General features: G+C 35.6%; 189 protein-coding genes, 8 tRNA genes and 9 pseudogenes (1 of these 206 cut by a window edge). 130 read left to right on the top strand and 76 right to left on the bottom strand.

All coding sequences use genetic code 11. From position 1 onward, the window contains the following. On the bottom strand, positions 1–503 hold the 5' portion of the coding sequence (gene znuC / locus ACYH9I_RS02695; RefSeq protein WP_483558704.1) for a zinc ABC transporter ATP-binding protein ZnuC. It extends 280 nt beyond the left edge of the window; only the first 503 of its 783 coding nucleotides appear in the window; the start codon lies at positions 501–503; its stop codon lies beyond the left edge, outside the window. A gap of 93 nt (positions 504–596) precedes the next feature. Here znuC and znuA point away from each other — a divergent pair, with 93 nt between their 5' ends. The 8 genes from znuA (at position 597) to ACYH9I_RS02655 (ending at position 9,595) form a co-directional block, all read left to right on the top strand. Continuing rightward, complete coding sequence (gene znuA, locus ACYH9I_RS02690) at positions 597–1,556, top strand: zinc ABC transporter substrate-binding protein ZnuA (protein WP_483558702.1); 960 nt, start codon at positions 597–599, stop codon at positions 1,554–1,556. Between the two features lie 28 nt (positions 1,557–1,584). Then, positions 1,585–2,934, top strand: coding sequence for a murein DD-endopeptidase MepM (gene mepM / locus ACYH9I_RS02685; RefSeq protein ID WP_483558701.1), 1,350 nt, complete (start codon positions 1,585–1,587; stop codon positions 2,932–2,934). Between the two features lie 129 nt (positions 2,935–3,063). Continuing rightward, positions 3,064–5,397: a bifunctional glycosyl transferase/transpeptidase gene (gene mrcB / locus ACYH9I_RS02680; protein ID WP_483558699.1), complete on the top strand. Its 2,334-nt coding sequence runs from the start codon at positions 3,064–3,066 to the stop codon at positions 5,395–5,397. Positions 5,398–5,411: 14 nt separating this feature from the next. After that, positions 5,412–6,221 (top strand): bifunctional DNA-formamidopyrimidine glycosylase/DNA-(apurinic or apyrimidinic site) lyase, encoded by an 810-nt coding sequence (mutM, locus tag ACYH9I_RS02675; protein WP_483558697.1) that lies wholly within the window; start codon positions 5,412–5,414, stop codon positions 6,219–6,221. A 416-nt stretch (positions 6,222–6,637) separates the two neighbouring features. Further along, positions 6,638–7,933 (top strand): Tol-Pal system beta propeller repeat protein TolB, encoded by a 1,296-nt coding sequence (tolB, locus tag ACYH9I_RS02670; RefSeq protein WP_483558729.1) that lies wholly within the window; start codon positions 6,638–6,640, stop codon positions 7,931–7,933. 167 nt (positions 7,934–8,100) lie between these two features. Then, a complete protein-coding gene (gene pal, locus ACYH9I_RS02665) occupies positions 8,101–8,580 on the top strand; it encodes a peptidoglycan-associated lipoprotein Pal (protein ID WP_483558695.1) in 480 nt (159 codons plus the stop codon). Positions 8,581–8,646: 66 nt separating this feature from the next. Next, entirely contained in the window at positions 8,647–9,387 is a 741-nt protein-coding gene (gene ybgF, locus ACYH9I_RS02660; RefSeq protein ID WP_483558693.1) for a tol-pal system protein YbgF, read from the top strand. Between the two features lie 132 nt (positions 9,388–9,519). Further along, positions 9,520–9,595: transfer RNA gene (locus tag ACYH9I_RS02655), tRNA-Lys, on the top strand. A 136-nt stretch (positions 9,596–9,731) separates the two neighbouring features. Here the strand turns inward: ACYH9I_RS02655 and pepT are convergent. Then, positions 9,732–10,964: a peptidase T gene (pepT, locus tag ACYH9I_RS02650; protein ID WP_483558692.1), complete on the bottom strand. Its 1,233-nt coding sequence runs from the start codon at positions 10,962–10,964 to the stop codon at positions 9,732–9,734. A 23-nt stretch (positions 10,965–10,987) separates the two neighbouring features. After that, a complete protein-coding gene (locus ACYH9I_RS02645; RefSeq protein WP_483558691.1) occupies positions 10,988–12,547 on the bottom strand; it encodes an AbgT family transporter in 1,560 nt (519 codons plus the stop codon). Positions 12,548–12,945: 398 nt separating this feature from the next. Between ACYH9I_RS02645 and ACYH9I_RS02640 the strand changes: the two genes are divergently transcribed. From ACYH9I_RS02640 to ACYH9I_RS02620, 5 genes are all read left to right on the top strand, one after another. Further along, positions 12,946–15,210 carry an aconitate hydratase gene (locus tag ACYH9I_RS02640; RefSeq protein ID WP_483558689.1) on the top strand — a complete coding sequence of 755 codons (2,265 nt, stop codon included), beginning with the start codon at positions 12,946–12,948 and terminating at the stop codon, positions 15,208–15,210. 26 nt (positions 15,211–15,236) lie between these two features. After that, the gene (gene icd, locus ACYH9I_RS02635) at positions 15,237–16,499 is read left to right on the top strand and encodes an NADP-dependent isocitrate dehydrogenase (RefSeq protein WP_483558687.1); all 1,263 of its coding nucleotides are present in this window, start codon (positions 15,237–15,239) and stop codon (positions 16,497–16,499) included. 18 nt (positions 16,500–16,517) lie between these two features. After that, entirely contained in the window at positions 16,518–17,873 is a 1,356-nt protein-coding gene (locus ACYH9I_RS02630; protein ID WP_091350729.1) for a citrate synthase, read from the top strand. A 141-nt stretch (positions 17,874–18,014) separates the two neighbouring features. Continuing rightward, positions 18,015–19,553 (top strand): murein biosynthesis integral membrane protein MurJ, encoded by a 1,539-nt coding sequence (gene murJ / locus ACYH9I_RS02625; RefSeq protein WP_483558685.1) that lies wholly within the window; start codon positions 18,015–18,017, stop codon positions 19,551–19,553. 535 nt (positions 19,554–20,088) lie between these two features. Continuing rightward, entirely contained in the window at positions 20,089–21,765 is a 1,677-nt protein-coding gene (locus ACYH9I_RS02620; protein WP_483558684.1) for a hypothetical protein, read from the top strand. Between the two features lie 347 nt (positions 21,766–22,112). Here ACYH9I_RS02620 and dusC read toward each other — a convergent pair whose 3' ends face one another. The 5 genes from dusC to ACYH9I_RS02595 form a co-directional block, all read right to left on the bottom strand. Next, positions 22,113–23,075 (bottom strand): tRNA dihydrouridine(16) synthase DusC, encoded by a 963-nt coding sequence (gene dusC, locus ACYH9I_RS02615; protein WP_483558683.1) that lies wholly within the window; start codon positions 23,073–23,075, stop codon positions 22,113–22,115. Then, complete coding sequence (locus ACYH9I_RS02610; protein ID WP_483558681.1) at positions 23,072–23,845, bottom strand: molybdopterin-synthase adenylyltransferase MoeB; 774 nt, start codon at positions 23,843–23,845, stop codon at positions 23,072–23,074. The genes dusC and ACYH9I_RS02610 overlap by 4 nt, the downstream gene beginning before the upstream one ends. Before the next feature lie 78 nt (positions 23,846–23,923). Further along, entirely contained in the window at positions 23,924–25,243 is a 1,320-nt protein-coding gene (locus ACYH9I_RS02605) for an amidohydrolase (RefSeq protein ID WP_483558679.1), read from the bottom strand. 20 nt (positions 25,244–25,263) lie between these two features. Then, a complete protein-coding gene (locus ACYH9I_RS02600; protein ID WP_483558677.1) occupies positions 25,264–25,713 on the bottom strand; it encodes a hypothetical protein in 450 nt (149 codons plus the stop codon). After that, positions 25,710–26,501 (bottom strand): DUF3100 domain-containing protein, encoded by a 792-nt coding sequence (locus ACYH9I_RS02595; protein ID WP_483558676.1) that lies wholly within the window; start codon positions 26,499–26,501, stop codon positions 25,710–25,712. Before ACYH9I_RS02595 ends, ACYH9I_RS02600 begins: the two co-directional genes overlap by 4 nt. Positions 26,502–26,778: 277 nt before the next feature. Here ACYH9I_RS02595 and aspS point away from each other — a divergent pair, with 277 nt between their 5' ends. The 5 genes from aspS to ACYH9I_RS02570 all read left to right on the top strand — a co-directional run bounded on the left by aspS (position 26,779) and on the right by ACYH9I_RS02570 (position 32,192). Continuing rightward, positions 26,779–28,536: an aspartate--tRNA ligase gene (gene aspS, locus ACYH9I_RS02590; protein ID WP_483558675.1), complete on the top strand. Its 1,758-nt coding sequence runs from the start codon at positions 26,779–26,781 to the stop codon at positions 28,534–28,536. A gap of 9 nt (positions 28,537–28,545) precedes the next feature. Beyond that, positions 28,546–28,995, top strand: coding sequence for a dihydroneopterin triphosphate diphosphatase (gene nudB / locus ACYH9I_RS02585; RefSeq protein ID WP_483558673.1), 450 nt, complete (start codon positions 28,546–28,548; stop codon positions 28,993–28,995). 14 nt (positions 28,996–29,009) lie between these two features. Next, positions 29,010–29,426 (top strand): hypothetical protein, encoded by a 417-nt coding sequence (locus tag ACYH9I_RS02580; RefSeq protein WP_483558671.1) that lies wholly within the window; start codon positions 29,010–29,012, stop codon positions 29,424–29,426. Positions 29,427–29,515: 89 nt separating this feature from the next. Beyond that, positions 29,516–30,979 (top strand): 4-hydroxy-3-polyprenylbenzoate decarboxylase, encoded by a 1,464-nt coding sequence (ubiD, locus tag ACYH9I_RS02575; RefSeq protein WP_483558670.1) that lies wholly within the window; start codon positions 29,516–29,518, stop codon positions 30,977–30,979. Positions 30,980–31,127: 148 nt separating this feature from the next. Then, entirely contained in the window at positions 31,128–32,192 is a 1,065-nt protein-coding gene (locus tag ACYH9I_RS02570; RefSeq protein WP_483558668.1) for an SEL1-like repeat protein, read from the top strand. 480 nt (positions 32,193–32,672) lie between these two features. Here the strand turns inward: ACYH9I_RS02570 and ppc are convergent, their stop codons facing one another. After that, positions 32,673–35,318 (bottom strand): phosphoenolpyruvate carboxylase, encoded by a 2,646-nt coding sequence (ppc, locus tag ACYH9I_RS02565; RefSeq protein ID WP_483558666.1) that lies wholly within the window; start codon positions 35,316–35,318, stop codon positions 32,673–32,675. Positions 35,319–35,671: 353 nt separating this feature from the next. Between ppc and ACYH9I_RS02560 the strand changes: the two genes are divergently transcribed. The 17 genes from ACYH9I_RS02560 (at position 35,672) to ACYH9I_RS02480 (ending at position 53,751) form a co-directional block, all read left to right on the top strand. After that, positions 35,672–36,163, top strand: a complete 492-nt coding sequence (locus ACYH9I_RS02560; protein ID WP_483558664.1) for an NADH-quinone oxidoreductase subunit J — start codon at positions 35,672–35,674, stop codon at positions 36,161–36,163. A 1-nt stretch (position 36,164) separates the two neighbouring features. Next, complete coding sequence (gene nuoK / locus ACYH9I_RS02555) at positions 36,165–36,467, top strand: NADH-quinone oxidoreductase subunit NuoK (RefSeq protein WP_483558663.1); 303 nt, start codon at positions 36,165–36,167, stop codon at positions 36,465–36,467. Then, entirely contained in the window at positions 36,464–38,311 is a 1,848-nt protein-coding gene (locus ACYH9I_RS02550) for an NADH-quinone oxidoreductase subunit 5 family protein (protein ID WP_483558661.1), read from the top strand. Before nuoK ends, ACYH9I_RS02550 begins: the two co-directional genes overlap by 4 nt. 15 nt (positions 38,312–38,326) lie before the next feature. After that, positions 38,327–39,871, top strand: a complete 1,545-nt coding sequence (locus ACYH9I_RS02545; protein ID WP_483558659.1) for a complex I subunit 4 family protein — start codon at positions 38,327–38,329, stop codon at positions 39,869–39,871. Positions 39,872–39,877: 6 nt separating this feature from the next. Next, entirely contained in the window at positions 39,878–41,626 is a 1,749-nt protein-coding gene (locus tag ACYH9I_RS02540) for an NADH-quinone oxidoreductase subunit N (protein ID WP_483558657.1), read from the top strand. Between the two features lie 186 nt (positions 41,627–41,812). Beyond that, positions 41,813–42,142: a preprotein translocase subunit YajC gene (yajC, locus tag ACYH9I_RS02535; protein ID WP_483558656.1), complete on the top strand. Its 330-nt coding sequence runs from the start codon at positions 41,813–41,815 to the stop codon at positions 42,140–42,142. Between the two features lie 60 nt (positions 42,143–42,202). Further along, entirely contained in the window at positions 42,203–44,059 is a 1,857-nt protein-coding gene (secD, locus tag ACYH9I_RS02530) for a protein translocase subunit SecD (protein WP_483558654.1), read from the top strand. Positions 44,060–44,074: 15 nt separating this feature from the next. Further along, positions 44,075–45,070 carry a protein translocase subunit SecF gene (secF, locus tag ACYH9I_RS02525; RefSeq protein WP_483558728.1) on the top strand — a complete coding sequence of 332 codons (996 nt, stop codon included), beginning with the start codon at positions 44,075–44,077 and terminating at the stop codon, positions 45,068–45,070. Between the two features lie 126 nt (positions 45,071–45,196). Continuing rightward, positions 45,197–45,272, top strand: a tRNA-Ala gene (locus ACYH9I_RS02520). Between the two features lie 317 nt (positions 45,273–45,589). Continuing rightward, positions 45,590–45,862, top strand: coding sequence for a chorismate mutase (locus tag ACYH9I_RS02515; RefSeq protein WP_483558652.1), 273 nt, complete (start codon positions 45,590–45,592; stop codon positions 45,860–45,862). A 90-nt stretch (positions 45,863–45,952) separates the two neighbouring features. Then, complete coding sequence (locus ACYH9I_RS02510) at positions 45,953–46,468, top strand: ClbS/DfsB family four-helix bundle protein (RefSeq protein ID WP_483558650.1); 516 nt, start codon at positions 45,953–45,955, stop codon at positions 46,466–46,468. Positions 46,469–46,500: 32 nt separating this feature from the next. After that, positions 46,501–46,734: a helix-hairpin-helix domain-containing protein gene (locus ACYH9I_RS02505; RefSeq protein ID WP_483558649.1), complete on the top strand. Its 234-nt coding sequence runs from the start codon at positions 46,501–46,503 to the stop codon at positions 46,732–46,734. Between the two features lie 204 nt (positions 46,735–46,938). Continuing rightward, a complete protein-coding gene (locus tag ACYH9I_RS02500; protein ID WP_483558647.1) occupies positions 46,939–48,906 on the top strand; it encodes an extracellular solute-binding protein in 1,968 nt (655 codons plus the stop codon). A gap of 1 nt (position 48,907) precedes the next feature. Then, on the top strand, positions 48,908–49,996 hold the full coding sequence (locus tag ACYH9I_RS02495; RefSeq protein ID WP_483558645.1) for a microcin C ABC transporter permease YejB: 1,089 nt from the start codon (positions 48,908–48,910) through the stop codon (positions 49,994–49,996). Further along, entirely contained in the window at positions 49,996–51,027 is a 1,032-nt protein-coding gene (locus ACYH9I_RS02490) for an ABC transporter permease (protein ID WP_483558643.1), read from the top strand. The genes ACYH9I_RS02495 and ACYH9I_RS02490 overlap by 1 nt, the downstream gene beginning before the upstream one ends. Then, positions 51,024–52,802 (top strand): microcin C ABC transporter ATP-binding protein YejF, encoded by a 1,779-nt coding sequence (yejF, locus tag ACYH9I_RS02485; RefSeq protein WP_483558642.1) that lies wholly within the window; start codon positions 51,024–51,026, stop codon positions 52,800–52,802. The genes ACYH9I_RS02490 and yejF overlap by 4 nt, the downstream gene beginning before the upstream one ends. Positions 52,803–52,887: 85 nt before the next feature. Next, positions 52,888–53,751, top strand: coding sequence for a hypothetical protein (locus ACYH9I_RS02480; protein ID WP_483558640.1), 864 nt, complete (start codon positions 52,888–52,890; stop codon positions 53,749–53,751). Between the two features lie 69 nt (positions 53,752–53,820). Here ACYH9I_RS02480 and frdD read toward each other — a convergent pair whose 3' ends face one another. Further along, positions 53,821–54,177, bottom strand: coding sequence for a fumarate reductase subunit FrdD (gene frdD, locus ACYH9I_RS02475; RefSeq protein ID WP_483558639.1), 357 nt, complete (start codon positions 54,175–54,177; stop codon positions 53,821–53,823). Positions 54,178–54,191: 14 nt separating this feature from the next. Then, the gene (locus ACYH9I_RS02470; RefSeq protein WP_483558637.1) at positions 54,192–54,587 is read right to left on the bottom strand and encodes a hypothetical protein; all 396 of its coding nucleotides are present in this window, start codon (positions 54,585–54,587) and stop codon (positions 54,192–54,194) included. A 466-nt stretch (positions 54,588–55,053) separates the two neighbouring features. On the opposite strand from ACYH9I_RS02470, the gene ACYH9I_RS02465 reads away from it, so the two are divergent. From ACYH9I_RS02465 to yciH, 8 genes are all read left to right on the top strand, one after another. Continuing rightward, complete coding sequence (locus tag ACYH9I_RS02465; RefSeq protein ID WP_483558635.1) at positions 55,054–57,054, top strand: KUP/HAK/KT family potassium transporter; 2,001 nt, start codon at positions 55,054–55,056, stop codon at positions 57,052–57,054. A 128-nt stretch (positions 57,055–57,182) separates the two neighbouring features. Continuing rightward, positions 57,183–57,815, top strand: coding sequence for a dTMP kinase (tmk, locus tag ACYH9I_RS02460; protein ID WP_483558633.1), 633 nt, complete (start codon positions 57,183–57,185; stop codon positions 57,813–57,815). A 6-nt stretch (positions 57,816–57,821) separates the two neighbouring features. Next, on the top strand, positions 57,822–58,805 hold the full coding sequence (holB, locus tag ACYH9I_RS02455) for a DNA polymerase III subunit delta' (RefSeq protein ID WP_483558631.1): 984 nt from the start codon (positions 57,822–57,824) through the stop codon (positions 58,803–58,805). A gap of 72 nt (positions 58,806–58,877) precedes the next feature. Then, positions 58,878–60,278 carry an MBOAT family O-acyltransferase gene (locus ACYH9I_RS02450; protein WP_483558630.1) on the top strand — a complete coding sequence of 467 codons (1,401 nt, stop codon included), beginning with the start codon at positions 58,878–58,880 and terminating at the stop codon, positions 60,276–60,278. Between the two features lie 5 nt (positions 60,279–60,283). Beyond that, positions 60,284–61,579, top strand: a complete 1,296-nt coding sequence (locus tag ACYH9I_RS02445) for an SGNH/GDSL hydrolase family protein (RefSeq protein ID WP_483558628.1) — start codon at positions 60,284–60,286, stop codon at positions 61,577–61,579. After that, entirely contained in the window at positions 61,572–62,747 is a 1,176-nt protein-coding gene (locus tag ACYH9I_RS02440) for an SGNH/GDSL hydrolase family protein (protein ID WP_483558626.1), read from the top strand. The genes ACYH9I_RS02445 and ACYH9I_RS02440 overlap by 8 nt, the downstream gene beginning before the upstream one ends. A gap of 28 nt (positions 62,748–62,775) precedes the next feature. Further along, complete coding sequence (gene pyrF, locus ACYH9I_RS02435; RefSeq protein WP_483558624.1) at positions 62,776–63,495, top strand: orotidine-5'-phosphate decarboxylase; 720 nt, start codon at positions 62,776–62,778, stop codon at positions 63,493–63,495. After that, positions 63,488–63,808: a stress response translation initiation inhibitor YciH gene (gene yciH, locus ACYH9I_RS02430; protein ID WP_483558623.1), complete on the top strand. Its 321-nt coding sequence runs from the start codon at positions 63,488–63,490 to the stop codon at positions 63,806–63,808. Before pyrF ends, yciH begins: the two co-directional genes overlap by 8 nt. A 56-nt stretch (positions 63,809–63,864) precedes the next feature. Here the strand turns inward: yciH and tmaR are convergent, their stop codons facing one another. After that, entirely contained in the window at positions 63,865–64,185 is a 321-nt protein-coding gene (tmaR, locus tag ACYH9I_RS02425; RefSeq protein WP_483558621.1) for a PTS system regulator TmaR, read from the bottom strand. A gap of 339 nt (positions 64,186–64,524) precedes the next feature. Here tmaR and ACYH9I_RS02420 point away from each other — a divergent pair, with 339 nt between their 5' ends. Beyond that, positions 64,525–64,857 (top strand): hypothetical protein, encoded by a 333-nt coding sequence (locus tag ACYH9I_RS02420; RefSeq protein ID WP_483558619.1) that lies wholly within the window; start codon positions 64,525–64,527, stop codon positions 64,855–64,857. Between the two features lie 73 nt (positions 64,858–64,930). Here ACYH9I_RS02420 and ACYH9I_RS02415 read toward each other — a convergent pair whose 3' ends face one another. From ACYH9I_RS02415 to ACYH9I_RS02390, 6 genes are all read right to left on the bottom strand, one after another. Continuing rightward, the gene (locus tag ACYH9I_RS02415) at positions 64,931–65,527 is read right to left on the bottom strand and encodes a hypothetical protein (RefSeq protein ID WP_174797639.1); all 597 of its coding nucleotides are present in this window, start codon (positions 65,525–65,527) and stop codon (positions 64,931–64,933) included. Between the two features lie 26 nt (positions 65,528–65,553). Continuing rightward, complete coding sequence (locus ACYH9I_RS02410; protein ID WP_483558617.1) at positions 65,554–66,477, bottom strand: phage capsid protein; 924 nt, start codon at positions 66,475–66,477, stop codon at positions 65,554–65,556. 63 nt (positions 66,478–66,540) lie between these two features. Next, complete coding sequence (locus tag ACYH9I_RS02405; protein ID WP_483558615.1) at positions 66,541–67,107, bottom strand: hypothetical protein; 567 nt, start codon at positions 67,105–67,107, stop codon at positions 66,541–66,543. Further along, entirely contained in the window at positions 67,091–67,450 is a 360-nt protein-coding gene (locus ACYH9I_RS02400) for a Mor transcription activator family protein (protein ID WP_483558614.1), read from the bottom strand. The genes ACYH9I_RS02405 and ACYH9I_RS02400 overlap by 17 nt, the downstream gene beginning before the upstream one ends. A gap of 284 nt (positions 67,451–67,734) precedes the next feature. Then, the gene (locus tag ACYH9I_RS02395) at positions 67,735–67,968 is read right to left on the bottom strand and encodes a hypothetical protein (protein WP_483558613.1); all 234 of its coding nucleotides are present in this window, start codon (positions 67,966–67,968) and stop codon (positions 67,735–67,737) included. Then, positions 67,965–68,162: a hypothetical protein gene (locus tag ACYH9I_RS02390; RefSeq protein ID WP_483558612.1), complete on the bottom strand. Its 198-nt coding sequence runs from the start codon at positions 68,160–68,162 to the stop codon at positions 67,965–67,967. Before ACYH9I_RS02390 ends, ACYH9I_RS02395 begins: the two co-directional genes overlap by 4 nt. Before the next feature lie 135 nt (positions 68,163–68,297). On the opposite strand from ACYH9I_RS02390, the gene ACYH9I_RS02385 reads away from it, so the two are divergent. The 25 genes and pseudogenes from ACYH9I_RS02385 to ACYH9I_RS02265 all read left to right on the top strand — a co-directional run bounded on the left by ACYH9I_RS02385 (position 68,298) and on the right by ACYH9I_RS02265 (position 96,745). Next, positions 68,298–68,468: a YlcI/YnfO family protein gene (locus tag ACYH9I_RS02385; RefSeq protein WP_483558610.1), complete on the top strand. Its 171-nt coding sequence runs from the start codon at positions 68,298–68,300 to the stop codon at positions 68,466–68,468. A 1,007-nt stretch (positions 68,469–69,475) separates the two neighbouring features. Continuing rightward, positions 69,476–69,832: pseudogene (locus ACYH9I_RS02380) on the top strand (hypothetical protein); the annotation flags it as partial. A 119-nt stretch (positions 69,833–69,951) separates the two neighbouring features. After that, positions 69,952–70,307: pseudogene (locus ACYH9I_RS02375) on the top strand (hypothetical protein); the annotation flags it as partial. A gap of 124 nt (positions 70,308–70,431) precedes the next feature. Further along, a pseudogene (locus tag ACYH9I_RS02370) lies at positions 70,432–70,782 on the top strand (hypothetical protein); the annotation flags it as partial. A gap of 276 nt (positions 70,783–71,058) precedes the next feature. Beyond that, the gene (gene accD, locus ACYH9I_RS02365) at positions 71,059–71,949 is read left to right on the top strand and encodes an acetyl-CoA carboxylase, carboxyltransferase subunit beta (RefSeq protein WP_483558609.1); all 891 of its coding nucleotides are present in this window, start codon (positions 71,059–71,061) and stop codon (positions 71,947–71,949) included. 6 nt (positions 71,950–71,955) lie between these two features. Continuing rightward, complete coding sequence (folC, locus tag ACYH9I_RS02360; protein WP_483558608.1) at positions 71,956–73,227, top strand: bifunctional tetrahydrofolate synthase/dihydrofolate synthase; 1,272 nt, start codon at positions 71,956–71,958, stop codon at positions 73,225–73,227. Further along, the gene (locus ACYH9I_RS02355; protein WP_483558606.1) at positions 73,228–73,830 is read left to right on the top strand and encodes an SPOR domain-containing protein; all 603 of its coding nucleotides are present in this window, start codon (positions 73,228–73,230) and stop codon (positions 73,828–73,830) included. Between the two features lie 79 nt (positions 73,831–73,909). Further along, positions 73,910–74,395: a CvpA family protein gene (locus tag ACYH9I_RS02350; protein ID WP_483558726.1), complete on the top strand. Its 486-nt coding sequence runs from the start codon at positions 73,910–73,912 to the stop codon at positions 74,393–74,395. A gap of 18 nt (positions 74,396–74,413) precedes the next feature. Next, the gene (gene purF, locus ACYH9I_RS02345) at positions 74,414–75,931 is read left to right on the top strand and encodes an amidophosphoribosyltransferase (RefSeq protein WP_483558605.1); all 1,518 of its coding nucleotides are present in this window, start codon (positions 74,414–74,416) and stop codon (positions 75,929–75,931) included. A gap of 384 nt (positions 75,932–76,315) precedes the next feature. Further along, entirely contained in the window at positions 76,316–78,997 is a 2,682-nt protein-coding gene (locus ACYH9I_RS02340) for an inverse autotransporter beta domain-containing protein (protein ID WP_483558603.1), read from the top strand. Positions 78,998–79,111: 114 nt separating this feature from the next. After that, entirely contained in the window at positions 79,112–80,179 is a 1,068-nt protein-coding gene (locus ACYH9I_RS02335) for a hypothetical protein (RefSeq protein WP_483558601.1), read from the top strand. A 232-nt stretch (positions 80,180–80,411) separates the two neighbouring features. Continuing rightward, positions 80,412–80,618 carry a YheU family protein gene (locus ACYH9I_RS02330; RefSeq protein ID WP_091348626.1) on the top strand — a complete coding sequence of 69 codons (207 nt, stop codon included), beginning with the start codon at positions 80,412–80,414 and terminating at the stop codon, positions 80,616–80,618. An 86-nt stretch (positions 80,619–80,704) separates the two neighbouring features. After that, positions 80,705–81,337 (top strand): cAMP-activated global transcriptional regulator CRP, encoded by a 633-nt coding sequence (crp, locus tag ACYH9I_RS02325; RefSeq protein ID WP_065560787.1) that lies wholly within the window; start codon positions 80,705–80,707, stop codon positions 81,335–81,337. 51 nt (positions 81,338–81,388) lie between these two features. Then, positions 81,389–82,120 (top strand): isoprenyl transferase, encoded by a 732-nt coding sequence (locus ACYH9I_RS02320; RefSeq protein ID WP_160402100.1) that lies wholly within the window; start codon positions 81,389–81,391, stop codon positions 82,118–82,120. After that, positions 82,114–82,956 carry a phosphatidate cytidylyltransferase gene (locus tag ACYH9I_RS02315; protein ID WP_483558599.1) on the top strand — a complete coding sequence of 281 codons (843 nt, stop codon included), beginning with the start codon at positions 82,114–82,116 and terminating at the stop codon, positions 82,954–82,956. The genes ACYH9I_RS02320 and ACYH9I_RS02315 overlap by 7 nt, the downstream gene beginning before the upstream one ends. 13 nt (positions 82,957–82,969) lie before the next feature. Further along, the gene (gene rseP, locus ACYH9I_RS02310) at positions 82,970–84,289 is read left to right on the top strand and encodes an RIP metalloprotease RseP (protein ID WP_483558597.1); all 1,320 of its coding nucleotides are present in this window, start codon (positions 82,970–82,972) and stop codon (positions 84,287–84,289) included. A gap of 25 nt (positions 84,290–84,314) precedes the next feature. Beyond that, complete coding sequence (gene bamA, locus ACYH9I_RS02305; RefSeq protein WP_483558596.1) at positions 84,315–86,738, top strand: outer membrane protein assembly factor BamA; 2,424 nt, start codon at positions 84,315–84,317, stop codon at positions 86,736–86,738. 35 nt (positions 86,739–86,773) lie between these two features. After that, positions 86,774–87,262 (top strand): OmpH/Skp family outer membrane protein, encoded by a 489-nt coding sequence (locus ACYH9I_RS02300; RefSeq protein ID WP_483558594.1) that lies wholly within the window; start codon positions 86,774–86,776, stop codon positions 87,260–87,262. Continuing rightward, entirely contained in the window at positions 87,262–88,290 is a 1,029-nt protein-coding gene (gene lpxD / locus ACYH9I_RS02295) for a UDP-3-O-(3-hydroxymyristoyl)glucosamine N-acyltransferase (protein ID WP_483558593.1), read from the top strand. The genes ACYH9I_RS02300 and lpxD overlap by 1 nt, the downstream gene beginning before the upstream one ends. A 108-nt stretch (positions 88,291–88,398) precedes the next feature. Beyond that, entirely contained in the window at positions 88,399–89,700 is a 1,302-nt protein-coding gene (gene tig, locus ACYH9I_RS02290; RefSeq protein ID WP_483558591.1) for a trigger factor, read from the top strand. 94 nt (positions 89,701–89,794) lie between these two features. After that, positions 89,795–90,397, top strand: a complete 603-nt coding sequence (gene clpP, locus ACYH9I_RS02285; RefSeq protein ID WP_483558589.1) for an ATP-dependent Clp endopeptidase proteolytic subunit ClpP — start codon at positions 89,795–89,797, stop codon at positions 90,395–90,397. A 10-nt stretch (positions 90,398–90,407) separates the two neighbouring features. Further along, a complete protein-coding gene (gene clpX / locus ACYH9I_RS02280; protein ID WP_483558587.1) occupies positions 90,408–91,682 on the top strand; it encodes an ATP-dependent protease ATP-binding subunit ClpX in 1,275 nt (424 codons plus the stop codon). 166 nt (positions 91,683–91,848) lie between these two features. Next, positions 91,849–94,206 (top strand): annotated as a pseudogene (gene lon / locus ACYH9I_RS02275) (endopeptidase La); the annotation flags it as partial. 210 nt (positions 94,207–94,416) lie between these two features. Beyond that, positions 94,417–96,279 carry a SurA N-terminal domain-containing protein gene (locus tag ACYH9I_RS02270; protein WP_483558585.1) on the top strand — a complete coding sequence of 621 codons (1,863 nt, stop codon included), beginning with the start codon at positions 94,417–94,419 and terminating at the stop codon, positions 96,277–96,279. Between the two features lie 154 nt (positions 96,280–96,433). Beyond that, positions 96,434–96,745, top strand: a complete 312-nt coding sequence (locus ACYH9I_RS02265) for a ComEA family DNA-binding protein (RefSeq protein WP_483558583.1) — start codon at positions 96,434–96,436, stop codon at positions 96,743–96,745. 43 nt (positions 96,746–96,788) lie between these two features. On the opposite strand, the gene priA is transcribed toward ACYH9I_RS02265, so the two are convergent. Then, positions 96,789–98,957: a primosomal protein N' gene (gene priA / locus ACYH9I_RS02260; RefSeq protein WP_483558724.1), complete on the bottom strand. Its 2,169-nt coding sequence runs from the start codon at positions 98,955–98,957 to the stop codon at positions 96,789–96,791. Between the two features lie 197 nt (positions 98,958–99,154). On the opposite strand from priA, the gene moaC reads away from it, so the two are divergent. The 4 genes from moaC to ACYH9I_RS02240 all read left to right on the top strand — a co-directional run bounded on the left by moaC (position 99,155) and on the right by ACYH9I_RS02240 (position 102,395). Then, on the top strand, positions 99,155–99,637 hold the full coding sequence (gene moaC, locus ACYH9I_RS02255; protein ID WP_483558581.1) for a cyclic pyranopterin monophosphate synthase MoaC: 483 nt from the start codon (positions 99,155–99,157) through the stop codon (positions 99,635–99,637). A 14-nt stretch (positions 99,638–99,651) separates the two neighbouring features. Next, positions 99,652–99,897 (top strand): molybdopterin synthase sulfur carrier subunit, encoded by a 246-nt coding sequence (moaD, locus tag ACYH9I_RS02250; RefSeq protein ID WP_483558579.1) that lies wholly within the window; start codon positions 99,652–99,654, stop codon positions 99,895–99,897. 4 nt (positions 99,898–99,901) lie between these two features. After that, positions 99,902–100,345, top strand: coding sequence for a molybdopterin synthase catalytic subunit MoaE (gene moaE, locus ACYH9I_RS02245; protein WP_483558577.1), 444 nt, complete (start codon positions 99,902–99,904; stop codon positions 100,343–100,345). A 205-nt stretch (positions 100,346–100,550) separates the two neighbouring features. Continuing rightward, positions 100,551–102,395: a sulfatase-like hydrolase/transferase gene (locus ACYH9I_RS02240; protein ID WP_483558576.1), complete on the top strand. Its 1,845-nt coding sequence runs from the start codon at positions 100,551–100,553 to the stop codon at positions 102,393–102,395. Between the two features lie 52 nt (positions 102,396–102,447). Here ACYH9I_RS02240 and sppA read toward each other — a convergent pair whose 3' ends face one another. From sppA to pcnB, 6 genes are all read right to left on the bottom strand, one after another. Beyond that, positions 102,448–104,298, bottom strand: coding sequence for a signal peptide peptidase SppA (gene sppA, locus ACYH9I_RS02235; protein ID WP_483558574.1), 1,851 nt, complete (start codon positions 104,296–104,298; stop codon positions 102,448–102,450). 6 nt (positions 104,299–104,304) lie between these two features. Beyond that, the gene (apaH, locus tag ACYH9I_RS02230) at positions 104,305–105,126 is read right to left on the bottom strand and encodes a bis(5'-nucleosyl)-tetraphosphatase (symmetrical) ApaH (protein WP_483558572.1); all 822 of its coding nucleotides are present in this window, start codon (positions 105,124–105,126) and stop codon (positions 104,305–104,307) included. A gap of 4 nt (positions 105,127–105,130) precedes the next feature. Continuing rightward, positions 105,131–105,928 (bottom strand): 16S rRNA (adenine(1518)-N(6)/adenine(1519)-N(6))-dimethyltransferase RsmA, encoded by a 798-nt coding sequence (rsmA, locus tag ACYH9I_RS02225; RefSeq protein ID WP_483558571.1) that lies wholly within the window; start codon positions 105,926–105,928, stop codon positions 105,131–105,133. Then, positions 105,921–107,234, bottom strand: coding sequence for a peptidylprolyl isomerase SurA (gene surA / locus ACYH9I_RS02220; RefSeq protein ID WP_483558569.1), 1,314 nt, complete (start codon positions 107,232–107,234; stop codon positions 105,921–105,923). The genes rsmA and surA overlap by 8 nt, the downstream gene beginning before the upstream one ends. Before the next feature lie 79 nt (positions 107,235–107,313). Beyond that, complete coding sequence (lptD, locus tag ACYH9I_RS02215) at positions 107,314–109,674, bottom strand: LPS assembly protein LptD (RefSeq protein WP_483558568.1); 2,361 nt, start codon at positions 109,672–109,674, stop codon at positions 107,314–107,316. A gap of 75 nt (positions 109,675–109,749) precedes the next feature. Continuing rightward, positions 109,750–111,096 (bottom strand): polynucleotide adenylyltransferase PcnB, encoded by a 1,347-nt coding sequence (gene pcnB / locus ACYH9I_RS02210; protein ID WP_483558722.1) that lies wholly within the window; start codon positions 111,094–111,096, stop codon positions 109,750–109,752. 417 nt (positions 111,097–111,513) lie between these two features. On the opposite strand from pcnB, the gene oxyR reads away from it, so the two are divergent. The 3 genes from oxyR to ACYH9I_RS02195 all read left to right on the top strand — a co-directional run bounded on the left by oxyR (position 111,514) and on the right by ACYH9I_RS02195 (position 113,629). Continuing rightward, positions 111,514–112,440, top strand: a complete 927-nt coding sequence (gene oxyR, locus ACYH9I_RS02205; RefSeq protein WP_483558566.1) for a DNA-binding transcriptional regulator OxyR — start codon at positions 111,514–111,516, stop codon at positions 112,438–112,440. 39 nt (positions 112,441–112,479) lie between these two features. After that, positions 112,480–113,127, top strand: a complete 648-nt coding sequence (fabR, locus tag ACYH9I_RS02200; protein WP_483558564.1) for an HTH-type transcriptional repressor FabR — start codon at positions 112,480–112,482, stop codon at positions 113,125–113,127. A gap of 199 nt (positions 113,128–113,326) precedes the next feature. Next, positions 113,327–113,629 (top strand): hypothetical protein, encoded by a 303-nt coding sequence (locus ACYH9I_RS02195; RefSeq protein ID WP_483558562.1) that lies wholly within the window; start codon positions 113,327–113,329, stop codon positions 113,627–113,629. A gap of 78 nt (positions 113,630–113,707) precedes the next feature. On the opposite strand, the gene pntB is transcribed toward ACYH9I_RS02195, so the two are convergent. Both pntB and pntA read right to left on the bottom strand, forming a co-directional pair. Then, positions 113,708–115,105 (bottom strand): Re/Si-specific NAD(P)(+) transhydrogenase subunit beta, encoded by a 1,398-nt coding sequence (gene pntB / locus ACYH9I_RS02190; protein WP_483558560.1) that lies wholly within the window; start codon positions 115,103–115,105, stop codon positions 113,708–113,710. A gap of 15 nt (positions 115,106–115,120) precedes the next feature. Then, positions 115,121–116,653, bottom strand: coding sequence for a Re/Si-specific NAD(P)(+) transhydrogenase subunit alpha (pntA, locus tag ACYH9I_RS02185; RefSeq protein WP_483558558.1), 1,533 nt, complete (start codon positions 116,651–116,653; stop codon positions 115,121–115,123). 317 nt (positions 116,654–116,970) lie between these two features. On the opposite strand from pntA, the gene mukF reads away from it, so the two are divergent. The 3 genes from mukF to mukB are packed head-to-tail and all read left to right on the top strand — an operon-like array spanning position 116,971 to position 123,489. Continuing rightward, positions 116,971–118,293 (top strand): chromosome partition protein MukF, encoded by a 1,323-nt coding sequence (mukF, locus tag ACYH9I_RS02180; protein WP_483558556.1) that lies wholly within the window; start codon positions 116,971–116,973, stop codon positions 118,291–118,293. 43 nt (positions 118,294–118,336) lie between these two features. Next, positions 118,337–119,068: a chromosome partition protein MukE gene (gene mukE, locus ACYH9I_RS02175; RefSeq protein WP_483558720.1), complete on the top strand. Its 732-nt coding sequence runs from the start codon at positions 118,337–118,339 to the stop codon at positions 119,066–119,068. Positions 119,069–119,070: 2 nt separating this feature from the next. Then, positions 119,071–123,489 (top strand): chromosome partition protein MukB, encoded by a 4,419-nt coding sequence (gene mukB / locus ACYH9I_RS02170; protein ID WP_483558555.1) that lies wholly within the window; start codon positions 119,071–119,073, stop codon positions 123,487–123,489. Positions 123,490–124,244: 755 nt separating this feature from the next. On the opposite strand, the gene ACYH9I_RS02165 is transcribed toward mukB, so the two are convergent. The 5 genes from ACYH9I_RS02165 to secG all read right to left on the bottom strand — a co-directional run bounded on the left by ACYH9I_RS02165 (position 124,245) and on the right by secG (position 126,957). Further along, a complete protein-coding gene (locus tag ACYH9I_RS02165; protein ID WP_483558553.1) occupies positions 124,245–124,946 on the bottom strand; it encodes a nucleotidyl transferase AbiEii/AbiGii toxin family protein in 702 nt (233 codons plus the stop codon). Positions 124,947–124,949: 3 nt separating this feature from the next. After that, positions 124,950–125,162 (bottom strand): hypothetical protein, encoded by a 213-nt coding sequence (locus tag ACYH9I_RS02160; protein ID WP_160402071.1) that lies wholly within the window; start codon positions 125,160–125,162, stop codon positions 124,950–124,952. A gap of 470 nt (positions 125,163–125,632) precedes the next feature. Beyond that, entirely contained in the window at positions 125,633–125,827 is a 195-nt protein-coding gene (locus ACYH9I_RS02155; protein WP_483558552.1) for a hypothetical protein, read from the bottom strand. A 665-nt stretch (positions 125,828–126,492) separates the two neighbouring features. After that, positions 126,493–126,578: transfer RNA gene (locus tag ACYH9I_RS02150), tRNA-Leu, on the bottom strand. 7 nt (positions 126,579–126,585) lie between these two features. Then, the gene (secG, locus tag ACYH9I_RS02145; protein ID WP_483558550.1) at positions 126,586–126,957 is read right to left on the bottom strand and encodes a preprotein translocase subunit SecG; all 372 of its coding nucleotides are present in this window, start codon (positions 126,955–126,957) and stop codon (positions 126,586–126,588) included. 312 nt (positions 126,958–127,269) lie between these two features. Here secG and thiI point away from each other — a divergent pair, with 312 nt between their 5' ends. The 6 genes from thiI (at position 127,270) to ACYH9I_RS02115 (ending at position 136,211) form a co-directional block, all read left to right on the top strand. After that, positions 127,270–128,724 carry a tRNA uracil 4-sulfurtransferase ThiI gene (thiI, locus tag ACYH9I_RS02140; protein WP_483558548.1) on the top strand — a complete coding sequence of 485 codons (1,455 nt, stop codon included), beginning with the start codon at positions 127,270–127,272 and terminating at the stop codon, positions 128,722–128,724. 116 nt (positions 128,725–128,840) lie between these two features. Further along, complete coding sequence (locus ACYH9I_RS02135) at positions 128,841–129,563, top strand: response regulator (protein ID WP_483558547.1); 723 nt, start codon at positions 128,841–128,843, stop codon at positions 129,561–129,563. 29 nt (positions 129,564–129,592) lie between these two features. Then, positions 129,593–130,972: an envelope stress sensor histidine kinase CpxA gene (gene cpxA / locus ACYH9I_RS02130; protein WP_483558546.1), complete on the top strand. Its 1,380-nt coding sequence runs from the start codon at positions 129,593–129,595 to the stop codon at positions 130,970–130,972. Positions 130,973–130,990: 18 nt separating this feature from the next. Further along, positions 130,991–131,476, top strand: a complete 486-nt coding sequence (trmL, locus tag ACYH9I_RS02125; protein WP_483558544.1) for a tRNA (uridine(34)/cytosine(34)/5-carboxymethylaminomethyluridine(34)-2'-O)-methyltransferase TrmL — start codon at positions 130,991–130,993, stop codon at positions 131,474–131,476. Between the two features lie 477 nt (positions 131,477–131,953). Continuing rightward, complete coding sequence (locus tag ACYH9I_RS02120; RefSeq protein ID WP_483558542.1) at positions 131,954–133,642, top strand: hypothetical protein; 1,689 nt, start codon at positions 131,954–131,956, stop codon at positions 133,640–133,642. A gap of 883 nt (positions 133,643–134,525) precedes the next feature. Continuing rightward, a complete protein-coding gene (locus tag ACYH9I_RS02115; RefSeq protein ID WP_483558541.1) occupies positions 134,526–136,211 on the top strand; it encodes a hypothetical protein in 1,686 nt (561 codons plus the stop codon). A gap of 1,906 nt (positions 136,212–138,117) precedes the next feature. On the opposite strand, the gene ACYH9I_RS02110 is transcribed toward ACYH9I_RS02115, so the two are convergent. Both ACYH9I_RS02110 and gltB read right to left on the bottom strand, forming a co-directional pair. After that, positions 138,118–139,530, bottom strand: a complete 1,413-nt coding sequence (locus ACYH9I_RS02110; protein WP_483558539.1) for an FAD-dependent oxidoreductase — start codon at positions 139,528–139,530, stop codon at positions 138,118–138,120. Between the two features lie 13 nt (positions 139,531–139,543). Beyond that, complete coding sequence (gltB, locus tag ACYH9I_RS02105; RefSeq protein ID WP_483558537.1) at positions 139,544–144,001, bottom strand: glutamate synthase large subunit; 4,458 nt, start codon at positions 143,999–144,001, stop codon at positions 139,544–139,546. A gap of 378 nt (positions 144,002–144,379) precedes the next feature. On the opposite strand from gltB, the gene ACYH9I_RS02100 reads away from it, so the two are divergent. Beyond that, positions 144,380–145,561, top strand: a complete 1,182-nt coding sequence (locus ACYH9I_RS02100) for a BaiN/RdsA family NAD(P)/FAD-dependent oxidoreductase (RefSeq protein ID WP_483558536.1) — start codon at positions 144,380–144,382, stop codon at positions 145,559–145,561. 20 nt (positions 145,562–145,581) lie between these two features. Here the strand turns inward: ACYH9I_RS02100 and ACYH9I_RS02095 are convergent, their stop codons facing one another. Beyond that, positions 145,582–147,021, bottom strand: coding sequence for a sigma-54 interaction domain-containing protein (locus ACYH9I_RS02095; RefSeq protein WP_483558719.1), 1,440 nt, complete (start codon positions 147,019–147,021; stop codon positions 145,582–145,584). Positions 147,022–147,279: 258 nt separating this feature from the next. Here ACYH9I_RS02095 and dokD point away from each other — a divergent pair, with 258 nt between their 5' ends. The 4 genes from dokD to ACYH9I_RS02075 are packed head-to-tail and all read left to right on the top strand — an operon-like array spanning position 147,280 to position 152,716. Further along, on the top strand, positions 147,280–148,677 hold the full coding sequence (gene dokD, locus ACYH9I_RS02090) for an ornithine/lysine decarboxylase DokD (RefSeq protein WP_483558534.1): 1,398 nt from the start codon (positions 147,280–147,282) through the stop codon (positions 148,675–148,677). Positions 148,678–148,729: 52 nt separating this feature from the next. Continuing rightward, positions 148,730–150,136, top strand: a complete 1,407-nt coding sequence (locus tag ACYH9I_RS02085; protein ID WP_483558532.1) for an APC family permease — start codon at positions 148,730–148,732, stop codon at positions 150,134–150,136. 25 nt (positions 150,137–150,161) lie between these two features. Then, positions 150,162–151,268 (top strand): alanine/ornithine racemase family PLP-dependent enzyme, encoded by a 1,107-nt coding sequence (locus ACYH9I_RS02080; protein WP_483558531.1) that lies wholly within the window; start codon positions 150,162–150,164, stop codon positions 151,266–151,268. Positions 151,269–151,321: 53 nt separating this feature from the next. Beyond that, a complete protein-coding gene (locus ACYH9I_RS02075) occupies positions 151,322–152,716 on the top strand; it encodes an amino acid permease (protein WP_483558530.1) in 1,395 nt (464 codons plus the stop codon). A 77-nt stretch (positions 152,717–152,793) separates the two neighbouring features. Here ACYH9I_RS02075 and ACYH9I_RS02070 read toward each other — a convergent pair whose 3' ends face one another. The 14 genes and pseudogenes from ACYH9I_RS02070 to aas all read right to left on the bottom strand — a co-directional run bounded on the left by ACYH9I_RS02070 (position 152,794) and on the right by aas (position 163,663). Continuing rightward, entirely contained in the window at positions 152,794–153,396 is a 603-nt protein-coding gene (locus ACYH9I_RS02070; protein WP_483558528.1) for a MarC family protein, read from the bottom strand. A 144-nt stretch (positions 153,397–153,540) separates the two neighbouring features. Next, complete coding sequence (gene rplS / locus ACYH9I_RS02065; protein WP_034900792.1) at positions 153,541–153,891, bottom strand: 50S ribosomal protein L19; 351 nt, start codon at positions 153,889–153,891, stop codon at positions 153,541–153,543. Positions 153,892–153,924: 33 nt separating this feature from the next. Next, the gene (trmD, locus tag ACYH9I_RS02060; protein WP_483558526.1) at positions 153,925–154,677 is read right to left on the bottom strand and encodes a tRNA (guanosine(37)-N1)-methyltransferase TrmD; all 753 of its coding nucleotides are present in this window, start codon (positions 154,675–154,677) and stop codon (positions 153,925–153,927) included. A 16-nt stretch (positions 154,678–154,693) separates the two neighbouring features. Continuing rightward, the gene (rimM, locus tag ACYH9I_RS02055) at positions 154,694–155,224 is read right to left on the bottom strand and encodes a ribosome maturation factor RimM (RefSeq protein ID WP_483558525.1); all 531 of its coding nucleotides are present in this window, start codon (positions 155,222–155,224) and stop codon (positions 154,694–154,696) included. 22 nt (positions 155,225–155,246) lie between these two features. Beyond that, complete coding sequence (gene rpsP / locus ACYH9I_RS02050) at positions 155,247–155,495, bottom strand: 30S ribosomal protein S16 (protein WP_034900786.1); 249 nt, start codon at positions 155,493–155,495, stop codon at positions 155,247–155,249. Between the two features lie 226 nt (positions 155,496–155,721). Further along, a pseudogene (locus tag ACYH9I_RS02045) lies at positions 155,722–155,796 on the bottom strand (AtuA-related protein); the annotation flags it as partial. Positions 155,797–156,005: 209 nt separating this feature from the next. Next, a complete protein-coding gene (locus ACYH9I_RS02040) occupies positions 156,006–156,380 on the bottom strand; it encodes a DUF956 family protein (RefSeq protein ID WP_483558522.1) in 375 nt (124 codons plus the stop codon). 170 nt (positions 156,381–156,550) lie between these two features. Continuing rightward, positions 156,551–157,462, bottom strand: a complete 912-nt coding sequence (locus ACYH9I_RS02035; RefSeq protein ID WP_483558521.1) for a PTS system mannose/fructose/sorbose family transporter subunit IID — start codon at positions 157,460–157,462, stop codon at positions 156,551–156,553. A gap of 16 nt (positions 157,463–157,478) precedes the next feature. Beyond that, on the bottom strand, positions 157,479–158,279 hold the full coding sequence (locus ACYH9I_RS02030; protein WP_483558520.1) for a PTS mannose/fructose/sorbose transporter subunit IIC: 801 nt from the start codon (positions 158,277–158,279) through the stop codon (positions 157,479–157,481). Between the two features lie 20 nt (positions 158,280–158,299). Next, positions 158,300–158,842, bottom strand: a pseudogene (locus ACYH9I_RS02025) (PTS sugar transporter subunit IIB); the annotation flags it as partial. A 56-nt stretch (positions 158,843–158,898) separates the two neighbouring features. Continuing rightward, a pseudogene (locus ACYH9I_RS02020) lies at positions 158,899–159,274 on the bottom strand (PTS sugar transporter subunit IIA); the annotation flags it as partial. 146 nt (positions 159,275–159,420) lie between these two features. Further along, entirely contained in the window at positions 159,421–160,332 is a 912-nt protein-coding gene (gene murQ / locus ACYH9I_RS02015; protein ID WP_483558518.1) for an N-acetylmuramic acid 6-phosphate etherase, read from the bottom strand. Beyond that, positions 160,319–161,506: a lysophospholipid transporter LplT gene (gene lplT / locus ACYH9I_RS02010; RefSeq protein WP_483558516.1), complete on the bottom strand. Its 1,188-nt coding sequence runs from the start codon at positions 161,504–161,506 to the stop codon at positions 160,319–160,321. The genes murQ and lplT overlap by 14 nt, the downstream gene beginning before the upstream one ends. A 15-nt stretch (positions 161,507–161,521) precedes the next feature. Next, on the bottom strand, positions 161,522–163,663 hold the full coding sequence (gene aas / locus ACYH9I_RS02005; RefSeq protein WP_483558514.1) for a bifunctional acyl-ACP--phospholipid O-acyltransferase/long-chain-fatty-acid--ACP ligase: 2,142 nt from the start codon (positions 163,661–163,663) through the stop codon (positions 161,522–161,524). Between the two features lie 188 nt (positions 163,664–163,851). On the opposite strand from aas, the gene ACYH9I_RS02000 reads away from it, so the two are divergent. Next, a complete protein-coding gene (locus ACYH9I_RS02000; RefSeq protein ID WP_483558512.1) occupies positions 163,852–164,826 on the top strand; it encodes an ornithine cyclodeaminase family protein in 975 nt (324 codons plus the stop codon). Positions 164,827–164,896: 70 nt separating this feature from the next. On the opposite strand, the gene gpsA is transcribed toward ACYH9I_RS02000, so the two are convergent. Genes gpsA through ACYH9I_RS01985 form a run of 3 tightly spaced genes read right to left on the bottom strand, consistent with a single transcriptional unit; the run spans position 164,897 to position 166,899 of the window. After that, complete coding sequence (gpsA, locus tag ACYH9I_RS01995; protein WP_483558510.1) at positions 164,897–165,910, bottom strand: NAD(P)H-dependent glycerol-3-phosphate dehydrogenase; 1,014 nt, start codon at positions 165,908–165,910, stop codon at positions 164,897–164,899. 46 nt (positions 165,911–165,956) lie between these two features. Next, positions 165,957–166,433, bottom strand: coding sequence for a protein-export chaperone SecB (secB, locus tag ACYH9I_RS01990; protein WP_483558508.1), 477 nt, complete (start codon positions 166,431–166,433; stop codon positions 165,957–165,959). 25 nt (positions 166,434–166,458) lie between these two features. Further along, on the bottom strand, positions 166,459–166,899 hold the full coding sequence (locus tag ACYH9I_RS01985; protein WP_483558507.1) for a rhodanese-like domain-containing protein: 441 nt from the start codon (positions 166,897–166,899) through the stop codon (positions 166,459–166,461). 153 nt (positions 166,900–167,052) lie between these two features. Between ACYH9I_RS01985 and ACYH9I_RS01980 the strand changes: the two genes are divergently transcribed. The 12 genes from ACYH9I_RS01980 to ACYH9I_RS01925 all read left to right on the top strand — a co-directional run bounded on the left by ACYH9I_RS01980 (position 167,053) and on the right by ACYH9I_RS01925 (position 181,000). After that, positions 167,053–167,550: a DUF4952 domain-containing protein gene (locus tag ACYH9I_RS01980; protein ID WP_483558717.1), complete on the top strand. Its 498-nt coding sequence runs from the start codon at positions 167,053–167,055 to the stop codon at positions 167,548–167,550. A gap of 301 nt (positions 167,551–167,851) precedes the next feature. Then, a complete protein-coding gene (glnA, locus tag ACYH9I_RS01975; protein WP_483558505.1) occupies positions 167,852–169,261 on the top strand; it encodes a glutamate--ammonia ligase in 1,410 nt (469 codons plus the stop codon). 75 nt (positions 169,262–169,336) lie between these two features. Then, entirely contained in the window at positions 169,337–170,386 is a 1,050-nt protein-coding gene (gene glnL, locus ACYH9I_RS01970) for a nitrogen regulation protein NR(II) (protein WP_483558503.1), read from the top strand. 11 nt (positions 170,387–170,397) lie between these two features. Continuing rightward, positions 170,398–171,852 (top strand): nitrogen regulation protein NR(I), encoded by a 1,455-nt coding sequence (gene glnG, locus ACYH9I_RS01965; protein WP_483558501.1) that lies wholly within the window; start codon positions 170,398–170,400, stop codon positions 171,850–171,852. Between the two features lie 221 nt (positions 171,853–172,073). Next, positions 172,074–173,027, top strand: a complete 954-nt coding sequence (locus ACYH9I_RS01960) for a siderophore ABC transporter substrate-binding protein (RefSeq protein ID WP_483558499.1) — start codon at positions 172,074–172,076, stop codon at positions 173,025–173,027. Between the two features lie 11 nt (positions 173,028–173,038). After that, positions 173,039–173,995 (top strand): ABC transporter permease, encoded by a 957-nt coding sequence (locus tag ACYH9I_RS01955; RefSeq protein ID WP_483558715.1) that lies wholly within the window; start codon positions 173,039–173,041, stop codon positions 173,993–173,995. Continuing rightward, a complete protein-coding gene (locus ACYH9I_RS01950) occupies positions 173,985–174,956 on the top strand; it encodes an iron chelate uptake ABC transporter family permease subunit (protein ID WP_483558497.1) in 972 nt (323 codons plus the stop codon). The genes ACYH9I_RS01955 and ACYH9I_RS01950 overlap by 11 nt, the downstream gene beginning before the upstream one ends. Beyond that, a complete protein-coding gene (locus ACYH9I_RS01945) occupies positions 174,953–175,708 on the top strand; it encodes an iron ABC transporter ATP-binding protein (RefSeq protein ID WP_483558495.1) in 756 nt (251 codons plus the stop codon). The genes ACYH9I_RS01950 and ACYH9I_RS01945 overlap by 4 nt, the downstream gene beginning before the upstream one ends. Positions 175,709–175,906: 198 nt before the next feature. After that, complete coding sequence (gene cra, locus ACYH9I_RS01940; protein WP_483558493.1) at positions 175,907–176,914, top strand: catabolite repressor/activator; 1,008 nt, start codon at positions 175,907–175,909, stop codon at positions 176,912–176,914. 213 nt (positions 176,915–177,127) lie between these two features. Continuing rightward, complete coding sequence (fruB, locus tag ACYH9I_RS01935; RefSeq protein ID WP_483558492.1) at positions 177,128–178,300, top strand: fused PTS fructose transporter subunit IIA/HPr protein; 1,173 nt, start codon at positions 177,128–177,130, stop codon at positions 178,298–178,300. Next, complete coding sequence (fruK, locus tag ACYH9I_RS01930) at positions 178,301–179,236, top strand: 1-phosphofructokinase (protein WP_483558490.1); 936 nt, start codon at positions 178,301–178,303, stop codon at positions 179,234–179,236. A 9-nt stretch (positions 179,237–179,245) separates the two neighbouring features. After that, complete coding sequence (locus ACYH9I_RS01925) at positions 179,246–181,000, top strand: fructose-specific PTS transporter subunit EIIC (protein ID WP_483558488.1); 1,755 nt, start codon at positions 179,246–179,248, stop codon at positions 180,998–181,000. Positions 181,001–181,054: 54 nt separating this feature from the next. Here the strand turns inward: ACYH9I_RS01925 and ACYH9I_RS01920 are convergent, their stop codons facing one another. Continuing rightward, on the bottom strand, positions 181,055–181,630 hold the full coding sequence (locus ACYH9I_RS01920; protein WP_483558486.1) for an LOG family protein: 576 nt from the start codon (positions 181,628–181,630) through the stop codon (positions 181,055–181,057). Between the two features lie 148 nt (positions 181,631–181,778). Here ACYH9I_RS01920 and ACYH9I_RS01915 point away from each other — a divergent pair. The 5 genes from ACYH9I_RS01915 to pflA all read left to right on the top strand — a co-directional run bounded on the left by ACYH9I_RS01915 (position 181,779) and on the right by pflA (position 186,979). After that, a tRNA-Asn gene (locus tag ACYH9I_RS01915) sits at positions 181,779–181,854 on the top strand. Between the two features lie 215 nt (positions 181,855–182,069). After that, positions 182,070–182,303 (top strand): hypothetical protein, encoded by a 234-nt coding sequence (locus ACYH9I_RS01910; protein ID WP_483558485.1) that lies wholly within the window; start codon positions 182,070–182,072, stop codon positions 182,301–182,303. A 446-nt stretch (positions 182,304–182,749) separates the two neighbouring features. Next, positions 182,750–183,598 carry a formate transporter FocA gene (gene focA, locus ACYH9I_RS01905; RefSeq protein ID WP_483558483.1) on the top strand — a complete coding sequence of 283 codons (849 nt, stop codon included), beginning with the start codon at positions 182,750–182,752 and terminating at the stop codon, positions 183,596–183,598. Positions 183,599–183,666: 68 nt separating this feature from the next. Further along, positions 183,667–185,949, top strand: coding sequence for a formate C-acetyltransferase (gene pflB / locus ACYH9I_RS01900; protein ID WP_483558481.1), 2,283 nt, complete (start codon positions 183,667–183,669; stop codon positions 185,947–185,949). Positions 185,950–186,199: 250 nt separating this feature from the next. Then, positions 186,200–186,979 (top strand): pyruvate formate lyase 1-activating protein, encoded by a 780-nt coding sequence (pflA, locus tag ACYH9I_RS01895; RefSeq protein ID WP_483558479.1) that lies wholly within the window; start codon positions 186,200–186,202, stop codon positions 186,977–186,979. Between the two features lie 52 nt (positions 186,980–187,031). Here pflA and rarD read toward each other — a convergent pair whose 3' ends face one another. The 10 genes from rarD to recA all read right to left on the bottom strand — a co-directional run bounded on the left by rarD (position 187,032) and on the right by recA (position 194,656). Beyond that, positions 187,032–187,925, bottom strand: a complete 894-nt coding sequence (gene rarD, locus ACYH9I_RS01890) for an EamA family transporter RarD (RefSeq protein WP_483558478.1) — start codon at positions 187,923–187,925, stop codon at positions 187,032–187,034. A 66-nt stretch (positions 187,926–187,991) separates the two neighbouring features. Beyond that, positions 187,992–189,284 (bottom strand): serine--tRNA ligase, encoded by a 1,293-nt coding sequence (gene serS, locus ACYH9I_RS01885; RefSeq protein ID WP_483558476.1) that lies wholly within the window; start codon positions 189,282–189,284, stop codon positions 187,992–187,994. 152 nt (positions 189,285–189,436) lie between these two features. After that, a tRNA-Arg gene (locus ACYH9I_RS01880) sits at positions 189,437–189,513 on the bottom strand. A 20-nt stretch (positions 189,514–189,533) separates the two neighbouring features. Beyond that, positions 189,534–189,610: transfer RNA gene (locus ACYH9I_RS01875), tRNA-Arg, on the bottom strand. Between the two features lie 18 nt (positions 189,611–189,628). Next, a tRNA-Arg gene (locus ACYH9I_RS01870) sits at positions 189,629–189,705 on the bottom strand. 18 nt (positions 189,706–189,723) lie between these two features. Next, positions 189,724–189,816: transfer RNA gene (locus tag ACYH9I_RS01865), tRNA-Ser, on the bottom strand. A gap of 129 nt (positions 189,817–189,945) precedes the next feature. After that, entirely contained in the window at positions 189,946–190,140 is a 195-nt protein-coding gene (csrA, locus tag ACYH9I_RS01860) for a carbon storage regulator CsrA (protein WP_483558474.1), read from the bottom strand. A 139-nt stretch (positions 190,141–190,279) separates the two neighbouring features. Continuing rightward, positions 190,280–192,913 carry an alanine--tRNA ligase gene (gene alaS, locus ACYH9I_RS01855; RefSeq protein ID WP_483558472.1) on the bottom strand — a complete coding sequence of 878 codons (2,634 nt, stop codon included), beginning with the start codon at positions 192,911–192,913 and terminating at the stop codon, positions 190,280–190,282. Between the two features lie 197 nt (positions 192,914–193,110). Beyond that, positions 193,111–193,617 (bottom strand): regulatory protein RecX, encoded by a 507-nt coding sequence (locus tag ACYH9I_RS01850; RefSeq protein ID WP_483558471.1) that lies wholly within the window; start codon positions 193,615–193,617, stop codon positions 193,111–193,113. Then, positions 193,610–194,656: a recombinase RecA gene (gene recA / locus ACYH9I_RS01845; protein WP_091349058.1), complete on the bottom strand. Its 1,047-nt coding sequence runs from the start codon at positions 194,654–194,656 to the stop codon at positions 193,610–193,612. Before recA ends, ACYH9I_RS01850 begins: the two co-directional genes overlap by 8 nt. A gap of 491 nt (positions 194,657–195,147) precedes the next feature. On the opposite strand from recA, the gene ACYH9I_RS01840 reads away from it, so the two are divergent. From ACYH9I_RS01840 to ACYH9I_RS01830, 3 genes are read left to right on the top strand one after another with little or no spacing between them, the layout of a single operon-like run. Beyond that, a complete protein-coding gene (locus ACYH9I_RS01840) occupies positions 195,148–196,392 on the top strand; it encodes a PqiA/YebS family transporter subunit (RefSeq protein WP_483558470.1) in 1,245 nt (414 codons plus the stop codon). 15 nt (positions 196,393–196,407) lie between these two features. Then, the gene (gene pqiB, locus ACYH9I_RS01835) at positions 196,408–198,045 is read left to right on the top strand and encodes an intermembrane transport protein PqiB (RefSeq protein ID WP_483558468.1); all 1,638 of its coding nucleotides are present in this window, start codon (positions 196,408–196,410) and stop codon (positions 198,043–198,045) included. Beyond that, positions 198,045–198,629, top strand: coding sequence for a PqiC family protein (locus ACYH9I_RS01830; protein WP_483558467.1), 585 nt, complete (start codon positions 198,045–198,047; stop codon positions 198,627–198,629). The genes pqiB and ACYH9I_RS01830 overlap by 1 nt, the downstream gene beginning before the upstream one ends. Before the next feature lie 44 nt (positions 198,630–198,673). Here ACYH9I_RS01830 and pabB read toward each other — a convergent pair whose 3' ends face one another. Both pabB and ACYH9I_RS01820 read right to left on the bottom strand, forming a co-directional pair. Further along, positions 198,674–200,428 carry an aminodeoxychorismate synthase component I gene (gene pabB / locus ACYH9I_RS01825; RefSeq protein WP_483558465.1) on the bottom strand — a complete coding sequence of 585 codons (1,755 nt, stop codon included), beginning with the start codon at positions 200,426–200,428 and terminating at the stop codon, positions 198,674–198,676. 1 nt (position 200,429) lies between these two features. Continuing rightward, the gene (locus ACYH9I_RS01820) at positions 200,430–201,005 is read right to left on the bottom strand and encodes an anthranilate synthase component II (RefSeq protein WP_483558464.1); all 576 of its coding nucleotides are present in this window, start codon (positions 201,003–201,005) and stop codon (positions 200,430–200,432) included. Between the two features lie 290 nt (positions 201,006–201,295). On the opposite strand from ACYH9I_RS01820, the gene manD reads away from it, so the two are divergent. From manD to ACYH9I_RS01800, 4 genes are all read left to right on the top strand, one after another. After that, positions 201,296–202,510, top strand: coding sequence for a D-mannonate dehydratase ManD (gene manD / locus ACYH9I_RS01815; RefSeq protein WP_483558462.1), 1,215 nt, complete (start codon positions 201,296–201,298; stop codon positions 202,508–202,510). A gap of 15 nt (positions 202,511–202,525) precedes the next feature. Next, a complete protein-coding gene (locus ACYH9I_RS01810; RefSeq protein ID WP_483558460.1) occupies positions 202,526–203,542 on the top strand; it encodes a Zn-dependent oxidoreductase in 1,017 nt (338 codons plus the stop codon). Positions 203,543–203,604: 62 nt separating this feature from the next. After that, complete coding sequence (locus ACYH9I_RS01805) at positions 203,605–204,954, top strand: MFS transporter (protein ID WP_483558458.1); 1,350 nt, start codon at positions 203,605–203,607, stop codon at positions 204,952–204,954. 23 nt (positions 204,955–204,977) lie between these two features. Next, positions 204,978–206,459 (top strand): mannitol dehydrogenase family protein, encoded by a 1,482-nt coding sequence (locus ACYH9I_RS01800; protein WP_091349081.1) that lies wholly within the window; start codon positions 204,978–204,980, stop codon positions 206,457–206,459. Here ACYH9I_RS01800 and ACYH9I_RS01795 read toward each other — a convergent pair. Further along, a complete protein-coding gene (locus ACYH9I_RS01795; protein WP_483558713.1) occupies positions 206,422–206,757 on the bottom strand; it encodes an IS3 family transposase in 336 nt (111 codons plus the stop codon). The two genes, ACYH9I_RS01800 and ACYH9I_RS01795, sit on opposite strands and share 38 nt — an antisense overlap. A 13-nt stretch (positions 206,758–206,770) precedes the next feature. Between ACYH9I_RS01795 and ACYH9I_RS01790 the strand changes: the two genes are divergently transcribed. The 6 genes and pseudogenes from ACYH9I_RS01790 to ACYH9I_RS01765 all read left to right on the top strand — a co-directional run bounded on the left by ACYH9I_RS01790 (position 206,771) and on the right by ACYH9I_RS01765 (position 210,771). Further along, entirely contained in the window at positions 206,771–207,790 is a 1,020-nt protein-coding gene (locus tag ACYH9I_RS01790; RefSeq protein WP_483558456.1) for a DUF4225 domain-containing protein, read from the top strand. Between the two features lie 14 nt (positions 207,791–207,804). Beyond that, positions 207,805–208,134: a hypothetical protein gene (locus tag ACYH9I_RS01785; protein WP_483558454.1), complete on the top strand. Its 330-nt coding sequence runs from the start codon at positions 207,805–207,807 to the stop codon at positions 208,132–208,134. Positions 208,135–208,565: 431 nt separating this feature from the next. Further along, positions 208,566–208,895: a hypothetical protein gene (locus tag ACYH9I_RS01780; protein ID WP_483558452.1), complete on the top strand. Its 330-nt coding sequence runs from the start codon at positions 208,566–208,568 to the stop codon at positions 208,893–208,895. Between the two features lie 495 nt (positions 208,896–209,390). Next, positions 209,391–209,579: pseudogene (locus ACYH9I_RS01775) on the top strand (hypothetical protein); the annotation flags it as partial. 238 nt (positions 209,580–209,817) lie between these two features. After that, a pseudogene (locus tag ACYH9I_RS01770) lies at positions 209,818–210,012 on the top strand (IS3 family transposase); the annotation flags it as partial. Between the two features lie 75 nt (positions 210,013–210,087). Then, entirely contained in the window at positions 210,088–210,771 is a 684-nt protein-coding gene (locus ACYH9I_RS01765) for a GntR family transcriptional regulator (RefSeq protein ID WP_483558451.1), read from the top strand. Between the two features lie 83 nt (positions 210,772–210,854). Here ACYH9I_RS01765 and ACYH9I_RS01760 read toward each other — a convergent pair whose 3' ends face one another. Next, positions 210,855–211,451, bottom strand: coding sequence for a CHAP domain-containing protein (locus ACYH9I_RS01760; RefSeq protein ID WP_091349107.1), 597 nt, complete (start codon positions 211,449–211,451; stop codon positions 210,855–210,857). A 282-nt stretch (positions 211,452–211,733) separates the two neighbouring features. Between ACYH9I_RS01760 and yccX the strand changes: the two genes are divergently transcribed. The 5 genes from yccX to ACYH9I_RS01735 all read left to right on the top strand — a co-directional run bounded on the left by yccX (position 211,734) and on the right by ACYH9I_RS01735 (position 215,345). Next, positions 211,734–212,012, top strand: coding sequence for an acylphosphatase (gene yccX / locus ACYH9I_RS01755; protein ID WP_174786400.1), 279 nt, complete (start codon positions 211,734–211,736; stop codon positions 212,010–212,012). Between the two features lie 81 nt (positions 212,013–212,093). Beyond that, positions 212,094–212,657 (top strand): LPS export ABC transporter periplasmic protein LptC, encoded by a 564-nt coding sequence (gene lptC, locus ACYH9I_RS01750; protein WP_091349112.1) that lies wholly within the window; start codon positions 212,094–212,096, stop codon positions 212,655–212,657. Positions 212,658–212,660: 3 nt separating this feature from the next. After that, on the top strand, positions 212,661–213,203 hold the full coding sequence (lptA, locus tag ACYH9I_RS01745) for a lipopolysaccharide transport periplasmic protein LptA (RefSeq protein ID WP_483558450.1): 543 nt from the start codon (positions 212,661–212,663) through the stop codon (positions 213,201–213,203). Between the two features lies 1 nt (position 213,204). Then, positions 213,205–213,930 carry an LPS export ABC transporter ATP-binding protein gene (gene lptB / locus ACYH9I_RS01740; protein WP_091349119.1) on the top strand — a complete coding sequence of 242 codons (726 nt, stop codon included), beginning with the start codon at positions 213,205–213,207 and terminating at the stop codon, positions 213,928–213,930. After that, positions 213,930–215,345: an RNA polymerase factor sigma-54 gene (locus ACYH9I_RS01735; RefSeq protein ID WP_483558712.1), complete on the top strand. Its 1,416-nt coding sequence runs from the start codon at positions 213,930–213,932 to the stop codon at positions 215,343–215,345. The genes lptB and ACYH9I_RS01735 overlap by 1 nt, the downstream gene beginning before the upstream one ends. A gap of 30 nt (positions 215,346–215,375) precedes the next feature. On the opposite strand, the gene ACYH9I_RS01730 is transcribed toward ACYH9I_RS01735, so the two are convergent. The 5 genes from ACYH9I_RS01730 to leuA all read right to left on the bottom strand — a co-directional run bounded on the left by ACYH9I_RS01730 (position 215,376) and on the right by leuA (position 220,983). After that, entirely contained in the window at positions 215,376–216,140 is a 765-nt protein-coding gene (locus ACYH9I_RS01730) for a class I SAM-dependent methyltransferase (RefSeq protein WP_483558448.1), read from the bottom strand. Positions 216,141–216,186: 46 nt separating this feature from the next. Next, positions 216,187–216,789, bottom strand: coding sequence for a 3-isopropylmalate dehydratase small subunit (leuD, locus tag ACYH9I_RS01725; protein ID WP_483558447.1), 603 nt, complete (start codon positions 216,787–216,789; stop codon positions 216,187–216,189). A gap of 11 nt (positions 216,790–216,800) precedes the next feature. Next, positions 216,801–218,201, bottom strand: a complete 1,401-nt coding sequence (gene leuC / locus ACYH9I_RS01720) for a 3-isopropylmalate dehydratase large subunit (RefSeq protein ID WP_483558445.1) — start codon at positions 218,199–218,201, stop codon at positions 216,801–216,803. An 86-nt stretch (positions 218,202–218,287) separates the two neighbouring features. After that, entirely contained in the window at positions 218,288–219,367 is a 1,080-nt protein-coding gene (leuB, locus tag ACYH9I_RS01715; protein ID WP_483558443.1) for a 3-isopropylmalate dehydrogenase, read from the bottom strand. 68 nt (positions 219,368–219,435) lie between these two features. Then, positions 219,436–220,983 carry a 2-isopropylmalate synthase gene (leuA, locus tag ACYH9I_RS01710; protein WP_091349132.1) on the bottom strand — a complete coding sequence of 516 codons (1,548 nt, stop codon included), beginning with the start codon at positions 220,981–220,983 and terminating at the stop codon, positions 219,436–219,438. Between the two features lie 436 nt (positions 220,984–221,419). Between leuA and nfsB the strand changes: the two genes are divergently transcribed. Then, entirely contained in the window at positions 221,420–222,064 is a 645-nt protein-coding gene (gene nfsB, locus ACYH9I_RS01705) for an oxygen-insensitive NAD(P)H nitroreductase (protein ID WP_483558442.1), read from the top strand. A gap of 65 nt (positions 222,065–222,129) precedes the next feature. Here the strand turns inward: nfsB and ACYH9I_RS01700 are convergent, their stop codons facing one another. Continuing rightward, positions 222,130–222,984 (bottom strand): YcxB family protein, encoded by an 855-nt coding sequence (locus tag ACYH9I_RS01700; RefSeq protein ID WP_483558440.1) that lies wholly within the window; start codon positions 222,982–222,984, stop codon positions 222,130–222,132. Between the two features lie 218 nt (positions 222,985–223,202). Between ACYH9I_RS01700 and ettA the strand changes: the two genes are divergently transcribed. Continuing rightward, positions 223,203–224,870, top strand: a complete 1,668-nt coding sequence (gene ettA, locus ACYH9I_RS01695; protein ID WP_160401998.1) for an energy-dependent translational throttle protein EttA — start codon at positions 223,203–223,205, stop codon at positions 224,868–224,870. A 93-nt stretch (positions 224,871–224,963) separates the two neighbouring features. On the opposite strand, the gene ACYH9I_RS01690 is transcribed toward ettA, so the two are convergent. From ACYH9I_RS01690 to ACYH9I_RS01680, 3 genes are read right to left on the bottom strand one after another with little or no spacing between them, the layout of a single operon-like run. Continuing rightward, entirely contained in the window at positions 224,964–226,592 is a 1,629-nt protein-coding gene (locus tag ACYH9I_RS01690) for a DUF2813 domain-containing protein (RefSeq protein WP_483558438.1), read from the bottom strand. A gap of 16 nt (positions 226,593–226,608) precedes the next feature. Then, positions 226,609–227,412 (bottom strand): lipopolysaccharide core heptose(I) kinase RfaP, encoded by an 804-nt coding sequence (rfaP, locus tag ACYH9I_RS01685; protein WP_483558436.1) that lies wholly within the window; start codon positions 227,410–227,412, stop codon positions 226,609–226,611. After that, positions 227,405–228,529, bottom strand: coding sequence for a glycosyltransferase family 4 protein (locus ACYH9I_RS01680; RefSeq protein ID WP_483558434.1), 1,125 nt, complete (start codon positions 228,527–228,529; stop codon positions 227,405–227,407). Before ACYH9I_RS01680 ends, rfaP begins: the two co-directional genes overlap by 8 nt. A gap of 216 nt (positions 228,530–228,745) precedes the next feature. Here ACYH9I_RS01680 and mnmL point away from each other — a divergent pair, with 216 nt between their 5' ends. Next, a complete protein-coding gene (gene mnmL, locus ACYH9I_RS01675) occupies positions 228,746–229,672 on the top strand; it encodes a tRNA modification radical SAM protein MnmL/YtqA (RefSeq protein WP_483558432.1) in 927 nt (308 codons plus the stop codon). Between the two features lie 330 nt (positions 229,673–230,002). Continuing rightward, positions 230,003–230,686 (top strand): hypothetical protein (locus ACYH9I_RS01670; protein ID WP_483558430.1); only part of this gene is annotated, 684 nt, incomplete at its 3' end.

Genomic DNA, 230,686 nt, shown 5'->3' with positions numbered 1-230,686 from the left:
TTTTTTGCATCAGTGATTAAATCATATAAAAGTACCTGGCCATTGACATCTACGCCTTGAGTTGGTTCATCAAGAATCAATAATTGAGGCTTCTTTGCTAAGGCTTGAGCTAGTAAAACACGCTGTAATTCACCACCTGATAATTGATGCATAGATTTATTGATTAAATATTCAGCTTTTACCATGGATAATATATTAAGCATATCTTCATTATTTAATTGCTTATTTAAGTGCATAAAACGTTTAACAGTAATAGGTAATGTTGAATTTAAGTTGATTGACTGTGGCACATAGCCAATCGTTAAATTAGGTGAACGCACGACTGTCCCTGAGGTGCAAGGAACCAACCCCAGAATAACTTTTACTAGGGTCGATTTACCTGCACCATTAGGGCCTAATAATGTAATAATTTGATTAAGATGTATTTTTAATGAAACGTCATATAATATTTTTTGATGGTCAATTTCCACTGAAATATTATTAAGCGTAATTAATGGCGTCATATTGTTGGGGCCCTTGCCTATAAATATGTTATGTTATATTATAACAATAAATTAATTCTATTCTATCATACATTATAAATATAGGATAACGATGTGAAAAAATATATTGTACGGAACAGTAAACAATTAGCTTCTTTTTTAATCATACTGAGTTCATTAGCATTTCTTCACAGTATTACTAATTATGCTAATGCGAAAATTATTTCGTCTGTAAAACCGATAGGGTTTATCACTGAAGCTATCGCTTCTGGAGTGACCGATACTGATATTTTACTCCCTGATGGTGCATCCCCTCACACTTATTATTTAAAACCATCTGATTTAGCTAAACTAAAATCAGCAGAACTTGTGGTTTGGGTTGGTGAAGATATGGAAGCTTTTATGCCAACAATCCTAAAAAGCATTGATAAGCAAAAACAAATCGAATTAATGGCAATACCAGAGATTAACGCATTGCTTCGTATTAGCCATGATGATGAGGATGAAGATAACCATTCTCATGATGAGTCTGTTCAAGAGCATCATCAGCATGGTGAATATGATGAGCATATTTGGCTTTCTCCTGAAATTGCTAAAATTATTGCGCAGTCAATTCATGATAAACTTATCGAGCTTTATCCTAATAAAAGCACATTGATCGATGAAAATTTAAACGAGTTCAACATTAAGCTTGTAGAAACAGAACAAAATATTGCAAAAAAACTCATTACCGTACAAAATAGAGGGTATTTTGTGTTTCATGATGCTTATGGGTATTTTGAGACACGGTTCGGATTGAAAAAACTAGGTAGTTTTACTATAAATCCAGCAGTTCAGCCCGGTTTCCAAAAAGTTTATTCTATTCAGCAGATGCTCAAAGAACACCAAGCTGTATGCGTATTTCGTGAACCGCAGTTTAGCCCAGCAGTTATTGAAAAATTAGTGGATGGAACGGATGTTCGAATTGGAGAATTAAATCCATTAGGAACAGGTATCGCTCTTTCCAAAGATGCATATTCACAATTTTTATTAAAACTAACACAGCAACTGTTGGATTGTTTGGATAAAAATTAGTTTTAGTAATAAATAGTTAAGGTTAATTTTGGCAAGACAAATAAAATCCCCTGATATTGAAAAAAATAATTTTAAAATTCCCTATTTTTCAATATTAGGCGTCCTTTTTATTGTTATTTTATTTACTATTCTGTGGCGTCCACTCAATCTGGATCGAACTGTTTATGTTCCTTTAACTCCTCAAGTTGAAACTACTGTAAATGATAACTCCCATTTTCTTGCTGATGATGGGAGAGTCGAGATAGTCAATGGTAAAACGGCTACCGTTACCGAATCATCAGACGTTCCTGAAGATGAAATTGTTAAGGATGAATTAGATGACATCGTTGATGATAAAGATAACTCAGTGCAATATACTATTGTGCGTGGCGATACTTTGCATGATATCTTAATTCGTTATAACGTTAACCGAAATGATATTTATCAGTTAACGACTAAATTTAAACAACTTGCAAATTTAAGAATAGGCCAACAAATTAGCTGGACGACTGATGATAATCATAATTTGCAAACTTTTAGTTGGACAATATCAAGTAATAATATTCGAATCTATGAAAAATCTGGCGATAAATTTGTAGAAAGTTCCGAAACAGCTGAAGTTGTACCACAAGATATTGTTATAAAAGGTGATATTAAAACTAATTTTGTTGCTGATGCGCGCAAAAGTGGTCTAACTAGTAATGAAATTGGTATTATTACCCGCGCTTTACAATGGCGTTTAGATTTTCGTCGATTACAAGTTGGTGATAAATTTTCAGTTGTTCTAACACGAGAAATGCATGGTAAAAGTTTATCCAATAGCCAGTTACTGGGTGTCCGTGTTAAAAGTGGAACCAAGGATTATTATGCTATTCTAGCTGATGATGGTAAATATTATGACATCAGTGGTAACAGCTTATCCCAAAGCTTTTTTCGTTATCCTTTAGCTACAAAAGCACGTGTTTCTTCTGGATTTAACCCACGCCGTTTGCACCCAGTTACAGGACAAATAGCCCCTCATAATGGTGTAGATTTTGCAGTATCACGCGGAACACCTGTATTATCCGTTGGTAATGGTGAAGTAGTCATTGCAAAGTATAGTGGTTCAGCAGGTAACTATATTGCTATCCGGCATGGTCGTCAGTATATGACCACTTATATGCACTTGGATAAAATTTTAGTCAAACCAGGACAACAAGTTAAGCAAGGCGATAAAATTGGACTATCAGGAAACACAGGGCGTTCCACTGGTCCTCATTTGCACTTTGAATTACATATTAATAATAAGCCAGTCAATCCGTTAACGGCAAGTTTACCTATTTCTGAAGGATTAACAGGTAAGTCAAAAAAAGCTTTCTTGTCAAAAGTTAAAAGTATTAGCTCACAGCTAAATTTTTAAATTTATGCATTTATTTTATATTTAAATACCTACTTAATTGAAATTTTTCTAAAAAAGAAGGGTAAGGTATCCTTAAAAAATTATGTTATCATAAGCTAATTTTATTGGATAATAAATGTTAGGTGCAGTTTGAATACATCAACTAAAACAGCAAAAAAACGATCTTCTAAAAGGACTAAAAAAAATAAAAAGCCTACACTTTTGCGACGATTTTTAACATTATTATTTAAGTTATTTCTCATATTTGTTGCTGTGGCTATTATTTATGGTGTCTATCTTGATCAACAAATCAAAGAGAGGATTGACGGAAATGTGTGGGAGTTGCCAGCAGCGGTTTATGGTCAAATTATTGATCTTGAGCCTGATAGTGAATATAGCTTAAATGATGTAGTGACAATGTTAGTTGGTGCCCAATATCGTCAGCAAGATACTAAAGCTACTCGTCCTGGTGAATTTATTGTAAGTAACGATGCAGTTGAAGTCTATCGTCGGCCTTTTACTTTTCCTGATGGTGAAGAGCAAGCGTTTAGAGTCAGAATTACTTTTTATGAAAATCGTATCGATCGTATTACTAATCTAGAGACGGGGCGTGATTTTGGATTGCTTAAAATTGATCCTAAATTAATTACTATGATGCACTCTCCAAATGGCGAACAGCGGTTATTTGTGCCATTAAAAGAATTCCCTGATTCATTGTTACAAACATTGATAGCAACAGAAGATAAACGTTTTTACGATCATCATGGTGTAAGTTTATATTCTATTGGCCGTGCTATTTTTGTTAATTTAACAACAGGTCGTACCGAGGGTGGAAGTACATTAACCCAGCAAACGGTCAAAAATCTTTTTTTAACTAATGAACGTAGTTTAAGTCGAAAAATACGTGAAGCTTATATGGCATTAATTTTGGATGCTCGTTATAGCAAAGAACGTATTTTAGAACTGTATTTAAATGAAGTTTATTTGGGACAAGCAGGTAGTGAGGAGATTCATGGTTTCCCATTAGCAAGTCTTTACTATTTTGGTCGTCCAGTTAATGAACTTACATTGGATCAGCAAGCAGTACTAGTTGGTATGGTCAAAGGGGCTTCATTATATAATCCTTGGACACAACCTCAACAAGTTATTGAACGTCGCAATGTGGTTTTAAAACTCACTGAGCAGCAAGGTATTATTGATGATGAGTTGTATACTTTATTAAGTCAGCGCCCACTAACAGTTCTACCTAAAGGTGGTGTGATTTCACCACAACCAGCATTTATGCAAGTTGTGCGCAGTGAACTTCGAAAACAATTAGGTGATAAAGCAGATCATTTGTCTGGTATGAAGATTTTTACTACCTTTGATCCTGTGGCTCAATCTGCTGCAGAGCAAGCGGTCACTAACGAAATTGAGAAACTGCGTACATCAACCAATAAAGAATTACAAACAGCAATGGTGATTGTGAGTCGTGAGACTGGGGAAATTCGCTCAATTATTGGTAGCGCAGAACCGCGTTATCCGGGTTATAACCGTGCTTGGTTAACTCAGCGAGCAATTGGTTCATTAGCTAAACCGTCAACTTATCTAACCGCACTTGGACAACCCGATCATTACCAACTCAATACTTGGCTTAACGATAATCCTTTATCGATTAAGCTTGATGGTGGAGGCTATTGGGAACCGAAAAACTATGATCGAAAATTCCGCGATCGTGTTATGTTAGTCGACGCCTTAGCGCTTTCACTTAATGTACCTACTGTTAATTTAGGTATGGCATTGGGGCTTGATGCAACAAAAAATACTTTACAAGCGCTGGGCGTACCAGCAGAGCGTATACCTAATTTACCATCAAGGTTACTTGGTGCTTTAGAATTAACACCGTTAGAAACTGCACAGATGTTTCAAACGATAACTAATAATGGTCAACGTTCTCCACTTTCTATTTTAAGATATGTATTGACTGACAAAGGTGAGCTTGTTTATCAAAGCTATCCACAACAGCTTCAGGCAGTATCTCAACAATCGGCTTATCTAACTACTTACGCTATGCAACAAGTGGTTAATTCGGGGACATCTCGTTCATTAAAAGCTAAATACGGTTCGTTTAATTTAGCTGCTAAGACAGGAACAAGTAATGATTCTCGTGATAGCTGGTTTACAGGGATTGACGGTAAAAATGTTGCTGTTATTTGGATTGGTTTAGATGATCATTCTCCAATGAAATTAACGGGTGCAACTGGTGCCCTAAAAATTTATAGTGAATACTTACAAAATAACCCACCAAAGAAATTAGTGCTGCCACAACCTCAAAATATTTTTATGGTACCTATTGATAGTGATGGGCAGTGGCAATGTAATGGAAGCGGAATTCGATCTTTACCTGTATGGACGATTAATCCTCAGAGCTTATGCAATGGTAATAACCAGTCAGTGCCTGCTCAGCAAGCTCCAAATTGGGTTACAGACCTATTAAATAACTAGGGGGGAAAAAGAATATGCCTGAATTACCAGAAGTTGAAACAAGTCGCCGAGGCATCTTACCGTATTTAAAGGGACAAACTATAGATAAAATTATTGTTCGACAATCTAAATTACGCTGGCCAGTTGATAGGGCTATAAGTAATGCTCATGGACAAGTTATTTTAGATATAAAACGACGTGCAAAATATTTATTATTACAGCTATCTAACAACTGGATTGTGATTCATCTGGGAATGTCAGGTAGCTTACGTATTTTAAAAAAACACCAAAAAGCAGAAAAGCACGATCATATCGATCTCGTTTTAGGAAATGGTATCATATTACGTTATACCGATCCTAGGCGTTTTGGATCTTGGCTTTGGACTAGTTCATTAGGCGAAATATCTCAATTACAACATTTGGGACCAGAGCCTTTAAGTAATGAATTTTCAGCAGAATATCTATTCGAAAAAGCCCAAAATCGAAAAGTGCCCATTAAAAGCTGGATTATGGATAACCATATTGTAGTTGGAGTCGGCAATATTTATGCTTCTGAATCGCTATTTATGGCAAAAATTAATCCTAATCGCAAAGTCAGCTCCTTACAATTAAATGAATTTGAAAGATTGGTTGCTTCCATTAAACAAGTTCTTACCAAATCAATTGAACAAGGCGGAACAACACTAAAGGATTTTCTTCAGTCTGATGGCAAACCTGGATATTTTGCGCAAGAATTACAAGTTTATGGACGCAAAGATGAACCGTGCATAATTTGTGGTACAGAAATAAAATCACAAAAAATAGGACAGCGTAATACTTTTTATTGTGAAAATTGCCAAAAATAATGTCATCTTTTTAAGCAAAATTATCACTTCCTTATGGTCGCCATCTAAATTGTAAACTTTTTTATATATTTATTCATTTTCATATATAAAAATATCTTTTCAAACTCTTTAAACCTTATTTAAATAGGATTAGTATAGACACCTACAATTAGAATAATTTTTTTATTATTACTTTGGGTATTTTATATAGTAAAACCATTATTATTACATAAATCTTTTTATTTTAAAGACTATGGACTTGTTACCAGATATCGGCTATCTTTCTCGCTACAAAATTGTTTATGTTTTGTAAAGTTTAGTATGTGTAGCTAGTTAACGGTAATATATTAATTTTCAAAGATTTTATTTTCTGTTTTTTATCGGTTTATGTTTAATTTAACTCAATGTTTCTTGCTTTTATTAAGGAATTTAAGATGATCAAATTCGCTTCTCGCTTTTTGACAACTTGTTTTATTTTATTTTTTACTACGATGGTTAATTCTGAAGTCAGAATTATTATTACCGATGGAGTGAATTCTGCTAAACCAATCGCTGTTGCTCCATTTAAATGGACTGGTGGAGGAGAGCCCCCACAAATTATTGAAGATATTATTGCTTCTGATTTGCGTAATAGCGGTAAGTTTAATCCTATTGACGTTAATCGTATGCCTCAAAAACCAACCACTGCTTCAGAGGTGACCCCTGCAGTATGGAATAATCTTGGTGTTTCGGCAGTTGTAGTAGGCTCAATTCAACCCGATGCGTCAGGGAAATACCTTATAAATTATCAATTAGTTGATACAGTCAACCATCCTGGTACAGTTTTGGCACAAAACCAATTTTCTATTGAAAAACGCTGGCTTCGTTATGCGGCGCATACTGCTAGTGATGAAATCTTTGAATCACTAACGGGTATTAAAGGTGCATTTAGAACACGAATTGCTTATGTTGTTAAAACAACTAAAGGGCCTTTTTCGCATGAATTAAGAGTGTCTGATTATGATGGTTATGATCAAACCACTGTTCATCGTTCTAAAGAACCGTTAATGTCTCCTACTTGGTCACCTGATGGTAAAAAATTGGCCTATGTGACTTTTGAAGGCGGTCATTCTGCATTGGTTTTAAAAACATTAGAGAGTGGTGCTGTTCAAACAATTGCATCTTTTCCTCAACATAATGGCGCTCCAGCATTTTCTCCAGATGGTAGTAAATTAGCGTTTGCTTTATCTAAAGGAGGAAGCTTAAATTTATATATGATGGATTTAAGTAGCAAAAAAATCACGCAAATCACTTCTAGCCGTAGTAATGATACAGAGCCATCTTGGATGCCGGATAATCAAACTATTGTCTACACTTCTGACCAAGCGGGACGTCCTCAATTATATAGTATCAATATTAATGGTGGTGCATCTCAAAGAATAACGTGGGATAATACGCAGAATCAGAATGCCCGCGTGTCGCCGGATGGTTCTTTTATTGCTATGATATCAACTAATAATGGTGAACAACATATTACTCGATATGATATGGACACAAAAACCTATCAACGTTTAACCGATACTTTTTTAGATGAAACGCCAAGTATTGCACCAAACGGTACTATGATCATTTATAGTTCATCACAAGGATTAGGTACCATTTTGAATCTTGTATCTACCGATGGTAATTTTAAAGCAAGGTTACCGGCAACCGATGGGCAAGTAAAATTCCCTGCATGGTCGCCATATTTATAAGAAGAGCTTAAAAATTATACAATATTGTGATTATTAAAATTGTGTAAAGCTTAAGGTCGTTATAATATATACTTCTAATCTTTCTGGTTAGTAACTGGTGTTACTTTTAAGTTGGTTAGATGTATAAAATATAAGTAATAATTTATTTAAACAAAGGAGTTAATACAATGCAATTTTCTAAATTTCTTAAAGTAGCTGCGGTTGCTTTACCATTAATCGCTGTAACTGCATGTTCATCTAATAGTAGCCGTAACGCAGGTGGTAATTCAAATGGTACTTTATCAAAAGAAGCCTTAGAACAACTTCAAAAATTACAACAAATGAACACAGTATATTTTGATTTTGATAAATATAATGTTAAGTCTGAATATGCAACATTATTAAATGCACACGCTGTATTTATTCGTGCAAATAATGTAAAAGTTGTTATCGAAGGTCATGCTGATGAACGCGGTACTCCTGAATATAACATCGCATTAGGTGAACGCCGTGCAGCTGCAGTTAAATCATACCTACAAGGTAATGGTGCTTCTGCAAGCCAAATGGAAATTGTTTCTTATGGTAAAGAAAAACCAGCTGTATTAGGGCATGATGAAGCAGCTTATGCTAAAAACCGTCGTGCTGTAGTAACTTATGCTGGATATTAATAGTATCTTATAACGGCTGATTATTCAGCCGTTTTTATTTTCTAAGTTCACGCCGAGTCTAATAATATGCATAAAAAAATACTCACATTGTTCCTGTTTCTTTTATTTACAGGTTATGGTTGTGCTGCGGGTAGTTCTGATATCGATAGAACTATTCAAGCTCAAGGGCAATTAATAATTCAAAACCAACAAAAAATTAGCGATTTACAAGCTGATGTAGATACACTCCGTGGTCAGTTAGAGGAAACAAAATATCAATTGAATCAGGTAATTGAACGCCAAAAAATGATTTTACAGCAAATGGCTAATGGTTCTGGATTTTCATCAAATTCTAATTCTGACTCACAAGAAAATAGCTCAGCTCAATCTTCTGATTCGACTTCATCAACATCTTCGCCTTCAGATTTATCTGGATGGACAACTTCAGGTGATGATAAAGCTGATTATAATTTTGTCATGCAGTTTGTTAATGATGGCAAACAAAATAATGAAGCCATTGCCGCGTTTCAAAAGTATTTAAAAAACTACCCAAAGTCTAATTACCGAGCCAACGTTAATTATTGGCTCGGTCAACTTTCATATAAACAAAACAAAAAAGATGATGCTTCATTTTATTATGCGAGTGTGGTAAAAGATTTCCCATCTTCACCAAAAGCCGCTGATAGCCTTTATAAAGTAGGATTGATTTTACTTGATAAAGGGGATACTAAAAATGCTAAAGCTGTTTTTCAACAAGTGGTGAATAAGTATTCAAAAGATAAGAATGCAGTTGCTCTTGCGAATAAAAAATTAGCGTCACTAAAGTAAAATGTATAAATAACCAGCTATTGCGTGAAAATGGCAATAAAAGGGTTGCGTAGCATTATAATTATAAGTATTATACCAACCCGAAATCGCTTGTGGCTTTAAGTACTAAAGGTAAAGTGGTTTTTGTCAAATGGGTCGTTAGCTCAGTCGGTAGAGCAGCGGACTTTTAATCCGTTGGTCGAGCGTTCGAATCGCTCACGACCCACCATTTATCTCATAAATCTTCACTTACTTCATTTTTAGCTAATACCATTTCAACGTTTGAACCTTGAACAGAATAAATCCCTACATTTATTAGTATGCTTAAAAGGAAGAAAAAGGGAGATATTCTCCCCTTTTTTATATTACTTAGCTTTGGCGGCTAATTCGATAATTTTCATCGTTACTTCAAAAGATTTAAGAAATGATGATAATGGTAAAAACTCAAAGCACGAATGAAAGTTATGTGCACCAGTAAAGTAATTTGGTGTGGTAAGACCTCTAGCAGAAAGTGCTGAACCATCCGTTCCCCCCCGCATAGCAATCGTATTTGGCTGAATATTGAGGTGCTCAAATGATTGATAAATCAAATCAATACAGCGACGATCATTACCCAAATAGTTAGCTATATTGCTATAAATATCGGTAATTTTACACTCAATTTTAGCCCTTGGATATTTTCGGCTAATAAAGCTCACCACTTCTTGGATATAAGCTTTACGTGCTTCATATTTAGCTAAATCAAAGTCACGAATACTCATTTTTAATGTTGTGGTACTTTGATTGCCAACAATATCATTAAACCAAAAATAACCTTCTTTACCTTCGGTATGTTCAGGTGTTTCGAAACTATCAAAACAGTTAATAATATCATTAGCTACACGGATAGGATTGATTAAAACATTTTTTGCCGACATTGGATGAGCAGATACACCAGTAATCTCAATGATTGCTGAGCCAGCATTGAAAGTTTCATAAACGACTTCACCTAGTTCACAACAATCGATTGTATAAGCAAAATCGGGTTTGAAGCGATTTAAATCAAGTTTCTTAGCACCATTTAAGCCTACTTCTTCATCAGGTACAAATGCCACATAAATATCACCATGTGTAAGATTTTGTTGTTGTAATTGATCTAACATTGTCATCACAACGGCAATGGCGGCTTTATTATCAGCACCAAGTACACTTGTGCCATCAGTTACAATCAATTCATCATTAAGATACTTATTCAATTCAGGATGTTCATCAACTTTAAACCAGATATTTTTATCTTTATTTAACAGGATATCTTGACCGGTAAAGGTCACTCTCTGTGGCTTGATTTTATCTGATAAGGCAACATCGACCGTATCAAGATGGGCAACATAACCAATTTTGGGCGCATTTGGATTATTGCCTGGTAGTTTAGCCGTTACAATACTATGCTCATCAAGGTGAACATCTTGTAAATTAAGTTCGCTCAACTCTTGTTTGAGTAATTTGGCTAATTCTGTTTGCCCTGGGGTTGAGGGCACATGCGCACATCCAAGAGCACTTTGACTTGGAACGTTGACATAACGTAAAAAACGCTCAACTAATTGTTCGGTAATATTCATTATAGTTTGACTCCTTATGGTAACTAATTATTTACGGGTGGATATACATAGCCACTGTCAAAACCAATTGGTAGACCTAAGAACCAAAAGAGCAATAAGTTTACCGTTAATGCAATAAGTAGTGCGGCGGTATAAGGAATCATCATCGAACTTAATGTGCCTACACCGGTGTTTTTACAGTATTGCTGGCAATAAGCAATAATCAAAGGATAAAAAGCAAACATTGGTGTACTAACATTAACTGCCGAGCTGATACGATAAGCCGCTTGTGTTAATTCTGGTGAGATGCCAACTGACATAAGCATTGGTACAAAAATCGGTGCTAATATGGCCCATTTAGATGATGCAGAGGTAATTAACACATTTAACATGCTCGTTAGAATTATCACTCCAAAGATTGTGACAACTGAAGGCAGATGTAGCGCTTTTAAAAACTCAGCACCACCAATCGCAATTAATGTTCCAATTTGTGAATGAGAAAAGACATATAAAAATTGTGCACAAAAGAACGCAAAAACAATAAATGGAATAAGAGATTTTGTGATGTTCTCCATCGCTTTTACAATATCGCGCGAAGATTTAAATGCTCCGGTTATAAAACCGTGTATTAATCCCGGAATGGCAAAAAATACAAACAATAGTGGCACAATAATTTGCATAATTGGAGCTTTATTGCTTGTCATACTTCCATCAGGAGCACGTAATAAAGAGTTTTCTGGTAATAATAATAAAACCAAACCAATAGCAATCGCTAAAAAGACAATTGAAGCGACTTTAAATGCTCGGTTCTCAACCGGTGTGATTTCTGGCGAATTGGTAATATTATCTAACTTTAAATCATTATTTAAAGGCATGGTTGCATTTAAACGAGGTTCGACGATTTTATCGGTAACAAACCAGCAAGCTAATAATACAAAAAAGGTACCGCCAAAGCTCAAAAAGTAGTTACAAAGCACGTTGACTTGATAAGAGGGATCGATAATTTGTGCAGCACTTTGGGTAAAGCCTTGCATAATTGGATCGATAATTGATGGCGTATAACTTGAGCTAAACCCACCAGCTAAGCCTGCAAATGAAGCTGCAATCCCCGCTAGTGGATGACGTCCAATTGCATAAAACATCATCGCTGATACAGGCATTAAAATCACATAAGCTGAATCAGCAGCAATATGGCAAACCATACTGACAAAAATAACTGAAGGTGTCACTAATTTTTTAGGGGTGATAGCCAATAATTTTTTAAGTAGTACATGGATATAACCACTACTTTCAGCAATACCAATACCTAATGTTGCTACAATAGTAATGCCAAGTGGTGGGAACGAGACAAAATTAGGCACCATCTTGGTAAAAAAAGTGACCAAATGATCGGGAGCCAGCATATTGACAACAACAAGTTTATTTTGCGTAACAGGATTAATGTAATTAAAGTTTACAAAAGAGAGTAATAAAGAAGCTACAAAACAGATAATTAAGGCATAAAAAAACAGTGTTGTTACATCGGGAATTTTGTTGCCAATTCGTTCAATAGTATTTAGAAAGCCACCCGTTCTTATTGGTGACGGATTAGTTGTTTGATTCATAATAAAATTAGTGTAAATATTATTCGTAAAAACAATGTAGCATAGATCGATCATGCAGGCAAACATGGCTTTTAGCTATTGTTTTGTGCTGGTTGTCACTTAACTTGCAACTTTTTTATATTATTTTTATTTATATGATCACGCAATTTTGAATTTTCTTTGATGTGCATAATATTTAATATTTTGATAGTGTAAAAATCAAACTATCGATCGTACTTGTTCTACGTAATTTTAATTAATTATCAAAAAACGCGGTTAATAAAAGATTTTAATACAAGATTGCATAAAAAAAATTATTAGTATATTGTGATGAATATTAATTCACAAAAATAGAATAAACATTCATTTTAATTGTAAGTGAAATCTGAAAGGATAATATATGCAATGGGAGCTTAATTATGGTTTTTGATATTGATTTAATTAAACGAATTTACCAAAGTTATCCACAAAAGATTGAGCTGATCCGCCAAAAAATTGGAAAACCGTTAACCTTAACGGAAAAAATCCTTTATGCACATCTAGCCGAAGGTGAAGAGATTAAGGTTTATAAACGGGGGGAGGACTATGTTAATTTTTCACCCGATCGCGTTGCTATGCAAGATGCAACTGCCCAAATGGCGCTTTTACAGCTAATGAATTCAGGTCGTAATAGCGTTGCTGTACCCTCAACAGTGCATTGTGATCACCTTATTCAAGCCTATAAAAATGCTCATGATGATTTAATTGTTGCAGAAAGTAATAATCAAGAAGTTTATCAATTTCTACGTGATGTATCGAATAAATATGGTATTGGGTTTTGGAAGCCCGATGCAGGTATTATTCATCAAGTCGTACTTGAAAATTATGCATTCCCCGGAGGTATGATGATTGGCACTGATTCACATACGCCAAATGCTGGTGGACTTTCAATGCTCGCAATAGGGGTTGGTGGTGCAGATGCTGTTGATGTTATGGCTGGTATGCCTTGGGAATTGAAAATGCCAAAAATCATTGGCGTAAAATTGATTGGTAATCTATCAGGTTGGGTATCACCAAAAGATATTATTTTAAAACTAGCAGGAATTTTAACGGTTAAAGGCGGCACCAATTCCGTGATTGAATATTTTGGTGAAGGGACTTCAACTTTATCAGCAACAGGAAAAGCAACTATCTGTAATATGGGGGCAGAAGTCGGAGCAACAACATCAATATTCCCTTATAGTAAAAAGTCGGCTGATTATTTAACGATGACAGGACGCCAAAAAGTGGTTGATTTAGCAAATATGTTAACGGACTGTTTCAATCCTGATGAGGCTGTTTTAGTACAACCAGAAACATACTATGATCAAGTAATAGAAATTAATCTATCTGAATTGGAGCCTTATGTTAATGGGCCCTTTACACCTGATTTAGCTTATCCTATTTCACAACTTGCTACTGCTATCAAAGAGCATAATTACCCTGATAACATGGAGGTAGGCTTGATTGGTTCATGTACTAACTCTTCTTATCAGGACTTGATGCGTGCGGCTTCAGTGATTGATAATGCAAATCAATTAGGACTAAAGGTAAAAGCAAAATTAATCATTAACCCTGGCTCAAAACAAGTGAAATACACCTCAAAGAAAGATGGCATTTTAAGTCGCTTTGAACAAGCTGGTGCAGCTATTATGGCTAATGCTTGTGGACCTTGTATTGGGCAATGGCGCCGTGATGAAGTTGCTGATGAACATAAAAATTCGATTGTGACATCTTTTAATCGTAACTTTGTTAAACGTAATGATGGTAGCCCAAATACTTATGCATTTATATGCTCTCCTGAAATTGTAACTGCATTATCGATTGCAGGTAAACTCAGCTTTAATCCACTCACTGATAGTTTAATCAATGATAAAGGCCAGAAAGTGAAATTATCTGAACCAGTAGGGGATGAGTTGCCTAAGCAAGGGTTTGTTGTTGATGATGCTGGTTATATAGCACCCATTGCCAATGGCAGTGCGGTTGAAGTTCATATTTCAAGTCACTCAGAGCGGCTACAACAACTTTCACCTTTTTTACCTTGGGATGGAAAAGACATTACTTCACAACCCTTACTCATTAAAGCAACGGGTAAATGTACTACCGATCATATTTCAATGGCGGGTAAATGGCTAAAATTTCGAGGACATCTAGATAATATTTCTAATAATATGTTAATTGGTGCAGTTAATGCCTTTAATCAAAAAACCAACTCAGTTTTAGATCCGCAAACAGGTAATTATGTTGAAGTACCCATATTAGCTCGTCAGTTAAAAGCTCAAGGACTAGGCTCAATTGTTGTAGCTGAAGAAAATTATGGTGAAGGCTCATCACGGGAACATGCCGCAATGGAGCCTCGCTTTTTAAATGTTAAAGCCATTGTGGTTAAATCATTTGCACGAATTCATGAAACGAATCTTAAAAAACAAGGAATGTTAGCTTTAACATTTGTTAATAAAGACGATTATGACAAAATTCGTGAGGATGACAAAATTAGCATTATTGGGTTAGTAGATTTCGCACCAGATAAAGAGCTGACAATGATACTTCATCATCAAGATGGAAGCACGGACTCTTTTGCTGTTGCACACACTTATAATCAATCTCAAATAGAATGGTTTAAAGCAGGTAGTGCTTTAAATAAGTTGAAGGAAGGATTTAACTAACTGAAAAAAGAGGGGGAAGATGCAATATGAATCAGCAAGTTTCAATTGAAAATGGACAATTAATTGTCCCAAATCATCCAACTATTCCTTTTATTGAAGGCGATGGTGTGGGTAAAGAGATTTGGAATGCTGCTCGAACAATTTTTGATAAAGCGATTGAAAAAGCTTATCAAAATAAACGCAGCATTAAATGGCAAGAAGTACTTGCTGGTGAAAAGTCATTCAACTTGAATGGTGCATGGTTACCGGAAGAAACTATGAATGCTTTTAAACAATATCTTATTGGTATCAAAGGTCCTTTAACTACGCCTGTGGGGGATGGGATTCGTTCACTCAATGTTGCTCTTCGCCAAGAGTTAGATCTTTATGTATGTTTGCGTCCTGTTCGTTGGTTCAAAGGGGTGGAATCGCCAATAAAACATCCCGAAAAAGTAAGCATGACTATTTTTCGAGAAAATACTGAAGATATTTATGCTGGTATTGAATGGCTACAAGGCACACAGGAAGCTGAAAAATTTTACCAATTTTTATCACAACAAATGGGCGTTAGTAAAGTTCGTTTTCCTAAAACTTCGTCATTTGGTGTCAAACCTGTTTCAATTGAAGGATCAGAACGTTTAATTAGAGCTGCAATTAAATATGCTCTTCACCATAAATTACCCTCTGTTACCCTAGTACATAAAGGTAATATTATGAAGTTTACAGAGGGGGGATTTAAACAGTGGGGATATGCACTAGCAGAGAAAGAATTTACTGATGCTGTTTTTACTATGAATCAATATGCAAAAATCCAAAAAACGGCTGGCACATCAGCGGCAGAACAAGCATTAAAGAACGCTCAATCTTCGTCAAAATTAATTATTAAAGATGTGATTTGTGATGCATTTTTACAAAATACTTTGTTAAAACCAGAAGATTATTCTGTTGTTGCAACGTTAAACCTTAATGGTGATTATGTTTCAGATCAACTTGCTGCGATGGTCGGGGGCATTGGTATTGCACCTGGCGCGAATATTAACTATCTGACAGGTCATGCTATTTTTGAAGCAACACATGGCACAGCTCCTGATATTGCAGGAAAAAATCAAGCAAATCCATCATCATTATTGCTATCAGGTGTGATGATGTTTGATTATCTTGGTTGGTATGAAGTTGGACAATTAATTACCCATGCAATGCAAAGCTTATTTCAAGAAGGTAAGGCAACAGCCGATTTAGCTCGTTTTATGAAAAATGGGCAATCGTTATCTACAACTGAATTTACTCAAGCAGTAATCGATAATTTATAGCAAAAGAGGAAATAATAAATGAAAGAAAAGTATTTAGTTTATAAATTATCAGAAACGATTAAAAACACTAGTAAAATTGAATCACAATTATTTGAAACTTTTAATGTAAAACGTGGGTTACGTAACGCTGATCACACTGGCGTATTAGTTGGTTTAACCAAAATTGGAGATGTGCTAGGTTATGAACATTTAGAAGGTGGTTCATTAAAACCTATTCCAGGAAAATTATTATATCGAGGCATTGATATTGAAGATCTTGTACATAATGCACAAAAAGAGCAACGAACAGGATTTGAAGAAACGATCTATCTACTATTATCAGGTTCTTTACCCGATAAAGAAGAGTTATACGATTTTTCACGATTACTTTGTGAATCAATGGCACTGGAAAAGCAAACTAAGATTGCTATCATGGAACTTGAAGGTCATGATGTGATGAATATTTTAGCAAGAACAGTGCTTGAAATGTATACTTATGATTCTAAAGCTGATGATACATCTCGTGATAATTTAATGCGGCAATCCATAGATCTCATTGCAAAATTTCCTGCCATTATTGCCTATGCTTATAATATGTTAAGTCACAGCGCTAAAGGTAAATCATTACATATCCGCCACCCAAATGAGGATTTTTCCATTGCTGAAAACTTTTTATATATGATGAAAGGATCTGAAGGATATACAGAACTTGATGTGCGAGTGCTGGATTTGGCAATGATTATCCATGCAGAACACGGTGGCGGAAATAATTCAACATTTACGGTACGAGTGACTAGCTCTACAGGCACTGATACTTACTCATCAATTGCGGCAGGTATTGGATCGTTAAAAGGTCCATTACACGGTGGTGCTAATTTACAAGTAGGTAAAATGCTTAAGCACCTAGCTAAAGAAATTAAAAATTGGAGTGATGTAAATGAAATTGATGCCTATTTACAACGTATTTTAAATAAAGATGTATTTGATAAAAAGGGTCTAATTTATGGTATTGGGCATGCGGTTTATACGGTATCAGATCCAAGAGCTGTGTTGCTCAAAGAAATGGCGTATGAACTAGCCAAAGAAAAAGGGCGAGAAAAAGAGTATAATTTTTTAAATTTGCTTGAAGAACGCGCTATCCATGCTATTTTGAATCGAAAAAATGCCAGAACAAAAAAACAAGTTTGCGCTAATGTCGATTTCTATTCTGGCTTTGTTTATGACATGATTGGCTTGCCTCGAGAGGTCTATACGCCATTATTTGCAATGTCACGTATTGTTGGTTGGTGTGCTCATCGAATTGAAGAGCTTAATTTTGATGATCGCCGAATTATTCGCCCTGCTTATAAAAATATTGGTCAATTCATGCCGTTTATTCCATTAAAAGATCGTTAAACTTATCATCCGTCAGTATTATGCTGGCGGCATCAATAAAAACCATTATTTCTTGAAAAAAGCATGGTGATTTAAAGTAATAGTTTGTAGACTATGCTTCCTTATCAGTTTTCAGCTGTATACTTTTTATATAAATTGGATATGAATCTTTTAAAATCTTTAGCCACTGTAAGTTCAATGACGATGGTTTCTCGCGTATTAGGTTTTGTGCGTGATGCTATTATTGCGCGTTTTTTTGGCGCTGGCATGGCGACCGATGCTTTTTTTGTGGCCTTTAAACTTCCTAATTTACTACGGCGTATTTTTGCTGAAGGTGCTTTTTCGCAAGCCTTTGTGCCTATTTTAGCGGAATATAAAAATCAGCAAGGTATTGAGGCAACTCGTACCTTTGTTGCTTATATTGCAGGATTATTAACGCTAGTATTAGCTATTGTGACCTTAATTGGGGTTGTCACTGCACCTTTTATCATTATGCTAACTGCACCAGGATTTATGCAAGAATCAACCGAAAAATTTGAACTTGCAACGACGATGTTGCGTATAACCTTTCCTTATATCTTTTTTATATCACTGGCTTCACTTGTTGGCGCTATACTCAACACGTGGAATCGTTTCTCGGTTCCCGCTTTTGTGCCAACACTACTCAATGTGAGTATGATTATATTCACGCTATTTTTAACACCTTACTTTAACCCTTCCGTATTAGCACTTGCCGTGTCGGTTGGAGTTGGCGGGATTTTGCAATTATTCTATCAGCTACCTTATTTAAAAAAGATTGGCATGCTAGTATTGCCCCGTATTAATCTTAAAGATAGTGGTGTTTGGCGCGTTTTAAAACAGATGGGGCCGGCAATTTTAGGGGTATCTGTTGGACAAATATCATTAATTATTAATACAATTTTTGCATCATTTCTCGTTTCTGGCTCGGTTTCGTGGATGTATTATGCGGATCGATTAATGGAATTTCCTGCCGGTGTGCTTGGTGTGGCATTAGGTACCATATTATTGCCATCGTTAGCCAAAAGCTTTTCTAAAGGCGACCATAAACAATATTCAGAGTTGTTAGATTGGGGATTACGCCTCTGCTTTTTATTGGCCTTACCAAGCACGATTGCATTGGGCGTTATTTCTCGCCCACTTATATCAACTTTATTTGAATATGGTCAATTTACCTTAAATGATACATTGATGACACAGCGAGCTTTAGTTGCTTACTCTATCGGTCTACTTGGATTGATTTTAATTAAAGTGTTAGCACCCGCATTTTATTCGCGTCAGGACATTAAAACCCCCGTCAAAATTGCAATTGTCACCTTAATTTTAACACAGCTAATGAATCTCGTTTTTATTGGGCCATTACAGCATGCAGGCCTTTCACTATCCATTGGTTTAGCCGCTTGCTTTAATGCTGGATTATTGTATTGGCAATTACGTAAAAAACAACTTTATCAACCGCAATCCGGTTGGTATGGATTTTTAATCAAAATCATCATAGCGGTAATTTTAATGTCTGCGGCATTATGGTTTGGTTCACACTTATTACCTGACTGGTCAACAGGTTCAATGTTGGTTCGTATTGGGAGATTGTTTGTATTGGTAATTGTTGGAATCGTTGTCTATTTTGCGTCGTTGATTGCTATGGGATTTAAGATCAAACACTTTATTAAACGAATTGATTAACAACAAACAATAATTAAAATTTTGTTAAAAATTTTAGATAACAGGAACGTTTAGGTAAAATTAATAAGGAAATAAGATGAATAAAGTGTCTTTTTTTACTCTCCCCATTATTGGTGGTGTAGTTTATTTTTTATTGAGTTGTTTTTTTTTAGACGTATTTCGGTTACTAGATTTTGATATTTCAATTTATTTCTATCAAAATAAATTTGTAGATACATTATGGTTTTTTGGCCTGTTGTCGCTTGTTCTTCATTACGCTAATGTTCATATTGTTAATAAAATCAATGTAATATTATTGATTTTTATGATGATAATATTTTCAATAATTGCTGCATTTATTCAACAAAGTATAATTATTTATTTCTACGAGCTATCTATTTAATAAAACTTTACAAATTTTCAACAAAAAAAAATAGCGCATTATTAATCAACAGGATATGATTCAGGCACTTTAAAATAAAGCAGTGCTCATTAATTGAGCTGTTTTTATTTAAATTTGAATAAAAACATAAATTTAATTGACTGGATAATCGAAATGCGTTACCATGACTATCATATCTGGCATCTTGCTTGCCAAACCTACGCCCTAAATCTTTTTTATTTTCACTATAGTCAAAATCAGACTCTTTTCTTATTTTTATCACCGAAGTTATCGAAATCATCACGTTTAGTAAAGTCGTCGGATATATCGGTGTTTTTTTTGTGGAGGTTGAGTTTTTTACCTTTTTCATTTTTCTTCTCTAACCTATCTAATTTATTTAGGTTATCTAAATCACATAACTTATTTAAATCAACTAAATTCTCGCTGTTCTTTGCACCACTGCTTTTATTATCATACACGCAAGGTTCTCAGGCATTAACATCGCATACATCAAGGAAAATTGAGGGTGACGCGCCGTATTTAACGTTTGATGGTGGACTAACTAAAGTGACTTCGACGGATAATCTATTAGCTATTGAGTTGCCGGATGGTAGAACCCTCAAGCCATCAACTAACACATCAAGTTCGAGAAATCCGATAAAGCTAGTCAATGGAACTACTTTTAATGATATACACATGGTGGTGCCATTATCGGTAAATACAGTCAGTTTAAATGACTTAATTACTCAAGGTAATTGGGGAGATGACGATGGGGATGGTCAGGGTACTAATGGTGTTACTGCGACGGGAAGTGTATCGGTGAGTTTTACTGATGCGGATAATAATACTGTAAGTCGTAGTGAAGCATTAGATATTTGTAAGGTTCCTTATAAGATGACATTAAGTAGTACAGGAGGAGGTTTACAAACAAAGTACGGGTTACCTAATACAAGAAATTTTAGTAGTCAAACAGTGACGTATTATATTAATCCGTATGGTGGTACTCGTATTTGTTTTGTCAGGCCGAATACTAATGGTTCTGTCTTCAAACCCTCTAGCATGGTTCCTAATAAGGGATTTTTAGTTCAGTCAACAAGTTCGTCATCTTACGGCCTTAATTTTCCAACAATGGGGGGGGATGGTTTGTATTTTGATTTACTCATAGCTGGGGTTGATGCCAGTCAGTTGACATGGCCTTCAGTCTCGCGTGGAGGGATAACAGCTACGGTGAGTTGGAGACTGCCAAAACAAGGTGAGGAAGAGGATGCGTGGATTTATGAGGATGATGATAGATCTAGTTATGTAACGCGAGTAACCTTAACGGGACCTAAGGCAAGTGATGCTCAAATGCAGTCAGATAATCCTAGCCCTTTAACCGTGCCATCTTTGCCGCAGACATTTGAGTTGGTGGGTAGAGATAGTAGTGGGAATGAGGTGAGGTATGGATTTGTGTTGAGACAGTGGTTTGTCCATCGAGGTACTAAACAGGATTATTGGTCTAACCAAATATCTTGGTGTGGTCGTTTGGGTTATCGTGCGCCAAAGCTCAAGGAGTTAACTAACGCGAAGTGTGGTTCAGATAATCGGTTCCCATGTTATGATGGCATAGATGGTGCCACGCCGTCGTCAAATACATGGTATAACACGCGTTATATAGGCGCAGGATTTTTCACGGAGTGGGGCGACTTAGGCCATTATTACATTGACGGGGGCTCCAACTTTATAGGCTTCTGGGACTCCAGCTGGACAAGCGACGCTACAGATAGCGGTGTCTACTTTGTTGTCTATGGCGGTGATGTCCGCATTAGAGATGGGTCGTACCGCGAGCACATTTATTGCACCACACCTTAGCTTTTATTTCTTAGCCCTTAATCCTTAGGCCGTGGAGGGGGGGGAGATGGTGCAAACAGAGGATAATTTATTAAAGAACAGCGCCCTAGCGTAGTTGGGGCGCTTTATTGGGAGTGCGGTTGTTGTGGTTTAAATTCGAAGTTTATTTTGTTCAACAAAGCTAATACGTCCGAAACCACTGCACCCAATCAATTATAATCACAAAAAAGTATTGATTTATTAAAGTTTTTTGGTGAAATAGCTTGTCAAAAACTTTAATAAAATCAATATCTTTCCTGACCGATTTTTATGAACCCCCATCCCTCTACATCGTTATAATAAATGAACACCAATTAGCTATTTTATTATTACCTAAGGCGCTTATTTAGGCTATTATTCGCTAAAAAATCACAGATCTCTTGTTGTGATTTGAGTGTTCGAATATTTTGTAGAACTTCTGCTGCTTGAGCATAGTGCTGCTTTAAGTAAGCAAGCCACTGTTTGATGCGTGCAGAATGATAAAGCGGTTTAACGTCATCAATGGAGGATGTCGCATAGTGGATTAAAATTTTCATCACTTGTTGCCAACTGAATGCTGATTGTTCAGTTTGAATCATATTGGCTAAGTTAGGAATCGTTAAAATACCACGCCCTAGCATAATGTCGTTAGTTTGGCTTTGGTTTATGCAATTTTTTGCATCCTCAATAGAAAAAATTTCACCATTAGCAATAACGGGTATGTTTAGATGTCGCTTGATTTGACCTATTGTTTGCCAATCTATTTTTTCGGCTTTATAGCCGTCTTCTTTGGTTCTGCCATGAATAGCAATTTCATTGGCACCGGCAAGTTCAATGGCGCTGGCGATGTCGTGACAATGTGATTTATTATCCCATCCTAAGCGAATTTTGACTGATAATCTATGCGTTGCCCCAATTGCTTGTCTTACTTGGCTAACAATATTAAATATCTGCTTGGGATATTGTAATAAATAAGCGCCTCCGTGACTGCCAACGACTGTTTTGGCTGGGCAACCAAAATTGATATCGATACCATAAGAGCCTAATTCAATAGCTTTAACTGCATTTTCCGCCATCCATTCTGGCGACTGGCCAAGAATTTGCACGCGAACTGGCGTGCCAGATTTAGTTTTTCCGTTATGGTAAAGCTCAGGACATAGGCGATAAAAGGTTCGATTAGATAATTTATGATGGGTTACTCTAATAAATTCAGTCACACAATAATCAAATTGGTTAATTGAAGTTAAAAGTTGTCTGACTTGATAATCAAGCACACCCTCCATGGGCGCTAAAATAATGCGATTAATTTTCATTGAGAAACCTGATTAGTATGACTATTTCCACAAATGCGACAGTTAAGTTGTTTGGTAAATTTAACTTGGTTAAATTCCATTGTCATTGTATCAATCATTAATACACGACCAATTAATGGTTTTCCATATTGGGTTAGCACTTTGATGGCTTCTAAGGCTTGCATGGTGCCAAACATGCCAACAAGTGGTGCCATGACACCCGCTTCAACACAAGTGAGTTGATCTTGACCAAATAAGCGGCTCAAACAGTGATAACAAGGTTCATCAGGCTGATAAGTAAATACGCTTAATAATCCCTCCATACGGATTGCTGCTCCAGAAACTAGTGGTTTTTTTACATGAAAACAACAACGGTTAATTTGCTCTCGTGTCACTAAGTTATCAGTACAGTCGATGACAATATTATGCTGTTTGATAAGCGCAATGAGCTTGTCATCGTCAAGTTGCTGATGCACTGTTTCAATTAACGTATTGGCATTGATATTGGTTAAGGCTTTTTTTGCAACCTCGACTTTGTATTGATTGATAGCTCTTTCGGTATATAAGATTTGTCGATTTAAGTTGGATTTTGATATGGTATCAAAATCAACTAACGTTAATTTACCTAAACCTGATGCTGCCAAATAGAGCGATGCCGCACAGCCGAGTCCACCTAAACCGATGATCAGTGCTGAACTGTTTTTTAATATTTGTTGTTTATCAATATCAAAACCACGCAATGTGATTTGTCTATCATAACGAAACAGTTCTTGATCAGTCAGTTCTTGCATAGTGGGTGTTTATTGTGGTTAATTATGAAGAAGCATTATAACAGAAACTTGGCACAACAATGTGCCAAGCCATTAAGATTATTTGTCAAAGCCAGACAGGAATGTTAAATATTCTTCTTTGGTCATGAGTGGTTTATATTCTGACATCAGTGTTTGTGCTGGTTTTGCGTCGTCATAAAGTAAATCGATAATTGTACAGGCCATCATTTGCGCAGGACGGATGTAAGCCATATCTTCATCAAATACGGTATAATCTTTACCATGTAAAACACCTCGAACCGAACCAATCCATGGGTGGCTAACAGGCATAATATGGGATAGATCGCCAGTATCCGTGCTTCCTGTCATATGAGGGGCAACTGAAACATTTTCTTCACCAATTAACTCTTCGGCATTACGTTTTAAAAGCTCGTTAAGCGTTGAGTTGTTATTTAATGGTAGATAGCCAGGCAAGTCCTTAATTTCACAGGTGGCACCAACTGCCATAGCGCCTGCTTTTAGTGCTTGATTAATTCGTTCATTGGCATCAATCATGGCGGGCACATTGCCTGCTCGTACATAGCTTTCCATTCTTACATCGCTTGGAATCACATTAACTAAATCACCACCTTGGGTAATAATCGGGTGGAATCTAATATAGTCTTTTTCTTGAAATGTTTCGCGAATAGCATGCACCCCCATCATTCCCATCATTGCTGCATTTAAAGCATTGACACCCGCATGTGGTGCAGCCGCCGCGTGTGACGCTTCGCCTTTATATTTAATCAGTTTACCGATAAAACCATTACTGGTGGTTGATATTTCGATAAAACCATCTTGGCGGTCATTGGGTACGCTAGTTAAGTGTATTTGTAGTGCCATATCAACATCGTCAAATTCACCCCGCGAAATTAGTTCTGGTTTGCCACCAATATATTTGATTTTACCTTCTTCAATTAAGCGATTTCGATAAGTGATTTCAACATATTCTTCAGCAGGCACCGCAAAAGGTACGACATCGCCCGCTAAAAATTGCATAGCCCCTGCATCAATTAATCCCATCGTGACTGCCATCATATTGGCAATTTGCGCATTATGCCCACAACAGTGCGCAGCGCCAGATGTTTCGTCAGCAGCAGGGTGATCTGCACAAATAATGGCATCAAGTTCACCAATAACAGCAATGCTGTACTGACTACCTTTTCCGCCTTTTAAGCGACCTTTTACGCCAGTTATAGCCAATTTATTTTTAAATGGTACACCTAATTTTTCAAAGGTTTCTTCGACTTTTTTAGCGGTTTTGTGTTCTTTATAACCAAGTTCTGGTTCTGCCCAAATTGACTGAGCAATCGCTTTGATGTCAGCTTTTCGGTTTGCTATTGCGTTACAAACCTTTTTTTTAAGTTCTTCTTTTGTCATACGTTAAATCCTAATTCAAATTAGATGACACCTTCCCAATGCAAGGTGATTTGTGCAATGATTGCTGCAAAAATAAAGGTACCTGAAAACACGGCTAACGAAACAGGGATGATTCGCCAAGAGATACTTTTAAATAATGCTAAATCTTTGCCAATAGCTAGTCCTGCATAAGCAAGTACTGGGGTACAAACAGCCAATAAAGAAACCTGATCAGTCATTGAAACAACTTGTTCGTGATAAGGAAAGATTGGTGATGAAGCCACTGCGGCTACGACTGATACCCATAAAATAACTGGAAATTTGTTTAATAGTGGAATTTTACCAACAAAATAGCCGGCTATTGATATAGCAACTAAGATTGATAATGCTTGTAGTGACAGCATAAAATCAATTTTGTAACCTACAGTATTGCCGGCAGCCATAATAATGGCAACTAAGATCAGTAAAAATATTGTTTCTAGGCATTTCATGATAGCGTTCCTTCTTTGTTACGTCGTAAGCGGGCAAAAAGATTATATAAGAAAGAGGCAAAAGGTAATGAAAATAGCGTATAAATATAAATTCCAACAATACTCGACATTAGGTTTGCGGTTGTTGCATAGGCTTTGATTTCGCTAGCCATTTCAGGATAAAGGTCACTGATTGGTGCAAGTGATGCCGCCATCATACTACCACTTCCGACTCCAGCTCCCATCGCTAACGCATAAGGATGAAGGATATCTAATTTTGCCATTACACTAGCAAGTATGCTCATCCAAATAGCACCATAAAGTGTGCCACAAACATACATCGCCATAACGCCTCGACCTTCAGCAGAATCTAATCCATATTTATCGGCAACGATCGCGATATTGGGTTCGCGAGCAACTGAATACGTTGCGCCCACCGCTTCACGTTTCATGCCTAATATCATTGCCAGTGGTAAACCTAATAAAATCGTGCCGGCAAAATGCCCCAACTCTTGAAAAATTAAGGCTAACTTCGCATCTTTTAGAATCATATCAATTTTAGGACCAACCGAAACGCCAAGCTTGGCAACAAGCAGCATTAAAGTGACTATCATGATAGCACTAGCATGATTCATATTTTTTAGTTTTAATATTTTTAATTTGGGCAGGCTAATTATTCCGCCAATAATCATGGCGTATAACATCGGGTATACTGAGATAGTCCAGATCGATTGTTTACCGATGAACTCACATACTAAAACAACGGCTAGTGCAAGAGCATGCACTCTGTAGTCTTTTAAAATTTCCATCCTTATGGCCTCATAGAATATTTTATTGTTAATAAAATTAGTTATGGTCACTAAAATTATAATCAACAATTATCATTGCGCATTTAATATACACAACCTAATTTACTTACGTCAACAAACAAGTTCCATCAATTACGCGTTAGTAAACAATATGGTAATGACAACACAAAATATTTAAACAATTAAAGAAGAAATCTCAATAAATACCTTTATAAGGGGTTTATTTGTTTTATAATAAACGCTATTTTTAAAGATTGATACTTAAACAGGATATTTTATGCGTTCAATTTATTGCGGTCAGTTAACGGCATCTCATATTAATCAAGAAGTAACATTGTGTGGATGGGTCAATAAACGTCGAGATTTAGGCGGTATGATTTTTATTGATATGCGCGATCGTGAAGGCATTGTTCAGGTGTTTTTCGACCCTGATTATCAACAAGCGTATCAACTTGCTGGTGAGTTACGTAATGAATTTTGTATTCAGATCAAAGGGAAAGTGAGAGCTCGACCTGAAGGTCAAATCAACAAAGAGATGGCAACTGGCGAGGTTGAAATTTTGGCCACTGAACTGACTATATTTAACCGTAGCGATGTTTTACCTCTTGATTTCAATCAAAACAATAGTGAAGAACAGCGTTTAAAATATCGTTATATTGATTTACGTCGCCCTGAAATGGCAACGATTTTTAAAACTCGAGCCAAAATTACTGTGTTTGTTCGTTCATTTATGAACGAGCATGGTTTTTTAGATATTGAAACCCCAATGTTAACCAAAGCAACACCTGAAGGGGCTCGAGACTATTTAGTACCAAGCCGAATTCATAAAGGTGAATTTTATGCCCTTCCACAATCGCCACAGTTATTTAAGCAATTGCTGATGATGTCAGGATTTGATCGCTATTATCAAATTGTAAAATGTTTTCGAGATGAAGATTTGAGAGCCGATCGTCAACCTGAATTTACTCAAATCGATGTTGAAACTTCATTTATGACAGCCGAACAAGTGCGTGAGGTTATGGAACAAATGATTCGTGAACTTTGGTTGCATGTTAAGAATGTCGATTTAGGCAAGTTCCCTATCATGACTTTTGCTGAGGCGATGCGTCGTTTTGGTAGCGATAAACCCGATTTACGAAATCCGCTCGAAATTATTGATGTGGCTGATATTGTTAAAGATGTTGATTTTAAAGTGTTTTCAACTCCAGCCAATGATCCTAAAGGTCGCGTAGCTTTACTTTGTGTACCAAATGGCACTCAATTAACTCGCAAGCAGTTAGATGAATATACACAATTCATTTCGGTTTATGGTGCTAAAGGTATGGCATGGATTAAGGTTAATGAACGTCATAAAGGGCTAGAAGGCGTACAAAGTCCTATAGCAAAATTCTTTAATGAATCACAAATGGAAGCCCTACTTAATCGAGCCAATGCTAAAGATGGCGATATTCTATTATTTGGTGCTGATAGTTATAAAGTTGTGAGTGATGCACTCGGCGCATTACGTTTAAAAGTTGGTAAGGATTTAGGCTTAACTGATGAAAGTAAATGGGCAGTACTTTGGGTTGTTGATTTCCCTATGTTTGAAGAAACCGACGAAGGACTAAGTGCAATGCATCATCCATTTACGTCACCAAAAGACTATACACCAGAAGAACTTATCAAAAATCCAGAAAATGCTGTTGCGAATGCTTATGATATGGTTATAAATGGTTATGAAGTTGGTGGCGGATCGGTTCGTATTCATCGTAGTGAAATGCAGCAAGCGGTTTTTTCAATTTTAGGTATTGATGAGCATGATCAACGTGAAAAATTTGGCTTTTTACTTGATGCATTAAAATATGGCACACCACCACATGCAGGATTAGCATTTGGATTAGATAGATTAAGCATGTTATTAAGTGGAACCGATAATATTCGCGATGTAATAGCATTTCCTAAAACAACCGCTGCCGCATGTTTATTAACCGATGCTCCAAGCCCAGCTAACGCGGCGGCATTAACTGAACTGGGTATTGAAGTAAGTAAAAAATAGCGATATTTGATGCAAAAATTCAAAAATCCTGAATCTGTTCTAGTGGTGATTTTCTGCCAGACAACAAATCGCTGCCTTATGTTGCAGCGTAAAGACGATCCTTGTTTTTGGCAATCAGTTACAGGTAGCATGGAAGCTAATGAATCGCCATTAGATACTGCGATTCGTGAAGTTTTTGAAGAAACAGGCATTGATATTATAGGGCAACATCTTGAGTTAATTGATGCAAAGCATACCGTTGAGTTTGAGATTTTTCCTCAATTTAGACATAGATATGCGCCAGAAGTTAAGATAAATAAAGAACATTGGTTTTATCTGCCTCTTCTTAATGAGGTAACACCTGTGCTTACTGAACATTTAGCTTATCAATGGCTAACGATTGATGAGGCTGCCAGTCTTACTTTATCGCCAAATAACAGTGAGGCTATTGGTAAAATTCATAGTTTGATTAAATCTTAATTAAGAGGTCGAAAATGAAATTGAGTCTATCTGCTCTTGTGTTTTCCTGTTTATGTTTTTTTGTACCAATCAGTCATGCTGAAATAAGTATAAAAAAGTGCCAACCCAATCAAAGTGATTATGTTATTTTTGATGAATATGACGCTAAAATCGCTGAAAAGATCATTGATTATAAATTGCATGACCAACCCGAAAAGCGTGAAAATAGCATTATTCAGATATTTGCTAATGAAAATAGTGATGATCGCAATGACTGGCTAGCCTCGTTCCGATTCGATGATGAATCTGAACAATATTTATTTTATCAAGTTGATCAGGATGAATTTATTGAAATTGACAAAAAACAGTTTGAAACCCTATTACCTAAAATTGTTGCGTGTAATCAAAATAAGCAAGTACCTATTTACAGTGAAAACTTTGATGCTGATTAATTCAATTGCATGATAGTTTTTCATCAAGGATTAAAAGACTTTTAGATTTGGTTAACTCAAGATGAGTCAGTAACAGGGAGTAATAATACATGCATTTTTCAAATTTTAGAGATTTTTTAGATTATCTTGAGCAGCAAGGCGAATTAAAACGAATTACTTTTCCTGTTAATCCTTATCTTGAAATGACCGAAATTGCTGATCGCGTATTACGCAGCGAAGGTCCTGCCTTATTATTTGAAAACCCGATTGGTTATGATATGCCTGTTTTATGTAATCTGTTTGGTACCGCCAAACGTGTTGCAATGGGCATGGGGCGTGAAGATACTTCAGCTTTGCGTGAAATCGGTGAGTTATTGGCATTTTTGCGTGAACCCGAACCACCCAAAGGCATACGGCAATTTTTTAATATATTACCTAAATATAAACAAGTGTTTAATATGCCTGTCAAACATCGTTCATCAGCTCCCTGCCAAGAGGTGATTTTTAAGGATGATGAAGTGGATTTGACGCGATTACCTATTATGCATTGCTGGCCCGATGATGTAGCACCGCTGTTATCTTGGGGACTGACTATTACTAAAGGTCCTTATAAAGATCGGCAAAATTTAGGTATTTATCGCTTGCAGCTTTTAGGTAAAAATAAATTAATTATGCGCTGGCTTTCACATCGTGGCGGGGCGCTTGATTTTGCCGAGTGGCAACAAGAAAATCCTAACCAAAAATTCCCTGTTAGCGTTGTGATTGGTGCTGATCCTGCAACCATTTTAGCTGCAGTGACACCCGTGCCAGACACTTTATCCGAATATGCTTTTTCTGGATTATTACGCGGTAGTCGAACCGAAGTGGTGAAATCATTATCAAACGATTTAGACGTTCCTGCTAGTGCAGAAATTGTGCTTGAAGGTTATATCGATCCTAATGAATTAGCGTCAGAAGGTCCGTATGGCGATCACACTGGCTATTATAATGAAGTTGAGCAATTTTCCGTATTTACTGTGACACATTTAACTCGTCGTAAAGATGCGATTTATCATTCAACCTATACTGGTAGGCCGCCAGATGAACCTGCGGTAATGGGACTTGCGTTGAATGAGGTCTTTATACCGATTTTACAAAAACAATTTCCTGAAATTGTCGATTTTTATTTACCTCCCGAAGGATGTTCATATCGTATTGCGATTGTGACAATTAAAAAACAATATCCAGGTCATGCTAAACGCATTATGATGGGGGTTTGGTCTTATCTAAGGCAATTTATGTATACAAAATTTGTGATTGTCTGTGATGATGATATTAATGCCCGTGACTGGAAAGATGTTATGTGGGCTATTTCAACACGCATGGATCCTCAGCGTGATACTACTTTTATTGATAATACACCTATCGACTATTTAGATTTTGCCTCACCGGTTTCTGGACTGGGCTCTAAAATGGGGTTGGATGCGACCAATAAATGGCCGGGTGAAACCAATCGTGAATGGGGAAAAATTATCAAGAAAGATTCTAAAGTTGTTGCTCGGATTGATGAAATTTGGGATGAACTTGGTTTATAGACTAATATATTGTTTATTAAAGGGAAAATAAATTTATACAGCTTGATATAAAAAATATAATTTCAAACTGAATAGGTATTAAACAAACACTATTCCCTTTGGCTACATTTATGTATAATTATTATTAATGTCACTATAATTAAAAAATATGAAAAAAAATCGAATCTTATTAGTACTATTATTATCTATTTCTTATGGTGCAATGGCTACAAATTATAAGACTCAATCTGACGATACGCAATTGATGCTTAAAGAGTCAGAGTCACTGCTCCCGTCTTTACGCTTGTCTGCAGAAAAAGGAAACGCAGAAGCTCAGTACTCATTAGGTGGTTTTTATAAAAAAGGATTGGGTGTTGAAGCTAGTGATGTTCGTGCTTTTTTTTGGTATAAAAAAGCAGCAGAACAAGGACTTGCCAAAGCACAAAATAATTTAGCGTTTATGTATCAAAGCGGATTGGGAACCAAGCGTGATTTAAACGAAGCTGTTAAATATTTTAAATTAGCATCTGATCAAAATTATGCATTAGCTAAATATAATTTAGCTTTAATGTATCAAGAAGGTGAGGGTGTAGAAAAAAACACATTAACGGCAATTGACTACTTTACACAAGCTGGTGATGAAGGTATTTATGATGCTTATTTAAACTTGGGGATGATCTATTTTTTTGGTGATGGCGTCCCCAAAGATCGCATGACTGCGGCGGACTGGTTTAGCAAAGCTGCGAAAGATAATATTCCAGAAGCACAATATTATTTAGGACTAATGTCAGAAAATGGTGATGGTTTGACTCAAGATTATATGGCGGCTAGCTATTTTTATACACAAGCAGCAGAACGAGGGCATGTGCTAGCTATGTATAATTTAGCCATTATGTATGCAACAGGAACGGGAACGAAACCTGATAATACACAAGCAGCCTATTGGTTTACTAAAGCTGCACAAGCCGGCAATGCTGATGCTCAATATAATATTGGCGTGATGTATGATGTAGGCGGTGGTGTTGCTAAAGACGAGAAAAAAGCCGTTGAATGGTATCTAAAAGCTGCAGAGCAAGGCAGCGTTGATGCTCAATATAATTTGGGCGTTAAATATCTAGAAGGTGAAGCTGTTAATAAAGATCAAGAGCAGGCTATCTATTGGTTTACTAAAGCTAGCGAGCAAGGGGATCAAGACGCTAAAGCTTATTTAGAACAGTTATTACCTAAAAAATAAAAAAAAGCATTGTGTTTTTTAGATTATTGACAAACCTCGATATCATTCGGAGGGTATTTTTTATTGGGATGCTATCGTCTAACATACATTTTTGTTTATTTTGATAATAATGCACTGTGTTTGATTAGTCATAATGGCGATATTTTTGGATAGTTGTTTTATCAATTCATACCTGTCTGGTAGCAAAAATATCGGTGCTTTTTGGCCTATTATAAATACACTTCTTTTGGGTTTCTCTCTTGATATATCATCTATTATTAGAACTTGTTTTTTTGCCCCATATTACATAAGTAAATGATTTTTATTAAAAATAAAAACTCTAATAAAATCAATACCTTTCCTAACCGTTTTGTATCTTAAATAAGATCGTTGTTTGTTCGGCATTGAGCAATAGCTTCGGCTATTTTATACATCAAGCAGATGAAAGAACTCGTTAAAAAGCGAGTCCTTTGTTAACAACAGAAAAAGCATTGATCTTTTTTATCCTGAGTTTCGCATACCAGCTGCAATTCCAGAAATAGTAATCATTAATCCTTGTTCTACTATGATATTCTCGTTATCGCTGTATTTTCGTGAACGACTTAATAGCTCAGCCTGTAATAAATTTAATGGTTCAATATAAGTATTACGCAAAGCCACTGACTGTGCTATCCACGGTAAATCAGCCATTAAGCTAATATCATCAGTAATGGTTAGCACGGTATTGATATCTTGGGTTAACAAATTTCTTAACTCTTCGCCTAATGGCCATAAAGCAGGATCAACTAAACGTTGTTCATAATATTTGTGGATGTTTGGTGCCGCTTTGGCATAGACCATTTCAAGCATACCTAATCGGGAATTAAAAAAAGGCCAATTGTGATACATCTCTTTAAGAAGATTTTGATTACCATCTGCAATTGCTGCTCTAAGTGCACTACCAGCACCAAGCCAAGACGGTACCATTAAACGATTTTGTGTCCAAGCAAAAATCCATGGGATAGCACGTAAACTTTCAATACCACCGCCCGTACGGCGTTTTTGTGGTCTGGAACCAAGTGGTAATCTACCTAATTCAGCTTCTGGCGTTACTGCTCTAAAATAATCAACAAATTCAGCACGTTCTCGTACATAACTACGATAGCAATTGCATGAAAGTTCTGACATTTTATCCATGATATCACGCCAAGCTTGTTTAGGTGCTGGTGGTGGCAATAAGTTGGCTTGTAAAATCGCTGATGTATACAGCATTAAACTGCTGAGTGCCACTTCTGGCAGACCAAGTTTGAAACGAATCATTTCGCCTTGTTCTGTCACCCTAAGTCCGCCTTTTAATGATCCTGGCGGTTGTGAAAGTAGTGCGGCATGCGCTGGTGCTCCACCTCGACCTATTGAACCTCCTCGTCCGTGGAATAGCACTAAATTAGTATTATATTTTTTAAATAAGTTAACTAATTCTTCTTGAGATCGATATTGTGCCCAAGATGCTGCGAGTGTCCCTGCATCTTTAGCCGAGTCAGAGTAGCCTATCATCACCATCTGCTTACCTTGAATTTTATTGCGATACCAAGGAATATCCAGCAGTTTTTGCATCACCGATTTTGCGTTATTTAAGTCTTCTAATGTTTCAAATAACGGTGCAACTGGAATATATTTTTGGCAATCAACAATTTTCAATAATAAGTAAACGGCTAATATATCAGAAGGGGCTTTAGCCATTGATATTACGTAAGAGGCAATCGATTCTTCGCCAGCTTTTTTTATTACACGACAAGTATCTAATACTTCTTGGACCATTTGATCTGGTTGCCAGTTATAAGGTAATAATGGTCGATTAGATTGTAACTCTGTTAATAAAAATGCTTGTTTTTCTTCCTCTGACCATTTTGCATAGCTACCTAAATTAAGTTCTGTAGTTAATGCGTCAAGCGCTTCGGTGTGTACAGAGCTGTCTTGGCGAATATCTAATCTGACTAATTGTAAACCAAAACTTTTTATGCGTCGTAAAGTATCAAGTAATGGACCATGGGCTATGGTTGACATGCCATTATCAATTAATGACTCATAACAGGTATAAAGCGGTATCCATAATTGTTCATTTTTAATTAAAATATCACTAGGTGGTAATACTCGTTCATTATTTAGTAAAGCTTCAATATAATTATGAGTGTTAATTAAACGTGTTCGTAACTGTTTCATTACCGCTCGATAGGGCTCGGAAGCGGTTTTATTTTTTTCATCTAACAGATCAATAACTGAATCACTACATTCCGTCATTGAAAGTTCACGAACAAGTATTTGAATATCGGCTAAAAATAACTCAATGGCTTTTAATCTAGCTTGTAGCATGACTTTTTCGGTCACTTTTGCTGTCACATTTGGATTACCATCACGATCTCCGCCCATCCATGAGGTGAATTTAATAGGCACATGATCAACTGGTAATTGCTCATCAAAAGCATCTACCAGCTGGTCATTAAGCTCACGCAAAAATAGAGGCACTCCTTCCCATAAGCTATCTTCAATGACCGAAAAACCCCATTTGGCTTCATCAATGGGGGTAGGGCGTTTTTTGCGGATTTCATCGGTATACCATGCCTGACAAACTAGCTGTTTTAAGCGGCGCATAATTCGTTCTATTTCATAGTCGGCTAAATCATCATGATCCAGTTGAGATAAACAGTTATTAATAGCCGTATAAGTATTTATCATGGTTCGGCGATTAATTTCGGTCGGGTGTGCAGTTAGCACCAATTCAATCGATAACTCATTAATCGCTTCTGTAATAGTTTGATTTGAAAAATTGAGATTTTTAAGTGTACTAAATAATTCAGTCATTTTTTGGGGGCTACTAGATGCTTCTCCATGGGGAGAAATACCATAATATTCAGCAGCCGTATTGACTAAATTTAAAAACTGATTAAATGCGCGTGCAACATGTAATAAATCATCATCATTAAGGTTTTCAATTAATTTGAGTAGCTTATTATGTGCTTGGGTGTTTCCTTGTTGAGCTGATTTTGATAGCTTTCTTATTTTTTCAACTAAATCAAAGGTTTCATTGCCAGTGGCGCGTTTTATCGCATTTCCCAGTAAAGTGCCTAACATATTGACATTACTTCGCATTGAGGAATATTTATGATTCATGATTTTCTCGTCTTCGATTTTATTATGCCTAAGCACCTTTAAGCTGCATGACCCAAAATGACAAATTAATGGGATAGGTATAATGATTGGTTAATGTGCTTAATTTATATACTTTATAACAATTTCGCTTTGAATTTAAATAATAAAATTTTATGGTTTTTATTTTTTTTAGTTGTTTTAATTATATTCACCATGAAAGGTCAACAAATAAAAATGTCACATTTAATTGTGATATACTCCCCCAAATACAGTTTAATAAGCTTATTTTTCGATGAACACGGTGTTTGTAAACTGTATCTTGATATCATTTGGGTATATACTAACAGTATTATCAATACATATTGGATTATTTAATGATCGCTGTTTTTTATATTGCGTCGATTATTGCAGTTGTTGCTAGCGTAAAAGTGATTAGTTGCTTACGGATAGATAAAGCAATTTTATACCTTGTTATTTCGCTTTTTGCTTCAGCATTGATATTTATTCTACTTGATAACTATTTTTCTGCTGTTTTATATATCTTATTATTTATTGGTGGATCGGTAACTATTTTTTTACTTGTTGCTTCAATTTTGAAAATTAGTTCGGATAATGTAGAGCACAACAAACACGGTATTAGTCCAAAAATTTGGTTGGGACCGCTAATTTTAGCCTTTATTTTACTTGTTGTTCTTATTTATGGTGTAGTAAGTGCTAATTATTCAGAATTAAAAGAATCTTATGAATTAATGCATGAAATGTCCATATATGCCTACATTTTGATGGCGGAATTAGCCTTGTTTTTATTATTAGGTGCAGCCGTGATTTCTTATCATTTTATGCATCGGCTTATGTCGGAGAAATAATATGATTCCACTCATGTATTGTCTTATTTTGGCTTCTATTTTATTTGTGATTGGGCTATTAGGAGTAATGATTCGACGTGATTTTTATTTTTTATTACTTAGCCTGACCATTATGAATAATGGTGCAATAATTGCATTGTTTGCAGCAAGTAGCTATTGGCAACAATCTGATGGACAAGTACTGGCAATATTAGCGGTAATAACAACTTTAGCTGAAGTTTGTGTTGGTCTTGCATTAATGATGAAACTATTCTACCGTCGAAAAATCTTTAATATTGACTCATTGAGTGAAATGAAAGGATGAATTTACTTTATTTAACTATTATTGTTCCCTTGCTCACTTTTCTAATATTAGTTTGCTTCGGAAGGCATATTCGATCAATTAATGTGATGATTATTGGTATTAATACCATGCTATTAATTACATTAATTACTATCTTTTCTTGTATTGACTTTAGTTCAAACATAGTCCCAGACATGAGCTTAGTTTATACTAGGCCGTTGTGGAATTGGTTTTCAGTGGGCGATTTTATTGTGCCTATTTCTTTAACCTTAGATGGTTTATCACTAATTTTTTTAGTTTTAATCTCATTCTTCGGTTTTTTGATCTACTTCTTTGCGGCTTGCTATTTAACGTCAAGCAAGGATATTTATAATTTTTACGCTTACAGTAATTTATTAATTGCCAGTATATTAACCGTCATATTAGTTGATAATTTGTTTGTTCTGTTAATTGGCTGGGAAGGTGTGAGCATAAGTACTTACTTACTTATTGGTATCTACTACAAACAGGCTCGTAATGGTTATGCGGCAGTAAAAGCCTTTATCATTATGCATTTAACAGATATCTTTCTAATTATTGGCATATTTTTATTGTATCAAACATTAGAAACATTAAATATTCATGATGTATTGGCGCAAGCACATGATAACTTGGCCGTTGACTCAGACATCATATTTTGGATAACTTTAATGTTGTTCCTTGGTGCAATGAGTAAGTCTGCACTATTTCCTATGCATTCCTGGTTTGCTCAAACAACTTTAGCACCAATGCCTGCGGTAGCTTTATTACAATCTTCAACAGTGATTTTAGCGGGAGTATATTTAGTTTTAAGGCTAAGTAATTTATTTATGATGTCGAGTGATGTTCTTGCTATTATATCGGTAATTTCATCATTAACTATATTATTTGCTAGCACTATTGCCTTAGTGCAATATGATATTAAACGAATTATCACCTATATTAATTTAGCGCAAATTAGCTATCTATTTTATGCTTTTTCAACGCAGAGTTGGAGCTTGTCTCTTAATTACTTAATTAATTATGCCGTAACAAGCACATTGCTGATTTTAGCTTCATCAATTTTAATCAAAAAATGCCAAGGTGAACGCGATATAAGCAAAATGGGAGGCTTAATTAAATCGTTTCCGATGTTATATTCGGTATTTTTGTTTATTATGCTATCACTGAGTGCTATGCCTTGGATCTCATCATCATTTTATATTAAGGGCGATATCATATTAGGCTTAATGACTCAAAATAAATTGATATCTGGGACTATTGGTTTATTAGGTATATTGCTTTCTAGTTTAAATATTTGGCGTTTGATTTCAATTGTATTTTATCACAAACAAAAACAGTATGATTTTGCAAAAACTAAATGGATAAGTTATTTTCCAATTTTTATATTATTGATATTCCCTACTGCGTTATTTATCTATTTCCCATTGCCAATTCGCGGTATTATTCCAATCGCCGAGTTAGACACTAACGGACAATTGCTCTTCCAGTTACTGTTAGCCGCAGTGACAGGATTAAGCTTCTTGATTGCCTATATTTTATATGCGCGTCCAAATAACGAAGTACAAGAAGTTTTAAATACGCCAATGATTAAATTCTTTTTAAGATTATGTAATAGTGATTGGCGTTATGATTATTTGTTGCATACTCTATTTGTTAAACCTTATGTCTACCTAGCTAATTTGTTAAAAAAAGATCCATTAATTTTATGGGATAATTGGGTCATGTGGGGTATTAGAAAGATAAATGAATTCATCGTTGACTTAGAAAATGGGCAAATTCGATGGTATATGCTGTCAATGGTTATAGGTAGCATTACCATATTAATGTTACTGATTTTTATTTAAAAGGTGTAATCATTCATGTTGTTATGGCTTGTTTTTTTACCTGTAATAGGCGGATTTATTGGTTGGTTATGCCATGTATGTCTACAACGAGGTGTTGTTTCTGTCAATGTACAAATTCGTTGGTCTAAACTACCAATAATTGTGGCATTTATCACTATTTGTCTTACATTATTAATAACGATAATATTATGGATAGATGCCGTAAATGTATTAAATCAAGGGGAAAACTGGATAAAAGAAGTTAATCTGGATTGGATCCCTTTGTTAGGTATTCATTTTCACCTTGTTTTAGATGGTCTATCGATAGTCGTTATCACATCAACTCTATTCATCGTGTTATTGACGATTGCCTATTCGAGTAAAGAAAATCTAAATAATCTTGGCTTATTTTATTTATGCCTATTATTTATGACATCAGCCATTATGATGTTATTTGTAATCACTGACTTATTTTTAATGTTCTTCTTTTGGGAAGCGGTCGCAATACCTATCTATTTTTTAATTTCGCTATGGGGAAGACGAGATTCAAGCTCACAATTACGTTTTAATGGAGCAAGCAAATTTTTGATTTATACTCAATTGAGCAGCTTACTTATGCTTATCTCCATTGTATCATTAGCCTTAATTAACTGGAACTTAACAGGGCATTGGACGTTTGATTATCAGGTACTAACAAAAACACCAATTTCAAGTGATACTGAATTTTTGCTCATGCTTGGATTCTTAGCCGCTTTTATTGTGCGAATCCCTTTTGTTCCTTTTCATGGCTGGTTTATTGAAGCTCATATGGAATCTTCAACAACGGGATCAATGATGATCAGTGGTTTATTACTCAATACAGCAGCATTTGGTTTATTGCGTTTTGTTATACCACTATTTCCAAATGCTTCCATCATGATTATGCCAATTATGTTAGTTCTTGCTTTGCTTACAATTGTTTATGCAGCGCTAGTTGCATTTAATCAAACGGATATTAAAAAACTTATTGCTTATATCCATATAGCGTTAATGGGATTTGTTACAGCAATTATTTATAGTGGTTCTGTGATTGCTTATCAAGGTGTGGTTATTCAAATGATAGCCATTAATTTAGCAATAGTTGGCATGTTTATTATTAGTGGATTATTGGGTGAATGTTACTCAACACGAAACATAACTCAATTTATTGGGCTTAAAGAGCGAGTACCTTATCTATCTTCATTTACCTTGTATTTTATTTTAGCAGTATTGGGGATTCCTGGAACAGCTAATTTTGTTGGCAATTATATGATGTTACTTGGTAGTTATAGTGCCTTTTCCTTTTATACAATTTTGCTCGTAATTGGCTTATTATTGCTTTCTATTTCATTTATTGTCCGTATGCAGCCTATTTTTTATGGTGCTGTCGATAAAGGGGGAGCACCAAAATATCTTCTTAGTAAAAAAGATCTTTTGTTATTATCAAGCACCTTAATTGTCCTTATCTTTATTGGCTTGTATCCTCAAGTGGTTTTAGATATGTCTTATTCTGTTATGAATCAAACACAACAATACATAACTACAGAGCGAGTGGGAGAGTAATCACCTATGATAGCTTTATCGCCTATTTTTGTATTAAGCTTTGTCATCATTGTTTTATTATTTTTATTGTTTGTTTTTAAAATAGGTACCAAAGGGTGTGCTATTTTAACGGTATGTGGATTATCCTGCGCATTAATTTTCTCTGTGGTGGTTGGTTATAAAATTTCGTTTAGCACACAAGCTATTACTGATATCAGCAGTGACAATATGCAAATATCGGTACCAGTTTCTGACCCTATTAAAGAACCCAATCCATCGGACGAAGAAACAATTGCAATTGATTCTGTGCCTACAGAATCGGTGGAATCACCGAATGAAAATATAAGTATTGACGATAATATTAACAACAGTGCTGTTGATAATACTAATACCGATATAAATATGGATGCTAACTCTAATTCTCATATTGATGATGGTTCTAACATTGATGACCCTTCAATGGCAGAATGGAAAGCACGCCATATCACCGCTCTTTTTACCTGTGATGGTTATGGATTACTTTATACGAGTTTGATTTTGATGATATCCATTGCAGTTGCATGCTTTGCTTATCGTTGGTTTAAACAAGAACAGGTTCAGCACGGATTATTTTATTTAATTCTGCTTTTTATGGTATTAGGTGGTGTAACACTGGTATACGCCAGCCATTTAATCGCATTTTTTGTTGGAATTGAACTATTATCCATTCCTTTTGTGGGATTAATTGGTTATCAATATACGCAGACTCATTCATTAGAAGCTGCTGTTAAATATATGATTTTATCGGCTGTTGCAAGCGTATTTTTATTGATGGGAATTGCTTTTTATTATGCAACGACAGGGGAGCTGACTTTCAGTGGGCTAAGCTATCAGCTTTCAACAATGTCTTACCCAAGCACATTACTACTAATAGGTGTTTGTTTAATGTTGGTTGGTATTGGTTTTAAATTATCACTGGTGCCGTTTCAACTTTGGCTGCCTGATGTTTATCAAGGCGCGCCAACGGTTGTCGCCTTATTATTATCAACAGTTGGAAAAGTTGCAGTTTTCTGTGCCATCGCAAGGCTATTTCTATTGGCACCGATCGTTAATAATGAAGCCATCCGTATTATTTTAGTCATTATGGCTTTTTGTTCTATTTTGTGGGGCAATTTATTGGCGTTAAAGCAAAGTAGCTTAAAGCGATTACTTGCCTATTCATCAATAGCGCATTTCGGCTATCTATTTACGGCTTTAATTGCTGTCCAATATCAAGTACTTGCATTAGAAACCATTGGCGTTTACCTAATTGGGTATATTTTAGCTAATATCTGTATATTAGGTGCGATCAGTTTAGATTCGCATTCTAACGAACTGCAAGATCATGAAAGCGAAATTGATCTTTCAGGGCTATTTTGGCGCAGACCAATTCTTGCATTAGCGATGGGCATTGGGTTTTTATCTTTAGCAGGGACACCACTAACAGCGGGGTTTGTTGGGCGATTTTTACTGGTGTTATTAGGTGTAACTGCTGAATTATGGTGGTTAGTTGCCGCCGTAGTTATTGGTAGTGCATTGGGGCTTTATTTTTATGCTCGTTTAATTATCAATCTTTATATTAGGCCGCCTTGTCGTGATGGACAAATGTTAAGTGGAACTTCAATTAAATTAAAATGGAAAGATATTAGAATAAGTGAGTTAATCATCGTATTATGTGCCTTATTGACACTGCTTTGTGGAATTTACCCTAGATGGTTATTTAACTTAGTTAGTATGGCGCAATATTTAACTACGTAATTAACGTTTATCCGCCTTCAATCGCTTAGTTGGCGGAGTTATATTAACCAAAGTAGCTTAAAGCACTTTTTATACTAAAACGCATGCTTTCCTGAAATTTTTTGACAAGAAATAGTTAATAACAGATTTATTTATTGTGTTATAATTCCGACCTTTGAAAATTTAGTTTGAAACAAGAGGACCAGTATGGATTTTTTAATCTCTAATGCCTATGCAGCCGATGGTAGCCAACCAGGTGGCGATTATTTGATGCCAATTATGTTAGTTGTGTTTGGTTTATTTTTCTATTTTATGATTATGCGCCCACAGCAAAAACGCGCTAAAGCACATCGTGAGTTAATGGCATCAATTTCAAAAGGTGATGAAGTTTTAACCAATGGCGGGCTTATCGGTCGTGTATCAAAAGTTAACGAAAATGGTTACATCGCGTTAGAATTAAATGATACGACTGAAGTTGTGATCAAGCGTGACTTTATTACATCAGTTTTACCAAAAGGAACAATGAAATCACTATAATAGGCTGTTATCTATTATCTTTCATTGTATTAATTACCTAATCCTACAAGAGAATATGTCGTGTTAAACCGCTATCCTTTGTGGAAGTACATTATGTTGGTCGTTGTCATTTGCTTCGGCCTTCTTTATGCACTTCCAAATATTTATGGTGAAGATCCCGCTATACAAATTTCAGGTTCAAATACTGCTGAAATCGATGTTGCTACACGAGATCAAGTTAAAAAACTTTTGTCTGATAATCATATCCAACCGAAATCATTAGTTTACGATAATAAATCGATATTGATTCGTGTTGGTGATAACGATACCCAGCTTAAAGCAAAAGAACTTATATCTGAAGCATTGGGTGAAAAGTATATTGTTGCATTAAATTTAGCACCAGCAACGCCTACATGGCTTACTGTGTTAGGTGCAGAACCTATGAAATTGGGTCTTGATTTGCGTGGTGGTGTTCACTTCTTAATGGAAGTCGATATGGCCACCGCATTAAGTAAACTCACTGAACAATCTATCGAAAACATCAAAGCTGAATTTACTAATAGCAAGTTAAATTATAAAACGATCAGCAAAGATAGTGATCAGCAAATTGTAATGCAATTTGATAATACTGAAGATCGTAATAAAGCCATTACCAAGATCAATGGAATACAAGATTATAAAGTGATATCCCAACGCGACAACAGTATCGTCATCAATGTCAGTGAACAACGTTTACAGCAAGCGAAAAATGATGCTGTCCAACAAAACACTACCATTCTACGTAATCGTGTTAACCAACTCGGTGTTGCTGAACCAATCGTTCAACGTCAAGGGGCAGATCGCATTGTCGTTGAATTACCCGGCATACAAGACACTGCATTAGCCAAGCGTATTTTGGGAGCAACAGCAACATTAGAATTTAGACAAGTTAACGAAGAGAGTACGCCTAATTTGCCAGCTATTCTAAATGGTGAGATGCGTATTCCTTATGGTTCAGAAATTCAGTATATGGAAAACGGTCGTCCTGTACTACTGTATAAACGTATTGTATTAACAGGGGATCATATTACCGATTCTTCATATCGTGTTAATCAATATGGCCAACCCGAAGTAGCTATTACACTTGATGGTTCAGGGGGTAAAAGAATGCTTGATTTTACCCAAAAAAATCTTCATAAAGCGATGGCAACCCTATTTGTTGAATACAAAGATACCGGTAAACGTGATGAAAACGATAAACCGATCTTTGAAAAACAAGAACGAGTTATCAACGTTGCGACTATTCAAGGTATTTTTAGTGATCGCTTCCAAGTAACCGGTATTGGTAATATTGATGAAGCTAAAAATTTATCACTATTATTACGTGCTGGGGCATTAATTGCACCAATTCAAATTATTGAAGAACGAACAGTAGGGCCATCAATGGGGCAAGAAAATATTACCCAAGGTCTAGAATCTTGCGCATGGGGGTTAGCGATTTCTGTTATCTTTATGCTAGTGATGTATCGTCTGTTTGGCGTGTTTGCTAGCCTTGCATTAGTTGCAAACTTAATTTTAATTGTTGGTGCAATGTCTTTACTTCCTGGGGCAACGCTAAGTATGCCTGGTATCGCAGGTATTGTGTTAACTGTGGGGATGGCAGTTGATGCTAATGTACTGATTAATGAAAGAATAAAAGAAGAACTTAGTAATGGACGTGGTGTTCAGCATGCAATTAATGAAGGGTACGCGGGCGCTTGGAGCAGTATTTTTGATGCCAACCTGACCACTTTAATTACTGCTGTTATTCTTTATGCAGTTGGTACAGGATCAATTAAAGGTTTTGCCATTACACTAGGCATCGGTATTGTAACATCAATGTTTACATCGATTGTCGGTACTCGTGCATTAGCCAATCTTATTTATGGCGGTCGTCGCGTTAATAAGTTATCAATTTAGAGGTTTATTGTGAGTATTACTAAAAAACAAAATCATGATGTTAGAGAGTTAAATCATGGCCGCAGAGTCCTCGACTTTTTAAAATTTGGCTTTATTGCTTTTGTTATTTCAATGTTATTAGTTGTCGCATCGTTTGTGGTTATTTTTGTTAAAGGATTTAATCTAGGACAAGATTTCACTGGCGGTACAACTGTCGAGCTCACCGTAACAAAAGCCGTTAACCTTGATGACCTTCGTAACAGCTTACGCAATGCTGGCTACCACGAACCGATAGTACAATATTACGGTAGTAGTAAAGATATCATCATTAGATTACCTTCGGCCAAGCAAGAAGATGGTAGTGCCTCATCCGCTATTGATAATGCACTAGGCACCAAAATTTCCAATTTAATTCATAAAGATATTGATGCAGATGCTCAAATTAAACGGATTGAATTTGTTGGTCCAACTGTTGGTTCTGAACTTGCGCAAGATGGTGTTTTGGCAATCTGTGCCGCATTAGTGTGTATTTTAATCTATATTGCCTTTCGTTTTGAGTGGCGATTCGGTACAGGTGCAGTTGTGGCCTTAGCGCATGATGTTATCATCACCGCAGGTTATTTATCGCTATTTGAACGAGAACTTGATTTAACAATCATTGCTGCGATGTTATCGATTATTGGTTATTCTCTTAACGATACCATTGTTGTTTTCGACCGAATTCGCGAGAATTTTAGAAAGATTCGCCGAGCAGAACCTTACGATGTTATTAATATCTCATTAACACAGACATTGCATCGTACTTTAATGACATCAGGTACAACTCTTGCAGTGGTCGTTATTCTGTATATCTTTGGCGGTTCAATGTTAAAAGGCTTCTCTGAAACATTAGGCGTTGGTATTGTGCTTGGTACAATCTCATCAATTTATGTAGCGGCTTATATGTCACTTAAATTGGGCGTAAAACGTGAACACTTTATGCCACCTAAAATTGAAGCCGAAGGTGCAGATCAACCTTCAATATTACGTTAATTATATAAACTCTGCCATCAATAGGCAGAGTTTTATCAGGCTGTTTTTCAAACAAATAATATCAAATCGATTGACACTTATTATTTAGTTGCATATTATTAGCCACAGTTTTATCCCTTACTATTTGGGGCCATAGCTCAGCTGGGAGAGCGCAACGCTGGCAGCGTTGAGGTCAGGGGTTCGATCCCCCTTGGCTCCACCAATTCAATATTCTGTAAGATTCTTTAAAACCTATTAAAAAACACAAAATCTGCGCCTCCTTTGCTAGAAGGTATATAAACAAAATTGATTTAATAAATAAAAAAATCAATTAATTGTTGAATATCTCCAAATATTAAACTCAATTCTATTAAAAGTGAATGAACAATTTTGTATATATAAATATAGTGCAACGATGAAACCCACTAAGTGATACTTTTGTACATAATCTAATAGTGATAGGATATAAAAAGTTAAATAAACAAAAGGTATAAAATCGTGACTTATAAACCTACCCAAGCGCCAAACAAATGTGAGAATATGAACCACATTCGTGCCGAAATAGATCAGATTGACCATTCCATAATTAAATTGCTTGCTACACGCTTTGAATACGTCAAAGCTGCCAGTAAGTTCAAAAAAAATACCACTGACGTACAAGCCAAAGAACGTTTTGACAGTATGCTAGAACAACGAAAACAATGGTCGAATGAATTAGGGCTCAATGGCGAAATCATCAAAAATCTATATGCAAATTTAGTACGATATTTTATCGATGAAGAATTGAAATATTTCAAAAACAAAGAAAAATAAAAACAGAAATTTCATTAAAAATAGTTATAAAAAATATTTATTTTATATGATATTTTAACAATATTAATGAGCTCATAAGGAAGAGGTAACATGGCTTATACAAATAAACAGCAGTTATTAGATGAAATAAACAAAACAGCCAAGTTATTTATTGATGAGTTTATAGTTTTATCTGAATCACAAAAAGACTCTTTGGTAGAGGGCGTTGATCGTACTCCTGCACAAATGATTGCTTATCAACTCGGTTGGCTTAATTTGGTGAAATCTTGGGATGATGATGAACTTGCTGGTCAAACACCTGAATTACCGGCCTCTGGATACAAATGGAATCAATTGGGTAATTTGTATCAGCAATTTTATAAAACATATCAATACCTATCATTACAGGCATTAATTCAAGCATTTAATCAGAAAATCACTATTTGGAATGATTGGATTCAATCTTTGAACGAAGACACTTTGTTTATAAAAGATAGCCGTAATTGGACTAAACCTTATCCTGAATCTTGGACTGTTGCTCGATTTATCCATATCAATTCTGTGGCGCCGTTTAAATCGTTTAGAGCAAAAATCAGAAAGTGGAAAAAGCTAAATGCATCAGTTTAAAATTATATTCAATATAATGTAAGGAGAATAATATGTCTTTTACAGAAACAGAACGACAGCAATTGACGGAACTTAAATTCGTGGGTGCCAAAATTATTGAAAGACTTGAAGAGATGAACTTCGATTCTTTCGATAAATTGCGTAATGCTAGTTTAGATGAAATCCTTAATAAAGGTGCGTTATTAACAGGTTCAACTTGTTGGAAAAACAGTCATCAAGCAAAAACGGCAATAAGTAATATTTTGAGTTTGGTTAACAATGCGTAGTATTGTTTGTTTTTTTATGAAATGCGTGTTTTAGCCAGCAATCTTATTTTATCTTCGTCTTATTAATTAGGTTTTGCTCATTTAGTTGAAGTTTGGCAAAATAGGCAACTTAGTTGAGGCTTGCCTTGAATGACTGATTTGTTAATAATCAATAAGAAGTTACATCAATATGCTATTGTTAAATAGAGCAGGAATGGAATTGGGATGAATAGTCGAATTAAACAACCTATAACAGTATTATTTATCTTGAGCTGCTTAAGCAGTATGGTCATTTGTTCTGCACCTGTTTCTGCTGATGAAGAACAGCCAGTGCTCCTTCAAACAGAGTCTCAAACCGAGGTCGAAGTGGGTGTTAATCCCCTAACTCAATTACCTGAAACGAAGCAAATTGATATTGTTGGTCCACACCAAATACATGAGGAAATTTATCATAAGACTATCTATTCACTTTCAGGTCACCCTAAGTATCCAGATGATTTTCAACATCTTGATTATGTCAATCCTAATGCACCAAAAGGTGGTGTGATTAAACTGGCCGAAATTGGCTCTTTTGATAATTTGAATCGCTTTGCTAGCCGTGGTGCACCTGAACGTAATTCTGGGGCGCTATATGATAGTCTTTTTACTAATACTGAGGATGATATTACTAGTTTTTATCCACTTATTGCGACGTCAATTACCTATTCTAACCAATATCGCTGGGCAGAAGTGGCGATTAATCCTAATGCCCGTTTTCAAGATGACAAACCCATTACGGCACACGATGTTGTGTTTACTTTTGATAAATTTATGACTGAAGGGGTGCCTCTATATCGTGTTTATAATAAAGGTGTTACGGTTAAAGCGATAGATGATTACCATGTTAGGATTGATATTCCAGAGTCAGATCGTGAGAAGCTTCTTTCATTTGTTGGTAGTATGCGAGTTATCCCTAAACATTTTTGGCAACATCATGATTTTTCAGAGCCATTAAGTACGCCGCCAGTTGGTAGTGGTCCTTACTATATTAGTGATTATAAAATGGGGCAATATGTTGTTTATCGACGTAATCCCAATTATTGGGCGCGCGATTTGCCAATTAATAAGGGCTTAGATAATTTTGATGAAAAGCGTATTGATTACTATATGGATAATAGCGTTTCGTTAGAAGCCTTTAAAGCGGGCGAATATGATTTACGCGATGAAGATCAACCTAAAAATTGGTTTACTCAATATCAAGGTAAATATTTTGATGCTAACCATATTATTAAACAAGAAAAACCGGTTAAAACAGCAACCGACACTAAGTGGCTTGCATTTAATTTACAAAAAGAGCTATTTAAAGATATTAAAGTGCGAAAAGCTATCACACTGGCGTTTGATTTTGAATGGTTAAATCATGCCTTTTATTATGACAGTTACAAAAGACCTTATAGTTTTTTTGAAAACACTATTTATGCGGCAAAGGGTAAACCAACAGAGCAAGAATTAAAGTGGTTAAATCCTTATAAACATATTATTCCAGAAGCCGTTTTTAAGAACGCTTATTTTATTCCAAAAAGTGATGGTAACGGCTTTAATCGCGATAATTTATTAAAAGCTGCTGAATTATTAAAACAAGCCGGATGGGTGATTAAAGACGGTAAGTTGATTAATGATAAAACGCAGCAACCGTTTGAATTTGAGTTGATCAGTTATCTTGGTAACGATATTAAATATGCGGTTCCATTTCAACAGAATTTAGCCCGTTTAGGGATCACCATGAAAATCACCTTATTAGATTCAGCACAACACTTACGTCGTGTTCGTGAGCGTGATTATGATATGGTTGCACGTGATTATTATGCTGTAAATTATCCAAATTCTAATTTGTTGATGTTTTGGGGTAGTGAGTATCTTAACTCGTCATGGAACGCTTCTGGTTTACATAATAAGGCTATCGATAGCATTATCGCTGAAATTATTAAAAATGTGGATAATCAAGAAGCACTTGTCCCATTAGGGCGTGCGCTTGATCGTATTTTAACGCAAGAATATCCAATGATTCCTATGTGGTATAATAGCAAATCGTACTATGCATACTGGAACAAATTTGGGCAACCAACTATACAGCCAACTTATGCGATAGGGGTTGATAGTTGGTGGTATGACGCAGAAAAAGCAGCTAACCTGCCTAAAAATCGGGAACATTAATATGCTAAATTACTTTATTCGTCGATTGTTACTGATTATTCCAACATTATTTGTGATTTTAACAATCAACTTTTTTATTGTGCAAGTGGCGCCAGGTGGACCGGTCGATCAGGCGCTTGCTATGATTGAAAATGGATCGCAAGCAGGGCAAGGGCTATTGCCGGGGAATGATGGTACGTCTACATCAGTACATCAATATAAAAATGAGTCAAACTATCGTGGATCACGTGGGCTTGATCCACAGGTTATCTCGATGATCGAAAAACAATACGGCTTTGATAAACCAATATTTGAACGTTATATCGAAACGCTAAAGAAATACATATTATTTGATTTTGGTAACAGTTTTTTTAAAAGTGAATCGGTATTAGGATTGATTGCCAAAAGTTTACCTGTTTCAATTTCATTGGGATTATGGAGTACGTTAATTGTCTATCTAATCTCAATTCCTTTAGGTATTCGCAAAGCGGTGAAAGATGGTTCAGCATTTGATTTTTGGTCAAGTACCTTAATTATTATTGGTTATGCCATACCACCTTTTTTATTAGCAGTGTTGTTAATTGTATTGTTTGCCGGTGGTAGTTATTGGGATGTTTTTCCACTTCGCGGGCTTATTGCGAATAATTTTGATCAACTTGACTTTTGGGGCAAGGTAAAAGACTACGCGTGGCACATGTGCTTACCGACTATTACTATGTCAATTAGTGGTTTTGCTTCCTTGACAATGTTGACAAAGAACTCGTTTTTAGATGAAATCCGCAAGCAGTATGTAATCACTGCACGAGCGAAAGGGTTGAGCGAAAGGCAAATTATGTATAAGCATGTTTTTCGCAATGCAACGTTACTGATTGTATCGGGATTTCCTGCTGCTTTTGTGGGTATTTTATTTACCGGTTCGTTACTAATTGAGATCATATTTTCTCTTAATGGGCTTGGCTTATTGGGCTATGAGGCAATTATTCAACGTGATTACCCTGTGATTTTTGGGACGCTTTATATTTTTACATTAGTTGGACTCATCACAAAACTGCTGTCTGATTTATCTTACATGATGATAGACCCACGCATTGACTTTGAGGCTAGAAACTGATGACCACTCATTATTCTTTTAATCAACAACGCTGGCAACGATTTAAACATAATCGTCGTGGTTATTATTCACTTTGGTTATTTTCGATCTTTTTTGTGATTAGCTTATTTGCTGATTTTATTGTTAACGATAGGCCCATTTTTATTAAATATCAGGATAATTACTATTCACCAATTTTTCATTTTTATCCAGAAACGGAGTTTGGTGGGAAATTAGAAACGCAAACCAATTATCTTGATCCTGCCGTGCAAAATAAAATAGAAGCGAATGGCTGGATTTTATGGCCGCCGTTTCGCTACAGTTATAGTACGCTAATCTATGATACGCAAAATACTTTTCCTACCCCGCCTTCAACATCGCATTGGTTAGGTACAACTGATGCGGGTTTCGATGTACTGGCTAATATCTTATATGGTTTTCGTATTTCGATGTTTTTTGCTATTTTTTTGACGTTGTTTACTTCATTTATTGGTGTCAGCATCGGTGCAATCCAAGGTTATTATGGTGGAGCAGTAGACCTGATAGGGCAGCGATTTATTGAAATCTGGTCTGGTTTACCGGGTTTATTTGTGATTATTTTATTAGCCAGCATTTTGCCACTTAATTTTTGGTGGTTGTTGGGTATTACTGTTTTATTTGGTTGGATGGGGCTAGCCAATGTTGTGCGTACCGAGTTTTTACGGACTCGCAATTTTGATTATATCCGAGCAGCTAAAGCAATGGGGATTAGTGATAGTAGCATTATGTTTAGACACATCTTACCTAATGCGATAGTGGCAACATTAACCTTTTTACCGTTTATCCTTTGTGGCGCTATTACGACGATAACTTCGTTGGATTTTTTAGGTTTTGGCTTGCCGATTGATTCACCATCTCTTGGTCGATTATTGCTGCAAGGTAAAAATAATTTACAAGCTCCTTGGCTTGGTATTAGTTCATTTTTAATTATAGCTACGTTACTTTCTTTACTTATTTTTATTGGTGAGGCAGTAAGGGATGCATTCGATCCAAGCAAAGGAGCGTATCGATGAGTTCTCCTTTATTATCCGTTCAGGATTTAAGTATCGCTTTTAAATGTGGTACACAAACGATATCACAAGTCGTGAGTAATATCAGCTTTGATATTGATGAGCAAGAAACATTGGCACTCGTTGGTGAGTCAGGTTCAGGTAAAAGTGTTACCGCTTTGTCTATCCTGCGTTTGCTACATAAAGAGCAAGTAGTTTATCCAACTGGCGATATTTTATTTGAAGAAAACTCTTTATTATCAGCACCAGATAAAGAACTTCGTCAGGTACGTGGTAATCAAATTAGTATGATTTTCCAAGAACCAATGGTGTCATTGAACCCTCTACATACGGTTGAAAAACAGCTTTATGAAGTACTAGCATTACATCGAGGCATGCATCAACACGATGCGCGTTGCGAGATTTTGCAATATCTTGATCGTGTGGGAATTAAAGAGCCAAAAAGTAAATTATCGGCTTATCCCCACCAGTTATCAGGTGGCGAAAGGCAGCGAGTTATGATCGCTATGGCAATTTTAACCCACCCTAAGTTATTAATAGCAGATGAACCAACCACCGCTTTAGATGTGTCAGTTCAAGCTCAAATTATTCAGTTATTAAAAGAGTTAAAAAACGAACTGAATATGAGCATGCTATTTATTTCGCATAATCTTACCATTGTTAAAAAATTGGCCGATAAAGTAGCTGTTATGCAAAAAGGCGAAATTGTTGAATATAATAATAAGCAGCGTATTTTTTTACGTCCAGAACATAAATATACGCAAACACTATTAAATTCACAGCCAAATGGTGATCCGGTACCTTTGCCTGATACTCCTGGAATACTGCTTAATGTAAATCACCTGAGCGTTGAGGTTATTGCCAAAAAACGTTTATTTAGTAGTCAAAAAAAACAAATAGTTAATAATATTGGTTTTACTGTGCACCAAGGTGAAACTGTTGGGATTGTTGGTGAATCAGGATCGGGAAAAACGACCGCTGCACTAGCCATTTTACGCTTGATTAAATCACAAGGTAACATTGTATTTGATAGCCATTCTATACAAAACCTAACTGGCAAAAAACTATTACCATTTCGAAGCCGTATTCAAGTTGTGTTCCAAGATCCGTTCTCATCACTTAACCCACGCTTTAATGTCGAGCAGATTATTTGTGAAGGGTTAATGACACACAAAAAACTAAGCAAAACTGAGCGTGAAAAGGCCTTAATTGATATTATGCAAGAAGTTGGTCTTGATCCTGAAATGCGTTATCGCAATCCTACTGAATTTTCGGGTGGTCAGCGTCAGCGTATAGCCATTGCCCGAGCTTTAATTTTACAACCAGAATTATTGATTTTAGATGAGCCAACTTCATCGTTAGATCATACCATTCAAAAACAGATTATTCATTTGTTAAAGTCATTGCAAGAAAAGTATCAGCTTAGTTATTTGTTTATTAGTCATGATTTAGCGTTGGTTTATGCAATGTGTCATCAAGTAGTTGTAATGAAAGAAGGCCGAATTGTTGAGCAAGGTACGCGTGAAAAGGTTTTCTACTCTCCAGAAGAAGAATACACCAAGGCGTTACTTTCATTTTTAGACAAACGACCTCGTAAACAAAGTAAAATTTTGATACATCAGGAAAAGGTTGAATCTGAAAAGGTCGAAACAGCTGAAAAAGTAGAAACTACAGCAAAATTTGCTCATAGCGATGATACTCAACAACATCAACAGAAAAATAAGGAGCCAGACAAAAAGGTCAATTGGGGCGATGCGCTGTTAATGCGTAAAAAATAAATATCTAAACCCGTATTTTAGCAATGATTTATATGACAAATCATTGCTAATAAATCAATATTTTAATCTATTTAGCAGGTCGATTATGCAAAAACGAATACTACCTTTTTTATTAACACCTTGTTTATCACTGATGTCGATAAATGCGCTAGCGTTAACTTGTAGCGAAAACCCAGCTCAAAATATAGTTGAAGCAAATAACTATATTTTTCAAATTTTGGATTATATTGATTCGCCAGTAAAAGGCATCAAGCAAGAGATTAGAACTTCAACGACTCAATTGGGTAGTGATGCCAATAGTACGACCGCTAAGCACTCATTAGAATATGATCCCAATGGTCTTATTACGCAAAGCAATTATGATCTTTATTCAGATAAAAATATCCGAGTTTATTCTGAACATCTACAAAAAAATAAATCGGGCTGGGAAAATATCATTGAAGATATAGAAGACAAAACCAATAGCATTATCCAATTTAATACCGATGAACAAGGCAAAATTGTCTTTTCACTACAAACCAAAAAAGCTGTCGATTTTGTTTTTATTGAAATGGATAATTATGTGTATGACAATAATCATTGCCTCATTAATAAAAATGTACAATGGCAACTAAAAGAGATTGATGAGAACGGTAAATACACAGGTACAGATCAAAAAGGGTCTTCAAGTTATACCTTTGGATATCGAGAGCAACAGCTTGCTAAAGTGTCGTACCAATTTAGTAACAATATGACAAACGAAAGTGATTTTTCGTATCAATATGATAACGATCACCATCGATTAACTACCATTGAATCTTCTTACTTATCATCAGGAAAAGAAGTTTCACATTATTTAACTAAATTTTTAACTTTTAATGAAAAAAATGATTGGCTTATGGCAAGTAAAGTTAAAAATAATCAAGAGAATAAACAAACTAATATTACCCGCGAACTCACTTATTATTAGTTTTTGGAAATATAAAAAGCGTTATTTTGTTTATGACGCTTTTTATATTCCTATAACTAAAAATGCCAGCTATACCCGAATAAACAATATATAAATAGCATGTATTGTCCATGCTAATGCTAAGCCAAAAGTCAGTAACTTTTCGCGTTTTGGATAGATTTTACGCTCGTGCAAAAGCGTTAAAATTTGTTGTAATCCACACCAGATAGGTAATGAAATCATCAAAAATAAAAACAATTTACCCATTTCAGTATTGGCTATTTTTAGAATATGAGAACGTGTTGCTACATCACCAAAAGAAATCATAAATGTCATAATGATTAGCACAATAGGTGAAAACATAGCAGCCCATGTTCCGCCAAGTGTAAACAAACTTTTTATTACTTTTCCATCTGTGTTTTTTGTTTGAATTTGTTTATTTTTCATTGATGCAATACCACTTATTTCAATACAAGTAAAAATAAAAAAATCGATACAGTTAGCATAACTGTCCATAGCCCTACAGTCAGTAATAATCTGTTAGATTTTTTATTGAACATTGCACTAGGAATCGTTTTAGAGACTAACTTAAACCAAGTTATTGTATGGAAAACACTAACCAATAACACAATAAAATTAAGCACGACAACAAAAGGACTATGCAAAAAGAAAATAAAACGGTAAAACTCATCTTGCCCAACGGTATTTGTGTGCATACACACTACACCATACATTAAAATTAAACTTAGCCAAATCATGGAAAAAGGAACTAATTTGTGCATAATAGTAATTATAAAGGGACGTTTTACATCGGTTTGAACAGCATCAAGGCGATGATTGTTATTTTGTTGATTCATAAATTTCTCTAGGTTGTATTACATTTTATGCTAGTTATTGTTTGGTGGGGTTATTGTTCATTTGGTTATTATAAGCGTTAATCTATTTTATGTCGTTAGTTTAAAGCAATTTATAATATAGCCTTTAATACCGTAATACTATGCAAAAAATGCGTCATATTTTAATGAAGCTATATTTAGGCAATAAGTAATTAAATAGATAATCAAATAAAAAGGACGCTTAATATTGAGTAAGGTATCTTATAGAATTTTATAAGATTTATGCTATATAAATATATTTTGACGATTTTAATTTATTCATGAACAATTGTTGTTAAATAGAATGAAAAAGAAAAGTTTTGAGCAATTTTGCTAATTTCACTGTAATTGATAATTAAATGTAAATTGTCAAAAAACTTTATGTATATTATTTTGATTAGCAGTATCATTCTGAGCTTTATTGAGAATAATTTTAAGTCATACTAAAATGAACAACTCAAATCATAAAATTCCAGTTGGAATTGTTGGTATTATCAGTGCTATTGGCATTGTATATGGTGATATTGGTACTTCTCCTCTTTACGTTTTAAAGTCTATTATTCACGGATTACCTGATAATCAGTGGGCTAATCCATTTTATATTTTGGGGGCAGTATCGTGTGTGATTTGGACACTGACTATTCAAACCACTTTGAAATATGTCATTATTACATTACGTGCAGATAATAAAGGTGAAGGTGGCATTTTATCTTTATATGCTTTAATTCGTCGGCGTTATAAATGGACATTTGTTATTGCTATTATTGGCGCTGCGGCGTTACTTGCAGATAGCGCCATTACTCCAGCAATTACTATTATTACGGCGATTGAAGGGTTAAATGTTATTTACCCTCATATACCTATTATCCCGATCACGCTGTTTTTGATTCTTACCTTGTTTGTTATTCAGCCTTTAGGGACTGGCGCATTGGGAAGATACTTTGGTGTTAGTATGGCAATTTGGTTTACCATTCTTTGCTTATTAGGGCTATATCGATTATTACCGCATTGTGATGTTTTAGCTGCTTTTAATCCTATTTATGCAATTAAATTTATTATTGAAGCACCAGATGCATTAGTTATTTTAGGTGCTATCTTTATGTGTACTACAGGTGCTGAGGCGCTCTATTCTGATTTAGGACATTGTGGGCTCAAAAATATTCGTATTTCATGGGGCTATGTAAAATTTTGTTTAATTATTAATTATCTAGGCCAAGCGGCCTGGGTTATTTATAATCCTCACTTAATTAATGCTGATATCAATCCATTTTTTATGATAATGCCTGAATGGTTTAGATTAATTGGTATTATTATGTCAACTTGTGCAGCCTTTATTGCATGTCAGGCGTTAATTAGTGGATCATTTACTATCATTAGCGAAGCGATGTCATTAGATCTGTGGCCATATGTTCACGTTCAGTATCCTACCTTAATTAAAGGACAAGTTTATATTCGTTCAATTAATTATATTTTGTGTGCACTTTGTATTACGACGGTACTTGGTTTTCGTTCATCAACTAATTTAGAGGCAGCTTATGGCCTAGCGATTACTTTGAGTATGTTGATGACGACAGTCTTATTGTTTTTCTATTTTATGAAGAATAATAAACCACTTTGGTATAGTATCCCGTTAACCCTCTTTTTTATGTTGATTGAAGGTGGCTTTTTTATCGCAAATATTCAAAAATTCTTCCACGGTGGTTTCGCCTCGATTCTTATAGCTGGTTTTATTTTTATTATTATGTATGCGTGGATAACCGGGAGAAATTTAAAGCGTGAACATAACTCGTTTGATAAACTAGATGATGAATATTTGGCTAAAATTATTGCTGTCAGTCATGATAAAAGTATTGAAAAAATAGCGACACATCTGTTTTATTTAACACGCGCCCAAAGTGCTCATGCGGTTGAAAGTAAAATTACTTACTCACTATTCGAACGAAAACCAAAACGTGCAGATACTTATTGGTTTATATCGATCAACCGTATGGATGAGCCATATCAATTCGAATATGAAATTGAAGTGTTAGTTCCATATAAGGTTTTTCGTATTGATTTGAATATTGGTTTTAAAGTAGATATGCATGTTGAACAGTATGCCCAACTCATTGCGACACGCACGGAACAGCAGAATTTAGTTAATTTATCTTCACGTTATTCTTCAGTTAAAGATCGTCGAGGTGATAGTTTATATGTAATTGTTGAGAGAACATTACGTAATGTAGATATTAATTTTATTAACCGCCCAATTTTAGCTATTTACTCATTCATTAAGCGTCAATTTACTTCGGATATTGACATGTTTGATATCGATCCCTCTACAGCATTAGTTGAATTTGTTCCAATTGTTGTTAGTGAATATGAGAACGACAATAAAACATTAAAACAACTTATTGAGCAATCGAAAATGAGTGTTACAGGTAATTTAGAATCGATAGATAAAGAATAACACATTGATAAATTTAGGATAGTAATCCCTAAAAATAAAAATTAGTGTACAATAATGCAATTTAGTGGGAAAAGTTCCCCTGTGTTGGTTATATTTAAAAGTATCATAATAAATAATAGGAACTAAGCATGACAGGTAAATTTATTGTCATCGAAGGACTTGAAGGGGCTGGTAAAACAACAGCTATTAACACCGTTGCACGCATTTTGAATCAACACAATATTGACGATTTGCAATTTACCCGAGAGCCGGGTGGAACACCGATTGCTGAAGCATTACGTCATATAATTAAAAATGGTCTAAACAAAGAACCTTTGACTGATAAAGCCGAATTGTTAATGCTATATGCAGCGCGTATTCAACTGATTGATAATGTCATAAAACCAGCACTTGAGGCTGGTAAATGGGTTATTGGTGATCGTCATGATTTATCAACACAGGCTTATCAAGGTGGTGGGCGTCAGTTAGATAAAAACTTTATGGCGATATTAAAAGAACAAGTATTGGGTAACTTTAAACCTGATCTTACTTTATATTTGGATATCGATCCTGAAATTGGTTTGATGCGTGCAAGAACGCGTGGTGAACTCGATCGTATTGAGCAACAATCATTGCCATTTTTTGAACGAATTCGTCAACGCTATTTAGAAATTGCCAAGCAAGACAAAACAGTTATAACTATTGATGCTGAAAAATCAATTAACGATGTGACTAAGCAAATTGAACAAATTTTAACAAAATGGCTAACAAAACAGGTTTAATATTCAATGATCTTAAATGACTATCCTTGGCTTTCGTTACCTTATCAGCAATTAGCATCAGGAATTGTGCATAAGCGCACTCATCATGCTTTGCTAATTAATTATGTTCAAGGTAGTGGTGAAGACCAATTTGTTTCAAAACTTGCAAGCCGTTTATTATGCCAATGTTCACAGCAATTAGAACCGTGCTTAAAATGTCATAGCTGCCAACTGTTTTTATCTCACCATCATCCTGATTATTATGTAATAACTAATGAACAAGGTAAGCAGTCAATAGGTATTGATCAAATCCGTAATATATCTAGCAAAGTTTACGAAAAATCCCAACAAGGTGGTAATAAAGTTCTTTGGATTAAACATGCGGCTTTAATGACAGAAGCTGCTGCTAACGCCTTGCTTAAAACGTTAGAAGAACCACCCCAAAAGACATATTTTATTTTAAGCGATGAACATAATAGCCAATTATTGCCAACAATTCATAGCCGTTGTTTTTCTTATTGTTTGCCTGTTCCTAAATTGGAACAATCTATTGAATGGTTAAAAAAACAATATAGCCAACAATACAGCGATAATGAACTTGCCTCTGCATTATTATTAAGCGAAAATGCACCACTAAAAGCAGCTGCACTATTAATGCCAGAAAAATGGCAACAACGAAAAGCGTTTTGTGAACATTTATTAGAAGTTGTACCGCAAAATAATTATTGGCAGTTGGCTAAAACTTTTGATAACGAAGATTTTATTGAACGCATTATTTGGTTTTGTGCGTTATTAAGTGATGCGCTTAAAGCGAAGCAAAAAGTAGGGCGTTTTATCGTTAATCGTGATCAAGTACCATTAGTCCGATTACTTGCAACTAATAGTAATGAGAGGCTTTCTGAGCTTTATAATTTATGGTTACAAGCAAGAAACCAGCTGTTAACAATTACTGGATTGAATAAAGAACTCATTATTTGTAATGTTCTTGCTCAATCCGAATTAGTTGATTAAGTAAAAATGAAGTAATATAAGGCAAGGTGTGTTTTTATTTTCAGGCATACGTTTAAGTAAAAAAGGATGACCGTGAGTTATTTATCTATTGAATTTGGTTTACTTTTTATCGCTTTTTTTGCCCTATATTGGGGATGCCGTTTATCGCCTAAAATCCAAAATGGACTACTTTTAGTATCGAGTTACCTTATTGTTGGTAGTTATAGCTGGCAATTTGCGCTTATCCTTTTTATTTATACTTGTGTGATTTATTTGTTTTCGTTGTTGATTGCGGCATCGGAACATCATGCAAAACGATGGCTCGTTTTAGGGTTATGTGCATCAATTATTAATCTTGCGTTGTTTAAATATTTTGATTTTTTCCGTTATGAGCTGCAATATTTGTTTAATTTCTTAAATTTTCCTATTTTATTGCCTGCTATCACTTTATTAATCCCTATTGGCATCTCATTTTATACTTTCCATTCGGTAAGTTATTTAATTTCGGTAAAGAAAAAAGAGTTACCAGTTGCTAAATTTTGGGATTTTGCTCTATTTTTGTCGTTTTTCCCAAGTATTATTGCAGGCCCGATTAACCGTGCTAAAGACTTTATGCCGCAAATCAATGTTGCCCAACCTCGCGAAATTTTGGAACCGTTTCGTGCATTTACATTGCTTATTTTGGCTGTTATTAAGGTTTACTGTGTAGGTGGTTTAATTAGCGAATACTGGGTTAAACCAATTTTTGCCAATCCATTAGAATTTAGTGTGATTGATTTGCTTGTTGGGCTTTATGGTTACGCAATGCAGATTTATTTGAATTTTTCTGGCTATACTGATTTAGTTACAGGTATTGCTTTATTGCTAGGATTTCGTTTGCCAATTAATTTCAATTTACCATATTTAGCACTGAATTTAAGAGACTTTTGGGGGCGCTGGCATATTAGCTTGTCACGTTGGATTCGTGACTATATTTATATTCCTCTTGGTGGAAATCGTCTAGGGTTTGTGCAAACGCAAATTAATGTCATGCTTGCCATGTTATTATCGGGATTATGGCATGGTGCAGGGATTAATTTTATTATTTGGGGTGCATGTCATGGTATTGGTATCGTAGCACTTCATATTGGTGATCGTTATTTAGGTAAAGATTGGGTAACACGACGTTCGCCAACGGTGGCACGATTACTAACATGGCATTATGTTTGTTTTACATGGCTCTTTTTTTATTGTGAAAGTTTGCCCGATGCTTTGGATTATTTGACCGCATTAGTGCATAACTTTTCGATACAACCACTTTATGCAGGGGATTTTCTCGTTATTTGTTTTATCTATTTTGTCTATCCAATGTGTAAAAATTTCACTCAATGGTTTATTATACAACTAACTCAAATACCTCGCATTTTTTTGCCTTTTGTTTTTATTTTTATTTTATGGATGGTTATTTATATTGCACCATCAGGTATGCCAAACTTTATTTATGCTAATTTCTAATTATGATGATATATAAAAAATCGTTTTCAAAAAATAACAAAAAAACAAAATCGAATTTGAAAAGACAACGTCATAAATCGCGGAATAAAATTGCGCTTAAAAAGGATCCTCAAAAAAATAAAAAGACAAATCCCCATTCTGCTCTTGTTATTAAACATTTATCTGTCTGTTATATATGGATAACATTATTTGTTACTGCAATAGCACTAATGGCACTTTATTACAAATCCATATTGATTTATTGCCAGCAAGCATATCATCTCGATTTATTTGATAGTGATACGTTTTTCGTTCAAGAAACATCTACTCAAGTGCTTGAAGAAAGCAAAAATGACGAGTCAAATGTTCAACAAGTTGATGTTATGTTGCCTATCATTGAAAATGAAGACTCAAAATTAAACTCTCCTCAGTTTCAAAATGTACAACAACATAATGAGCTTGAAGCGGTACAAAAAGTAAATACAGAAACAGAAATAAACGTAAAAAGTGAGCAACAAGGTAGTATTGCAAATGGTAAATTAGACGCCGATTTAAAAACACATTTAGAAATTATTGAGCAAAACAAACCTGCTCCCGAGCTTGTATTGCGAGATAAACCTAAAACTACACAAGTAGATATTGAGTTACCCCATGAACCACTACCTATTGTATTAACGAGTAACGATAAAGTGTTTTTTGCTGGTGATTCTTTAATGCAAGGCGTTGCACCATATGTTAAAAAAATGTTGTTTAAGCAGTATAAAATAGAAAGCCTTAATTTGAGTAAACAAAGCACTGGGCTTGCTTATCCGAGCGCTTTTGATTGGTCAAAAACAATTAATGATAATCTAATTGCCGACCCTTCTATTAAATTACTTGTTGTTTTTCTTGGCGCAAATGATCCTTGGGATTTCCCAGTTAAGGGATATACAAAATATGCTAAATTCAAATCTGAATTGTGGGAAGAGCAGTATCGTTTGCGTATTGAATCTATCTTAAATAGCGCTATAGAACATAATGTTCAAGTGCTTTGGCTTGCTGCCCCTTGTATGCGCAAAGCAAAATTAAACGAGGGCATGGTTTACTTAAATAACTTATATAAGTCTGAAATAGAAAAAGTTCAACAACACTTTTTAACAACAAATGAATTATTAGGTTGTACGTACGAAAAATTCAGTAATTTTATCGAAACCGGTAAAACAAAAATTAAAGTAAGGGTTGATGATGGGGTTCATTTTACTCCAACAGGCCAAAAAATTCTGGCAAAGACCATTATGGAAAAAATAATCTATAAAGAATTAGAGGATCCCCATAGTGATTAAATTTTTAAAATATATTACAGCTGTAATTGCCATAACCATTACTGTTGGGTGTAGTATTGCTGAAAGTAAAACGTCTAGCGTATCTGCTGTTGTTGATTTTGGTGATCCTAATGCTAAACAATTTGCTAAACGTTTAAAATTGTTAGCGAATAACAAAAAAGCTAATCAAGTGATTAATATTACCCAATTTGGTGATTCTCATTCAGCAGCCGACTTTTTTACTGGTGAATTTAGAGCACTAATGCAACAAAAGTATGGTAACGCAGGTATTGGTTGGATAACGCCTGTTGCTATAAAAGGGCAAAACCATACTGCAGTGACGTGGAAATCTAATAATTGGGAGGTGTTAAGTAGCCGAACGTTAAATAATTTAGATTTTCCTATGGGCGGTTTTATAGCTAAGCCCAATAAAGATTCATCTACTATCCAAATTATACCTCGAGCATTAAATAATCAAACTTGGCAAGTTAAGCTAACTTTTAAGATGCTTAAAAACAATTCAAATTCACTAACGCTTTATGATGTAAATAATAATAAACTTGATTTAAGTTATATGCCCAAACCAAATATTTGGCAAACTTCAACGGTTGTATCTAAATTACCTTTAGTTATAAAAGGTCAAAAAGATCTTGAGCTTGGTGGAATTTGGTTAACTCACTATCAACAACCTGGAGTTATTGTTTCATCGATTGCTACTAATGGTGCTAAGCAAGCAATTTGGCAAAAGTGGGGACAAAATTGGCTTAAAGAACTGGGTGTATCAAAAAGTGATTTAGTCATTCTTGAATACGGGACGAATGAAAGCTTTGATGAAACATTAGATGTGAATCAATATCGAGATAATTTAGTGAATAATATTAGGCTGATTCGTAAAACATTACCTAATGCGGCAATTTTGATAATGACACCACCAGACACAATGGCAAATGAAACAGATATGCCTCTGTCTTTTACTAAAATAATAAATATTCAGAAACAAGTTGCCAAATCTGAAAAAACATTATTTTGGGATTGGCAAGTGGCGATGGGCGGTAAGTTTGTCATTAAACAGTGGCGTCAACGAGGGCTAGCTCGTCCAGATCTCGTACATCAAACTCTACAAGGCTATAAAGAAAGCGCTCGTATTTTTTATGCCGATTTAAATGAATTTATTAGAAAAAACAGCTAAATTTTTTATTAAAAGGAATAAATGAGTTATGTTATCACCAATTATCGTTGCAGTTGATTTTGCGGATGTTAAATCAGCATGGAATTTTATTGATCAAGTAGATCCTAAAGATTGCCGTCTTAAAATCGGTAAAGAGCTTTTTACATATGCTGGGCCTGATTTTATCAAGCAGATTATGAAAAAAGGTTTTGATGTTTTTTTAGATCTTAAATTTCATGATATTCCAAATACTGTTGCAAAAGCAATTGTAGCCACTGCTGATCTTGGTGTTTGGATGACCAATGTGCATGCTAGCGGTGGTTCTCGTATGATGACAGCCGCTAAAGATGCGCTTTATTCATATGGTAAAGATGCGCCAATTTTGATTGCTGTGACAGTATTAACCAGTATGGAATCACCTGATCTTAAAGAAATCGGTATCAACGTATCGCCTTTAGAACAAGCGACTAGATTAGCGATGCTAGCTAAAAACTGTGGGCTTGATGGTGTAGTGTGTTCGGCAAAAGAAGTTCAAAGTTTCAGAACACGCTTGGGGGGAGATTTTAAATTGGTGACACCAGGTATTAGACCAGCAGGAACCAATCCGGATGACCAACGCCGAATTATGACACCTCAGAGAGCTCAAGCGGCTGGTTCTGATTATTTAGTTATTGGACGCCCAATTACTCAATCAGAAGATCCAGCCAAAGCGCTACAAACAATTTTAGCAACACTGGATACAAGTAAGAGTGAGCCACATTATGTCTAGTAATCCACTTGTATATTCAACTGATAAAGGTCGAATTAAACATGCTGAAGCTATCATCTCTCGCCCTAAGGGGGATGGTATTATTCGAATTCAACGACAAACATCAGGCCGTAAAGGGAAAGGTGTTTGTATTATTACAGGGTTTGATATCGATGATGCTCAATTAATACAGTTGGCTGCAGAATTAAAAAAACGTTGTGGTTGCGGTGGTTCAATTAAAGATGGCATTATTGAAATTCAAGGTGATAAACGCGATTTATTAAAGTCATTGCTGGAAGATAAAGGATTTAAAGTTAAATTAGCAGGGGGATGATTTATCACTAAAATAGCGTCCATAATAAAAAAGACGCTATTTATAAAAATAGCCTTTTAATTAGAGCGATAACTACGCATTTTTTTGCTAATTTCGCGACGCTCTTTAGAAATTTCAGCATTTTTAATAATATAATCATCAACACGATCATCATAATCGCTTTTCATATTAGCAATAATCGCTTGAAGCTCTTCGTAAGTCATATCTGGCTTAATATATTCACTTAAGTTTTCAAGTAATAGCACTCGTTTTTGGTTGTCACGAATTTTTTTCTCGTTATCCGAAATTTCGCGTTTTAATTTATTTAAGCGACGCGATAAGCGAATGTATTCTAGTACGTCTTGAAACGATGGTGTAGTTGATTTTTCCTTGTCCATCTATAACCCCTTATTTCAAAAAATGGAAAATAAACTTTCATCAATTATATACCAATAATTTTTTAAGGTCATATTAATTATATTTTAAAACGTAAATGATATTTTTAGTATTAACTATTTTGAAGCAGAACGCGATAATTGAAGTTAAAATTGCTTGATAATTGAGATGTTTTGGATTTTCTGTATATGAAAAGGAATTACTTATATTGAATTAACTGTATTCAGTTTGACATATTTTCTACATAGATTACAATTATATCTGTTATTCTAGGTTGGCTTGAATAACAGAATCAAGTCATATTTTCAACTAGTTTTATTTATATTACGGGAAGGAAAATAATGTCAAAACAAGCAAGCGGATTTTTTGCAGATAGTATTTTATTGGCAATTGGTCGTGCTGTATTGCGTAAGCAGATTCGTGATAATCGAAGTATTTCAGACACAGAGGCTATGGGACATGCGATGGTAATACAGGGGCGTTATAATTTTGTGCCACAAGATAAAATCAATATTTTCTGTAACGAAGTAGTTCGTGCTTTTCGCTACGTAGAACAACGAGAATTGCAATCTGTTAGCTGTGTAGCGTATACACGTTTTCGACTTCACGAGTTAACAGGAAATTCAATATTAGATACCCAGTTGATAGCTGATCTTGAGGGCGCTTCAGCTTAAATAGAAATGAAAATTTTTTATTACCTATACTTCAAAATAACTAAGCCCAAATATTTTTACTTGGGCTTAGTGGTTATTGGACGTTAATATTGTTTTCTTGTGCTTCTACAAGAATATTCTGCTCCAGTTGCTTAAGTTCATTCTGTTCGGCTTGAATTTCTTTTAGTCGAATAGCTGATTTTTCCATATCACTAGCGTTCTTTACTTGCCAATCATGATCCGAAATAGAATCATAAACCTCTGTTACAATTCTTTTTGCCTCATTAACATTAAACAATGCTAATGTTTGATAAGGACTTTTGAAAAAATTAGCAATGACCGCAATATGGTACTCGCTTGCTTGTTTATCACTTAACAATATTTCATAAGCGCCATTAATATAGTATTGATCCTTTCTTGGATTAGCAAAAACACTATTGTGGCGCTCCAAAATATTGGATTTTAAGTTATCCTTTAATGCCAAATGAAGGTTATCAATTGCAAGCAAGTCTTTTTTGAGTGCATCAGTTTTGTTTAATGGTTGAAAGAATATCTTATCCCACTCATTAGCCAATGAAGTAATGCGATTGCGGATAATATCCAAATCCCTTTGGATGTTATCTTTTATTTGCGAAACGGTTTTAATGTCTTTTTTCATTGACAATAACCCGTTTAACTTTGGTAGTTTCATAGATAATTATTCCTATAACTTAGTCATTAGGCAATTGCATCTTGGAAGAAATATCCAGCATGTTTAGCTACACATATTTCTTTTACTGATTCGCCAACTCGAACCATTTGACCGCCACGAAGTCCCATATTAGGCTCTGGGATTGTTCCTGATACACGATCACCAAATTGAGCAGTCAATCCCCATGTTACGCCACTTTGGGTTGTTGCTTTCTTATTAATATATAACAATGAAGCGTGGTTACCCCAAACGCGTTGTAGTACTGGTTCCTTACCAGGTTTAATCATGTTAACCCATGAAGTGCCAATATAAATTTGCTCTAAACGTAAAATTTCACGCAAAAATTCAATCGGAACAATACCATCTTCACCGGTACTACCATTAAATGCACGAACAACTTTAGGATGTTGACATAAACGCGAGGCGACATCATTACCAAGAACTAATACATTAGCTCGAACAATCATGGAATCCAAAGCATGGGATATATCCGTTAATGGCGAACTGCTGTTATTACTCCATTGGGTTGAACCTGATAGTATTTTTTGATTGCTTGTTGTATAGTTTTCAGGGTTAAATACCATATTGGCTACACGAACTTCACGATCTAATAAGATTAAATCGGTTGTTGCCTCAGCTGCATGAGCTAATGGGTTGTAATTACTTTTAGCGTTATCAATATCTGCTTGCGGTACAGAAGAGTCAAGTCCATAATCTTCAACAGAAGATTTTTCTTCTGTTGTTTTATAATCGATTTGATTGGGTCTAGACTTTCGTCCCACTAGAGTTGATGGAATAGTAAAACGCTCGGCTATGTCATATTTTGTCCATGCAAAATCATATTTATCGACAGGTGAGCGTGGCATAATTTCATCTGCTATTAAATCAGTGTTACGGTAAGCAAGTGCAATAGCACTTAAAAATGTATCTGGAGTAAATGGGTGTTGCATATAAATATCCTCAATGTGATTAAAAATAAAGGCTAATAAGCCTTGTTTGATTATTTGCCGTGATTAGATATACAAAATCTCACCGCGCCATATAAAGCCCGTTTTGATTGTGCCGTCTTTTTGTTTTACTCGTATTGTGTTTTGAGTGTCACAATGTCGATAATCTGTTAAATCAATAAATTCCCCACTCGAAGCAAAATTGATTGAGCTTTCAAATCCACTTTCTGAAAAGTCAATACTTGCAAGCCCTTTCACTGCTGGTGGCATAGCACCTAAAAAGCCAATATGGCGTAAGTATCTTTTGCCTTTTACTGGGTTTTCAGGTGAATGAGGTAAGTAAAACGAAGCAGAACGATTTTTATAAGTACCTTTATGGATTGCCTCGGCTAATTCGTCGGCGAACTCAGCACAAGCAAACAACTTACCTTGGTACATGTAGACATGATGAACCGCTCCTAAATCAGGTAAATTATTTTTAGGGTGCCCAAGCGTTAAATTAGCTTGATAAAGATTAGGGTCATAGCTGTCAGCTATTTCATGCAAATCTTGCTCAGTAAAAGTGAATTTTCTACCGTCCATTGCGGTAAATGTACCAGGTTTAAATATTTCAAAATTACGTAGTTTGGGCATTTTGAGCGTCCTTTTGAGCTAATGGGGTCGTTATTTTTTGTTTTACTCTTGTAATCACTTTGCGAATACCTCGCTCTGTCATTCGATATTTTCGGCTAAGCTCGTGGTAGTTATTACCTTTAAACTCACGATAAATTTGTGCATCTCGTTGACTAATTTTGAAAGCATAGTCTTTGGGAAATGTAAGATTTTGACCACCAAAAAGCTCTGCAATTGCGTTTGCCACATTACAACCTAACTGTGAAGCGGTTTCTTCTGGTAGACCAAAATCAAGTGCTTCTTTAGTAACCTGATTTGAAACATGAGTAAATAATTCATGGCGTTTAATTTCCATTCTATTCATAATTATTAAATTGCCCTCTTCTAGGTAAATTGTTGGAACAAGGACATATTAAACAGACGTACAATGAATGTAATATGAACAAGGGCAGATAAATAGTGAACAATCAAAACAGTTAAAGATGATAGAGGGTAAATAAAATCTAAAGAAAAATAGGCGCTAAAAATTATTATAAAACGTTTATAAAGCGATTAAATTAATGATTGATACATTTGGGCAGAATTGATAGAAAAAGGCTTAAAATGCGATTTAAGCCTTTTTCTACTATTTATGAAATTGGCTATATATTACGAAGTGCTTGCTTTAACCAACTTATTGACAATATGCCTTAAATTATCTTCGATTTTTCCTAAAGAAGTACAGAAAGCGTTAGCATTAATTGTAATATCACGACAACCGTCTGAACCACTCGCACAATCAACAATAAAACGTAGTAGGTCGATATTATCTTGAATACTTTCAAAATCATCATCCGATAAAAAATAAGTTAACTTAGCGTGATTTACTAATTGATTGCTCATGCTATACCCTCCACTTGGCGAGTCACTAAGATAGCTTTAACCCCAATTTTTACAATCAATAAGGATCTTGCCTCTACCTCAGTTTGAGCATGAACTTTGACACGATAAGGTGATAAAGCAATGCCAAAAATAAGAAAAGTAAAAATTTTGTTTTGCCCAAATTTAGGCGATACGGTATTATTGCGAATAGCCATACTCATTATCCCTTGTAATGTTTGTGGTTAGATGCCTCGATAGTGTTGGTAGCACTTCGAGGCATTGTGTTTTTTAATCTTCACGTTATAATGGTTCGAACCATCAACTATAATTTATCATACTGGTTCGCACCAATGCAAGAGAAAAATAAAAAATCATACGAAAGAACAAACAGCACAAGACAAACAATCCGTTTTGAAGATGAATTACTAGAGGAAATTAGGGGGCAAATAGCAAACAAACAAGAATCTTTTGCTAGTTGGGTAAAAGAGGCTTGCAGACAGCGTTTAGAGCGAGATAAGTAGATTAAAATCCTCGATGGTCGGAGGTTTTAAATAATAAATTATTATTAATCAACTTTATTACTTAAAAAGTATCTGCGTTGGCGTATTTGGACAAAAAACAGCTGACGGTCAGCAATAATATATTGAAAAATAATTATTAATCAAAGTTTATTTATTTGAAAAGTGCTGACCGTCAGCACTTTTAATAATAGGTAAGCCAAACGGTTGGGTTTTACATATCAAAAATCAAGCCTGTCTTTATTTTCATATTTCCGAACGGTTCGGATTTCTAAATTAGTATTTATAAATCAAAACAAATCATATCAATTAGTTAAAGAAAAGAAAACTCCGAACGGTTCGGAATTTTCAGGAACATGGGATGATTTTTGTAATTTACTTAATCTATCCGTCTATAAAGTAGATTTAGATATTCAAAATTTACAATCATTTGTTGAAGAATCCCTAAAATCTATGTCTCGCATGGGTATCGTTTACCGTGAATTACGCCAATATCGCAAATTAAAGCACTTACAAAGGGTTAATAAATTAAATTAGAAGTCAAAAATATGGTACGCAAAGCAAACCCCACCCCACAAAACAATCAATTGAACTACCTGCAATTGATGAGCAAGATTAATGATGTAATGAATACTATGACAACAATTCAAAGTGAATTATAGTGATGATCGAGACATAGCCAATCAAATTTGGGGACAAATCTAAATGGCTGGCGCAATATCGAAATTCACGACAGTCGTGGGTTTAATGAAACTAAAAGAATTGAAAGAACGTAAGTTATATCAAGCATGATCAGGTAAAAAGGGAATAGACAAAAATGGTAACGAAATTCCCGACGTCGGGACTTGGGATAGTTTTTGTCGAGCATTACATACATCTTCAAATAAGGTTCATGAAGATTTATTAAATTTAAAGATATTTGGCGAAGATGCGCTAGAAAAATTAACTAGTATTGGTGCGGGATACCGTGAATTACGCCAATATCGGAAATTAATGCATTTAATGACGTAATGAATACTATGACTACGATTCAAAGTGAATATAACGAAGAACGGGATCTAGTTAATCAGCTTTTAGGTCAAGCTCAAATGGCGGATGCTTTTGCTCAATTTTTCGTGACCGTCACGACTTCTAAATTAAAATTTGTTAAAGAAAACAAGCTTTATCGTGTATTAAAAGGTAAGAAAAGTTGTGACGGTCACGAGTTTTTAACTGGTACATGGCGAGAATTTTGTTCTCTATTAGGACGTTCTATTGAACAAATAGATGAAGATATTCATAATCTAAATATGTTAGGTGAAGAAGCCCTTGAGTCTATGTCTCGTATGGGCATCGGTTACCGTGAATTACGCCAATATCGAAAATTAATGCATTTACAAAGTGTTAATAAATTAGGAGTCAAAAATATAGTACGCAAAGCAAACCCCACCCCACAAAACAATCAATTGAACTACCTGCAATTGATGAGCAAGGGATTAATGATGTAATGAATACTATGACAACAATTCAAAGTGAATATAACGAAGAGCACGATCTAGTTAATCAGCTTTTAGGTCAGGCCAAAATGGCAGATGCTTTTGCTAAATTTTCCCTAACAGTTAGGACTTCTAAATTAAATTTTGTTAAAGAAAACAAACTATATCGTAATTTGAAAGGTAAAAAAGTCCTAACGGTTAGGACTTTTTAACAGGAACTTGGGAAGAATTTTGTAATTTATTAGGTATATCTGTACAGAAGGCTGATTTAGATATTCAAAATTTAAAAGAATTCGGAGAAGAGGCTCTTGAAAGTATGTCTCAAATGGGCATCAGCTACCGTGAGTTACGCCAATATCGCAAATTAAAGCACTTACAAAGTGTTAATAAATTAAATTAGAAGTCAAAAATATGGTACGCAAAGCAAACCCCACCCCACAAAAGAATCAATTGAACTACCTGCAATTGATGAGCAAGGTATAACGGAAACTATGAATACCATGACAAGCATTCAAAGCGAATATAACGATGATCGTGATTTACTAAATCAGTTATTAGGTCAGGCCAAAATGGCAGATGCTTTTTGTAAATTTACCGCGACAGTCGCGATTTCTAAAATGGCCTATGTTAAAGAAAATAAATTATATCAATCACTTGCAGGAATGAAAGACCGCGACGGTCGCGGTTTTACTGGGACATGGGAAGAGTTTTGTAAATTACTTGGAACTTCGGCACCTAAAGCAAATGAAGATATCAACAATTTGCAAAACTTTGGCGAAGAAGCCCTTGGATCAATGTCAAAAATGGGCATAGGCTACCGTAAGCTATACCAATATCACAAGGGCGAAATTTTTTAAGCACTTTTTTATTTCATATTTTGTAACACTTTTTCAAAAAACAATTTCATTATTTCCCTGTTTATTTTGTTATATCCCATTTATCTCATCATTCTGTTATTATTTATCATGTTCTATTTCACTATTTTATTTTTATGCCGTGTTTTCCCACAAAATTTATTTACAAAATAAGATAAAAATAAAAACAACTATTAAGAATTAGAATAAAGTATTGTACAATAGCCCCAAATTTATAAAGAGTGCCAGAGTGCGAGAATCATAATGAGCTGGATTGAAAAAATTCTTAGTAAAAATAATATATCGTCAGATCACAAAAAGGCGAATATTCCCGGTGGTGTTTGGACAAAATGTAGCAACTGTGAACAAGTCATTTATCAAGTTGAACTTGATCTTAACTTACAAGTCTGTCCAAAATGTGACCATCACATGCATATTCCTGCCCGTGTGCGTTTGTACCGTTTTCTAGACGAAGGTTCAGATGTAGAGATTGGCTCAGATCTTCTGCCTAAAGATATCTTAAAATTTAAAGATACTAAAAAATATAAAGATCGTTTAACAGCTGCACAAAAAGAGACACATGAAAAAGAAGCAATGGTTGTGATGAAAGGCTCATTGTTTGGTATCCCTGTCGTTGTTGCTTGTTTTGAGTTTGCGTTCATTGGTGGGTCAATGTCTTCTGTTGTTGGTGCATTATTTACGCGCGCAGCAGAACAAGCCATTGCAGATAAGTGTCCATTAATTTGTTTTTCAACAAGTGGCGGTGCGCGAATGCAAGAAGCTCTATTTTCGTTAATGCAAATGGCAAAAACCAGCGCTATTCTTGCTAAAATGCAAGATGAAGGTTTGCCTTATATTTCAGTAATGACCGACCCTACCATGGGGGGCGTATCGGCAAGTTTGGCAATGCTAGGTGATATTAATATTGCTGAACCTAAAGCATTAATTGGTTTTGCAGGCCCTCGAGTGATTCAGCAAACAGTGCGTGAAACATTACCTGAAGGGTTTCAGCGTAGTGAGTTTTTACTTGAAAAAGGCGCAATTGATATGATCATTCATCGCAAAGATATGCGACCTAAAGTTGCCAGTTTAATAGCAAAATTAATGAAACTAACCGATCCGTTTAACGATGTTATCCTTAACGAGACAGTTTAATTGAGAATGCAAAAAACACAACCAAATGCCATGTCGAATTTAAACACATGGCTTTGTTATTTAGAGCAATTACATCCTACTACTATTGATTTAGGTTTAGAACGAGTAAAGACGGTTGCTCAGCGTCTTGATTTATTACAACCAGCGCCTTATGTTTTTACCGTTGCAGGTACCAATGGCAAAGGAACCACTTGCCGAACACTTGAAATGATACTGCTTGAGAAACCTTTGCAGGTTGGTGTTTATAGTTCTCCTCATTTATTACGTTTTACTGAGCGTGTGCGTATTAATAACCAAGAGTCAAGTGAGCAAGAAACCGTAAAAGCCTTTGTCGAAATAGAAAAAGCTAGAGGTGATATATCACTTACTTATTTTGAATATGCAACGCTTGCTGCGCTTTATCAATTTAAAAAAGCAAAATTAGATGTTGTTATATTAGAAGTGGGACTTGGTGGACGGCTCGATGCAACGAATATAGTTGATGCTGATGTGGCAATAGTTACAACAATTGGTATCGATCATGTTGATTATTTAGGTGACACCCGTGAAAGTATAGGACGTGAAAAAGCAGGCATCTTTAAACCTAAAAGTATCGCTATTGTGGGGGAACCGGAAATGCCAACATCTATTTTAAATGTGGCTAAATCGGTCAACTGTCCTATCTATGTAATGGGTTGTGATTGGTGTTATCAACCAATTAACAAAAATTTATGGACGTTTGAATCGCCAATAAAACAGTATAAAAATCTACCTATTGCTAATGTTCCTTTAGCTAATGCCGCAACAGCAATTGCCGCCTTAAGTTTTTCATCACTTGAAGTAACACAAGACCAAATAACTAAAGGATTGGAAAATTCCAATTTGACAGGGCGTTTTCAAATTATTCAACGATCGCCACTTGTGATCCTTGATGTAGCACATAACCCACATGCAGCAGTTTATTTAACACAACAATTAGAAAAACTAAAAGCAGAATATTTGAATGTGGGCAAAGTTAGATTTGTTGTTGGTATGCTTAAAGATAAAGATATTAAAAGTACTTTATCTATCTTAAAAGGCGATAAATGGTATTGTGCTTCACTTTATGGTGAACGAGGTTGTGAAGCCGAGGTATTAAAACAACACTTATTGAATAAAGATGAGCTTAATGTATCAACATTTGATACAGTTTCTAAGGCTTATCAAAAGGCAATATATGATGCAAAAAAAGACGATATTATTGTCGTATGTGGTTCTTTTCATACAGTATCTGATGTTTTAGCTGAAATTGAGCATTAAGTGAAATTAATCATGATGAACAATCAGCAAATTAATCCCAAAAATCAAAATAGAGTAAGAAATCGGCTTATTGGTTTCGCTACATTATTACTTATTATCGCAATATTTGCTCCATGGATAATAACGGATAAGCCCAACTTACGAACATCAGCAATGCCTATTTTGCAATCAGAAGTTATTAATCATCAAAAGACTGCAACATCACCTAGTAGTATTGATGATAGTTTTACCAATAATATTCCTGATATCCCTTACATACCTGATTCTGAGCAAAATCCAAGTTCAGATAATTCATCAGATAGTATTGATGATGCTGATATCTCCACAATACAAACTAATCATTCTATGTCTCAACAGACACAGCAAGAGTCTAAGCCTTATATGATTCAACTTACAGCGTTAAAAAATCGGCAAAAAATAGAAGAGTTAGTTGCATTATTAAGGTTAAATAATTATAGCGTTAGAACAGTTCCTCAAAAACCTGAACCTAATCAGTTAATTAAATTACAGGTTGGTCCTTATGCTAAAAAAGAACAAGCAGAGCAGGTGATTATTAACTTAAATAACCTAACAAAATTAAAAGGTATTATCGTTTCTAATTAATCGTTGTTTTGTTTTTTTGTGTTGTAAACAATAATTAAAATAAAATATTAATAATATAAAGTTGTGAGCTATTATGATGATGAATTGGGTTGATTTTACAATTATTGGTGTGATTGCTTTTTCTGCATTAATTAGCATAGTGCGGGGATTTGTACGAGAAGCATTATCACTTATTAGCTGGGTTTTAGCTTTTTTTATTTCTAGTCGATTTTATATCTATATTACCGATTATTTAACTTATTTTGATAGCGATGTTATCCGTATTGCAGTTGCAATTGTTATTTTATTTATCGCTACATTGTTGGTCTGTTCAATTGTGTCGTATATTATTGGTCAATTAGTTCAAAAAACGGGGTTATCTGGCACTGATCGTGTATTGGGTATTTGTTTTGGTGTGCTACGAGGAATTTTAGTTGTAGCTGCTGTTCTCTTTTTGGTTGATACGTTTACGCCGTTATCACAATCGGTGTATTGGACCCAATCACAACTCATCCCTCATTTTCATTTTATTATCCGCTGGTTTTTTGATTTTATACAACAGTCATCTTCGTTTTTAGTGCAATAAATTTGAGGTAATCATAGTATGTGTGGTGTTGTTGGTATTGTAGGGTGTACTACTGTTAATCAATCTATTTATGATGCATTGACAGTATTACAACATAGAGGGCAAGATGCAGCCGGTATTGTTACTATTGATAATCAAAATCGCTTTCGTTTACGCAAAGCGAATGGTTTAGTTAAAGATGTGTTTCAAGAACATCATATGCAGCGATTGCAAGGTAATTTGGGCATAGGGCATGTTCGTTATCCTACCGCCGGTAGCTCTAGTCCATCCGAAGCTCAACCCTTTTATGTCAATTCGCCTTATGGTATTACGCTTGCTCATAATGGTAATTTAACAAACACAGAGAAGTTACGTGATAAAGTATTTGAACTAGCACGAAGGCATATTAATACGAATTCTGATTCTGAAGTTTTACTCAATATTTTCGCTAGTGAGCTCGACAAATTCCCAACTTATCCACTTACCGCAGATAACATTTTTACCGCAATACATAATGTACATAACATAATTAAAGGCGCCTATGCTTGTGTTGCAATGATTATTGGCCATGGTCTTGTCGCTTTTCGTGATCCTTATGGGATTCGACCTTTAGTTATTGGGAAACGGATACTTGAAAACCAAAAAATTGAATATATGGTTGCATCCGAAAGTGTTGCATTAGATATTCTTGATTTTGAATTTATGCGTGATGTCCTGCCGGGCGAAGCAATTTATATTACACAAGATGGGCAATTATATTCTCTACAATGTTCTGATAATCCTCAATATTACCCATGTATTTTTGAATATGTTTATTTTGCAAGACCAGATTCATTGATGAATGGTGTATCGATTTATCAATCACGCATTTTAATGGGTCAAAAGCTAGGGGAAAAAATAGCAAGAGAGTGGAAGGATATTGATATTGATGTTGTCATTCCTATTCCTGAAACATCATGTGATGCAGCTCTTGAAATTGCTCGTATTTTAAACAAACCTTACCGACAAGGGTTTGTTAAAAATCGCTATGTTGGTCGTACATTTATCATGCCAGGGCAAGCAGCCCGTAAATTATCGGTAAGAAGAAAGCTTAATGCTAATCGTATTGAATTCGAAGGAAAAAATGTACTATTAGTTGATGATTCTATTGTACGAGGTACCACTTCAAAAGAAATTCTTGAGATGGTACGCTCAGTTGGTGCTAAAAAAGTCTACTTAGCTTCTGCTGCACCAGAAATTAGACATCCAAATGTTTACGGTATTGATATGCCTGTTGCCAGTGAACTTATTGCTTATAGCCGGACGGTTGATGAAATAGCGAAAAATATTGGTGCGGATAAACTTATTTTTCAAGATTTATCTGATTTAATTGATTCAATCACAGAACAAAACCCGAATATTCGCCATTTAGAGTGCTCTGTTTTTGATGGAAAATATATTACCGAGGGAGTTGATGAAAACTACCTATTATTATTAGAACAAAAAAGAGGTGAAAATAAAAAATATCCAGTTTCTAAAGAATCTGAAAACTTAGATATTTATAATGAAGGTCAATAAATAAAGATAATCATTATGAAAAAATTTTATCTAAAAGCTAAAAATTACAAATTTAGTTGTTATTTATTTATTTATTGTAATTTTTATTTAAACTTTTATCTGTTATTTTCCCTAATTTCTTAATAATAACCGTAATTTTAATTGATTAATTTATTGTATTTTATTAATATAAAATGCAATTTATGAAAAAAGTCAAAAAAAGAAAAAAATAATTTGGATAAATGACTTTTCTGTAATACAATTACAGAAGCTGTAATGTAAAGAAATGTAAAGCGCGTGAAATATAAAAATAAATGAACACATAAATGTTTAATGAAGACAAGTTAGTCTTAGCTATAAGTTTTGTGTTATGTTGGTTTTCGTAGGAAAATAAGGAATGTTAAGATGAGGAAAAATCTTAATTTGACAATTATCTCTGCATTTGTCATTGCTACATTAGGATGGCAGTCAGCTTTTGCAGTTGATTCTCAAATGTCGCAAGATTCTGTAGATAGCAGTAAGGTAATTAAATTAAAAGATGGTTCAAAAGCTCGTGAGATGATAAATAATCAACAACGTAGCCTTTATCAAATAGCTCTTTTAAGTAGTATTTCGGTTTCGGAGTTACGGGCAATGAATGCAGGGCGCTTTGATAAAAAAGATATAGTTGAAGTCGGAGAGCGTTTAGTCTTACCTGAAAACTCGCCTTTATTACCTGCAGTTAAACAAAAAAATGATAAAAATGACAAACATGCCAATTTGCCTCAGCTAGGCTCGGATGAAAATTATAATGTAAAAAAAGATAAAGACGCACTTTCGACCCAAGTTGCTTCAACATTACAAACCTTAGCTAATCAAGATTGGAAACAAATAACTTCGTCGGATAACGGTGGTTTATCTGGGCATTTAAAGAATAGAGGTAAAGATTACGCAGACAGTTATGTGCGTAATGGAGTTAAAAATCAAGTTGTAGATCCTGCTCGTAGCGCCGTTCAAGACTTTCTAGGGCGTTTTGGTACAGCTCAATTGCAGTTTGATTTGAGTGACAAAGGTACATTTAATAATGTCAACTTGAAGTTATTTAGCCCATGGTACGATACCGAAGATACATTAATATTTAGTCAAGTGTCGTTTCAAGAATATGAACATAACCGTCGAATAGGTAACTTTGGTATTGGTCAACGTTGGGATGTAGATAATAAAAAATGGTTACTTGGTTATAACGTATTTTTTGATCATGATTTTCAGCGCTCGCACAATCGTTTAGGTGTCGGTGCTGAAGCATGGACTGATTATATGAAGTTTGCTGCCAACTATTATCATCCTTTATCTGATTGGAAGGATTCTAAAGACTTCGATGATTACTTAGAACGAGCTGCAAGAGGTTTCGACGTTCGATTCCAAGGTTATTTACCACAATATCCACATTTGGGTGGATCACTTATGTATGAGCAGTACTATGGTGATAAAGTCGCATTATTTGGTAAAGATAATTTACAAAAAGATCCAAGAGCAATTACGGCCGGTCTTGATTATACGCCTGTTCCTCTTTTCACAATTAAAGCAGAACATAAACGAGGGCAAGATAACAAAAAGGCAACTAAGGCTGAGTTAACGATGAACTACCGCATAGGTACTCCACTAAAAGACCAGTTAGATCCAAATATGGTTCAATCTGCCCGTTCTTTGAAGGGTAGCCGCTATGATTTAGTTGATCGTAATAATTACATTGTTCTTGAATATAAAGAAAAGAAAATGTCTGTCGATTTGGGGCTTGAACAAACTCAGTTAATTGAGGGCCAAACTTATCCATTAAATGTTAGCGTTCATAATGCTAAAAACTTAACAAGTTTAGCATGGGCAGGTAATATGCTAGACATTGATGCTGGTGGTGGTTTTTTATGTGCGACAGTGGGAGTTTGTACTGCTTCTTCATGGCTTAACCCACCAATTGATACAAATAACTGGAAAATTGTCGCCCCTAGTTATGTTAATGCAAATGGTCAGCGACTACCTGTTAGTACAAATGGAAAATATTCCTTATCTCTATCCGTCTCAGATAGTCACGGTAAATCTGCAACATCCAACACAGTTAGTTTTGAGGTATTACCAGATCCAGTGATGCGTAAAGTTGGTGTATGGGCAGTTGATACTTTTGGGAACAAAACGGTAATGACGTCTCAAGCCGCTGATGGCTTAACTAGTTTGACAGTATTAGCAACTCTTGTTAAACCTAAAGTGTACAATGGCGCAATCAACACATCTCAAGATGTAGATGGATTTAGTGATGAAAATGTAATGAACAGTGTTCCTGAAACATTTAGCGAATTTTCAAAGTTGTGGACGGCAACGAGTAATGGTAGAAAAATTGCTTTAATTGATGGTACTTCTGGCAATATCAATCAATGTCCAGGGCAAATTGCTTGTGTTATTGTGAAATCATTTGAAAAAATAGCGAAAGACCATAATGTATCATCTCGCGCTTCTACTGCTGCTGGTTTACAAGTAATTGGCGATAGTTATGCATTGGATGTTGCTTCAAATATTACTGGAGCAGTTAATTTTTCAATTTCTCTAGAACAGTATGGTTTGGGTAAGTCATTTAATAGTGCTACTGTTGATTTTATCGGTGGTAGTGCTGCTCGTCTTGAAGTTTGGAATACTTCTGGAGTACTAGTTGCTAGAAGTTCAGGTTCTTTACTTCAGTTTGACCCTGCAGGTCCAAACGAATGGCGTGTTGGTCAGGAATATCTTGTTAAAGCCTTTGCAGCTGATGGTACTCCAATCGTTAATCCATATGTGATTTGGTCATTGGTTGGTTCAAATGCAGATGCTTGTCTTGGTGTTGCACCAACAATATTACCAAATGCTGCTAGTAATCCAAATGGACCTTGGTTTAACGTTGCAATGGGAACTGATGTCCATTATACGATAAAAGGTAGAAACGGTAGTTATGCAACATCAGGTACTAGTATTCCAGCGGCACAAGGTGCACCAAATAATCTAGATTTAAGACAAGTAACATCTTCTCCTCTTGCATGTGCTGGGGATCAAGGGTTCAAATTGCAAGTAACAGTTTTAAGATAAGTAAAAGTTTAGATTACCGATAACTGTCGGTAATCTAGTAGAAGGGACACCAACTTAATGGTGTGTTTGTATAACTATAATACATTAGTTTATAGAAAAAATAGGAAGTTAAACATGAAAAATCTTACAATTAAAAAAGTTGCACTAGGCTTGTTTTTAGCTGGCTATGCAGCAAGTAGTGCGTTTGCTGCGTTACAGAAAGAAACTGCTAATTTTATCAACGGTAATGCACCAGTATTGAAATCCTATGCAGGTGTAGCTGACAAATTGACTGTCGATGTATTCCATGCGGATGGCACAGCATATGCTCCAGGTGACGTAGTTAGAGTAGGTGATAAAGTTCATATCAAATATCGATTAGCCGATTTAGATGGTGATACTGATAATGCTACTGCAGGAAAAGTAAAAACGTCACTCAAAATTTCTGGAAAAGATTCAAATGGTAGCTGGGCTGTCATTCCAACACCTACGGTAGTATCAACTTATGATGGTACCGATCCGGAATTAGGTGAACTTGTATTTGAATTAACCAATGATTTCGTTGGTAAAGCCAGCATCGGTTTCCAGGTTTTAGCAGAAACTGAATTTGGTCTTCCTACAAAAGGTAAATGGGTATGGGTAAGTGATATCTTTGGGACAGGCGGCCCTGCTCATGGTAGTACTGAACCATCTAACCCTGGAGTGCCTGGTGATAATGGTAACCCTGGGGGGCCTGGTGAGGGTAACTCTGGTGGTACAAATCCTGGCCCTGTTATGCCTTCAAGTGGTATGTTAGGTATTTTCCTAGTTGATAGCACAGGTAACCTTTTAAATCGCGAAAGCTATTCTCATTTAGGTTCTACTTTAGTACCTAAATATGGCGAAAGATATGCAGCTATAGTATGGGATGATGCAAATAGTAATGGTACTTATGAAATTACTGAATCTGAGTTTACTCGTGGCTTTAGGTTTGAATGGCATGTAACAGGTAATAGTAATGACGTCCCAGCTGCAGATGGTTTTGTAGGTACTAATATAACAGCTGACACAACTGCTCTTACCGGTAATGGAAATAGAGAAGGCACAAATGATACTATCTTCTTAGGTTCTGATACCGCTGGTACTAAGCATAACAGTGTTTATAGCTTTAGCACCCATAAAGCAGGTATTCAAGGTTACAAACTTCAAGTTAAAACAAACTAATTGTAAGCTAGATTCTTACATTATAAAAGCCACTCTTCGGAGTGGTTTTTTATTAGCTTGTGGTTTTAATTTAATATTGAACGTATTAGGTAAAATACAGTTTGTATCTTGTCTATTTTAGTCTTGATATAAAACCGATAAACTCAGTAAAACTATAATAATTAAATTCTCACTTCTTATTATTAACTTAATGATTTAAAATGGCATCAAATTTAACTCGATGTAATTTACAATGAATATTCCTTGGCAAGATCTTGACCCAGAAACGTTAAATAACCTTATAGAATATTTTGTATTGCGTGAAGGTACTGATTACGGTTTACACGAAACATCATTACAAGAAAAAGTTAACGATGTTAAACTTCAGTTAGCCAATGGTTCTGCAGTCATATTTTGGTCACAATTACATGAAACAATTGATATTAAACTAATTAAATAATGATTAAAATGATTGTATGTTAATATATGATTTATTGTGTAACTTTGTTATAGTGTCTTGGATGTAAATTAAATAGAGAGGTAGCAATAATGATTGGTAAACCGCAATCGGATACAACGTTAGAATGGTTTTTATCTCACTGCCATATTCATAAATACCCAGCTAAGAGCACCCTTATACACCAAGGTGAAAAAGCAGAAACTCTCTATTATATTTTAAAAGGTTCTGTCGCTGTTTTGATTAAAGATGATGAAGGTAACGAAATGATTTTGTCTTACTTGAATCAAAATCAGTTTTTAGGTGAATTAGGCCTTTTTGAAGAAGGCACCGAGCGAAGTGCTTGGGTTAAAGCTAAAACAAGTTGTGAAGTGGCCGAAATTTCATACAAAAAATTTAAACAACTTGTCCAAGTTAATCCTGATATTTTAATGCGTCTTGCGAGCCAAATGGCAAGTCGATTACAAGTAACTTCTGAAAAGGTCAGCAATTTAGCATTTTTGGATGTAGCTGGACGCATTGCACAAACACTTTTAAATCTTGCAAAACAACCTGATGCAATGACTCATCCTGATGGTATGCAAATTAAAATTACACGGCAAGAAATAGGGCAAATAGTTGGTTGTTCACGAGAAACAGTTGGCCGAATTTTAAAAATGCTTGAAGATCAACATTTGATTTCTGCACATGGCAAAACGATTGTCGTTTATGGTACACGTTAATTGGTCAAAATAATAAATTGATAAAATGATTGATACAATACGAGATATGGCATGACTCAAGAAAGATGTATTCCAAGTCATGTGGCTATAATTATGGATGGAAATGGACGCTGGGCACAACAACGTAACCAATTGCGTGCCATTGGTCATCGAGCAGGTTTAAAAACTGTACGGAAAATTGTTGCTTATGCGGCAAGATTGAAGGTGAAAGTCCTTACTTTATACGCATTTAGTAGTGAAAACTGGAAGCGTCCGCCTAATGAAGTTTCAGCTCTGATTTCCCTTTTTATTTATGCATTAAATCGAGAAATCAAAAACTTACATAAAAATAATGTTCGCTTGAATATTATTGGTGATATTTCTCGGTTTAGTGAACATTTGCAAGAAATGATTGTTCGCGCAGAAGATCTAACCAAAAACAATTCAGGCCTTGTTCTGAATATTGCTGCCAATTATGGTGGACGTTGGGATATCTTACAATCTGCAAAAAAAATGGCTATGCAAATAAAAAAGGGGGAAATCACTTTAGAACAAGTGACAGAAGATCGTTTTGCTTCAATAATGTGTATGGGAAAATTTCCCGAAGTTGATTTAGTTATTCGTACAGGTGGCGAATATCGGATTAGTAATTTTTTACTATGGCAAATTGCTTATTCTGAGCTTTACTTTACCGATACCTTATGGCCTGATTTTAATCAGACTTTATTTGATGAAGCAATCAATGTATTTAATGCCAGAGAACGACGTTTTGGTGGCATTCATAATAAGGAACACTCATGTTAATCCATCGTATATTGGCCGCAATTGTGCTTATTCCGCTTGTTATAGCGGTTGTTTTTTTTGTCCCATTATCAGTATTTTCTTTAATTATTATTCTGGTTTGTGGACTAGCAGCGTGGGAATGGGCTCAGTTTCTTCATATTACTAACAAGTATTCAAGGTTGATTTTTGCGGTTTCAATCGTAGTTTTGCTAAGTATACTTTATTTGATTCCCAACTCCTGTGAATTAAAAATAAGGTTATTTGGCGTTATTTTATTTTTATCGATTATATGGTGGATAATTGCTTTGTGTTTAGTACTTAGCTATCCCGATACAACTAAATATTGGCGTAATTCAATTGTTATAAAATTGTTATTTGCTTTTTTTACACTAGTGCCGTTTTTTATTAGTATGATTGAATTACGCTCCATTAACTATAATTCTAATTCTTACATAGGCGCAATTTGGCTGCTTTATGTCTTTGTGCTAGTATGGGCTACAGATACTGGTGCTTATTTTGCAGGGCGAACATTTGGTAAGCGAAAATTAGCAGCAAAAGTATCACCAGGTAAGACTATAGAGGGCTTTATTGGTGGTGTTAGTTTGGCAGTCATTATTAGTCTAATTGCTTACTTTTTTAATTTGTTTGATATGGCATTTAGCGTATTTTTTATTAGCTCTTTGTTAGCAATTTTTGTTTCAGTATTAGGCGATTTAACTGAAAGTATGTTTAAGCGTGAAGCTGGTATTAAAGATAGCGGTCATTTAATTCCTGGGCATGGCGGTATTTTAGATCGTATTGATAGCTTAACTGCTGCTGTTCCTGTTTTTACTGCATTATCTTTTTGTTTACTATAAAAGGTGATAGATTTTGCTGTGGTCACTATTATTATTTGTAATTACTATCAGTATATTAGTTACTATTCATGAGTTTGGGCATTTTTGTATTGCTCGCTTATGCAAGGTTAAAGTTGAATGCTTTTCAATTGGTTTCGGTAAAAAAATTTGGTCACATAAATTTTTAAGTGGAACCGAGTTGGTAATCGCTATGATTCCACTTGGTGGTTATGTTAAAATGCTTGATGGAAGAGCAACAATCTTATCAAGCAATGACGAAAAATTTGCATTTGATAAAAAAAAGATTTGGCAACGTGCTTTAATTATTTTTGCCGGTCCATTTGCTAACTTTATCTTGGCTTTGATTATCTATTGGATTATTTTTTTGATAGGGGTAGTACATTATCCAGTTAAAGTTAAAGATGTGATACCTAACACACCAGCAGCTTCGGTCGCAATTCCATCTGGCGCTGAGTTGAAGACCATTGATAATGTTAAAATTGAAAATTGGAATGATGTCAATTTGGCCTTAATTGCTGTAATGGGTAAGACAAATATAACTTTTTCTTATATTGATAGTACTGATAATAGTAATCAAAAAGAAGTGAAAAAAAGTGTAGATATTAACAATTGGCGTTTTGATATAGAAAAAGATTCGGCTATTATGGCGTTTGGTTTTGTGCCTAAAGAGTTGGAAATTTATCCGATTGTGAGTAAAATTGTACCAAATTCTGCTGCTGAGCGGGCTGGTTTACGTGTTGGCGATAAAATTATTGGTTATAATGAGCAATCGTATGTAGATTGGAATGATTTTTCCAATACAATTAAAAAAGCTCAAGCTATCATTTTAAAGGTTAATCGAGCAAATAAAGATATTTATCTTAAACTGGTACCGACTGTTCAAAAGAACGGAGAAGGTGTTGCGGGTTTATATCCTACATCTGATGCAAGAGTTGTTCAGTATGGTTTTTTAGATGGGTTTAATAAGGGTATTGCGCAAACACTGTTAACTACAAAGTTAACAATTCGTTCGCTTTATCAATTAGTAACAGGGGTTATTGGACTAAAACATTTATCAGGACCAATAACAATAGCAAAAAGCGCAGGGCAAACAGCAAGTTATGGTTTTACTCCTTACTTATATTTTCTAGCCTTTATTAGTATAAGTTTGGGGATTATCAATCTTGTTCCATTACCTATGTTAGATGGCGGCCACCTTATTTTTTTATTGTTTGAAAAAATAAACGGAAAAGCCTTATCAAATAAAGCACAAGAGCGTTTTTTTCGTATTGGCTTTTTTTTATTAATGGTAATAATGGGAATTGCCCTATTTAATGATATTTTACGATTGTGATGGAATGAGGTTATAAACATTTACGATGAAAATAAATAAATTACTTATAGCATCTTTGCTGTTCAGTACTACAGCCGTATATAGTTCCAATGCATTTTGTGTTGATGATTTTGTGGTGAAAGATATCAAATTTGAAGGTTTGCAACGTGTGACAGTTGGTGCTGCATTACTTGAAATGCCAATTCAAATTGGTGATTATGTTAATGAAGCTGATTTAGGCCGTATCATCAAATCACTTTATTCTAGTGGTAACTTTGATAATATTACTGTTTCTCGTGATGGCGATCAGCTAATTATTCATGTTGAAGAACGCCCTACTATTGCTAGTATCACTTTTTCTGGTAATAAATCAGTGAAAGATGATATGCTCAAGAAAAACCTAGATAGTTCAGGTATCCGTGAAGGCGAAGCGTTAGATCGCACAATGCTTTCAGGTATAGAAAAGGGCTTAGAAGATTTTTATTACAGTGTTGGTAAGTACAATGCTCAAATTAAAGCTGTTGTAACTCCTCTATCTCGTAATCGTGTTGATTTAAAGTTAGTTGTTGCTGAAGGCAAATCGGCGTTAATTGATCAGATCAATATTGTTGGAGCTAAAGCTTTTTCATCAGAAGAACTCATTGCACGCTTTACTTTGCGTGATGAGGTTCCTTGGTGGAATATGCTTGGCGATCGTAAATATCAAAAACAAAAATTATCTTCAGATTTAGATGAACTGCAGAGCTTTTATTTAAATCGGGGTTACGCTCGTTTTAATATAGAGTCAACACAAGTTAGTTTAACGCCAGATAAAAAAGGCATTTACGTTACAATTAATATTCATGAAGGTGAACAGTATAAATTATCTCAACTTGAATTTATGGGTAATTTTGCAAATCATAAAGATGCGATTGCTAAAATTGCTAATGAAAAAGTAGCGATTGGTGAACTTTATAATGGTAAAAAAATAACCGAAATTGAAGATAATATTAAGCGTTTACTTGCTAATTTTGGTTATGCATATCCTAGAGTTTCAATCCAACCAGAAATGGATGATAGTGCACATACAGTTAAATTAAATGTACTTGTTGATGTAGGTCAACGTTATTATGTTCGTAATATTAAAATCGTTGGTAATACGGTAACAAGCGAAACCGTAGTGCGTCGTGAACTGCGCCAAATGGAAGGCGCATGGTTAAGTAATGGATTAGTTGAATTAGGTAAAGAACGTTTAAGTCGACTTGGTTTTTTTGATACTGTTGAAGCAAATACTGAACGAGTACCAGGCGTAGATGATCAGGTTGATATCATTTATAAAGTTGCTGAACGTAATACTGGTAGTATTAAATTTGGTGTCGGTATTGGTTCTGATAGCGGTCTTAGTTTCAATGCCGGTATTTCTCAAGATAACTGGTTAGGTACGGGGAATAGTGTTTCATTTGATGTTAACACTACAGATACAGATAAAACTGCATCTATTTCTATTGTTGATCCTTATTTTACAGTTGATGGAGTAAGTTTAGGCGGCAGTATTTACTATAATACCTATAAAAATGACGATAAAGATGATGAGTCAGAATACTCAAGTAAAACATGGGGAGCATCGGCAAATTTAGGTTTCCCTATTAGTGAAAATAATTTTGTTCGATTTGGTTCGGAATTTGCCAATCATAAATTATCGGATATGCAACCACAGTATAGTATGTGGCGTTATTTTGATTCTATGGGTAAAAATGTAAAAGATAAGAATTCATTTACGTATGATACAAATGATCTATTGTTGAATGCTTATTGGACATACAACTCTTTAGATCGTGGATTCTTTCCTACTGACGGTTTAAAAATGACTGCTAGTGCAAAAGTCACCGCACCTGTATTTGATAATCGATTCTATAAACTGATATCAGACGCATCTTACTATTATCCAATTGACAATGATCATAATTGGATATTTTTAACCCGTGCCCGATTTGGTTATGGAGGTGGTTTAGGTGGTAAAGAGTTGCCATTTTATGAAAACTTCTATGCTGGTGGGGCATCAGTATTGAGAGGGTTTAAATCAAATACCGTTGGTCCTAAAGCCGTATATTTTAATAAAGCTGGCGTTTGTGATAGTTTAGAACATACATCAGGATGCACAAAATCAAAAGATGCCGTAGGTGGTAACGCTATAGCTTTTGCTAGTACAGAGCTGATTGTTCCAACTCCATTTGCTGGAGAAAAATACGCGGATAACATTAGAACATCGCTATTTTTTGATGCGGGTACAGTATGGGATACTGAGTGGAACTTAAAGGGGAGAGATATTCCCGATTATAGCTCTCCATCTGATATTAGAATGTCAGCTGGTCTTGCTGTTCAGTGGATGTCACCATTAGGTCCTTTGGTATTTTCTTATGCGCAACCATTCAAAAAATATGATGGTGACTCATCACAACAATTTCAGTTTAATATAGGTTCTACATGGTAATTCATGTTATAAACAAAAATACATAGGTGATTAAAGTGAAAAAAATTATAGCTGTTTTAGGTATTAGTGCTGCATTACTTTTTGCTGGATTTGCTAATGCTGAAGTTAAATTTGGTGTGATTAATGTTGAATCAGTATTAGAACGGATGCCTCAACGTGAATCAGTAAGTAAAATGTTGAAAAATGAATTTGAAGCAAGAGCCAACTCATTGAAAGAAGAAGAAAAAAAATCTAAAGAAGCTATCGCTCGTCTAAAGAAAGATGGTTTAACATTATCTTCTTCTGAAAAAGCTAAATTAAATAAGGTAATTTCTGATTTTGAAAATAAAGCTGATGCGTTTTCAGTAGATTATCAAAAGCGTCAAAAAGAAGAATTTGAAAAATTAATTACTAAAATCCAAGAGGCAGTTAAAAATATTGTTGCAGCAGAAGGATACGATGTTATTTTAAACGCTGGAGCTACATTGTTCGCATCAGATGCAGTTGATATTTCAGATAAAGTGTTGGAAAAGGTTAAAAACTAATGTTTTCCTTTCGTTTAGAGCAATTAGCTAAGCAACTTGATTCTGAGTTACATGGTGATGGTAATATAACTATCACCGGTATAGCATCAATGAAAAGTGCGGTATCTGGGCAAATTACTTTTTTGTCTGATAAAAAATTACAAAGTAATTTATCAACCTGTAAAGCTTCTGCTGTCGTAATGACTAGAGAGAGTGTTGAACATTGGGGCGGGGCTGCTCTTATTGTTAAAAATCCTTATCTTGCATACGCAAAATTAGCGCAAATCCTTGATACCACGCCAACACCAGCAAAAGATATCGCACCGACAGCTGTAATTGATTCAACTGCTAAGCTAGGTAGCAATATTTCGATTGGTGCTAATGCTGTTATCGAAAGCGGTGTCGTGTTAGGTGATAATTGTATTATTGGTGCAGGTTGCTTTATTGGTAAAAATACAATAATCGGTGCCGGTACAAAATTATGGGCTAATATTTCTATTTATCATAATTGTGTTATTGGTGAAAATTGCTTAATTCAGTCTGGAACTGTAATTGGCGCTGATGGATTTGGTTATGCTAATGATAAAGGTAAATGGATTAAAATTCCCCAACTAGGTCGTGTTGTTATCGGTAATAACGTTGAAATTGGAGCCTCAACAACAATCGATCGTGGTGCTCTTGATGATACTATTATTGGTAATGGTGTTATTATTGATAATCAATGCCAGATTGCTCATAACGATATTATTGGCGATCATACTGCAGTTGCTGGTGGTGTTATTATGGCAGGGAGTTTAACTATTGGTCGTCATTGTTTAATTGGTGGAGCTAGTGTGATTAATGGACATATGGAAATATGTGATCAAGTTACCGTAACTGGTATGGGGATGGTAATGCGCCCAATTACACAGCCTGGTGTTTACTCATCGGGCATTCCATTGCAAGAAAATAAAGTATGGCGTAAAACTGCGTCGTTAGTTTTACATATTGACGAGATGAATAAACGCTTGAAAGCACTTGAGAAGAAACAATTAAATGTCTCGACGTAGACGATTACGGTCGGTATAATGCATGCCTATTTTTAATATTTTTTTAGCTCAGTTATCGTTTTTATATAATTATGGACGAATAACATTCAATAATTTCGAGGTATAAAGATGCAAGTTTCGGTAGAAACAACAAAAGGTTTAGGTCGACGTTTATCAATTACAATTAAATCAGAAGACATCAAAAAAGCGGTTGATAAAGAACTAATTAATACTGCAAAAAAAGTACGTATTGATGGTTTTCGTAAAGGAAAAGTACCTTTAAAGATTGTTGAACAACGTTATGGGGCTTCTATTTTACAAGACGCATTAGGCGATTTGATGCAACGAAATTTTGTTGAAGCAATTATTCAAGAAAAATTAAATCCAGCAGGCGCCCCAACTTATACTCCACAAGAATATAAAAATGGTGAAGATTATACCTTTACTGTTGAATTTGAAGTATACCCAGAAATCAAAGTTGAAAATTTAGATAAAATTGAAGTTGAAAAACCTGTAGCAGAAGTTGGAGATGCTGATATAGAGACTATGATCGAAACTTTACGCAAACAACAAGGTGTTTGGAAAGAGGTTAAAAAAGCAGCTCAAGATCAATATCGTGTTACTTTGGATTTTGTTGGTCAGGTTGACGGTGCGGAGTTCGAAGGTGGCAAAGCCAATGATTTCGCGTTGGTGTTAGGTCAAGGCCGTATGATTCCGGGGTTTGAAGATGCAATTATTGGTCATAAAGAAGGTGATCAGTTTGATATTAATGTGACCTTCCCAGAAGATTATCATGCCGAAAACCTAAAAGGTAAACCTGCTATATTTGCAGCAACACTTAAAAAAGTTGAGGAACTTGAATTACCAGAGCTTACAGAAGATGTTATTAAACGTTTTGGTATCGTTGATGGAACAGTTGAAAGCCTACGAGCTGAAGTTCGTAAAAACATGACTAGAGAGCTCAATGCAACGATTCGTAATAAAGTCAAAACACAAGCTATTGATGGTTTAGTTAAAAATAATGAAATTGATGTACCTGTAGCATTAATTGACCGCGAAATTGATGTATTACGTAAGCAAGCTTTATCTCGTTTTGGTGGTAATGTAAAACCAGGTATGGAGTTACCTAAAGAACTATTTGAAAACGAGGCAAGAAGACGAGTGGCTACTGGTTTATTATTTAGTGAAATCATTGAAAGTAATAAACTAACTGCGGATGAAGCGCGTGTTCAGGCATTAATTGATGAAATTGCAACTGCATATGAAGATCCAAAAGAAGTTTTAGAATATTATCGTAAAGATAAAAAAGCGATGGAGAATATTCGAGCTGTAGCATTAGAGGATCAAGTTGTTGATCTATTATTAGCTAGCGCAAAAGTAACGGAAAAGAATTACTCGTTTTCTGAATTAATGAATCAGCAAATAGCTTAACCTATTAGCTTTTTTCATTTAGTCAAAAAAGAGCACTTTAAAGCCCAAATAAGGAATATCTGTTTGGGCTATTTTGTTTAATTAGGAGATAAAAATGCCTTTAGAATCATATATGGGTGTTATTCCAATGGTTGTTGAGCAAAGTTCTCGTGGCGAAAGAGCTTACGATATTTACTCGCGATTATTAAAAGAACGAATTATATTTTTGACAGGGCAAGTTGAAGATAATATGGCAAATCTTATTATCGCTCAAATGTTATTTCTAGAAGCGGAAAATCCTGATAAAGATATTCATTTGTATATTAATTCACCGGGTGGAGTGGTTACAGCTGGTATGGCAATCTATGATACTATGCAGTTTATAAAACCAGATGTCAGCACAATCTGTTTGGGGCAAGCATGCTCAATGGGTTCATTGCTTTTAACAGCGGGAACTAAAGGTAAACGTTATTGCTTACCTAATGCTCGTGTCATGATTCATCAGCCATTAGGTGGTTTTCAAGGGCAAGCTTCTGATATTCAAATACATGCACAAGAAATTTTACAAGTAAAGAGTCGTTTAAATAACATTTTAGCAATGCACACAGGTCAAGATATAGGTGTAATTGAAAAAGATACCGATCGTGATAACTTTATGTCTGCCGAAAAAGCAGTTGAATATGGTTTAGTTGATGCCATATACAATAAACGATCTTAATATTAGATAGGTGGTAGAAGTGAATAAAGAAAGTTCAGAAAAATTACTCTATTGTACTTTTTGTGGTAAAAGTGAGCATGAAGTCCGTAAACTTATTGCTGGGCCATCATCTATTTATATCTGTAACGAATGTATAGGATTGTGTAATGATATCTTAAAAGAAGAGACAAAAAGTTTTCTTTCTCATGAAGAGTTTATCAGTAAGCCATTACCAACACCACATGAAATTAGAGAGCATCTTGATGAGTATGTAATTGGTCAAGAACGTGCAAAAAAAGTTTTATCCGTTGCTGTTTATAATCATTATAAACGATTGCGTAATTATGCAAGTAGAAGTGATGTTGAATTGGGCAAAAGTAATATTTTGCTTATAGGACCTACAGGAAGTGGTAAAACGTTATTAGCTGAAACATTAGCTCGTTTTTTAGATGTTCCTTTTGCAATGGCAGATGCAACAACATTAACGGAAGCCGGTTATGTAGGTGAAGATGTAGAAAACATTATTCAAAAGCTATTACAAAATTGTGATTATGATGTTGAAAAAGCTCAACGTGGTATTATTTATGTTGATGAAATTGATAAGATTTCACGAAAATCAGATAATCCATCTATTACGAGAGATGTCTCTGGCGAAGGTGTTCAACAAGCTTTATTGAAAATTATTGAGGGAACAATTGCTTCAGTCCCTCCAAAAGGAGGGCGTAAGCATCCTCAACAGGAGTTTTTACAAGTTGATACTTCAAAAATTTTATTTATTTGCGGTGGTGCATTTAGTGGTCTAGATAAAGTTATCGAAAACCGCGTATCAACTAATACAGGAATAGGTTTTGGTGCTGATGTAAAAAGTACGAAAAATAAAATTTCTGAGTCAGAATTATTAGCGCAAATAGAAGCAGAAGATTTAGTTAAATTTGGATTAATTCCAGAATTTATTGGGAGATTACCTGTTATTGGTACTTTATCAGAATTAGATAAGAATGCTTTAATTAATATTCTAACTGAACCTAAAAATGCGTTAACTAAGCAATTTCAAACTTTGATTGAATTAGATGGCGTTGAGCTTGAGTTTACAGCAGAAGCTCTGGACGCTATCGCTATAAAAGCAATGCAACGTAAAACAGGGGCAAGGGGATTGCGTTCAATTGTTGAAAATATATTATTAGATACAATGTACGATTTACCGTCAATGAATTCTGTTAAAAAAGTGATTGTAGAAAAAGAAACGGTCGAAAGATATCAAGCACCAAAGTTAGTGTACCGCGAAGATGCTGAACTATCTGCTTGAAATATAAATTTGCCATCATAAAAATATGATGGCAAAACTATAGCCTCAAATTAGTACTAAAATAAAGTTACTTTAAAAACTGTCAATATGTTCCAAAAATAGGCTTGAATGTCTAAAAACGATCCCAATATTTATCTAATGGGTTTGTACTACTAGAGAGAAGAAAATGAAAATAAAACGAACTAAACACATGATTATGCCTATTTTACCATTGCGTGATGTTGTTGTATTTCCACATATGGTAATTCCTCTCTTTGTTGGTCGAAGTAAATCAATACGTTGCCTAGAAAGTGCAATGGAAATGGATAAGCAAGTTTTTCTTGTAACCCAAAAAAATCCTTCTCAAGATGATCCTGATGTAGATGATTTATATGAAGTCGGAACAGTGGCTAATGTCGTACAATTACTTCAATTACCTGATGGAACTGTAAAAGTTCTTGTTGAAGGTGTTGAACGTGCCAAAATGATGGATATTGCTGTGCATGAAAATAATGAATTTTTTATTGCAAAAGTCAAGCCATTAAGCGAAGTTAAAAAGGCAGAAGATATAAGTGAAGCTATGATCCGCTTAACTTTATCTAACTTTGATGAATATTCAAAACTTAATAAAAAAATAACTCAGGAAGTTGTTGATTCTATCCGTTTAGTGAAAGAACCATCGCGTTTAGCTGATTCTATTGCTGCTACGCTTTTTTTAAGAGTTGAACAGAAACAAGAGATTCTAGTTGCAGCTAATCTTGTAAAGCGTTTTGAGTTGCTTATTTCATTAATGGAGTCAGAAATTGATTTATTACAAGTCGAAAAAAATATTCGACAACGTGTTAAGCAGCAAATGGAAAAGGCTCAAAAAGAGTATTATTTGAACGAGCAAATTAAAGCTATTCATAAAGAGTTAGGTGATATAGACAATAAACCTGATGAATATGAAGAGTTAAAAGAAAAAATTATTAAAGCTAAAATGTCAAACGAGGCTACAGATAAAGCATTAGCCGAACTTAATAAATTAAAAATGATGCCGGCAATGTCTGCTGAAGCGACAGTAGTTCGAAGTTATATTGATTGGATGATTCAAGTTCCTTGGTATAAGCGTAGCAAAGTTAAAAAAGATATTGAAGGTGCACAAAAAGTTCTAGATAAAGATCATTATGGACTTGAACGCGTAAAAGACAGAATTTTAGAATATTTAGCTGTTCAAGGCCGTGTTAATAAAGTTAAAGGTCCTATTTTGTGTTTGGTTGGGCCTCCAGGTGTAGGTAAAACATCGCTAGGTCAATCGATAGCTAAAGCAACAGGCCGTCAGTATATTCGCATGGCTTTAGGTGGAGTGCGCGATGAGGCTGAGATTCGTGGACATAGACGTACTTACATTGGTTCAATGCCGGGAAAATTAATTCAGCGTATGGCAAAAGTAGGTGTTAAGAACCCATTATTCTTATTAGATGAAATTGATAAGATGGCATCGGATATGCGTGGTGATCCTGCATCAGCATTATTAGAAGTGCTTGATCCAGAGCAAAATAATGCTTTTAGCGACCATTATTTAGAAGTTGATTACGATTTATCTGATGTGATGTTTGTTGCAACGGCTAACTCTATGAATATTCCCGCACCATTGTTGGATAGAATGGAGGTGATTCGTCTTTCTGGTTATACAGAAGATGAAAAATTGAATATAGCTAAGCAACATTTAATTACTAAGCAGATAGAAGATAATGGTTTAAAGCCAAAAGAAATTAGCATTGATGATTCAGCCATCATCGGTATTATCCGCTATTATACTCGTGAGGCGGGTGTTAGAAGTTTGGAAAGAGAGATTGCAAAAATTTGCCGTAAAGTTATTAAACAGTTAGCATTAGACAGTAAATTGAAACAGGTAACTGTGACACAAGACAACTTAAAAGATTTCTTGGGAATACAGCGTTTTGATTACGGTAAAACGGATAGTGAAAATCGCATCGGCCAGGTTGTTGGTCTTGCTTGGACAGAAGTCGGAGGTGATTTACTCACTATTGAATCGGTAAGTGTACCTGGAAAAGGAAAATTAACTTATACAGGTTCATTAGGTGATGTGATGCAAGAGTCAATACAAACGGCATTGACAGTTGTTCGGTCTCGTGCAGAAAAATTGGGTATTAATAGTGATTTTTATGAAAAACGTGATATCCATGTGCATGTACCAGATGGCGCAACACCAAAAGATGGGCCAAGTGCTGGTATTGCTATGTGTACATCATTAATTTCAACATTAACGGGTAATCCAGTTCGCTCAGATGTTGCTATGACGGGGGAAATAACATTACGTGGTGAAGTTTTACCCATCGGTGGACTAAAAGAGAAGTTATTAGCTGCGCATAGAGGTGGAATTAAAGCTGTATTGATACCAATTGATAATGTTAAAGACTTAGAAGAAATCCCTGAGAATGTGAAGGCTGAAATTGATATACATCCTGTAAAATGGATTGATGAAGTATTAACAATTGCATTACAAAATAATCCATTAGGTATAGAGTTCGTAGCTAAAAAAACGACATTAAAGCAACCTGTAAAAAAGGCTATTAAAAAAATAAAAAATAGTGTTGGCCGTTCTGCTAGCTTAAATTAATTATTTTTTTATTTGAAAAAGATCAACTTGGTGTTGATCTTTTTTTGGACTTAATATTCTGACAATAGTTAATTTAGTTAAATATGCTATACTTTCAAAATTAAATATTAGGTATACGGAGAATCGCAAGAAATGATGGAAACAATCCGAACAGCAGCAAATAATCTTGTTGTTAAAATTATTTTTGCAATAATTATTTTATGTTTTATTTTCACTGGCGTCGGATTTTTAGGTTTTGGCGGTGGTAATAGTAGTGCACGTGATCAGCAACAATACATCGCAAAAGTTGATGGTGACGGTATCAGCCGCACTGAATTTGAAGCCCAAGCTAGACGAGCAACAGCAAATACTGGAGGGGATAGTTCTTTTATCAAACAGATACGTCGGGGTGTATTATCAAATCAAATTGATAATTATTTAGCTTATAAATTTTCAGAAAAGATAGGTGTAACTATTAGTAATGAACAGATTAAAAATTTCATTAAGAAACAAAGAGATTTTTTTAGAAATGGTAAATTTGATACTCAAAAATATTTAACCCTTCTAGCTGAAAATAATATTACTCCAGATGCTTATGCCGAAATTATAAGAACTGTATTGCAGCAACAACAGGTGATTAATGCTTTGACAAATAGCAGTTTTGTTTTGCCAATCGATTCTGAAATATCTTCACTCAAAAATCAAACTAGAAGCGTATATGCTACTTCAGTTAATACTTCAATAAGTGATATTGATGAAACACGTATTACGATAGATGATGAACAAAAATACTATAACGAAAATTTAAAAGAGTTTTTTAGGAAAGAGAGAGTAAAAGTTAAATATATTTTTGTATCAGAAGATGCTATAAGAAAAACAATTGACGTTACTGAAGACGAGATTAAGAATGAGTATAATAAAAATATTAAAACTTATTCATATCCAGCTAAGAAAGCCTATAGTGTAATTTTTGTTACTGATGAACAACAAGCTAATAAAATTGCAAAGGATCTTTCTTCTGGAGCTGATTTTGATAATATTGCTAAAACTGTCAATCAAAATCATGATATTTCTCCATACGGTAAAAATGGTTCATTAGGATGGTTTGCTGATGATGACTCTTTACCTCAAGTTTTTAAAAATGCTCAGTTGAAAAAAGTAGGGCAAATTTCATCACCAATTAAAGTTGACGGCGGTTATGCAATCGTGAAATTAGATGATATACAGGCCTCTAAGGTTATGGATTTTGATTTTGCGAAGTATCAAATTGATTCAAAACTGACTCAACAAAAAATACAGCAGACTTTGGAAAATGACGAAAATAAAATTAAAATTGCATTACATGACTCTCCTAAAAGTATTGAAGAGCTTGCTAAGAAAGTTGGACTAGAAGTAAAGACCTCTGATTGGATATTTTTCAACGATAGATTTGGAATAACTACTCATCCTGAAGTTAGTGACGTAGTTTTTAGTGAAGAAATGATAGCCGATGGTAAAGCGACAGGGCAAATTTCTGATTTAATCATAGCTGAAAGGGATTATGGTAGATATGATTTTGTTGTACAAACAATTGATTATCGTCCTGAAGGTGTTGCGCCGTTTGATGAGGTGAAAAACCAAATTCATGAAAAACTCTATGCAAAAATGGCTCAAAACCAGTTTAAATCTAGTGTCGATAATATATTGACTCAATTAAATGAAACAGGAGAAGCTAAAAATGTTCAGTTTGCACAAAAATACACCTTGAAGCGGAGTTCAACCGAACTCGACCCAAAAGTTGTTAATATGGTATTTAATTTAAATCCATCAGCATCAGGAAAGAGGGTTTTTGGTTCGGAATTTATCGATGATAAAAGTGCTTATATTGTTGTGCTAACTAAGGTAGATACCCCAACAAAATATGAAGATATTTCTTCTGAGTTGTTACCTTTATTCATTAGTGAAATGCATTATTATCTTGCTGCTGACATACGCTCTAAAGCTAAGATAGAAATTATGCCTGATGCTAATCTGTGATTTAGTTCTCAAAATAGTAGCAATTATCGAAAAAAAGAAAAGTCACTTAGGTGGCTTTTCTCATTCTTGCCATTCATGAAATTTGTTTTATTTGATTAAGTGAGATAGTTATAAAGCAAATTTATTTGCGTAACTATTTTTGGAGATTAATCAAATGAAAGTATTTTCACTATTATGTATTTTATTATCAAGTTTTGTTTTTTCTAACATAAGTTTTGCTGATTCCACTCCAGTGACATCGGCTAAAGTTAAACAGGAACAAAAACAAGTTGTTCAAGTAAATATTAATACTGCAACGGCAGAAGAATTATCAAAAGTATTGACGGGGATTGGGGCAAGTAAAGCCCAAAAAATTATCGAATATCGGGAAAAATTTGGTCCTTTCGTTTCCGTCGAGCAGTTAAAGGAAGTTTCTGGTATTGGTCAAGCAACACTAGATAAGAATGCCGGTAAAATAATTTTATGATTTATTATTTCCACCAATTAATATTGGTGGAAATAATATCAATCTAATTATCAGTAGGATCGACATCAATACTCCATCTCACTTTCGATGTTTCATTCCATTGACCTATTTCCGTTAATAGTTGATCTAATATTTGCTGCAAATATTGCCTATTTGTATGTTGAAGCAGTAATTGCCAACGATGGTACCCCGCTTTTTTGGGTTGGCTTGCAGGCATTGGCCCAAGTTGCCATAATGTATGATTATAATGTGCTTTTAACCAATCATAAATATGTTGTAAAAGTGTTGGTGCGTAATGATTATTGCGATCTGCTGCACGAATCAATGCTTGGTAACTAAATGGTGGTAGTTGGGTTTGTTGTCTTTCTTGTAATGTCAGTTTGGCAAATTTTTGATAGCCTTCAGTTAGTAAAACATTAAGTAAAGGATGATCAGGATGATATGTTTGTAAAATGACTTGACCTGCTTTTGCTTCACGGCCAGCCCTTCCTGATACTTGTGTATAAATTTGCGCAAATCGTTCAGTTGCTCGAAAATCACTTGAAAATAAAGCCCCATCAACATCTACAATTCCAACCAAAGTTATATCAGGGAAGTGATGTCCTTTTGCCAAAATTTGTGTGCCAACTAAAATGTGTGCACCACCTTGTTGAATACTGTGTAAATAGTTATCTAATGCACCTTTTTTACTAACTGTATCCCGATCAATACGACTAATTTTGATGTTAGGAAAAAGAATCTCAAGTTGTTGTTCAAGTTGTTCTGTTCCAAATCCAATCGGCATTAAATGAGTAGAGCCACATTTTGGGCATTGTTTGGGAATTGCTCTTGGTGTATCGCAATAATGACAAATCAGCTTGTGTTGTTTCTGATGAAATGTATAGGGTCTATCACAACGAGGACATTCAGCAATCCAACCGCAATCATGACATATTAATAATGGTGAAAAGCCTCGACGGTTTAAAAATAACATTACCTGGTTATTATTAGATAAATGTTTTTTTATTTCCTCAATTAATGGTTGTGATAAACCAGCAGTAAGTACTAACCCACGCAAATCTAAAATTGACTGTTTGGCTAACGTTGCATTACCGGCTCTTTCTGTTAATTGTAGTAAGCGGTACTTGTCGTTTTGTGCATTATTGAGTGTTTCAAGCGATGGTGTTGCAGAGCCTAAAATAATTGGAATATTGTTAAATTTAGCTCGTATAATTGCTAAATCTCGTGCATGATAGCGCCAACCTTCTTGTTGCTTATAGGAGCTATCATGTTCTTCATCAATAATAATTACCCCTAAGTCTTTAAATGGAGTAAAAAGTGACGAACGAGTACCTACCACAATAGCATTTTCTCCATTTTTGCTTCTTAACCAAACAGCTAGTCTTTGTTTATCAGTTAGTCCCGAATGAAGAATATCAATTGGTGCATTAAAACGTTGTTTAAAACGTTTAATTGTTTGTGGTGTTAAACCAATCTCAGGCACAAGTACTAATGCTTGTTTACCGGCAGTTAAAATATTTGTGAGTATATTCAAATAAACTTCAGTTTTACCTGAGCCAGTTACACCTTCCAGTAAAAATACCTCAAACTGGTGATTTTGTTTATTGACTGTTTCTATCGCATAATTCTGCTCTTTATTTAACTGAATTGAACTAGCATTAGTTGAAAAGTTTGTTTGCCATGGAATGTAATCTGGTTGGCAGCTTACTTGCTCTATAAGCTGCTTTTTCTGTAATTCGTGATAGACGGCGTTACTTATGTTAGTGTTAGAAATAGTATTATTTCTAAATGATGATAGTAATAATTGTTGTTTTGGGGCTCGTGATAGCGATTCTAAATCAATTTGCTTCCCCAATTTGGTTAATTGCCATTGTTTGGTTTCTTCTTTGACTGCATGGCGCCCTTGTCTTAACAAAATAGGCATAGCATGAAACAGAACCTCTCCGATGGGATAGTGGTAATAACTAGCAGCCCAGTTCAATAGCTGCCAAATGGAAGGTGAAAAAACTGGTTCACTATCGATAATTGCCTTAATGGTTTTTAATTTTTTAACATTAAATTCGGTTTTTTCATCAATGTTGACAATAATACCTATTGTATCTCTTTTACCAAAAGGAACTTTAACCCGCATTCCAACTTGAGCTGGCATCGTTAAGCTATAATCATAAAGTTGGTAGAGCGGTACGGGTAAGGCTACATGAGCAATAAGCATTGAAAAGTCACAATTATAATTAATCAAAAGTTATATTGTACGCAGTTTTCGTTTAACTCGCAAAACCTAACCTGATATATTCTATTTTAACAATTTTCGTGTGTTATTGATCTAATCAAATGTGGTGGTATCTATTTATAAAATTTGCTATCTTGGCAATACAATATAGTTTTACTTTTTTGAGGAATATATAGCAGATGTCTGAATCATTTTCACACATTAATCGTCAAGGCGATGCCCACATGGTTGATATATCAAATAAACCGAGCACTACTAGGGAAGCAAGAGCTGAGTCCTTTATTATGATGAATGCTAAAACATTAAATAGTATTATTGAGGGGAAACACTATAAAGGTGATGTTTTTGCAACGGCAAGGATTGCGGGCATTCAGGCTGCAAAAAAGACGTGGGAACTTATTCCTTTATGTCATCCTCTTTTATTGAGTAAAATTGAAATTAATATTGAAGCTGATTTAGTGAATTGTTGTGTGAAAATTGAATCTATTTGTCGATTGAATGGTCAAACTGGTGTCGAAATGGAAGCGTTGGTAGCAGCATCTGTTGCTGCGTTAACTATATATGACATGTGTAAATCTGTTCAAAAAGATATGGTGATTACTCAAGTAAGATTATTGACAAAGAAGGGTGGTAAATCTGGCGATTTTATAGCTAAATCATAAATATAGTGAATAGTATGAATAAAATTATTTTTTTTGCCCAAATTAGAGAATTAATTGGTGTGGAGAGTTTGATGTTAGATGCAGATCAACTTTCAATTTTTCGTCTTATTGAACAATTAAGTGAGCGTGGTGATCAATGGTTATTGGCTTTCAAGGAGCGTTCTGTTTTATGTGCTGTAAATCAAACATTGGTTGATTTTGATTATATTGTTCAAGCTGGCGATGAAATTGCATTCTTTCCTCCTGTGACTGGAGGGTAATATTATGGACCTTATCAAAGTCAGCCAAGAACCTATTGATGTTAATAAGCTAACTGATTGGCTTTCACATTTACCACAAGATGGTGCTATTGTTACTTTTATGGGCAAAGTTCGTAGTATTGAAAAATATACAATAAGCCTATTTTTAGAGCATTATGCAGGAATGACTGAAAAGGTTTTGGTTAATATTATAGCTCAAGCTAGAGAACGGTGGCAATTAAGCCGAGTAGCTATTATTCATCGTGTAGGTAAAATTAATGTTAATGAACAAATTGTATTTGTGGGGGTGAGTAGTGTACATCGGGCTGATTCATTTGCAGCAGCTGAATTTATTATGGATATATTAAAAAACGAAGCCCCTTTCTGGAAAAAAGAGAGAACTACTGATGGCGATATATGGGTTGATGCAAAAAAATCCGATGCTGAGGCATTGAAAAAATGGTATTAGTGGTTATTTAGGTTATAATGGTATTAAGTTATATCATGTATTTTTACGAGAGGTGATTAATGAAAAATTATTTACCTAACGCCTCAAATTTTGAATAGGAAGGTAGCCGCCTTCAATTTGTTTGAATTAAATAAAGGGCTCTGAATTTGAGCCTTTTTTGTATATAAAATTCTTATCATTAAGTCATTACTCAATAGCGAATACTATGAAAAAATTATACTATTTTGTTCTAATTAATATCTTTATTTCATCAATACTAGCAATTCGATTTTTTATTGTACCAGGTGCATCATTTAATTGGGCTGGAGTGTCATTTTCAGTATTTGCTGTATTGGGGCATTTTTTCTCTGCTTATCTATTACTTTTTATTATTTGTATACCTTTTCTTTGGCTTAAACAGTCTATTCGGAATATTATTCTTGCTGCAATATTTAGCTTTATTCAAATTGGATTATATATCGATACTATTGTTTTTCAACAGTACCGATTTCACGTAAATCAATCTGTTTTAGCAATGGTTTTATCTGGTCAGGTTGTTGATTTTTCAATAATTACTTATTTATTGATGTTGACTGTTATTATTGTTTCATTCTGTGCTGAATATTTTATTCTTTATCTTGTTAATAAAAAATTCACTGTACAGCATAATAAATCAAGAATTCTTTTGATATCAACAATATTTCTTTTTAGTTCATTTTTAGTGAACCATGTAGTACATATGGTTGCCTTTTATTATGCTTATTCACCTATTATGGTTGTGAAAGAGTATATTCCACTTTATAAGCCATTTACGTCGAGAAAGATCATGAGCTTTTTTGATGCAAAAGGGCAGAGAAAAGTCGTATATAACAAGAATAATGACAATGCTGGTGTTGATTATCCCAAAAAAGCATTGGTGATTAATCCTGAAAATAATAAGCCACAAAATATTATGTTTATTGTCTTAGATTCTTGGCGATATGATACCTTTAGTGAAGATATCTCTCCTAATACATTCCGTTTTGTTAACCAAAATAATGGTGTGGTTTTTGATAATCATTACTCAACAGGAAATGCAACTCGTACAGGTATCTTTGGGCTATTTTATGGTATTCCTGGTACGTATTGGGATTCATTTTTACGAAATAGTATTCCTTCACTGTTTATCACAACGTTACAAAAAGAAAACTATAATATCGGCATCTTCACTTCAGCCAAAGTTTCTGCTCCAGAATTTGATCGAACGGCGTTTGTCACCATCAAAAATTTAAGAATTAGTAGTAAAGATGGTTCGGCATCTAGTCGTGATAAACAAATCACAGAGGATTGGCTTGCATGGTATAGAGCACGTGATACTTCTCGACCGACATTTTCTTTTTTATTTTATGATGCTCCTCATGCTTATGACTTTCCTGCCGATTTTTCGGTGAAGTTTAAACCTATTGGGGATCTGAATTATATAACATTGAATAATGATACAGATCCTTTGCCAATTTTTAATCGTTACAAACAAAGTGTTTATTATGATGACTATTTATTACAAAATGTCTATGATGAGCTTGCTAAATCAGGTTCTTTAGATAACACAATATTGGTTATTACTGGTGATCATGCTCAAGAAATGAATGATAATAAACTCGGATTTTGGGGGCATAATGGTAATTATACTGATGCACAAACAAAGGTTCCTTTTATTATTATTGGTGCAAGAGAGTTAGAAAATCTTAAAAATAATAGTGCAAAATTAACTAGTCACGAAGATGTCGTTCCTACCTTAATGAAACATTATTTATATGTGAAAAATGATATAACCGATTACTCGACAGGTTATGATTTATTTAGTCCTATAACTAATCGTAATTGGCTTTTGATGTCAAATTATAGTTCTTATGCAGTTAGAACGTCTGATCATATTTATTTCGTGAATCGATTAGGTATTAATCATTATATGGATTTACATAATCGTGAAACAGATGAAACACCAAATTATCAATACATTCAAGAAGCGATGAACCATATGCGTTATTTTTCCCAATCAGGGCTAAATAGTTTAAAAGATAAAAACAATTAGGTATAAATTGGCGAGATCATTATCTACCACGAGAGTGGTAGATAATCTGTGATTAGTGCACATCGGCACAATTTAGACAATAAATATAGCGATTTTGCGGGTCTTGAAACTTATTCCATAAAGAAACATGCTCTTTAAGTTGTTTCGCTGCTGGTAGTTGTTCAAAAAATATTTCTGCAGTGGATTTAGGTAACATAGCTATCATATCCGAATAAAATGCATTAAACCAATTTCCTTTTGGTTTTTGCCAGTCAATTTCATAATCAGTTACATTCGCTAATGTTGCAGCAGTTTCAATAGCATCATCTATATCGCCTAACTTATCAACAAGTCCAATTTTGCTTGCTTCTGAACCTAACCAAACTTGGCCTTGTCCTATTTTATCTACTTGTTCGGTTGTCATATTTCTTGCTTCTGCTACTAACGAAATAAATGTTTGATAACCGTTATCAATATTCATTTGAATTAATTGACTCATTTCTTTAGGTAGATCCTGCGTTGAAGTGTTGCTTGCTAATGGTGATGTAGTTATACCATCACTATAAACACCAATATGAGATAAAGAATTTTCGAAAGTTGGAATAATACCGAAAATGCCAATAGAGCCAGTAATTGTATTTGGGTTTGCAACTATGTAATCAGATGCGGTGGATATCCAGTATCCACCCGAGGCAGCCATTCCTCCCATAGATACAACAATAGGAATCTGATAATCACGTAATGCTTCTAGTTCACTACGAATTGCTTCAGATGCATCTACACTACCTCCAGGGCTATTTACACGTAATACTATTGCTTGTATGTTATGTTTGTTTAAGTTTTTACGGATATTTCTCAGCTGTTCAACTATGTCTTGGCTACCAGCGACATTACTACTATTTTCACCATTGGTAATAGTACCATTGACAAATACAACTGCAATCAGTGGTTTTTTCCCCTTGGAGTCACTGTCTAATTTTTCATTTTTTGATTTAAGCTGATAATCATAAATGCTAACCTCATGTTGGTTATTGAACTCAAGTTCATATTGGTAGTTAGATGCAATAGCATCGACTAATCCATTAGATATAGCGTATTGAGCCATGTTACCATTAGCTTCTTTTAAAGCTGTTAACATAATATCTGGGGCGGGAACTAATTGTGTATCGGCTTTTTTCCGTTGTGTTGAAATGTCATTAAGATAGTTATTCCACATAAGTGTTAACCAGCGTGTCGTATTACTTTTTGCTTCTTCAGACATGTCATTGCGAATAAATGGTTCAATGGCTGATTTATAAGTACCTACTCTAAAAACATGTGTATTGATTTTTAAATTATCAAGTAAGGTTTTATAGTATAGATTATTAGCGGATAGCCCATATACATTAACAGAGCCAAGTGGTGCTAAGTATATTTTATTAGCATAGCTAGCTAAATAATATTGGCTTTGATTGAAATTTGAACCAGAAGCATAAATAGGTTTCTTTGCCTCGCTAAATTTGGTTAAATATTTGCCAATATATTGTAGCGAACTTATATCGGCACCAGCAAAATTATCTAATTTAAGGACTATACTTGTAATTTTGGGATCTGTAGTAGCTTGAGCTATTTTTTGAGTTAATTCAAATAAACTATTTTCACGGGAAGTATTGACTTTTTTGCCATAAATCTTGTTTTGTAAAGCATAGATTTCATCACTGTAAAGTGTATTGTCAACAATAATACCTTCGATATCTAAAACTAATGAACCATATTGTGGAACAATTTCTTGTTTTTGTGCTTCTTTTACTAATGCAATAAAGCTAAATATCAAAATAATAATAATTAGAAAAATTAAGTTAAGAAATATTTCTCTAATAAAGTTAATTATTTTCCATATTGATTTAATGGCAGATAAAGCAGACATAATCATTGATCCTTTCATAATGGTTTACCTAGTTTTTATTTCGATGTTTTTCTTTTTAAAATATTTTCTATCTTCAAATCGCAAGCATGTCAGTTTTCCACCCCAACAACATCCTGTATCGAGTGCATAAATGTTTTCTGGTGTACCTTTTCCGTTTAATGCCGCCCAATGTCCAAAAGCGATACTATATTCGTTTGGGATTTTACTGGGTAATAAAAACCAAGGTTTAAGTTTTGATGGCGCTTGTTCGGGTGATTTTTTATAGTAGAAATCTAGCCGCCCATCCTCATAGCAAAAACGCATACGAGTTAATGCATTAGCAATATAACGTAGCCTATCTAAGCCTTGTAATTCTGGTTGCCATTCATCAGGAAAATTACCATACATTTTATCAAGGAATAGGATATAAGAATCGCTAGATAACATAGCATTCAAATCATTGGCACATTTTTTTAGTGTTTCAATATCCCATTGTGGTGAAATACCTGCATGAGTCATAATTAGTTTTAATGATTCGTCGATTTGAACTAATGGTTGTTTACGTAACCAATTCATTAATTCATCAAGATCTGTCGCACGGATGATTTCTTCGAGATTATCCTTCTTTTTGGGCTGCGTAATATTGGCATAAATCGATAATAAATGTAGGTCATGATTACCTAATACCAATCGAATCTGGTTGGAATTATGTTTAACAAATCTTAGAACATCTAATGATTTTGGACCTCTAGCAACAAGATCACCAGTTAGCCATAAAGTATCAGATGATGAGAATTTTGCTTTTTCAAGTAACCGCATAAATTCATCATAACAGCCATGAATATCGCCAATAAGTAGATTTGCCATAATATTATTTCCATGCATTAGCTAGTTGGCAGTATTGTTGTACTGTTAAGTTTTCAGCACGTAAATTTGGGTCAATATTCAATTCAACTAACTGTTCAACAGTAAACATATTACTTAAGCTGTTACGAATAGTTTTACGTCGTTGGTTAAATGCCTCTGTAGTTACACGAGAAAGTGTTTTTATATCATTAACAAGATAAGGTTTTTCTTTATACGGTACTAATCTAACTACTGCAGAATCAACTTTTGGTGCAGGTTTAAATGATGTTGGTGGTACTTCAAGAACCGGAATGATTTGACAATAATATTGAGCCATTACGCTCAATCTACCATAATCTTTACTGTTAGGCGCTGCAACTAAGCGAGTGACTACCTCTTTTTGTAGCATGAAATGCATATCGGTGATGATATCTGCATGTTCAAATAAATGGAACATCAAAGGGGTTGATATATTATATGGTAAGTTACCAAATACTCTTAATGGTTTATCTAATTGCTTGGCCAAAAGATTAAAGTCAAAGGTCAATGCATCTTGTTCAATAACGGTTAGTTTATTATGTAAAAATGGATTTTCAATTAATCTATGGGCTAAATCTCTGTCGATCTCTATAACAGTTAAATGATCAAGATATTTACTTATAGGTACAGTTAACGCTGCCAGTCCTGGACCAATTTCGACTAGGGCCTGATCTTTTTTAGGTTGTATAGCTGCAACAATATTTTCGATGATATAGTTATCATGTAAAAAGTTTTGCCCGAATCTTTTACGGGCAAAATGCCCTTGGTGAACACGATTATTCATGTTTATCTTCACCTGTAATTTTGATGTAAGCGTCACCTTTTACTTCTTGAATCCAAACTTGAGCTTCTTCTGAAAATTTACGATTAAAAATAAGTCGATAAGCCTGATCTTTTTTCATCGCATTTGTTCCATCAATTTGTCTTGTATCGATTAATTGGATTAAATGCCAGCCATAAGATGATTTTATTGGTTGACTAATTTCTCCTTTTTTTAGCTGAGCCAAACCGTTTCTAAACCCATTATCATAAATTTCAGGACGATTCCAACCTAAATTGCCTCCTTTCTCGGCTGTACCTGTATCTTGAGAATTTGCCTTAGCTGCAGCTTCAAAGGTTATTTTGCCATCAGTAATTGATTTGCGAATATCGGTTAGTTTCTGTTGAGCGATTTTGTCGGTAACTAATACGTTTGTTTTAATCAAAATATGACGAGCGTTAACTTCTTGAATTTTAATGTCTTTTGGTGCTTCTGAACGAGTGTCATCAACTTTTATTATGTGTAGACCAACGCCTGAACGGATTGGGCCAATAATACTACCTTTTGGTGCACGTACTAAGCGTTCTTCAAAGAGAGTTGGCAATTCATTTAGTTTATGCCAACCCATGCTGCCGCCTTTTAAAGCAAGATCGTCATTTGAATAAGAGGTAGCTAATTTAGCAAAGTTTTCCCCTTTTTGTGCTCGATTGATAATATCTTGTGCTTTATTTGTGGCATTGTCTATTTGTTGTTTAGATGCTTTTTCTGGAATAGAAATCAAAATATGACTGATTTTTACATCGATATTATTGGCTGGTTGGCTAGTAATATTTTTTGCTAAGTTTTCTACTTCTTTTTCTGAAATTTTGATTCTAGGTCTTACTTCATGCATTCGAGTTTCTTCAATCAACATATCATTGTGGATCCTTTCTCGATAAGAGCTATAACTGATCCCCATTGTTGAGAGTTTGCTTCGAAGTTGATCAATGGTCATATCATTTTCAGACGCAATTCTATCGATTGCACTGGTTATTTCGTCATCACTAACTGTGATTTTAGCTTTAGCTGCTTTTTGTAAAATTAGGTTTTCAATAATTAAACGATCAATAATTTGTTGTCTAAGTATTTTGTCATTAGGTAGATTTTGGGCGTCAGTGCTTGCTTTAATTGTTTTTAGCATATCATTAACATCACTTTCTAAAATGACATTGTTATTAACAATCGCAGCAACCTTTTCTACCATTTTTGGTGCGGCATTCGCAGATAACGGAGTTATGATTCCTAAGCTTATACTTAGGTTTAATGTGATAAATAGTTTTAATAATTTCATGTTCACTCAACTCACTTTGTTGTTGTGGCATTGGTAGCCTACAATAAATTTATCAGTAATGTATAGTTACAGAAGTATTTTATTCAAATGTTGTTGTATATGGTAGCTTACCGAAATTTAACATTTTAGCTTTGGTATCTCGGTTGTTTCCTAAACCTTGTAATTCGAAGTTAATAGACAATTTATTTTCATATTTACTTTTTCGAGAAATATTGTCCCAATCTGTTAGCTTTCTACCATATTGTATTGTCATCCCCCAACAACAATCACTATAATGCAAACCAACAAAGCTATCTGCAGTTTGTTTTAATTTAACATCATAATAATATGAACCAACAGCACTAACTGTTTGCGATAATGGCCAAGCAGTCATTATTCCTGCTTGAGAAATATTTTGCTTATAGCCTCTATAAGAAGGGTTTTTATCTACAATGTCAATATAGTTATGGTTTGCATATCGATAAGATAATTGCATTAACTTATCACCTGATGGTCGGTACTCAAATATTGTATTAGCTAATGAAATCGTATCAATTCGAGTATCATATTGAACACCACTTCGAAAGATTATATCATCACTTATGCGCCAAAAATTATCAGATGCCCAAGTAATGCTACCTGTATCAGATTTTTCATCTAAATCATTATTATGTTCACTAGTTTTTGATTTAGTAAAATAAGTAATTTGTCCAATGGATAAGTTAAATTTTTCAACCTTGTTATTATCATAAAACCGAGTTGTTACACCAGTTGATATTTTATTTGTTGAGGCAATTCTATCTAGACCACTATAAGGTTGATCTCTAAATAGACCTATATAATCTGATTGTAATATAGTGGAATCATAGGCGCCAATATTGGATTGATTTCGATATGGAATATAAATGTATTTTACTCTCGGTTCCAATGTTTGGGTATAACCATCAATAAAACTCACATCACGTTCAAAAATGACTTTACCATCGATGCTGAATTTAGGTAAAAAACGATTTACAGTTTTGTCTAAGTTTATATCTCTATCTTTATCGATTCTATCTTGATTATAATGTGTTGCCATAAAACCAGCTTCAGTGGTTAATGATGACCAAGAATTGGTTAAGGTATAGTTTAGAGTTGGTTCGACATGAGCTCGCCATGCTTTAGGTTTATTTTCCCCTGATGTCAGAAAACGAGATATTTGAGAAAATGTTCTAAATTTGAATGGTCCCAAATCATTATTATAATAACTCATATCCAACTGCGGTTCGGTTTGATAAAGCGAGTCTTTTAGTTCTGAATGAAATGGCTGAAAGTGCCTATAGCCTAAATTAATATCCCAATTTTCATCATTATAAGCGATTTTGTAAAACTGTGTTAAATATCCAGCAGTTTGAGAAGCGTATTTAGAATTTAGATTAGTAAGATACTGATTGTCACTAACTCGAGTTGTATCGGCATAAAAACGCCAATTATAGTTAATTAACTCTTCATTTTTCCAATGGAACAACCAACGATGGTTATTATCATCATAATTGTTACCATTAACATGATTGCTTCTATCTTCATTATATTTATTATCATGTTGTAGCCAGTCAAATGCGAGTGTACCTAATCCTAATTCATTTAAATAGCGAAATTCTGTTTGTAATTGCACACCACGGTTTTGCAAAGCTCTTGGTGTAAAAGTGGCATCATAATTTGGTGCAATATTCCAATAAATTGGCATTGAAAAATCAATACCATCGATACTGTCATAGCCTAAATTAGGCATCAATAAACCTGAACGGCGTTTATCTCCAGTTGGTAGCTGTAAATACGGTGAGTACAGGACTGGGACTTTGCCAATACTAAATATGGCATTCCAAACTTCTAGTAATTGTTCTTCATTGTCATGAATAACCGTTGTTCCCTTAATGTTCCATGTACTGTCATTAACAGGACAAGATGTGTAACTGCCATTTTTTAAAATAACATATCGATTTTTTTCAAGCTTCATTTGATCAGCATTGCCGCGACCTAGTCTATTTACAAGCTGATACTGACTTGGGCTCATATTTGCATCATTGTTATTTAAATTCATTGATGCATTATCGCCTTTCATTTGTATTAAATTATCTTGATAAGTAATATCACCTTCTAAGGTTACTGCTCGATTATTGTTATCTTGAGTATCGATTGTTACGGTATCTGCTTGGACTGTGCGGTTACCTTGTTCTATTAATACATCACCTTTATATATGGCAATATTTGGGTAGAATACTTCCAATCGGTTAGCTTGAGCATTTACAGGTAAGCTGTTTATGTCTCCATTGACTAAAGGGCGATCAAACCTAGGAACATCTATAAGACATTGAGGGTTATTGCTAATGGCGGCTTTGGGTAAATCTATAGCATAACTAGAGTCGTTATACAAAGAAAGAGTAACAGCTATTGCAATAAGAGAAGGCGCTAATTTTTTCATCAATGATTAAAAAGTTGTTATGATTATTTTAATTACAGCATTATAGCTGTTATTTATAAAAGTGCGAATTAAAAATTAACGTTTCCCCTTGCGTTTATTCATTTTGTTTAGCTGTTTTACCATCACTATTCTTTTTTCGAGTGAAGTGTATTGAAACTCATCCCACCATTTAGCTAATTCCAAAAGCTCACTTTTTTCGATTGATGCTCGTATTTCTAAAAGATCATAGGCAGCTCGAAACTTAGGGTGTTCTAAAATAGAAAATGCTCGTTTCCCATCTCGTTTTTTCATACGTAGCTGCAAACGCCAAATGTCTCCCATTATTGTGGTTAAGCGTCTAGGTATAGCGATATTTTTACATTGTTCACTAAGCACTTCATTAATTGCCATCGAAAACGAATCATAAAATGGCAAACCGCTTTCAACACTTGTTGCTTTTGCTTGTTCAATAATTGGATACCAAAAAAAGGCAGCAAATAGGAATGCAGGATTGACTCGTTTATTGTTGGCGATACGATAATCAGTATTTCTTAAAACTTGCTCAATGATTTTTTCTAAATGACTATTTTGATTGTTAGCCAACAAACGCTCAATAGTCGGAAATAATTGTTCAAAAAGACAATATTTTCTTAGTAACTGGTAAGTTTTATAACCATGTCCTGCTTGTAATAGTTTAAGGGACTCGTCAAAAAGCCGAGCAGAAGGAATATTTTTCAATAATGGTGCAAGATCTTTAATTGGCCCTGAGGTAGCTGGCTCAATTTCCATATTCAGTTTTGCAGCGAAACGGACGGCTCTTAGCATTCTAACGGGATCTTCTCGATAACGTGTTTGTGGATCGCCAATTAGTTTAATAATGCCTTTTTGTAAATCTTTTAATCCTCCACAATAATCGCGTAAAGTGAAATCATTTGCACTATAATAAAGTGCATTCATAGTGAAATCGCGACGAATTGCATCTTGTTCAACGGTTCCGTAAACATTATCACGTAACAGCATACCAGACTGTGAACGTTTAGATATATTGTTTTGCCCATCCTTAGAATCATGATCTCCACGGAAAGTCGCTACTTCAATAATCTCTTTACCAAACATAATATGGGCAAGACGAAATCGTCTTCCTACCAATCGACAGTTGCGGAAAATTTTTTGAATCTGTTCTGGTGTTGCATTAGTTGTGATATCAAAGTCCTTTGGCATTTTGCCTAATATGAGATCTCTGATGCATCCTCCAACTAAATAAGCTTCGTACCCTTGTTTGTTTAATCGATGAAGGACTTTTAATGCATTTGCACTAATATCTTTACGGGATATATTATGCTCATTACGTGCAATAGACACATAACCAATTTTTTGTTGTTTGTTGTTTTTTTCTTCATTGCGAAAAAATTTTCGATAAAAACGTGAAACTTGTCTAAAAATAGCGCACCTCAAAAGTGTTTTTGGCTTAATAACAACTATAGCGCGCGATTATATCGTAATTGCCAATAATTTTCCATGTTTCTTAGCATTGGTACTTATTAGCGCAATAAATTGTAATTTTATTAAATAGTTTAAATATTATATTTGATTTTTTTAATATAATTATCAACAATAGTAATATTGGCAGTATTTAATTAAAAGCGACAGATTTTGTTTTGCTCTGATTAGAGTATTTTAATTAGCTGATTAAGACTAAATAAAACTATACTCGGCATTTCTTTTTATTTATTTGTTTTACAGAATATAAATTATAAAGCATTATAGTTTAAGAAATTATGAAGAATGTTATTTGTTATAACTTTACATATGGAAGTTGTTTGAGTATATACTATTAACTGATAACTTATTGGGGACATTATGAATATTCGTGATTTGGAATATTTTGTTTCATTAGCTGAATTTCGTCATTTTCGTAAAGCTGCTGATGCTTGCAATGTGAGTCAACCAACTCTTAGTGGTCAAATTAGAAAATTAGAAGATGAACTAGGCGTAATGTTATTAGAACGTACTAGTCGCAAAGTATTATTTACTCAAACAGGCATGATGCTGGTTGAGCAAGCTAAAGAGATTTTGCGTAACATTCAAATTCTAAAAGAGATGGCAAGTCGTCAAGGTGAAGAAATGTCAGGACCAATGCATATCGGCTTGATTCCTACGATAGCACCTTATCTTTTACCTCATGTGATTACTGTGTTACATGAATGTTTTCCTCAGTTAGAGCTTTATTTGCACGAATCTCAAACCGCTAGCATTGTTGCTCAGCTTGAAAGTGGAAAACTTGATTGTGCCATTGTTGCTCAAGTTAAAGAAACCTCACAGTTTATTGAGTTACCATTGTTTGACGAACCAATGTTTTTAGCTGTCCCAGCAAGTAATGAAATTGCTAACAAAAAAGTCGTTAAATTATCTCAGTTAAAAGGGCAAAAATTCTTAATGTTAGAAGATGGTCACTGTTTGCGAGATCATGCAATGGGTTACTGTTTCCAAGTTGGTATTGATGAGGATAAACAGTTTAAAGCAACCAGTCTAGAAACACTTCGTAGTATGATTGCTGCTGGTCGTGGTATCACTTTATTTCCAGAGCTTGCGGCACCTAATGAGCGAGTTCGAGATAATATTTGCTATATTCCGTGTGCAGATCCAGTACCATCACGCAGTATTACTTTGATCTATCGTCCTGGTTCGCCATTACGTTCTCGCTATGAAACTATAGCTAAAACTATCCGAGAGCATATGCCGAAAGTGTTTGCTGAAAAAGAGAGATTATTAAAATTAGCAAATTAATATTAGGTTAAATATAAACAACTAGGATTGAGCTATAAAATGAAAAATACCAAGATCGGCGGCGGTGTTCGAGCTCAACAGAAAGAAAGAACCCGCCGTACGTTAATTGACGCGGCATTCAATCAACTTAATGCTGAGCAAGGTTTTGCTAGTTTAAGTTTAAGAGAAGTTGCCCGCGAAGCAGGTATTGCTGCAACTTCGTTTTATCGCCATTTTCGCGATATGGATGAATTAGGTTTGGCCATGGTTGATGAAAGTGGTTTGACTCTTCGTCAATTATTGCGACAAGCACGTAAGCGTATTGAAAAAGGTGGTAGTGTACTACGGACATCTGTTACCACATTTATTGAGTTTATTGATAAAAATCCCAAAGTCTTTTTATTACTTCTCCGCGAAAAAGCAGGTACGTCATCGGCTTTCCGCTCTGCTATTGCTAGAGAAATTCAACACTTTATTGTAGAGCTTGTTGATTATCTCGATAATGCTAACCAGATGCCTCATCATTACAATGAGGCTCAAGCAGAGGCAATGGTTACTATTGCATTTAATGCTGGCGCTGAAGCGATTGATTTTGACACCGTACAGCGTGAAAAATTAATTGAAGATCTTATTTTTCAACTTCGAATGGTTTCGCGTGGAGCTTATTATCTTTACCATAAAGAACAAATCAAAAAAGATAATCATTAATTATTATAATCCCAAGCCTATTTCTAAATTAGTAAATTATTAGCAATATTAAAGTTTTATACCATTTATTATATTATTCATTATTTGCATAGGTAAAAATTGAAAGGGATATATTTTAAAACAGTAATTAATTTAATTGCTAAACTATATTTTTATTGCCTTATTTTGTTTTCCTTTTTTCAATTATGCCTATTAAAATGTGGTATTTAAAGAAATCTATTATAGCAAAGAGGACTGTAGGTCTTTAAATATTGCAATATGGTATCCGACTAATAATCGACAAAAGAGAACAGTCATTGGCGATAATGCAGTTTTTTATGGTTTTAAAGTTATTTCTAATGCAATGCATTTTAGTTTTATACTAATTTGTAAATTAGGTGCTATAGATATTTTAGAGCAAGACGCTAAAAGAGAAGAAATAATTTGTAAAGGCGGCAGAAATCAAACAAGGATTGAGATACATCGTGAAATAATAGATCGAATAAATGATTTTTTTATCTAAAGTGAATTTAAATTAGGTTCCTTAGTATTTTATAAAATTACTGCGGCAAAAGCCGCAGTAATTTTAATAAATTAATTATTAAAGATTTTGTAGTACTTTTTCAACACTATCTTTAGCATCACCAAATAGCATATAGCTATTTTCTTTAAAGAATAGTGGATTTTGTACTCCTGCATAACCAGTATTCATTGAGCGTTTAGATATAATGACGGTTTTTGCTTTCCAAACTTCAAGAACTGGCATGCCTGCTATTGGGCTATTTGGATCTTCTGCTGCTGCAGGGTTTACCGTATCATTTGCTCCAATAACCCAAACAACGTCAGTATCAGGGAAATCATCATTGATTTCATCCATTTCTAATACAATATCATAAGGGACTTTTGCTTCAGCTAATAATACGTTCATATGACCAGGTAAACGTCCTGCAACAGGATGAATACCAAATCTTACTTCAATATCCATTGCACGCAGTTTTTCTGTTATATTACTTACAGCACCTTGTGCTTGCGCAACAGCCATCCCATAACCAGGAACAATAATAACTGAACGAGCTTCTTTTAATGTTTGCGCAACTTCGGCTGGTTGCATTTCACGGTATTCACCTTGTTCTTCGTCTGATGAACTAGCTGTGCTACCATCGCTACCGAAACCGCCAGCAATAACACTAATAAATGAGCGGTTCATTGCTTTACACATAATGTAAGACAGAATTGCCCCTGATGAACCAACTAACGCACCAGTTACAATTAATAGATCGTTACCTAACATAAAGCCCGCTGCTGCTGCTGCCCAACCAGAATAAGAGTTTAGCATTGAGATTACCACTGGCATATCAGCACCACCAATTGAAGCAACAAGATGGAAGCCAAATACAAATGCAATTATTGTCATAATTAATAGACTAATGAGTGCACCTGTTCCTTTTTTTTCTTCAATGAAGGTATACATTAATATGATCGAAACAACAATCGCAGCTAAATTCCAATAATGTTTATTTGGAATAGAAAGCGGTTTAGAGCTAATACGGCCATTTAATTTACCGAATGCAACAACAGAACCTGAGAAAGTTACAGCACCAATGAATACACCCACAAAAATTTCGACTAAATGTACAGTAAGCTCATTACCATGAAATAGTTGTGAATGATCGTTTAAGTCTAAAAAGCTATTTAAACCAACAAGTACAGCTGCCATACCAACAAAGCTATGTAGTAGCGCAACAAGTTCTGGCATTTGCGTCATTTCAACTTTCTTAGCAAGGTATAGCCCAATTGTTGCACCAATAATCATTGAGATTACGATCCAGTGTAACCCACCTTTGATACTAGCTACTGCTGCAATAAGTGCAATAGCCATACCAATCATACCGTAGATATTTCCTGATTTGGCTGATTCTTGGTTAGAAAGACCACGTAAACTAAAGATAAAAAGTAATGCAGCAATAACATAGGCTGCTTGAATGATTCCATTACTCATGGTTTATTCCCTCCCTTACTTGCCACGTTGAAACATTTTCAGCATTCTTTGCGTAACAAAGAATCCGCCAAAAATATTAATGCTAGCGATTAAAATAGCAACAAAGGCAATTGCTGTACTTAGACCGTTGTCATCACCGATTTGCAATATTGCTCCGACTAAAATAATACCAGAAATTGCATTAGTTACTGACATCAGTGGAGTATGTAGAGAGTGCGTAACATTCCATACAACGTAATAACCAACCACGCAAGATAAAGCAAAAACAGTGAAATGCCCTAAAAAGCTTTCGGGTACAGAATTCGCAAGCCAGAAATAGGCTAGAATGGCTAATGCAAAAATTCCATATTTTTTGCGTGGATCCATTGGTTTTGGTTCAGGTTTAGCAATTGGCTCAGAAGTTTTTTTCTGAGGTTGTGCTGATACTTGAATTGGTGGTGCTGGCCAAGTTATTTCTTTTTCTTTAACCACTGTTACACCACGGATAACAACATCTTCAAAGTTAATATTAATATTGCCATCTTTTTCTTTAGCTAGCAGTTTTAATAAGTTAACAATGTTAGTACCATAAAGTTGTGATGCTTGAGCTGGCATACGATTAGCTAAATCGGTATAGCCGACAATTTTTACATTATTTTCAGTTTCGAAAACTTCGCCCGGTTTAGTTAATTCACAGTTACCTCCAGTTAATGCTGCTAAATCAACAATAACACTACCTGGTTTCATGGATTCAACCATCTCTTTAGAAATAAGTTTTGGTGCCGGTTTTCCCGGAATTAAGGCCGTGGTAATAATGATATCTACATCTTTAGCTTGTTCAGCAAATAGCGCCATTTCAGCTTCAATAAAGGCTGCTGACATTTGTTTAGCATAGCCATCGCCAGAACCGGCTTCTTCTTCAAAATCAAGCTCTAAAAAGTCAGCTCCCATGCTGTTAATTTGTTCAGCAACTTCAGGGCGGGTGTCAAAAGCACGAACAATCGCACCTAAACTTACTGCAGCACCAATTGCTGCAAGGCCAGCAACACCAGCACCAATAACTAACACTTTGGCTGGAGGGACTTTACCCGCAGCGGTAACTTGACCAGTAAAGAAACGACCAAATTGGTTTGCTGCTTCAATAACTGAACGATAACCAGCAATATTAGACATTGAACTGAGCGCATCTAAAGATTGTGCACGTGAAATACGTGGTACACAGTCCATTGCCATTACAGTAATATTTTTAGCCGCTAGTTTTTCTAATAACTCTTTGTGTTGCGCTGGGTAAATATAACTGATGAGAGTTAACCCTTCTTTCATTAATGCGATTTCATCATCAGTTGGCGCATGAAATTTCAAAATTAAATCATTTTGCCAAATGTCTTGTGTATTTTGGATTGTGGCTCCAGCATCAATAAAAGTTTGGTCTTCAAAATGAGCAGCATGCCCAGCACCTTGTTCTACAGAAACTGTAAAACCAAGTTTTAACAGTTGTCCAACAGTTTGGGGAGTTGCTGCAACTCTAGCTTCATTGGCTAACCGTTCTTTAGGTATACCGATATGCATTTTGTTACATCCTTACGTTAGTTTATATAGAGTATATTAATTTTAGCATAAATAGGTATCAGTGCGAGTAGGGAATCTATTTTTTATGCAAGAAATAAGATTTTAATTTATTTTGATGATATTTATTAATTAATATTATTATAAGTTTAGATTTAAGTCGCCATAATGTTAATAATACAGTTTTAATTCTTTCATCGAATTCCGTTACAAATTTACTCTATATTGTTATATAATTGACGATATTTTTGTTTATACCGTAAACAATGGAAGCTCTACGGTATGTTTCGATTTTGTTCTCCTTGAATTGAGGAACTTTTATGATTGATTTTTCCCAATCAGTGCCGGAACTGGTCTCTTGGGCAAAAAAGAATGATTTTTCGATCACTTTGCCAGTTGAAAGGTTAGCTTTTTTATTGGCTATTGCCGTATTAAATAGTGAACGTTTTGATGGTGAAATGACAGAATCTGAATTGATTGATGCTTTTAGGCATGTTTCACAAATTTTTGAACAAAGTGAAGATACCATCACTATACGAGCCAATAATGCAATTAACGATTTAGTGCGTCAGCGTTTTATTACGCGGTTTGCAAGTGATATGACTGATGGCTTTTCAATTTATCGTTTAACGCCATTAGGAATAGGTATTTCTGATTATTATATTCGCCAGCGTGAATTTTCAACATTGCGCTTATCTATTCAATTATCTATTGTTGCACAAGAATTAAAACGTGCTGCAGATGCAGCTGTCGAAGGTGGTGATGATTTACATTGGCACCGAAATGTCTTTGCACCGTTAAAATATTCGGTCGCAGAAATTTTTGATAGTATTGATATCACCCAGCGCGTCATGGATGAACAGCAAGCCGATGTGAAACAAAACATCTCGGCGTTATTAAGTCAAGATTGGCAAGCCGCAATTACCAGTTGTGAAGGATTACTTACCGAAACATCGCAAACATTGCGTGAGTTACAGGATACTTTAGCAGCTGCTGGAGATAAATTACAAGCCAGCTTACTGTTGATACAAGATGCGACGCTTGATAAACCTGAACTAGATAAAATTAACAACGTAGTCATGGATCTACAAGGTAAACTTGACCGCATTATTGGTTGGGGACAAAAAGCGATAGATCTTTGGATAGGTTACGATCGTCACGTTCATAAATTTATTCGGACAGCTATCGACTTAGATAAAAACCGTGTATTTTCACAACGTTTACGCAAATCGATTCAAGGGTATTTTGATTTACCTTGGTCACTCACTTTTGCTAATGCCGAGCGCTTACTTGATATGCGTGATGAGGAGTTAGCGTTACATGATGCCGAAGTGACAGGGGAATTACCAACAGAGCTTGAATTTGAAATGATTGAAGAAATTCAAGAACATATCATTTCGCATATTGAACAAAATTTATTGGTTTTTAAACAAGAAAATAAACCACTTGATATGGGTATTGCCATTCGCAGTTATTTAGCTCAGTTCCCACGTGAGCAGCATTTTGATATTGCAAGGTTATTTATTGATCAAGCTATTCGTCTCGGTATTGCCGAAGATGATCTGCTTGGTATTCCTGCTGAATGGAAACTTATTAACGATTATGGAGCTAAGGTGCAAGCACATGTCATCGACAGATACTAAAGATTTAGAAATAGAACAAACGGCTCATCATCTTGATGATGTCATGGGACGCATTGCGGCAAGTTCACAGGCGTCCATAGATAAATATATGCCTGTAAAATTGGCTCAAGCGATTGCTAATCCTATTTTTCCAGAGCTGGACAGTTTATTACGTTCAGGCCGTCATGTTGGTATTGATGAACTTGATCATCACGCGTTTTTAATGGATTTTCAACTTGAGCTTGAACAATTCTACCAACGTTATAATGTTGAATTAATTCGAGCTCCTGAAGGTTTTTTCTATCTTCGACCTCGTTCAACAACATTAATTCCAAGATCTGTTTTATCTGAACTTGATATGCTTGTTGGTAAAGTTCTTTGTTATTTATATCTAAGCCCTGAACGATTAGCACACGAAGGTGTTTTTACCCTACAAGAGCTATTTGATGAACTAGTTTCGTTAGCCGACGAAAGTAAATTACTTAAATTAGTGAATCAACGCTCAACGGGGTCAGATTTAGATCGCCAAAAATTATTTGATAAAGTAAAAACGGCGTTAAATCGCTTACGACGGCTTGGTATGATTTTTTTTATGGTTGGGAACGACAGCTCACGCTTTCGTATTAACGAAGCTATTTTCCGATTTGGGGCAGATGTTCGTAGTGGTGATGATGCGCAAGAAGCTCAATTACGTTTAATCCGAGATGGTGAAGCAATTAAAATTGAATCGACCTTAATCTTGGATAATGATAACAGTGAAGAACAAGATGATGATGTTAATGAGGAGATAGAATAAACATGATTGGACACGGCAAATTTCACTCATTAACTCTGATAAACTGGAATGGTTTTTTTGCTCGAACGTTTGAGCTTGATCAGCTAGTCACAACCTTATCTGGTGGTAATGGTGCAGGTAAGTCGACCACGATGGCGGCTTTTGTTACAGCATTGATACCCGATTTAACCCTATTGCATTTTAGAAACACCACCGAAGCAGGGGCAACATCAGGCTCACGTGATAAAGGTTTGCATGGTAAGTTAAAACCAGGTGTTTGTTATTCAATACTGGATGTAATTAATTCTCGTAACCAACGAATTATCTGTGGTGTACGTTTACAACAGGTTGCTGGGCGTGACAAAAAAGTGGATATTAAACCGTTTTTACTGCAAGGTTTACCTGTCGTTATTAGTCCTACAGAATTAGTTACTGAACGTTTAAATGATAAACAAGCACGCATTTTATCGTTGCCAGAGTTAAAAGATAAAGTCGAATCAATGGACGGCATTATCTTCAAACAATTTAACTCGATTACTGATTATCACTCAGTTATGTTTGACTTTGGTATATTACCTAAACGTTTACGTTCTTCATCTGATCGTAGTAAATATTATCGCTTAATTGAAGCCTCGCTGTATGGTGGGATTTCAAGTGCGATTACTCGTTCACTACGCGACTATTTATTACCTGAAAATGGTGGTGTACGTAAAGCTTTCCAAGATATGGAAGCGGCACTGCGTGAAAACCGAATGACACTAGAAGCGATTCGAGTTACACAATCCGATCGTGATTTATTCAAACATCTTATTACTGAATCGACCAATTATGTCGCGGCCGATTATATGCGTCATGCTAACGAACGCCGAGTGCATATTGAATCGGTACTTGGCTTGCGTCGTGATATGTTTAAAACGCAAGATCAGCTTATAAGTAATCAATACCGCCAAGTAGAAACGGCGAAAGAACTTAAAGAATATCAAGAAGCGCAAAGCGATTTGGAAACTGATTTACAAGCCGCTAATGATCACCTCAACTTAGCACAAACAGCGCTACGCCAACAAGAAAAAATCGACCGCTATCAAGCAGATTTAGATGACTTAAATTTAAAGCTTGAAGAACAAAACGAAGTGGTACTTGAGGCGAATGAACAATACCAAGTTTACCGTGATCAGGTTAACGAAACAGAGCAAGAAGTCGATGAAATCAAAACACAATTAGCGGATTATCAGCAAGCACTTGATGTTCAACAAACACGAGCAATTCAATACCAACAAGCTTTACAGGCACTAAAAAATGCTCAGTCATTATGTCAGCTACCAAAACTAGGTATTAGCAATATTGAAGATCACTTTGCCGTGTTTGATGAAAAGCAAAGAGAGATCACTGAACAAGTTCTTGAACTTGAACAAAAATTAAGTGTATCTGATGCCGCCATTAATCAATTCGATCGAGCTTATCAATTGGTCGTTAAATTGGTTGGTGATGTAACTCGTAGTGATTCTTTTGTAGCTGCTAAAGAAGCATTAAGACAATGGCCATCACAATGTTATCAAGCTGAAAAAGCAGAACATTTACAGCTACAACTAGATGAACTAGAACAACGCTTTTTTGAACAAAAAGAAGCGGAATCATTATTAACACAATTTTGTAAACGTATTGGCCGACAAATTAATTATGATGAGCTTGACGAATTAAAACAAGAGATCGAATCCCAGTTAGATGAGAATGCTGAGCGAGCTAACGAATCAAGCGAAAAACGTATTGAATTTAGGCAAGAACTTGAACAAATTCAATCGAAAATTGCTGATTATCGACAAAAGGCACCATTATGGTTAAAAGCCCAAGATGCGTTAATTGCTTTGCAAGAACAAACCGGAGAAACGTTTAAGAACAGCCAAGCTGTGACACAACATATGCAAAAGCTGCTTGAGCAAGAGCGAACATTAGTTACTGAACGAGATCAAATTAGCTTTAGACGTAATCAATTAGATGTCCAAATTGAACAACTTAACCAACCTAGTGGTGTTGATGATGGTCGTTTATCTGCATTGTCTGAACGTTTCAACGGTGTATTACTTTCTGAAATTTATGAAGACGTAACCATTGATGATGCGCCTTACTTTTCAGCCCTCTATGGTCCAGCAAGGCAAGCTATCGTTGTACCAGACTTATCATTAGTTAAACAGCAATTAGAAAGTCTTACCGCAAGCGATGAAGATTATCCAGAAGATATCTACTTTATTGAAGGTGATCCTTCATCATTTGATGATAGTGTTTTTGACTGTGAGGAAATGAATAAATCCGTACTAGTCAAAACAGGCGATCGTCAATGGCGATTTTCGAGTTTCCCAAGTGTACCACTATTTGGTCGTGCCGCGCGTGAAGTTCATCTTGAAAAACTATCGGCTGAACGTGATGAATTACATGAACGTTATGCAACGATTTCATTTGATTTACAAAAATTACAACGCATTGAGCAAAATGTTGGACAATTTATAGGACAATATCTGGCTGTTGCTTTTGATATTGACCCTGAAGCGGAAGCACAAAAATTAGCAATAAGACGCACCGAAATTGAGCGTCAATTATCATCTCAAGAAAGCATTGATCAGCAAAACCAACAACAAGTTATTAATTGCAAAGAGCAATTAGTTACCGTCAATAAGCTTGTTGCTCAGATGCACTTACTTGCAGATGATGATTTAGCGGATCGGGTTGATGAATTACGTGAGCAATTGGTTGCAGCGCAAGAATCTGCACAATATGTTAACCGTAATCGTAACACTGTTTCAGAACTTGAACCTTTAGTGGCAGTCTTACAAAGTGATCCTGAACAAAATGAATCGCTTCGTGAACATTACAACACAGTTAAAGCACAGCAACAAACGATTCGTCAACAAGTCTTTGCTTTAACTGAAGTCATGCAACGCCGAGCTCACTTTAGTTATGAAGATTCGGCCGGCATGTTGAGTGAAAATAGTGATTTAAATGAAAAATTACGGTCTCGATTAGAAGTGGTTGAAGCTCAAAGAGCTGAAGCGCGTAGTCAGATGCAGCAGTATCAAGATAAATACAATCAATATAACCAAACGCTTGCCTCGCTTAAAAGTGCATTTGAAACTAAGCGGGATATGTTGCAAGAACTACAAAAAGAGATCGAACAAATTGGCGTAAAAGCGGACGCGATCACAGAAGAACGAGCGCGATTACGCCGTGATGAAGTCCATCAAAAATTAAATAATAACCGCCAACATTGTACATCGCTTGAAAAACAACTGATTATGTGTGAAAGCGAAATGACACAGATGCAAAAACGCTTAACTCAAACACTTCGCGATTATAAACAACTTCGCGAACAGGTAGTACAAGCGAAAGCAGGATGGTGTTTAGTATTAAGGTTGGTTAAAGAAAATAGTGTTGAACGTCGATTGCATCGCCGAGAACTTGCTTACTTAAGTGCTGATGAGCTACGTTCTATGTCCGATAAGGCGTTAGGTTCGTTACGTCTAGCTGTTAATGATAATGAACATTTACGTGATGTATTAAGACTATCAGAAGATCCAAAACGGCCTGAACGTAAAATTCAATTTTATATTGCAGTTTACGCTCACTTACGCGAGCGAATTCGTCAAGATATTGTCAAAACTGATGATCCTATTGAAGCAATTGAACAGATGGAAATTGAATTATCACGTTTGACCGAAGAGTTGACATCTCGTGAGCAACAATTAGCGATCAGCTCAAAAAGTGTGTCTAACATTATTCGTAAAACGATTCAACGTGAGCAAAATCGTATCCGCTTACTTAACCAAGGTTTACAAGCAGTGGCTTTTGGGCAAGTTAATGGTGTGCGTTTAAATGTCAATGTTCGTGAAGCCCACTCCTCACTGCTAGTCGCATTGTCTGATGAGCAAAATGAGCATCAAGATCTGTTTAGTAATAATCGCATTACCTTCTCTGAAGCGTTAGCTAAACTCTATCAACGCTTAAACCCACATATTGATATGGGGCAACGTACTGCTCAAAATATTGGTGAAGAACTACTCGATTACCGAAATTACTTAGAAATGGATGTTGAGGTCAATCGAGGTGCTGATGGGTGGCTACGTGCTGAAAGTGGCGCATTATCAACAGGTGAAGCAATTGGTACAGGGATGTCGATTTTACTGATGGTGATTCAAAGTTGGGAAGATGAATCTAAGCGTCTGCGCAACAAAGATATTTCACCATGCCGATTATTATTTTTGGACGAAGCTGCGCGTCTTGATGCCAAATCAATTGCAACATTGTTCGAGCTATGCGAACGGTTACAGATGCAATTGATTATAGCTGCACCAGAAAACATCAGCCCAGAAAAAGGCACAACTTACAAATTGGTTCGTAAAGTGATCAATAACCAAGAACATGTTCATGTGGTTGGTTTGAAAGGTTTTGCGTAATTTTCTATTATGTTGTAACGTTTTCGCCGACAAATTGTCGGCGAAATTTTATTTTTAACTGCAAGTAGCCTATTAGTATCTTCTTTTACTAAATTATATAAATAAAACGTTATGATAGCCTAAATAAAAGTGACTACTTGGCTAATCTTGCTGATTGGTTTCTTCTCTCTTGTGCCTTTAGGTTCTTTAATGTTTTTGACATTTTCAGTCGCTATAGACGCCATTTTACTCATAGTATCCCTTAAGATTTTGCCATCATCAGTTTTAAATGATGCAAGTTATTCTAGTCCATTTTGATCTACTTCAAAATAGATTGCTTCAACATACGAGCTATACGTAAAAGGTATTATTACAAGAATTATAAGCTGCTTTAAGTTGCTGAAATAGTCTTCAAGGCTTTTTATTGCTGGATTTGATGTGCTTTATAGGATTTAAAAGAATGTTACTGTTTATTGATTTGGTGCGTGGGCGGGACTTGAAAGAAGCTTTTCGATTTCAACCATTATACTTAAATCTATATATTCTAACTGCCACCAATGAAAAATATCCCACATTTTGCAATTAAGTAATTTAGCGGCTCTTTCAAAAGTACAATACGTGGCGGTAATGCCATACGCCCCTCACGTCCCTAATAGATATTTGCGCCAGTTTGCTAGGGTTGCGAATGTTTGGGGATCGACCTAGACTCAAATAATACATTAATATACAGTTAGGTACATTATAGCACTGTGTTTATATACATGGAATGGGGATGGTTACTTTTGGTTTTCTAGATAGGATAAAAGCTTATTTAAGCTATCATTTAGTATGATGTTTATATTTTGTTCAGATATACCTAAATTAATACAATTCGTTGAATATTTATCTTTATTTTTTTCTATATCATTAGCCGCTATCTTTAACCCATTTATAATGCTATTGCCATAAATCATCTTTGCATTTAATAAGGCAGATTGAGGTATACTTCCCCAACAATGGAGCATAAATAAAATATCAATGATATCTTTATAGGGTGGTTGTGTGGCTCTGTCGGCATTAGCTAAAAGCTTAGTGTAGAAACAGCTCTCTTTATCTAAATATGGTATAGGAAATAATTTGCCTTGTTTTCCTGTTAACTGATATTTTTCAAAGCTAACAATTTCAAGTTTTATGGGTTTTGGATTTTCTTTAATAAACGCACGTACAGCATAACGGTCAAAAGATATCTCTCTAATATATTGAAATTCTTTTTTTACCAACAATCCTAAACTATCTGAGGTTACCGTATTTCTTACTGCTCTGTAGGATTCAATAGTAGGGCACAATAAATCTATATCAATTGATTCCCTAAACTCATTTAATTCTAATGCTATTCGAGTTCCGCCACCAAAATAAATATTGTTGTCCACTAAAAAATCGATATTAAAATTATTTAATAAATGGTCTATTATTTGGTGATGAGTTAACTTATATGACATAAACTAAACGCATGTAGGTAGGAAATAGCCATTTCCATACTCTTTAATAAGTTTATGGATTAATTTTTTTTCGTTGGCAGCAAGCTTTACATCTTTAATAAAGCACCATCTTCTTTCATAAATTTTGAAAGCTTCGTCTTCTGGAATTGTTTGCCCTTGATAGTCCCACAAAATTTTATTTAACGCAGGATATCTATTTACTTGGATATTTTGCATTTATTGTCTCGTTAAAATAAAAATCGCATTTAAATAAATTGACGGTGACCATTTAATAGATATGCAGGTTCTCATAATACCCTGTATTTAAAAGTATATAACTGAATATATATGAACACAACTTAATTATGTTAAAATTACAGAATTAAAATAACATTTTAGGGTAAATAAATGAGAGCATTTGCAAAAAATAGCAATAAATATTTAAGCCGTCGCGCCGCTTCAAAGCATAAAGCACGTTTATCAGCAAAATAATAAGACCCTATCGGGCTTTTTTTAATTCAACTCCATAAAAAAGACTATAATTATAAGATGTCTTCATAATAAAGATAACTGTCTCCATTTTTTGTGGAAGCAAGCATTAGCAATTATTCCCGCTTTTGCTTAGATTAGTATCCTTTACTTTAATGTTTTTTCACTGGATACCTATTTTATAGATTTATTAACACTAGTGATTATATACATGAAATTTATTCATCTTTTTTAGTAGATTTAGATTTAATGTCATTAATATAAAGTTTAGGATTATCTAATATTTTTTGTAAATCTTTTAGTTGTATATCTTTTAGTAGCTCATTACTTCGCTGTTTTTGTTTATTTTTACATTGCTTAATACCAAATAAAACAATAGATAATATCATTAAAACTATCTTAAATTTATTCATTTCTATTTAGCTTCTCAATTATCGCCAATCTCACAAACTCAGAACGGTTTTTACTGGCTAGATGACTTCTATCATGTTTAATAAAGTCGTCTATTTCATCAACTATTGATTGTTCAATCGATACAATTAATCTTATGTTTGGTACACCATGAAAATAGCAATTTATCTTTTTCTTTTCTAACGTGTCTTTAAATCATCAAAGTTACTGTACCATCCTCTTTTTTATGGACTGACAAAATTATAATTTTAATCAGTCCAGATGTAATTATATTAATAAAAAGTATTATTTGTAAAAACACCCCATGCAATCAAAGTTATTATATTTTTCTAACATGCCAGAAAATTCTTCAAGCCAAGTCAGCAGGAGGTGGTAAATTTCTGCAATTTTTAGGCTTCCAAACCGCTCACCCTGCTTTTTATGCAAAACCACGAATTGAAATAATTTTTTGACTATCACTGAGCAGGTGATTGTTATTATTAAATGGGTAACCTAAATAGCTATTGTTGAGTAATTCAATCTAATTTTTGTTTTCGAACTATAGCGTAAAAGGTATTATTACAAAAATTACAAACTGCTTTAAGTTGCTGAAATAGTCTTCAAGGCTTTTTATTGCTGGATTTGATGTGCTTTGTTGGATTTAAAAGAATGTTACTGTTTATTGATTTGGTGCCGTGGGCGGGACTTGAACCCGCATGCCCTTAGAGCACTACCCCCTCAAGATAGCGTGTCTACCAATTTCACCACCACGGCGCCGTTTTTATTCTGGAATATCTGATGTCGAATTTTGTTGCACTGGTTGAACAAGTGGTGCTGTTACAGGTGCTGTATTGTCTTCGTTTGATTGTGTTGTTGGTACAACATCATCAATGATGTTAAATTCATTGGTTGAAGTGACGCTAGGTTTGCTACCTAAATTTGATAGTAAGATGCTTATCACAAAAAACAAAATACCCAATAGTGTTGTAGCACGGGTTAAAAAATTCCCACTTCCTGAAGAGCCGAATAAAGTTGCCGATGCGCCTGCACCAAAAGATGAGCCCATATCTGCACCTTTGCCTCGTTGTATTAGAACTAATCCAATGATAACAATTGCAATAATTAAATAGATTATAATTAAAAACTCGTACATTTCAACCTGTCAATTTTATGTGTTATACAACAGAATTTATTGATGCGAAATATTAGCGAAAGACAGAACAACAAGCAAGTAAAATTTAAGATATCATTGATATGTTTTGAACATTTATCCAATTTAATAAGTAAAAACACGCTATTTATAGCTGAAAATTATCTTTTTACATAAAGTATTATTGCTTTATTAAAAAATAAACTCATTGGAACTTTCTTCATTTTATAATTTCACTATTTTTCATAATCGATTGTATGTTTTGGAGGAAAACCAGTATAATGTCGCCATATTTATATAGTTCGCATTGATTTTATGAAATTTATTGTTAAGCTCTTTCCTGAAATCACCATTAAAAGTGATTCTGTCCGTTTACGCTTTATTAAAATATTAACGAGCAATATTCGCAACATTTTAAAGCATCACATCGAAAATGTTGCTGTTATTCGTCATTGGGATTTTATTGAGGTTCGTCCAAAGGTTGAAAATAGCGAGGCTCAGATACTTGAGCTATTAACACGTATTCCAGGTATTCATCACATTCTAGCTGTTGATGAACTTACCTTTGTTGACGTTCACGACATATTCGAAAAAGCATTAAATTATTATGCACCATTAATTGAAAATAAAACCTTTTGTGTGCGAGTTAAACGCCGCGGAAAACATGACTTTACTTCAATTGATGTTGAACGCTATGTTGGCGGTGGGCTTAATCAACATGTTGTGTCGGCTAAAGTGAAATTAACTAACCCTGATATCACCATTAACCTTGAAATTGACAAAGACAAATTACTACTAGTCAAAGGGCGACATGCTGGGATTGGTGGTTTTCCAACAGGCACACAGGAAGATGTTTTATCGCTCATATCAGGTGGTTTTGATTCTGGCGTATCAAGTTACATGTTAATGCGTCGCGGTAGTCGGGTGCATTATTGCTTTTTTAATCTAGGTGGAAAAACTCACGAAATTGGTGTCAAACAGATGGCTCATTATTTATGGGAGCGATTCGGAAGTTCGCATAAAGTGCGTTTTATAGCCGTTGATTTTTCTGATGTTGTGGGTGAAATACTTGAAAAGATTGATGATGGGCAAATGGGGGTCATTTTAAAAAGAATGATGATCCGCGCCGCATCGAAAATTGCTCAACGTTATAATGTCGAAGCGCTTGTCACAGGCGAAGCATTGGGGCAAGTATCGAGCCAAACACTAACTAATTTACGATTAATTGATAATGTAAGTGATACATTGATTTTACGTCCACTTATCACGCACGATAAAGAAACAATTATCAATCTTGCACGTCAAATAGGCACTGAAGACATTGCTAAAACAATGCCAGAATTTTGTGGTGTTATATCCAAAAGTCCAACGGTTAAAGCTATCAAAGAAAAAATTGAAGCTGAAGAGTTGAATTTTGATTTTGCCATTTTAGATAAAGCCGTTGAGAATGCTGAAAATATCGATATTCGTGAAATAAATAAACAAACTAACACCACAATTACCTTGGTTGAAACGGTTACGATGCTTAATCCAGATGATGTTGTTATCGACATTCGCTCTCCGGAAGAGCAAGAAAATAATCCACTCATATTGAGCGACAATGACATCAAACTTATCCCATTTTATAAGTTAGCAACGAAATTTGGGGATTTGGATCAATCAAAACAATATTTGTTATATTGTGAACGAGGCGTTATGAGTAAATTACAAGCACTTTATTTAATTGACCAAGGTTTTAATAACGTAAAATATTTTGCATATAAAACTTAACAATACTTTACTATATTATTGGTATTTTTTACATATATAATGGGCGTTATATATGGAAATTGTATTGGTTATTAAGGTAAAAAGTATCAAAAATGTATTATATAAAGAGGACTGTAATGAGCAGTAAATTACTTGTAGTTGATGATGATCCTGAAATTGCTTTATTATTGCGCGAACTACTTGAATTAGAGGGATATCAAGTTGAAGTAGCCAACAATGGTATTGAAGCTTTAGAGAAGTTTGACAGCACAATAGATCTCATCTTACTTGATATTATGATGCCTGAAATGAATGGATTTAGTGTATTGTCTCAACTTAGAGGTAAGTTTACTGTTCCTGTTATATTTTTAACGGCTAAAGATAATGAGTATGATAAAGTTATTGGGCTTGAACTAGGTGCTGATGACTACATCTTAAAGCCATTTAATGATAGAGAGCTTATTGCTCGAATTAATGCACTTTTACGCAGAACTCATTGGGATAATATTATTGATGAAGATTTAAGTAAACCGAATCAATATACTATTGATAAACTGAATGTAAATCGAAAGCAACAATCAGTCTATTTTGATAACAAATATATCGGATTAACGGGCATGGAGTTTCAAGTGTTAATTAAACTCCTTGAAAATGCAGGTAAAATAATTTCGCGCGATACATTAAGTGAAACAGTTTTAGGCAAAGAGTTTGTTCCACTTGCTCGATCGATTGATGTTCATGTTTCTAATTTACGAAAAAAACTTCCGCCTAGGAGTGATGGTTTGCCGTGGATTAAAACATTACGTTCTAAAGGTTATTTATTTGTCATTGATCAAAATGATGATTTGTTGCAAGGCTAAGATAATATTTATATGAAGGTCAGTTAAAAATGTGGCTTTTTGATCGCCTAACAATTAGAATTTTTACTATATTTTTACTGACTATAGCGTTTTTTCTCATGTTAATTATGGTGTTACCAAGTCTTGATTCTCGAAATTTGACTTATTTGGCAAATAAAGATAAAGAAAGTGGTAACCTATTAGCTAACCAAATTGAACATGATCTTGTTAAAATACCTAAAGATAGCTTTCGGTGGTGGATGCGTTTCATCGTTGCTATGGATAGTCATCAAAAACCAGGGCAATCTTTATTTATTGTTACACCTAATGAACAAATCATTACAGCTGAAACTAAAAATATTGATTTAATCAAAAATTTCAGTGAAAAATCGCATAATGTTGCCGATCCAGCAAGAAAAATCTATGATTCTCAAGAAATTATAGGACCTTTTTTACTTCATTATGCTAATGCAGAATATCAACTATATATTTTGCAACAAGCCACAGATACACAATCTCAATTTGTTAACTTCATCTTTGATCACCCTTTGCTATTATTAACCTTGACTATGCTTGCAAGTTCTCCATTTTTACTTTGGTTATCTTGGAGTATAGCTAAACCAGCACGACGCTTAAAACAAGTAGCAGATCAAGTAGCAAAAGGAAATTTACAAGAAAGGCCAGAGCTTGAACAAATCGGATCGTCTGAATATAAAGCAACGGGGGCTAGTTTTAACCACATGTTAAGGGAACTAAAGCGAATGCAAGATGTGCAACAGCGCTTGTTTTCTGACATTTCTCACGAATTACGTACGCCTTTAACTCGCCTACAACTTGCGACCTCGTTATTGCGACGCAAACAAGGTGAAAGTAGCGAAGTTGTACGAATTAATAATGAAGCATTAAAACTTGATTCAATGATTGGGGATTTGCTCTTATTGGCAAGACAGCAATATGACAATAACGAAATTAGAGAATTTAATAAAATTAATGTACTATTTAAACAAGTGCTTGATAACGCCAGTTTTGAAGCAGAACAGATAGGGAAAACATTTTCAGTCGCAACGCCACCAAATAGCCAGACCATATTATGCTATCCCACAGCCCTATGTAGCGCGCTTGAAAACGTGATTCGTAATGCATTTCGTTATTCAAATAAAGAAGTTATTATCAATTTTACGGTACAACAACAAAAAATAACCATAACCATCGATGACGATGGCCCTGGTGTTTCAGAAAGTGAACTTGAGCAGATTTTTAGGCCATTTTACCGCACAAGCGAAGCTCGCGACCGCGAATCAGGCGGAACAGGGCTAGGGCTTGCTATTGTCGCTAATGCCATCATCCGCGATCACGGCACTGTCAAAGCAGAAAAAAGTCACCTTGGTGGACTGAGAATTGTGATAATATTACCAATTCATAAATATTAAAAATAGAAGAGAAAAGTTTTGTCCACATCAGCTTTAAACATCGTTTTATTTGAACCCGAAATTCCAGCCAATACTGGTAACATTATTCGTCTATGTGCTAATACAGGCTTTAACTTACATATTATTGAGCCTATGGGATTTTTTTGGGACGACAAAAAGTTAAGACGAGCAGGACTAGATTATCAAGAATTTGTGGATGTAAAACGCTACAAAAACTTTAACTGCTTTATGGACGAAAACCAAATAGACCTACAAACTCAACTTTATGCACTAACCACAAAAGGACAAAAACCACATAGCGAAGTCAATTACAAACCAAATGACTTTTTAATATTTGGTCCCGAAACCCGAGGTTTACCTGCAACCATACTCGACTTATTACCCCAAAACAAAAAAATACGCATTCCCATGCTAGCAACAAGCCGCAGTATGAATTTATCTAACTCGGTAGCGGTTGTGGTATACGAATCGTGGCGCCAATTAAATTACTTAGGTGCAAAATAGAGTATTCACTTTCAAAAAAACTAATTCCATAAAAAGTTGGTCAGGAAAGGCATTGATTTTATTGAAGTTTTTGTTTTGCTATTTTTAAGCTAAATCAATCACTTACACAACCTAAGCAAGGTTCCGGCATACAAAAAATCAACAAAACTACGAATAGCATATTTTAATAACAGCCGTTTAATCACCTAAAAATTGGTCAGAAAAGGTACTGATTTTATTAAAGTTTTTATTTTGTGTTTTTTTTATTTAAAAACTCCGCCAAAACCATTCCCCAAAACACACCACCAAAAGATCAACATTATACACTTAACAAAAATTTACAAATTTTTAACAAAAAAAGTAGCGCATTATAAATCAACCGGTTATAATTTAAGCGCTTTAAAGCAAAGGAAAGCTCGTTAGTGAGCAGTTAGTTATAAAAAAATGTAAATAAAACAAAAATTTACTTGACAGGACGATCGAAATGCATTACCATGTATGGCACATGGCACATGGCACATGGCCTGCCAAACCTATGCCCTAAATCTTTTTCAATTTCACTGTAGTCGAAATCAGGCACAGTTCTTATTTTCATCACCGAAGTTATCGAGTTCATCGAGTTCATCGCGTTTGGCGAGGTTGCCGAATTTATCGCGGTCTTCGGGCTTGGCATTATTGCCGAGGTTATCGTTGTGGTTAAGTTTTTTACTTAGCTTACTTAGTTTTTCTAATTTTTCTATCTTACTTAGGTTAGCTGGTTTATTTAGGTTATCTAAATTACCAAGCTTACCTAGATTCTTGTTATTCTTCTTCGTGCTGCTCTTATTGTCATATACACAGAGTTCTGTGGCATTAACGGCGCATACATCAAGAGTCATTGAAGGTACTCCGCCATATTTAACGTTCGACGGTGGTCGAACAAAGGTAACAGATGCAGACAGTTTGTTGTCTATTAGGTTGCAGGATGGTCGGGTTATCACGCCATCTACTAATCCATCAAGTGCAGCAAATCCGATAAGTTTGCCGTATGTGGGGAGTAATTTAGGCCATATAGCAATGGTCATTCCTTCGTCACAAAGTTCAATTAGTATAAATGATTTGGTTGTTCAGGGTAATTGGGGAGATGATGATGGAGATGGACAGGGTACAAGTGGTGTTACCGCATCGGGGAGTATATCGGTATCGTTTACGGATAAGGATGGCAATACGGTTAATCGTAGTGATGCATTGGATATATGTAATGCTCCTTATAGGGTAAGGTTAGTAAGTACAGAAGGACGTTTAACTACTCAGTATGGAGTGCCAAGGAGTAGTAGTTTTAGTGGAGCTACGGTGGATTATTATATCAAGCCGTATAACACTGTTGCTCGTATTTGTCACGCAAGGCCGAATCTTACTTATGGCATAATCTATCGCGCCGGCCCATCTAACATATGGTCTCCTACAAAAGGTTTTTTAGTTCAGTCAACAAGTCCATCATCTTACAACCGAAACTTTCCGACAATGGGTGCTGATGGGTTGTATTTTGATTTGCACATAGAAGGAGTCGATGCAAGTCAGTTGACGTGGTCTGTTGTCACGAATGGTAGTATAAAAGCAACGGTAAGTTGGAGGCAGCCAAATCAAGGCAAAAACGAAGATGAATGGATTAAAGATAAATCCAGTTATGTCACACGGGTAACGTTAAGCGGTCCTAGGGCGGATAGCACTCAGGTACAGTCAGCTACTCCTAATCCATTGATTGTGCCATCTTTGCCACAGACGTTTGAGTTAGTCGGTAGGGATGGTCGTGGTAATGAGGTGAGGTATGGATTTGTGTTAAAGCAGTGGTTCGTCCATCGGGGTGGTGAATTCGATACTCCGTCTAACCACTCATCTTGGTGTAGTCGTTTGGGTTATCGTATTGCTAGGGTAAGTGATTTAACCAATGCAGTCAGAACAGATTTTCCTAGTATTTCTATTGCCACGCCGTCATCAGGTTATAATGGTTACTCGCGACAAATAGGTGCAGGATTTTTTTCTGAGTGGGGTTGGATGGACAAATACACTAATGCAGGCTTCGCCAACTACTTCTACTGGACGAGTGACTCGGTAGGTAATAATCAGTTCTATGTCAACTCGACCGACGGCTACATCACTTACAACCACATATTCTATAAAAGCAATGGCGTTTGCGTCACACCTTAGCTTTTGATATTTAATCCTTGGGCCGCGGGGGCGGTTATGGTGCTTGAGAGGGCAATCTAACAAAGAATAAAGCCCCCGCGTCAGTTGGGGCATTTTCCCTTCGGGTTGTGCTGTTGCGGCGAAGCCACAATAGCGCCGCCCCCGCCGCCAACGCTGAAAGGTGGTTGGCAGTCCTAGTGATTACACTGTGGCGGTTTAAATGTGTGCTCTATTTATAGTGCAACAAGGTTTCGGACGTTTTGACCTTTAGTGAACAAAATAGCTACAGTGACCACGTCCAAGCAAAGGAAATTAAAGCGAATTCCCTTTGCAATCCCACGCTTTGGCTGCAGAATGTGGCCTGCGGCACTACTCGTATCATCCTGATACTCGCCTCTACGAGGCCATCTTCGCTGTGCTCAGATGTTCAAATTTATTCCAGACAAATTTGTCAGACACACCACAAACACGCCAAACATCCCTGTTTGGCGTGCTAACCTCGCTCTGTTGTCGGCACATTCTGACGCCGGAATAAGACAAATAACATAATCTTAGGTGTTTTGAGTGAATTGTTTTTTGTTAAAAGTAATGTAATTACATCCAAAAAGTGGTCAGGAAAGGTATTGATTTTATTGAAGTTTTTGTTTTGCTATTTTTAAGCTAAATCAATCACTTACACAACCTAAGCAAGGCACTACAACTAACAACTCAACAAAATCCCAATCTTACCACTTAACAAAACTTTACAAATATTTAACAAAAAAGCTAGCGCATTATTAATCAACCGGTTATAATTTAAGCGCTTTAAAAGCAAGGGAAAGCTCGTCAGTCGAGCGGTTAATTATAAAAAATGTAAATAAAACAAAAAATTACTTGACAGGATAATCGAAATGCGTTACCATGTATGGCACATGGCACATGGCACATGGCCTGCCAAACCTATGCCCTAAATCTTTTTCAATTTCACCGTAGTCTAAATCAGACACAGTTCTTATTTTTATCACCGAAGTCATTTCGCGTAGCGAAATCGACGCCGTCATCGCGGTTTTTTCAGGCGATGTTCTCGGCGGGCTCTTCGACAACCTCTTCGGCAAAATTATCGTCGATATCCAAGTGGTTATTAAGACCGCCATTACTATCCAAACCGCCATTATGGTTTAGACCTTCATTGTTATCTAAATCGGCATTGTTCTTTGCGGCATTGTTGTTATTGTCATATACGCAAGGAGTACAGGCGTTAACGGCACATACATCAAGGGTCATAGAGGGGAGTGCGCCGTATTTAACATTCAATAATGGTCGAGAAAAGGTCACAGATACAAATAGTTTGTTGTCTATTAGGTTGCCGGATGGTCGAGTCATCACACCATCAACTAATCCATCAAGTGCTACAAATCCGATAAGATTACCTTATGCAGGAAGTACTTTGATTGATATAGATATGTTGGTGCCATTATCAGTCCGTCAATCCAATGGTGCCTATACAGTGAGTTTAAGTGATGTGGTCACTGTGTATGATAGTTGGCGGGATGATGATGGAGATGGACAGGGTCCAAATGGTGTTACTGCTACAGGGGATATATCTGTATCGTTTACGGACAAAAATGGCGATACCGTCAGTCGTATTGATACATTAAGTAAATGTCGTGCACCTTATAAGATAACATTAAGAAGTACTGGAGGAAGTTTAACTACTCAGTATGGAGTGCCAAGGAGTAGTAGTTTTAGTGGAGCTACGGTGGACTATTATATTAATCCGTATGCTGATACTGGTATTTGTAGCTTTGTCTCGTACGCAAGGCCAAATCTTTCTAGCGAATGGGGTTCTACAAAAGGTTTTGCAACTGTGTCAACGAATCCATCATATTACGCCCATAATTTTCCTACAACGGGTGCTGATGGGTTGTATTTTGACTTAGAGATGCCTGCTGGAGTCGATGCAAGTCAGTTGACGTGGTCTCCGGTCACTCGTGGTGGAATAACGGCTACGGTGACAAATGTAGCAGCTAATGATAGTTGGATTCCTAGTGTTGATAGAGGAAAAATTGTCGCACGAGTTAAGTTAAGTGGTCCTAGGGCTGATAGTACTCAGATAAATTCAGATAATCCTAGTCGGCTTACACGTCCATCTTTGCCACAGAAGTTTGAGTTGGTGGGTAGGGATAGAAGTGGTAATGAGGTTCGTTATGGATTTATGTTATGGAAGTGGTTCGTCAATCGGGGCTATAAATACGCTAGTCAGTCTGAGCAGTCATCTTGGTGTAGAATTTTGGGTTATCGTCTTGCTAGGGTAAGTAATTTAACTAACGCGAAGTGTGGTGTGGGTAATTATTTCCCATGTATAAATGGCGTAGATGGCGCTACGCCTCATTCATTAAGTAATAGTTTCATGCGTCACATAGATGCAGGATTTTTCACGGAGTGGGGCGAAGTGTTCAGCTACGCTGATGCGGGCTTCATCAACCACTACAATGGCTACTGGACGAGTGACGCTCCAGGTAGCTATAGCTTCGTTGTCTCCCCGTGGGGCGGCGACGTTACCCTCCGCAGCGTTTCCGAGGTCGGCCCTGCTGTTTGCATCGCACCTTAGTTTTTAGCGTTTAGTCCTTAATCCTTGGGCCGCGGGGGTGGTTATGGTGCCTGAGAGGACAATCTAACAAAGAATAAAGCCCCCGCGCAAGTTGGGGCACTTCCCTTAGGGTTGCGCAGTTGTGGCAAAGCCACAATAGCGCCGCCCCCGCCGCCGGCGACGCTGAAAGTGTCGATGGCAATTCTAGTGATTACGCTGTGGTGGTTTAAATTCGTGGTCTATTTATAGTACGGCAAGGTTTCGGACGTTTTGACCTTGGGTGAATAAAATAGCTACAGTGACCACGTCCGAGCAAAGGGAATTAAAGCGAATTCCCTTTGCAATCCCACGCTTTGGCTGCAGAATGTGGCCTTCGGCTGCCCTCCGCCGGCGCTCGGTCTTAACGCACCGTTTGTGGACGCGCTCCAAGCGCACCACAAACTCGCCAAACATCCCTGTTTGGCGTGCTAACCTCGCTCTGTTGTCGGCACATTCTGACGCCGGAATAAGACAAATAACATAATCTTAGGTGTTTTGAGTGAATTGTTTTTTGTTAAAAGTAATGTAATTACATCCAAAAAGTGGTTAGGAAAGGTATTGATTTTATTGAAGTTTTTGTTTTTGTATTTTCAAGGAAAATCAATCGCTTAAACAACCTAAGCAAAGCGCCGACATACAACAAATCAACAAAACCACGAATAGCACCCCAATAACAGCAATTTAACCGCTCCAACCCCTTTTTTTAACGACAATTTAAAATTAAATAAAATCAATAAATTATAAAACAGCTCAAAAAAAGAATTTTCAAAGATGAAATTGTTGTTTATCTTTATACAGCAAGATTTATCAAATCTTGAGCTCTACCTTAACGCCGTGTAGGCGGTTTAGAAATTTCCAGTTAAAACGCTCAAACAGAGACCACGCCTTAACGCGTGCAGGCGTTTAATTAAAATAAATTATATAATTATAAAAACATAATATCTTCCAAAAAAGATGGTTGTGTTGTTTGTTTTATTCCGGCGTCAGAATGTGCCGACAACAGAGCGAGGTTAGCACGCCAAACAGGGATGTTTGGCGAGGCTATGCTTCGCTTGGAGCGAATCATAGCCGGTGCGTTAAGACCGAGCGCCGGCGTCGGGCAGCCGAAGGCCACATTCTGCAGCCAAAGCGCGGGATTGCTAAGGGAATTCGCTCTAATTCCCTTAGCTCGGACGTGGTCACAATAGCTATTTTGTCCACCCAAGGTCAAAACGTCCGAAACCACCGCACCTAATTCATTCTATCCACCAACCCAAAAAAAGACCTGATTTTCCGCCAAAAATCGGTCAGAAAAGGTGTTGATTTTATTAAAGTTTTTTGGGCTGTTTTTTAACAAAAAAAACCTTATAAAAACACAATAACCCATCCCAAAAACGATGGTTATGTTGTTTGTCCTATTCCGGCATCAGAATGTGCCGACAACAGAGTGAGGTCGGCACGCCAAACAGGGATGTTTGGCGAGTTCTGCTGCGTCTGGAACGACAAATTTGTCTGGAACAAATTTGAACATCTGAGCACAGCCGAAGATGGCCTCGTAGAGGCGAGTATCAGGATGATACGAGTAGTGCCGCAGGCCACATTCTGCAGCCAAAGCGTGGGTTGTTAGGGAATTCGCTTTAAATTCCCTAACTCGGACGTAGTCACGATAACTATTTTGTTCACCCAAGTCCAAAACGTCCGAAACCACCGCACCCAATCCATCCTATTCACCAAAACAAAAAGGCCTGATTTTCCGCCCAAAAATCGGTCAGGAAAGGTATTGATTTTATTAAAGTTTTTTTGGTGATTTTTAACCAAAAATACCCCAAAACCCAATTAAAAAGCCCGCTTATAACAAGCGGGCTTATACTAATATCTAATTTAATTTTAATTTAAACTACAACAACCTTCAAACTTCCAAATAACTCAAAATACCTTCAGCCGCTTTGCGCCCTTCACTAATCGCCGTTACCACTAAATCCGACCCCCGAACGGCATCGCCACCGGCAAAAATTTTAGCATTACTCGTTTGGTAACCGTTAGCTTCTGGCGCAATGATTCGACCTTGTGCATCAAAATTAACCCCTTGTTCTTCCAACCATGGCATAGCATGTGGCTTAAATCCAAATGCCATTACCACTGCATCGGCAGGGAGGACAAATTCTGAACCTTCAATTATGACTGGCGAACGTCGACCTTTTGCGTCGGGCTCGCCAAGCTCGGTTCGGACCATTTTTACGCCTGTCACTTGCCCAGTGCTGTTAATTTCAATGCTTAGTGGTTGTACATTAAATTGAAACTGTGCGCCTTCTTCTTTGGCGTTTTTTACTTCTCGCTTTGAGCCTGGCATATTGGCTTCGTCTCGGCGATAAGCACAAGTGACTTCGGTAGCGCCTTGGCGAATCGAGGTACGTACACAGTCCATTGCCGTATCACCACCACCAAGCACAACCACACGTTTATTTTTCATGTCAATGTAAGGCGTATCTTGGCTTTGTTGATGTTGCATGAGGTGCTTGGTATTGGCAATTAAAAATGGTAGTGCATCGTAAACACCATTAGCCTCTTCGTTTTCAAGTCCTGCTCGCATTGATTGATAAGTACCTGCACCAACAAATACGGCATCAAATTCATTGATTAAGTCGGCTAATTGCACGGTTTTGCCTACTTCAGTATTTAGTCTGAATTCAATGCCCATTTCGGTAAATATGCGGCGTCGGTTAATGAGTACTTCTTTGTCTAATTTGAAAGCAGGGATACCAAATGTCAGTAATCCGCCAATTTCAGGGTGACGGTCAAACACCACTGGTGTTACACCATTGCGCACTAAGACATCAGCACATGCAAGGCCTGCTGGGCCTGCACCAATAATGGCGACTTTTAGCCCTGTTTGTTCAACATTCGATAGGTTGGGTTTCCACCCCATTTTAAAGGCTTCATCAGTAATATAACGTTCAATATTTCCAATGGTAACCGCACCAAATTCGGCATTTAAGGTGCAAGAGCCTTCACAAAGGCGATCTTGTGGACAGACTCGACCACAAACTTCCGGCAGGCTGTTGGTTTGGTGCGAGAGTTCTACCGCTTCTAGAATTTTACCTTCGTTAACCAGTTTTAACCAATTGGGAATATAGTTATGTACAGGGCAGCGCCATTCACAATAAGGATTACCACAAGCTAGACAACGATCGGCTTGTGCTTGTGATTGCGAGGCAGAAAAGCCCTCATAAATTTCAACAAATTCAATTTTGCGGATGTTTAACGATTTTTTAGGCGGATCAACACGTTGTAAATCGATAAACTGATAAACATTTTGACTCATTTTCGTGTTCTCCTTACTGTGCTTGAACGCGCAGTTCTGCCGATGAGCGACTGCGGTGTCCAAGTAATGCTTTGACATCACTGGATTTTGGTTTGACTAGGGCAAATTGTTTAGCAAAATTGTCCCAATTGGCCAAAATATTTTCGGCTCGTGATGAGTGGGTTAGTTGAGCATGTTCCATAATTAAACCTCGAAGGTGTTCTTCATGAATGGCGTAATTTGCGACGTTTAGCATTTCGACCAGCTCTTTGTTGATGCGTTTGTGTAGTTCGCCATCTTCATCTAAGATATAAGCAAACCCACCTGTCATACCCGCACCGAAGTTGACCCCTGTTTTTCCAAGTATACAAACAATACCGCCTGTCATATATTCACATCCATTATCACCAATGCCTTCAACAACGCTGATGGCACCGGAATTACGTACGGCAAATCGTTCACCTGCTCGGCCGGCGGCAAATAATTTGCCACCTGTTGCGCCATATAAGCAGGTGTTACCCGCGATGGTTGCTTCATGACTTAAAAATGCCGAGCCTTGCGGTGGGCGAATGACAATGCGTCCACCAGCCATGCCTTTACCAACATAGTCGTTGGCATCGCCAGTTAGGGTTAGATCGACACCACCAGCATTCCATACACCAAAACTTTGCCCCGCCGTGCCGTTGAAGTTTAGCGAGATCGGATCGGTGACTAAGCCTTGATCGCCATATTTTTGAGCAATATAGCCTGATAGGCTTGTGCCAACCGAGCGATCGGTGTTTTGAATGTCAAAATAGAAGCTTTTGCTTTGACGGTTATCAACAAATTGTTGTGCTTGTGTGAGGATCTCTTTATTGAGTACCCCTTTATCAAAGGGTTTGTTATCTTCTATGCAGTAAACCGGTTTGCCTTCAAGTGGGGTGGCGGTTTTTAGCAGTCCAGATAGATCTAGTTTTTGTTGTTTCGCAGTGATGCCGTCAAGTTCTAATAATAAATCAGTCCGTCCGATTAAATCGACAATTCGACTTACGCCTAGTTCTGCCATCACTTCCCGTGTATTACGTGCAATAAAGCGGAAGTAGTTCATGGCTTTTTCTGGCAGGCCATGATAGTGCTCGCTACGTAATTTTTCATCTTGTGTTGCAACACCTGTTGCACAGTTATTAAGGTGACAAATACGAAGATATTTACAACCCAATGCGACCATTGGACCAGTTCCAAATCCGAAGCTTTCCGCTCCTAAAATGGCAGCTTTGACAATATCGGTACCAGTTTTTAATCCACCGTCAACTTGTAGACGGATTTTGTGGCGTAACCCATTGGCGACTAAGGATTGTTGTGTTTCAACCAGTCCAAGTTCCCACGGTGAGCCGGCATATTTAACCGACGTTAATGGGCTAGCACCGGTTCCCCCGTCATAGCCAGAAATGGTGATGAGGTCAGCATAAGCTTTAGCAACACCGGTTGCAATGGTTCCAACCCCAGGTTCAGATACTAATTTGACCGAAATCATTGCGTTAGGGTTAATCTGTTTAAGATCAAAAATAAGTTGTGCCAAGTCCTCAATTGAATAGATGTCGTGATGAGGCGGCGGCGAAATCAATGTGACACCCGGTACCGAAAAACGTAATTTTGCTATATACGGTGTGACTTTATCACCAGGTAGCTGACCGCCTTCACCCGGTTTTGCTCCTTGTGCGACTTTAATTTGAATAACATCAGCATTCATTAAGTAACTTGGCGTTACGCCAAAACGGCCTGATGCAACTTGTTTTATGCGTGAAACTTTTATGGTGTTGTAGCGTGCTGGATCTTCACCACCTTCACCTGAATTGGAGAAACCTCCGAGTGTATTCATGGCTTCGGCAAGCGATTCGTGCGCTTCAGGGCTCAGCGCACCAATTGACATGGCGGCTGAGTCAAAGCGTTTGAATAGCGATTCTTCAGGTTCGACTTGTTCCAGTGGAATAGCTGCATCTTTAGGGGGATTGAGCTTTAATAAATCACGTAATGTAGCAATAGGGCGATTATTGACGATATCAGTATAACGTTTGTAATCGTCATAATTGCCATTATTGACCGCTTTTTGTAGTGACTGCACCACATCAGGGTTATAGGCATGATATTCGCCACCATGAACAAATTTAAGTAGTCCACCTTGTTCTAATGGTTTTCTTTTTAACCATGCACTTTTCGATAAGTTAAATTGGTCTTGCGTAAAATCATCAAAATTAGCGCCACTAATACGGCTAGTAACACCTTGGAAACAAAGTTCAACCACATCCTTATGTAATCCAACCGCTTCAAACAGTTTTGAGCAGCGGTAAGAGGCAACGGTTGATATCCCCATTTTAGACATGATTTTGTATAGGCCTTTATTAATCCCATTGCGGTAATTAAGAATTGCTTCGCGATAAGATTTATTTATTGTGCCATTATCGACCATTTGACCTAAGGTTTCATAGGCTAAGTAAGGGTAAATTGCTGTTGCTCCAAAACCAAGCAGTACTGCAAATTGATGTGGGTCACGACAACTTGCGGTTTCAACAATGATATTGGCATCACAACGTAAATTCTTTTCAACTAAACGCTGTTGTACAGCACCCACCGCCATTGGTGCCGGAATTGGTAAGCGATCGGCCGCGATGTTTTTATCTGATAAAATCAGTAATACTGTACCATTACGAACTTTTGCCTCGGCATCACCACATAATTGTTCAATGGCATCACGTAAGCTGCCATCAATGTCATAGGTGATGTCTAATGTTTCTGATTTGTAGTAACGCGATTCTAACGCGGTTAATTGTTGTAAATCAGAATAAACTAAAACTGGATATTTAAATGCCACACGATGCGCTTGACCTTCTGCTTCGGCAAATACATTCATTTCTCGACCGATGCTGGTTGAAAGTGACATAACATGCGCTTCACGTAGTGGATCGATAGGCGGATTTGTGACCTGTGCAAATTTTTGGCGGAAATAATCATAAATTAAACGAGGTCTACTTGATAATACGGCAAACGGCGTATCATCACCCATTGAGCCCGTGGCTTCTTGCCCATTTTCACCGAGTACACGAATGCATTGGTCAAGTTCTTCAGCGCTATAACCAAACTGTTTTTGATAAGTGGCAAGTAACGTGTCGTCGTAATTGCGTGAACCAATGTTATCATCAGGTAGGTTTTCAAATGGTATTAGCTGTTTAACATTTTTTGCCATCCATTCTTTATAAGGATGACGTTTTTGTAAATCGTTGTCTGTTTCAGACGATTGTAGTATGCGACCTTCTTCGGTATCAATAACTAATAATTCACCCGGACCAACACGACCTTTAGTGACGACTTCGTCAGGTTGGTAGTCCCAAATACCAATTTCAGAGGCGCAGGTAATAAGTTTGTCTGTCGTTATTACATAACGTGCAGGACGTAATCCATTACGGTCTAAATTACATGCCGCATAACGTCCATCAGACATGACAATACCCGCAGGTCCATCCCAAGGCTCCATATGCATTGAGTTGAAATCGAAAAAGGCACGTAGGTCTTCGTTCATGTCAGGGTTATTTTGCCAAGCAGGGGGAACAAGCAGGCGCATAGCTCGTACAATATCCATTCCACCAACAAGGAATAGCTCTAGCATGTTATCTAATGAACTCGAATCAGAACCAGTGACATTAACAAACGGTGCGGCATCTTGTAAGTCTGGAATGAGTGGCGTTTTAAATTTGTATGAGCGCGCTTTTGCCCATTGTCGGTTACCTTCGATGGTATTGATTTCACCATTATGCGCCAGATGGCGAAAAGGTTGCGCTAATGGCCAACGTGGCACGGTATTAGTTGAGAATCGTTGATGGAATAAACAAATAGCCGTTTCCATGCGGATATCAGCCAAATCTAAATAGAACCGAGGTAAATCTTTAGGCATACATAAGCCTTTATAGATATTGACCTGATTGGAGAAGCTGCAAACGTAAAATGTATCGTCTTTCACCCGTTTTTCAATTCGACGACGCACCATATATAAACGACGCTCTAAATCGATTTTTGTCCAACCGGCAGGGGCGTTGACAAACACTTGTTCTATTTTTGGTAGTGATGATAATGCTATTTCGCCCAGTACGCTTTTATCAATCGGTACTTCACGCCAACCTAGAATAGATAAGGTTTCTTCAGCGAGTTCTTGTTCAACAATCTCGCGGCTTGCTTGTGCTTCTTTTTCGTCTTGGCTTAAAAACAGCATACCAACGGCGTAATTGGTCGCTAATCGCCAACCTGCATCTTGTGCTACTAATCTAAAAAAACGGTCAGGTTTTTGTAATAAAAGACCGCAACCATCGCCTGTTTTTCCATCAGATAAAATGGCGCCACGGTGTTGCATTCTGGCTAAACCGTGAATTGCTGTACGCACCACTTTATGACTTGGTTGCCCTTCAATGTGAGCAATTAGCCCAAATCCGCAGTTATCTTTTTCATGATGCTGGTTATATAACATATCATTGCCTCTAGTTCATCGCTTTTATAATTTGAAAAAGTATAGGCATTAATCCCATATTGGCTATGAAATTAAAGAAAAATCGTATTTTGGTCAAATAAATATTACTTATAAGTCAATCTTTTAATAACTGTTATTGGCGTTATTAATAAAGCTAATAATGGTAATTATTGCTATGATTTTTAATGGTTTTATAAGTCAATACTAGATTTTGGTAATTTTGGTGGATATGTGGGATATAAGTTCTTTTTCTTTTTTGTTAAAAAGTTTCATAAAAAATTGTCTTTTAGTATAAAACATATCGCAAAATTCAATGGCTATTAGTGGTGGTTGTATACTGTTATAATTTATTATCTGTAAATTTTTAATATCTCAATTATGCAAACGAAAATTACAATTGTAGGCGCTGGCGCTGCAGGGCTTTTTTGTGCCGGCTTGCTGGGGCAAAAGGGCTATGATGTTACTGTGATTGATAATGGTAAAAAAGTAGGACGCAAAATTTTAATGTCTGGCGGGGGGAAATGTAATTTTACTAACTTGAATATTGAGGCTAAGCATTATTTGTCCCAAAATCCGCATTTTTGTAAATCGGCATTAAAACGTTATACGCAGTGGGATTTTATTCATTTGGTTAATCAATATCATATCGCTTATCACGAAAAAGAGCATGGGCAGCTGTTTTGTGACGATTCAGCTCAACAGATTGTGAATATGTTAGTTAAAGAGTGTCAAAAAGGTGGCGTGAGTTTTATGTTGCAAACGCAACTTAATGATATTGAATCTGATACTGAGAAATTTAAATTACATACTTCAAAAGGTGTAATTGAGAGTGATAAAGTTATTATTGCAACAGGTGGATTATCTATGCCTGCGTTGGGTATGACGTCGGTAGGATATAAAATTGCCGAAAAATTTGATCTGCCAGTTGTTGCTGTAAAGGCTGGCTTAGTGCCTTTTACACTGCATAAACCTTTGTTAGATGTGCTGTCAACGCTGTCTGGTATTTCGGTGCCGGTTGAAGTGTCGAACTCAAAAATTTGTTTTAAAGATAATCTGTTATTTACTCATCGGGGATTATCAGGTCCTGCCATTTTGCAAATTTCAAGCTATTGGCAAACTGGTGAAGCAATTAAGATTAATTTGTTACCTGATAGGCAATTCGAAACGGAATTTAAACCATTACTTGAAGCAAATCGCAATCAAAATATAAAAAATTGTTTAGCGCAGATTTTACCTAAAAGACTCATTGAAGCATTAATACAATTAAATTTAGTGTCTGATTTAACGGTGAAGCAACTTACTTCTAAACAGCAACAAAATCTTTATGATACTTTGACGCAATGGTCCATTGTCCCTAATGGTACGGAAGGGTATCGTACTGCCGAGGTAACATTAGGTGGGGTAGGTACTGATGCGTTATCATCAAAAACTATGGAGACAAAAAAACAGCCTAATCTTTATTTTATTGGCGAAGTCGTTGATGTGTCAGGTTGGCTAGGAGGGTATAATTTTCAATGGGCTTGGAGTAGTGCTTTCGCTTGTGCTCAAGCGTTTGATTGATTGTTTTGGGGGTGATTAGATTAATCACTAATTACCCCCATTTGAATACGATATTTTTTGACTTTATATTGTAAAGTTGTGCGTGAAATATTTAATATTTTTGCAGCTGTGATAATTTTACCATTGGCTTGATTTAAGGCATCAATGATAAGTTGTCGTTCATAGTTTTCTACTTGTTGGGTTAAGTTGTTTCCATTTGGTGATGTGTTTTGTGTTGTTTTGTCTGGTTTACTGCTGTTCTCGTCCTGATAAAATGAACTATTGAGATCAAATAGCTCTTCATCAAGTGTGATATGCTGTAATTCACCAGGTTTGCTTTGTAATACCATACTTCTGACTATTGCATTTTCAAGCATCCGGACATTGCCAGGCCAAGGAGCTGATATTAGTTGTTGTAGCGCATGTTCGCTGATACCGCTGATGATGATATTTATATCGTTTTTATGCTTATCAATAAAATAACGCGCTAAAACGGGGATGTCTTCTGTTCTGTCGCGTAAAGCTGGGAGCTTTATTAAACCAACGTTTAATCGATAAAACAGGTCGTTTCTCATTTTTCCTGTTTTTAGTAATTCTGCTGGTGATTCGTTCATCGCTGCAACAATACGAACATCAGAATACATTTCTTTATTACCACCTAGTGGCCAATAGGTCTTTTCTTGTAGGAATCGTAATAATTTGCTTTGCATATCTAAAGGCATGGCATTTAATTCATCAAGAAATAAGGTACCACCATTGGCAAGTTCTAAATAACCTTGTCGAGTTTCTGCTCCTGTGAATGCACCTTTGACTGTACCGAATAATGTGCTTTCAATTAGTGTCGTCGGTAATGCGCTACAATTAAGGGATATGAAGGGTTTTTGTCGGCGTTGGCTTGTTTGGTGTATTAAACGGGCAAATAGCTCTTTACCTGTGCCTGTTTCGCCAACAATTAATACAGGAACATCATTTGCACCTAACACATTGGTTTGATCGATAACCTGTTGCATTTTTTGTGAAACAAAAACGATTTCGGGTAATGGCTGTTCTTTGTTTTGGTATAACTTGCTATTTAGGGTAAAAACTTGGTCTTGCAATTGCCTTACAGTAGATAAATTTCGTCCTATTTCTATTGCACCGATAATTTCTTTATTTGTGTTATAAAGTGGCACTGTTGTGTGCATGTAGTCAACAAGCTTGCCGACATGATTGTAATAGCTTTGGTAATTATCTTGATATTCTTTGCCTTGTTGTAGAGCTTGCAGCATGGTGCTGTCTTCTTTTCTCATCTTTGGATAAACTTTGAGTATTGGTTTGCCAATAGCTTGTTCCATCGGATAACCATCTAGTTCTGCACTTTCTTGATTATAATAAATATATTTTCCTTCCTTATTGATAATGGCTATTGGTTGATGGATTAGATCAAAAAAATGTTTAAATATATCTAGCGATTGTAATAATTCAGGATCGATTGTCATGATATTAGTGCCTTTTAATTTTGAATTATTTTTTAAGTCTTGCTTAGGTTAATTTAAATCCTTTTCAACTCTCACTGGAATGACGAATTTTTGTCATAAAGATATATTTTACACTATATGACTAATTTTGTTTGTGGTGATTATTTTTTAACTTTATGATTATTATTTATTTTTTATTTGGCATACTGATTGCATTACAGGTAAGAAGCCATTTTTCTTATTCATTATGTTCTTTTTATGTATTAATTAACTGGAGGTCATATGTCTGACTCAATTATGTCAAATTATAACAAAATACGTACAGATCTTGTAACTAAAGATCGTCGTTTTAGTGCTGAAAGTGGCAAACTATGTTTTGATGGTATTAATTTAGAAAAGTTAGCCGAAAAATATCCAACTCCTTTTTATGTGTTTTCTGAAAAGGAAATTGATCGTAATGTGCAAGAAATCAAAAATGCATTTAAAGCGCATCCAAATACAAAAATTTTCTATGCGTCAAAAACCTGTTCTGTAATGGGCGTGCTTAAAGCGATTAAAGATGCCGGTATTTACGCAGAAGCCAACTCAATGTTTGAAGTGCGTAAATGTTTAGAGATCGGTTTTCCAGGTAGCCAAATTGTTTTCAATGGTGTTGTTAAAAAACCTGTGGATTTAGAATTTGCTATCCAAAATGATCTTTATATTATCAACGTAGATAGTTTATATGAACTTGATATTATTGATGACATATCAAGACGTTTGAAAAAAGTAGCAAATGTTTGTGTGCGTGTTGAGCCAAATGTTCCATCAGCAACTCACGCAGAATTGGTAACGGCTTATCATGCTAAATCAGGTATTGATTTAGAACAAGCAGAAGAGACATGTCGTCGTATTTTGGCAATGCCATATGTGCATTTACGTGGTTTACATATGCATGTTGGTGATCAGGTGCCTGAAGCAGAACCTTTTGCTAAAGCAACGAAGGTTTTAGTTGATGAATCACGTCGCTTAGAAGAAGTGCTTGGTATTAAATTTGATTTAATCAATGTAGGTGGGGGGATTCCTGTTCCATATAAATATGATGAAGAAAATGGTAATCCATTAGAAGATAACATGTATGCAGGTATTACCGCACAAGATTTTGCTGATGCTGTTATTAATGAAGTGCACAAGTGGCGCACTGATGTTGAAATCTGTATTGAGCCTGGTCGTAAAGTAACTGGCTCTGCTGGTGTGCTTGTAACTGAAGTAGCCTGCGAAAAACGTAAAACTAATTACGATTTGGACGGTAATATTGAAGAACATGTTGAATGGAAATTTGTTGATGCAGGCTATAGCGTTTTATCTGATAGTCAACATTTTGATTGGTTCTTCTATGTTTATAATGCCTCTAAAATCAATGAAACACATGATGAATACATCAAATTAGCAGGTCCTTTATGTGATGGTGGTGACTATTTCCACGTTGGTGTTAAAGGCGAAGAATTCTTAATGCCAAAAGACACTCAAATTGGCGATATTGTTGCTTTCCTTGATGCTGGTGCTTATACCATCGAAAGCCAAACTGTTTATAACAATCGTCCTCGTACTTCTGTTGTAATGATAGATAAAGAAGGTAAAGATCGATTGATTCGCCGCGAGGACACTTACGAAGATATGGTTGGGTACGACATCTATTAATCATCAATATCTGGGGCATTTTATGCCCCAGATATTATAAAGTGAGGTTATTATGAGTGATTCTAAAGATTCAAGTTTGCTGGGTATTAAAGACATTGTATTTATGAATGTCATTGCAATACTGAGTTTACGACAAATTCCAAATGTTGCTCCATATGGCGCATCAGCAATGGTACTTTGGTTACTTGCCGCATTTTGTTTATTCTTTCCATTAGCGATGGTGTGTGGTGAACTTTCAACCGGTTGGCCAAAAGATGGTGGGATTTTTGTTTGGGTAAAAGAAGCATTTGGTAAACGTATTGGTTGGATTGTTGTTGTTTGCTTTTTGTTTTCTTGTGTGCTTTTCTTCCCATTAATGTTGCAATTTGGTTTTACTGCAATAGGGTATATGTTTAGTGCTGATTTAGCCCAAAACCAAGTATTTATTGGTGTTGGTTCTATGGTTGTCTTTTGGATTTTGACACTAATGAATATTAGGGGAATGCAATGGACTAAAATTATCAATAGTGTTAGTGCATGGCTTGGTGTATTTATTCCTGCTGCTATTCTTATTGTTTTAGCTATTGTATGGTTGTTAATGGGTCATCCAATGGCAACGAGCTATAGCCATGTTAGTGATTGGATTCCTGATTTAAGCAGTTGGGATACTATCGTATTTTTATCAAGTATGATGTTTGCGTTCGCAGGTCTCGAAGTGGCGCCAATGATTGCTGGACGGACACGTGATCCTCAGCGTGATTTTCCAAAAGCGATGTTGGTTTCAGCTGTTGTAATTGTTGGTATTTATATGGTGGGTTCATGGGCAATTAATACGTTGTTACCTGCAGAAGATACTGATATTGTTGCTGGTGTTATGCAGGCGATGGAAGCTGCTGCCAATGAATTACATATGCCTTGGTTATTACCTGTTATGGCAATTTGTTTATTCTTTGGTGCATTAGGACAAATTAACTCGTGGTTAGTAGGCCCTATTTATATGTTACAAGAAGCATCAAAAGAAGATAATTTGCTTGGTGAACGTATAGGTCGTTTACACCCAGTATATAAAACACCTGCTTTTGCTTTAATTATTCAAGCAATTATTGTGACTGTGCTTTGTTTTTCAACATTTGTGTCACCAAGTATTGCAGCGGCATATTGGATGTTAACAGCACTTACAACAATTTGTTATTTTATTCCGTATTTAGTGATGTTTATTGCGTATTATCGTTTACGCTTTACTCAATCTGATGTACCGCGTAGCTTTAAAATCCCAGGTAAGGTTATGCCGATTGTTTTACCTGCATTAGGGTTTTTATCAACGCTATTTGCTGTAATTTTGGTCTTTATTCCACCAGCCCAAATTGATATGGGAGGGTATGTTGAGTATATCGCCAAAATAGTAGGTGGTGCTGTGCTTGCTATTGGTTTAGCTGAGTGGATTTACTATCGAGCACAAAAACGTAACCGTTCGCAATAGTAACAATATATAGAGGAGTAATTGTATGTACAAACCTATATTAGAAATTGATTTGCGTAAATTAAGAAATAATGCTCGTGTTGAAAAAGAGTTATTAGCTAAACACGGCATTGAAGTGATGGCTGTCAATAAAGTTTTTGATGGCTGCATAGAAACCGCCAAAGCTGTGCTTGACGGCGGTATTGATGTGATTGCCGAATCAAGAACTTACAATTTAAAAAAATTGAAAGAAGCTTTAAATTGTAAAACATGTTTATTGCGTAGTCCTTGTTTAAGTGAAATTAGTGATGTGGTTAAATATGCTGATATTAGCTTAAATAGCGAAAAACAAGTTATTCAAGCACTTTCTGATGAAGCGGTTAAGCAACAAAAAGTTCATCAAGTTTTACTGATGGTAGATATGGGAGATTTACGAGAAGGAATTTGGTTTGAACATATTGATGAAATTATTGATACGGTTAAATTAATTCTTTCTTTACCAGGTGTTGAGCTCTATGGGCTTGGCACCAATTTTAACTGCTATGGTACCGTTTTACCAACAGTAAAAAATGGAGTAGACTTTTTACATATTGCGCGTAAAGTAGAAGAGTCTTGTAATATTAAAATTAAATATTTATCGGCGGGTAATTGTACAAGCTATCATTTATTAGATAAAGGTATTTGGCCTGAAGGGTTGAATCATTTAAGAATAGGTGGATTGCATGAGTTTGGTATTGAGTATGTAGATATGAAATATCTTGATGAATTTCATCATTCAAACAAGCCTGTTGATAAAGCATGTAGTAATTTATATAAATTATATGCGCAAGTTATTGAGGTTAATAGCAAGCCAACGGTTCCTGTTGGTGAGTTAGGTGTAGATGCATTTTTAAACAGTAAAACGTTTGTTGATAACGGTACACGCAAACGAGCACTTCTTGCCTTTGGACGGCAAGATGTACCAGCTGAAAGCTGCGTACCTATCAATGATAAGATTACTGTTTTAGGGCAAACGAGTGATCATACTATTGTTGACATCGAAGATGTTTCTGAAACATTACATGTCGGTGATACGATCGGTTTTGAACTTGATTATACCGCTTTACTTATGGCTTGCCAAACAAATGGTGTAGAAAAACGGTTTATTTATTAATTGTGTTAGCTGCTGGGCAACCAGCAGTTTTTATTGATTATTAGGCGGTTTACATGACAACATCAGAATCACAAGAAAACCCTTATCCCAGTAGTTTAAAGAAAAACTTAAAAAATCGTCATCTTTTGATGATTTCTTTAGGTGGTTCGATTGGTACTGGGTTATTTATCGGTATCGCATCTCCACTTAGTACGGTTGGGCCATTAGGAACTATTATCGCCTATTTAATGGCAGGCTGCATAATGCTTTCAACTATGTTATGTTTAGGCGAGCTTTCTTGTGCATTCCCTCATGCAGGCTCTTTTCAACATTATGCGTTAATGTTTATACCCAATCCAATTTGGAGTTATACAATAGGTTGGTTATATTGGTTAAGTTGGGTGTTATCTATGGCTGCCGATTTGACTGCAGCATCAATGATCGCTAACCAAGTTTTTCCTTCCATTCCTATCTATCTTTTTAGCCTTTTCATTTTAGTTATCATTACGTCAGTGCATTTAATTTCGGTTCGTGCATTTGGCGAAAGTGAGTATTGTTTTTCAACGATCAAAGTATTTGCGATTATTGCTTTTATTTGTATTGGTGTTTATTTACTTTATCATCAATATACCCAAACACAGGTATTGCCAACATTCAGAACAGAGAGTGGGTGGTTTCCCAATGGTTTTTTTTCAATTTTTGTTTGTATGACTATTGTGACTTACTCATTTCAAGGCATCGAATTAATTGGGAATGCTGCAGGTGAAGCGCAATCTCCTCAATCAGTATTACCTAAAATTATTACTGGCGTTGCTTTTCGTGTTATTTTATTTTATGTTTTAGCTATTGCCGTTTTAGCCCTTGTTTACCCATATGGAACAGTACATGATGAAATTAGCCCATTTGTATGGGTATTTAATCAAGCTGGAATTACATTTGCTTCGTATATGATGCTTTTTGTCATTTTTTGTGCAGCTATATCTGCAGCCAACTCAGCAATTTACGCTAGTTCAAGAATGTTATGGTCTATGGCTCAAGATAATTTAGCACCAAAATATTTTTCAGAAGTCAATCAACGAGGTGTGCCAACAAAAGGTATATTATTTATTGCTATTATTGCATTAGTCTCTTTGTTTTCTAAGTACATTGCAGCAGAAAAGCTTTATATTTATTTAGTCGCAAGTACTGGCCAAGTTGGGTGCTTTGCGTGGATTATTATTGCTTGGTGCCAGTATCAATTTCGTCACGGGGTGAATAGTGGTAAATATCCTAAGGAGATGATTAAGTTCAAATCACCATTGTTTCCTTGGCTTGCTGTCATTTCTATTATTATGAATATTGTTATTATTGTTGGAGTGTGGTTTGGTGAGTCGGGTTACTTTATTTTGTTGTCAGAAGTGGTATTAGTTATCGCTATTCTTATCTCTTACTTTTTTTATAAAAAGCGAAATCCAATTAAAAGTTATTAATGTAATTTGTATGTAATCACCTAGCAATATTATTTAAGTGTGATTACATACAATCAGTTTTGAATTATTTTGTTTGGTTATTTTAAAAAGGCGGATATTCCCGTAAATACAACTTGTGCGGCAATGGCTGATATGAGTAATCCTGTTAGTTTTGATAGAATCGCAATGCCTGTATTTTTTAATACTTTTGCAATACTTTTGGCGCATAACAGCATAATGTAAATACCCATTGAGGCAACAAATAGTGAAATAGCACCAACCGTATTTGATACAATTCCAATTGAGCTTGTTCCCATAACGATGATGGTACCAATAGATGCAGGCCCCATACATAGTGGGATAGCAAGTGGGACAACGCTAATATCATCATCACTGTTAATTTTGTTTTTTTCTGGCGAATCGTTCATAAGTGCAACTGCGGTGATAAATAATAATGCTCCTGAACCAATGCGAAATGCATCAAGAGTAAAGCCGAAAACGCTAAACATGGTGTTACCAAAAAAGAATAGTACAATACCAATGATAAAAACAGAACAAGATGTTTTGAGTGCAGTTTTGCGTCGTAGCTGTTCATCATATTGTTTGGTGCCACTTAAAAATGCACTCAAGACAGCAGGCGGCGTCATTAATGCAAATAATTTTACTGTTGTGGACAAAATAGCAAAAATATAGTCAATCATAGCTTATCTTTTATATTAATTTTTTTAACTACGTTAATTTGTCAACGTTATTGCTGCGTTGACATTATTTTTATCATATATAAAAACGGTCACCATAAAGGTGACCATCTTAATCTGATATTTTTATTGATAGCCAATAAAAAATTAGTTAAGGCGCTCTTTAATTCGAGCTGCTTTACCACGAAGTTCGCGTAAGTAGTAAAGTTTAGCTTGACGTACTTGACCACGACGTTTCACAGTAATTGAATCAACAATTGGTGAGTGAGTTTGAAATACTCGTTCAACACCTTCGCCATTCGAAATTTTACGTACTGTAAATGCAGAATGTAAACCACGATTACGAATCGCAATGACGACACCTTCATAAGCTTGAAGACGTTTTTTATTACCTTCAACAACCCATACTTTTACTTCAACCGTGTCACCAGGGCGAAAAGACGGGATGTCTTTTTTCATTTGTTCTTGTTCTAATTGCTGAATAATTGCATTTTTCATAATGTTATCTCTTATGCTAGTTACACTGAAATATTAATCGCTTTGTTTATTACTGTATTCATGTTTAAATTCAGCAAGTAAACATTGCTCTTCATCAGTCAGAGCTAGATTTGCAAGAAGATCTTCTCTTCTTAACCAAGTTCGTCCTAGTGATTGTTTTAATCGCCAACGACGAATCGCTTCATGGTGACCAGACATTAACACATCAGGCACCGCCATTCCATCTAACACCTCAGGCCGAGTATAGTGTGGACAATCAAGTAAACCGTTAGCAAAAGAGTCTTCTTCTGCTGATGATTGATGATTTAATACACCAGGAATAAACCTTGCAAGTGCATCAATCATTGTCATCGCCGGTAATTCACCGCCACTTAACACGTAATCCCCAATTGACCATTCTTCATCAATTTCGGTTTGGATAACGCGTTCATCTATGCCTTCGTATCGTCCACAAATTAAAATTAATTTTTCATTTTGGGACAATTCGCAAACACCTTGTTGGTTTAATTTGCGCCCTTGTGGGGAAAGATAGATTACTTTTGTATCGTCCCCAGCTACTGCTTTTGCCGCATGAATTGCATCTTTTAGTGGTTGTACCATCATTAACATGCCTGGACCGCCACCATAAGGTCTGTCATCAACAGTCTTATGCTTGTCATGCGCAAAATCGCGCGGGTTCCAATAATCTATTGTTAACAGTCCGTTTTTAACTGCTCGACCAGTCACACCATAACAGGTAATGGCTTGAAACATTTCGGGAAAAAGGCTAATAATGCCAATCCACATAGCTTTACCTTACCGATTAAAAAGCAGGATCCCAATCGACCACAATCGTTTTTGTTGTTAAATCTACTTGTTTAATAAATTGATCTTCAACAAAAGGAATCAAACGTTCTGTTGCTCCAAATGCATCTTTTAGATTTGCTTTAACGACCAATACATCATTAGAGCCGGTTTCCATTAAGTCTGTTACCAGACCTAAATCATAACCGTTAATTGTTTTAACTCGACAATCAATGAGATCTTTCCAATAAAAATCACCATTGCTAAGCGCTGGTAATTTTTCTGCATCAACAAATACTTCAGCATTGGTTAATGTATTAGCCTGATCACGATCATCAATGCCTTTGAGTTTCACAATCATGTCATGATTATGCGGTTTAAAGCTTTCTACGATTACTTCTTGCCATTGTCCAGCACGCTGGATATACCAAGGGGTGTAATCAAAAATGTTATCTGGAAATTCTGTAAACGAAAAAATCCTGAGCCACCCACGAATGCCGTAGCTTGAACCAAGTTTACCAACAACAATGAGATTCTCAGTATTCATCATTACAGGACTATTAATTACTAAATTAAGCAGCTTTTTGTGCTTGTTTGATCAATGCGTTAACACGATCAGAAACTGTTGCACCTAAACCAACCCAATGATTTACGCGATCAAGATCTAAACGTAATTCTTCTGCTTTACCTTGTGCAATTGGATTAAAAAAGCCAACGCGCTCAATAAAACGACCATCACGTGGGTTACGGCTATCAGTGACAACTACTTGATAAAAAGGGCGCTTTTTAGAGCCACCACGAGCTAAACGAATAGTTACCATAACATCCTCTTAAATTAAAAAATAATCTTTTTTCTGCCCAACACGGACAAAATCAAAGCCCCAGAATTATACTCTTTCTAGCAAAAAGTGCAATGGCTGTTTCTTATCAATACCGGTAGTAGCTTAAAAAGTATATTTATTGAAAAATAGAATAAATAAACATCCCAACAACTGACCTTGTCGGGATTTTTAAGTCCTAATATCCAATGTAAATATAGGAAAAGCGTTATTCTATATCCATCAATGTAGCACTAAGGCCTTTACCATGCATATCAAGAGCTAAAGAGCATGTAATGCAACCACTTAATGCTTCATAACTACAGGGTTAACGTTGTTCTAGTTTGAACATGGGAATATTGCTATTATCCTCTTTAAATGCCTTTCATTAAAGTGGGTAGTATATTTGATTAGGAAAAAAGAAAGGCAATTATCTTAACAAGCCGAAAACACGTTATAATCTTATTAAGAATAATCATATTAATGATTAATCAATAATTTTTTATGTATACATTATTTTTTTGTTTTTTTCTTTATAAAAGCCCGTTTTAAGACATCAAAGAAACCAAGTGATCTGACCATTTTTTGCCCGTCAACATAAACTCGAATGGCTTTTAATACTTTTTTGGGCTCTTTAGATGCAAAGGTAAAAGTTCCATTTTTCTTTGTCTGAATTGAATAACGGGGAATCCATTTGCCACCCAATAGTACTGATGCAACAACATAATCGATTTCATTCCACGGTATTTGAATATATTTGCGAGGGTCATGCTGGTGGTAAAATTCAAAGGCTTTGTCACCAATCATAATGTTGCCATACTCTGAAAAACCAACGAAAGCAGTTGCTTGAATGGTTAAGTCTACTTTAGTGTTTAATGATTGAGCCATTATTATCCATAAGTAAGTTTGTGTTTTGTAAATTATACTACTATTTAAACCATAAAGTGGGTTGAAAATAGCTACTTTATTGAGGTTTTATAAAAAAGATGACGATATATAAAAAGCACTATATATAAAAATATAGTGCTTTTTAAGAAAATTTTATAAAACGTTATGTTTTATAAAAGGCCAATTACATGGCCAACGACACCAACAATAAATAATCCAAGGATAATTAAAATTGGTGATACTTTTTTGCGAAGTAGCCACATACATAAGAAAGTTAATAGTAATGGTACTAACCCTGGTATCAACTGATCCAAGTTATTTTGTAAGGTGGTGACCTTTTCTTGGGTTAGTGATAATCCGCTTTGCATTTGTTGTAACGCTTTTTGAATGCCTTCTGCGCCTATTGGTAATGTATTCCAATCAATAAATGCACCTTTATCTAATTTTACAGTCGAGACAATAGGTTGGAATTTTATTGATACCCACCTTTGTACTAAGGCAGCGAGGATAAACATCCCTAAAATAGAGGCTCCTTTAGTAATTTTTTGCAGTAAACCGCCCGATAAATTATCAGTAATTTTAGAACCTGTACGGTAACCAAATTCTTGGGTATACCACATAAAGGAACATCGAATAATATTCCATAATAAAAAGAATAAAATAGGGCCAATGTAATCACCAGTTATTGCTAGTGAAGCACCCAGAGCTCCAAGCATTGGTCGAACGGTAAACCAGAATACAGGATCACCAACTCCCGCTAATGGTCCCATCATTCCCACTTTTACCCCTTGAATAGCAACATCATCAACGGCTGCTCCATTGGCTCGTTCTTCTTCAAGAGCAAGTGTTACGCCTAGCACTGGGGAAGCTAAATATGGGTGGGTATTAAAAAATTCTAAGTGGCGTTTTAGTGCCGCTGAACGATCTTCTTTAGTAGTATATAATTTTTTGATAGCAGGAATCATTGAATAAACCCAACCACCATTTTGCATACGTTCATAATTCCAAGAACCTTGAAGGAAAGTTGAACGCCAAGCAACTGCTAAACGATCTTTTTTACTTAATTGAATTCTATCAGTCATTTTTTTCTCCAAGTTTCTAGTAATCATTTAAAATGTCATCAAGTGGGTCACCTTTACTGCCACCATTTGATGAATTGCCGCGTTCAGAAAGATTGAGATAAATCAATGCTAATGCAATACCTAATGCACCAAGTGCAATTAGCGTAAGTTGTGATATGGCCGCTACCACAAAACCAATAATGAAAAATGGCCATACTTCGCGGTTTGCCATCATGTTGATTACCATTGCATAACCGACAGCAACAACCATTCCACCACCAATAGCCATTCCCGTTGTTAGCCATTCAGGCATTGCTTCTAGTGCGCCTTTGACGGCTTCAGCAGGAATAAAGAGTAATGCTGCTGCTGGAATTGCGATTCTTAAACCTTGTAAACAGATACCTAAAATTTGTAATGATTCAATTTTTCGGAAATTGCCTTCTTCTGCTGCTGTATCCATCATATGCACTAACGGGACGGCAATGGTTCGAACTACCATAGTTAAAAATAGCCCTGCAACTGCTAAAGGAATAGCAATAGCAATGGCGGTAGATACACCAGCAACGCCTTGTCCACCTAATACTAAAATAATAGACGAAGCAATAGAGGCAAGCGCTGCATCCGGAGCAACAGCTGCACCAATATTAGCCCAACCAAGTGCTATCATTTGCAATGAACCACCTAGTACAACGCCAGCTTCTAAATTACCTGTTACTAGTCCAATTAACGAACAAGCAACTAAAGGTTGATGGAATTGGAACTGATCTAAGATGCCTTCCATTCCTGCTAAAAAGGCGATAACTATCACCAAAATAATAGCAACAATTGATAATGTCATAATATAACCCCTTAAATAAACTAATTTTTTTGTTCAGCTAATTCTTCTTTCGCTTTTTTTAGCAATTCGTCCATATTGCTATTAGAATCGTTAGGTACTTTGCGAACATCAAATTTCACATTTTTTGCTTTCAATTTTTCAAATGTTTTAACATCTTCAGCATTCATTGATAGTACTTTATTTACCATAACTTTACCTACTGAATGTGCCATTGAACCTACATTAATAACATTAATATCGACACCGCCTTCTATAGTTCTTAGTACATCTTCTGGGTTTTCAAATAGTAATAATGCCTTGGTATTACCAAAACGAGGATCGTGAGAAACCTCAATAATTTTTTTGATAGGAACGACATTCGCTTTTACACCAGGAGGTGCGGCTTCTTCAATGAGTTTTTTTCTTAACTCATCTTTGGATACTGAATCAGAAACAACGATAATACGATTAGGGTTGGTTGATTTAGTCCAAGCTGTAGCAACTTGCCCATGCAATAAGCGAGAATCTATACGTGCTAATACAATTTTCATTTTTCCATTACCCAGTACAGTGCCTTCTGGAATGGTTGATGATTGTTTAGTTGATTGAGTGTTGGCAGTTGGTGTGGCGACTGTTGTGCGTACGCCTTCTTTGGCTGGTTCAATAATTGCTGCTGCAATTTCTTTTGCTGTTTCCATCGAAAATCGAGAAGAATAAGCTTCAATTAGCATGGGTAGATTTAACCCTGCTACAATAGCCCAATTACTATGTTCTCCGCACAAATTGTTAGCTTGATTAAATGGTGTTCCCCCCCATAAATCGACTAAAAAAAGTATTTCATCTTGATTATCAAATGTAGCTATTGCTTCAAGCATTCGTTCTTTCAAACTTTCTGGACTATCACTTGGATGCAAGGTAACTGCTTTAACATTTTCTTGCTCTCCAAATATCATTGTTCCTGATTGTAGAATACCTTCTGCAAACTCACCATGAGTTGCAAGGATAATTCCAACCATATAACTACCTCCTAATTTTTATATTAATTACATAATATAAAGCCTATAAAATAAAAATACCTAGTTATTTTACACTACAAATAAACTAAGAAATATGTGTTTATTACATTTTGGTAAAAAAATTAAGCTTTTATTGTTCATTAAAGCTAATCTTGTTTGTTTTGTAATGCTTGGCGAATAAAACCATGTTCTTTTATAATTTTTTGTTTGGCCTGTTCTGCATTTATATCTAAAAGAATCATTAAAATGGCAATTTTACAGTGTTTTTTACTTTGGTTTAATGCTTGAATAGCAACTTCCCGACTACAATCAGTGGCTTGCATGACTATTGATATTTGTCGTTCAATGAGTTTTGCATTGGTTGCTTCAACATCGACCATGAGATTGCCGTACACTTTGCCTATTTTAATCATGCTGGCTGTGGTTAGCATATTTAGCACTAATTTTTGTGCAGTTCCGGCTTTCATTCTTGATGATCCAGTAATTACTTCAGCACCGACAATAGGGGTGATTGCTATATCTGCTATGTTGATCATCGGGGCTTTAAGATTGCAGCATAAACTGATGACAGTGGCTCCGATTGATTTGGCATATTTCATACCGCCTATGACATAAGGGGTGCGCCCACTAGCTGCTATGCCGACTAAAATGTCATTTGCGCTAAAATGGATATTTTTTAAGTCATTAACTGCTAATTCAGGGGTGTCCTCGGCATTTTCAACTGCTTTAAAAATAGCTTGTTTTCCCCCAGCAATTAACCCAATAACTTGTTCATGTGGGGTGCCATAAGTTGGTGGGCATTCACTTGCATCTAAAATACCTAATCGACCAGAAGTCCCTGCACCGATATAGATTAATCGCCCTTTATTTGAAAACCTTTGACTAATTGCATCAACAGCTTTTGCTATGTTTACTAGCTCCTTTTCAACAGCAAGCGCGACTTGCTTATCTTCATTATTGATGATTTGAAGTATTTCCAACGTTGAACAGTCGTCTATTTTTTCACTATTAGGATTACGACTTTCAGTTAACATACCAGATAGGTTAATTTGTTGCATTTTTTCTTAATCCTAACCATAACAAAAATATCACTATAGCAAATAAACTACCAAAGCCAACACCGATAGTAATAACTGATAATTTCTTGTATATAGCTAATGCATAAAGTCCTAGCATTAGCATCATTGCCGTATATTCGCTTAAGTTTTGTACCGAAATGATACTGCCAGCACCGACTAAATCTTTACCTATTTTTTGAATAAAAGCATTCAATGGTACTAAAAAGAAGCCACCTAATGCCCCAATGACAATAAGTAAAATATAAGATGCAATGATATTGCTTTGCAATGTGAAGGCGATTACTGCTATGCCCATCATTATCCCTGCTGGAATGCAACGTAACGTGTTCTTGATTGAAATAAATGTACTTGCCAGCCCGGCTCCAATAACAATGCCGATAGCGACAATCGCGTTTAGATTTGTTGGTGTTGCATTGTCGTGTATGTTTAAAATAGCAGGAACCCAACTAATTAACAAAAAGCGTAAAGTAATACCCGCTCCCCAAAATAAACTAGTACCTAATAATGTGAATAAGACATGCTCATCGGTGAAGATAATTTTAATTGTGTTTGCAAAATCTTTTATCATACCCATAAATTGCCATGGAATATTTTGTCGTGCGGCAGGTAATTTAGGAATAAAAAGGTTAGCAATAATGGCTAGCCCATACATTAATACACAAATCAATATAGATATGCTTACATTAAGATCGGCAATATGACCACCCGCTAGCGAGCCAAGTAAAATTGCCGCAATGGTTGATGCTTCAATTAAACCATTTGCTTTAACCAAATTATCGCCCGTGGTGAGTTCGCCTAGAATACCATATTTAGCTGGAGAGTATGCCGCTGCACCTACCCCAACTAAAAAATATCCAGCAAAAGGACTAATGTTTAAACAGATACAACCAGCACCGAGTAATTTTATACTATTTGAAATCATCATAGCCTTGCCTTTTGACATGCTGTCGGCAAATTGACCAACAAAAGGGGAAAGAATGATGAATGGCAGCACAAAACTAATTTGTAATACTGATTGGTTCCAAGCTGGATAATGTAGATTTTTTATGAGAGCAAGGATAGCAAAAAAGATGGCGTTATCGGCAAATGCTGAAAAAAACTGCGCCAGCATGGTTGCGACCATGCCTTTGCTTAAAAGAGAATATTGATTCATGTGGTATCCTTTTATTTATTCGTCAGCCATTTTTCGTAGTGTAATAAAGTCGATTTTACCTGTACCAAGTAGTGGTAATTCTTTAACTACACGAATATCACGAGGAATAGCTAATGCAGGAATACCAAGTTCTTGAGACACTTGGTTAAGTTGCTCTCGATTTAATTTGGTCGAAGTAGTAAATAAAACAATAGCTTCTCCTTTTGCTGCATCGGCTTTAACTGTTGCGCCGTGCATGGCATCAATGTCGACTTTTTTTGCCAAGGCTTCAACACTTTCTAATGAAACCATCTCTCCCGCAATTTTAGCAAATCGTTTTAAGCGCCCTTTAATTGTGACAAAGCCTTCGTTATCAATAGCAACGATATCGCCGGTGTCATACCAACCTTTTTCTGATTGTCCATGTTCATCGATTGCAATTGGTTCTTCAAGTTTGCCTGGATTTTCAACACGTAAATAGCCTTTCATCACATTAGGGCCTTTAACTTGCAATTGACCGCCATCACTAATACCTGGAACATGAATTAATCTTGATGTCATACCTGGCAATAATCGACCTACTGTACCGGATTTAAACGCCATTGGGACATTAAGTGCCACTACGGGCGCACACTCAGTAACACCATAGCCTTCTAAAATACGGATACCATATTTATCTTTCCATTGCTCACGTACTGTGTCTGATAATTTTTCTGCCCCAGCAACAACATAGCGTAAACGCATAAAATCATATGGATGTGCGTAACGAGCATAGTTTGCTAAGAAAGTCGGCGTACCAAATAAGACAGTGCAATTTTGATCATAAATTATTTCAGGCACCATACGATAATGTAATGGATTTGGATATAAAAATGTGCGGCTACCAGAAAACAGCGGTAAAAACAATCCAGCAGTAATACCAAAAGCATGGAATAACGGTAGTGCAGACATAAAGCGATCGGCTGGCGTTGGATCAATAACGGTTCGAATTTGCTCAACATTAGCAAGCAAGCTACCATGACTATGGGCAACACCTTTAGGATTACCTTCTGAACCCGATGTAAACAAGACGAGAGCTTCGTCATCACTTGATTGAGAGCGTTTAACCAAACGAGGGATATACTGATGAACTGCGACATAAAGTTTATCTGTAAGAGTTAAACTGTTACGTAAATCTTCAAGAAAACACCATTTAACATCTTTTATTTGTTCAAGGAGATGATCAAGCTTTCCTTTTTGAATAAATTTTCGTGAAGTAATGATAGTTTTAATTTCAGCAGCTGCAATTGCACAAGTCAGCCCTTTGGTACCAGCAGTATAATTGAGCATAGCTGGAATTCGGTTTTTAACCGATAAACCAAAAATTGTCGCAACGGTAATGGTTGCATTAGGTAATAAGACGCCAACACGTTCTTTTTTCTGAGTGATTTTAGCGACAATACAGCTAACACCAATGATTTGTTTTAATAAATTACGATAAGATGCTTCATGAGTTGTCGGATCTTGGACCATTCGCGATTTGACACCATAGCGGACTTGCGCTTCAAGCAAAGCTTCAAATAGCGTTAATTTGGGGCGGCTTGCCATACGCGCATTCATCATAATTTGATGAAGTTTTTCTCCTGCAATATAACGTCTTTCACTAGCCTTAGGCGCATCAGGCATAGCTATAGATGTCGGCTCAAGCACATGAATGGTTATTTTAGGAAATAAACGACGTTTAAATAATCCTTTTAAACGACTGGTTAAAGTAAATTCAGCTCCTTCAATCCAGACAGGTACAATTGTTGCTTGAGAACGGGCTGCAACAAAAGCAGCACCATCATAAATTTTCATTAATGAGCCAGTTACAGTAATTCTTCCCTCAGGGAATATGACTATTGGGCGGCCTTTTTCAACTTCGCGAACTAATCGCTTAATTGCCATTGGGCTCAATGGATCCATAGGCACAAAATCAACATAATGCTTTGCTAAACGGACCAACCAGTGATTAATATAGCCAGCATAAATAGCAAATACTGGTCTTACAGGTAAAAACATGCCGATTAGGATACCATCGAGGAAAGATACATGGTTAGGAGTGATAAGAAGTCTATCTTGCTTTAAATTGTCAAGATTGCCATGAATTTTGACATGGAATAAAAACTTTAAAAAAAATTTTAATATTTTAAATAACATCTGATTTCTCAATTATCGTACAAAATTGTACTCTGTAATAATAGTGAAAATATATAAAATATACAAGGAGGTGTGTTTTTTAATATAAAACAAATTGTTAGAATTTAATTAATAATGATTCTTGATTTAAAAAATAGATAATGGATACTAACTATAAAATAAATATAAAAAGCAATTAAGGAACAAAAATGCTCATTTTAACAGCTAAAGATATTGAACAGTTTTATACAATGAAAGATGCGATAGCAGCAGATAAGCAAGCTTTAAAAATTTATACACAAGGGAACTGTGATGTGCCATTGCGAATCAATTTTGATATGCAAAAAGGCCAATGTTTGTTTATGCCAGCACATATTAAAGGTAGTGATGTTGTGGGTATCAAAATTGTTTCAGTTTTTCCTGAAAATTCTAAGTTAGGCAAGCCATCAGTACCTGCTCAAGTTTTAATGTTAGATCCACAAACAGGTGAAGTTTGTGCCATGTTAGATGGTACTTTTGTAACCCAGCTTCGTACAGGGGCTGTTCAAGGTGCGGCAACTGATTTATTGGCGCGTAAAAATGCTAGTCGTGCAGTGTTGATTGGTACTGGTGGGCAGGCGATATCCCAACTGGAAGCGATGCTAACTGTGCGTTCACTGACTGATGTTGCTATTTTTGATATTGATACTCAAAAAGCAAAACAATTTACGAATGATATGAAACAACGTTTCGCTCATTTTTCGACTAATCTTTATTTTTCACAAAATTTGGATGAAGACATTAGTCAAGCCGATATCATTACTTCGGTTACAACATCAAAAGTTGTTACGTTTAATGGTGATAAAGTAAAATCCGGTACACATATTAACGGTGTCGGTGCTTATACACCAGAGATGCACGAAATTCCGAAGAGCATTGTTGAAAAAGCTAATATTCGAGTGCTTGATACCAAAGAGGGGGTGTTTGCTGAAGCAGGTGATATTATTGATCCAATTAAACAAAAATTAGTATCGGAAGATGATTTTTTAGAGTTAGGAGATTTAGTGCTAGATCCAACTCAATGTCGCCAAAATAATCAACAAATTACTTTATTTAAAACGGTTGGAACTGCAGTATTAGATGTGTATATTGGTTACGATATCTATCTTAAAGCCAAAGAAAAAGGAATTGGCACATATTTATAGTAATTACTTGTGGGATTAAGGTGCTTTTTTGTCAAAAAATTTCAGGTAGCTAAGCTTTTTTAGTATAAAACTAGCTTTTTAGTTCTGCTTTTTGTGAACGCCCAAGTAATGCCATTGCTGCTTGTTTTGGATCTTTATTCTCATAAAGGATTTGATAAATTTGTTCCGTGATCGGCATATCAACATGATATTTTTGAGCTAGTAGCCAGACTTCTTTGGTGTTATTACGACCTTCGACAACTTGAGCAATAGCATCTTGGGCTTCCTGAATTGATTTATTTTGACCAAGTAAAATTCCAAAACGGCGATTACGGGATTGATTATCTGTACAGGTTAAAACGAGATCGCCCAGCCCAGCCATCCCCATAAAAGTTGCAGGATCTGCACCTAATGCAGCTCCTAATCGCATCATCTCAGCAAGGCCACGGGTAATTAATGCTGTTCTAGCATTGGCACCAAAACCAAGACCATCAGATAATCCAGCACCAATGGCTATAACATTTTTGATTGCACCACCAAGTTGTACTCCAATAAAATCTCTGCTGCTATAAACACGGAAACTTTTACTACAATGGAATAGATGTTGTAATTCTGTTAAGAAGTTCTTATCCGTTGAGGCAACAGTTACTGCTGTGGGTAATCCTGACGCCACTTCTTTGGCAAACGTTGGACCAGAAATAACGGCTAATGAAATTTGATTGCCTAAAATTTCTCTTGCGACATCTTGCAATAATCGACCGGTATTGACCTCAAGTCCTTTTGTTGCCCAGACTATTTTAGAATCTTGCCGTAAAAATGGTTTGATTTGAGTTAAAATACTTGCAAAAGCGTGACTTGGTACCACAATAAGTAAAATAGATGCAGCTGAAACTGCTGTTTTTAAATCGCTTTCAATTTGTAGCAAATCAGGAAAAGGAATATCAGGTAAAAATTGTTTATTTTGCCTATCATGCTGCAAAATGACCATTTTATCAGGGTTATGACCCCATAATAGAGTTGAGTGGCCATTTCGTGCCAGTAAAATAGCTAAAGAGGTTCCGTAAGATCCTGCGCCAATTACTGTAACTGCAGCATTTTTTTTCATAATAATCCAATAAACTTATCGTTAACTAACTAAAATATAATAATTATTATTGTAATGTTTCAGTAGATTTGGCTTGTTGTTGCTGTTGTTGAAGATAATTAATAAATAATGCTTCAAAATTTACTGGCTCTAAATTTATTTGAGGGAATGTCCCTTTATTGACTAAACTAGAAATGACCTCACGTGCGTAAGGGAATAAGATGTTTGGACAATAGGCACCTACACAATGTTGAATTTGACCTTCATCAAATCCGATAAGTGAAAAGATACCCGCTTGAGTCACTTCACAAATATATACTACTTCGTCTTGTTGTTTTACTGTTACAGTGACGCGAAGCGCAACTTCATACACATTTTCGCTTAGCCCTTGTGAAGATGAATTTAATTCAATATTTAATTCTGGTTGCCATTGTTTTGTAAAAATTTCAGGAACATTATTAGTTTCAAATGAAATATCTTTAGTATAAATACGTTGAATAGAAAACTGTGTTTCAGGTTGTTGTGTATTGTTTTGTTCTGTCATGATAACACCTTATTTTAAAATTATATTATTTTCTAACTAATGGTAAATTTTCGCCATTCCATCCAGCAATGCCATCTTTTAAAGCATGCACATGTAAAAAACCTTGTTTGACCAGTGACTCACCAATGCCAACGGATGATAGGCCATTTTCATCAATTAAAATGATGGGAATTTCTTTAAATTTTTCAATTGATTTTGCACTCGCGTTTTTTATATCTATCGGTAAAATATTATAAGATTCAGTAACATGACCTTTTTTAAAACTATCACTAGATCGAATATCAATAATAACCGCGTTTTGTTTGTTGATCATATGAATAGCTTGCACATTATTTATAATTTGGACCTTAGATAATTTACTTTTAATTGTTAATACAATGATTGCAATAAATAAAACGATCCAACCTAATGAAAGCAAAAGATGATTTTTTATAAAAGGTATAATTTCGAGTGTAATAAATTCCATACTTGTATGATTACCTAATTTTTTCAATTTTAAGGTGAGATTATAACGATAATGCGTAATGAAATATAGTGCCAATAATTGAAAAATTGTTTTATAGTGAATTGTTTTATTTTAAAAGGTTATAAAATGTGTTGGATATAAGGAAAAATTTTGATGCAATTTAGAGTGCCTATCTTACTATTTTTATTATTTTTTTTTGTTTCTTCTGTGATTGCTAATGGTAATTACGATGTAGTTTTAGAGCAAGTTAGTGGTGAAAAACATGCTTCACTTATTGAACCTTCGAGTTATGATCCAGATTTGACTTGCCGTGATTTTTTACGTGAATTTGATGATGCTGCACCGGATTATTTTCAATATGAACGTTGTGATGTTGATGATTATGGGCAAACAAGATCGATTGAAGCCATTTATAAAATAGAAGGAAAAGATGCAAAACAAGCTCAAGAGTATTTAACTCAGAAAATGGGAATGACTGAACTAAAGTTGGTTTGTTGCCATTGGGAAATGGGCGGTCAGAATGTAACGATAATTAATCCAAAAGATAATATGTACTATTATGTTGTATTGGTTTCAGAAGAAACCGTTGAACATGATCAGGATAAGGTAACATTTTACTTAATTGTCTCTGGTGATAGATCTCCAGTGTAGTTTTGGGAGTATTATTCGGCAAGTGATCTGCAGCGTGGTAATTTATCATCAATTCAAGTGTAAATATTGTCGATTTAGACGATTAAACGATTGTGGAAGTATGATGAATTATTTTGGTGCATTAAGTTGGTGCTTATCTAACCATTATGGTGCAACATTAAGATCTATGTTACTATTTGTGATGCTTGCTTCATGAATGCACCGTTGAAAAATTGGCATTATATTTGCATAGGTTATAACAGTTTGGCAAAAATGCCTTGAAAACTGAACAATTATTATTTGTCCTTAATGGAGAAGATACATGTCTACACAAAAAGTTTTAACACTAATTAAAGAAAACGACGTTAAGTTTGTTGATTTACGTTTTACTGATACTAAAGGTAAAGAACAACACGTGACAATTCCTGTTAGTCAAATAGATGCCGATTTTTTTGAAGATGGCAAGATGTTCGACGGTTCATCCATTGCTGGGTGGAAAGGGATTAATGAGTCAGATATGGTGTTAATGCCTGATGCTTCAACAGCCGTAATCGATCCATTTTTTGAAGATACAACGTTAAACCTTCGTTGTGATGTATTAGAGCCAGCAACTTTACAAGGGTATGATCGTGACCCTCGTTCAATCGCTAAACGTGCCGAAGAGTATCTAAAATCATCGGGTATTGCTGATACTGTGATTTTTGGGCCTGAACCGGAATTCTTCTTATTTGATGATGTTCGTTTTGGTTCACCAATGTCTGGTAGTTTTGTGCATATCGATGATATTGAAGCGGCTTGGAACTCTGGTACAAAATATGAAGAAGGTAATAAAGCGCATCGTCCAGGCGTGAAAGGTGGATATTTCCCACTTCCACCAGTTGATTCATCGCAAGATATCCGTTCTGAAATGTGTTTAATTATGGAGCAGCTTGGCTTAGTGGTTGAAGCTCACCATCATGAAGTTGCAACTGCGGGTCAAAACGAAATTGCATGTCGCTTTAATACGCTAACTAAAAAAGCTGATGAAGTGCAAATCTATAAATATGTCGTACAAAATGTGGCTCACGCTTATGGTAAAACAGCGACATTTATGCCAAAACCAATGTTTGGTGATAATGGTTCTGGTATGCACTGTCACCAATCATTAGCGAAAGATGGTGTAAATTTATTCGCTGGGGATAAATATGCAGGTCTTTCAGAAATGGCATTATTCTATATTGGTGGTATTATCAAACATGCTAAAGCCATCAATGCATTTACTAATCCTGCAACTAACTCTTATAAACGTCTGGTACCGGGCTATGAAGCACCAGTTATGCTTGCTTATTCTGCACGTAACCGTTCTGCATCAATTCGTATTCCTGTTGTGACTAACCCTAAAGCTCGTCGTATTGAGGTTCGCTTCCCAGATCCAGCAGGTAACCCGTACTTATCATTTGCTGCGCAGTTAATGGCTGGTTTAGATGGTATTATTAATAAAATTCACCCTGGCGATGCGATGGATAAAAACTTATACGATTTACCACCAGAGGAATCTAAATTAATTCCTCAAGTTGCAGGTTCGCTTGAAGAGGCACTTAATGCATTAGATGCAGATCGTGAGTTTTTAACACGTGGTAATGTCTTTACTAATGATACTATTGATGCATACATTGATTTAAAACGCCAAGATGTTGATCGTGTACGTATGACGCCACATCCGGTTGAATTTGAATTGTACTATAGCTTATAAATTATTTTTTATATAACTTAGTGTGTTACCCACCGCTTATTAGCGGTGGTTTCTAATCAGGACGGAAATCCAACGATGACATTTAATAATGAATCTGATGCTAATCTTGTTCTTGATTCTATGATTACAAGTATTTTATTACTTGATACAAAGCTCAATATTCTCTATGCCAATACCGCTGCACAGCAGTTATTAGCACAAAGCTCTAAAAAATTATTAGAAAGTTACTTTCCTGATTTATTGGGGTATTTTTCTTTAGATATTAATTTGATGCTCAGTGCATTAGCTCAAAATCAAGGTTTTACAGATAATGAAGTTAATTTAGTTATTAATAATGAATTACATATTTTATCGTTGACAGCTCAGCTGTTAGTTAATGGTCGAATTTTGATTGAAATGGCACCGTTAAATAATCATAAACGCCTTAGCCAAGAACAATTACAACAAGCTCAACAAAGTGCCGCTCGTGAATTAGTTCGAGGACTTGCTCATGAAATTAAAAATCCATTAGGTGGGCTCAGAGGTGCAGCTCAGTTATTATCACGAGAGTTACCTAAAAATGAATTGCAAGATTATACAAAAATCATTATTGAACAAGCAGATAGATTACGTAATCTTGTAGATAGATTATTAGGTCCGCAACAACGGTTGCAACAAAAAGAACAAAGCATTTACCAAGCAATAGAGCGTATCTATGCTTTGCTGTGTTTGGAAAAGCCCATCAATATTGAAATTTTACGTGATTATGATCCAAGCTTACCCGATTTTATTCATGACTCTGAACAAATAGAACAAGTAATTTTGAATATTGTTCGCAATGCTTTGCGGGCTATTGGTTCGAATACTGGCACAATTACCATTAGGACAAGAACAGCTTTCCAAGTTACTTTACATGGACAACGTTATCGGTTATGCGCTCGTATTGATATCGAAGATACGGGACCAGGTGTGCCAGTTCATATACAAGATACTTTATTTTACCCTATGGTGAGTGGGTATAAAGATGGTACAGGTATTGGGCTTTCGATTGCTCATAATATTGTTGATCAACATTGCGGTAAAATTGAATTTAATAGTTGGCCTGGGCATACAGTGTTTTCTGTCTATTTGCCAATTAAGCAGTGAGGTAAATTAAAATGAATGTTTGGATTGTTGATGATGATAGTTCAATTCGTTGGGTATTAGAAAAAGCATTAACTCATGCCAATTTCAAGTGTGTCAGCTTTTCAACTGGTCAAGATGTGATGGATGCTTTGATCACTTATGCTGAAAAGCCAGCGGTATTAATATCAGACATCAAAATGCCTGGGATTGATGGTTTAACATTGCTCCACTATGTTAAAGAAAAATTACCTCATTTACCTGTTATTATTATGACTGCACATTCGGATCTTGATGCGGCAGTAAATGCCTATCAAAAAGGTGCTTACGATTATATCCCAAAACCCTTTGATGTGGATGAAGTTATACAACTGGTTGAGCGTGCAATTTCACAAACTCAAAGCAATAAAACCAGCAATAATACAACAGCAAAAGCATCAACAGGTATTATTGGTGAAGCACCTTCAATGCAAGAGGTCTTTCGTATTATTGGACGATTATCTAAATCGTCAATCAGTGTATTAATTAATGGTGAATCAGGGACTGGTAAAGAATTAGTTGCTAAAGCACTACACACCCACAGCCCTCGTTCACAATCCCCTTTTATTGCATTGAATATGGCGGCGATTCCTAAAGAGCTGATTGAATCTGAGCTTTTTGGGCATGAAAAAGGCGCATTTACAGGTGCTGCTCAAATTAGACATGGGCGTTTTGAACAGGCTAATGGTGGTACTTTATTTTTGGACGAAATTGGTGATATGCCACTTGATGTTCAAACCCGATTATTAAGGGTGCTTGCCGATGGGCAGTTTTATCGTATTGGTGGCTATTCTCCCGTTAAAGTTGATGTGCGTATTATTGCCGCTACACATCAAGATTTAGATGCAAGAGTCAGGGAAGGCAAATTTAGAGAAGACTTGTTTCATCGTTTAAATGTTATTCGTATATTACTTCCACCTTTACGCGATAGAGCGCAAGATATTCCAAAACTTGCTGAACATTTTTTACATACAACGGCAAAAGAGCTTGGAGTAGAAAGTAAAATACTAAGCTTAGAAGCATTAGATGTATTATGCCAATTTAATTGGCCTGGTAATGTCCGACAGCTTGAAAACACCTGTCGTTGGGTTACAGTAATGTCTTCAAATAAAGAGGTTTTTGTTAAAGATTTACCTCCAGAGTTGTTGCAGTTATCAACAACTAAAACCATTGCTACAAATGAACATATTACATTATCTGCTAGTCACTTACCACAACAACAAACAGATTGGAAAATGTCACTAGAACAATGGGCAAAACAAGCGCTTACAAGTGGCCAAACGGGCATTTTAACTGAAGTAATGCACGATGTTGAATGTATCTTATTAAAGAGTGCGCTCAATTTTACACGGGGACATAAACAAGATGCTGCTCATCTATTAGGATGGGGACGTAATACATTAACTCGTAAGCTTAAAGATTTATCAATTAATCCAAATCAGGAATTCTAACTATTGATATTCACTATGCTACCGAAATAAATCGGTAGCTTTTAGTCTGGTTATTATCGTTTTACTTCTATTTAGTCTGTCTTTTATTGCATATTATGGTTTTAAACACTTAAAGTTCATTGAACCTTATATCTTTTTTAGTTACAATCTTAATGTAAATGATAATTATTATAATTTATCGTTTTGTTGATTTTTATTTAGGCTGATAATTAGGAGTTATAATGTATTCATATATCAAAGCTAAATCCGTAGTTTTACTTACGGTATTACTTGTTTTAGTTGGATGTGACAATAAAAAAGAACAGCAACCATCTGTAAAAACGGTTACCATTGAACATTCTCAAGGCAAAACTGAAGTACCTGACAACCCTAAAAAAGTTGTTGTTTTTAATACAGCAACGCTTGATATTATGGATGCATTAAATATTCCTGTTACAGCAGTGCCTCAATCAGACGTACATTTCCCAACTTTCTTATCCAAATATGACAGTAAAAAATACACTAATGTGGGTACTTTATTTGAACCAAATTATGAGGTTTTAAGTTCTATTCAGCCTGATATTATTATTGCTGGTGGTCGAGCCAATGATGCTTATAATAAATTAAATGATATCGCGCCAACGATTTCGTTAGATATTGATTACAACAATTTTTTAGGAAGCATAACGCAAAGAACCCAACAATTAGGTGATATTTTTCATAGGCAAAATGAAGCTAATAAGTTATTGGCTGATTTTAATCAAAAAATAGAACAACTAAAACAAAAAACAAGCACGGCAGGAAGTGCATTAGTTATCATGGTTAATGGTGGCAAAATGTCTGCTTATAGTGAAAAATCTCGTTTTGGTTTTGTATTTGATGTATTAGGATTCAAACCAGCCACAACTTTCCAAGAAGCAGGACGCCACGGTAATGCTGTGACTTCGGAATTTATCTTAAGTGTTAATCCAGAATGGTTATTTGTTTTAGATAGAGATAATGCAATTGGTAATAAAGAAGCACAATCAGCACAGCAAGTATTGAATAATGAATTAATTCAAAAAACCTCAGCATGGCAGCACAATCATATTGTTTACTTAGATTCAACATCGATCTATATTTCTGGCGGTATTCAAACTTATAGCCATTTAATGGATCAAATAGGTGTTGCTTTGCAAACTGAACCAGCTCATTAATGTAAAGCATGATTAAATCTTTTTATTTTATTGCAGGCATTTTCATTTTATTGATCATGACTGCAATAAGTTTGTTTATTGGTGCTGGGAATGTGACGCCATTGGATTTATGGTCTGATAGCAACATGTGCGAAATTTTCTTTGTTAGCCGTGTACCTAGAACGGTTGCTTTATTATTAGCAGGTAGTGCCATGAGTGTTGCTGGCTTAATAATGCAACTATTAACTCAAAATCGATTTGTTGAACCCTCTTTAGTTGGCACGACGCAATCAGCGAGTCTTGGTTTATTAATTATGATGGTGTTAGCTCCTAGCGCAAGTGTTATGACTAAAATGACTGTTGCCAGCTTATTTGCAATGGTTGGTACGATGGTTTTTATGATAATTTCTCGTAAAATCATTTTTAAATCAGCATTGATGGTGCCTCTTGTTGGTATTATGTTAGGGGCTGTTATTAGCGCTGTTACTACATTTTTTGCTATGTATTTTGATTTGCTACAATCACTAGGAGGATGGGAATCCGGTGATTTTTCTGGTATTTTGCAAGGTCGTTATGAATTATTATGGTTAGTCGGCGGATTAACGCTACTTGCTTGTTGGAGTGCTGATCAATTTACCGTTGTTGGCTTAGGTCGAGATTTTTCCATCAATGTTGGGCTTAATTATCGTAGAGTTATGTTGACAGGACTCATTGTTATTGCATTAATCGGTGGTATTGTCGTTGTTGTGGTCGGTGTTTTACCCTTTCTTGGATTAATTGTACCAAATATTGTCAGCTTATTATTTGGTGATAATGTTCGTAAAACCATTCCATGGATCTGTTTGTTTGGTAGTGGGCTGGTTTTAATTTGCGATATCATTGGACGAATAATTCGCTATCCTTTTGAAATTCCTGTGAGTGTTATTCTTGGCGTAGTCGGTGCTATTATTTTTTTAATCTTATTGAGTCGAAAACGCCATGTTAATTAATCAAAAACGTTATCTTTCAAGTCAAAAAAGAGTCTTTTGGTTATTTATAATTGCGTTAATTTGTATTACTTGCTTTATGACGATAGGCCTTAAAGGTAATATTAGCTATATTTTGATGCATCGAACTTGGATTATGCTGACGATGATTTTAGTTGCTTTTTCGGCAGCAACATCAACATTGCTTTTCCAAACTGTCACGAACAACCGAATATTAACTCCTTCTATTATGGGGTTTGAATCGCTGTTTGTATTAATACAAACTCTTGTGATCTTTTTTATTGATACACAAGGTATTCCCTATATTGGTATGGTTGGTAGATTCATCTTTGAATCACTTTTATTAGTCTTATTTTCATTATTTTTGTATCGAGGATTATTTACTAAGCTAAAGCAAAATTTACATTTGGTATTATTAATTGGTATTATTTTAGGAACATTATTCCGCAGTTTATCTAATCTATTACAGCGTTTAATGACACCGTCTGAGTTTGCGATATTACAAAGCCGCATTTTTGCAACCTTTACCCGTGCCGAACCGATATTGATCGTCTTTTCATTAGTGATTATTGTTATCATCGGTTTGTTTTTATGGATAATGCGATATCAGTTTGATGTTTTGGCTTTAGGGCGTGATAATGCGATAAATTTAGGTATTGATTACCAAAAAAGTATTACGATTATTTTATTGTTAGTCTCTGTTTTGGTCTCAATATCTACAGCATTAGTTGGACCTTTTACTTTCTTAGGGCTTTTAATTGCTAATTTAGCTTATAGTGTTAGTGGATCAAGCAAACATCGTTTTTTACTTCCTACTGCTTTTTTATTAGGTGTTATTTTTCTTGTTGGCGGGCAGATGTTCTTAGAGCGGATATTAAATATGGTTGGTGCATTATCTATTGTGATTGAATTTATTGGCGGTTCATTGTTTATCTTCTTATTATTGAAAAAGGTGCCGATGTGATAGAAATTAATAATATTAGTAAAAACTATCAAACAATACCTGTATTAAAAAACGTCAACGCGACAATTTCAAAAGGTGGCATTACTGCAATCATTGGTCCAAATGGAGCAGGTAAATCGACATTATTATCGATCATAAGTCGACTTTTATCTGCTGATAAAGGGCAAGTTAAAATTCAAAATATGGATGTTGTGAACACACCAAGTGATAAGTTGGCCACCTATTTATCCGTATTAAGACAAGAGAATCGTTTTACTAGCAGATTAACTGTTTTTGAATTAGTTGGATTTGGGCGTTACCCTTATAGCAAAGGGCGATTAACTGCTGATGATTATGAATATATCCACCGAGCTCTTGATTTTTTAGATCTTACGCAATATAAAGATCGCTTTTTAGATGAGCTTTCTGGTGGGCAAAGGCAACGTGCTTATGTTGCCATGGTGTTATGCCAAGATACGGAATATGTATTACTTGACGAACCACTCAATAACCTTGATATGAAACATGCTGTCGCAATGATGAAGCAATTACGCCGTGCTGCCGATGAGCTAGGTAAAACAATTGTGATCGTTATTCATGATATTAACTTTGCATCCGTCTATTCAGACTATATTTTAGCCATGAAAAATGGAGAACTGGTATATCAAGGTAACCCACAACAGATTATGGATGCTATTATTTTAGAAGATATATTTGATACACCGGTCAAAATTGAAAATGTTCATGATCAAAATATTGCTATTTATTACTAATGATTAATACGTTTATTATTATGGATATGATTTAGATATTAACTAAATTTTATTTTTTGGAGATTAATCATTTTTATCTTTAGGCTTTTTTATAAAACGTGAAATCAAGCTAACTTATTGAGTAAAATTATAATTATTATTTACAAATTATTTTGATTCAGGTTAAATAACTAACTATATTCTAGTTGGGATAGCGTTATGAAATTAGAACAAATCGCACTTTTAGCTGGTGTTTCAAGGACAACTGCAAGTTATGTTGTTAATGGAAAAGCCAAAAAGTACCGCGTTAGTGATAAAACAATCGAAAAAGTAATGGCGGTTGTCAAACAGTATAATTATCGACCTAATGCAGTAGCAGCAGGGCTTAGAGCAGGTAAAACGCGAACTATCGGCATTATTATTCCCGATTTGGAAAACAACAGTTATACTCGCATCGCCAATTATTTAGAACAATTAGCCAGAAAAGAAGGATATCAATTATTACTGGCATGCTCAAAGGATAACCCACAAATTGAAAAAGAATGTGTCAAGCATCTTCAACAACGTCGTGTCGACGCGTTACTGATTTCATCGTCATTCGTTTCTAATCAAGATTGTCTTTTTTATGATGACTGGCAAAACGAAAAAATTCCTCTATTTGCGCTAGATAGAGTATTGTCTACATCGAAATTTAGAAACATTGTAGGTGCAGACAAACAAGACTCAAAATCGCTAGCTCAAGCATTCAATAACTTTGTACAAGATTCTGTCGTATATATCGGGGCTTTGCCTAATTTATCTGTTAGTCAACTTCGTTTAGATGGTTTTAACGATATCAAACTTAATCATTGCAATAAAGTTGATTTTTTATATGCAAATAATTATAGTCGTCACGATGCTGATTTTGCTTTTAGTCAATGGCTAGAAAGTCACGCAATGCCTAATGGCATTTTTACAACTTCTTTTTCTTTATTACAAGGAACCATTGATGCAATTTTAAGAAAGTTTGGACGTTTACCCGAAACCTTAACAATTGCTACTTTTGGTGATAACGAACTGTTAGATTTTTTGCCATGTAAAGTAATATCACTTTCACAAGATCATAAAGAAGTTGCTAGCGTCACAATAAAACTATTTTTAAATTATTTGCATAATCAAAACTATCAATCTGGTACCACAATAATCCCAAGACGCTTAATTTATAGGGGTAGTTTAGGTCGTAAATAAATTGATAAATAAAAATTTTATTATTTATTTTAAATTAGTTTAAATAAAAACAAGATCCAGATCACAAATAAATTATTAATAGACATAATTTATTGGATAATTAATGTTAATCAATTCATTATTGCTGAAACGATTCAATTAAGGTTAATTAAAGGATTTGCTTTTGTGCGAATTTTTAAATCTACCTACATTTAACCCAGAGGTATTTATGATATGTTTCATTTAGTTAAAGAGAATATTCATTTAAATGAACAAGCCACTAATAAAACTGAAGCGATAAAAAAAATTGCTGCAACCTTAACTAATGCAGGATTTGTTGAACAAGGTTATGTCGACGGAATGCTTGAACGAGAATCTCAAGCGGCTACCTATCTAGGTATAGGTCTTGCTATTCCTCATGGCACAACCAAAACTCGCCATTTAGTCAAAAAAACAGGGGTGCAAGTCTTTTGCTTTCCTAATGGTGTTGAATGGGGAGATGAGGGGGAAAAAGCCTATCTTGCAATCGGTATTGCTGCAAGTTCTGATGAACATTTAGAATTGCTTCGACAATTAACCCATATACTTAGTGCAGATGGTGTTGAAGAACGAATTAAAAAGATCCAAACTGCCGACGAAGCCATTGCCATTTTAACTGGCAAAACAAGTGCTCAAGACAGCCAATTTACTATTGACTCATCATCATTGCTACTTGATATTCCCGCAGATAGTTTAACTATGATGCAAGCATTGAATGCCTCACGTTTGAAACAACAAAATGCGGTAAATGCAACTTTTATTACTGACGTGTTAGACAGCAAGCCAAATTACCTTGGAAGCGGTGTTTGGTTAAATGATAGCAAAAATGGCAATATAAAAAATGCCATTGCCATTAGCCGTACAACTAGCAATCTAAACGAAATCGGAAACCCGGTTAAATTACTTATCACAATGTCTGTTGTTGATGATGCTATTTCTGACGTTGTCAGTAATATTGCCTCTTTAGTTTACAATCAAAAACTAGACCAACTAGTATCAGCTAATGCTGATAAACTCATTAATTTGTTGCTTTCTGAGCAGCAGGTATCAACTTCAAATTCTGCACTACAGACAAGCTCAAATAACGACGGGCTCACTTGTGAATTTATTGTTCCTAACGAAAACGGCTTACATACCCGTCCATCGTCGGTTTTAGTCAAACTCGTTAAAGAATTTAACTGCAAAGTGACTGTTGCTAATTTAGACGGTAAAGGTGAACCAGTAAGTGCAACGAGCTTAATGAAAATTGTTGCACTAGGTGCCAAAAAAGGCAGTCGATTACAATTTACCGCCGTTGGAGATGATGCCGAACAAGCACTTGAAGCAATTGGAAAAGCGATTGAAAGCGGTTTAGGTGAGGGTGTTTAAATGACTTATCGTATTGCAACAATTACATTAAATCCTGCTTATGACCTTTTAGGTTTTTGCCCAAAAGTGGAGCTTGGCGATGTTAATTTAGTTCAAACTAATGCGTTACTTGCTGCTGGTAAAGGCATCAATGTTGCTAAAGTTTTGTCGGATTTAGATGTTCAATTAACCGTTGGTGGTTTTTTAGGTAAAGAAAACCGTGATGGATTTAATTTATTATTTAAATCATTACATGTGGTTGATAAATTTGAAACAATTGAAGGCCGTACACGTATTAATGTCAAATTGACCGAAGAAAATAGTGAAGTAACAGATCTGAATTTTTCGGGCTTTACTATTAGTGAGCAAGATTGGCAAAGCTTTGTAAAAAATTCTCTTGAATGGTTAAAAAACATTGATATGGTTGCTATCTGCGGTAGCTTACCTGCTGGGGTATCACTTGATAAATTTACAAATTGGATGGAACAAGTTAAAGCGATTTGTCCAAAAATTGTATTCGATAGTAGTCGAGATGCATTGGTCGCAGGATTAAAAGCAAAACCATGGTTAATCAAACCAAATGATAAAGAGCTTGAAATGTGGATAGGTCGTAAATTATCGACATTGGATGATGTAAAAAAGGCTGCTATGGAGTTAGTTAATGGCGGCGTTGACAATGTTATCATTTCGCTTGGAAGTAAAGGTGCATTATGGGTCACTAAAAATGAAGCATGGTTAGCAAAACCACCTAAATGCCAAGTGGTTAGTACGGTGGGTGCTGGCGATTCAATGGTCGCTGGTTTAATGTATGGTTTAATCACTGAGCAATCAATTAAAGACACTTTAGTCTTTGCATCAAGTGTTGCGGCTCTATCGGTTGGACAGGCTGGTGTGGGTATTGCTGAGCGCCAAGCTGTAAATAATATGCTAGAAAAAATTGAAATAATTGCTGCATAAGGAGTATTCATGAATATATATATTATTGAAGGTAGTCATGCAGGTCCAGTTAATGGACGTTTAGCTAAAGCAGAATTAGCTTTAGCGGCAAATGCCTTAAATTTAAACATCGTTGACACTGCTGCATCAGCAGATATTATTGTTGCTGTCGGTTCGGGAACCATTAGTGATAAATCTGTGGTTGGCAAAAAAGTGTATGTGGTTGAAGAGTTAAATCAACTTTTTGCTAATCCAAAACAGATTTTAACTGATGCACAAAGTAAAGCGAGTGTCTATGAACAATCTGCTGAGGTGGCACCAACAGCAATGCCAAGTCATGGTGTAAAACGTATTGTTGCTGTTACTGCTTGTCCAACAGGCGTTGCTCATACTTTTATGGCGGCAGAAGCCATTGAAGAAGAAGCCAAAAAACGTGGTTGGTGGTGTAAAGTTGAAACTCGTGGTTCAGTTGGTGTTGGTAATGAATTAACGCCAGAAGAGGTCGCATCTGCCGATGTGGTTATCGCTGCTTGTGATATCGATGTCGACTTAAGCAAATTTGCGGGTAAAAAACTTTATCGCACCAAAACAGGTCCGGCCCTGAAAAAAACAGCACAAGAATTTGATAAAGCATTTGAAGAAGCAACCGTGTATCAACCAAGTGCTAATGCTTCGGTAGCTAAATCTAATAAAGAAAAAAAAGGATTTTATCAACACCTTTTAACGGGTATTTCGTACATGTTACCAATGGTTGTAGCTGGCGGTTTGATTATTGCTCTATCATTTGCATTGGGTGAATTTCGAGATGTACCAAAAACGGTTGAGGTCTTAGAAAATGGCGTAAAAGTAGTAAAAGAAATATTAGTTAACGAGCTTGTTGGAGAGCCGCACTTAAAACAAATTGGCGATATAGCTTTTAAACTTATGATTCCACTATTAGCTGGATATATTTCTTATTCTATTGCTGATAGACCAGGACTTGTTCCTGGACTTGTTGGAGGAATGATAGCTGAGTCAACCAAGGCTGGATTTTTAGGAGGTATTTTTATTGGTTATTTTGCCGGATATTTTGTTTTGCTCATGACGAGATATCTGCGATTACCAAAAAGTATGGAAGCGTTAAAACCGATTTTGATTATTCCTTTATTAGCAACCCTAATAACAGGTCTTACGATGGAATATACAGGGATCCCTATCTCATGGTTAATGGCTTTCTTGAATTCATGGCTAGATTCGCTGAATTCAAATCCAAATACTGCTGTGCTTTTGGGGGTAATTCTAGGTGGAATGATGTGTACTGATATGGGAGGACCTATTAATAAAGCAGCATATTTATTCGGAACAACATTAATTTCACAACATCAATATATGCCAATGGCAGCCGTTATGGCCGGCGGCATGGTTCCACCTTTAGCAATGGGACTTGCAACACTTATTGCACGCAAGAAATTTGCTAAACCTGAACAAGAAAGCGGTAAAGCTTCATTGGTATTAGGCTTATGCTTTATTTCAGAAGGAGCAATTCCATTTGCTGCGCGCGACCCATTACGTGTTATCCCATGTTGTATTATTGGTGGTGCTATTACTGGTGGTATGGCGTTAGCCTTCGGTTCAACATTAATGACGCCGCATGGTGGTTTATTTGCTTTAGCAATTCCGGGGGTTGTTAAACCAGTGGTTGGCTACTTATTATCTATTGTTGTTGGTGCCGTTATTGCTGGTGTGGCTTATGCATTTATTAAACAACCAGAGCCAGAATCAACTAATGAAGTTGAAACAGTTTAATAACTTATATCAACAAAAACGCCATCAAATGATGGCGTTTTTTTATTCTTCAAACTACTTCTTAACCCAACGTTGCAAATCTTTAGGAACAAAGTTATCCATTTTTTCAAGCATACTTTCAGGGTTATTATCAACAATTAATGTGTTGTAAAAGGTCTCACGGACAAAACCTTCATTCACCACATGCTGTAAAAAATTGAGCATAGGCTGCCAAAATTCAGCTGGATTAAATAAAGCCACCGGCTTTTCGTGATAACCGATTTGCATACCCGTCCAGACTTCAAAAATTTCTTCTAGCGTACCTGTTCCGCCCGGCATTGCAATAAAGCCATCGGCAAGCTCAGAAAGTCTTGCTTTGCGCTGATGCATATTATCCACCACTTCTAAACGAGTGATACCGTGGTGAGCCGTTTCGGCTTTGACTAAACGTTCAGGAATGATGCCAATTACCTCGCCTCCATGAGCTAAGACTGCGTTAGCAATAATACCCATTAAGCCTTTATTACCACCACCATAGATTAAACGCCTGTTTTGCTCAGCTAATATTTTACCTAATTGTTCAGCATGAGTCCGATATTCTAGACGACTACCATCGCTTGCACCACAAAAAACACAAATATTTTTTTTCATCAATTTTATTCTACCTTTTATATCTCTTACCTATTATTTTAACACAGTAATCACAGAATTTGCTTACAAGCTGAGCAGTTGATTCTGTTTAGTGTTTTAAAGATTGACATTGTCATTATAAATAGTTAATATTCTGCGTGTTAAGTGTTCCTCCATAGTTCAGTCGGTAGAACGGCGGACTGTTAATCCGTATGTCACAGGTTCAAGTCCTGTTGGAGGAGCCAATTTCCGAATCCTTAAAACCTGTTTATAAACAGGTTTTTTTTATGTCAATAATATACGTATTGATTCCTTTCATTGTTGCAGTAAATACGCTTAAAACCACATCTTTTATTAGGTATTTATCTAATTTATATATCATTATTATAAAAATATATTTGGAGAGTATCTAAGTTTAGTGATAATTTTTTAACATTTTTATTTAAATCAAATTCAAAATATGTCAAAACTAGAAATTCATTTAATTTGTATAACATTATCGACCTTATTTGTCTTTATTTTTTGGTTTTATCCTATTTCTAATGCAAAATATACGATAAACGACCAAGGAGCAAATGGTAATTACACTTATTCCGTCAACACAAAAAAACACGGTGCTAAAATCAAAATGATAGTGAGTGAAAAGTCTTTATTCAACATGCATGAAAATAAAAGCGATATAGCTGATTTATAGCATCTTGGGATTAAAATTACTGATTATGATCAAACGCTATTACCCAACAATTTGATTAATTTATCATTAATATTAGAACCGAAAATCTACCTTTTATCGAAATTAAACCAGTAAAAGCAATTCGAAGTTGTGTTAAGCAACAACTCTCTCCATTGAACTCATTAATAATAGCGAGTTTATTGCTCAGCTAAAAAGGTATTTTTTGTAAAAATATTTAATAACATATTAATTTTATTTGTTTTTGTTAAAAACAAACGTCTCCAAATCAAAAATTCCTACTTTCCCTTAGAAAAAATCGCCTATGAAATTTTTATTATTAGCAACTTCTTTAATAAACATAGATTTTTTTAGTTTTAAAGTTTTTTCATAAAAAAAAACGTGATCTGCCTCAATTTTTGAGTATACTATGCGTCTCATAAAACCCTAGTTTTTTTGAGGATGTTAGTTTGAGTACTGATAAACTTGTGGATTCCAATTCTCCCGCACAAATGACGAAAATTGCCGAAGATATTGGTAATTACAAAGTAAATAAGCCCCTATGTAGCACAATTTTATCTGCGATTCTTGCGGGTGTTTTTATCTCTATTGCTTTTGTGTTTTATATTACCGTAACAACCGGAACCGCAACCGTCGCTTTTGGTTTAGCAAAATTGGTCGGTGGTATCTGTTTTTCATTAGGACTAATGCTGGTTGTTTGTTGTGGTTCGGACTTATTTACTTCAACCGTATTAACCATTTTACCTAAAATGACTCACAAAGTGAGCTGGGCGAAAATGATCCGTAATTGGATTTTTGTCTATATCGGTAACTTTATTGGTGCTATACTGTTTGTCACAGTTATTTGGTTTTCTGGTCAGCATATGGTTGCTAATGGTTTGTGGGGATTGAATGTTCTGCAAACAGCTGATCATAAATTACATCACACCTTTATTGAAGCTGTGTGTCTTGGTTTTCTCGCTAATTTAATGGTTTGTTTGGCTGCTTGGATGAGTTATGCTGGACGTAGTTTACTCGATAAAATGCTCATTATGGTATTGCCTGTCGCTATGTTTGTCGCTAGCGGTTTTGAGCATAGCATTGCAAATATGTTTATGATCCCCATGGGCATTGTCATTAACAATTTTGCTTCTCCTGAATTTTGGCAAGCAGCTGGTGTATCACCTGATGCATTTAAAGAGCTGACAGTAACGCATTTTGTATTTAATAATTTAATTCCAGTGACAATAGGGAATATTTTAGGTGGTTTAGCTGTGGCGCTACCTTATTGGGCTTTATATTTACGTAAGCCGCATTGATTTTATAATCTTTACCCTCATATATAAGAGGATAAATAGATATTTTTGTAAACCTGAGGTGAAAAACTATGAGTAATTTAAACGAAGTACAAGCAGCTGCTTGGAAAGGCTTTAAAGATGGTGATTGGCAAAATAATGTTAATGTCCGCGATTTTATTCAAAAAAACTACACGCCATATGAGGGCGACGAGTCTTTCTTAGCTGGCGCAACCGAAGCCACAACTAAGTTATGGGATAAAGTAATGGAAGGCATTAAAATTGAAAATGCTACCCATGCCCCTGTGGATTTTGATACTAGTGTTATTTCGACAATTACTGCTCATGATGCAGGTTATATTGAAAAAGATTTAGAAAAAATTGTTGGTTTACAAACTGAAAAACCACTAAAACGTGCGATTATTCCGTTTGGTGGTATCAAAATGATCGAGAATTCTTGTAAAGCTTATAACAGAACTCTTGATCCTTTAGTTAAAAAAATCTTCACAGAATATCGTAAAACACATAACCAAGGTGTTTTTGATATCTATACTCCAGATATTCTTCGTTGTCGTAAATCTGGTGTTATCACTGGTCTTCCGGATGCTTATGGTCGTGGTCGTATTATTGGTGATTACCGTCGTGTTGCACTTTACGGTATTGACTACTTAATGCAAGACAAATTTGCACAATTCAATTCATTACAAGCAGATTTCGAAAACGGTGTTGATTTAGCAATGACTATGCAACGTCGTGAAGAAATCGCAGAACAACATCGTGCGCTTGGTCAAATTAAAGAAATGGCCGCTAAATATGGTTATGATATTTCAGCTCCAGCTAAAACTGCACAAGAAGCAGTACAATGGACATACTTTGGTTATTTAGCTGCGGTTAAATCACAAAATGGTGCAGCAATGTCATTAGGTCGTACGTCGACTTTCTTTGATATTTACTTCCAACGAGATCTTGAAGCAGGATTAATTACTGAAAAAGATGCGCAAGAAATTGTCGACCATTTCGTTATGAAATTACGTATGGTTCGTTTCTTACGTACTCCTGAATATGATGAATTATTCTCTGGCGATCCAATTTGGGCAACTGAATCTATCGCAGGTATGGGGGTTGATGGTCGTACTTTAGTTACTAAGACTTCTTTCCGTTTCTTAAATACTTTATATACAATGGGTCCATCACCAGAACCTAATATGACTATCCTTTGGTCTGAAAAATTACCAAGTGGATTTAAAGAGTTCGCATCTAAAGTATCAATTGATACTTCATCATTACAATATGAAAATGATGATTTAATGCGTCCTGACTTTAATAATGACGACTATGCTATTGCATGTTGTGTAAGCCCAATGATTGTGGGTAAACAAATGCAATTCTTTGGTGCTCGTGCAAACCTTGCTAAAACACTTCTATACGCAATCAACGGCGGTGTGGATGAAAAATTAAAAATGCAAGTTGGTCCTAAGGAAGCCCCAATCACTGATGAGTATTTAGATTTCGATACAGTATTTGCCCGTTTAGATCACTTTATGGATTGGTTAGCAAAACAATATGTAACAGCATTAAATGCTATTCACTACATGCATGATAAATATAGTTATGAAGCATCATTAATGGCACTTCATGACCGCGATGTTATTCGTACTATGGCATGCGGTATTGCGGGTCTTTCTGTTGCTGCTGACTCACTTTCTGCGATTAAATATGCAAAAGTGAAAACTATCCGTGATGAAGATGGTTTAGCGACTGACTTTGAAATCGAAGGTGAATATCCACAATTCGGTAACAATGATCCACGAGTCGATGATATTGCTGTTGATCTAGTTGAACGTTTCATGAAGAAAATTCAAAAACTTAAAACTTATCGTAATGCAATTCCTACTCAGTCAGTATTAACTATTACTTCAAACGTTGTTTATGGTAAGAAAACGGGTAATACTCCAGATGGTCGTCGTGCTGGTGCACCATTTGGCCCAGGTGCTAACCCAATGCACGGACGTGACCAAAAAGGTGCAGTGGCTTCATTAACATCAGTTGCTAAATTACCATTTGCCTATGCTAAAGACGGTATTTCTTATACTTTCTCTATCGTTCCAAATGCATTAGGTAAAGATGATGATGTGCGTAAGCGCAATTTAGCTGGCTTAATGGATGGTTACTTCCATCACGAAGCAACAATTGAAGGTGGTCAACATCTAAATGTTAACGTATTAAATCGTGATACATTATTAGATGCAATGGAGCACCCTGAAAAATATCCACAATTAACTATTCGTGTTTCTGGATATGCTGTACGCTTCAACTCATTAACTAAAGAACAACAAAATGACGTAATTAATCGTACATTTACGCAAGCAATGTAATTGAGTTAATTGATTAACTGAATCAAAATAGCGTCCTTTAAGGGCGCTATTTTTTTTATCAAATTTAAAAGAATATTGATGACAACTTTAATTAAATATCAATATGATGAGAATAATTGAATATTGTTAATATTTATTCGGTATAATTAAACAAAATATAATTAGGGTCGATTAATATAATTGGTGTAAGCCAAATGCTATCGGCGTTAAAATTATTAAAAGCAATATGAGCAATGATTAGAGATTATCTATGGAACAACAAAATATTATTATGACAACCAAATCACCTATTAAAGGTCGTATTCACTCTTTTGAATCCTTTGGCACTGTTGATGGTCCAGGAATCCGCTTTATTGTTTTTTTTCAAGGTTGTTTAATGCGTTGTTTGTATTGCCATAATCGTGATACTTGGGATTTAAAAGAGGGAAAAGAAGTTACTGTTGATGAATTGATGAAAGAGATTGTTTCTTACAAGAGCTTTATTATGCCTAATGGTGGTGGTGTGACGGCTTCTGGTGGTGAGGCAACGTTACAAGCTGAATTTGTTACAGAATGGTTTAAAGCCTGTCATCAAGAGGGGATCAGCACTTGTTTAGATACAAATGGTTATGCAAGACAGCTCGATCATGTTGTTGATGAACTTTTAGATGTCACTGATTTAGTTATGCTTGACTTAAAACAAGTCAATGATGATATTCATCAAAAATTAGTCGGTGTCCCTAATAAGCGGGTTCTTGAGTTTGCCAAATATTTACAAAAAATCAATAAACGAACTTGGATACGCTATGTGGTTGTTCCTGGATGGACCGATGATGATGATTCAGCACATTTACTGGGGCAATTTATTCAAGGGATGGACAATATTGAGCGTGTAGAATTGCTTGCTTACCATAAAATGGGGGCATATAAATGGGATACGCTTGGTGATAAATATAAATTGGAAGGGGTTGAAGCACCACCAAGAGAGACTCTTGATAGGATAAAAGGCATCATAGAGAGTTATGGTCATTATGTGACTTTTAGTAAATAAAAAAATAACCGGTTGATAAAAGGCACAATGAATTGCGCCTTTTTAGTATCCATTAAATTCTTTTGCGTTTTATTGCTCGCATAACAAAAATCCCACCCTCCAAAGCTAGAATACCAACTGATAACCAAATAAATCCATATGATACAATATGCTTTGATGAGACTGTTTCGTGTAAAAACACTATTGAAATAAGTGTTAGTAGTATGGGTTCTACATATCCCAGTAAGCCAAATAATCCCATGGGCAATAAACGACTAGCAACGAAATACATTGCAAAAGCAACCGCAGTGATGATACCTAACATAGGGATATAAATATGAAAATGAGAAATATCACTGATTACTTTGCCTAAATGGTAGTTTAAAGCACAATATATAAGGCACCCTAGGAAGATAAACAAAAAATCAGAAAACGTGCCAGAAATGCCATCTATTTGCAATTTTCGCCTTACTATAAAGTATATTGGGTACCCTAGGGCAATAACAGCTGTTTCCCATGAAAATGCCCCAGTAATGTAGATTTCAATAGCAACGCCTAATACAGCGAGTCCAACGGCTATTTTTTGCAAAAAGCTGAGCTTTTCTTTATAAACGATCTGTCCAGAAATCACCATCGCTAGCGGTAATAAAAAATAGCCTAGTGAGGCTGATAACCCATGCCCATTAAGTGGTGCCCAGATAAAAATCATCATCTGTATTGTGAGCAAAGCCGAAGAGAATAATAATCCTAATAAAAAGAGTGGCTGTTGTTTTATTCGTCTAAAAAGTGTAGTTATAGCTGACCACTGTTTTCCTACAATGATCAATACAACTATTGCAGGAAATGAAGTTAATAATCGCCAACAAAAAATATCAACAACAGATAAGGGATGTAACAAAACGGGATAGTAATAAAGTAACCCAAATAAACATGATGCAAGTATTGAAAGTACTACACCTTTTATCATTTTTTCCACCGTTGTTAATAAAAAAGCGCTAACAAGTAGCGCTATTATCTACATGAGAAAGAGTGTTTATTTAATAAACTCAACACCATTCATATAAGGTACTAAAACTGATGGCACTTTAATTGACCCATCTGCTTGTTGATAGTTTTCCATAATTGCAACAAGTGTACGTCCTACAGCTAAACCAGAACCATTTAGCGTATGTACTAAATAGGTTTTATTGTCAGCTTTATTACGATAACGAGCTTGCATACGTCGGGCTTGGAAATCCCACATATTTGAACAGGAAGAGATCTCACGATAGGTATTTTGAGCCGGTACCCATACTTCCAGATCATAGGTTTTGCATGAACCAAAGCCCATATCACCAGTACACAGTACAATTTTTCGATATGGCAGTTCAAGTAATTGTAGTACTTTTTCTGCGTGAGCAGTTAGTTCCTCTAGCGCCTTCATAGACTCTTCAGGCTTAACAATTTGAACCAACTCTACTTTATCAAATTGATGCATACGAATTAAGCCGCGAGTGTCTTTACCATAAGATCCCGCCTCAGAACGGAAGCAAGGAGTATGTGCTGTCATTTTTAATGGTAATACACTTTCATCAAGAATTTCATCGCGTACAAGGTTAGTGACTGGCACTTCAGCTGTTGGAATTAACGCATAATTGCTGCTGTCTGCTTCTTCATCTAGTGGTTTAGTATGAAATAAATCACCTGCAAATTTAGGTAATTGTCCTGTACCAAAAAGTGTTGCTTGATTTACAAGATACGGTACATAAATTTCGGCATAGCCGTGTTGTTCGGTGTGTAAATCTAACATAAATTGGGTGATAGCACGATGCAAGCGTGCTATTTGTGATTTCATAACCACAAAACGGGCACCTGTTAGTTTTACTCCAGCTGCAAAATCAAGCCCACCAAAACGTTCACCTAATGCAACGTGATCTTGAACTGGAAAATCAAACGTTCTTGGTGTACCAAAACGTGATATTTCGACATTATCATTTTCATCTTTACCATCAGGTACAGAATCGTCAGGAATATTCGGGATAGTAGAGGCAATATCTTTAATTTGATTGAGTAATGTATCAAGCTCTGTTTTTGCTCTATTAAGTTTTTCACCTAGTTTGTTGACTTCTTCACGAACAGTTGTGATATCTTCACCACGAGCTTTTGCTTGACCAATAGCTTTTGAGCGAGCGTTACGCTCAGCTTGCAAGTTTTCAGTTTCAACTTGTAATACCTTGCGCTTTTCTTCTAGATGACGAATAGCATCAACATCTAATTTAAATCCACGACGTGCTAATTTATTAGCGACAAGATCCAATTCATTTCGGAGTAAATTTGGGTCCAACATACATAATGTCCATTATTAATTAGGGAATATCTTTCTACTTTGTTGTTATTCTAATATAGATAACAGAACATATAAATCAAAAGTAGATTGATTTATTGATATTAAAATTTGTGAGCTTAGTATACTAGAATTATATCGGGATTCAACCTAAATGGCGCACCCGAAGGGATTCGAACCCCTGACCGCTCGGTTCGAAGCCGAGTGCTCTATCCAGCTGAGCTACGGATGCGTGTAAGTTCGTTAAAAAAATGGTGCATCCGAAGGGATTCGAACCCCTGACCGCCCGGTTCGTAGCCGGGTACTCTATCCAGCTGAGCTACGGATGCGTTTTGAATTTATTAAAATGGTGCATCCGAAGGGATTCGAACCCCTGACCGCCCGGTTCGTAGCCGGGTACTCTATCCAGCTGAGCTACGGATGCATATTTTAATTTTTTAAATGGCGGTGAGAGAGGGATTCGAACCCTCGATGCAGCTTTTGACCGCATACTCCCTTAGCAGGGGAGCGCCTTCAGCCTCTCGGCCATCTCACCAAAACATCATGACTTTGCTTGAACAACAAAATCATAATGTGTGGCGCACATATTACTTTTTACAAAAAATAAGTCAAACATTTTTTTATTTATACGTGCTGGTTGTTTATTTCCTGCCCAATATTACCATCAGGATTTGGGTGATTCATCGTTTATTTCTTGTGGTTGATGAATTCTGTTATATATTTCTTCTCTATGAATAGAAACTTCTTTTGGTGCATTAATACCAACTCTGACTTGATTACCTTTTACGCCCAAGATGGTAATAACTACATCGTCACCAATTATTAGTGTTTCACCTACTCTCCTAGTTAAAATTAACATTAGATCTCCTAATATCAGTTAAGTATATATCCAACAATTTTAAGATATAGCTTCGTTAGCCTCCATCTATAAAAACAGAAAGATGGAATTTTAAAGAAAAACTCTAATATTTAATTATCAAACATTTGAGTATATATGGCTAACTTGCTTGTAATTTGCTACTGATTTCTTTTTTCACCGAAGATAACGCTTCTGGTAACGCTGAGAGATCCGTTCCTCCTGCTTGAGCAAAATCAGGTCGCCCACCACCTTTACCACCTATCTTTAATGCTAATTGAGAAACTAATTCGCCTGCTTTAACAATATTGACTAAATCATTGGTTACACCAGCAGCTAAATTAATTTTGCCATCATTAACGGCAGCTAAAACAATTACACCTGTTTTTAATTGATTTTTAAGATCATCAATCATTGTCCGTAATAATTTTGCTTCGACGTTATCCAGTTTAGCAATAAGCAAATTTTTGTTATTTATTGTTTCACATTGATTAAGCAATTGTGTACTTTCTTGGCTAGCTTTCTGTGCTTTTAATTGTTCAATCGTTCTTTCAAGCAGCTTAGTTTGATCAAGTAATTGTTCAATGCGTGTTATAACTGCAGATTTGTCACTTTTAACTAATTGCCCAATTTGAGTTAATAGATTAGATTCATTATGTATCAGATCCATTGCATTTTGTCCTGATGTTGCCTCGATACGGCGTACACCAGATGCAATGCTTGACTCTGTTATTATTTTAAATAAACCAATATCGCCAGTTCTATCTACGTGAGTACCACCACACAGTTCAATTGAAAAATCGCCCATTGTTAGAACTCTAACAATATCTTCATATTTTTCACCAAATAAAGCCATAGCACCTTTATCTTTAGCCTTATCAATTGGCATTAGCTCAATATCTACTGGTAAATTACGACGAATTTGCTGATTAACTAAGTTCTCTATTTCAATAATTTGTTCTGGTGTAATGGATTGATTATGTGAAAAGTCAAAACGCAGATAGGTATCATTAACTAAAGATCCTTTTTGATGAACATGGCTACCTAAAACACGTTGTAAAGCCGCTTGTAATAAATGTGTAGCGGAATGATTACGGCGAATACGTTCGCGTAACTCGATATCAATAGCAGCAGTGACATTATCGCCAATTTTTAAAGAACCTTTAATTATTTTTCCTAAATGGCCAATACTTTTACCATATTTTTGGCTATCAAAAACGCTAAATTCAAGATTAGCTGCTGTTAATAAACCTTTATCACCAATTTGACCACCTGATTCTCCATAAAATGGTGTTTTGTCTAAAACGACAATCGCTTCATCGCCAGCACTAATATTTTCAACTTTCTGGCCATTTTTAAATATAGCAATAACTTTTCCTGAGGCTTCTGTTGCTTGATAGCCTAAAAACTCAGTTTTATCATCAAGTTTAATAACATTGCTATAATCGACATTAAATGAGCTTGACTCGCGGGCTCGTTTTCTTTGCTCTTCCATGCATTGATTAAAACCCGCTTCATCAATAGTGATATTTTTTTCGCGACATACATCAGCCGTTAAATCTAACGGGAAGCCGTAAGTATCATAAAGTTTAAATGCAATATCACCAGGTAATATTTGACCAGTTAGCTTTGCTAATTCTTGATCAAGTAAAAATAACCCGCGCTCTAATGTTTTTAAAAACTGCTCTTCTTCAATTTTTAGCGCATCTTCAACTAATTTTCGATTAGTTTCTAGTTCAACTGCTGCGCTTCCCATAACATCAATTAAGGGTTTAACAAGTTTGTAGAAGAAAACATTTTTTGCACCTAGCATATGCCCATGGCGCACAGCACGTCGAATAATACGTCTTAAAACATAACCTCTACCTTCGTTTGAAGGTAAGACCCCATCCGAAATTAGAAAAGCACAAGAACGAATATGATCAGCAATAACGCGTAGAGATTTACTTTCTAAATCTTTAGTTTGAATAACGTGGGCTGCATCATTAATTAATTTTTTGAATAGATCTATTTCATAATTAGAGTTGACATGTTGCAATACTGCCGCAATACGTTCTAGTCCCATACCAGTATCGACTGATGGTTTAGGTAATGGTTCCATTGTACCGTCAGGATGGCGATTAAATTGCATAAAGACAATGTTCCAAATTTCGATAAATCGGTCACCGTCTTCTTCAGCGCTACCAGGAGGTCCTCCCCAAATATGATCGCCATGATCATAGAAAATTTCGGTACAAGGGCCACAAGGTCCAGTATCTCCCATCTGCCAGAAATTATCTGAGGCATACGGGGCACCTTTATTATCACCAATACGAATTATGCGTTCTTTAGGTATTCCTATTTCTTTTTCCCAAATTGCATAAGCTTCGTCATCTGTCTCATAAACGGTAACGGTTAATTTATCTTTAGGTAGATTAAACCACTCTTTGCTAGTTAACAATTCCCATGCAAAATGTATGGCATCATGCTTAAAATAGTCACCGAAACTAAAGTTTCCTAACATTTCAAAAAAAGTATGGTGTCGGGCTGTATAACCAACATTGTCTAAATCATTATGTTTACCACCAGCACGGACGCAACGTTGTGATGTTGTTGCTCTAGTATAAGAACGTTTATCAATACCAAGAAATACATCTTTAAATTGATTCATTCCAGCATTAGTAAATAATAATGTTGGATCATTGTGTGGAACAAGGGAACTACTTGCGACAACTTCATGTCCTTTGTCACGGAAAAAGTCAAGAAAATTTTGACGAATTTCTGCTGTGCTTTTCATTTATGCTTCCATATAAAACGATAGATATTTAAATGTAGTAATATACCTGTTACAACAAAAGTTGAAAAGTAAATATTCTTATATTGGGGTGGAGCTAATTAATACTACAAGTAAATAAGGAAAAAAGAATTAGTGAGCTTTTATTTGTAATCGGTTTTACTAAATTGTATATATTCTATTCTAGATATTATCACTATTTAAGTCAATAAATTGTACACTGCTTTAATATCATCTTGTGTATAACCTCTTGCCATTAAAAATTGAATACCTTTTTGTTTTTTATTGTTATTTTTAGAATCAATTTGTTTTAGCTTTTTTAGCAATTGTTCATATGCTAGATTGGCCCAGTTGATATTAGCCATTTGCAATAGTTGTTGAGTTAAATGAACGGATAAACCTCTTTGTTTAAGTTCCATTGCAATTTTATATTTTCCATAACCTTTATTGGCACGCATAACAATATATTTTTCAATATATTGCTCATCATTAATCCAATTTTGATTAATACAATGCTCAATTACATCTCGTATTTCTGTTTTTAGTTTGGCTAACAGATCATGATATTCTTCATCTGTACTTTGTTGTTTCTTTGCAAAAAAAAATGTTATTTTTTGGCTTAGCTCATATGAAGAGTGATCGCGCTGTGCAAGTAACTGCACAGCTTTATTTAGGATTAATTTATTGAGTTTTTTCTCATTATTCAATGCTTTCATCCTCAGATGAAATATTTTCGTCATCAGCTGTAAAAACTGCTGGACTATTTAGTAATAAATCACGTAGTTTGATTTCGAGTTCTTTAGCAATTTCGGGATGTTCTTGTAAAAACTTAATTGAGTTAGCTTTACCTTGCCCCACTTTCTCGCCATTGTAGCTATACCATGCTCCAGCTTTATCGACCAATTTGTGTTTAACCCCTAAGTCAATTAGTTCACCTTCTTTTGAAATCCCACAACCATACAAAATCTGGAATTCAGTTTGTCTAAATGGTGCAGCAACTTTGTTTTTAACCACTTTTACTCGAGTATCGCTACCGATAATATCTTCGCCTTCTTTCACTGAACCAATACGACGAATATCAAGACGAACAGAGGCATAGAATTTAAGCGCATTACCACCGGTTGTTGTTTCAGGATTACCAAACATTACACCGATTTTCATACGAATTTGGTTGATAAACACAACTAAACAATTGGCGTTTTTGATGTTTGCGGTAAGCTTACGCAAAGCTTGTGACATTAAACGAGCTTGTAATCCCATATGAGAATCGCCCATTTCTCCTTCAATTTCAGCCTTTGGTGTTAAAGCAGCAACGGAGTCAACAATAATTACATCAACAGCACCAGAACGAACTAAAGCATCACAAATTTCAAGTGCTTGTTCACCAGTGTCAGGTTGAGAAACTAATAGATCATCAACTTTTACACCTAATTTTGCAGCATAAATTGGATCGAGAGCATGTTCAGCATCAATAAATGCACATGTTTTACCTTCTTTTTGAGCTTGTGCTATAACCGATAAGGTGAGTGTTGTTTTGCCGGATGATTCTGGTCCAAAAATTTCAACGATTCGACCCATTGGTAAGCCGCCGATACCTAATGCAATATCTAGCCCTAAAGAACCAGTAGATACCGCATCCACATCTAACGTTTGGGTATCCCCTAAACGCATAATTGAACCTTTACCAAATTGTTTCTCGATTTGACTTAATGCAGCGGAAAGTGCGCGTTGTTTATTTTCGTTCATATTATAAAATTCCAATGAGTTAGGATACGGATATATTATACTGTATTATTATACAGTATCAAGTTTTTTTTATACACAAACAGTTATTTAGTTAGTTATGGGAGCTTGTTCACAGTTTTTTTACCAATAGTCCATTTGGTGTAATAATTGAAACTAACAGATGGTGATGAAATATTAATATTCAAGATTAAATTTATTGGATTATTCTACTCATTTTATGATTATAATACTCAAACAAATTTAAACAAATAATGATTGTTTAAATATAAATAAGAAAAGCGGTGTATTTTATAAAAATTGTTATATATAAAATCTAATAATAATCAAATTTTACTAATTTAATTCAGTAATACTTACAAAATATTCAATTTGACAAAATGAGATTTGAAGTGTTTTTAACCTAATTTTATTTGTTTAAGTATTTATACTTAAGTTTAGTATTAATTTGAAATATCTTTATAGGTTAAATATACATCAGAAAAAGGAAAATAATGATTATTGATAGACAACATTATGTTTTATGCTCACACTGTGATTTGGTCATCGAATTATCAGATATAACGATAGGGCATAAAGCTGTGTGCCCACGTTGTAATACAACGTTAGCTAAAAATAATAGTAATATGAAGTTTAGTGCAGCTATGTATGCAATATGTTCATTAATTATGATTATTGTAGCTTATGGTTTTATCTTTATTGATATCCGTATTGTGGGTAATTTCATCGGTGTTAGCGTATTAGATATTCCTAAAACCCTTTTTTCTGATAATTATAGCTATATTTCAGCACTTTTTATCTTGTTTGTTTTACTTTTTCCTATATTCAATTTATCAATTATTGTTTTACTCTGTTCCAAACTACAGTTAACAAAGTATCGTAAACGAGATCTGCTTGTTGTTTATGAAAAGTGTCAACATTGGTGTATGCCTGAAATATTTCTTACTGGTATTTTAGTTAGCTTTGTTAAATTAATGAGTTATGGCAGTATTGGTGTGACAGGTACATTTTGGGCGTTTTGTCTATTTGTCTTTTTTTATATAAAGTCTTTAGTGATTTTTTCACCGGAAACAATTTGGGACGAAATTCATCGTAGTAATTTTGCTACCGATATACCAAAAGTTGGTAAAACTGGCATTTGTCAAAATTTAAAACTATGCAAATGCTGTCAGGCTATATTGCCAGTGCACTATGTAAAATGTCCAAGGTGTAAACAAAAAAGCAAGGTCAGAGATCTTGATAAAATACAATGGACCCTAGCCTTATTGGTTACTTCATTAATTCTTTACATTCCCGCCAATTTATTTGGAATTATGATAACTGTTGTTTTTGGGGCGCCATCAACTTCCACTATTATGGATGGCGTTATTTATATGTGGCAAGCCGGCGATGTACCTGTTGCACTTGTCATTTTTATTGCGAGTGTTGTTATTCCAATCTTAAAGATTATTTCACTTAGTTGGCTTTGTTATTTTGCATTAGCAGTAAAACGAAAAAACAAACATAATTGCTTAAAAATGAAAAGATTGTACACTGCAGTTGAGTTTATTGGTAAATGGTCAATGATTGATATATTTGTGGTTGCTGTTATTTGCTCTTTAGTTAGAAATCAGCAAATGATGGGCGTTTACCCAGATATTGGTGTTACATTTTTTGCAACTGTCGTTATTATCACGATGATTGCATCACAAAAATTCGATCCTCGGTTAATTTGGGATCGTCCGCAAAAAAGAAAATAGATTAATAGGAACAATATGGCAACATCAAGTAAATTAGCAAAAATAATTAAAATTAGAGCTATTTCAGCTATATGGATTATTCCGATTGTTACTGCAATTGTGGGTATTTGGATAATCTATGCCCATTTTGCTGATAGAGGTACCTCGTTCACATTGCTCGCAAAAGACGCAAGTGGCATTATTGCAGGAAAAACGGTAATTAAAAACCGTAGCGTTGATGTTGGTATAGTTGATGAAGTAACTTTATCTGATGACTACAAACAAGTGGTAATAAAAGGCCGTATTTATAATGACATGGTTCCGTTACTTAAAAATGACTCAATTTTTTGGGTTGTTAAGCCTGAAATTGGTCGTGATGGAGTGACTGGACTAGGTACTATCTTATCGGGCGTTTATATCGAATTAGTTGCGGGAAGCGATACGCATAGTTTTCAACATAAACCTTTCGTGCTTTCTGATACACCACCATTGTCTGATCCAAGTATTAAAGGAATTCGTTTAAATTTAGAAAGTGAGCAAAATGGTGTGATCCCTCGAGGTGCTTCTGTTATGTTTCATGGCTATCGTGTAGGTAATGTTGAGACATCAGAATTTGATATTGAAGCACGTAAAATGAAATATCAAATATTTATTACAAAACCTTACGATGTGCTAGTAACACAAAATGTTCGTTTTTGGAAAGAAGGGGGGATAAATTTAACACTTTCATCTCAAGGTGCAAGCCTAGATGTACCTTCTTTAGATGTGTTAATGTCGGGGGGAATCAGTTTTGATTTACCAGATGGTTCTAAATTAGGTGCTCCTGCCGAACAAAATGCAGTTTATAAATTATATGAAGATAAAAAATCTATTAAAGATTCGCAATATACTGAATATAAAGAATTTCTTGTTATGCTTTCCGATTCTATATCTGGATTATCAGAAGGTGTACCAGTTGAATATCATGGTATTAGACTAGGTACAGTATCTAAAGTACCATTTTATACTGCAGAAATGTTAAAAAGATCCTCAATTTTAAATAAAAGGGTACCAATATTAATTCGAATTGAACCAGATCGCTTATCTGAATTAGTTGATGAAAAAATTGATATTGCCGCATTGATTATGAAAGAACAAGAAAATGGATTAAGAGCTTCACTAAAAACATCAAACATGTTCACCGGTGCGATGTATATAGATCTTGATTTTTATCCTGATCTGAAAAATAAATATGATCCAAAAATGGCAAAACAATTTGGTTACGATACTATTGAGGCGACTTCAACAGGAATTGCTCAAATTCAATCAAAAGTTATGCAGTTATTAGATAATTTTAACAATTTGCCTATTAATAATACGGTATCACAGCTTAATCACTCGCTCGCTTCAAGCCAACGCTTAATGGATTCATTAAATCGAGTTATGGCAAGTAAAGAGATGCAGAATATGCCAAAAGATCTGCAAAAAACATTACGCTCATTAAATGAAACAATGAAAGAATTACAACCAGGTTCTGAGCTCAACAATCAAATGAAAGAGAGTTTACAAAAAGTGCAACAGATGATGGATGAACTCACTCCATTACTCAATACGCTTAATGATAAGAGTAATGCACTAATTTTTTCTGCTCCATCGAAGAAAGATCAAGAACCCCAAGCAAAAGGTAAAAAATAATGAACAGAATATATAAAAAGTTATTTATAGCTATATTTATACCATTATTTGCCATATTAGTGGGTTGCTCAGCTGGTAACTCAAGTAAAAGTTATTTTCAACTCACTAGCAATTTACAGATTCCTGTATCGCAAAATATGAAAACCACGAATCAATTTATTTGGATTGAGTCGATTGATGTGGCGAGTTTTTTAAATAAACCTGGCATTGTATTACAAACCGATAATATCAAATATGAAACAGCAACGAACCATTTATGGATATCGACGCTATCTCAGCAATTACAAGACCGAGTAACGCAGGATTTAACTGCTATGTTACCCAATTATTTAGTGTCCAGTAAATCAATTACAACACCAACAATAACGGTAAAATTATTTATAGATAGCTTTCATGGCAGTTATATGGGGGATGCGATAATTAAAGGCCGATGGGTTGTTACTGACCGTAAAAATAATATTGAAATCAAACCATTTGAGCGCCATATTCCTTTAGCAACCAATGGTTATGATGCTTTAGTTAAAGCGTTATCAAAAGGATGGCAAGATGAAGAACTAGACTTTGCAAACTCAATAAAACATTAGTGTTACACTGACATTCCGTCAGCACGCTGACGGAATGTCTAAACTTAAATGGCAATAGATCTTAGTGACAATTTAAATTGACTAAAAACCTTATCATCAATGTCCACCCATTTACGAACACTATTGATAAAAGCGATTTTTTGGGCATTTACCAGATCATCTTTTAAAATCGTTTTTTCTAACAATTGATTGTGATCCAGATAAAATTGCCGCATGGTTCCAGCTAATAATCCCGATTCTTTTTTAGGTGTAACCCATTGATCATTAATCAATAGCGCGATATTACCATTAACAAATTCAGTTATCTCATTGTATTGATTAAAATTAATATATTCTTTTCCTACAGTTAAATCCGGAAAGTGCTCACGATTTGATGTTTTATGATACAAATAGACATTTTGGTTATCAACGCACTGTGTTGCAAGTTGAATTTCATTAATTTCTATCGGCCTGTTAATGATCTCTTTACTAATAGTGTAATGCCCATCTTTTTGCTGTAAGATTCTCACTTTATAAAGGTTGTTAGGCACTGAATTTGCTAACTTAATAAGTTGCAACTTAATTGTATTAATATCACAGTTAAAATCAAAATAATCAGCTGATTGAGCAAGTCTGCTTAAATGTTCATCTAATAATAAAAATTGTCCTTTTTCAAGCAACAACGATTCAATAATATATTTTGGGATAGAAGTAGTGCGATTTAAAATGGCTGTTTTCGCTAAGATCTCACTATATTCGTCTTGAGATGTTGAATCCCAAGTGATTCCACCACCAACACCATAGTGCATTTGTTTATTGTGTATGGTTAATGTACGAATTGGGATATTAAATATAGCTTTATTCATATAAGGTTCAACATAACCAATTGTCCCACAGTAAACTCCCCTGTGGGAGTTTTCAATATCTGCGATAATTTGCATGGTACTGGTTTTTGGGGCACCGGTAATTGAGCCACAAGGGAATAGGGCTTGAAAAATTTGATATAAACTGACATCTTCCTTCATTTCAGCTTGAATCGTTGAAGTCAATTGCCAAACGGTTGGATATTTTTCCGCTGAAAATAATTTCGGAACTGTCACCGTTCCTGGTTTTGCAATGCGACTTAAATCATTACGCAACAAATCAACAATCATCATGTTTTCAGCTTGATTTTTTTCAGAAAATAATAACTTTAATTGTTGTTTATCTTGTTGAATATTTAGGCCACGTGCTGTGGTCCCTTTCATTGGTTTTGTCGTAATAATGGTATTGTCTAACTTAAAGAATAATTCTGGTGAAATCGATAAAATATGATAATCGTCAAACTCAAGATAAGCGCAATAATCAGCCTGATTGTTTTTTTGTAGAAAATGGTAATAATCCATAGCGCTTTCATTAAATGGTGCGGTAAATTGAATGGTATAGTTGGTTTGATAAGTATTACCTGATTCAATTTGTGATCGAATAAAGGCAATTTTTTGATTATATTCATCTCTTGATGTATCGCTTATTAAATCAAAGCTTGGAGGTGTATAATCATTTAGTTCTATTTGTTCAACGATAGAAAAATGATCAAAAATACCAAATAACAATAGTGGTATACCTTGATGGACATCATTATTATGTTTTGTTTTATTTTCATTATTTAGCCCCGTTGCACTTTCATAAGCGAGATACCCAACCGCATAAAAACCTTGTTGCGTAAATTTTTCGATTAAATCGAATTGTTGTTGAATTGTCGAGTAATCATTTGATCTTAAAATGGCAATAGGATTGCAAAAATATTTATGCTGACCTTCAAAATCTATATAAATTTTCATATTAAGATTGCTCATGGACAAAATTATTAATCATTTGTAAACCTGATTCGGTTTTTATCGCTTCAGGGTGGAATTGAACTGACTCAATGGGTAACGTTTTATGACGTAATCCCATAATCAACCCTTGATTGTTTCTAGCGGTTACAATCAGGTGAGAATCTTCTTGTGAAAAATTATCACATGCAATTAATGAGTGATAGCGAACCACTGAAAGCGGGTTTTTGACTCCTTTAAATACCCCCTGACCATCATGCATTATTTCATCAACTTTACCGTGCATCGGTGTTGGTGCTTTGGCAATGTGGTACCCATAATATTGTGCAATGGCTTGATGTCCTAAACAAATTCCCAATATCGGATAAATATGAGCAAATTCGGCAATAATAGCAAGTGATATTCCTGCATTAACTGGTGCCCCTGGGCCAGGAGAAATGATAATTTTAGAAAAGCTTAGTTCTTTTATTTGTTCGATTGTTAGTTCGTCATTTTTGATAACTTTAACTTCGGCGCCAACTTGGCATAAATAATCGTTAATATTAAATGTAAAAGAATCATAATTATCTATTAATAATATCAAAATACAGTCCATTAATTACAAAACATATTGATTTAAAAACCGGTAACTGTAACAGTTAAAATCCAGTCGTAACAGGCTTTATTATATCGTTAATACACTTAAAAGAAGAAATCATTGCGATTTTACCCTCTTTTTATCTCTCTTTTATACTTAAACAATATTTTTAATGAAACTTTTTTACAAAAAGCAGTTTTTCTGTGATTGATTTCACAAAAACATACAACTCTACTTGTATGGTAGTATTTGAGTTGTTATTTTAATAACGTCTAAATTTACACGAGAGGTATTGAATGAAAATTGTAAAAGCAGATGTTTTTGTATGCAGTCCAGGAAGAAATTTTGTCACATTAAAAATAACCACCGACGAAGGAGTTTATGGTGTTGGTGATGCAACGCTTAATGGACGTGAATTGGCCGTAGCTTCTTATCTTAAAGATCATCTGTGCCCTCAACTAATTGGGCGTGATCCGCATCAAATAGAAGACATCTTCCAATATTTCTATAAAGGCGCCTATTGGCGTCGTGGTCCTGTGACTATGTCAGCTATTTCGGCCATTGATATGGCTCTGTGGGATATTAAAGGAAAATTAGCCAACATGCCTCTTTACCAGTTATTAGGAGGCGCGTCGCGCACAGGAGTTATGGTTTACTGTCATACTACTGGTGCAAGCATTGACGAAGCATTAGATGACTATGCTAAACATAAGGAAATGGGGTTTAAAGCAATTCGTGTGCAATGTGGCATACCGGGTATGAAGACAACCTATGGTCAAAGTAAAGGGAAAAACCTAGCTTATGAACCTGCCACTCGTGGCAACTACCCAGAAGAACAATGTTGGGCAACAGAGAAATACCTCGATTTTATGCCTAAATTGTTTGATGCCGTACGAAATAAATTTGGTTTTAATGAGCATCTACTACATGACATGCATCACCGTTTAACACCAATCGAAGCTGCTCGTTTTGGAAAAAGTATAGAAGATTACAGGCTGTTTTGGATGGAAGATCCGACACCGGCCGAAAATCAAGAATGTTTTCGTTTGATACGCCAACATACAGTCACTCCAATTGCAGTTGGTGAAGTGTTTAATAGCATCTGGGATTGCAAACAACTTATTCAAGAGCAATTGATTGATTATATTCGAACTACAATTACCCATGCTGGCGGTATTACTCATATGCGCCGTATTGCTGATTTTGCTGCACTTTATCAAGTAAGAACAGGATCCCACGGACCATCTGATTTATCCCCTATTTGCCATGCAGCTGCACTGCATTTTGATATGTGGGTACCTAATTTTGGTGTGCAAGAATTTATGGGTTATTCAGAGCAAATGCTAGAAGTCTTTTCACCAAACTGGACTTTTAATGATGGCTATATGCACCCAAGCGATAAACCAGGCCTTGGTATAGATTTCGATGAAAAACTTGCCGAAAAATATCCATACAAACCAGCTTACTTACCTATTGCTCGTTTAGAAGATGGTACGTTGTGGAATTGGTAAATTATAGGAGGTTATATGAAAAGTATTGTAATCAAACAACCTAATGAATTGGTAATTGAGGAACGAGAAGTTCCTCAGCCTGCAAATGGGGAAGTAAGAGTAAAAGTAAAATTAGCAGGTATTTGTGGTTCAGATAGCCATATATACCGCGGACATAACCCATTTGTTAAATATCCACGAGTTATTGGTCATGAATTTTTTGGTGTGATTGATGAAGTTGGTGAAGGGGTTGATAGATCTAGAATTGGAGAAAGAGTATCTGTCGATCCAGTTATTAGTTGTGGGCACTGCTATTCTTGTTTAGTAGGTCGTCCTAATGTTTGTACATCTCTTACTGTATTGGGTGTTCATCGAGATGGTGGATTTAGTCAGTACGCAGTAGTTCCAAGTAAAAATGCTTATGTTATCCCAGATGAAATTAGTGATGAGTTTGCAGTGATGATTGAACCATTTACTATCGCAGCAAATGCAACCAGCCATTTAAAACCAACTGAAAATGATATTGTACTAATTTATGGTGCAGGCCCAATGGGACTAACTTCAGTACAAGCGTTAAAAGGAGTTTATAACGTTAAAGAGGTCATTGTTGTTGATCGAATTGAAGAACGTTTAAATATGGCAAAAATTAGTGGTGCTGACAGAGTAATAAACAATACCTCTTTATCTTTAAAAGATGAGCTGGATAAGCTCAGTATTAAACCGACGGTTATTATAGATGCAGCCTGTCATCCATCCATTTTGCAAGAAGCAATTAGTATTGCATCACCAGCAGCAAGAATCTTGATTATGGGGTTCTCAAGTGATGCCTGTCAGATAACTCAGCAAGGTATTACAAGTAAAGAATTATCTATTTTTTCATCTCGATTAAATGCTAATAAATTTCCAGTTGTAATTGATTGGCTTAAGAAAAAATTAATTGACCCGCAAAAGTTAATCACACATCAATTCGATTATATGCAAGTCATTCAAGCGATAGAAACTTTTGAAAAAGATCAAAAACAGTGTTGCAAGGTGTTACTAACTATTAGCTAGGAATTTTTAAACACATTTTTATTGATGATCTTTTATATATAAAATTATAAGGCGAGTAAAATATGAATAACATAGGAAAGATTAAATGTGAAAGAAATGCTTCAGATTTAGTTAAAGCGGCTGTTTCTGGATGGCTTGGAACAGCATTAGAATTTATGGACTTTCAATTATATTCTTTAGGCGCTGCACTAGTATTTCGTGAAATATTTTTCCCCGAACAATCGGCAATTATGGCACTAATCTTAGCTATGGGAACCTATGGGGCAGGATACATTGCCCGAATTGTTGGTGCTTTTATCTTTGGACGAATGGGAGATGCAATTGGTAGAAAGAAAGTATTATTTATTACAATTACTATGATGGGTATTTGTACAACACTAATTGGTGTATTACCAACTTATGCTCAAGTAGGTATTTTAGCTCCTTTAATGTTGGTTCTCTTACGAATAGTTCAAGGTTTGGGTGCTGGTGCCGAAATTTCAGGGGCAGGCACTATGCTTGCAGAATATGCACCTATAGGAAAAAGAGGAATTATTTCTTCATTAGTTGCAATGGGCACTAATTGCGGTACATTGAGCGCTACCGCAATTTGGGCAGTTATGTTTTTTTGGTTAGATAAAGAACAGCTAATTGCATGGGGATGGAGAGTACCTTTCCTTGTAAGTGCGATCGTTATGATTTTTGCGATATGGCTTAGAATGAACTTAAAAGAAAGCCCTGTATTTGATGGTGTTAATGATGTAAATACCCAATCAATTAATGACAAACAACCAATCAAACACATTTCATTAGTTGAAATGATAAAAAGTAAATCATTTTGGCTAGCAACTGGTTTACGTTTTGGGCAAGCAGGAAATTCAGGGTTAATTCAAACTTTTTTAGCAGGTTACTTGGTGCAGGCTTTATTATTCGAAAAAGGTATACCTACAGATGCTTTAATGATTAGTTCTATTGTAGGATTTGTTACTATTCCTTTTTTAGGGTGGTTATCTGACAAAATTGGTCGACGAATTCCATATATTGTTTTGACTGTTTCTTCAATTATTCTTGCTTATCCAATGCTATCTATTGTTGTTGATAAAAGTTATTCAGTTAGCACTATAATGTTATGCTTAATTATTATTCATAACATTGCAGTACTAGGGTTATTTGCGCTAGAAAATATTACTATGGCGGAAATGTTTGGTGCTCGTAATCGCTTTACTCAAATGGCAATATCTAAAGAATCCGGAGGTCTTATTGCAGTTGGGTTTGGTCCTTTATTAGCCGGAATTTTCTGTAATATTGTCAACGATTGGTGGCCAATTGTTGTTATGATCATTGTTTATTCTTGTATTGGTCTGATATCAGCGATTTTTATGCCAGAAATTAAAGATCGTGATTTATCTGATTTAAATGATGCTGCATTATAATTTAAGGTTTTGAAGGAAAAATAATGAAACTATCAAATCTAACTTTATCACAACTACCTGAAAAGGTAGTTGTACCGAACTATGATAGAAATAAGCTTAAAACTAAAATAGTTCATCTTGGTTTTGGTGCTTTTCATCGTGCTCATCAAGCCGTTTTTACTGACATTTTGGCAACAAAATATGGAAGCGATTGGGGATATTGTGAAGTTAATTTAATCGGTGGTGAAAAACAAATTGAAGATTTAAAGCAGCAAGATTACCTATTTAGTGTGTGTGAAATGGCTTATGATAATTGGAATTCACGAGTTGTCGGGGTTGCCAAAGAGGCATTACATGCTGATATTGATGGTATTGCAAAAATATTAGAAGTTATGACACGCCCTGAAATCGCTATCATTTCAATAACTGTGACTGAAAAGGGATATTGTTATTTACCGTCAACGGCATCAATTGATCTAAATAACCCGCTGATTAAACACGATATTGAAAATGCAGCTAAACCGAAAACTGTTCCGGGTCTGATCGTTGAGGCATTACGTTTACGTAAAGAAAAAGGTTTAAAACCGTTTACGGTAATGTCTTGTGATAACATGCCAGAAAATGGTCATGTGACACGTAATGTTGTTTTGGCGTTAGCCAAACAACGTGATCCAAGTTTGGCTAGTTGGATCGACCAAAATGTGACATTCCCATCAACAATGGTTGACCGAATTGTACCTGCCGTGACACCTGAAACCATGGAAAAAATCCAAAAACAACTGGGTGGTATTGAAGATCCGGCTGGGGTTGCCGGCGAGCCATTTAAGCAATGGGTTATTGAAGATAACTTTGTTGCTGGCAGACCCGAGTGGCAAAAAGCCGGTGCTGAACTTGTTAGTGATGTCTTGCCTTATGAAGAGATGAAGCTACGTATGTTAAATGGTAGTCACTCGTTTTTAGCTTATTTAGGCTATTTAGCAGGTTATTTACATATTGATGAATGCATGCAAGATCCTAATTATGTGAAAGCTGCAAGACATTTGATGATAAATGAACAAGCAAGCACATTACGAGTAAAAGGAGTTGATTTACAGGCTTATGCCGATTCGTTGCTTGATCGTTATCGCAATACAGGTTTAAAACATCGTACTTGGCAAATAGCCATGGATGGTACTTTAAAATTACCCCAACGTATGCTCGATTCAGTCCGTTTTCATTTAGCGAATAACACACCTTTTGATTGTCTAGCTTTAGGTATTGCAGCTTGGATGAGATATGTAAGTGGGACTGATGATGCAGGTAAGATGATTGAGATAAGTGATCCAATTGCTGATAAGTTGAAAGAACTAGTAGCAAACAGCCAAGATAATCAAGAACGGGTAAAATCGCTATTGTCATTATCACATGTATTTGGTGATGATCTACCTAACAATAAATGTTTTGTTGAACAGGTAACTAAAGCTTATTTAGCTTTGCGGGATACTGGCGCTAAAAAGTCAGTTGAACAATTAGCAGAAAGTTTTTAAAGTTTTTTTTAAACATTACTAACACAACTAACATAATTAATAAAAACAAAGTGTAATTACCTGCAAGGGCGTTACACTTTTCACTTGTACTCCAATTTAGTACAAATAACCTTTCTATATTTATTTCATTGAAATAGCAACACATTTCAAACAAAAAATTAAGGCGTAAGTGTTTTTTAAATTCAACGGAAGGCAAGTAGCCTAACGAAGAATGTAATCGTTTATGATTGTACCAATAGGCATAAGCCGAAAAAGCGCGTTGTAACTCAGCCGTTGAGTTTAAGCGATTAACTCTTATTCTTTTTGTTGATGTGGCACCCTATTATACAAATAAGTCAAATTCTATTAATAATACATTTTCAACAATCGCGCAAAATGATATTCACACACAAATTAATTCATTAGTAGCATCAAATGAAGATAAAATAAAGATTCGCCTTGACACTCAAAATTTACTTGATTGTGCGCATGAAGTTTGTGAAAAACACCTTTACCATGATGATATAAAACAAGATTTTATTGATGATATTAATAATTTTGCCACGCACATTGTAAATCAAGTCGAAAGCGGAGCGATGAGTTATGAACAAGGCTCAGAAGCGATAAAATCTGAAGAAAAGAGTTTATGGGATCAAAGTATTCACTGGATAGGTCGGGGACTAAGTGTTTTAGGTGGTGCAGGCTTGATGGTGACGGGGGTTGCAATGTGCACAACTGGTATGGGTTGTATACTTGGCTCATATGTAGCAGCGCATGGAGTTAATAGTATTCAAGAAGGGATAACCGATGAAGATGGTTTTTTAAAATCAGTGTATCAAAATGCGGCGGTAGGATTAGGAATGTCTAAAGAGGCCGGTTCTTTGGCTTATGATTTAGTTGATATCGGTATATCCGTACATGGTAAACTTAAATTAGTTCCTAAAATAGATAAAAGTTTTGCAATTAATCAATTTAATCGCGCTAATTCAGCAAAATTCAAATTATTTCATTATGGTAGAAAGGATTTGACACGAGCATATAGACAGATGAATAAATGGTTGTTAGGTTCTGAAATATTTAGTGATGGTATATCATTATATGAAATTTATCAAGAGGCTGAAAATATATTAGTTAAAGATAATGAAAGTAGTGAGACAAATTTATATATTTCAAAACCAGAAAAGATTGATAATATAGAGAAAATTGTAGATAGTTGTACAATAGTAATACGTGTTACAGGTAGTGAATCTGATGTAGATGACCAACCTAATTACTCGTTGTGTACGCGCTTGGATGGTACTACATATCGGCAATATTTTGATGGCCATATTGAAGAAGGTTCTATTGAATAACAGGAATAACACAGATGATTATATTGATTTACATTGCGTATTACTTTTTCTCTATTTTGCCTATTATTATTACTTATCGCTTTAGAAAATATACAATAAGTGATTATCAATATAATAAAAAGTTGAAATGGCAAAGGTGCATTATGTTGGTTTTTAATTATGTTGCTGCAGCTGTTCAAATTATAATTGGATATGAACTTAAACGTATCGCTCGTTCTAATGAAGATTATGGTCCTCTTGCATTATCAGCATATATATTTTTAATTATTTATAACTTTTTTTCAATATCCTGGTTAGAAAGCCCAAAAGAGTATTTAAAAAAGAAAAAGAAAAAATGGAAATAATAATGAATTTAGTGAAGTTAGCTTTCCACCATTAACAACTAGAGAAATAACATAGATGATTATATTGATATACATTGCGTATTACTTTTTCTCTATTTTGCCTATTATTATTACCTATCGCTTTAGAAAATATACAATAAGTGATTATCAATATAATAAAAAGTTGAAATGGCAAAAACGCATCATGTTGTTTTTAAATTATATCGTTGCTTTTTTCGAGGCGTTTATTGCCGGACATAGAAAAACAATCCATAACTATAGTTCTGACTATGAGCTTTTACTTTTCTCATCAGGAATATTTATTTGTATTTACATTTTTAGCATAGGGTGGTTAGAAAGCCCAAAAGAGTATTTAAAAAAGAAAAAATGGAAATAATAATGAATTTAGTGAAGTTAGCTTTCCACTATTAACAACTAGAGAAATAACACAGATGATTGTATTGATTTACATTGCGTATTACTTTTTTTCAATTATGCCTATTATTATTGCTTATCGTTTTAGACAATATACAATAAGTGATTATCAATATAATAGACGTTTGAAATGGCAAAGGCGCATCATGTTGGTTTTCAATTATATTGCTCTGGGTATCCAAATTATAATTGCATGTGAACTCGAACGTATCGTTCGTTCTAATCAAGATTATGGCCCTCTTTTATTATCAGCATGTATATTTTTAATTATTTATAATTTTTTTACAATATCCTGGTTAGAAAGCCCAAAAGAGTATTTAAAAAAGAAAAAGAAAAAATGGAAATAATAATGAATTTAGTGAAGTTAGCTTCCCACCATTAACAACTAGAGAAATAACACAGATGATTGTATTGATTTACATTGCGTATTACTTTTTCTCTATTTTGCCTATTATTATTACTTATCGCTTTAGAAAATATACAATAAGTGATTATCAATATAATAAAAAGTTGAAATGGCAAAGGTGCATTATGTTGGTTTTCAATTATATTGCTCTGGGTATCCAAATTATAATTGTAAGTGAACTTAAAATTATAGTCCGTTCTAATCAAGATTATGGTCCTCTTTTATTATCAGCATTTATATTTCTAATTGTTTATAGTCTTTTTCCAATATCCTGGTTAGAAAGCCCAAAAGAGTATTTAAAAAAGAAAAAGAAAAAATGGAAATAATAATGAATTTAGTGAAGTTAGCTTTCCACCATTAACAACTGTCGCATTACCTTCCAAACAAATTGTAGAAATTCCTCACATTGTTTACAGTAATTTGAGAAACGACTGTAATGAATATACATAAAAAAACAAAATTAACGCCTTATCACAGACAAGAAATATGGCGCTTATATCATAAAGAAAAAATAACGGTCACCAATTTGGCTAAACGCTATAACAAAATCTATCCGGGTGAAATACTACACGTTGATACCAAACGTTTACCTGTACTTAAAAATGAAACAAAACAGCAAACTCGATAATACCGTCTATTGATATCAATTTGATGTTAATTGGTTTTTTACATAAACATGGTGCGATCCTAAAACTTTTTCACAAAAATGACGCTGTCTTGATTTGTTTAGATAAACTGCGTGATAACCAGCGTATCAATCAAAAATCGACAAAAATCACCTGCAACGACAATTTGATGTAGGTGATAAAGAACAAATTGTTGTTGCGGATTTAACCTAATGACAAAGGGTAGCGGAAGCGACATTTAAAACAATTAAAACGGAATTTGTAAAAGGCCAACGTTTCAACTCAACGGCTGAGTTACAATGCGCTTTTTCGGTTTATGCTTATTGGTATAATCATAAACGATTATATTCTTCGTTAGGCTATTTGCCTCCCGTTAAATTTAAAAAACACTTACCCCTTAATTTTTTGTTTGAAAATGTGTTTCCATTCTAATCAAAAAAACTTTTCTTATACCTAAAAATATCCTACTATTCTCCCTTATTTTGTTCCTTACCATAAGAATGATATATGTTTAAATCTGCCGACTTAAATATTTCAGAACCAGTTAATCAACAAATTTACCGTAAATTAAGAAAAGCGATTATTACTTGTCAAGTATTGCCTGGTGTTTTACTGTCAGAAAAAGAAATTTCTAGTCAATTTAGTGTTTCAAGGCAACCGGTTAGAGAAGCGTTCATTAAATTAGCTGAAGCGGGACTTGTGCAAATTCTTCCTCAACGAGGAACATTTGTTACAAAAATATCGATTAAAAAAGTTATTGATGGCCAATTTATCCGAGATGCTGTTGAGTGTGCAATTATTAAACAAGCTGCACTAAGGATTAGTGAGGCAGATATTTTATTGCTACAAAAAAATCTTGATGAACAAAAAGAAGCTAATAAACATAAGAATATTCATTATTTTCTTGAAAAAGATGATGAGTTTCATCAAATTTTAATGAATGTGATAGACTGCCAAATGGCTTGGGAAAGTGTCGAGAACATTAAAGCAATGATGGATAGAGTCAGATTTCTTTCATTAGAACAGATTTCTCCGCCAGAGGATCTTGTTAAACAACACGAAAAAATTCTGATAGCTTTAAAAAATCATGATCCTGAGCTTGCTGCTATAGCTCAACATGAACATTTATCGGCTATTTTAGAGACAATAAAAATAGTGTCTAAGCAGAAAAATGAATGGTTTGTTGATTAGTATTTATTAAAGCTATGGATTGTTCTTTTTGTTGTAAATAAATATGTCGTTTATCTTTTTTATAACTTGATTTATTTGAATGATTATTTATTTTTACGCAAATAGCCTAAAGCGCCAGCAATCTTTATTGTCCATATTCCATTTTTAAACATTAAAGGAAACGTTGCTCGACTGCTTGCATTAGGTCCTGGGTTTTGTTGCACTATTTCGATTTCGGTATCAGTTACTTTACTGATAATAGCTACATGCCCATAGCTAGACCAATTAAGGACAACAATATCATCCACCTGCGGTTTAGTAGGTGAGCCATTGTGGAATTGTAATAAATTGCGTTGTCGATTAATTTTGCCATCAGCAACTAATGGATCAAAGAAATCTTTTGCATGCCCATAGCTATTAGGCATTTTGTGATTAAAGCGTTGATAATAATAGCGTTTAATAAATTCAACACATTGATATTTCAAACCTAAGTTATAGCCGTCTTTAGCAATATTTCTTCCACTTACATTATTGATGCTACCGTTATAATAGACTTTCACACCATTAAATTCGTCAACGACTTTACCAATTTGGGGGTTATTAATTTCAACATTGGCAAAAGCACACGAATAAAGTATATAGTAGCTTAATATTGATAATAGCAAAAATAAGAACAGACTTTTTTTATAGTTTAATAGCATTTTTTATTTCCATTGTTTTTATAATCTATTATTAATTCTAATTGTTATTTTATTAAAAAAACAAAATAAAAAAAATCTAAATAATAACAACTTAATAGTAATATTATTACGTTATTTTATATTAAACGTACTAGTGTAGTAATTATGAGTACAATAACATCTATTTTTGTATAAGTTAGTGACTTATGATCATGAATGATTATTTTCTGCTGACAATTTGTATAATCCTATTCATCATTACGATAACTATGTTTGAGTTAATAATAGCGGAGGGATTGTAGGATGATTAAGAAAGTTAAAATAAATGTGAAAGGACGAGTGCAAGGTGTTGGATTTCGTTTTTTTACATATCAGCAAGCGCAACAGCTTGGTTTGGTTGGATATGTCCGGAACTTAGATAATGGCGAGGTTGAAATTATTGCTCAAGGTAATAGTTTACAAATAGCAAAATTAACACAATGGATTGAAAATGGCGGACCTGCTTCGTCACGTATTTCGCATGTAAAAATTTATGAATTATTGCCACAAAACGATTTAACTTCTTTTAATGTTCGATATTAATTTAACGAAAAATAAAGTAAAATATATAAAATTTTGAACATTCGAAATAATAATTTCTTATTAACGTGATTAACGTATGTTATGAATAAAAAAAATCTGATCTGCCTTTTACTTCTTATTGCTGTTATCGGTGTTTATTACAATTATCAAAAAGGAGATGGGGTTGCAAGCCAATCTACCCAAGATATATCAGATAAACCGATTTATCAAAGTGATGAGATGTTGACAGATATTTACGACTTATCAGGTGAACTTGTGTATAAAATTGAGTCGAGTCATGTTAGGCATTATGATGATTCAGATAATACTGAATTTGATTTGCCTAATTTCACCATTTATGATCAACAGAATGTAGCTACATGGCATATTAAAGCAAAGAAAGCGACGTTAACGAGTAATAAATTTTTGTACCTTTATCATGATGTACAGTTAGATAATTTGACACAAGAAGCTCAATTAAAACAAGTGAAAACAGATAATGCAGTGGTAGATTTAACTTCACAGTTAGTTACATCAAAAGATCCTGTCATCATTAATGGGGTGGGGTTTTATTCAACCGGTATTGGTTTAGCTGGCGATTTACGTGCAAAAACGGCTAACATACTTGAAAATGTAAAAACATATTATAACACCGAGGCAAAATAAAACATGAGTTCGCTAAAAAAAATTGTTTGCTCCTTCATTTTATTGCTACCTATCTCTTTAAGTAGTTTTGCAAATGAACCGATTACGCAATCAGAAAATCCTAAGATATTTGCCGATAATAAACCCATTGCAATTGATGCTGATAATCAACAAATTGATATTGAAAATAATACTATTACATTTATTGGCAATGTGGTGATTGTTCAAGACGGATTAACCATAAAAGCGGATAAAGTTGTTATCACTGAAATGCAAGATACAGAAAAACAAAAAATTACAGCTTATGGTAATCCAGTGAATTATAAGCAAATTTTGCCTCAAAATAATAAAGTTGTCACAGGACATTCTTCACAAGTGATTTACAATGTCAAACAAAATAATATTGTTTTACAAGGTAATGCTGAATTATTTCAACAAGATAATCATATTATTAGTGATCAGATTACTTACGACGTCAAAAAACAGCAAATATTTGCACAGCCAGGTAAAAATGGGCGAGTAAAAAGCACTATCATCCCAAATCAAGTTAAAGAGATGAACAAGTAAAATGTCAATTTTAAAAGCGGAAAATCTAGCCAAAGTATACAAAAAACGACGTGTTGTTGAAGATGTCAGTTTAACCGTTAATTCAGGCGAAATCGTTGGACTATTGGGGCCTAATGGTGCTGGTAAAACCACCACTTTTTATATGGTGGTTGGTATTGTGACCTTAAATGCGGGTAAAATTTACCTTGATGATCATGATATCAGTATTTTACCTTTACATGAGAGAGCACAAAAAGGCATCGGCTATTTACCGCAAGAGGCCTCTATTTTCAGAAAATTGTCTGTAATTGATAACATTATGGCAATTTTAGAAACGCGCAAAGATATTGATAAAAATGAAAAAATTGACCGTGCTGAAGAATTACTTGAAGAGTTCCATATTACGCATATTCGTGACAGTATAGGGCAATCTTTATCAGGTGGTGAAAGGCGACGAGTTGAAATTGCTCGCGCGTTAGCGGCTAATCCTAAATTTATTTTGCTTGATGAGCCTTTTGCTGGTGTCGATCCGATTTCGGTCATCGATATCAAAGGTATCATTAAACATCTCCGTGATCGGGGTTTAGGTGTATTAATAACTGATCACAATGTGCGTGAAACGTTAGATGTTTGTGAGCGTGCTTATATTGTAAACAAAGGACATTTAATTGCTGAAGGTTCGCCTAATGATATTTTAAGTAACGAATATGTAAAACGCGTTTACTTAGGAAACGAGTTCAGGCTATGATAAAACCTAGTTTACAACTGAAAGTATCTCAACAATTGTCTATGACGCCACAATTACAATTGGCGATTCGGTTACTACAGTTGTCAACTTTAGAACTCCAACAAGAGATTCAAACTGCTCTAGAAAATAATCCATTGCTTGAAATTGCTGATCAATATGACGAAATTAACGTTGAACAAAGCGATGACATTGAACATATTGATACGCGGGAAGCTTTAGATAGCCGAGAGATCCCCGACGATATCCCATTAGATGCATCGTTAGATGATATCTATACCGCAGGAACCCCATCAGGAACGAATTCAGATTATCGTCATGATGAGTTACCTATTTACCAAGGTGAAACTCACGAAACATTACATGATTATTTAGAATGGCAGCTTGAACTCTCTCCATTTAGTGATACTGATAGGGCTATAGCCATTTCGATTATTGAAGCTATTGATGAACGGGGCTATTTAACGGTTACCACAGAAGAAATACTTGAAGGGCTGGGTAATGATGAAATTGAGCTTGCTGAAGTTGAAGCCGTATTAAAGCGCATTTTAAATTTTGATCCGATTGGCGTTGGGGCCAGAACTTTGCAAGAGTGTTTGTCTATTCAAGTGCAACATTTAACACCACCGTTATTTGTTCATCAACTAATTGATAAATACATCGATTTATTGGCTAGTCATGATTATAGAACATTAAAAAAAATATTAGGCGCTAGCGATGAGCAGTTAAAAGAAGCAGTCAATTTTATTCAAAATTTACAGCCATATCCTGGTGATTCAGTTAATACTACACCACCAGATTATGTGATCCCTGATGTTTTAGTAAAAAAAGTGAATGGAAACTGGGGTGTCGATTTGAATAATGACACCATGCCGCGCTTACGTATTAATCAGCAATATGCTGCAATGGAAAAGATAGCAAATGAAAGTGATAGTCAGTATATTCGATCACATTTGCAAAATGCGAATTGGTTTATTAAAAGTATTGAAAATCGTAATGAAACATTACTTAAAGTAAGTCAATTTATTGTTGAGCATCAGCAAGCATTTTTTGAACACGGTACTGAATACATGAAACCAATGATTTTGTCTGATGTTGCAACGGCAATTGATATGCATGAATCAACGATTTCCCGTGTGACAACACAGAAATATTTACAATGCCCTACAGGAATATTTGAATTAAAATTCTTTTTTTCTAGTCATGTAAACACAGAATCAGGTGGTGAAGCCTCATCGACGGCTATTCGTGCTTTAATTAAAAAATATATATTAGCAGAAGATAGCAAAAAACCGTTAAGTGATAGTAAATTGGCCGCAATGCTTGAAGAGCAAGGTATAATTATTGCTCGTCGAACTGTAGCAAAATACCGCGAAGCCTTATCAATTCCTTCATCAAGCCAACGTAAACAGCTTTAAATTTAAAACTGTTTACGGCAACGGATTATTTTAAATGACTTTTTCAGTTTCAATAATCATCATATCCGTAGTAAAAGAACCATCAGCTTGAAGTTCAAAATAACTTTTTGTATCGTCAGCTGCTGTTTCTTGGTAAATTCGTATTGCCTCAATTAACTGTTCAGGAGTACGCATTCGTTTAACCCATGTATCAAAAGAGAGTGTTAAACGGTGGCGAGCTATATTATTAATGACAAAACCTGATTCAGTTAAAAAGGTTAACCACTCACCGGGGGTATAGTCGCGAACGTGTGATGTGTCACGCAAGGCTTCAACAGTTTGTAGCCAAATATCTAGTACAGGATGACCAGGTGAAACAACATCCATAATAATTAATTTACCACCAGGTTTAGTTATGCGATGGAGCTGTCGAATACTTTTGCCCACATCATGCCAGTGATGTGCTGAATAACGGCTGACAACAATATCAAATTGATTATCAGCAAAAGGTGGATATTCAGCATAACCCTGCTTAACGGTTATATTTTGTAAACCGCGCTCTTTTGCTGTTTGCTCTACAACCGATAACATTTCATTTGAAAGATCATAGGCAGTAACATGTTTAACATATTTTGCTGCAATAAAACTGACATGACCTGCGCCACATCCCATATCAAGTAGACTTGCCTCGGAATGTGGTATAAGTAGGTTAGATAAATATTCAAGATCAGGCCCTTGAGCATGTACTTTACTGGTTAAATAAGCATTGGCTTGTTCGCCAAACTGCTGTTTTACATTGTCATGATGTGTTGCCATTGTTTATTCTCATTATTGGGCGCAAATAAGCGCCCAAAAGTTAAAGTTAAGCTAAAAATGAAGGGATTTTCTGTTCAAAGTCGCTAATCGCTTCTTCATGTTGTAAGGTTAAGCCAATATTATCTAACCCATTTAACAAGCAATGACGTTTAAAAGCATCGATTTTAAATGTATATTGCTTGTCGCCGGCAATAACAACTTCATTGACTAAATCAATGGTAAACTCAATGCCTTCATTGGCTTCGACAATTTTAAACAGCTCATTGACATCCTCTTCGGATAAATTAACCAATAATAACTGATTGTTAAATGAGTTATTGTAAAAAATATCGGCAAAGCTTGAACCAATAATAGTCTTAAAACCATAATCAGCTAATGCCCAAGGGGCATGTTCACGAGAAGAACCGCATCCAAAATTTTCACGTGCTAATAAAATGCTGGCACCTTTATAGCGGGGTTTATTCAAGACAAATTCAGGATTAGGCTGTTCGCCAGCATCATCTAAAAAGCGCCATTCATGAAAGGCATGTTGACCAAATCCAGTACGTGTTACTTTCTGTAAAAACTGTTTTGGAATGATTGCATCTGTATCAACATTAGCCGCATCCAAAGGAACAACTAATCCGGTATGTTTTGTAAATTTAGCCATGACAAGTCTCCTTAAAACGGTTTGCGAATATCAGTAAAATGACCAGTAATAGCCGCTGCAGCAGCCATAGCAGGGCTGACTAAATGTGTTCTGGCATCCCGCCCTTGGCGGCCTTCAAAATTACGATTACTAGTTGATGCGCAGCGATCCCCTGGTGCTAATTTATCGTCATTCATTGCAAGGCACATTGAACAGCCCGGCAACCGCCATTCAAAACCAGCGTCGATAAAAATTTTATCTAATCCTTCGGCTTCGGCTTGTTCTTTGACAGGACCTGAGCCTGGCACGACTAATGCTTGTACACCTTCTGCCACTTTACGACCCTTAGCAATTTGCGCCGCTGCGCGTAAATCTTCAATTCTCGAATTTGTACATGAGCCAATAAACACTTTATTGATCTTAATATCTGTCATTTTGGTGCCTGCGGTTAATCCCATATAAGTTAATGCGCGTTCTGCGGAATGTTTCTCGATAGGATCAGAAAAAAACTCGGGATTGGGTACTGTTGCATCAATGGACGTGACTTGACCCGGATTTGTTCCCCAAGTGACTTGAGGTGCAATATCTTTACCTTCAAGTGTGACCACGGTATCAAACTGCGCACCGTCATCGGTTTTTAGAGTTTTCCAATAGGCAACAGCTTTTTCAAAATCTTCCCCTTTTGGTGAAAATTGACGACCTTTTAAGTACTCAAAAGTCACTTCATCTGGCGCAATAATGCCAGCTTTAGCCCCCATCTCGATTGCCATATTGCATAATGTCATGCGTCCTTCCATTGATAATGATTTAATGGCATCACCACAAAATTCAACCACATGCCCAGTACCACCAGCACTAGTGGTTTTACCAATAATCGCTAATATAATATCTTTGGCCGTGATTCCTTCAGCTACTTGACCTTTGACCTCGATTTTCATGGTTTTAGCCCGACCTTGTTTTAAGGTTTGAGTGGCTAAGACATGCTCAACTTCAGAGGTGCCAATCCCGAATGCTAGTGCGCCAAATGCACCATGAGTTGCGGTATGTGAATCACCACACACAATAGTCATACCGGGTAAAGTCATACCTTGTTCAGGACCGACCACATGGACAATACCACGTAATGGGCTTTGTAAATCATATAACGAAACACCAAACTCTTTGGCATTTTTTGCCAGTTCAGTTAATTGAATGCGAGCCATTTCGCTGCAAGCATTTAAATCATTACTTTTGGTTGAAGTATTATGATCCATGGTTGCAAAAGTTTTATGAGGCTGACGCACTTTACGATTCATTGCACGCAAACCATCAAATGCTTGTGGAGAGGTGACTTCATGCACTAAATGACGATCAATATATAAAATAGGTGTTTCGTTTGGTGCTTCATAAACGACATGTGCATCATATAATTTTTGATACAGTGTTTTTGACATTGCATATTCCTTATTATTTTTACAACAAGTACTAACGAATTAGTTTATCGCATTATTTTATTTACGGTTGTAATCAAACCATGCGGTTAAATCAACTTACAAATAATATCACCCATTTCATCGGTCGATACTGGCTGTTCTTTTTGGGCTAGATCAATAGTACGATAGCCTTGCTCTAATGCTTTATTTACGGCTGTTTCGATAGCTGAGGCAATATCATCTCTTTTTAAGCTATAACGTACTAGCAATGCTAAAGATAGAATTTGTGCTGCTGGATTGGCAATGTTTTTACCAGCAATATCTGGCGCACTACCGCCTGCAGGTTCGTATAATCCAAATCCTTGTTCGTTAAGGCTGGCAGAAGGTAACATCCCCATAGAGCCCGTTATCATAGCGCATTCATCAGACAAGATATCACCAAATAAATTTGAACATAAAATAACATCAAACTGTGAAGGATCTTTAACTAATTGCATAGTGGCATTATCAATATACATATGTTCAAGAGCAACATCTGGATAGTTTTTAGCAACTTCACTCACCACTTCACGCCATAAAATTGAGGTTTGTAATACATTAGCTTTATCAATTGATGTCACTTTCTTACGGCGTAAACGCGCGGCTTCAAAGCCCATTTTGGCGATGCGTTCGATTTCAAAACGGTGATACACTTCAGTATCAAAAGCCTTTTCTTGCGCACCACTTCCTTCTCGTCCTTTTGGTAGACCAAAATAGATACCGCCAGTTAATTCGCGCATACATAAAATATCAAAACCACGCTCGGCAATATCGGCGCGTAATGGGCAAAGATCTTCTAATCCTTGATATAAGCGAGCAGGGCGCATATTAGCAAATAATTTGAAATGTTTGCGTAGTGGCAATAACGCACCGCGTTCAGGTTGTTGGTCGGGTGGTAAGTTAGTCCATTTTGGTCCGCCCACTGAGCCAAATAAAATAGCATCCGCTTTTTCGCATCCTTCTAGTGTTTCTTTCGGTAATGGACAGCCATGAATATCAATTGCTGCACCACCGACATCATATTCGCTAGTAGTAATAGAAAGTTGATATTTTTGGCGGATAACGTCCAATACTTTATAGGCTTGTTTCATTACTTCAGGGCCAATGCCATCGCCAGGCAGTACTGCAATATGATAGTTTTGTGACATTTTTTATTCCTTTATAATCTCATTTAATCTTCTTATTTTGCTGTTAAACGAGCAAAACAAATAATTTTTTAATCTTGGTGTAATTTTTGTTTTTCTTGGGCAACTTGATTTGCTCTATACACATTATTTAATACATTAATTAAAGCCAACGCCGATGAGTGAACAATATCAGTTGCAAGTCCAACACCATGGAACTTACGCCCCTTATATTCGGCAACAATATCCACTTGGCCTAACGCATTTTCGCCTTGTCCTTTAGAAGCTAACTGGTATTTGACAATCGAAATCGGCTCGCCAGTAATCCGATTTATGGCTTGGTAAACTGCATCGACCGGGCCATTACCTGTTGCTGCATCGGAATACTTTTTATCGCCAATTAATAAACTGACTGAAGCAGTTGAAACCACTGTTGAACCCGACTGAACATTAAAATAATCCAAAACATAATGTTCTTTTTCATCTTTCAATTGGTTGATAAAGATTAATGCTTCTAAATCATAATCAAACACTTGACCTTTTTTATCAGCCAGTTCTAAAAACGCTTCATAGACTTGATCTAAGTTATAATCTTTATCGTGATAACCCAGCTCTTCTAAACGATGTTTAACCGCGGCGCGTCCAGAGCGAGAGGTTAAGTTTAATTGAATCTGATTTAAGCCGATTGATTCAGGGGTCATAATCTCGTAAGTTTCACGATTTTTTAAAACCCCATCTTGATGAATCCCTGATGAGTGAGCAAAAGCATTACTACCAATAATTGCTTTATTGCCCGGAATTGGCATGTTAGTAATTTGGCTGACAATTTGGCTGGTACGATAAATCTCTTGATGATTGATATTGGTATGAACATTTAAAATATTTTGGCGAACTTTGATTGCCATAATCACTTCTTCAAGTGCGGTATTACCTGCACGTTCGCCTAAACCATTCATCGCCCCTTCAATTTGCCGAGCGCCTTCTTGAACCGCGCTAATCGAGTTAGCCACCGACATGCCCAAGTCATCATGGCAATGCACAGAGATAACCGCTTGATCAATGTTCGGGACACGTTCAAATAAGGTATGAATAATGCCACCAAATTGATAAGGGACAGTATAACCGACAGTATCCGGAATATTGATCGTTCTTGCCCCGGCTTTAATTGCTGCCTCAACGATCCGACATAAGTTATCAATTGGGGTACGACCTGCATCTTCACAAGAAAACTCCACATCATTAGTATAATTACGTGCACGTTTAATACAGTGCACCGCCCGTTCAATGACATCATCAAATGTCATTTTTAATTTATCTTTAACATGTAAGGTTGATGTTGCCATAAAAGTATGAATTCGAAATTGATCAGCAACTTTTAATGCCTCGGCAGCAACATCAATATCTTTATCAACACAACGAGATAAGGCACAAACACGGCTATCTTTAATGGTTTTAGCAATCGTTTGTACCGATTCAAAATCACCGGGTGATGATACAGGAAAGCCAACTTCCATCACATCGACTCGCATTCGCTCCAGTGCAAGCGCTATTTGTAACTTTTCTTTAACACTTAAACTTGCTTGTAATGCTTGTTCGCCATCACGTAACGTTGTATCAAAAATAATGACTTGATCGCTCATTGTTTTTCCTTTTATATATTTTAGCGCTATTACGGTATTTCAAGTTAAGAAAACAAAAAAACCCGCACTTTAGCGCGGGTTCTTGTAATTTGTTGAGTCTTTATTTAACTACTTCTTTTACTCCACACACAAGCTATCCGCGCAAATTGATGCGAGGAGGAGGCTGAGGTCGAGTGATAAATAGTTAACAAACATAAAAATCTCTATTTTGATTGTAATTAATACAGACTAAAACTGATGATATTTTTACCAAATGATATTAGTGGTGTCAATGATTATTTGCAGCCAATCTTAATATATTCTATTTTTATTAAAACAAAGTACCCAATACTAATAAGCATTGCTTCGCTATTTGACAAATCTATTAAAATAATAAGTTGAGACATAATGAAACCGAATTATAATAATGAAAAGAATAACTCACGAGGGTATAACAATGAACATAGTTGATATTTCTCAAAAACGCTATACGACCAAACATTATGATCCAACCAAAAAAATTCCTGCCGACAAGATTGAACAATTATTAACTGTTTTAAGAAATAGCCCATCATCAGTTAACTCACAACCATGGCATTTTTATGTTATTGATAGTGATGCGTCAAAAAATAAAATTTTACCGGCTATACTTGAATTTAATCAACCAAGAGTGACTGGCGCTTCGCACACTATTGTCTTTTGTATTAAAACACCATTAGACGAAGCTCATTTAGTCAATCTACTTAATCAAGAAGAGAAAGACGGTCGATATCCTTCAACCGATCTTAAACAAGCACAAGATCAAGGTCGTCGGCACTTTGTAAAGCTTAATAGCACAACCATTGAATCGCAACAATATTGGGAAAGTAAACAAGCTTACCTCGCATTAGGGCAACTGCTTTTTGCAGCAGCGGCAATAGGTATTGATTCAACGGCTATTGAAGGATATGACGCCCAAAAAATGGACGAGATTTTAGAGCTCAAAAGCAAAGGGCTTAAAAGTGTTATTGTAGCCACATTAGGCTATCGAGCCGAAAATGACGGCAATGCGCATCGACCAAAATCACGCTTATCGAAAGAGCAACTTTTTACGTTTTTATAAACAAAAATAACGTTTCCAAATTATCCCACCTAGTAAAAGGTGGGATACCTTAAAATGGCTTTATATCATTTTTGATAATAATTTTGATATTGCTTGAGTTTATCTTCTAGTACTTGTTGTTGTTCTGGAGTAAAGTCTTCGTTAAAACAGAGATAACAAGCATATTTTTGAATATAGAACAAATAGCCTTTGTTGAATTTTTCAATTTTATAAAATTGAGAATATTTTATATTAAACGTTAATATTATATTCTTAGGTATGAATTCAATGCGATCTTCATAAAAAATACAACTCATATTTTGAAATGAATCATCTAATGTTTTAACACTATTTTTTGCGAATTCTTTTGTACTATTTTTAGAACAAATAACTGACAAAAATGAGAGTAAAAACAGCACGCCAGATAAAAGAAAGTTTTTTGAAAAAAATAAAACACTACCAAGAAAAAAGAAACACGCTACTATCATAAAAAATAAGGATGTTTTACGAAATACATAACGAGCCAAAGTATAAATTCGGTGATAGTCCAGTACGTAATTTTTAATTACTGCTATTTGTGTTTCTTGATTTTTAGAAAAGTAAGGCTCTAAATAACGTTTAACCATAATTAGATCATCAGGTTTAAACAGATCGTAGCTTACAAATTCAAAATGTGTTTTATTGATAAAAAAAACAAAACCGTTTTGTGCTTGATGTACCTGAAATAAATCTGAGTAATAAAAAGTACTGAATTCATTTTTATCTTTATTTTGTTTTACCCATTTTTCATTATCGAAAGTGATGGCAAAATTTCGCATATTATTGGCAATTGAGTTGTTTAATTTTTGCGTAAATTCTTCATCTAAAGAACCAAGATATGCATAATAAGAATCTTGTATATATTGATGATTGATATGATACTCAACGACTATTTCTTGCATAATAAATACAATCTAATTTAAGGTATTGTTGATTATATATGCACATGGGGTGAATTTGAACGGTTTTATATAAATCTACCGTTAACACCATTTAACCAAATTACTCACATTATTACAAATAACCCTAGACCCAATCTCCAGAATCGCTACAATATACGCCATTAGTCATATAGCAAATGCCTTTTGCTATTTTTAACCCAATAAACGGATGATGTTTTATGGCGCAATATGTTTATACCATGAATCGCGTTGGGAAGATTGTTCCTCCTAAACGCTATATTTTAAAAGATATCTCTTTAAGCTTCTTTCCGGGTGCCAAAATTGGTGTACTCGGTTTAAATGGAGCGGGTAAATCCACTTTACTGCGAATTATGGCAGGAGTCGATACCGAAATTGAAGGTGAAGCACGCCCACAGCCTGGCATTAAAATTGGTTATTTACCACAAGAGCCGAAATTAGATCCTAAACAAACCGTACGCGAAGCCGTTGAACAAGCGGTTGGTGATGCTAAAAAGGCGTTAGCACGATTAGACGAAGTGTACGCTGCTTATGCTGATCCTGATGCCGATTTTGACAAATTAGCCAAAGAACAAGCGGAACTAGAAGCCATAATTCAAGCACAAGATGCGCATAATTTAGATAACCAATTAGAACGAGCTGCTGATGCACTGCGTTTACCTGATTGGGATGCGAAAATTGAAAACTTATCCGGTGGTGAACGCCGTCGTGTAGCTATTTGTCAGTTATTGTTGGAAAAACCTGATATGTTATTAATTGACGAACCAACCAACCACTTAGATGCCGAATCGGTTGCATGGCTAGAACGATTTTTACATGACTACGAAGGTACCGTTGTTGCGGTAACCCACGATCGCTACTTTTTAGATAATGTAGCTGGTTGGATTTTAGAACTTGACCGTGGTGAAGGCATTCCTTGGGAAGGGAACTATTCATCTTGGCTTGAACAAAAAGATCAGCGTTTAGCGCAAGAAGCTTCGACCGAATCAGCGCGTCGTAAATCGATCGAAAAAGAACTCGAGTGGGTACGGCAAAATCCAAAAGGGCGCCAAGCAAAAAGCAAAGCCCGTTTAGCCCGTTTTGAAGAACTCAACAGCAACGATTATCAAAAACGTAACGAAACTAACGAACTATTTATTCCACCTGGGCAACGTTTGGGTGATAAAGTGATTGAGGTCAATAACCTAACTAAATCGTATGGCGATCGCGTGTTGATTGATAACCTCTCTTTTAGCATTCCAAAAGGGGCAATTGTTGGCATTATTGGTCCAAATGGGGCAGGTAAATCCACGCTATTTAGAATGCTATCGGGCAAAGAGCAACCCGATTCAGGTACCATTACTTTAGGTGAAACCGTGCAGTTAGCTTCGGTTGATCAGTTCCGCGATAACATGGATGATAAAAAAACCGTTTGGGATGAGATCTCAAATGGTCAAGATATTATGCGTATCGGCAATTTTGAAATTCCAAGTCGTGCTTATGTTGGTCGTTTTAACTTTAAAGGTGTTGATCAGCAAAAACGTGTAGGTGAACTTTCAGGTGGTGAACGTGGACGCGTGCATTTAGCCAAATTATTGCAAGTAGGCGGTAATGTTCTGTTACTTGACGAACCGACCAATGACTTAGATGTCGAAACGCTACGTGCGTTGGAAAATGCATTATTAGAGTTCCCGGGCTGTGCCTTAGTGATTTCGCATGACCGTTGGTTCTTAGATCGCATTGCCACCCATATTTTGGATTATCAAGATGAAGGCCATGTTGAATTTTTTGAAGGTAACTTTACCGAGTACGAAGAGTGGAAAAAACGCACACTAGGTGCTGAGGCATTAGAGCCAAAACGCGCTAAATATAAACGAATCACCAAATAGATTTAACCTTCATTCCATTCCGCTGAAATGATGCCAGCGGAATGGTTTATCTTCTTGATATCAATCTTAAACTATTTTTTACACGTTAGTGACTTAAACTAGCGCCTTAGATACTTTAATAATTTTGGCAAAGGTATCAGTTAGCAAACGTGGTATAGCGTTTATACCACGTGATTTTGCATCATCACAAATGGCAATCGCAAGATCAGGTTTTGAACTTTTATGAATCGCTTTTTGAATAATTTGATGTACAGGCAGATCAATATGCTGTGTTGTATTATAAGCAGCAAGTTTATAAACATGACTAAAACCATGTTTAAATAAAAAGTTTTCAATATCTCGGGCTGGTAAAACGGTTAAGTAATCATCGGGATTTTTATCGTCACCACATAGCGATTTTACGGTATCGGCATATTTCTTGCCAGCCATATCTCCATCGGTTATCACATACCAATGAATGCCCATTTTATTAGCATATTTAATCAATGGTTTTAAACCACATTGCGCAAACTCAATTAACTGAACGCCTTCAGAACTTAAATGGTAACCGCTCTGTTCAGCCAATTCACGCAGTAGCCAAACTTCGGTTTCTCCTTCGACTAACAGCCAACAACGGGCAAACAGTGCACTGGCACGGCGGTAAAAAATATGGAACAAAATGCGCCGGCTATCATCAATCCCAAAAGATTGGGGCGTGATATATTTGGGCACAATTTTATCGGGTAGACGAATCAATCGGTACAGACACTCTAATGGAAATAACGAAACTAAATCACTTGAATTAGACGTAATGATTTTTTGTGTTGGCAGATGCTTCAACAATCGAAAGCCAACCGACAAAATAATCGGATGTAACTGACTTTCTGGCTCTTCTAAAATCAAAATAGGCACAGCGTGTTGTGAAAGCGTATTATGGCCTTTGGCATTAATGATCGACCCCAAAATCCCTAACAGTGCAGTTCGCAAATAGTCGTTATCAAGATCATCTAACACATTATTAATTCGCTCAAGCGAATTCCAATCTTCACTACGTGGTGAGCCTTTTTGGGCAACATGCTTATAATGGTAACGGTGCTCTTGATCGGCAAAATAATACTCTAAAAGCGCTCTAGCAGCTTGCAAACCGCGGTGTAACTCATCTTGTGTCAATTGTGTCGAATACGCTTTTAATTGCTCACAAAGTTGCAAAGTATAGTATTCGGATAAGGGCTGATTGGTAATGGGTAAATTCTGCAGACTAATCGAGCTCTTTAGTGCCATAACAGGGTTAAGCATAATTAAATGGGCAATTAACGCCTTGTGATCAGCAAAAGCGAAAGTTCTTTGTTGCAAATCCACCAAAGAGTGTTGGGTTATAATCTTATCGGCTTGTTTATTGGCGGTAATAAGGTAAGTGATTCGACGCAGTTTATCTTGATCAACAGTATAAGCAACGGGTAATAGTCGTTGATAGATGGGATTATTAAGTTCATTAAAATAGGACTCACAATAGGTTATTTTAATCACAATCTTATTGCCATAGACATCGTATTTATCGTGATAAAAATCAGAATCCACAAATTGATAAAACTGATTATCAAGTGACAGCAATTGCAAAGCGCTAATCAAACTTGACCGACCCCAACGGTTTTCGCCCATTAGCACGCTAACGCTTGGATTTAAGGTTAAAGATAGCGATTTGATACCTTTAAATCCTGAAATATCCATTTGCTCAATAAACATGGTACCTCCTTATGCTTTAAAGATGATACTTTTCTGTCCTTTTACGAATTCGTTCAACTTTTTGATGCGTACTAGCCATTAACTTAGCTTCATTACGCAAAATCGTTTTTAAAGGTTGATTAAAATACACTTTCAAAAATCGCCAAATATCGCGATCGGTTAGCCCAATATTCATGGCTGAAAAATAAAGCCCAATTAAATCTTTATCACGCCAACGTACAGGAACCGTTTTACGAACCTGAGCACGGTGTAAATCAATCACCGATAATTTTATTTGCTGATGATTTTCAAAAAGTGGAATATCAAGCAAAAAGTGACACAAATAACAATCACGATGATTAACCCCAGCGGCGTGCATTTGGGCGACCATTTTTGCCAAATAAATAACTAAACAACGCTTTATATGATAGCTAGGTGGGTTAGTTAACCATGGCTTGGTAAAATCTTCTAAACTCACAGTCGGGTTAAGATCTCTTGTCACAATAAACGAATGACGAGTCAGTGGATTTAATCCCTTACGACCAAATGCACGCCCATCCATCGTATTAACGCCAACTTGCTCCAAACGCTCAATCGCATCCCACTCTTGCTTAGCATCTAAAACAGGTAAACGTAGCGAAATAAGATTCTTCACAATCTCTTTTATTGTTGAACCGCGGTGAATTTTAATAAAATACGATTCGCCATCGAGCTCAAAATTCAACGTCTTACGTTGCTTAACCGCGCGATAAACTTTACCCGAGATTAACTCAACTTCCGCAAACGGATCTTTATCTTTCCACAAAGCATCAAAAGGGGATTTTAACTTCAACTCATTCATAATGATCACAACCTAAAATAATATCTGCGGCACGCTGAGCTAAATGATATAAATCAGCCGTCTGGCCATAGTGTACCGCATTGTTATGCCATGTTAGTAATTGATCGTGATTGGTTATGGCATTTTGCACCGCGTGATTGAGATCTGCTTGTACAAAAGGCTCGGCAAGGATCACCCCAGCGTTTGCATCGTGTATATGATAAGCATACCCTGAAATGCCCGATACAATAACCGGCACACCAGCGGCCAATCCTTCAACCAAAACCATACCGGCGGCTTCTTGCCTTGCAGGGTGTAATAGCAAATTTGCTGCAAATAAAAAGTCAGGGATATCATTACGTCCTGCAAAAAAACGAACTTGATGCCCAATGCCCAGTTTTGCAGCTAGTTTTTGATAAGCATCGGGTTTGTCTTGCCCTACCACTAAAAAAGTGACTTTTTGCTTTAATTCATCAGGTAAAGCGGCAATGGCAGTTAACGAACGATCCACCCCTTTACGTTTAAAATCCGATCCAATTTGCACAACCACAAAATGATCTTCATCAATTTGATTGGCTTGCCTAAATTGCTTACCTTTAGCTAGCGACTCATGATTGTATTGGCGATCTTGCGCAATACCGGGTGGCAAAAGGTAAAATCGAGACGGATCAGTATGGTAATAGTGCTCAAAATCACTAATTTGCTGTTTAGTCAAAACCATGATTTTGGTTTGGCTATGTTGATTAAATACCGCATCTTCAAAAGCCAAATAATGCTTACAGCGTTTAGACAATTTATAAAAAAAGCCCTTATGCGATACTTTTTCAGCAAAGCAGGTATCCCCTGCAAAATAGACATCCAAATCAGGCATTTTATTAAAGCCAACGACACAATCAACCGGATTCGCTTGCAAATGCGCCTTAACCCAATGGTAATAAGATAGATTACGGCTATGGTTCGACCAACCCTTTTTAGGCACTAAAATAATATCAAACCCAGCAGGTTTATCGCCTTGCCACGCCATTACATAAATCCGCACATGGTGACCACGAGCTTGACAAGCCTTAGCAATTTGCAAAAAATCGCGTTGCAAACCACCAAAAGGGAAATACTTATAAATACAAAACGCCAGTTGCATGCAGATTGCCTCAAGTTAGAAAGGGCTATTATATACTTGTTGATAAGCAAGGTGCAAAAATAGCGACAACGGTTACAATATGCACAAAAATCGGTCAGGAAAGGTATTGATTTTATTTAAGTTTTTTTGATTGGCAAAAAGTGCAATCTAACAAATCTAGCTTGAAGTCAGCCCACTAACTCCGTAAAATACCCAAAACGCTTATTCTGGTCTATTATGCAACTTCATCTTGTGGTTAACACCTTTGGCTCTGATCTCCAACGTCGATACGGCGAAAAGATCTACAAGCTCACCCTACACGGAGGGTTTAGCTGTCCTAATCGTGATGGCACTATCGGAATGGGGGGGTGTACTTTTTGTAATGTGGCATCGATCATTGATGAATCAATACAAGTTAAATCAATTGCCGATCAACTGGTATCGCAAGCTCATCAAATGAAAAAATCCAAACGCTATCTTGCATACTTTCAAGCCTACACCAGTACTTATGCTGAAGTTGCAATCCTAAAAAATATGTACGAACAGGCGTTAAATAGTGCCGATATTGTTGGACTTTGTGTGGGGACTCGCCCTGATTGCGTACCGAATGAAGCGCTTGATTTACTGGCAGGTTATCAATCTCAAGGTTTTGAAGTATGGTTAGAACTGGGCTTACAAACCGCTCACGATAAAACCTTGCACGACATAAATCGTGGACATACTTTTAACGATTATCATCAAACCGTACAAAAAGCTCGTAATCTTGGTATAAAAGTGTGCACGCACTTAATTATTGGCTTACCCAAAGAAACCAAACAAGATAATTTAATCACGCTTGAACGGGTATTAAATAGTGGCGTTGACGGCTTAAAGTTGCATCCATTACATATTGTTGATGGCAGTATTATGGCAAAAGCGTGGCGAGCTGGTCGTATCAATATTTTATCATTGGATGAATATGTTGATATTGCAGGCGACATCATCAGACAAACCCCAGCCAATATTTTATATCACCGCATATCCGCCAACGCCAGAAAGCCAACCTTGCTAGCGCCAGATTGGTGCGAAAACCACTGGCAATCAATGAACGCAGTCGATCACAATTTGCGCCAATTTGGTGTTCAAGGCAGTGCCATTGGGGATGAGTATTGTTTTAAGGAGTAGCGGGAATGTTTTTGTGGAAAAAACAATGCAATTACATCCAAAAAGTGGTTAGGAAAGGTATTGATTTTATTAAAGTTTTTATTTGGTGTTTTTTTATTCAAAAAAACTCACCAAAACCATTTCCCAAAGCACGCCAACAAAAGCTTAACCGCCCGCAATTAACAAAACTTTACGATTTTTTAACAAAAAAGGTAGCGCATAATTAATCAATCGGTTATAATTTAATCGCCCTTAAAGCAAGGGAATGCTCGTTAGTCGAGCGGACAATTATAAAAAGTGTAAATAAAACAAAAAATTACTTGACAGGATAAGCAAAATGCGTTACCATTTATGGCACATGGCACATGGCACATGGCCTGCCAAACCTATGTTCTAAATCTTTTTCATTTTCACGGTAGTCAAAACCGGACTCCATTCTTATTTTTATCACCGAGGTCATTTCGCGTAGCGAAATCGACGCCGTCATCGCGGTCTTTTCAGGCGTTGTCTTCGGCGGGTTCTTCGACAACATCTTCAGCAAAATTATCGCCGATATCCAAGTGGTTATTAAGACCGCCATTATTGTTTAGACCTTCATTGTTATCTAAATCGGCATTGTTCTTTGCGCCATTGTTGTTATTGCCATATACGCAGGGAGTACAGGCGTTAACGGTAAATACAGCTAATACTATTCACGGAAGTAGGCCATATTTAACGTTTGATGGGGGACAGACAAAGGCAACTAATACTGATACTTTTTTGGCAATAGAGTTGCCGAATGGTAGAGTTATCACACCATCAACTAACACATCGAGTGCAGCCAATCCGATAATGTTACCTAGAGGTAATTATACATTTAATCATATTCATATGGTAATACCGTCGGGTGCAACCTCTACTAGTTTAAGTAGTCTAATAACTCAAGGGAAGTGGGGAGATGATGATGGAGATGGACTGGGGGCAGGGGGAGTAATAGCATCGGGGAGTATATCGTTAGCAATAAAGGATAAAGATGGCACTACGGTTAGTCGTGGT

Source organism: Gilliamella sp. X-23 (genome assembly GCF_057063545.1).
Note: the sequence above shows the minus strand (reverse complement) of the source record. Positions and strands in the feature narration are given on the sequence as shown.

What these genes read in the sequence shown, in the direction of transcription:
- moaC (WP_483558581.1), top strand. Translation starts at nt 99,155, where the DNA reads ATGTCTGAATCATTTTCACACATTAATCGTCAAGGCGATGCCCACATG.
- secB (WP_483558508.1), bottom strand. Translation starts at nt 166,433, where the DNA reads ATGACAGAACAAAACAATACACAACAACCTGAAACACAGTTTTCTATT.
- ACYH9I_RS02135 (WP_483558547.1), top strand. Translation starts at nt 128,841, where the DNA reads ATGAGCAGTAAATTACTTGTAGTTGATGATGATCCTGAAATTGCTTTA.
- ACYH9I_RS01680 (WP_483558434.1), bottom strand. Translation starts at nt 228,529, where the DNA reads ATGCAACTGGCGTTTTGTATTTATAAGTATTTCCCTTTTGGTGGTTTG.
- ACYH9I_RS02500 (WP_483558647.1), top strand. Translation starts at nt 46,939, where the DNA reads ATGAATAGTCGAATTAAACAACCTATAACAGTATTATTTATCTTGAGC.
- ACYH9I_RS02075 (WP_483558530.1), top strand. Translation starts at nt 151,322, where the DNA reads ATGACAACATCAGAATCACAAGAAAACCCTTATCCCAGTAGTTTAAAG.
- priA (WP_483558724.1), bottom strand. Translation starts at nt 98,957, where the DNA reads ATGCTTATTGCTCATGTAGCCTTACCCGTACCGCTCTACCAACTTTAT.
- ACYH9I_RS01690 (WP_483558438.1), bottom strand. Translation starts at nt 226,592, where the DNA reads ATGTTTATTGAGCAAATGGATATTTCAGGATTTAAAGGTATCAAATCG.
- yajC (WP_483558656.1), top strand. Translation starts at nt 41,813, where the DNA reads ATGGATTTTTTAATCTCTAATGCCTATGCAGCCGATGGTAGCCAACCA.
- ACYH9I_RS02560 (WP_483558664.1), top strand. Translation starts at nt 35,672, where the DNA reads ATGATCGCTGTTTTTTATATTGCGTCGATTATTGCAGTTGTTGCTAGC.
- lptC (WP_091349112.1), top strand. Translation starts at nt 212,094, where the DNA reads ATGAATAAAAAAAATCTGATCTGCCTTTTACTTCTTATTGCTGTTATC.
- gltB (WP_483558537.1), bottom strand. Translation starts at nt 144,001, where the DNA reads ATGTTATATAACCAGCATCATGAAAAAGATAACTGCGGATTTGGGCTA.
- ACYH9I_RS01920 (WP_483558486.1), bottom strand. Translation starts at nt 181,630, where the DNA reads ATGAAAAAAAATATTTGTGTTTTTTGTGGTGCAAGCGATGGTAGTCGT.
- dusC (WP_483558683.1), bottom strand. Translation starts at nt 23,075, where the DNA reads ATGAAAATTAATCGCATTATTTTAGCGCCCATGGAGGGTGTGCTTGAT.
- accD (WP_483558609.1), top strand. Translation starts at nt 71,059, where the DNA reads ATGAGCTGGATTGAAAAAATTCTTAGTAAAAATAATATATCGTCAGAT.
- nfsB (WP_483558442.1), top strand. Translation starts at nt 221,420, where the DNA reads ATGAACATAGTTGATATTTCTCAAAAACGCTATACGACCAAACATTAT.
- thiI (WP_483558548.1), top strand. Translation starts at nt 127,270, where the DNA reads ATGAAATTTATTGTTAAGCTCTTTCCTGAAATCACCATTAAAAGTGAT.
- ACYH9I_RS02465 (WP_483558635.1), top strand. Translation starts at nt 55,054, where the DNA reads ATGAACAACTCAAATCATAAAATTCCAGTTGGAATTGTTGGTATTATC.
- rimM (WP_483558525.1), bottom strand. Translation starts at nt 155,224, where the DNA reads ATGATGAATACTGAGAATCTCATTGTTGTTGGTAAACTTGGTTCAAGC.
- glnG (WP_483558501.1), top strand. Translation starts at nt 170,398, where the DNA reads ATGAATGTTTGGATTGTTGATGATGATAGTTCAATTCGTTGGGTATTA.
- cra (WP_483558493.1), top strand. Translation starts at nt 175,907, where the DNA reads ATGAAATTAGAACAAATCGCACTTTTAGCTGGTGTTTCAAGGACAACT.
- ACYH9I_RS02330 (WP_091348626.1), top strand. Translation starts at nt 80,412, where the DNA reads ATGAATATTCCTTGGCAAGATCTTGACCCAGAAACGTTAAATAACCTT.
- pyrF (WP_483558624.1), top strand. Translation starts at nt 62,776, where the DNA reads ATGTTATCACCAATTATCGTTGCAGTTGATTTTGCGGATGTTAAATCA.
- dokD (WP_483558534.1), top strand. Translation starts at nt 147,280, where the DNA reads ATGTCTGACTCAATTATGTCAAATTATAACAAAATACGTACAGATCTT.
- gpsA (WP_483558510.1), bottom strand. Translation starts at nt 165,910, where the DNA reads ATGAAAAAAAATGCTGCAGTTACAGTAATTGGCGCAGGATCTTACGGA.
- leuC (WP_483558445.1), bottom strand. Translation starts at nt 218,201, where the DNA reads ATGTCAAAAACACTGTATCAAAAATTATATGATGCACATGTCGTTTAT.
- trmD (WP_483558526.1), bottom strand. Translation starts at nt 154,677, where the DNA reads ATGTGGATTGGCATTATTAGCCTTTTTCCCGAAATGTTTCAAGCCATT.
- ACYH9I_RS01950 (WP_483558497.1), top strand. Translation starts at nt 173,985, where the DNA reads ATGTTAATTAATCAAAAACGTTATCTTTCAAGTCAAAAAAGAGTCTTT.
- ACYH9I_RS02410 (WP_483558617.1), bottom strand. Translation starts at nt 66,477, where the DNA reads ATGCAACACCCATTTACTCCAGATACATTTTTAAGTGCTATTGCACTT.
- tmaR (WP_483558621.1), bottom strand. Translation starts at nt 64,185, where the DNA reads ATGGACAAGGAAAAATCAACTACACCATCGTTTCAAGACGTACTAGAA.
- rarD (WP_483558478.1), bottom strand. Translation starts at nt 187,925, where the DNA reads ATGATAAAAGGTGTAGTACTTTCAATACTTGCATCATGTTTATTTGGG.
- pqiB (WP_483558468.1), top strand. Translation starts at nt 196,408, where the DNA reads ATGGCAACATCAAGTAAATTAGCAAAAATAATTAAAATTAGAGCTATT.
- rfaP (WP_483558436.1), bottom strand. Translation starts at nt 227,412, where the DNA reads ATGAATGAGTTGAAGTTAAAATCCCCTTTTGATGCTTTGTGGAAAGAT.
- rpsP (WP_034900786.1), bottom strand. Translation starts at nt 155,495, where the DNA reads ATGGTAACTATTCGTTTAGCTCGTGGTGGCTCTAAAAAGCGCCCTTTT.
- ACYH9I_RS01830 (WP_483558467.1), top strand. Translation starts at nt 198,045, where the DNA reads ATGAACAGAATATATAAAAAGTTATTTATAGCTATATTTATACCATTA.
- ACYH9I_RS02080 (WP_483558531.1), top strand. Translation starts at nt 150,162, where the DNA reads ATGTACAAACCTATATTAGAAATTGATTTGCGTAAATTAAGAAATAAT.
- oxyR (WP_483558566.1), top strand. Translation starts at nt 111,514, where the DNA reads ATGAATATTCGTGATTTGGAATATTTTGTTTCATTAGCTGAATTTCGT.
- leuA (WP_091349132.1), bottom strand. Translation starts at nt 220,983, where the DNA reads ATGAGCGATCAAGTCATTATTTTTGATACAACGTTACGTGATGGCGAA.
- apaH (WP_483558572.1), bottom strand. Translation starts at nt 105,126, where the DNA reads ATGGCAAATCTACTTATTGGCGATATTCATGGCTGTTATGATGAATTT.
- purF (WP_483558605.1), top strand. Translation starts at nt 74,414, where the DNA reads ATGTGTGGTGTTGTTGGTATTGTAGGGTGTACTACTGTTAATCAATCT.
- lptB (WP_091349119.1), top strand. Translation starts at nt 213,205, where the DNA reads ATGTCAATTTTAAAAGCGGAAAATCTAGCCAAAGTATACAAAAAACGA.
- tig (WP_483558591.1), top strand. Translation starts at nt 88,399, where the DNA reads ATGCAAGTTTCGGTAGAAACAACAAAAGGTTTAGGTCGACGTTTATCA.
- ACYH9I_RS02165 (WP_483558553.1), bottom strand. Translation starts at nt 124,946, where the DNA reads ATGTCATATAAGTTAACTCATCACCAAATAATAGACCATTTATTAAAT.
- ACYH9I_RS01910 (WP_483558485.1), top strand. Translation starts at nt 182,070, where the DNA reads ATGTCAAAACTAGAAATTCATTTAATTTGTATAACATTATCGACCTTA.
- ACYH9I_RS02505 (WP_483558649.1), top strand. Translation starts at nt 46,501, where the DNA reads ATGTCTTTTACAGAAACAGAACGACAGCAATTGACGGAACTTAAATTC.
- ACYH9I_RS01780 (WP_483558452.1), top strand. Translation starts at nt 208,566, where the DNA reads ATGATTGTATTGATTTACATTGCGTATTACTTTTTTTCAATTATGCCT.
- ACYH9I_RS01760 (WP_091349107.1), bottom strand. Translation starts at nt 211,451, where the DNA reads ATGCTATTAAACTATAAAAAAAGTCTGTTCTTATTTTTGCTATTATCA.
- ACYH9I_RS02570 (WP_483558668.1), top strand. Translation starts at nt 31,128, where the DNA reads ATGAAAAAAAATCGAATCTTATTAGTACTATTATTATCTATTTCTTAT.
- ACYH9I_RS02000 (WP_483558512.1), top strand. Translation starts at nt 163,852, where the DNA reads ATGCTCATTTTAACAGCTAAAGATATTGAACAGTTTTATACAATGAAA.
- moaE (WP_483558577.1), top strand. Translation starts at nt 99,902, where the DNA reads ATGGACCTTATCAAAGTCAGCCAAGAACCTATTGATGTTAATAAGCTA.
- lpxD (WP_483558593.1), top strand. Translation starts at nt 87,262, where the DNA reads ATGTTTTCCTTTCGTTTAGAGCAATTAGCTAAGCAACTTGATTCTGAG.
- ACYH9I_RS02315 (WP_483558599.1), top strand. Translation starts at nt 82,114, where the DNA reads ATGTTAATCCATCGTATATTGGCCGCAATTGTGCTTATTCCGCTTGTT.
- glnL (WP_483558503.1), top strand. Translation starts at nt 169,337, where the DNA reads ATGACATTTAATAATGAATCTGATGCTAATCTTGTTCTTGATTCTATG.
- ACYH9I_RS02405 (WP_483558615.1), bottom strand. Translation starts at nt 67,107, where the DNA reads ATGCCCAAACTACGTAATTTTGAAATATTTAAACCTGGTACATTTACC.
- alaS (WP_483558472.1), bottom strand. Translation starts at nt 192,913, where the DNA reads ATGAAAAGCACAGCAGAAATTCGTCAAAATTTTCTTGACTTTTTCCGT.
- murJ (WP_483558685.1), top strand. Translation starts at nt 18,015, where the DNA reads ATGAATCTTTTAAAATCTTTAGCCACTGTAAGTTCAATGACGATGGTT.
- ACYH9I_RS02385 (WP_483558610.1), top strand. Translation starts at nt 68,298, where the DNA reads ATGCAAGAGAAAAATAAAAAATCATACGAAAGAACAAACAGCACAAGA.
- ACYH9I_RS02420 (WP_483558619.1), top strand. Translation starts at nt 64,525, where the DNA reads ATGTCAAAACAAGCAAGCGGATTTTTTGCAGATAGTATTTTATTGGCA.
- ACYH9I_RS02265 (WP_483558583.1), top strand. Translation starts at nt 96,434, where the DNA reads ATGAAAGTATTTTCACTATTATGTATTTTATTATCAAGTTTTGTTTTT.
- ACYH9I_RS02155 (WP_483558552.1), bottom strand. Translation starts at nt 125,827, where the DNA reads ATGAATAAATTTAAGATAGTTTTAATGATATTATCTATTGTTTTATTT.
- ACYH9I_RS01730 (WP_483558448.1), bottom strand. Translation starts at nt 216,140, where the DNA reads ATGGCAACACATCATGACAATGTAAAACAGCAGTTTGGCGAACAAGCC.
- ACYH9I_RS02630 (WP_091350729.1), top strand. Translation starts at nt 16,518, where the DNA reads ATGAAAGAAAAGTATTTAGTTTATAAATTATCAGAAACGATTAAAAAC.
- leuB (WP_483558443.1), bottom strand. Translation starts at nt 219,367, where the DNA reads ATGTCACAAAACTATCATATTGCAGTACTGCCTGGCGATGGCATTGGC.
- pabB (WP_483558465.1), bottom strand. Translation starts at nt 200,428, where the DNA reads ATGAAAATTTATATAGATTTTGAAGGTCAGCATAAATATTTTTGCAAT.
- ACYH9I_RS02605 (WP_483558679.1), bottom strand. Translation starts at nt 25,243, where the DNA reads ATGACAAAAGAAGAACTTAAAAAAAAGGTTTGTAACGCAATAGCAAAC.
- ACYH9I_RS01785 (WP_483558454.1), top strand. Translation starts at nt 207,805, where the DNA reads ATGATTATATTGATTTACATTGCGTATTACTTTTTCTCTATTTTGCCT.
- mnmL (WP_483558432.1), top strand. Translation starts at nt 228,746, where the DNA reads ATGCAACTTCATCTTGTGGTTAACACCTTTGGCTCTGATCTCCAACGT.
- ACYH9I_RS02350 (WP_483558726.1), top strand. Translation starts at nt 73,910, where the DNA reads ATGAATTGGGTTGATTTTACAATTATTGGTGTGATTGCTTTTTCTGCA.
- frdD (WP_483558639.1), bottom strand. Translation starts at nt 54,177, where the DNA reads ATGAAAAATAAACAAATTCAAACAAAAAACACAGATGGAAAAGTAATA.
- glnA (WP_483558505.1), top strand. Translation starts at nt 167,852, where the DNA reads ATGTCTACACAAAAAGTTTTAACACTAATTAAAGAAAACGACGTTAAG.
- nudB (WP_483558673.1), top strand. Translation starts at nt 28,546, where the DNA reads ATGCAAAAATTCAAAAATCCTGAATCTGTTCTAGTGGTGATTTTCTGC.
- ybgF (WP_483558693.1), top strand. Translation starts at nt 8,647, where the DNA reads ATGCATAAAAAAATACTCACATTGTTCCTGTTTCTTTTATTTACAGGT.
- ettA (WP_160401998.1), top strand. Translation starts at nt 223,203, where the DNA reads ATGGCGCAATATGTTTATACCATGAATCGCGTTGGGAAGATTGTTCCT.
- ACYH9I_RS02490 (WP_483558643.1), top strand. Translation starts at nt 49,996, where the DNA reads ATGACCACTCATTATTCTTTTAATCAACAACGCTGGCAACGATTTAAA.
- ACYH9I_RS02620 (WP_483558684.1), top strand. Translation starts at nt 20,089, where the DNA reads ATGCGTTACCATGACTATCATATCTGGCATCTTGCTTGCCAAACCTAC.
- ACYH9I_RS02515 (WP_483558652.1), top strand. Translation starts at nt 45,590, where the DNA reads ATGAACCACATTCGTGCCGAAATAGATCAGATTGACCATTCCATAATT.
- ACYH9I_RS01980 (WP_483558717.1), top strand. Translation starts at nt 167,053, where the DNA reads ATGCAATTTAGAGTGCCTATCTTACTATTTTTATTATTTTTTTTTGTT.
- moaD (WP_483558579.1), top strand. Translation starts at nt 99,652, where the DNA reads ATGAATAAAATTATTTTTTTTGCCCAAATTAGAGAATTAATTGGTGTG.
- ACYH9I_RS01960 (WP_483558499.1), top strand. Translation starts at nt 172,074, where the DNA reads ATGTATTCATATATCAAAGCTAAATCCGTAGTTTTACTTACGGTATTA.
- lptD (WP_483558568.1), bottom strand. Translation starts at nt 109,674, where the DNA reads ATGAAAAAATTAGCGCCTTCTCTTATTGCAATAGCTGTTACTCTTTCT.
- ACYH9I_RS02395 (WP_483558613.1), bottom strand. Translation starts at nt 67,968, where the DNA reads ATGAGCAATCAATTAGTAAATCACGCTAAGTTAACTTATTTTTTATCG.
- ACYH9I_RS02495 (WP_483558645.1), top strand. Translation starts at nt 48,908, where the DNA reads ATGCTAAATTACTTTATTCGTCGATTGTTACTGATTATTCCAACATTA.
- ubiD (WP_483558670.1), top strand. Translation starts at nt 29,516, where the DNA reads ATGCATTTTTCAAATTTTAGAGATTTTTTAGATTATCTTGAGCAGCAA.
- bamA (WP_483558596.1), top strand. Translation starts at nt 84,315, where the DNA reads ATGAAAATAAATAAATTACTTATAGCATCTTTGCTGTTCAGTACTACA.
- ACYH9I_RS02610 (WP_483558681.1), bottom strand. Translation starts at nt 23,845, where the DNA reads ATGCAAGAACTGACTGATCAAGAACTGTTTCGTTATGATAGACAAATC.
- holB (WP_483558631.1), top strand. Translation starts at nt 57,822, where the DNA reads ATGATCTTAAATGACTATCCTTGGCTTTCGTTACCTTATCAGCAATTA.
- aspS (WP_483558675.1), top strand. Translation starts at nt 26,779, where the DNA reads ATGCGTTCAATTTATTGCGGTCAGTTAACGGCATCTCATATTAATCAA.
- rplS (WP_034900792.1), bottom strand. Translation starts at nt 153,891, where the DNA reads ATGAAAAATGCAATTATTCAGCAATTAGAACAAGAACAAATGAAAAAA.
- ACYH9I_RS02445 (WP_483558628.1), top strand. Translation starts at nt 60,284, where the DNA reads ATGATATATAAAAAATCGTTTTCAAAAAATAACAAAAAAACAAAATCG.
- manD (WP_483558462.1), top strand. Translation starts at nt 201,296, where the DNA reads ATGAAAATTGTAAAAGCAGATGTTTTTGTATGCAGTCCAGGAAGAAAT.
- aas (WP_483558514.1), bottom strand. Translation starts at nt 163,663, where the DNA reads ATGTTATTTAAAATATTAAAATTTTTTTTAAAGTTTTTATTCCATGTC.
- recA (WP_091349058.1), bottom strand. Translation starts at nt 194,656, where the DNA reads ATGAACGAAAATAAACAACGCGCACTTTCCGCTGCATTAAGTCAAATC.
- ACYH9I_RS02550 (WP_483558661.1), top strand. Translation starts at nt 36,464, where the DNA reads ATGAATTTACTTTATTTAACTATTATTGTTCCCTTGCTCACTTTTCTA.
- ACYH9I_RS02415 (WP_174797639.1), bottom strand. Translation starts at nt 65,527, where the DNA reads ATGAAACTACCAAAGTTAAACGGGTTATTGTCAATGAAAAAAGACATT.
- ACYH9I_RS01805 (WP_483558458.1), top strand. Translation starts at nt 203,605, where the DNA reads ATGAATAACATAGGAAAGATTAAATGTGAAAGAAATGCTTCAGATTTA.
- ACYH9I_RS02540 (WP_483558657.1), top strand. Translation starts at nt 39,878, where the DNA reads ATGATAGCTTTATCGCCTATTTTTGTATTAAGCTTTGTCATCATTGTT.
- fruK (WP_483558490.1), top strand. Translation starts at nt 178,301, where the DNA reads ATGACTTATCGTATTGCAACAATTACATTAAATCCTGCTTATGACCTT.
- lplT (WP_483558516.1), bottom strand. Translation starts at nt 161,506, where the DNA reads ATGAATCAATATTCTCTTTTAAGCAAAGGCATGGTCGCAACCATGCTG.
- ACYH9I_RS02335 (WP_483558601.1), top strand. Translation starts at nt 79,112, where the DNA reads ATGAAAAATCTTACAATTAAAAAAGTTGCACTAGGCTTGTTTTTAGCT.
- ACYH9I_RS02040 (WP_483558522.1), bottom strand. Translation starts at nt 156,380, where the DNA reads ATGGCTCAATCATTAAACACTAAAGTAGACTTAACCATTCAAGCAACT.
- mutM (WP_483558697.1), top strand. Translation starts at nt 5,412, where the DNA reads ATGCCTGAATTACCAGAAGTTGAAACAAGTCGCCGAGGCATCTTACCG.
- fabR (WP_483558564.1), top strand. Translation starts at nt 112,480, where the DNA reads ATGAAAAATACCAAGATCGGCGGCGGTGTTCGAGCTCAACAGAAAGAA.
- pntA (WP_483558558.1), bottom strand. Translation starts at nt 116,653, where the DNA reads ATGCATATCGGTATACCTAAAGAACGGTTAGCCAATGAAGCTAGAGTT.
- ACYH9I_RS02600 (WP_483558677.1), bottom strand. Translation starts at nt 25,713, where the DNA reads ATGAAATGCCTAGAAACAATATTTTTACTGATCTTAGTTGCCATTATT.
- yccX (WP_174786400.1), top strand. Translation starts at nt 211,734, where the DNA reads ATGATTAAGAAAGTTAAAATAAATGTGAAAGGACGAGTGCAAGGTGTT.
- pntB (WP_483558560.1), bottom strand. Translation starts at nt 115,105, where the DNA reads ATGAGTAATGGAATCATTCAAGCAGCCTATGTTATTGCTGCATTACTT.
- ACYH9I_RS02390 (WP_483558612.1), bottom strand. Translation starts at nt 68,162, where the DNA reads ATGGCTATTCGCAATAATACCGTATCGCCTAAATTTGGGCAAAACAAA.
- pflB (WP_483558481.1), top strand. Translation starts at nt 183,667, where the DNA reads ATGAGTAATTTAAACGAAGTACAAGCAGCTGCTTGGAAAGGCTTTAAA.
- ACYH9I_RS02240 (WP_483558576.1), top strand. Translation starts at nt 100,551, where the DNA reads ATGAAAAAATTATACTATTTTGTTCTAATTAATATCTTTATTTCATCA.
- ACYH9I_RS01810 (WP_483558460.1), top strand. Translation starts at nt 202,526, where the DNA reads ATGAAAAGTATTGTAATCAAACAACCTAATGAATTGGTAATTGAGGAA.
- ACYH9I_RS02070 (WP_483558528.1), bottom strand. Translation starts at nt 153,396, where the DNA reads ATGATTGACTATATTTTTGCTATTTTGTCCACAACAGTAAAATTATTT.
- sppA (WP_483558574.1), bottom strand. Translation starts at nt 104,298, where the DNA reads ATGAAAGGATCAATGATTATGTCTGCTTTATCTGCCATTAAATCAATA.
- pal (WP_483558695.1), top strand. Translation starts at nt 8,101, where the DNA reads ATGCAATTTTCTAAATTTCTTAAAGTAGCTGCGGTTGCTTTACCATTA.
- leuD (WP_483558447.1), bottom strand. Translation starts at nt 216,789, where the DNA reads ATGGCTAAATTTACAAAACATACCGGATTAGTTGTTCCTTTGGATGCG.
- mukE (WP_483558720.1), top strand. Translation starts at nt 118,337, where the DNA reads ATGGGACGCATTGCGGCAAGTTCACAGGCGTCCATAGATAAATATATG.
- ACYH9I_RS01700 (WP_483558440.1), bottom strand. Translation starts at nt 222,984, where the DNA reads ATGCAAGAAATAGTCGTTGAGTATCATATCAATCATCAATATATACAA.
- rsmA (WP_483558571.1), bottom strand. Translation starts at nt 105,928, where the DNA reads ATGAATAATCGTGTTCACCAAGGGCATTTTGCCCGTAAAAGATTCGGG.
- ACYH9I_RS01925 (WP_483558488.1), top strand. Translation starts at nt 179,246, where the DNA reads ATGAATATATATATTATTGAAGGTAGTCATGCAGGTCCAGTTAATGGA.
- folC (WP_483558608.1), top strand. Translation starts at nt 71,956, where the DNA reads ATGCAAAAAACACAACCAAATGCCATGTCGAATTTAAACACATGGCTT.
- ACYH9I_RS02640 (WP_483558689.1), top strand. Translation starts at nt 12,946, where the DNA reads ATGGTTTTTGATATTGATTTAATTAAACGAATTTACCAAAGTTATCCA.
- ACYH9I_RS02100 (WP_483558536.1), top strand. Translation starts at nt 144,380, where the DNA reads ATGCAAACGAAAATTACAATTGTAGGCGCTGGCGCTGCAGGGCTTTTT.
- secG (WP_483558550.1), bottom strand. Translation starts at nt 126,957, where the DNA reads ATGTACGAGTTTTTAATTATAATCTATTTAATTATTGCAATTGTTATC.
- murQ (WP_483558518.1), bottom strand. Translation starts at nt 160,332, where the DNA reads ATGCAACAAATTAACCTATCTGGTATGTTAACTGAAAGTCGTAATCCT.
- fruB (WP_483558492.1), top strand. Translation starts at nt 177,128, where the DNA reads ATGTTTCATTTAGTTAAAGAGAATATTCATTTAAATGAACAAGCCACT.
- ACYH9I_RS01840 (WP_483558470.1), top strand. Translation starts at nt 195,148, where the DNA reads ATGATTATTGATAGACAACATTATGTTTTATGCTCACACTGTGATTTG.
- pflA (WP_483558479.1), top strand. Translation starts at nt 186,200, where the DNA reads ATGGAACAACAAAATATTATTATGACAACCAAATCACCTATTAAAGGT.
- ACYH9I_RS02085 (WP_483558532.1), top strand. Translation starts at nt 148,730, where the DNA reads ATGAGTGATTCTAAAGATTCAAGTTTGCTGGGTATTAAAGACATTGTA.
- ACYH9I_RS01765 (WP_483558451.1), top strand. Translation starts at nt 210,088, where the DNA reads ATGTTTAAATCTGCCGACTTAAATATTTCAGAACCAGTTAATCAACAA.
- pepT (WP_483558692.1), bottom strand. Translation starts at nt 10,964, where the DNA reads ATGAATATTACCGAACAATTAGTTGAGCGTTTTTTACGTTATGTCAAC.
- ppc (WP_483558666.1), bottom strand. Translation starts at nt 35,318, where the DNA reads ATGAATCATAAATATTCCTCAATGCGAAGTAATGTCAATATGTTAGGC.
- ACYH9I_RS02115 (WP_483558541.1), top strand. Translation starts at nt 134,526, where the DNA reads ATGGCACATGGCACATGGCACATGGCCTGCCAAACCTATGCCCTAAAT.
- icd (WP_483558687.1), top strand. Translation starts at nt 15,237, where the DNA reads ATGAATCAGCAAGTTTCAATTGAAAATGGACAATTAATTGTCCCAAAT.
- ACYH9I_RS02595 (WP_483558676.1), bottom strand. Translation starts at nt 26,501, where the DNA reads ATGGAAATTTTAAAAGACTACAGAGTGCATGCTCTTGCACTAGCCGTT.
- mukB (WP_483558555.1), top strand. Translation starts at nt 119,071, where the DNA reads ATGATTGGACACGGCAAATTTCACTCATTAACTCTGATAAACTGGAAT.
- ACYH9I_RS02030 (WP_483558520.1), bottom strand. Translation starts at nt 158,279, where the DNA reads ATGACATTATCAATTGTTGCTATTATTTTGGTGATAGTTATCGCCTTT.
- tmk (WP_483558633.1), top strand. Translation starts at nt 57,183, where the DNA reads ATGACAGGTAAATTTATTGTCATCGAAGGACTTGAAGGGGCTGGTAAA.
- ACYH9I_RS02510 (WP_483558650.1), top strand. Translation starts at nt 45,953, where the DNA reads ATGGCTTATACAAATAAACAGCAGTTATTAGATGAAATAAACAAAACA.
- nuoK (WP_483558663.1), top strand. Translation starts at nt 36,165, where the DNA reads ATGATTCCACTCATGTATTGTCTTATTTTGGCTTCTATTTTATTTGTG.
- yejF (WP_483558642.1), top strand. Translation starts at nt 51,024, where the DNA reads ATGAGTTCTCCTTTATTATCCGTTCAGGATTTAAGTATCGCTTTTAAA.
- ACYH9I_RS02340 (WP_483558603.1), top strand. Translation starts at nt 76,316, where the DNA reads ATGAGGAAAAATCTTAATTTGACAATTATCTCTGCATTTGTCATTGCT.
- cpxA (WP_483558546.1), top strand. Translation starts at nt 129,593, where the DNA reads ATGTGGCTTTTTGATCGCCTAACAATTAGAATTTTTACTATATTTTTA.
- ACYH9I_RS02580 (WP_483558671.1), top strand. Translation starts at nt 29,010, where the DNA reads ATGAAATTGAGTCTATCTGCTCTTGTGTTTTCCTGTTTATGTTTTTTT.
- ACYH9I_RS02120 (WP_483558542.1), top strand. Translation starts at nt 131,954, where the DNA reads ATGGCACATGGCACATGGCACATGGCCTGCCAAACCTATGCCCTAAAT.
- clpP (WP_483558589.1), top strand. Translation starts at nt 89,795, where the DNA reads ATGCCTTTAGAATCATATATGGGTGTTATTCCAATGGTTGTTGAGCAA.
- ACYH9I_RS02545 (WP_483558659.1), top strand. Translation starts at nt 38,327, where the DNA reads ATGTTGTTATGGCTTGTTTTTTTACCTGTAATAGGCGGATTTATTGGT.
- yciH (WP_483558623.1), top strand. Translation starts at nt 63,488, where the DNA reads ATGTCTAGTAATCCACTTGTATATTCAACTGATAAAGGTCGAATTAAA.
- ACYH9I_RS02270 (WP_483558585.1), top strand. Translation starts at nt 94,417, where the DNA reads ATGATGGAAACAATCCGAACAGCAGCAAATAATCTTGTTGTTAAAATT.
- ACYH9I_RS02110 (WP_483558539.1), bottom strand. Translation starts at nt 139,530, where the DNA reads ATGAGTCAAAATGTTTATCAGTTTATCGATTTACAACGTGTTGATCCG.
- ACYH9I_RS02645 (WP_483558691.1), bottom strand. Translation starts at nt 12,547, where the DNA reads ATGAATCAAACAACTAATCCGTCACCAATAAGAACGGGTGGCTTTCTA.
- ACYH9I_RS02470 (WP_483558637.1), bottom strand. Translation starts at nt 54,587, where the DNA reads ATGAATCAACAAAATAACAATCATCGCCTTGATGCTGTTCAAACCGAT.
- ACYH9I_RS02320 (WP_160402100.1), top strand. Translation starts at nt 81,389, where the DNA reads ATGACTCAAGAAAGATGTATTCCAAGTCATGTGGCTATAATTATGGAT.
- mukF (WP_483558556.1), top strand. Translation starts at nt 116,971, where the DNA reads ATGATTGATTTTTCCCAATCAGTGCCGGAACTGGTCTCTTGGGCAAAA.
- ACYH9I_RS02400 (WP_483558614.1), bottom strand. Translation starts at nt 67,450, where the DNA reads ATGAATAGAATGGAAATTAAACGCCATGAATTATTTACTCATGTTTCA.
- ACYH9I_RS01800 (WP_091349081.1), top strand. Translation starts at nt 204,978, where the DNA reads ATGAAACTATCAAATCTAACTTTATCACAACTACCTGAAAAGGTAGTT.
- serS (WP_483558476.1), bottom strand. Translation starts at nt 189,284, where the DNA reads ATGTTGGACCCAAATTTACTCCGAAATGAATTGGATCTTGTCGCTAAT.
- ACYH9I_RS02160 (WP_160402071.1), bottom strand. Translation starts at nt 125,162, where the DNA reads ATGCAAAATATCCAAGTAAATAGATATCCTGCGTTAAATAAAATTTTG.
- ACYH9I_RS02480 (WP_483558640.1), top strand. Translation starts at nt 52,888, where the DNA reads ATGCAAAAACGAATACTACCTTTTTTATTAACACCTTGTTTATCACTG.
- surA (WP_483558569.1), bottom strand. Translation starts at nt 107,234, where the DNA reads ATGAAATTATTAAAACTATTTATCACATTAAACCTAAGTATAAGCTTA.
- ACYH9I_RS02035 (WP_483558521.1), bottom strand. Translation starts at nt 157,462, where the DNA reads ATGACTGATAGAATTCAATTAAGTAAAAAAGATCGTTTAGCAGTTGCT.
- csrA (WP_483558474.1), bottom strand. Translation starts at nt 190,140, where the DNA reads ATGTTAATTTTAACTAGGAGAGTAGGTGAAACACTAATAATTGGTGAC.
- lptA (WP_483558450.1), top strand. Translation starts at nt 212,661, where the DNA reads ATGAGTTCGCTAAAAAAAATTGTTTGCTCCTTCATTTTATTGCTACCT.
- ACYH9I_RS01985 (WP_483558507.1), bottom strand. Translation starts at nt 166,899, where the DNA reads ATGGAATTTATTACACTCGAAATTATACCTTTTATAAAAAATCATCTT.